The sequence below is a fragment of the Streptomyces sp. NPDC001732 genome, assembly GCF_053596315.1.
Window position 1 is genome coordinate 280,494 of record NZ_JBSFFY010000002.1, and the last position, 208,843, is coordinate 489,336.

The window sequence follows — 208,843 nt, forward strand, 5'->3', positions numbered from 1 at the left end:
ATGGCCCCCATGGTCCCAGACCCCGATCCCCGGCGGCACACGGGTTTCAGGGACCGGACAGGACCCGGACAGCATGCGGACGGGCCCGGACCGGAAGCCGCCGCGAGCTATCTGTTCGACGCCGGGCCGCTGAACACGTACACTCACCTGTCGTTGGCCTTCACCAGCCACACCGTTCCTGCACTCGGGTCGTCCGGGGAGATGCGGTAGGTTGGTGGAAACCACAAAGGGTCGTAGCTCAATTGGTAGAGCACTGGTCTCCAAAACCAGCGGTTGGGGGTTCAAGTCCCTCCGGCCCTGCTACACACTCCTTCGCCAGGATGTGTGCGCATGTACGTACTTCAATGCACCGCCGTGCGGCTCCACCGGGCGCGGCACGGCCATGACCCGGAATCAGGTGAGAAGCGTGACGGACGCCGTGGGCTCCATCGACATGCCTGATGCCGAGAATGAAGTATCCGAGTCGAAGAAGAAGACCCGGAAGGGCGGAAAGCGCGGAAAGAAGGGCCCTCTGGGTCGCCTCGCGCTGTTCTACCGCCAGGTAATCGCCGAGCTGCGCAAGGTCGTCTGGCCGACCCGTAGTCAGCTGACGACATACACCACTGTGGTGATTGTTTTCGTTGTCGTCATGATCGGTCTGGTCACCGTGGTTGACTTCGGGTTCCAGCGGGTCATCAAGTACGTCTTCGGCTGATCCCGCGGAGGGCGCCTCACAAGGCGCCCCTTTCGCATGTTCCACCCATTTGTATCCAGGAAGAAGCAGCCACCGTGTCTGACCCGAACCTGAACGACGCCGTCGAGCCGACGGCGGGCGCCTTCGAGTCCGCCGAGGACGAGCTCGACACCGTCGAGGCGGCGGACGCCGAGGAGCCGGACCAGGCCGAAGCTGCCGACGCCGCCGCGGACGAGCCCGCCGAGGACGAGGCCGGGAACGACGAGGACGCCGCGGAGGAGGCCGAGCCGGCCGCCCCCGTCGACGCCGTCGCGGCCCTGCGCGAGGAGCTGCGCGGCCTTCCCGGCGAGTGGTACGTCATCCACACGTACGCCGGGTACGAGAAGCGCGTGAAGGCCAACCTGGAGCAGCGCGCCGTCTCGCTCAACGTCGAGGAGTTCATCTACCAGGCCGAAGTGCCCGAGGAAGAGATCGTCCAGATCAAGAACGGCGAGCGCAAGAACGTCCGCCAGAACAAGCTCCCGGGCTACGTCCTGGTGCGCATGGATCTGACGAACGAGTCCTGGGGCGTCGTCCGCAACACCCCCGGCGTCACCGGCTTCGTGGGCAACGCCTACGACCCCTACCCGCTGACCCTGGACGAGATCGTCAAGATGCTCGCCCCGGAGGCCGAGGAGAAGGCCGCCCGCGAGGCCGCCGAGGCCGAGGGCAAGCCGGCTCCGGCCCGCAAGGTCGAGGTCCAGGTGCTCGACTTCGAGGTCGGCGACTCGGTCACCGTCACCGACGGCCCGTTCGCGACGCTGCAGGCGACGATCAACGAGATCAACGCCGACTCGAAGAAGGTCAAGGGCCTCGTCGAGATCTTCGGCCGCGAGACGCCGGTCGAGCTCAGCTTCGACCAGATCCAGAAGAACTGACGCCACCGGCGACAGTTTCTGGGCCCATGCCTACCGAGCAGGTCAGACCGGCTGAGAAGCCCGTCTGACCTGCTCGGTTTTTGGACGCGCAGCCATACCCGTTATCGTTGTGCGGTATGCCTCCATCCGGATGACCGGGCGGTGGCGAAACACTCTCACTAGGACCCGGAGAGAGCACATGCCTCCCAAGAAGAAGAAGGTCACGGGGCTTATCAAGCTCCAGATCAACGCCGGCGCCGCCAACCCGGCTCCGCCGGTCGGCCCGGCGCTCGGCCAGCACGGCGTCAACATCATGGAGTTCTGCAAGGCCTACAACGCCGCGACCGAGTCGCAGCGTGGCATGGTCGTGCCGGTGGAGATCACGGTCTACGAGGACCGCTCCTTCACCTTCGTCACCAAGACGCCGCCGGCCGCCAAGCTGATCCTCAAGGCCGCGGGTGTGGAGAAGGGCTCCGGCGAGCCGCACAAGACCAAGGTCGCCAAGCTGACGGCTGCCCAGGTCCGCGAGATCGCCACGACGAAGCTCCCCGACCTGAACGCCAACGACCTCGACGCCGCGTCGAAGATCATCGCTGGCACCGCCCGTTCCATGGGCATCACGGTCGAAGGCTGAATCAGCCCCTCACGTCCTCAGTGGTAGGGCCAAGCGCTGGCCCGCACCACGACTCCACACTCTGAAACCACAGGAGTAGAAGTGAAGCGCAGCAAGAACCTCCGGGCTGCGGACGCCAAGGTCGACCGGGAGCGCCTCTACGCCCCGCTCGAGGCCGTCCGCCTCGCCAAGGAGACCGCGACCACGAAGTTCGACGGCACTGTCGAGGTCGCCTTCCGTCTGGGTGTCGACCCCCGCAAGGCCGACCAGATGGTCCGTGGCACCGTGAACCTCCCGCACGGCACCGGCAAGACCGCCCGGGTCCTGGTCTTCGCGACCGGTGACCGTGCTGCGGCCGCGGAAGCCGCGGGCGCCGACATCGTCGGCGCCGACGAGCTCATCGACGAGGTGGCGAAGGGCCGTCTGGACTTCGACGCCGTCGTCGCCACCCCGGACCTCATGGGCAAGGTCGGCCGCCTCGGCCGCGTGCTCGGTCCGCGTGGTCTGATGCCGAACCCGAAGACCGGCACCGTCACCCCCGACGTCGCCAAGGCCGTCACCGACATCAAGGGCGGCAAGATCGAGTTCCGCGTCGACAAGCACTCGAACCTGCACTTCATCATCGGCAAGGTCTCGTTCGACGACACCAAGCTGGTGGAGAACTACGCCGCGGCGCTGGAGGAAGTCCTCCGTCTGAAGCCGTCCGCCGCCAAGGGCCGCTACATCAAGAAGGCCGCCCTGACCACCACGATGGGCCCCGGCATCCCGCTGGACGCCAACCGCACCCGTAACCTCCTCGTCGAGGAGGACCCGGCCGCCGTCTGAGCCCCCGCGCTCGGCAGCACGCCGTGTCACGTGTGACATCGACGGGCCCCGCAACCTTTCGAGGTGCGGGGCCCGTCCTCGTATCCGTACGTACCGAGGGCGCTGTCGGACCCGTGCGTTAGCGTGAGCCCCCGACAGAGCCGAACGAGGGGTGGAAGCTGACATGAGGACCAGTACCGTACGACGCGTGTGCCTGTCGGTGGCGGTGGCGGCGGCGCTGACGTCGGTAGCGGCCTGCAACGACGGGACCGACAGCGACAAGAAGAGCGGCAAGGACCGCAGCAGCGGCGTGACGAAGGCCGACCCGATAGCCGCGCTGCGCGACGTCCAGAAGAAGACCGGCAAGCAGAGCTCGGCCAAGGTCGAGGGCACCACGCAGATGGGCACCACCATGTCCATGAAGCAGACCGGCACCATCGACTGGTCCGACGGCCTCACCGGCGCCATGGAGATCACGTACACCGGCGGCACCATGGCGGACGCCATCAAGCAGACCGGCGGTACCGGCGCGATGCAGGCCCGGTACTTCAAGGACGGCTACGCCGTGAACATGGGCGACGGCTTCGCCAAGCAGACCGGCGGCAAGCACTGGATCAACTACAGCTACGCCGACGTCGCCAAGATGGCGGGTGCCTCCGGCGAGGCGATGAAGCAGCAGATGGAGAACACCACCCCCGACCAGGGCGTGAAGTCCCTGCTGGCCTCCGGCGACGTGAAGAAGGTCGGCGAGGAGGACGTGCGCGGCGTTCCCACCACGCACTACTCGGGCACGGTCGACGTCGCCGAGCTGACCGCGAAGAACTCCGAGCTCGACGCCGACCAGCTCGCCCAGCTGAAGAAGCAGCTGAGCGACGCCGGCATCACCACGGAGCAGGTCGACATCTGGGTCGACAAGAACGACCTGCTGGTCAAGAAGACCGAGCGCGGCCAGATGAAGACCGGGGAGCTCAACTCCACGGTGTACTACAGCGACTACGGCACCGACGCCTCGGTCGAGCGGCCCGCGGCCTCCGACACGGTCGACTTCAAGGAGCTCCTGAAGCAGCAGCAGGGCGCCGCCACCGGCGTTTCCTGATCCTGCCGGACCACCCGCGGAGGGACGATTTGCTCGGCGCGGGCCCGGTCGCGTAACCTTCTGCAGAAGCCAAAGACCGCTGGTCGTTGCTGTGCCCTCGCGAGAGGGGATGGCGACCGAAGGATCCGTTGAGTACGGGCGACCTGCGCAGGTGACTGTGGAGAGCTCCCGGATTACGTTCGGTCGAGCTACGCCCTGGCGCCTGCGCCGGGGCGTTTCGTCTTTCCCGGCCCCTTCTGAGCGGTCCTCATCACCCGGAAGGAGGCCGACGCTCATGGCAAGGCCCGACAAGGCTGCCGCGGTAGCCGAGCTGACGGACCAGTTCCGCAGCTCGAACGCCGCCGTGCTGACCGAGTACCGGGGTCTCACCGTGGCTCAGCTCAAGCAGCTGCGCCGTTCGCTCGGTGAGAACGCCCAGTACGCCGTGGTGAAGAACACGCTGACCAAGATTGCGGCCAACGAGGCCGGGATCGACGCGCTCGACGACCTGTTCACTGGTCCGACGGCGGTTGCCTTCGTCACCGGTGACCCGGTGGAGTCGGCGAAGGGTCTTCGTGACTTCGCCAAGGAGAACCCCAACCTCGTCATCAAGGGCGGTGTCCTTGACGGCAAGGCGCTGTCCGCCGATGAGATCAAGAAGCTCGCGGACCTCGAGTCCCGCGAGGTTCTGCTCGCCAAGCTGGCGGGCGCCATGAAGGGCAAGCAGACTCAGGCTGCTCAGGTCTTCCAGGCGCTCCCGTCGAAGTTCGTCCGCACCGCGGAGGCGCTTCGTGCCAAGCAGGCCGAGCAGGGCGGTGCCGAGTAATTCGGCTCGCGCAATGATCGTCGCTGCCTAGGGCGACGGTCGCAGCGGGCCGAACGTACGCCCGCCTACATGTACATCCGGCACCTGCCGAATTAGTGGAAGGACGCCATCATGGCGAAGCTGTCCCAGGACGACCTGCTCGCGCAGTTCGAGGAGATGACCCTCATCGAGCTCTCCGAGTTCGTGAAGGCCTTCGAGGAGAAGTTCGACGTCACCGCCGCTGCGGCCGTCGCCGTTGCCGCCGGCCCGGCCCAGGGTGGCGGCGAGGCCGCTGCCGCCGAGGAGCAGGACGAGTTCGACGTCATCCTCACCGGCGCCGGCGACAAGAAGATCCAGGTCATCAAGGTCGTGCGTGAGCTGACCTCGCTGGGTCTGAAGGAGGCCAAGGACCTCGTCGACGGCACCCCGAAGCCGGTCCTCGAGAAGGTCGCCAAGGAGGCCGCCGACAAGGCTGCCGAGTCCCTCAAGGCCGCCGGCGCTTCCGTCGAGGTCAAGTGACTCGAGGAGTCGTCTGACTCCTTCTGACCACCCGTGCCGCACGGCACGGAGGTCGTCTCACGAAGGGCGATCACCCATCAGGGTGGTCGCCCTTCGGCGTCCCCGACGCCGCTGCCTTGCTCTTCCCGCGGTGACGAGTATGGTGATCATCGCCGTTGCCTTTCGGAGCGGCCGACCGGCGCCGGGAGGCGTTCGGGTGAGGACCTCGGGGCCGCCGACCCCGCTGGGGGGCCTTGACGAACCGCACGCGGCGCGCAATTCTCAGGACGCGTCGCCACATCGATCCGAATCCGAGGCATGGATCGTGGGCGGAGCGGGCAGTAAAGAAGAGCGCACCACGCGCGACAACCGAGTCATGGGTGTTGAGAACAGCTGTTGAGAGCAACGTGGGTCTCTGAGAACCCCGACTGGACATCAGTGTGCCGTTTGGCTACACTGACCCTTTGCGCTGCCTGTTAGCTGCCCCCTGCCCGTCACCAGGGGCATGCCCACGCTTGAGCACCGATGACCGAACGCCCCTGACCTGGCCTTTTCTGGTCGATCAGGAACGGACTGTCTCCGTGACCGACTTGGGACCGGTACGCGCGTAGTGAGTCCGAGCCCTCGGAAGGACCCCCTCTTGGCCGCCTCGCGCAACGCCTCGACCGCGAATACGAACAACGGTGCCAGCACCGCCCCGCTGCGCATCTCCTTTGCAAAGATCAAGGAGCCCCTCGAGGTTCCGAACCTCCTCGCGCTGCAGACCGAGAGCTTCGACTGGCTCCTCGGCAATGCCGCCTGGAAGGCTCGCGTCGAGGCTGCTCTGGACAGTGGACAAGACGTCCCCACAAAGTCCGGCCTGGAGGAAATCTTCGAGGAGATTTCCCCGATCGAGGACTTCTCCGGGTCGATGTCGCTTACGTTCCGCGACCACCGCTTCGAGCCCCCGAAGAACTCGATCGACGAGTGCAAGGAGCGCGACTTCACGTTCGCCGCCCCGCTCTTCGTCACGGCCGAGTTCACCAACAACGAGACCGGCGAGATCAAGTCCCAGACGGTCTTCATGGGCGACTTCCCGCTCATGACCAACAAGGGCACCTTCGTCATCAACGGCACCGAGCGTGTCGTCGTGTCGCAGCTGGTCCGTTCGCCGGGTGTCTACTTCGACTCCTCCATCGACAAGACGTCCGACAAGGACATCTTCTCCGCCAAGATCATCCCGTCCCGGGGTGCCTGGCTGGAGATGGAGATCGACAAGCGCGACATGGTCGGCGTGCGCATCGACCGCAAGCGCAAGCAGTCCGTGACCGTTCTGCTCAAGGCTCTCGGCTGGACGACCGAGCAGATCCTGCAGGAGTTCGGCGAGTACGAGTCCATGCGCGCCACCCTGGAGAAGGACCACACCCAGGGCCAGGACGACGCGCTGCTCGACATCTACCGCAAGCTCCGTCCGGGCGAGCCGCCCACGCGCGAGGCCGCCCAGACGCTGCTGGAGAACCTCTACTTCAACCCGAAGCGTTACGACCTGGCGAAGGTCGGCCGCTACAAGGTGAACAAGAAGCTCGGCGCGGACGAGCCGCTGGACGCCGGGGTCCTCACCACCGACGACGTCATTGCGACCATCAAGTACCTGGTCAAGCTGCACGCCGGTGAGACCGAGACGATCGGCGAGTCGGGCCGGGAGATCGTCGTCGAGACCGACGACATCGACCACTTCGGCAACCGCCGCCTGCGCAACGTCGGCGAGCTCATCCAGAACCAGGTCCGTACGGGTCTCGCCCGTATGGAGCGCGTCGTGCGCGAGCGCATGACCACCCAGGACGTCGAGGCGATCACGCCGCAGACCCTGATCAACATCCGGCCGGTCGTCGCCTCCATCAAGGAGTTCTTCGGCACCAGCCAGCTGTCCCAGTTCATGGACCAGAACAACCCGCTGTCGGGTCTGACGCACAAGCGTCGTCTCTCGGCACTGGGCCCCGGTGGTCTGTCCCGTGAGCGGGCCGGCTTCGAGGTCCGAGACGTGCACCCGTCCCACTACGGACGCATGTGCCCGATCGAGACCCCCGAAGGCCCGAACATCGGTCTGATCGGTTCGCTCGCCTCGTACGGCCGCGTCAACGCGTTCGGCTTCATCGAGACGCCGTACCGCAAGGTCGTCGACGGCCAGGTCACCGACGAGGTCGACTACATCACGGCCGACGAGGAAGACCGCTTCGTCATCGCCCAGGCGAACGCGACCCTCTCCGAGGAACTGCGCTTCACCGAGCCCCGCGTCCTGGTCCGCCGCCGCGGCGGCGAGGTCGACTACGTGCCGGCCGGCGAGGTCGACTACATGGACGTCTCGCCGCGCCAGATGGTGTCCGTCGCCACCGCGATGATCCCCTTCCTGGAGCACGACGACGCCAACCGTGCCCTCATGGGCGCGAACATGATGCGTCAGGCGGTGCCGCTGATTAAGTCGGAGGCCCCGCTCGTCGGCACCGGCATGGAGTACCGCTGCGCCACCGACGCCGGTGACGTGCTGAAGGCCGAGAAGGACGGTGTGGTCCAGGAGGTCTCCGCGGACTACGTCACGGTGACCAACGACGACGGCACGTACACCACGTACCGCATCGCCAAGTTCTCGCGCTCCAACCAGGGCACCTCGGTCAACCAGAAGGTCGTCGTCTCCGAGGGCGACCGGGTCGTCGAGGGTCAGGTCCTCGCCGACGGTCCGGCCACCGAGAACGGCGAGATGGCGCTCGGCAAGAACCTGCTCGTGGCGTTCATGCCGTGGGAGGGCCACAACTACGAGGACGCGATCATCCTGTCGCAGCGCCTCGTGCAGGACGACGTCCTCTCCTCGATCCACATCGAGGAGCACGAGGTCGACGCCCGTGACACCAAGCTCGGCCCGGAGGAGATCACCCGGGACATCCCGAACGTCTCCGAGGAGGTCCTCGCCGACCTCGACGAGCGCGGCATCATCCGTATCGGTGCCGAGGTCGTCGCCGGTGACATCCTCGTCGGCAAGGTCACGCCCAAGGGCGAGACCGAGCTGACCCCCGAGGAGCGCCTGCTCCGCGCGATCTTCGGCGAGAAGGCGCGCGAGGTGCGCGACACCTCGCTGAAGGTGCCGCACGGCGAGATCGGCAAGGTCATCGGCGTCCGCGTCTTCGACCGCGAGGAGGGCGACGAGCTGCCGCCCGGCGTGAACCAGCTGGTCCGCGTCTACGTCGCGCAGAAGCGCAAGATCACCGACGGTGACAAGCTCGCCGGCCGTCACGGCAACAAGGGCGTCATCTCGAAGATCCTGCCGATCGAGGACATGCCGTTCCTGGAGGACGGCACCCCGGTCGACATCATCCTCAACCCGCTGGGCGTCCCGTCCCGAATGAACCCGGGACAGGTCCTGGAGATCCACCTCGGCTGGCTCGCCAGCCGCGGCTGGGACGTCTCCGGCCTCGGCGACGAGTGGGCCAAGCGCCTGCAGGCCATCGGCGCCGACCAGGTCGCCCCCGGCACCAACGTCGCCACCCCGGTCTTCGACGGTGCGCGCGAGGACGAGATCTCCGGTCTCTTCAGCGCCACGATCCCGAACCGCGACGGCGACCGCCTGGTCCAGCCCTCCGGCAAGGCCAAGCTGTTCGACGGCCGCTCCGGCGAGCCGTTCCCGGACCCGGTCTCGGTCGGGTACATGTACATCCTCAAGCTGCACCACCTGGTCGACGACAAGCTGCACGCGCGTTCGACCGGGCCGTACTCCATGATCACCCAGCAGCCGCTGGGTGGTAAGGCCCAGTTCGGTGGACAGCGCTTCGGTGAGATGGAGGTGTGGGCCCTTGAGGCTTATGGCGCCGCATACGCCCTCCAGGAGCTCCTGACGATCAAGTCCGACGACGTGACCGGCCGCGTGAAGGTCTACGAGGCCATCGTCAAGGGCGAGAACATCCCCGAGCCCGGCATCCCCGAGTCCTTCAAGGTGCTCATCAAGGAAATGCAGTCGCTCTGCCTCAACGTGGAGGTGCTGTCCTCGGACGGCATGTCCATCGAGATGCGCGACACGGACGAGGACGTCTTCCGCGCGGCGGAGGAGCTCGGTATCGACCTGTCCCGGCGCGAGCCGAGCAGCGTCGAAGAGGTCTGACGGGTTGGCCGGCCGGATCCCCGTGATCCGGCCGGCTCTCCCCGGACCCGTTCAGACCATTGCTGAAGTGCCCCAATTTCTCGCTTTGACGCGAGGGGGCTCGAACCCCCGAAAGAGGGATTGACGACAAGTGCTCGACGTCAACTTCTTCGACGAGCTGCGGATCGGCCTCGCCACCGCGGACGACATCCGGACCTGGTCGCACGGCGAAGTGAAGAAGCCGGAGACCATCAACTACCGCACCCTCAAGCCCGAAAAGGACGGACTCTTCTGCGAGAAGATCTTCGGTCCGACCCGGGACTGGGAGTGCTACTGCGGCAAGTACAAGCGTGTCCGCTTCAAGGGCATCATCTGTGAGCGCTGTGGCGTCGAGGTCACGCGCGCCAAGGTGCGCCGTGAGCGCATGGGCCACATCGAGCTTGCCGCTCCCGTCACCCACATCTGGTACTTCAAGGGCGTCCCGTCGCGCCTGGGCTACCTCCTCGACCTCGCGCCGAAGGACCTGGAGAAGGTCATCTACTTCGCCGCGTACATGATCACGTTCGTGGACGAGGAGCGCCGTACGCGCGACCTGCCCTCGCTGGAGGCGCACGTCTCCGTCGAGCGTCAGCAGATCGAGAACCGCCGCGACGCCGACCTGGAGGCCCGCGCCAAGAAGCTCGAGACCGACCTGGCCGAGCTGGAGGCCGAGGGCGCCAAGGCCGACGTGCGCCGCAAGGTGCGCGAGGGTGCCGAGCGCGAGATGAAGCAGCTGCGCGACCGCGCGCAGCGCGAGATCGACCGCCTCGACGAGGTGTGGAGCCGCTTCAAGAACCTCAAGGTCCAGGACCTGGAGGGCGACGAGCTGCTCTACCGCGAGCTGCGTGACCGCTTCGGCACGTACTTCGACGGCTGCATGGGCGCCGCCGCCCTGCAGAAGCGCCTGGAGTCCTTCGACCTCGACGAGGAGGCCGAGCGCCTCCGCGAGATCATCCGCACCGGCAAGGGCCAGAAGAAGACCCGTGCGCTCAAGCGCCTCAAGGTCGTCTCCGCGTTCCTGCAGACCAGCAACAAGCCCAAGGGCATGGTGCTCGACTGCGTGCCGGTCATCCCGCCGGACCTGCGTCCGATGGTGCAGCTGGACGGTGGCCGCTTCGCGACCTCCGACCTGAACGACCTGTACCGCCGTGTCATCAACCGCAACAACCGCCTGAAGCGGCTTCTCGACCTCGGTGCTCCCGAGATCATCGTGAACAACGAGAAGCGCATGCTCCAGGAGGCGGTCGACGCCCTCTTCGACAACGGCCGTCGCGGTCGCCCGGTGACGGGCCCCGGCAACCGTCCGCTGAAGTCGCTGTCCGACATGCTCAAGGGCAAGCAGGGCCGCTTCCGTCAGAACCTGCTCGGCAAGCGCGTGGACTACTCCGCGCGTTCCGTGATCGTCGTCGGTCCGCAGCTCAAGCTGCACCAGTGCGGTCTGCCGAAGGCCATGGCGCTGGAGCTCTTCAAGCCGTTCGTGATGAAGCGCCTGGTCGACCTGAACCACGCGCAGAACATCAAGTCGGCCAAGCGCATGGTCGAGCGCGGCCGCACCGTGGTGTACGACGTCCTCGAAGAGGTCATCGCCGAGCACCCGGTGCTGCTGAACCGTGCGCCCACGCTGCACCGCCTCGGCATCCAGGCCTTCGAGCCGCAGCTGGTCGAGGGCAAGGCCATCCAGATCCACCCGCTCGTCTGCACCGCGTTCAACGCGGACTTCGACGGTGACCAGATGGCCGTGCACCTGCCGCTGTCCGCGGAGGCGCAGGCCGAGGCCCGCATCCTGATGCTGTCCTCGAACAACATCCTGAAGCCGGCCGACGGCCGTCCCGTCACCATGCCGACCCAGGACATGGTGCTGGGCCTGTTCTTCCTCACCACGGACGAGGAGGAGCGCAACGTCGTCGGACAGGGCCGTTCCTTCGGCTCCACGGCCGAGGCGATCATGGCCTTCGACGCCCGGGAGCTGTCGCTCCAGGCGAAGGTCGACATCCGCTTCCCGGTGGGCACCATCCCGCCGCGCGGCTGGGTGCCGCCGGTCGCCGAGGAGGGCGAGCAGGAGTTCCAGCCGGGCGACTCGTTCCGGCTGCGCACCTCCCTGGGCCGCGCGCTCTTCAACGAGCTGCTGCCCGAGGACTACCCGTTCGTCGACTACTCGGTCGGCAAGAAGCAGCTCTCCGAGATCGTCAACGACCTCGCCGAGCGCTACCCCAAGGTCATCGTGGCGGCGACGCTCGACAACCTGAAGGCGGCGGGCTTCTACTGGGCGACCCGCTCCGGTGTCACCGTGGCCATCTCCGACGTCGTGGTCCCCGCGGCCAAGAAGGAGATCGTCGCCGGTTACGAGGCGCAGGACGAGAAGGTCCAGAAGCAGTACGAGCGCGGTCTGATCACCAAGGACGAGCGCACGCAGGAACTCATCGCGATCTGGACCAAGGCGACCAACGAGGTCGCCGAGGCGATGAACGAGAACTTCCCCAAGACGAACCCCATCTTCATGATGGTTGACTCGGGTGCCCGAGGAAACATGATGCAGATGCGTCAGATCGCCGGTATGCGTGGTCTGGTGTCCAACGCCAAGAACGAGACGATCCCGCGTCCCATCAAGGCGTCCTTCCGTGAGGGCCTCACCGTTCTGGAGTACTTCATCTCCACGCACGGTGCCCGTAAGGGTCTGGCGGACACCGCCCTGCGTACCGCCGACTCGGGTTACCTGACCCGTCGTCTGGTGGACGTCTCGCAGGACGTGATCATCCGCGAGGAGGACTGTGGCACCGACCGCGGCCTCAAGCTGAAGATCGCGGAGAAGGGCGTCGACGGTGTCCTCCGCAAGACGGAGGACGTCGAGACCTCGGTCTACGCCCGCATGCTCGCCGAGGACGTCGTCGTCGACGGCAAGGTCATCGCGCCCGCCAACGTCGACCTCGGTGACGTGCTCATCGACCAGCTGGTCATGCACGGCGTCGAGGAGGTCAAGACCCGCTCGGTCCTGACCTGTGAGTCCGCGGTCGGCACCTGTGCCTTCTGCTACGGACGCTCGCTCGCCACCGGCAAGCTGGTCGACATCGGTGAGGCGGTCGGCATCATCGCCGCCCAGTCCATCGGTGAGCCCGGTACCCAGCTGACGATGCGTACCTTCCACACCGGTGGTGTGGCCGGTGACGACATCACCCAGGGTCTGCCCCGAGTCGTCGAGCTCTTCGAAGCCCGTACGCCCAAGGGTGTCGCCCCGATCTCGGAGGCGGCAGGCCGCGTCCGCATCGAGGAGACCGAGAAGACCAAGAAGATCGTCGTCACCCCGGACGACGGCAGCGACGAGACGGCGTTCCCGATCTCGAAGCGTGCCCGTCTGCTGGTGGGCGAGGGCGACCACGTCGAGGTGGGCCAGAAGCTCACCGTGGGTGCCACCAACCCGCACGACGTGCTCCGCATCCTCGGCCAGCGCGCGGTCCAGGTCCACCTGGTCGGCGAGGTCCAGAAGGTCTACAACTCGCAGGGTGTGTCGATCCACGACAAGCACATCGAGATCATCATCCGGCAGATGCTGCGCCGCGTGACGATCATCGAGTCCGGCGACGCGGAGCTGCTGCCGGGCGAGCTCGTCGAGCGCTCGAAGTTCGAGACCGAGAACCGTCGTGTGGTCACCGAGGGCGGTCACCCCGCCTCCGGCCGTCCGCAGCTGATGGGTATCACCAAGGCCTCGCTGGCGACGGAATCCTGGCTGTCGGCCGCCTCCTTCCAGGAGACGACCCGAGTCCTGACGGACGCGGCGATCAACGCCAAGTCCGACAGCCTCATCGGCCTCAAGGAGAACGTCATCATCGGTAAGCTCATCCCGGCCGGTACGGGCCTGTCCCGCTACCGCAACATCCGGGTCGAGCCGACCGAGGAGGCCAAGGCCGCGATGTACTCGGCCGTCGGCTACGACGACATGGAATACTCGCCGTTCGGCACGGGCTCCGGCCAGGCCGTTCCGCTGGAGGACTACGACTACGGTCCGTACAACCAGTAGGCGAGTCGCCTGAACGAACCGGAGGGCGGCCACCCCGTACGCACGGGGTGGCCGCCCTCCGGCGTTTTCCGGGGCACCGCGCGGGTGGTCGCGACTACAGGTAGGGCCGCAGATGGTGCAGCCGGGTCGGGACGTCGGGGTGGGTGGAGAGCAGCCGGGCAGGTGCCGACTCGCGCTCCGGCCGTTCTCCCGCGACGGCGGACGCCTGCTGCCGCGCCCGGGTCTCGTCCGTGTACATCATCTCCAGCACCTCGGCGAGTTCCGGGGCGAATCCGAGTGCCGCGGCGTGCCGGTCGGCCCGGAGCTCGGCGCGACGCCCCACGGCCGCCGACAGGTACGGGAGCACGAGCAGCAGCGGGAGCCCGTACAGGACCCAGGCGGCGGTGGAGGTGAGCCCGCCGAGCACGAGGAGCAGGACGCCGACGGCGAGGTAGGCGGCACACCGGGCGGGCGTGACGACGGAACGGGCCGTCGCACGGAGCACCCGCCGGGCCGCCCGGCAGGGAAGCGCGTACCAGTGGCCGAGCAGCAGCGACCACGCGTGACCGCCGGTGTGGTGCCCCAGTTCATGGGCGAGTACGGCGGCCAGCCGGCTGCTCGACAACCGTTCCAGTGCGAACCGGGTGACCCCCACGATGTGTCCTGCGGCGGCGTACGCGTTGAGGGAGTCGCTCTCCTCGATCCAGAGCCGGTACCGGGCACCGTCGACCCCGGCGGCGGCCGTCACCTCCCGCCAGACCGGCTCCAGCCGTGCGGCCTCCCGGGGCATCGGACGCCGCAGCCCGAACAGGTGACGAGCGAGAAGGTCTTCCGTGGGGCGGTGGAAGACCAGGGCGCCGGAGGCCACCCAGAGGGTGGTCGGTATCCAGAACGGCGCCCCGAGGCAGCCGTCCAGGAGCACGCTCGCGAGCAGCACCACCAGCGCGCTCGTCAGGAAGGCGGGCAGCGCCAGCGCCAGCTGCCCCAGTGCGGTGACGTCCATGCGCCGCTGGTGCGCCGTGTAGTACACGCGTCGGCCGGGGCCGTGCTCGTAGAGCAGGTCGTCGGGTAGGGGCGGTGTGCTGCCGGTCGGGTCCGGGGGTGGTACGGAGCCCTTGCCCGGGTCCGGGGGCCGAGGTGTCGGTGGCGTCATGATCGTCCTTTGGAGGGGTGTCAGCCGAGGAGCAGCGAGGCGGGGAGCAGGACGGTGCCGACGGAGTAGGCGAGCAGCCCCACCCGTATCCACCGGTGCTTGCACACGGCGATCCGGCTGGTCTCGGTCAGAGCCGTGACGAGGGCGGCGGACCGCGCGTTCCTGGTGGCATCGAGGGCTTCCGGCAATCGGTTCTGCCGGGCGGCGCGCCGGATGTCCGCGAAGTAGGTGAGCGGATCCCCGGGGGCCCAGGCACTGCCGTGGTAGCGCGGCAGTATCGCCATCAGCATGGAGAACAGGGCGGCCGCCAGCCCGCCGACGCCCGTCCACCACAGGGCCGCCCCGGAGCCGGAGAGCGCATCCGGCCGCCACCCGCCGCCCGCCAGCCAGCCGCTGATCACGCCGGCGGTCATGCCGAGCGCGGCGACCAGTACGGACGCCTTGCTGTCGGCCCGTGCGATCTCGGCCCGCAGGTCGAGGAGGAGCCGGTCCCCGGCATCGGTGTGCCGGACCGGTGGGTTGTCGGTCATGTGCCCGCGTCCTCCCGGCCCGGCGCTTCCTCCAGGTCTTCCGTGCCGGCCGTGGGTGCGGCCGCGCTCTTCGGCTCCAGGGGAGTGCTGCCGTAGCCCGGTGGGGGGTGCCAACCGGGGAACGGACTCGACGGCTCGCCCGTCTCCGGAGCGGCGGTGGCGAACGGGGTTCTGCCGGGCCGGGACATGTCCGGTGCGATCAGGTCCGGTATCGCAGCCGGGACGTCCTGCGGCATCGACACGGTCAGCCGTCCCCCGGCCGTGCCCTGTGCGGTGACGCCGGGAAGGTGCTGGTCCAGTACGTCGATCAGGGCCTGGAGAGCGTGCTTCTTCGGTGCCTCCAGCTCGTGGCTCTCCGCGCTGTCGCTCTTCAGCAGCTCTCCGGCCAGCTCCATTCGCGCCTTGATCATGTGCAGTTGGTCCTGGCGCAGGCTCGCCACCACAAGCCTGGTGTCTTCGGGGTGGTCGGCCAGGTGGAGCGCCCATGCGCGGACGCCGCCCTGTTCCAGGTGCTTCTCGTAGAAGGCGATCTTCTCCGCGTTCATCTGCTGCAACTCCATCCGGCGACGGGCCCGGTCGACCTCTTCGGTGTGCTGCTGTTTCTGCTGTCGCAGCCTCAGCCGGTGCTGCTGCTCCTCGAACTCGGCCGCGCGTCCCCACTGGAGCGCGTCCTGCTCCCTGACACGCCGGTCGATCGCGGCGTCGTGCTCCTGGCCGAGGTGTTCGGTGCGGATCCGTTCGGTGGCCGTGTGGTCGATGGACCGCATGCGCCGGACGTGATCGATGGCCTCCTGGTCTCCGCGCAGCCGGACCGTCCAGGTCGTCGTGAGCCCCGCCCGGGTGCCGAGCACCCCCTGGACGCGGACTTCCCGCAGGAGTGCTTCCTCGGCCGCCGCGCTCCGGGAGACGGGGTGGCGGCGGGTGACGGGCCGGGCCGACTGCTCCAGCTCGCCGATCAGCAGCCGCGGCACGTCACGGTGCCGGCTCGCCACGAACAGCGCGGGATCGACGACCTGCCACGAGAGTTCGACGACCGCCGCGAACTCGAAGGCGTCGTCATCGCTCGGCAGGGAGATCTCCTCGCGCACGGGATGGACACCCATGTCGACCTCGTACACCGAGGTGTAGCGCTTCGCGGCGGCTCCGGCCCGGGTGGGGCGGACCGGCGGGAGATAGGTGTCGTACGAGCCGTCCGGGGCCGAGAAGACCAGGGCGTGGTCGATCCGGGTGAGCGGACGCCGGGCGAATCCGAAGCGGGACAACTGCCGGACCGTGACCACCGGGTCGGTCAACCGCGTCCCGCGGTCGGCCCGTTGGTCCCAGTCGGGTGCTCGGCGGAATTCGGGCATGGGCACTCTCCTGTTGCTGTGGATGGGTCGCGCGGGTCAGGAACACGGCAGGACGGCCAGCAGCCGACCCGTCACGGGCGGGGGATCGGCGCCGTCCTCGCCGGGCATCGTCCGCAGGAGGTGGCTGATCCGCTGCTGCTCCGGCGGCGTGGCGACGAGCGAGGGCAGCAGCGCGGCGAGTGCCCACTCCGCATGGGCGTCGTGGTCCGCCGACAGCACCCAGTGGTGCAGCACGTCGAGGGCGTCCCGGGTGTGGCCCCGGTCGCCCAGGGCGGTGCGCCACAGCTCGACGATGCCGTCGGCGTCCGGTGTCCGCGCCGCCGACGCCCGTGCGTACCAGGACAGAACGCGCGGTTGGCCGTGGCGTTCGTCCTGTTCGGTCCGGCGGCAGGCGCTGAGGAAGCCGCCGAGGGCGAGGCCGGTCGCCGGACGGTCGTCGTGCAGCGTCCTGACCAGCTCCGCGAGCACGTCCTCGGCCGCCGGCGACAGTAAGAGCAGCTCCACGGACTCGGCGAGTTGCCCCGAGAGATCCGGATCGGGTTCCGGCTGCCCTGCCTGGTGCCGGGCCGCCGCGCGCAGTGCCGCCAGGGTCTCCGACGGGCGTTCCGGCCCGATCAGTCCGTGGGCGCGGATGGCCACCCAGCGCAGTGACGACTCGTCGCTCTCGCACCAGGCGTCGAGGATGCGCGGCACGTTGGGAGTGCCCAGCATGTGGGTGAGCGTGAGCGCGTTGACGGCGACGAGACGGTGCCGGTAGAGGTGGGAGGAGGCCCACGGCTCGATGACCAGTGCCATGGCGGACGGCAGATCGGTGTGGGCGAGGACGGCGACGGTGGAGGCGGCGCGGGTGCGTACGAAGGGCCGCCCGTCCCCGGCCAGCTGTTGCAGCCAGTGCACGAGCGCGGGCCGCGCCGAGGGATGCCCGGTCCATATCTCGCGCAGCAGCACCAGCGGGGCCCGCTCGTCGAGATAGGCGGCCTTCACCTGACGGACCGGGCCCCACTCGGTGGGTTCCTCGGCCTCGAACCGGTGCGCCCGCGCCAGCTGGAGCCGTTTGCCGATGTGCGTACCGAAGACCGGGACGGCGGCGCGCCGCATCCCGCTCTCGGTCTCCTGGAGGAAGGCGTAGAGCAGATCGCCCAGTTCCGCCGTCAGGGCGTACGGCCCGTCGTCGAAGGCCGCCAGCGCGACGAGGAACGCCTTCTCGCGCAGGTGCAGTACGGTCCCGTCGTCCTCGAACCACTCCTGGACCTGGTTCTCCAGGGCGACCAGGGAGAAGGCGTCGAGATGCGTGGCGTCGGCCTCCCCGGCCACGTAGTCGGCCAGGAGCCGGGCGAACTCGGCGGCCTCGCGCGGCTGGTGGCTGCGTTCGAGGAACGCGGTCACGGCGGGCAGGGCCAGCAGCTCCGGCACCCCGTCCTCGCCGTCCAGCAGTACCTTCAGGTGCGCGGCGAGGACCTCACCGGGCGCGGGCGCCCGCCACTGCACCACCGGTACGTCCTCCAGCAGGGTGGCCGGCCCCACGGTGATCACCAGGTACGCCTCCTCGCCCAGCTCCTTGCGGGCGGCCAGCAGGTCCGCCTCCCGCAGCGGTCGGCCCGGCACGGTGACCAGGTCGCACAGGATGTGCCCGGTCCGGCCGCCGGGCGGCTCACCGCCACCGAGACCGTTCGTGAGCAGGCCGGGGGTGGTGTCCCGGTCGATCGCCCGGACCGGTTCCGCGCGGATCCGGTGCAGCAGCATGAGAGCGGCGGTCCGCCGGCCGGCGAAGTACGGGCCCGAGAGGACCAGCACGTGCTCGTCGCGGAGCCGGTCGGCCAGCGCCTCGAAGTCGTCGCGTCCGGGGACGAAGCAGGCCGCCAGCTCTTCCAGGGCGGACTGGGCGATCTCGCCCGAGGTGTGGAGCGCCGAGGACGCGCCGAACTGGTAGACGACCTCGGTCCGCTCCAGCAGGACGTCCCCGTAGAAGGTGCCGCCGCCGATGCCGTGGTTGGTCCCGCCGAAGACGCCCCCGCCGACCTGGGAGCCGTCCCCGAACCCCATGGTCCGCGGGGTGTGGTTCTCCAGGTCCCGCCGGGCCGCCCAGGCGGGCTGCGGCTGGTCGGTCTCCTCGGCGGTCTGCCCGTCGGCCCGGTGGCTCTCCGTCGGCTCGGCGCTCTGGTCGTCCCCGGGCGGGGGCTGGGCTCCCTGCGCCGGTTCCTCGGCGCTCACCGGTCCCCGCCGCCGAACCGGACGTCCCCGTGGAAGACGCCGCCGCCGATGCCGTGGTTGGTCCCGCCGAAGACGCCGCCGTTGACCGGGGCACCGCCGGGGCCGGGGACCGGCACCGGAGCCGACGGGGCGGCCGGGTCCGCGTCCGCGGTCTGCGGGCGCTCCTTCGGAAGCGGGCCGTGCAGCCACGCGCCGAGCGGGCCGTTCTTGCTGTCCACCGTGACGGAGTGGAACTCCTCGGCCGGGACGCCCGTGTGACCGTGCCGTACGACTCCCTGGTACACCGTGTCGGACACGCAGAGCGCGAAGTCGTCCCGACGGGCCCGCAGGGAGGCCCGCAACGCGTCCGCGTCCAGCAGCCTGCACGCGTGGTTGAGGTCGCTGCCCACCCAGCCGTCGAGCGGGTCCACCGCGACGTACCCGGAGGCGAGCACTCCCCGCAACCGCATCTGCGCCGCGGCGGAGGCACGCCGGTTCTGGCTGCGCAACCGGGCCGGCACCTCGGTCAGCAGCGTCCGCAGCAGGGCGATCACCGAGCAGTTGGCGTCGATCAGCTCCATCACGGAGTCACCGCGGTCCGCCCGCCGCCGCCGGGTCTCGTCGATCCCGGCGGCCAGCAGCGTCCGGTCGGCCAGGTCGTAGAGCATGCGGCGCAGGTACGCCTGCTCGACGTCGTCCCGCTCGCTGTACTTCTCGATGTCGAGCAGCAGGATCGTGCTGTTCACCGGATCGTTCATGGGGTGCCTCTCGCTCGTGTCTCCGTGGATCGAGGACACGAGCGTGGGGCCGGGCGGGGCTCGGCGGTGAGGAACGATGACGCACTCGGTGTGTGACCGTGTGCACAGAGGGACGGCCGCCGGCCGCTCCGTCCGCCCGCGCTACGGAGCCTGCGGGGCCTCCTGGCGGACGGCCGGCCGTACGGCGGATTCCTGGGCTCGGGCGATCCGGCGGAGCGCGTCCGGCCGTACGATCACCATCGCCCGCCGCCCCGTCAGCACGATGCCCCGCTCGCGCAGGTCCTTCAGCAGTCGCTGGACCATTTCCCTGGACGCCCCGACCGCCCCGGCCAGCTCCTGCTTGCTGAGCGGTATGTCGAGTTCGATGCCTTCGTCCGTGCGGTCGCCGTGGGTGCGTGCCAGATCCAGCAGCAGGACGGCGAAGCGTTCCCGTACCGTCATCGCCGCGAACTCCAGGCTCCGCCGGTCCGCGGCGCGGGTACGGTCGGCGGTCAGTGCCAGGAGGGCGAGGGAGACCTCGGGGGAGCCGGCCACGAACCCGCGGAACTTCTCGTGCGGCACGACCACGGCCCGTACGGGGGACAGCGCGGTCACCGTCGCCGAGCGCGGCCGACCGGTCAGCGCGGCCGATTCCCCCACGATGTCGCCGGGGCCGCGCAGCGCGTGCAACGCCTCGTAACCATTGGGGGCAGAGGTGGTGACCTTCGTCCATCCGTTGACGATCAGCAGGACGTACGCGGACGGCTCGTCCTGTCTGAGCAGAGGGGTCCGGGAGGCGAAACCCAATTCGCGGCCCAGTCCGAGCAGGGATATCCGCTCGTTCCGTTCCAGGCGGGCGAGGAAGGGCACCCGGTCGCCGAGCCCGTCGCCGTCGGGCATGTACACCGCCATACCGTCCCCCGATCGTCCCCCGCGCGGTTCAATGTACTGAGAATGCGTATTGCCGCATCCACCAAGGTCGTTTTCCTGCCGTGCCCCCGAGGTCGGCTGTCTCGATCTCGTCGGCCATGAGCTGCGAAAGTCCGGCGTGTTCCGATGGACAGCATTTGTTTTGACCGGAGTCGGTGAGGTAGGTACGCTCAGACCTTGTGCCTGGGGTGTGCCTGGGCTCGTGTGCGTGTCCTCAACCGCATGGCGAGTCCGTCAGGGGCCACCGTGATCTGCGCTCCCTCTGCCTTGCGGCGGAAGTCTGCAGCATTCGACACACCCGACCGCGTGGGTCGGTGACGTTCCAGGTTAGTTTCACGAACGGCACACAGAAACCGGAGAAGTAGTGCCTACGATCCAGCAGCTGGTCCGGAAGGGCCGGCAGGACAAGGTCGAGAAGAACAAGACGCCCGCACTCGAGGGTTCGCCCCAGCGCCGCGGCGTCTGCACGCGTGTGTTCACGACCACCCCGAAGAAGCCGAACTCGGCACTCCGCAAGGTCGCGCGTGTGCGTCTGACCTCCGGTATCGAGGTCACGGCCTACATCCCGGGTGAGGGACACAACCTGCAGGAGCACTCCATCGTGCTCGTGCGTGGTGGCCGTGTGAAGGACCTGCCGGGTGTTCGTTACAAGATCATCCGCGGCTCCCTTGACACCCAGGGTGTCAAGAACCGCAAGCAGGCCCGCAGCCGCTACGGCGCCAAGAAGGAGAAGTAAGAATGCCTCGTAAGGGCCCCGCCCCGAAGCGCCCGGTCATCATCGACCCGGTCTACGGTTCTCCTCTTGTCACCTCGCTGATCAACAAGATCCTGCTCAACGGCAAGCGCTCCACCGCCGAGCGGATCGTGTACGGCGCCATGGAAGGCCTCCGCGAGAAGACCGGCAACGACCCGGTCATCACGCTGAAGCGCGCGCTTGAGAACGTCAAGCCCTCGCTCGAGGTCAAGTCCCGCCGTGTCGGTGGCGCCACCTACCAGGTGCCGATCGAGGTCAAGCCCGGTCGCGCCTCCACCCTCGCGCTGCGCTGGCTCGTGGGTTACTCCCGCGCCCGCCGCGAGAAGACCATGACCGAGCGCCTCATGAACGAGCTGCTCGACGCCTCCAACGGTCTTGGCGCTGCCGTCAAGAAGCGTGAGGACACCCACAAGATGGCCGAGTCCAACAAGGCCTTCGCGCACTACCGCTGGTAGTCGCTACCCACATCGAGACCGAGAGAAGACTGAGCCTTATGGCCACCACTTCGCTTGACCTGGCCAAGGTCCGCAACATCGGGATCATGGCCCACATCGACGCGGGCAAGACGACCACCACTGAGCGGATCCTGTTCTACACCGGCGTTTCGTACAAGATCGGTGAAGTCCACGACGGCGCTGCCACGATGGACTGGATGGAGCAGGAGCAGGAGCGCGGCATCACGATCACGTCCGCCGCGACGACCTGTCACTGGCCGCTCAATGATGTTGACCACACCATCAACATCATCGACACCCCGGGTCACGTCGACTTCACCGTCGAGGTGGAGCGTTCGCTCCGCGTCCTCGACGGCGCCGTCACCGTGTTCGACGGTGTTGCAGGCGTCGAGCCGCAGTCCGAGACCGTTTGGCGTCAGGCGGACCGCTACGGCGTGCCGCGCATCTGCTTCGTCAACAAGCTCGACCGCACCGGTGCCGACTTCTTCCGCTGCGTCCAGATGATCACGGACCGCCTCGGCGCGACCCCGATCGTCATGCAGCTCCCGATCGGTGCCGAGGCCGACTTCACCGGTGTCGTCGACCTCGTGACGATGAAGGCGTTCGTCTACCCCGCGGAAGCGACCAAGGGCGAGGCGTACGACATCGTCGACATCCCCGCCGAGCTCGCGGAGAAGGCCGAGGAGTACCGCGGCAAGCTCCTCGAGGCCGCCGCGGAGAACGACGAGGCGCTCATGGAGCTCTACCTGGAGGGCGAGGAGCCTTCCGCGGAGCAGCTCTACGAGGGCATCCGTCGCATCACCATCAACTCCGGCAAGGACGACGCGGTCACCGTCACCCCGGTGTTCTGCGGTACCGCGTTCAAGAACAAGGGCGTCCAGCCCCTGCTCGACGCCGTGGTTCGTTACCTCCCCTCGCCCCTGGACGTCGAGGCCATCGAGGGCCAGGACGTCAAGGACCCCGAGGTCGTCGTCAAGCGCAAGCCGTCCGACGACGAGCCGCTCGCGGCGCTGGCGTTCAAGATCATGAGCGACCCGCACCTCGGCAAGCTCACCTTCGTCCGGGTCTACTCGGGCCGCCTGGAGTCCGGCACGCAGGTGCTGAACTCCGTCAAGGGCAAGAAGGAGCGCATCGGCAAGATCTACCGCATGCACGCGAACAAGCGTGAGGAGATCGAGTCGGTGGGCGCGGGCGACATCATCGCCGTCATGGGCCTGAAGCAGACCACCACCGGTGAGACGCTCTGCGACGACAAGGCGCCGGTCATCCTGGAGTCCATGGACTTCCCGGCCCCGGTCATCCAGGTCGCCATCGAGCCCAAGTCCAAGGGCGACCAGGAGAAGCTGGGTGTCGCCATCCAGCGCCTCTCCGAAGAGGACCCGTCCTTCCAGGTGCACTCCGACGAGGAGACCGGCCAGACCATCATCGGTGGTATGGGCGAGCTGCACCTCGAAGTGCTCGTCGACCGCATGAAGCGCGAGTTCCGCGTCGAGGCGAACGTCGGCAAGCCGCAGGTCGCGTACCGCGAGACGATCCGCAAGGCCGTCGAGCGCGTCGACTACACCCACAAGAAGCAGACCGGTGGTACCGGTCAGTTCGCCAAGGTGCAGATCGCGATCGAGCCCATCGAGGGCGGCGAGGCCTCGTACGAGTTCGTCAACAAGGTCACCGGTGGCCGCATCCCCAAGGAGTACATCCCCTCGGTGGACGCGGGCGCCCAGGAAGCCATGCAGTTCGGCATCCTGGCCGGCTACGAGATGACGGGCGTTCGCGTCATTCTTCTCGACGGTGGCTACCACGAGGTCGACTCCTCCGAGCTGGCCTTCAAGATCGCCGGTTCGCAGGCCTTCAAGGAGGCCGCGCGGAAGGCGTCCCCGGTTCTCCTCGAGCCGATGATGGCCGTCGAGGTCACCACGCCCGAGGACTACATGGGCGATGTCATCGGCGACATCAACTCCCGCCGTGGCCAGATCCAGGCCATGGAGGAGCGCAGCGGCGCTCGCGTCGTGAAGGGCCTCGTGCCCCTCTCGGAGATGTTCGGCTACGTCGGAGACCTCCGCAGCAAGACCTCGGGTCGCGCAAGCTACTCGATGCAGTTCGACTCCTACGCCGAGGTTCCGCGGAACGTCGCCGAGGAGATCATCGCGAAGGCCAAGGGCGAGTAACTCTCCCGAGCTCACGCTTTAGGCTTGTCACCGGAGCCTGGTGGGGCATTCCTCGCAGAGCGAAAGCAATGTGTTGAATGCCCCCGGGCCCGGCATCCCAGCAAAGATCACCTGGCGCCGATGAAGCAAGGCGTACAGAACCACTCCACAGGAGGACCCAGTGGCGAAGGCGAAGTTCGAGCGGACTAAGCCGCACGTCAACATCGGCACCATCGGTCACATTGACCACGGTAAGACGACCCTCACGGCCGCCATTACCAAGGTGCTGCACGACGCGTACCCGGACCTGAACGAGGCCTCGGCCTTCGACCAGATCGACAAGGCTCCCGAGGAGCGCCAGCGCGGTATCACCATCTCGATCGCGCACGTCGAGTACCAGACGGAGTCGCGTCACTACGCGCACGTCGACTGCCCGGGTCACGCCGACTACATCAAGAACATGATCACCGGTGCCGCGCAGATGGACGGCGCCATCCTCGTGGTCGCCGCCACCGACGGCCCGATGCCGCAGACCAAGGAGCACGTGCTCCTGGCCCGCCAGGTCGGCGTTCCGTACATCGTCGTCGCCCTGAACAAGGCCGACATGGTGGACGACGAGGAGATCCTGGAGCTCGTCGAGCTCGAGGTCCGCGAGCTGCTCTCCGAGTACGAGTTCCCGGGCGACGACGTTCCGGTCGTCAAGGTCTCCGCGCTCAAGGCCCTTGAGGGCGACAAGGAGTGGGGCCAGTCCGTCCTCGACCTGATGAAGGCCGTCGACGAGGCCATCCCGCAGCCCGAGCGTGACGTCGACAAGCCGTTCCTGATGCCGATCGAGGACGTCTTCACGATCACCGGTCGTGGCACCGTCGTCACCGGTCGTATCGAGCGTGGTGTCCTCAAGGTCAACGAGACCGTCGACATCGTCGGTATCAAGAACGAGAAGACCACCACCACGGTCACCGGCATCGAGATGTTCCGCAAGCTGCTCGACGAGGGCCAGGCCGGTGAGAACGTCGGTCTGCTCCTCCGTGGCATCAAGCGCGAGGACGTCGAGCGCGGCCAGGTCATCATCAAGCCCGGTTCGGTCACGCCGCACACCGAGTTCGAGGCCCAGGCCTACATCCTGTCGAAGGACGAGGGTGGCCGTCACACCCCGTTCTTCAACAACTACCGCCCGCAGTTCTACTTCCGTACCACGGACGTGACCGGCGTCGTGACCCTCCCCGAGGGCACCGAGATGGTCATGCCGGGCGACAACACCGTCATGTCGGTCCAGCTGATCCAGCCGGTCGCCATGGAGGAGGGCCTGAAGTTCGCCATCCGTGAGGGTGGCCGGACCGTGGGCGCCGGCCAGGTCACCAAGATCGTCAAGTAATTACCTGACTGTCTGACCTGGTTGCTCCGCACAGAGCACCAAGAAGGGCCCCGGCCCACCGCGCGAGCGGTGGACCGGGGCCCTTCGGTGTGTGCGGGGGGTGCTTGTAGACGTTGTGCGGGGCGCTCGCCGCGGAGGCCCGGCGGCTCTCAGGGGTGCCAGATCCAGGGCAGGGCGTCGGGGCCCAGGGCCACCACCACCGGTCGGCCGTCCTTCCCGACGTGGAGCGCGGGTCCGTCCAGTGACACCGGTCCCTGGCGCCGTACGGTGGTCCCGTCGGGCGTACGGAGCTGGAGCAGGCCCTTTGCGGTGCGGCCGAGCAGCACCGGGCCGCGCGGCGTGGGGGCGGCGGCCACCGGCCCGTACCCGTCGAAGTCCGGCAGGTCGGCGGCGCGGTTGTCGAGGCCGTCGGCGTCGGTCCGCACGGTCGTCAGGGTGGCCTTCGCCGCCGCGCGGTAGGACAGCTCGACGGAACCGTCCGTCCCGGGCAGCGCGGCCGGGCCGTCCCCCGGCACCGGCACCCCGCCGATCTGGGTGCGCGCGGTCACCGCTTCGCCGGGCGCGTCCTGCGTCCAGTGGTGCACCGCGAACCGTCCCGCCGCGAAGACGTGGACCCGCCCCGCGTCGTCCACCACGGCGGACAGCCCGTCCTGGACCTCGCCGCCGCCCGTGTCCTGCCATCCGCTCCACCGGCCGGCCGTGTCCCGCACCCGGGTGCTGAGACCTTTCTCCGCGTTCCGTACGAAGAGGTGGACCCGCCCGTCGGGCGCGGCGACCGCGACCGGGACACCGATCCGGCGCCCGGCGTCCTGCCCCCGCGCCGGATTCCCCAGCCCCTGCCAGGCGCGGAAGCCGCCGCCGGGCGAGCGCTGCTCCAGCACGACGATCTCGCGTTCGTTGTTCGCCCCGTGGCCGCTGAGGGCCGAGAACCGCAGGCCGAACAGCAGATGGCGGCCGTCCGGCAGGGTCGCGCCGCCCAGGACCGGGGCGAGCGGGCCGCCGCCCAGGTCGTCCGGGGCACCCCACTTCCCGCTGCCCGGCGCGCTCTCGCGCAGGCGCACCGCCCGCAGCCCCAGCACGCCGTAGGCGACGAGCCGCCCGTCCGGGTCGGTGGCGACGACGGGCCGGGGCCCCGGGTGGCGGTAGTGGGTGGAGCGCACCCAGCCCTTGCGGTTGGTCAGCGGCCGGTCGCCGCCCACGTTGTAGTCCCCGCAGCCCGCCGGGTTGCCGCACCGCCAGTCCACCGAACCCCCGTAGGGCACCAGGTGCGAGGCCTTCTCGGCCAGTACGGCGGGCGGCAGGTTCTTCGGCCAGTGCCGGTTGTAGTAGCCCCGGAACGACGTGGTGGTGAAGGCCGGCACCTCGCCGCCGTTCCAGGTGGCCCGCGCCACCCACCGGATCAGCGCCGCCCAGGTGAACAGCGCGGTCGCGGTGTGGTCGGGGTGGTCGGAGTAGCCCTGTTGCTCGCTGTCCCGGCGGCGGACGGCCTCGCTGCTGTGCTGGATGTCCGGGTCCGGGTCCAGGGTGTGCACGACGGTGGGCCGGTACCGGTCGAAGAGCCCGACCAGGGCGTCGAGCAGCCCGTCGTAGGTGTACGAGCCCGCCCGCGTCAGGGGGGAGCCCTCGGTGACGACGGTGCGCAGGACGAGCCGCCGGTCCTGCCAGAGGCTGGGCAGCCCGAGGCGTCCGTACGAGGTGTGCATGGCGGTGTTGACGAAGATCAGCTCGACCCTGCGGCCACCGGCGGCGAGGGTGTTGATCTCGGCGCGGTGGCCGTCGTGCAGGTCGATGACGGACTTGTGCCAGGGGGTGAACAGGTCGAGGCCGAGCAGGGTCGCGTACGCCTGGCGGAGCCCCTGGTGGCGGGCCGAGGAGTACGCGGCCTTGTCGGGCGGGGGCGTGGGGCGGCCGGGCACCCGGTTGATGCCGTCGGCCTCGCCGCCGGTCAGATAGACGCAGACCAGGGGAGTCCCGGCGTCGAGGGCCTGCTGGGTGTCCGGGTTCATGAAGTACAGGTCGTCGTCCGGGTGGGCGAGGATCTGCATCATCAGGGCCCGCTGCGAGGTGTTGATCCGCAGACCGGGCAGGGGGTCCGCGGCCGGGTTGCGGCGGCGGGGCGACGAGGGAGCCGTGCAGGCGGTGAGGGCCGCGAGTCCGGTCGCGCCGACTGCCGCCGTCATCAGGGTGCGTCGCGGCATCCCCGTGCGGGATGCGCGCGACGCGGGTCTGTCTGCTCTGTCCGTGCTGTCCGTCACGCCGTGCTCCGTCCGTACCCCCGCAGCGGGCGGCCGGGCGACCCCGTGCCGCGTGCCGATTCGTGTGCAGGCCGCGACGGGGGCGAGCCGCTGCTGCGGGGGGATAGACGGAGATCATCGGGGGAGGGTTGCCTGGTCCACCCCATTGGAGGAGGCGCTGGTGGGAGGCCGGTCGGTCCGCTCGGTCCGGTGGGGTCGGTCGGTCCGGTGGGTCCCGGTGCGGCCGGTGGGGCCTGGTGGCTCCCGTCCGCCGGGCGGCTCCGGGATCGGGTCGGACGGCTTCGGGCTCGGGGCCGGGTGGTTTTGGTCCGTCCGCCGGGCGGGCCGCCGGATCAGGCCGGACGCGTCGGCGGCCGGACCATGAACACGTCGACCGGGTCCCGTCGTTCCTCGGTGAAGCCGTGCCGTTCGTAGAGCGCGCGGGCGGCGCTGCCCCGGAGCACGTCCAGGCGTACGGTCGCGCCCTCCTCGTCGGCCCGCGCGAGCAGCGAACGGAGCACGGCGGTGCCGATGCCGCGTCCCTGGAGGGCGGGGGAGAGGTAGAAGTTCTCCAGCCACAGCCCGTCCCCGACCGGGCGCAGGGTGACGGAACCAGCGAGCCCGCCGTCCACGACCACGATCGAGGTGTGCTCCGGCGCGTAGCAGTCCCGCAGCCGCTGCCGTACGCGGTGCTCGTCGTAGCGGCCGAGCCGCTCCAGGGCGGGGCGCATCACGACGGCCCGCAGCTCGGCCAGGTCCTCGACGTCCTCGGGCCGCGCGGAACGCAGGGCCCAGGCCGTGGTGGCGTTGTTCATGGGCGGATCCTCGCAGGCCGGGACCGTTCGGAGCTCACCGCAGGCCCCGTACCTCGCTCCCGTCGGCCCGGCGCAGTCCCGCGTCCGGGATGCCGCGCAGCAGCCGGGCGCCGATCTCCGCGAGGAGGGCCCCGTCGGGCGGGGTGCGGCCGAGGCCGATCGCGTACTGGACGTGGGAGGCGTCGGCGGAGTACGGGCGGGGCCAGGCGTGCGCGTCCGGGGAGCCCGCCTCGGCGAGGGCGGCGAGCAGGGCGAGGAGCCGGCCGCGCAGCCGGCCCTCGTCCGCGCCCCGCCGCACCGAGACGATCGCCCAGGCGGCGTGCCGCAGACGCAGGGGCGGCGGGGCGCAGAGCCGGGAACGCGGGACGGGACCGGAGTCGGCGGCGGAGTCCAGGACCTCCCAGGCACGCAGGAGCTCTTCGGCCACGAGGTCCCGGCCCGCGGCGGACACCTGAGTGGTGCAGGAACGCACCGGGGCGCTCGGGGTCAGCACGGTGAGGGGCGGTCCCTCACCGGAAGGCGGCCCCTCACCGGAAGGCGGGCCGTCGCCGGAAAGCGGCTCGCCGTCGAGGGGGAGTCCGCCGATCCCGCCGGAGCCGACCGCACGGTCCCAGTCCCAGGTGGCCCAGCTCGCGAAGAAGTGCCGGAGCAGGGCGAGCGGCGGCAGGTCGCCCGACTCGTGGACGGTACGGGCCGCGAGCACCGACCAGGCGAGGCCGGGCAGTCCGCCGCACGGGGCGGAGTCCAGCCCGCGCGCCCGCGCCCACGCCTTCACCTCGCGGGCGAGCCCGGTGAACGCCTCGCGGTGCGGATCAGCCGCCGCGAGCACGGCGTCCGCGTCGCTCACCGCGCCGAGCGCCACGGCCGCCGCCGCGCCCAGCTCGGTGCGGCGGGCGACCGCCTCGGCCGGGGGCACGTCACCCGTCGCGACGGTCACCAGATCCACCCGGAGCCCGTCCACCCCGAAGCGCAGTCCGGGCACCCGGGCCCCGGTCACCTCGCGTGCGTCCACGGCCTCCGGCAGCGCGGCGGCCAGGCGCTCCCGCACCCCCGGCAGGTCCCCGTCACCCGGCAGCGCCGCGACCAGGTCCACATCGGCGCCGGGCAGCGCGCACCCCGTCCGGCGCGAACCGACCAGATGGACGCACCCCTCGGGCAGGGCGGCGGCCACCCGGCGCACGATCCCGGCCGCGAGCGCGCCCTCCGCGGCGAGGGTCGCCTCCGCCTCGGCCGTCGCCTCCGCCTCCGCCGCTGCGTCTGTTTCCTCCGGCTCATCGGCGGGGTACGTCCCGTGGGGCCCGGCGGCGTGGGTCAGCTCGACCCGGACGCCGAAGTGGTCCGAGACGTACAGCCCGTCCGGCGCCGCCGTGTCGCCCAGCAGCACCGCCGACGCCGGGCGCAGCCGCTCCGAGCGGAGCAGCACCCGGTCCAGCCGGGACGCGCGCCCGGTCAGCGAGGAGACGGCGGCCAGCGGGTTGACCGAGGGGTCGAAGGTCGGCGTCCGGTCACCGGCGCCGTGCACCCGGCTCCAGGCGTCCGCCATCCCCAGCCGCTCCTGCGGGGTGTCGCCGCCGTCGTTGAAGTCGCCGAGCAGCGCCACATCGCCCTCGACCGCAGCCAACCCCATTGCCAGATCGGCCAGTTCGGCATCGCGCCGGGCGGCGCCGTTCGCCGAGTGGTCGCTGCTGAGGTGGGTGACCGCGACCGTGAAAGGACCCTTTGCCGTCTCCACGACGACGGCCGCGACCGCCTTGTGCGGGCCGAGCGCGTGCAGGCCCGCCTCCCGCACGGGAAGCCTGCTGAGCAGCAGCAGGCCGCAGTCGGCGACGTCCCGGCCCGCCGGATCGGCCCAGAACGTGTAGTCCCGGCGTACCCACGGCGCCGCCAACAGCAGGGCGAGCAGGGCGGGTTCGGCCTCCTGGAGGGCGATGACACCGGCGTCGGCCGCATGCAGCGCGTCGAGCAGGAGCGGCCTGCGGCGGGCGGTGTGGATGCGGTCGCTGTCGTACCGGTCCCAGAGGGTGTTCCAGGTCAGCAGGGTCGGGGGACCGGAGGCCGACGGGGGCGCAGGCACCTCCTCGGACACCGGCGTCCAGGCGGCCCGTGACGCGGAGTACGCGTGCGGCGTGCGGGAGGTGAAGTACGGGGACGGCAGACGGCGCGGGGCGCGCACCCGTCCGGCGTCCGTCGCGTCGATCCGGTCCACCCCCGAGGACCGGTCCCACACCACCTCGCCGTCCGCCTCGAAGAACAGCACCCGGTGCCAGGGGATGTCCCCGCCGGGCGTGAACCGGGGCAGCGGCACCCGCTTGGGCACGGTCCCGCGCTGCGCCACACCCAGCACGAAGCGCGCCGGGTCGAACCGGGCGTCCCAGCGGACCCGGTGGTAGATCTCCTCGCTGGTACGCACTGTGCCCCGCTCCCCACTCCGCCCTGTACTCCGCCACTACGCCCCGCTCTCCGCCACTACGCCCTGTCCTCCACGGTTCCGCTCTCGCCGATGTACCAGGTGCGGTGCGCCTGGCCGGGGTACGGGGGGACGAACCGGTGCAGTTGGGAGGTGAGCACCTCCGGGGGCACCGGGTGGTCGCGCAGGCCGTTGCGGCGCAGCAGCTCCGCCTCGTCGACCAGGGCCACGGCATGCGTGAGCAGCGCGTCCCGGCGCCGGGCGACCGCGTGCACCAGGGAACGCTGGTGCGCGTTGAGCGAGGTGGCGTCCCAGACGACCGTGCCGCCCGCGGCGAGCGCGGCGTCCAGCCGGTCGAGCCCCTCGCGCAGCACCTCGCCGTTGGCCTTCTGGTCGGCGCGCGAGCCCCGGGCCAGGCGCAGGTCGTCGAGCGAGACGTACGTGCCGACACCGGGCAGGCCGCGGGCGAAGGTGCTCTTGCCGCTGCCGGCCGGGCCGACCAGGTGGACCAGGCGCGGGAAGTCCCCGGACCGCCACCGCCAGGTCGCCGCGACCGCCTCCTCGGCGGTGGCGACCCGGCCCAGCGCGTACGCCTCGCGGGCCTGCGCCAGACAGCGGTCGGCGGCGTCCGGCGCCAGGTCCGCGAAGACCTCCCGCAGCCCCCCGGGTTCCAGCAGCTCCTCCGCGTGCAGCGCCGACCACTCCACCTGCTCACGGGCCTCCGGGCCCTCGGCGACCGCGGCGGCCAGCGCGTGCAGCAGCGGCAGATCGGCGGCGAACGACATCCGGACCAGGCCCGTGCGGCGCTCCTCGTCCGGGTAGGGGCGGTGCAGCGAGGGGTGGAGCCCGACCAGGTCGGCGACGCGCCGGGCGAGCGGCATCCCCACCGTCCGGGCCAGCGCGGGTGCCAGCGCGGTGCGGCGGGAGCGGTGCAGCAACGCGGCCAGCACCCCGGTGAGCCGGTCGTCGCCCGTGCGGCCCGCCGCGTCGAGGGCCGTGCCCATCGCGCGGGCGGCCTCCGCGTCCCCGGCCTCCGTACCCGTGGCGGCGGCCAGCGCCGCCGCGTCGACCGGGGCCCCGGACCGTACGGCCCACAGGGCGGCGGCCGGGCCGAGTCCGTTCTCCACCACGGCGGCGTGCATCCAGTGCGTGTCGGTCCGTACGTGGCCGGGGCGCACCCACTTCGCGACCAGCCGGCCGAAGTCCGGGGCGTCGAAGCCGTCGGCGGGGCGCACGACGTACCCCTCCTGCCGTCCGGTGTCCGGCCGCAGCGCCCGCAGGGCCTTCTCGGCGCGGGCGTCGAACACGCCGCGCCACAGCACGGGCGGCACCGGTATCCCCAGGTCGCGCAGGAACCCCACGGTCCGGTCCCAGTCCAGACACCGCTCCCCGTCCCAGACGGAGAAGCCGTAGAAGTAGCTCTCCAGGCCCTCGTACGGAAGGGAGTGACGGGCGAACAGGTTCTCGCCGCAGATCCGCCGGCCGGCGGGGATGCGTGCCCCGATCCGGCCCTGGAGCGCCTTCACCCAGCCCCGCGAGGGGTGGTGGGCGGAGTCGAGGGAGCGGGCGTGGAGCCCGTCGGGGTAGAGCGTGGTGTTCTCGCCGTCCAGCTTCTCGGTGACGACGACCTCGCGGCCGGCCAGCCCGGAGAGGTCCGCGATCCGTACGTCGTCCGAGGTGGCCCCGGGGGACCAGGGCAGGTGCGCGGTGCGCGGATAGTGCGTACGCATGGTGGAAGCCCCTGGTGACGACGGTGTGCCCGACCGGTCACTGTAGGGCGGGGGAGAGCGGCGTTCGACCGGATTTCCGGGAGGCGGCGACGGAGGCGGACGGCGCGGCGTCGGGGCGGGGCGACGGGGGCGGGCGTACGGCGCAGGGGCGGGGCGGAGGGGGCGCGACAGCGGTTTCGCGGCGGCCGGCACGGCCGGCGGAAGCGATGCCTCCGTGGTCGCCGCCGCGCGCCCGCGTTTGACCGGGCGACCACGCGGGGTAAGATCCTCCGCCCGATTGGCCAGGCCGACGCCCCGTATGGCACACTGACCAGGTTGCTCGGTTGAGTGTCAATGCTGCGCGCCTCCCGCCGGGAGGACCGGAAGCGAGTCCCACAGTACTCGTCGACCCCCTGCGGGTCGGACGTACGGGAATCTTCCGGGAAGCGTCAGTGGGGCACCAACCAGGCGCCCGGTGGGTGTTTCGCCCCCGGTCCTGCGGTCCTCGGGCCCGCACCCCCTTGGTTGGGAAATCCTTCGGGAGATCTGCGTAGAGGGGATGCGACACGCCCGACCGCGTGGGTCGGAGGTGGAGTCGTCAGAACCCCCGGGTTCCAGGGCGTTAGCGAGAGACAGGACTACTAGTAGCCATGGCGGGACAGAAGATCCGCATCCGGCTCAAGGCCTACGACCACGAGGTCATCGACTCCTCGGCGAAGAAGATCGTCGAGACGGTGACCCGCACTGGTGCGTCGGTCGCGGGCCCGGTGCCGCTGCCCACTGAGAAGAACGTGTACTGCGTCATCAAGTCGCCGCACAAGTACAAGGACTCGCGCGAGCACTTCGAGATGCGCACGCACAAGCGCCTCATCGACATCCTCGACCCCACGCCGAAGACGGTTGACTCGCTGATGCGTCTCGACCTGCCGGCGGGCGTCGACATCGAGATCAAGCTCTGAGGTGACGCGCGAGATGGCTAAGAACATTAAGGGCGTCCTGGGCGAGAAGCTCGGCATGACCCAGGTCTGGGACGAGAACAACCGGGTCGTTCCGGTGACCGTCGTCAAGGCCGGGCCCTGCGTCGTCACCCAGATCCGCACCAACGACAGCGACGGCTACGAGGCAGTCCAGATCGCCTTCGGCGAGATCGACCCCCGCAAGGTGAACAAGCCCCTCAAGGGCCACTTCGCCAAGGCCGACGTGACCCCGCGCCGCCACCTGGTGGAGCTCCGCACCTCCGGTGCCAGCGAGTACACGCTGGGCCAGGAGGTCACTGCCGAGGTGTTCGAGTCCGGCGTCAAGGTCGACGTCACGGGCAAGAGCAAGGGCAAGGGCTTCGCCGGTGTGATGAAGCGTCACAACTTCAAGGGCGGCAAGGCGTCCCACGGTGCCCACCGTGTGCACCGCATGCCTGGCTCCATCGGTGGCTGTGCCACTCCCGGCCGTGTCTTCAAGGGCATGCGCATGGCGGGTCGTATGGGCAACGAGCGGGTCACCACCCAGAACCTGACCATCCACGCGGTTGACGCGGAGAAGGGTCTGCTCCTCATCAAGGGCGCAGTCCCTGGTCCGAACGGCGGCCTCGTCCTGGTCCGCACCGCGGCCAAGGGGGCTTGAGGAACCGATGAGCACCATTGACATCCTTTCGCCGGCAGGCGACAAGGCCGGGACCGTCGAGCTCCCCGCGGAGATCTTCGACGCCAAGACCAGCGTTCCGCTGATCCACCAGGTCGTTGTCGCGCAGCTGGCAGCTGCCCGTCAGGGCACGCACAAGACCAAGACCCGCGGTGAAGTCCGTGGTGGCGGCAAGAAGCCGTACCGCCAGAAGGGCACCGGCCGCGCCCGTCAGGGTTCGACCCGCGCCCCGCAGTTCGCCGGCGGTGGCGTCGTCCACGGCCCCGTGCCGCGTGACTACTCGCAGCGGACCCCGAAGAAGATGAAGGCCGCCGCCCTGCGCGGTGCCCTCTCGGACCGGGCCCGTCACTCCCGCATCCACGTCGTCACCGGCGTGGTCGAGGGTGCCGTCTCCACCAAGGCCGCCAAGACGCTGTTCGGCAAGATCTCGGAGCGCAAGAACCTGCTCCTGGTCGCCGACCGCTCCGACGAGGCCGCGTGGCTGTCCGCCCGCAACCTGCCCCAGGTGCACATCCTGGAGCCGGGCCAGCTGAACACGTACGACGTGATCGTCTCTGACGACGTGGTCTTCACCCAGGCCGCCTTCGAGTCCTTCGTGTCTGGCCCCCAGACCGCTGAGACCGAAGGGAGCGACGCCTGATGAGCGAGGCGACCGTTACCAGCAAGACCTTCACGGACCCGCGCGACGTTCTCGTCAAGCCGGTTGTGTCCGAGAAGAGCTACGCGCTGCTCGACGAGAACAAGTACACGTTCATCGTCGCGCCCGGCTCCAACAAGACCCAGATCAAGCAGGCCGTGGAAGCGGTCTTCTCGGTCAAGGTCACCGGGGTCAACACGATCAACCGGCAGGGCAAGCGCAAGCGCACCCGCACCGGCTTCGGCAAGCGCGCCGACACGAAGCGCGCCATCGTGACCCTCGCCGAGGGCGACCGTATCGACATCTTCGGCGGCCCGACCTCCTGACGGAGGTCGAGACGTCCAGGATCCGGAATTCTTCCGAGGACTGAGAGACAATGGGTATCCGCAAGTACAAGCCGACGACCCCGGGCCGTCGTGGCTCCAGCGTCGCCGACTTTGTCGAGATCACGCGGTCCACGCCGGAGAAGTCGCTGGTCCGCCCCCTGCACAACAAGGGCGGCCGTAACAACGCCGGTCGTGTGACCGTTCGCCACCAGGGCGGTGGCCACAAGCGCGCCTACCGAGTGATCGACTTCCGTCGTCACGACAAGGACGGCGTGCCGGCCAAGGTCGCGCACATCGAGTACGACCCCAACCGCACCGCGCGCATCGCGCTCCTGCACTACGCGGACGGCGAGAAGCGCTACATCATCGCCCCCCGCGGCCTGTCGCAGGGCGACCGTGTCGAGAACGGCCCGGCCGCCGACATCAAGCCCGGCAACAACCTGGCGCTGCGCAACATCCCGGTCGGTACGACCATCCACGCCATCGAGCTGCGGCCCGGCGGCGGCGCGAAGTTCGCCCGTTCCGCGGGTGCCTCCGTGCAGCTGCTGGCGAAGGAGGGCTCCATGGCCCACCTCCGCATGCCGTCGGGTGAGATCCGCCTGGTCGACGCCCGCTGCCGCGCCACGATCGGTGAGGTCGGCAACGCCGAGCAGTCGAACATCAACTGGGGCAAGGCCGGCCGCATGCGCTGGAAGGGCGTGCGCCCGACCGTCCGCGGTGTCGCGATGAACCCGGTTGACCACCCGCACGGTGGTGGTGAGGGCAAGACCTCCGGTGGTCGCCACCCGGTCTCGCCGTGGGGTCAGAAGGAGGGTCGTACTCGTTCTCCCAAGAAGGCGAGCAACAAGTACATCGTCCGCCGCCGCAAGACGAACAAGAAGCGCTAGGAGCGGGTTTAGATGCCGCGCAGTCTCAAGAAGGGGCCCTTCGTCGACGGCCACCTCATCAAGAAGGTGGACGCACAGAACGAGGCAGGCACCAAGAACGTCATCAAGACCTGGTCCCGTCGCTCGATGATCGTCCCGGCCATGCTGGGTCACACCATCGCGGTGCACAACGGCAAGATCCACGTCCCGGTGTTCGTCACCGAGTCGATGGTCGGCCACAAGCTCGGCGAGTTCTCGCCGACTCGCACCTTCCGCGGCCACGTCAAGGACGACCGGAAGTCGAAGCGCCGCTAATCGCGGGGTGGAACGACTAATGACTTACACCGAAGGGACAACCATGGAAGCCAGGGCCCAGGCGCGGTACATCCGCGTCACGCCCATGAAGGCCCGCCGCGTGGTGGACCTCATCCGTGGCATGGACGCCACGGAGGCTCAGGCGGTCCTGCGTTTCGCCCCGCAGGCCGCGAGCGTGCCGGTTGGCAAGGTGCTGGACAGCGCCATCGCCAACGCCGCACACAACTACGACCACACCGACGCCTCCACGCTGGTCATCAGCGAGGCGTACGTGGACGAGGGCCCGACCCTGAAGCGGTTCCGTCCGCGCGCCCAGGGCCGTGCCTACCGGATCCGTAAGCGGACCAGCCACATCACCGTGGTCGTCAGCAGCAAGGAAGGAACCCGGTAATGGGCCAGAAGGTAAACCCGCACGGGTTCCGGCTCGGCATTACCACGGACTTCAAGTCCCGTTGGTACGCCGACAAGCTGTACAAGGACTACGTCAAGGAAGACGTCGCCATTCGTCGCATGATGACGAAGGGCATGGAGCGGGCCGGCATCTCCAAGGTCGAGATCGAGCGCACCCGCGACCGCGTCCGCGTTGACATCCACACCGCTCGTCCGGGCATCGTCATCGGCCGCCGCGGCGCCGAGGCCGACCGCATCCGCGGCGAGCTGGAGAAGCTGACCGGCAAGCAGGTCCAGCTGAACATCCTCGAGGTCAAGAACCCCGAGGTGGACGCCCAGCTGGTGGCCCAGGCCGTCGCCGAGCAGCTCTCCTCCCGCGTCTCCTTCCGTCGTGCCATGCGCAAGAGCATGCAGAGCTCGATGAAGGCCGGCGCCAAGGGCATCAAGATCCAGTGCGGTGGCCGCCTCGGCGGCGCCGAGATGTCCCGCTCGGAGTTCTACCGCGAGGGCCGTGTGCCCCTGCACACCCTCCGCGCGAACGTCGACTACGGCTTCTTCGAGGCCAAGACGACCTTCGGCCGCATCGGTGTGAAGGTCTGGATCTACAAGGGCGACGTCAAGAACATCGCCGAGGTCCGCGCCGAGAACGCCGCTGCCCGCGCCGGCAACCGCCCGGCCCGTGGCGGCGCCGACCGTCCGGCCGGTCGTGGCCGCGGTGGCGAGCGTGGCGGTCGCGGCCGCAAGCCGCAGCAGCAGTCGGCTCCGGCTGCCGAGGCCCCCAAGGCCGAGGCTCCCGCCGCTGCCGCTCCGGCCGCCGAGAGCACCGGAACGGAGGCCTGACCGAAATGCTGATCCCCCGTAGGGTCAAGCACCGCAAGCAGCACCACCCGAAGCGCAGCGGTATGTCCAAGGGTGGCACGCAGGTTGCGTTCGGCGAGTACGGCATCCAGGCGCTGACCCCGGCGTACGTGACGAACCGTCAGATCGAGGCCGCTCGTATCGCGATGACCCGTCACATCAAGCGTGGCGGCAAGGTCTGGATCAACATCTACCCGGACCGTCCCCTGACGAAGAAGCCGGCCGAGACCCGCATGGGTTCCGGTAAGGGTTCTCCCGAGTGGTGGATCGCGAACGTCAAGCCCGGTCGGGTGATGTTCGAGCTGTCCTACCCGAACGAGAAGATTGCTCGTGAGGCGCTCACCCGCGCTGCTCACAAGCTTCCGATGAAGTGCCGCATCGTTCGGCGCGAGGCAGGTGAGGCGTGATGTCGGCCGGAACCAAGGCGTCCGAGCTGCGCGAGCTGGGCAACGAGGAGCTGCTCAACAAGCTCCGCGAGGCCAAGGAAGAGCTGTTCAACCTCCGCTTCCAGGCGGCGACCGGGCAGCTCGAGAACCACGGTCGGCTCAAGTCCGTCCGTAAGGACATCGCCCGGATCTACACCCTGATGCGCGAGCGCGAGCTGGGCATCGAGACGGTGGAGAGCGTCTGATGAGCGAGAAGACTGTGACTGAGACGAACACCGACCGCGGTTTCCGCAAGACCCGTGAGGGTCTGGTCGTCAGCGACAAGATGGACAAGACCGTCGTCGTCGCTGTCGAGGACCGTGTCAAGCACGCGCTGTACGGCAAGGTCATCCGCCGTACGAACAAGCTCAAGGCGCACGACGAGCAGAACGCCGCCGGCGTCGGCGACCGCGTCCTCCTGATGGAGACCCGGCCGCTGTCCGCCACGAAGCGGTGGCGCGTCGTCGAGATCCTCGAGAAGGCCAAGTAATTCCTGAGGGGCATTCCCCTCAGGCAAGTTCCGCCAGGCTCGGCGGGGAGCTCCGTAAAGCACTTACGGAGCTCCCCGCCGGGAACCGGCAGACGATCAGGAGATAGACGTGATCCAGCAGGAGTCGCGACTTCGCGTCGCCGACAACACGGGTGCGAAGGAAATCCTCACCATCCGTGTTCTCGGTGGTTCGGGTCGCCGCTACGCGGGCATCGGTGACGTCATCGTCGCCACCGTCAAGGACGCGATCCCCGGCGGCAACGTGAAGAAGGGTGACGTCGTCAAGGCCGTCATCGTTCGCACCGTCAAGGAGCGTCGTCGTCAGGATGGCTCGTACATCCGCTTCGACGAGAACGCCGCCGTCATTCTGAAGAACGACGGCGACCCCCGCGGCACCCGCATCTTCGGCCCGGTGGGCCGGGAGCTGCGCGAGAAGAAGTTCATGAAGATCATCTCGCTCGCGCCGGAGGTGCTGTAAGCATGAAGATCAAGAAGGGCGACCTGGTCCAGGTCATCACCGGTAAGGACAAGGGCAAGCAGGGCAAGGTCATCGTGGCCTACCCCGCTCAGGACCGTGTCCTCGTCGAGGGTGTCAACCGGGTCAAGAAGCACACCAAGGCCGGTCAGACGGCTCGCGGTTCGCAGACCGGCGGCATCGTCACCACCGAGGCCCCGATTCACGTCAGCAACGTACAGCTGGTTGTGGAGAAGGACGGCAAGAAGGTCGTCACCCGCGTCGGCTACCGCTTTGACGACGAGGGCAACAAGATCCGCGTTGCCAAGCGGACCGGTGAGGACATCTGATGACTGCCACCACTGCGCCGCGTCTCAAGACGCGCTACCGCGAGGAAATCGCCGGCAAGCTGCGTGAGGAGTTCTCCTACGAGAACGTCATGCAGGTTCCCGGCCTGGTCAAGATCGTGGTCAACATGGGTGTGGGCGACGCCGCCCGCGACTCCAAGCTGATCGACGGCGCCGTGCGCGACCTCACCACGATCACCGGCCAGAAGCCGGCCGTCACCAAGGCCCGCAAGTCCATCGCGCAGTTCAAGCTGCGCGAGGGCCAGCCGATCGGCTGCCACGTCACCCTCCGCGGTGACCGGATGTGGGAGTTCCTGGACCGTACGCTGTCGCTCGCGCTGCCGCGTATCCGTGACTTCCGTGGTCTGTCGCCGAAGCAGTTCGACGGCCGTGGCAACTACACCTTCGGTCTCACGGAGCAGGTCATGTTCCACGAGATCGACCAGGACAAGATCGACCGGGTCCGGGGCATGGACATCACCGTGGTCACCACGGCGACCAACGACGACGAGGGTCGTGCCCTCCTTCGTCACCTCGGCTTCCCGTTCAAGGAGAACTGACCGTGGCGAAGAAGGCTCTGATCGCTAAGGCCGCCCGTAAGCCGAAGTTCGGCGTCCGCGGGTACACCCGCTGCCAGCGCTGCGGCCGGCCCCACTCCGTCTACCGCAAGTTCGGCCTGTGCCGCGTGTGCCTCCGTGAGATGGCTCACCGTGGCGAGCTGCCGGGCGTGACCAAGAGCTCCTGGTAACTCTCCTCCGCCCCCTGGGCGTTGGAAGTACCCGGAAGCTCTCGGTAAGCATCTGGTCGGCAGGAGCCCCACCTTTCATGCCGTAGGCTTGAAGGGTTGGGCGCCTGCCGCCCAAGACCGACTTACTACGCCGTAGGTCCCCGCACCGCACCCGTCCCGCCACTGAGTGGGGAGAGGGATGGCGCATACAGGAAACCCCGGCGAGAGAGGCCGAAGGCCAATTCATGACCATGACTGATCCCATCGCAGACATGCTCACGCGTCTGCGCAACGCGAACTCGGCGTACCACGACTCCGTCGTGATGCCGCACAGCAAGATCAAGTCGCACATCGCGGAAATCCTCAAGCAGGAGGGTTTCATCACCGGCTGGAAGGTCGAGGACGCCGAGGTCGGCAAGAACCTCGTCCTCGAGCTGAAGTTCGGTCCGAACCGCGAGCGCTCGATCGCCGGCATCAAGCGCATCTCGAAGCCGGGTCTGCGTGTTTACGCAAAGTCCACCAACCTGCCGAAGGTCCTCGGCGGCCTGGGCGTGGCGATCATCTCCACGTCCCACGGTCTCCTGACCGGCCAGCAGGCTCAGAAGAAGGGCGTAGGTGGGGAAGTCCTCGCCTACGTCTGGTAGTCGGGAACGGAGGAATAGCTCATGTCGCGAATCGGCAAGCTCCCCATCCAGGTTCCCGCCGGTGTGGACGTCACCATCGATGGCCGCACGGTCGCGGTGAAGGGTCCCAAGGGCACCCTCACGCACACCGTCGCGTCGCCGATCGAGGTCACCAAGGGTGAGGACGGCGTTCTCAACGTCACCCGCCCGAACGACGAGCGTCAGAACAAGGCCCTCCACGGCCTGTCCCGCACGCTGGTGGCGAACATGATCACCGGTGTGACCAAGGGATACACCAAGGCGCTCGAGATCAGCGGTGTCGGTTACCGCGTCCAGGCGAAGGGCTCCAACCTGGAGTTCGCCCTGGGCTACAGCCACCCGATCGTCGTCGAGGCGCCGGAAGGCATCACCTTCAAGGTCGAGTCCCCGACCAAGCTGTCCGTCGAGGGTATCGACAAGCAGAAGGTCGGCGAAGTCGCGGCCAACATCCGCAAGCTGCGGAAGCCCGACCCGTACAAGGCGAAGGGCGTCAAGTACGCCGGCGAGGTCATCCGCCGCAAGGTCGGAAAGGCTGGTAAGTAGCCATGGCATACGGCGTGAAGATCGCCAAGGGCGACGCCTACAAGCGTGCCGCCCTCAAGCGTCGCCACATCCGTGTCCGCAAGCACATCTCCGGTTCGCCGGAGCGCCCGCGCTTGGTCGTGACGCGGTCCAACCGCCACATGGTCGCCCAGGTCATCGACGACATCGCGGGCCACACGCTCGCGTCGGCGTCGACCCTGGACGCCTCCATCCGTGGTGGCGAGGGCGACAAGAGCACCCAGGCCAAGCAGGTCGGCGCCCTGGTCGCTGAGCGCGCCAAGGCCGCAGGCGTCGAGGCCGTCGTGTTTGACCGCGGTGGTAACCAGTACGCCGGGCGGATTGCCGCTCTGGCTGACGCCGCCCGTGAAGCCGGTCTGAAGTTCTGAGCCCGGTTCCTACGCACAGCGGACGTAACAGAGAGAGGTAAATCCAATGGCTGGACCCCAGCGCCGCGGAAGCGGTGCCGGTGGCGGCGAGCGGCGGGACCGGAAGGGCCGTGACGGCGGCGCAGCTGCCGCCGAGAAGACCGCGTACGTCGAGCGCGTCGTCGCGATCAACCGTGTCGCCAAGGTTGTGAAGGGTGGTCGTCGCTTCAGCTTCACCGCGCTGGTCGTGGTGGGCGACGGTGACGGCACCGTCGGTGTCGGCTACGGCAAGGCCAAGGAAGTTCCCGCGGCCATCGCCAAGGGCGTGGAAGAGGCCAAGAAGAACTTCTTCAAGGTCCCGCGCATCCAGGGCACCATCCCCCACCCGATCCAGGGCGAGAAGGCTGCGGGCGTCGTCCTGCTGAAGCCTGCTTCCCCCGGTACCGGTGTTATCGCCGGTGGCCCGGTGCGCGCCGTCCTGGAGTGCGCCGGCGTTCACGACATCCTGTCGAAGTCGCTCGGCTCCGACAACGCGATCAACATCGTGCACGCGACCGTGGAGGCCCTCAAGGGCCTGCAGCGTCCCGAGGAGATCGCGGCCCGCCGCGGTCTGCCGCTCGAGGACGTCGCCCCCGCGGCCCTGCTTCGTGCGCGTGCGGGAGCGGGTGCGTAATGGCTCGCCTCAAGATCACGCAGACGAAGTCGTACATCGGCAGCAAGCAGAACCACCGCGACACCCTCCGTTCGCTCGGGCTGAAGCGCCTGAACGACGTGGTTGTCAAGGAGGACCGCCCCGAGTTCCGCGGCATGGTGCACACCGTCCGCCACCTCGTGACGGTTGAGGAGGTCGACTGACATGGCGGAGAACAAGCCGCTGAAGGCCCATGACCTCCGGCCCGCCCCGGGCGCCAAGACCGCCAAGACCCGTGTGGGTCGTGGTGAGGCGTCCAAGGGTAAGACCGCCGGTCGTGGCACCAAGGGCACCAAGGCCCGTTACCAGGTTCCGGAGCGCTTCGAGGGTGGGCAGATGCCCCTCCACATGCGCCTCCCGAAGCTCAAGGGCTTCAAGAACCCGTTCCGCACCGAGTACCAGGTCGTGAACCTGGACAAGCTCGCGACCCTCTACCCCGAGGGTGGCGAGGTCACCGTGGCCGACCTGGTCGCCAAGGGTGCCGTGCGCAACAACCACCTCGTCAAGGTCCTCGGACAGGGCGAGATCTCCGTGGCGCTGCAGGTTTCGGTTGACGCCGTCTCCGGCTCCGCCAAGGAGAAGATCACCGCCGCCGGCGGTACCGTCACCGAGCTCGTCTGAGACAACTCGATGGCCTGAACATCCGACCGGGGATGCCTCTCAAATGGGGCATCCCCGGTTGGTCGTTCCTAGGTGGGCATGGTCGCCGGTAAGGTGGCGTGCGTTGTTGTGTGGTACCCCCTGGGCACTGCCCGGGACCTTTGACCGTTTACGTATTCGTCGATCCTCAAGACCGTCACCTCTTCGCATTGCGCGGGGGTCGCAGGAGGCACCGTGCTCACCGCGTTCGCCCGGGCGTTCAAGACGCCCGACCTGCGCAAGAAGCTGCTCTTCACGCTCGGCATCATCGTGATCTACCGCCTCGGGGCGCACATCCCGGTACCGGGAGTGAGCTACGAGAATGTCCAGGTTTGTGTTGATCAGGCCAGTAAGGGCAACAACAGCCTCTTCGGCCTGGTGAACATGTTCAGCGGTGGTGCACTGCTGCAGATCACGATCTTCGCGCTCGGCATCATGCCGTACATCACGGCCAGCATCATCCTTCAGCTGCTGACCGTCGTCATTCCCCGACTCGAGGCGCTCAAGAAGGAGGGGCAGTCCGGCCAGGCCAAGATTACGCAGTACACGCGTTATCTGACCGTCGCGCTCGCCATCCTCCAGGGCACCGGCCTGGTGGCCACCGCCACCAGTGGCGCGCTCTTCAGTGGCTGCCCGGTCGCCGACCAGATCGTGCCCAACCAGTCGATCTTCACCACCATCGTGATGGTCATCACGATGACCGCGGGCACCGCGGCCGTCATGTGGCTCGGTGAGCTCATCACCGACCGCGGCATCGGCAACGGCATGTCGATCCTGATGTTCATCTCGATCGCCGCCAGCTTCCCCGGCGCCCTGTGGGCCATCAAGACCAGCGGCAAGCTGGCCGACGGCTGGATCGAGTTCGGCACCGTCATCCTGATCGGCTTCGTGATGGTGGGCCTCGTCGTCTTCGTCGAGCAGGCCCAGCGCCGCATCCCGGTCCAGTACGCGAAGCGCATGATCGGCCGTCGTTCCTACGGCGGTACCTCGACGTACATCCCGCTGAAGGTGAACCAGGCGGGTGTGATTCCCGTCATCTTCGCTTCTTCGCTGCTCTACATCCCCGCCCTGATCGTCCAGTTCTCCAACTCCACTGCGGGCTGGGCGACATGGATCCAGGACCACTTCGTCAAGGGTGACCACCCGTACTACATCACGGCGTACTTCCTCCTGATCGTCTTCTTCGCCTTCTTCTACGTGGCGATTTCGTTCAACCCCGAGGAAGTCGCCGACAACATGAAGAAGTATGGTGGCTTCATCCCGGGTATCCGGGCTGGTCGACCTACTGCCGAGTATCTGAGCTACGTGCTCAACAGGATCACTTGGCCGGGCTCGCTGTACCTGGGTCTGATCGCTCTTGTGCCGACGATGGCGTTGGCAGGCTTCAACGGTGCCAACCAGAACTTCCCCTTCGGCGGGACCAGCATCCTGATCATCGTGGGTGTGGGTCTGGAGACCGTGAAGCAGATCGAGAGTCAGCTCCAGCAGCGCAATTACGAAGGGTTCCTCCGCTGATGCGAATCGTCCTCGTCGGGCCGCCCGGTGCCGGCAAGGGAACGCAGGCTGCGTACCTTGCCAAGAACCTGTCGATTCCGCAGATCTCCACGGGCGACCTCTTCCGCGCCAACATCAGCCAGGGCACCGACCTTGGCAAGCAGGCCCGCGCCTTCATGGACGCAGGCCGGTTGGTGCCGGACGAGGTCACCATCGGGATGGCCAAGGACCGCATGTCCCAGCCGGACGCCGAGGGCGGCTTCCTGCTGGACGGCTTCCCGCGCAACGTGGGGCAGGCCGAGGCGCTCGACGCCATGCTGAAGGACGAGGGCACCAAGCTCGACGCGGTCCTGGACCTGGAGGTCCCCGAGGACGAGGTGGTCAAGCGCATCGCCGGCCGTCGGATCTGCCGGAACGACGGTTCGCACGTCTTCCACGTGACGTACAACCCGCCGAGGACCGAGGGCGTCTGCGACGCCTGTGGCGGCGAGCTGTACCAGCGGGACGACGACACCGAGGAGACGGTCCGCACCCGGCTGGAGGTCTACCACACGCAGACCGAGCCGATCATCGACTACTACCGGGCCCAGGGTCTGGTGGTCACCATCTCCGCGCTCGGCAAGGTCACCGATGTGACCGAGCGGGCGATGGAGGCCCTCAAGTCCGACCAGGGCTGAGCGCAGCACCCCGTAGTACTCGTGCAGTCGGCCGCGGCGTCCTCGGACGCCGCGGCCGACTGCTTGCGCCGTATCGTTGACCGGGTACGCCGCACCCCCCATCACCGTTCGATGCAGTCCGACGCAGAGAGGCGCCGCGCAATGGTGCAGATCAAGACCCCCGAGCAGATCGCGAAGATGCGCGAGGCAGGGCTGGTGGTCGCTGCCATTCACGCGGCCACCCGTGAGGCGGCGGTGCCCGGCGCCACCACGCTGGACCTGGACCAGGTCGCCCGCAAGGTGATCGCCGACCACGGCGCCAAGTCGAACTTCCTCGGGTACGGCGGTTTCCCCGCGACCATCTGCACCTCGGTCAACGAGGTCGTCGTCCACGGCATCCCGGACGACAAGACCGTCCTCAAGGACGGCGACATCATCTCCATCGACGCGGGCGCCATCGTCGACGGCTGGCACGGCGACGCCGCGTACACCGCCTTCGTCGGCACCGGTCACGCCCCGGAGCTGGTCGAGCTGTCCAGGGTCACCGAGGAATCCATGTGGGCCGGCATCGCCGCGATGAAGGTGAACAACCGCCTCGTCGACATCTCCAAGGCGATCGAGTCCTACATCCGCCGCCAGCCCCGCCCCGCCACCGGCAAGTACGGGATCATCGAGGACTACGGTGGCCACGGCATCGGCACCGAGATGCACATGGACCCGCACCTGCTGAACTACGTCTCCCGCAAGCGCGGCAAGGGCATCAAGCTGGTCCCCGGCGTCTGCCTGGCCATCGAGCCGATGGTCTCGCTGGGCACGGCGCGGACCGAGGTCCTCCAGGACGACTGGACCGTCATCACGACGGACGGCACCTGGTCCTCCCACTGGGAGCACTCGATCGCCCTCACGGAACAGGGCCCGCTGGTCCTGACCGCCCCCGACTGCGGCAGGGAGAAGCTGGCGCAGTACGGCATCGAGGCGGCACCGGACCCCCTCGGCTGAACCGGTCGGTATCGGCGGTGGGGCCGGTGAGGAGCGTGTGGGCCGAGTGTCCGCCGGGGCCCGCGTGGTTGATTTGACCCGCTTGTGGAGGTCTAAGGATCTCTCCGGGTGGGCAAACTTGACGGATTCGTCTTTTGGGGTTCGCTGACGTAGACTGACTCGTCGGCTCTCGTGCATCAGTGTGTCCACATTCCACATGCGATGGCGGAAGTCGATCAAGGTAGCCGATTCGAAAGGCGAAGCGTGGCCAAGAAGCAAGGTGCCATCGAAATTGAGGGCACCGTGATCGAGTCCCTCCCGAACGCCATGTTCAAGGTGGAACTCCAGAACGGTCACAAGGTCCTCGCGCACATCAGCGGCAAGATGCGGATGCACTACATCCGAATCCTTCCGGATGACCGGGTCGTCGTGGAGCTCTCTCCGTACGACCTGACGCGTGGCCGGATCGTCTACCGCTACAAGTAGATCTTGCCTCCACCCCGCCTCGGCGCGGTGATGGCACTGACCCGGAGAACCTGACATCCCATGAAGGTCAAGCCGAGCGTCAAGAAGATCTGCGACAAGTGCAAGGTGATCCGCCGTCACGGCCGGGTCATGGTCATCTGCGACAACCTGCGCCACAAGCAGCGCCAGGGCTGACGCACGACCACCTGCATCTCGCAGCACTTCGCGCGACGCACGTAACACCGTACATACGCAGAGTCCGTCCAAGCTTCGGCTGACGACACCTCCGGCGGGGGCCGGGGACCCGGACGTACCACCTCTCCCAGGAGGGGTCGGCGGTCGGGAGCGGCACTGCGGAAGACCCCCGACATGACAACTGGAGCCATTGCATGGCACGCGTTTCAGGTGTTGACATCCCGCGCGAAAAGCGCGTGGAGGTCGCCCTCACCTACGTCTTCGGCATCGGGCGCACCCGGTCCAAGGAGATCCTCGCCGCCACCGACGTGAACCCGAACACCCGCGTTCGTGACCTGGCCGAAGAGGACCTGGTCAAGATCCGCGAGTACGTGGACGCCAACCTCCGCACCGAGGGTGACCTCCGCCGCGAGATCCAGGCCGACATCCGCCGCAAGGTCGAGATCGGCTGCTACCAGGGCCTGCGTCACCGCCGTGGCCTGCCGGTCCACGGTCAGCGCACCAGCACGAACGCTCGTACCCGCAAGGGCCCGCGTCGCGCGATCGCCGGTAAGAAGAAGCCGGGCAAGAAGTAGTCCTCAGCGGACGCACTGCGGACGTCCGGACCACCGGAACCCGCAGCAACCAGCGGTCTTCGCTGTAGGACCGATCACCTCCCCTCTCCATCTGGAGTCAAGACATGCCCCCCAAGGGTCGTCAGGGCGCAACCAAGAAGGTGCGTCGCAAGGAAAAGAAGAACGTCGCTCACGGCCACGCGCACATCAAGAGCACGTTCAACAACACCATCGTCTCGATCACGGACCCCTCGGGCAACGTGATCTCCTGGGCCTCCGCCGGCCACGTCGGCTTCAAGGGCTCGCGCAAGTCCACCCCCTTCGCCGCGCAGATGGCCGCCGAGTCGGCCGCCCGCCGCGCGCAGGAGCACGGCATGCGCAAGGTCGACGTCTTCGTGAAGGGTCCGGGCTCCGGCCGCGAGACCGCGATCCGTTCGCTCCAGGCCACCGGCCTGGAGGTCGGCTCGATCCAGGACGTCACCCCGACGCCGCACAACGGCTGCCGTCCGCCGAAGCGCCGTCGCGTCTGATCCGTCACGGTCGGTGACGGCCGTGCGTCAGTGACGCGGATCCGGGCGGTATGTCCCTTCCGGGGGCATGCCGCCCGTATCCTTGTTTCATCTGTCGGGCATCAAATAGTGGGTGCCCACGACTGAAGGATCCCAACATGCTTATCGCTCAGCGTCCCTCGCTGACCGAAGAGGTCGTTGACGAGTTCCGTTCCCGGTTCGTCATCGAGCCGCTGGAGCCGGGCTTCGGCTACACCCTCGGCAACTCGCTCCGCCGCACGCTCCTCTCCTCGATCCCCGGTGCCGCCGTCACCAGCATCCGGATCGACGGTGTCCTGCACGAGTTCACCACCGTGCCGGGCGTCAAGGAGGACGTCACCGACCTCATCCTCAACATCAAGCAGCTGGTCGTCTCCTCGGAGCACGACGAGCCGGTCGTGATGTACCTGCGCAAGCAGGGCCCCGGCCTGGTCACCGCCGCGGACATCGCCCCGCCGGCCGGTGTCGAGGTCCACAACCCGGACCTGGTCCTGGCCACGCTCAACGGCAAGGGCAAGCTGGAGATGGAGCTGACCGTCGAGCGCGGTCGCGGCTACGTCTCCGCCGTCCAGAACAAGCAGGTGGGCCAGGAGATCGGCCGTATCCCGGTCGACTCCATCTACTCGCCGGTGCTCAAGGTCACGTACAAGGTCGAGGCGACCCGTGTCGAGCAGCGCACCGACTTCGACAAGCTGATCGTCGACGTCGAGACCAAGCAGGCCATGCGTCCCCGCGACGCCATGGCCTCGGCGGGCAAGACCCTGGTCGAGCTGTTCGGCCTGGCGCGCGAGCTCAACATCGACGCCGAGGGCATCGACATGGGCCCGTCCCCGACGGACGCCGCGCTCGCCGCCGACCTGGCGCTGCCGATCGAGGAGCTGGAGCTCACGGTCCGCTCCTACAACTGCCTCAAGCGCGAGGGCATCCACTCCGTGGGTGAGCTCGTCGCCCGCTCCGAGGCCGACCTGCTCGACATCCGCAACTTCGGTGCGAAGTCGATCGACGAGGTCAAGGCGAAGCTGGCCGGCATGGGCCTGGCGCTCAAGGACAGCCCGCCCGGATTCGACCCGACCGCCGCCGCCGACGCCTTCGGCGCCGACGACGACGCGGACGCCGGTTTCGTCGAGACCGAGCAGTACTGATTTGCCTCCGGCCGGGGCGCCCGTTCCTCGTGAGGGGCGCCCCGGACCGGAGTGAGGCTTTGTCCTCAATCGCCGGACGGGCTCGATTTTCCGCTGATGACGGATTTCGAGTGCGACCGGCGGACTTCTGACCTTCCGGGTGGCGACCGCCGTCCGGGAACTGACACCGGTACCTGATACGGCCGGTGCAGCACACAAGGAGAAACACCATGCCGAAGCCCGCCAAGGGTGCCCGTCTGGGCGGCAGCGCCGCGCACGAGAAGCTTCTTCTCAACAACCTCGCGAAGTCGCTGTTCGAGCACGGCCGCATCACCACGACCGAGGCCAAGGCCCGCCGCCTGCGTCCGGTCGCCGAGCGCTTCATCACCAAGGCGAAGAAGGGCGACATCCACAACCGTCGCCTGGTGCTGCAGTCGATCACGGACAAGGGCGTCGTCCACACGCTCTTCACCGAGATCGCCCCGCGGTACGAGAACCGCCCCGGTGGTTACACCCGCATCACCAAGATCGGCAACCGTCGTGGCGACAACGCCCCGATGGCCGTCATCGAGCTGGTCGAGGCGCTGACCGTGGCGCAGCAGGCCACCGGTGAGGCCGAGGCCGCCACCAAGCGTGCGGTCAAGGAAGACGCCCTGAAGAAGGACGCCGCCGAGACCGAGGCCGTCGAGGACGCCAAGCCGGCCGACGCCGAGTCCAAGGACGCCTGAGCGTTCTGAGAGCCCTGCCGGGCGGCCGCCCGATCAGAGGTCGCCCGACAGGCTCTGGGACCACAGGACGGGCCCGCATCACCCCTCGGGGCGGTGCGGGCCCGTTCCGTATATGTCTGATGCACCTGTTGTACCTGCACGCACCGGTAGTAAAGGACCCTGGGGTGAGTGACGAAGTGGAGCCCGGCTCCGTGCGGCTGCGGCTGGACCTGGCGTACGACGGCAAGGACTTCTCCGGCTGGGCCAAGCAGACCGGGCGGCGGACCGTCCAGGGGGAGATCGAGGACGCGCTGCGGACCGTGACCCGGTCCGGGCGGACGTACGACCTGACGGTGGCCGGCCGCACCGACGCCGGGGTGCACGCCCGGGGCCAGGTCGCCCATGTCGACCTGCCGGCCGAGGTGTGGGAGGAACACGGGGACAAGCTGCTGCGGCGGATGGCCGGGCGGATGGCGCCCGATGTGCGGATCTGGCGGATCGCTCCGGCGGCCGACGGGTTCAACGCCCGGTTCTCGGCGCTGTGGCGGCGGTACGCGTACCGCGTCTGCGATCGTCCCGGCGGGGTGGACCCCCTGTTGCGGGGGCATGTCCTGTGGCACGACCGGCCGTTGGACGTCGACGCGATGAACGAGGCGGCCGCCCGGATGACGGGGGAGCACGACTTCGCCGCGTACTGCAAGAAGCGCGACGGCGCGACGACCATCCGCACGCTGCAGAAGTTGAGTTGGGTACGGGACGAGGCGAGCGGCATCCTGACGGCGACCGTCCAGGCCGACGCGTTCTGCCACAACATGGTCCGCGCGCTGATCGGCGCGGCGCTCTTCGTCGGCGACGGACGCCGCCCGCCCGAGTGGCCCGCGCAGGTGCTCGCGGCCGGGGTGCGGGACCCCGGGGTGCACGTGGTGCGCCCGCACGGGCTGACGCTGGAGGAAGTCGCCTACCCCGCCGACGAGTTGCTGGCCGACCGGGCCGTACAGGCACGCAATGTGCGCACCCTTCCCGGGGCCGGCTGCTGCTGAGGCCGTGGCCCTGCCGCGGCGGGTGCCCCGGGGCGGCGGGTCACTCCGGTCGTTCCGGGGCGACGACGGCTGCGCCGTGGGTCCTCCGTCTCCGCCAGGCCCGCACCAGCCGGGCCGCCAGGTACAGGGCCACCAGCGCGGCCGCCGTGCCGCGGACCGGGCGGACGTCCGGGGGCGACCAGCCGAGCACGGCGGCGGTCGTGAACAGCAGCAGGCCCAGCACGCGCAGCAGCCACCAGCCCGCCCCGTGCGGTTCGGGGGCGCCCGGGGCAGCCGGGTGGGCGCCGTCCGGCGTGGTCAGCGTGGAGCGCACCCCGGCCAGCAGACCGCGGCGGGCGAGGACCCGGGCGCCGGGGAGGGTGCCGAGGATCTCGGGGCGGTCGCCGAAGCCCGGCGGGAGCGGGGGCAGGGACAGGGCGGCCAGCAGGTCCGCCTGGTGGCGGGGCGGGTTGCCGGTGGAGCGCAGTATGTGCGTCAGCGGGCGGGGGTCGTCGAGGGCGAAGGCGCGGGACAGGGCCTCGGCCGTGGCGGTGACCGCGGTGTGGTCGGGGGCCGGGACCGCGGAGTCCCACTCGTGGGTGGCCAGGGGGCGGCCCTTGAGGAACAGGGTGAGCCCGCAGCGCTCGGGCGTGCGGCGCAGCACCAGCGTGGGCCACTTCTCACCGGTGGTGAAGTTGTCGGCCGCCGTGGTCAGCGGGTCCTCCGTGGACAGGAGCGAGCGCTTGGCGGGCCGGGCGTCCGCGACGGCCTCGACATAGGTGTGCGTGGCGGTCGCCGGGGCGGTGCGGAGCGAGACGCCGCACACCAGGGCCGCCTGTGCCACGTCCGCCGGGCGGGCCGCCGCTATCGCGACCGCGCAGGGCGTCCCCGGTCCCCAGGCGGGGTCGGGGGCGGGGCCGGGGGAGAGGCGGGAGGGCGCGGGGCGACCGAAGAACGGGGTCTGTGCCGCCAGATGGACCCGGACGCCCGAGCGGGTGTCCAGGAACTCCTGGCGCGGGTCGTCGCCGAAGTACGCCCAGGGGTACTTGGTCGCGCGGGCGCCGATGGAGCGGAAGGTGTCGAGCGCTTCCTCCCAGCGCTCCGCACGCAGCAGCATCAGGACGAGGCAGTTGCGGAAGCCGGCCGCCTCCGGGCTGCCCGGCCCGTACGCGGCCGAGAGGTCCAGGGCGCGGGCGAGAGCCGCGTCGACGCGGGGCGCGTACGGATCGGGGCCGTCGTCCGGGGGGCCGGAGGACAGGACCGCGTACTCCAGTGCCGCGAACAGCGGCAGCGCGTGCAGCTTCGAACCGGGCGGGGCCGTGTCGGCGGCGCTCTCGGCGAAGCCGAACATCTCCTCGTGCGAGCCGTGCCACTTCGCGCACAGGTACTGCAGGGCGGCGGCGTGGCACCCGTAGTGGTGCGGATCGCGGGCCAGGGCCCGGTCCCAGTAGTCGTCGAAGACCGGGCGGGGGGCCTGGCTGCCCACCGCGTGGGTCAGGGCGATGCGCCACGGCACGGGGTCGGCGGGGTTGAGCTCCGCCGCCCTGCCGATCACCGGGGCGGCGTCCTCCAGGAGGGCGAAGAAGGCCCGGAACTGGTCGCGCGAGACCTGCTCGGCGCGCTCCGCGGTACGGATCTCCCACGCCCGCTCGACCCGCAGGGCCGCGCCGACCAGGGCCGCGTCCGGGTCGTCGGGGAGCTCCTCCTGCCAGGCGTCCAGCCAGCCGGGGTTGTGCAGGGCGGCCGTGGCGAGGCGGGAGACGTAGCCGTCCCTCAGCTCCCACTGGGCGTGCTCGCGGGTCGCGGCGAGCAGGGTGCGGGCGGGGCCGTGGTCTCCCTGGGCGGCCGAGGTCAGGGCGGCGCGCAGCGCGGGGTCCGGCGCGTCGACGACGACCGCCTCGTCCGGCGGCAGGTCGGCGCCGACGGCGGCGCTGTGGCGCAGTACGCGCGGGAGGGTGAGGAGGAACGGGAGGCGCACGTGGGTCCCCGGCCGCGTCAGCCGGTGGCCGCGGTCGCCGCCGCCGATGCCTGGAGCTCGCCGCGGTGGTGGATCTGACGGAACGTGAAGTTCGTCAGGTCGTCGCCGGTGGTGTAGACGTTCTTGTCGGCGGTGGTGACGCTCTTGCCGCTGGTGAACCCGCTGATGCCGAAGTAGGCGTAACGGCCGTAGGAGTTGGCGGTGCGGCGGCAGACGGAGCCGGCCGGGCAGAAGGCGGGCACTCCCGCGCCGCTCAGGGTGGCGATGCTGCCGGTCGCCTGCCGGGCCGCCTTCCTGGCCCGTGCCTCCGTCTCGAAGACCGCGACGCCGATGGTGACGGCGACGCCGTCCTTGCTGTACGTCGCCCGGATCACCTGTCGGCAGCCGTTGTTCACGAGGATCGAGCCGAGCGCGCCCTTGGTGGTGGAGGCGCAGTTCTTCGTCTGCTGGGTCGCGCCCTTGACGTAGACGCGGCTGCCCATCGTCAGCTTCTTGCCGGGGAAGAAGGCGTCGGCGGTGATCGGCGCCCGGTCCTTCTTCGCGCTGGATATGTAGTCCTTCGGGTTCGGCGGGGGCGGCGGTGCCACCGAGGAGAAGGACGGTTCGGGCTCGGCGGTCTCGTTCGGCAGGTCGGACGGCGCGGGCAGTTCGCTCGCGTGCTTGCCGGAGCCGGTGGGGCGGTTGTTCTCGTCGGTCGAGATGACCGCCGCGGCCACGGCGGCGCCGACCGCCGCGGTGGCGAGCACCCCGCCGCCGATCAGCAGCCACTTCTTGCGCCGGTTGCGTGCGGCCGACGCATCGGCCAGCGCCGCCCAGTCGGGAGTCTGTGTGTCCCCGGGCCCCCAGGAGGGCCCCCCATGCCCAAAGCTCATGCGGCGCATCCTAATGTGCCCCAGGCCAGGGCGGTGAGCGGCGGCGGACGGAACGTAAACCGGTTGGGCCGGGGTTCGCGGACCGTGACAATGCTGTGCATGGGACATCTCGAAGCGGGCCACCTGGAGTACTACCTACCGGACGGGCGGGTGCTGCTCGGCGACGCCTCGTTCCGGGTGGCGGACGGGGCGGTGGTCGCCCTCGTGGGGGCCAACGGCGCCGGGAAGACGACCCTGCTGAAGCTGCTCGCCGGGGAGCTCCAGCCGCACGGCGGCACCGTCTCGGTGAGCGGCGGGCTCGGGGTGATGCCGCAGTTCGTGGGCTCGGTGCGGGACGAACGCACGGTCCGGGACCTGCTGGTCTCGGTGTCCCAGCCCCGCATCCGGGAAGCGGCCCTGGCGGTGGACCGGGCCGAGGAACTGATCCTCACCGTCGACGACGAGGCCGCGCAGATGAAGTACGCGCAGGCCCTGAGCGACTGGGCGGAGGCCCGCGGGTACGAGGCCGAGACCGTCTGGGACATGTGCACCACGGCCGCGCTCGGCGTCCCGTACGAGAAGGCGCAGTGGCGCGAGGTGCGCACCCTGTCCGGCGGCGAGCAGAAACGGCTGGTGCTGGAGGCGCTGCTGCGCGGGCCCGACGAGGTGCTGCTGCTCGACGAGCCGGACAACTACCTCGACGTGCCCGGCAAGCGGTGGCTGGAGGAGAAGCTGAAGGAGACCCGCAAGACGGTCCTCTTCGTCTCCCACGACCGCGAGCTGCTGGCCCGCGCCGCCGAGAAGATCGTCAGTGTGGAGCCCAGCCCGGCGGGCAGCGACGTGTGGGTGCACGGCGCGGGCTTCGACACGTACCACCAGGCCCGCAGGGACCGGTTCGCCCGGTTCGAGGAGTTGCTGCGGCGCTGGGAGGAGGAGCACGCCCGGCTGAAGGCGCTGGTCCACCGGCTCCGGCAGCAGGCGGCGATCAGCCCCGACATGGCGTCCCGCTACCGGGCGATGCAGACCCGCTTCAAGAAGTTCGAGGACGCGGGCCCGCCGCCGGAGCCGCCGCGCGAGCAGGACATCACCATGCGGCTGCGCGGCGGCCGGACCGGGGTGCGGGCGGTGACCTGCGAGAACCTTGAGCTGACCGGGCTGATGAAGCCGTTCGACCTGGAGGTCTTCTACGGGGAACGGGTCGCCGTCCTCGGCTCGAACGGCTCCGGCAAGTCGCACTTCCTGCGGCTGCTGGCGGGCGAGCCGGTGGCGCACACGGGGCAGTGGAAGCTCGGTGCGCGGGTCGTGCCCGGACACTTCGCGCAGACCCACGCCCACCCGGAACTGCTGGGGCACACGCTCGTCGAGATCCTGTGGAAGGAGCACGCGAAGGACCGCGGCGGCGCGATGTCCGTGCTGCGCCGCTACGAGCTGGAGCGCCAGGGCGACCAGCCCTTCGAGAAGCTGTCCGGGGGCCAGCAGGCCCGCTTCCAGATCCTGCTCCTGGAGCTGGCCGGCACGACCGCCCTGCTGCTCGACGAGCCCACGGACAACCTGGACCTGGAGTCGGCCGAGGCCCTCCAGGACGGGCTGGAGGCGTACGAGGGGACGGTGCTGGCCGTCACGCACGACCGGTGGTTCGCGAAGTCCTTCGACCGCTACCTGGTCTTCGGCTCCGACGGGGTCGTGCGCGAGACGAGGGAGCCGGTGTGGGACGAGCGCAGGGTGGAGCGGGCGCGGTAGGGCTCCCCCGCCCCGGACGACGCGTTTTGACCCGCCCGGGGCGGGGCGGGTAATGTCGACTGCTGTTATGCATATGGGCTACGTGTTCTCGCACCGGGAGCCCTTGCGTAAGTTCTCTGGAGCAGTTACCAGTGGCTCGCATACGGGAGCGTTCCCGGCACTGTGAGCCCCAGCTGCATGATCGCTTCAGAGGTGTCGTGTGTATGGACCCCATCCACTGAAGAAGCGAAGGCTACGAAGTGCGTACGTACAGCCCCAAGCCCGGCGATGTCACTCGCCAGTGGCACATCATCGACGCTCAGGACATCGTCCTGGGCCGTCTGGCCACCACGGCTGCGAACCTTCTCCGCGGTAAGCACAAGGCGATCTACGCCCCCCACATGGACATGGGCGACTTCGTCATCATCATCAACGCCGACAAGGTTCACCTGTCCGGCAACAAGAAGACCCAGAAGATGGCGTACCGCCACTCCGGGTTCCCGGGTGGTCTCCGCTCCGTCCGTTACGACGAGCTGCTCGCCAAGAGCCCCGAGAAGGCCGTCGAGAAGGCCATCAAGGGCATGATCCCCAAGAACAGCCTGGGCCGTCAGATGCTCTCGAAGCTCAAGGTCTACGCGGGCGACCAGCACCCGCACGCTGCTCAGCAGCCGGTCCCGTTCGAGATCACCCAGGTCGCGCAGTAGTTCCGGCCTCCCCCTAAGACCAAAAGAAAGATCTGAGGAGAATCGTGGCCGAGACCACTGTTGAGAACCCCGTCGAGGGCACCGAGGGCGAAGAGGTCTTCGCCGAGGTCACCACCTTCGAGTCCGAGGTTCCCGTCGAGGGCGAGTACACCAGCGAGTCGCTGGCGTCCCGCTTCGGCGACCCGCAGCCCGCCGCCGGCCTTGGCCGTCGGAAGAACGCCATCGCCCGCGTCCGGATCGTTCCGGGCACCGGCAAGTGGAAGATCAACGGTCGCACCCTTGAGGACTACTTCCCCAACAAGGTGCACCAGCAGGAAGTCAACGAGCCCTTCAAGGTGCTCGAGCTCGACAACCGCTACGACGTCATCGCCCGCATCTCGGGTGGCGGCGTCTCGGGTCAGGCCGGTGCCCTGCGCCTCGGTGTGGCCCGTGCGCTGAACGAGGCCGACGTGGACAACAACCGTCCCACGCTGAAGAAGGCCGGCTTCCTCTCCCGCGACGACCGTGCGGTCGAGCGCAAGAAGGCCGGTCTCAAGAAGGCCCGTAAGGCCCCGCAGTACAGCAAGCGCTAAACCGCCTGCTCACCTGCTTTACACGCACGCCCCGGCGGCACACCTCGTGCTGCCGGGGCGTTCGTTTATCGACACCCCCGGGCGTATAACGGCATAAGACGTTCATAGGCTTGTTTGCGTGGCGTTGCGTTGCTCGGCATTTGATGCGCGGTGTTGTGCGCATTGTGTCGTTGTGTTGCATTGCTTTGGTCGGTTTGGTTTGCGGTTTCGGAGCATCTTCGGAGGACACCAGTGGGACGACTCTTCGGTACGGACGGCGTGCGCGGTGTCGCCAATGCGGATCTGACGGCCGAGCTGGCGCTCGGTCTCTCGGTGGCCGCGGCGCACGTGCTCACCGAGGGGAGCGCCGCCGACGGCGCCCGGCCGACGGCCGTGGTGGGCCGTGACCCGCGGGCCTCCGGGGAATTCCTGGAGGCCGCGATCGTGGCCGGTCTCGCCAGCGCGGGCGTGGACGTCCTGCGCGTCGGCGTGCTGCCCACCCCCGCGGTGGCGTACCTCACCGGCGCGCTGGGGGCCGACCTCGGCGTGATGCTCTCGGCGAGCCACAACTCCATGCCGGACAACGGTGTCAAGTTCATCGCCCGGGGCGGTCACAAGCTCTCCGACGAGCTGGAGGACCGGATCGAGTCGCTCTACGAGCAGCACCGCACCGGTGAGCCGTGGGAGCGCCCGACCGGGGCCGGCGTGGGGCGCGTCACCGAGTACACGGAGGGCTTCGACCGGTACGTGGCCCACCTCGTCGCGGTCCTGCCGAACCGGCTCGACGGGCTGAAGGTGGTGCTCGACGAGGCGCACGGCGCGGCCGCCCGCGTCTCGCCCGAGGCATTCGCGCGGGCCGGCGCCGAGGTGATCACGATCGGTGCCGACCCGACCGGCCTGAACATCAACGACGGCTGCGGTTCCACCCATCTGGAGCCGCTGAAGGCCGCCGTCGTCGAGCACGGCGCCGACTTCGGCATCGCGCACGACGGCGACGCCGACCGCTGCCTGGCGGTGGACGCCTCCGGCGAGGAGGTCGACGGCGACCAGATCCTGTCCGTCCTCGCCCTCGCCATGCGCGAGGCCGGGCAGCTGCGCAAGGACACCGTGGTCGGCACGGTCATGTCCAATCTCGGCTTCAAGATCGCGATGGAGCGGGAGGGCATCCGGCTCGTCCAGACCGCCGTCGGCGACCGCTACGTGCTGGAGTCGATGAAGGCCGAGGGCTACGCACTGGGCGGCGAGCAGTCCGGCCACGTCATCGTCCTGGACCACGCCACGACCGGCGACGGCACGCTGACCGGCCTGCTGCTGGCGGCCCGGGTCGCCGCCACCGGCCGTACGCTCGCCGACCTGGCGGGGGTCATGCAGCGGCTGCCGCAGCTGCTGATCAACGTCCCCGACGTGGACAAGTCCCGGGTCGGCACCTCCCAGGAGATCGCCGAGGCCGTCGCCGAGGCCGAGCGCGAGCTGGGCTCCACCGGACGTGTGCTGCTGCGCCAGTCGGGTACCGAGCCGCTGGTCCGGGTCATGGTCGAGGCCGCCGACATCGAGCAGGCGCGGGCCATCGCCGAGCGGCTGGCCGACGTGGTGAAGTCCGCGCTCGGATAAGGGAGCCGGGCCGCCGACACGACTCGGGGGCCGTCCCGTGATCCCCGACCGCCAGGGGGATCACGGGACGGCCCCTTCCGGCTCTTCAGACCAGGCCGCCGGGCTTCCCGCCGCGTTTCTGGTCCCGGTCGCCGGTCCTTCGGTTCCGGTCGTCGGACGGGTCCTGCGGCGGCGGCCCCGTCCGGCGGTGGTGCGCCGCCCACAGGGCCCGCTGGACCAGCAGCGTCAGGGCGCCCGCGACCACGATCCCGCCGAGGTTGGCCAGCAGCTGGGCCGTGGAGCCCCACATCTGGCCGTAGTCGCGGTAGCTGAACGCCACCGCCGCGTTGGCCGCGGCCGGCACCGTCGTCACCGAGATGGCGACCCCGATCAGTGCCCCGGACTTCGCCGAGGTGAGCGAGAGGGTCCCGGCGCTCCCGGCCAGGAACGCCACCACGAACGACATCGCGTCCGGTTTCCAGATGAACGCCGTGTTGGGGCGCTCGGCCTCGATCATCGAGCGGTCGAACAGCCCGAAGGAGTCCATCAGCCAGGCGAACCCGGCCGTCAGCACCATCGCGACGGCGAAGCCGCCGATCAGCGCGTACAGGGACCGCAGCGCCGGCCGGGGCACGCGCTGCACCAGGGCCGTGGAGATCCCGGCCAGCGGGCCGAACTCCGGGCCGACCGCCATCGCGCCCACGATCAGGATCGCGTTGTCGAGCATCACACCGCAGGCGGCGAGCATCGTCGCGAGCGCGAGGAACGCCACGTACGTGACGCTGAACGTCGACTCCTCGTGGGTCGCCTCCGTCAGCTCCTCCCACAGCACCGCGTCCGCGCCCTCGCCCGGCGCGGCCTCCTCGGCCCGGTCGGCGTGCGCGGAGAGCGTCAGGTCCGTGTTCTCGACGGTGATCGAACCGGACTCGTCGATGCCCAGTCCGCGCAGCGCGGAGATCAGCCCGTCACCCGCCTCGCGGGCCACGTCGCACAGGACCAGGTCGCCCGCCGGGGCGCGGGCGGCCCCGGCCAGCACCACGAGATGGGTCGTGCCGACGGTGTTCTCCACCAGCCGGAGCACCTCGTCCGTGCGGTCGGCGGGGACGATCAGGCGCAGATGCAGCACGTGGGCACTCCCGGGACGAGGAAGGCGGGAAGAGGGGGAGCGGAGGATCAGAGCTTGCGCAGGGACAGCCGCTGGACCTTGTGGTCCGGGCCCTTGCGCAGCACCAGGGTGGCACGGCCCCGGGTGGGCGCGACGTTCTCCACCAGGTTCGGCTTGTTGATGGTCCGCCACATCGTCGCCGCGTACTCCATGGCCTCCTCCTCGGAGACCTGGGTGTACTTGCGGAAGTACGAGGACGGGTCCTGGAACGCGGTGTCGCGCAGCTTGCGGAAGCGGTTGAGGTACCAGGTCTCGATGTCCTCGGTGCGCGCGTCCACGTACACGCTGAAGTCGAAGTAGTCGGCGAGTCCGACCCTGGTCCGGCCGTCCTTGCCGGGCAGCGCGGGCTGGAGCACGTTCAGCCCCTCGACGATCAGGATGTCGGGGCGGCGCACGGTGAGCCGTTCGCCCGGCACGATGTCGTAGATCAGGTGCGAGTAGACGGGCGCCGTCACCTCGTCCTTGCCGGCCTTGATGTCGGCGACGAAACGGGTCAGGGCCCGCCGGTCGTACGACTCGGGGAACCCCTTGCGCGACACCAGCCCGCGGGCCCGGAGCTCCTTCATCGGCAGCAGGAAGCCGTCCGTGGTCACCAGCTCGACGCGCGGGTGCTCGGGCCAACGGGCCAGCAGCGCCTGGAGGATGCGGGCGGTGGTGGACTTGCCGACCGCGACGCTGCCCGCGACGCCTATGACGAACGGGGTGCCGCGCTGCTCGCCGTGGCCGTTGCCCGCGTCCCCGAGGAAGGTGTTCAGCGCGCCGCGCAGGCCCGAGGTGGCCTGGACGTAGAGGTTGAGGAGGCGGGAGAGCGGCAGGTAGACGTCCCGGACCTCGTCCAGGTCGATGACGTCCCCGAGACCGCGCAGCCGCTCGACCTCGTCGGCGCTCAGCGGCAACGGCGTCTTGTCGCGCAGGGCGCTCCATTCGGCGCGGGACAGATCGACGTACGGCGTCGCCGCGGGCTCGGCGCGTCGGTGGGTGCTCCGTGGCGGCGAAGTGATCACGGGTTCATTGTCGCGGGAGTTCCGACGCGGTGGGGGGTGGGCTCGGTCACGTGGGGTACGGCGGGGGCGGACGCCGCGCCCCGTGTGCGGCGGGCCGTTGCCGTGCCCCGTGTGCGGCGGGGCCGCCCGCTCAGTCCACCTTTTTGAGCACGCAGAGGTCGCCGCTGTCGGGGTCGCCGATGTAGGTCCACAGGACGGGGGATTCGCTGCGGCCCCTGGCCTCCAGGAAGCCGCTGATGTCCTCGGCGGCGAATTCGGTGGTGAAGTCGAGGGTGACCCCGGTCGCGCCGTCCTGGTACGAGCCGTCGTCGGACTCCCACGTCCCGGTTCCGCTCATCCTGGACGGGAAGTCGAACCCGGAACGGGTGTCGTCGCCGAAGTCCACGTAGTCGCCGCAGGCCTCCGTGGTGCTGAAGGTGCCGTCCGCGGCGAGGACGAGTATCCCGCCGCGGTCGTCCTGCCAGGTGCCCGTCAGTTCGCTCGCGGTCAGCGCGAGCGGGGGGCCGTCCGGCTCCGGGGGGACGTTCAGGGCGCGCAGGCCGAAGAGCAGGACGACCAGGCCCACGGGAACGAGGACCACGAGGACCGCCCCGATGGACAGCCCCAGCAGGATGCCGCCCCAGATCGGCATCCGCAGCCGCGGTGGAGGCGGCGGGACGGGGAAGGGCGGGTGGAAGGGAGGCGGGACGGGCCCGGGGCCCTGCGGCGGACGTCCCGACGGTGCCGCCGGTTCTTCGGTGCCGGACATGCGCTCCCACCCCCTGGTGCTCGGCCGGCGGGCATCCATGACGGCCGTCGGCGACGCAATGATGCACCCGGGGCCACCGGCCGCCGACGGCGGGGCCCGCCGTCCGCCGCCCCCGCCCCGCTCCGAACGCCGTCCCGGGCCCGCGCCGTCCTCCCTGCCGCCCCGTTCTCCTTCTGCCACGATGCGGAGGAGAGGGGGAGTTGACCGCGAATGGGCATGAAGGGAACGGTATGTGTGGAATCGTCGGTTACGTCGGTGGGCAGTCGGCGCAGGACGTCGTCGTGGCGGGTCTCAAGCGCCTCGAATACCGGGGCTACGACTCGGCGGGCATCGCCGTCCTCGCGGACGGCGGCCTGGCCGCGACGAAGCGGGCCGGAAAGCTCGTCAACCTGGAGAAGGCGCTGGCCGAGGCGCCGCTCCCGGCCGGGACCACCGGCATCGGACACACCCGCTGGGCCACCCACGGCGCGCCCACCGACGCCAACGCCCACCCGCACCTGGACAACGCGGGACGCGTCGCCGTCGTCCACAACGGGATCATCGAGAACTTCGCCGCCCTGCGCGCCGAACTCGCCGGCCGCGGCCACGACCTGGCCTCCGAGACCGACACCGAGGTCGTCGCCCATCTGCTCGCCGAGGCGTTCTCCTCCTGCGCGGACCCGGCGGAGGCGATGCGCCAGGTCTGCCGCCGGCTGGAGGGCGCGTTCACCCTCGTGGCCGTGTACGCCGACGCGCCCGAGGTGGTCGTCGGCGCCCGGCGCAACTCGCCGCTCGTGGTGGGGGTGGGGGAGGGCGAGTCGTTCCTGGCCTCCGACGTGGCCGCGTTCATCGCGCACACCCGCTCCGCGATCGAGCTGGGCCAGGACCAGGTGGTGGAGCTGCACCGGGAGGGCGCCGCCGTCACCGACTTCGACGGGCGCCCCGCCGAGGTCCGCAAGTACCACGTGGACTGGGACGTCTCCGCCGCCGAGAAGGGCGGCCACGACTCCTTCATGCTCAAGGAGATCGCCGAGCAGCCGAGGGCCGTCGCCGACACCCTGCTCGGACGGATCGACGGCGAGGGCTCGCTCCGCCTCGACGAGGTGCGCATCCCGCCGCACGAGCTGCGGGAGGTCGACAAGGTCGTCGTCGTCGCCTGCGGCACCGCGTTCCACGCCGGGATGATCGCCAAGTACGCCATCGAGCACTGGACCCGCGTCCCCTGCGAGACCGAGCTGGCCAGCGAGTTCCGCTACCGCGACCCGATCCTCGACCACCGCACCCTCGTCGTCGCGATCTCCCAGTCCGGCGAGACGATGGACACCCTGATGGCCGTGCGGCACGCCCGCGAACAGGGCGCGAAGGTCCTCGCCATCTGCAACACCAACGGCTCCACGATCCCCCGGGAGTCCGACGCCGTGCTCTACACGCACGCCGGACCCGAGGTCGCCGTCGCCTCCACCAAGGCCTTCCTCACCCAGCTGGTCGCCTGTTACCTCGTCGCCCTGTACCTCGGACAGGTCCGCGGCACGAAGTGGGGCGACGAGATCCGCACCGTCGTCCGCCAGCTCTCCGAGATCTCCGGGGCGGTCGAACGGGTCCTGGAGACCATGGAGCCGGTACGCGAACTCGCCCGCTCCCTCGCCGCCCACGACACGGTGCTCTTCCTCGGCCGCCACGTCGGCTATCCCGTGGCCCTGGAAGGCGCGTTGAAGCTCAAGGAACTCGCGTACATGCACGCCGAGGGCTTCGCGGCGGGCGAGCTCAAGCACGGGCCGATCGCGCTCGTAGAGGAGGGGCTGCCGGTCGTCGTGGTGGCGCCCCCGCCGCGCGGCCGGTCGGTGCTGCACGACAAGATCGTGTCGAACATCCAGGAGATCCGGGCCCGCGGCGCCCGCACCGTCGTCATTGCCGAGGAGGGCGACGAGGCGGTCGTCCCGTACGCCGACCACCTGATCCGGATTCCCGTTGCGCCTACGCTGCTTCAGCCGCTGGTGTCGACCGTGCCGTTGCAGGTCTTCGCCTGCGAACTGGCACGGGCCCGCGGCAACGACGTGGACCAGCCGCGCAATCTGGCGAAGTCCGTGACCGTGGAGTAGTTAGGGATGAGGGGACGCCCGTGATCATCGGGGTCGGGATCGACGTGGCCGAGATCGAACGGTTCGACACGGCGCTGCGGCGCACGCCGCAGATGGCCGAACGGCTCTTCGTCGAGAGCGAGTTGCTGCTGCCCGGCGGCGAGCGGCGGGGCATCGCCTCGCTCGCCGCCCGGTTCGCCGCGAAGGAGGCCCTGGCGAAGGCGCTCGGGGCGCCGGGCGGCCTGCTCTGGACGGACGCCGAGGTGTACGTCGAGAACAGCGGGCAGCCCCGGCTGCGGGTGCGCGGGACGGTCGCCGCCCGCGCGGCCGAGCTGGGCGTGCGGCACTGGCACATCTCGCTCAGCCACGACGCGGGAGTGGCGTCGGCCGTGGTGATCGCGGAGGGTTGAGCACATGCGTACTGCATACCGCGTCGAGACCGTACGGGCCGCCGAGCGGGCCCTGATGGCCCGGCTCCCCGAGGGCGCCCTGATGCAGCGCGCCGCCGCCGGGCTCGCGGCGGCCTGCACCGATGTGCTGCGCAGGCGGGGCCGGGTGTACGGGGCCCGGGTCGTCCTCCTGGTGGGCAGCGGCGACAACGGGGGCGACGCGCTGTACGCGGGCGCCCGGCTGGCCCGCCGGGGCGCGGGCGTGCGCGTCGTGCTCACCGCGCCGGGCCGCGCCCACGGGGGCGGCCTCGCGGCGCTGCTCGCGGCCGGCGGACGGGTGGCGGGCGGGCCGGGGGAGACGGCGGAAGGGGCTTTCGCGGCGGCGGAGGACGTGGTGGCGGGTGCCTGGGGCGGGCACGTCGACCTCGTCGTGGACGGCATCACCGGCATCGGCGGACGCGGCGGGCTGCGCCCGGGGGCCGCCGCGCTCGTGCGGGCCTTCGCGGCGACCGGCGCGCCCCTCGTCGCCGTGGACCTGCCCAGCGGGGTCGAGGCCGACACGGGCGAGGTGCTCGGCGACGCGGTGCGCGCCGACGCGACCGTCACCTTCGGCACCTACAAGCCGGGCCTGCTCGTCGACCCGGCCGCCGGGCACGCGGGCGCGCTGCACCTCGTGGACATCGGGCTCGGGCCGGAGCTGCCCCGGGTGCCCGACCTGGAGGTGCTCCAGTACGCGGACGTCGCCGCGCTGCTGCCGGTCCCCGACGGCGGGAGCGACAAGTACCGGCGCGGGGTCGTCGGCGTCGTCGCCGGGTCCGCCCGCTACCCCGGGGCGGCGGTGCTGGCCGTCTCCGGGGCGCTGCGGGGCGGTGCGGGGGCCGTGCGGTACGTCGGGCCGGGCACCGACGCGGTGATCGCGCGCCACCCGGAGACGCTGGTGCACGCGGGGCCGCCGTCGAGGGCGGGGCGGGTGCAGGCGTGGGTCGTGGGGCCCGGCCTCGGCGGCGACGCGCAGGCCGCCGGGGCGGTGGGCGACGTGCTGGCCGCCGAGGTGCCGGTGCTCGTCGACGCGGACGGACTGCGACTGCTCGACGCCGGTGCCGTGCGCGCCCGCACCGCGCCGACCGTCCTCACCCCGCACGCCGGGGAGGCCGCCGCGCTGCTGGGCGTGGCGCGCGCGGAGGTCGAGGCGGGCCGGCTCGCCGCCGTACGGGAACTGGCCGCCCGCTACCGCGCCACGGTCCTGCTCAAGGGCTCCACGACCCTGGTGGCCACCGGTACCGGGGACGCCCCGGTGCGGGTCAATCCGACCGGTACCGCCTGGCTGGCCACGGCCGGCAGCGGCGACGTCCTCTCCGGCCTGACCGGCTCCCTGCTGGCCGCGGGCCTGGCCCCGCGCGACGCCGCGTCGGTGGGCGCCCATCTGCACGGCCTCGCCGCCCGGCTGGTCGCGGACGGCGCCCCCGTCGCCGCGCAGGACGTCGCGGAGGCGATCCCGGCGGCGTGGCGGGACGTACGGGCCTGAGCGATCCTGGGCGCAGGCGGACACCGGCAGGAGGCAGGAGGGACGGCCATGGGCAGCAACGACGAGGTGCGCGTACGCCGGGTGTACGAGCCGAAGGAGGACGAGGACGGCACCCGCGTCCTGGTCGACCGGCTCTGGCCGCGCGGCGAGTCCAGGGAGCGGGCCGCGATCGACAGGTGGCTCAGGGACATCACCCCGTCCAAGGAGCTCCGCGACTGGTACCACGAGAACCGCACCGCCACCCGCTACGACGAGTTCGTCGACCGCTACCGCACCGAACTGGCCGACCCCGTCCACACGGCGGCCGTCCGGGAGCTGGTCGAACTGGTCCGGGAGGGCGGTCCGGTGACCCTGGTCACAGCGGTCAAGGACGTGCCGCACAGCCACGTCCCGGTCATCGTCGACCACCTGGAGCACGAACTGCACCACCACTGAGGCGCCCGCCCGCGCGCGTGCGGCGGCCCCCGGGCCGGGGCCGGCGCATGCCGCCCGGCCGTCCTTCCCCGCCCGCCGCGGCCCCCGGTGCGGGACGCCCGGCCGTCCTTCCCGGCCCGCCGCCCCGGTACCCCGCCGTACGCCTCTGAGAGACTGGGCGCGATGAACGAGACAGCGTCCTTGAGAGCCCGTGCCGAGATCGACCTCGCCGCATTGCGTGCCAATGTGCGCGAACTGCGCGCACGGGCGGCGGGCGCGCACCTCATGGCCGTCGTCAAGTCCGACGCGTACGGGCACGGGGCGGTGCCCTGCGCCCGCGCCGCGCTGGAGGCCGGGGCGACCTGGCTGGGCACCGCCACGCCGCAGGAGGCGCTCGCCCTGCGCGCCGCCGGGCTCGGCGGTCGGGTGATGTGCTGGCTGTGGACGCCGGGCGGTCCCTGGCGCGAGGCGATCGAGGCCGACATCGACGTGTCGGTGAGCGGGATGTGGGCCCTGCGCGAGGTCGTCGCCGCGGCCACGGCGGCGGGCATCGCGGCCCGGGTCCAGCTCAAGGCCGACACCGGCCTCGGACGCAACGGCTGCCAGCCCGCCGACTGGCCCGAACTGGTCGCCGCCGCCCGCGCCGCCGAGGAGGCGGGCACCGTCCGGATCACCGGCCTGTGGTCCCACTTCGCCTGCGCCGACGAGCCCGGCCACCCCTCCATCGCCGCCCAGCTGACCGCGTTCCGGGACATGGTGGCGCACGCGGAGAAGGCGGGCGTCGACCCAGAGGTGCGCCACATGGCCAACTCCCCGGCGACGCTGACGCTCCCCGAGGCGCACTTCGACCTGGTGCGGACCGGGATCGCGATGTACGGCATCTCGCCCAGCCCCGAACTGGGCACCCCGGCCGACTTCGGGCTGCGCCCCGTCATGACGCTCGCCGCCTCGATCGCCCTGGTCAAGCGGGTTCCGGCCGGTCACGGGATCAGCTACGGCCACCACTACACCACCTCCGCCGAGACCACCCTGGGCCTGGTGCCGGTCGGCTACGCGGACGGCGTCCCGCGCCACGCCTCCGGCCGCGCCCCGGTCCTCGTCGGCGGTGCCGTCCGGCGGATCGCGGGCCGGGTCGCCATGGACCAGTTCGTCGTCGACCTGGACGGGGACGAGGTCGGGGTGGGCAGCGAGGCGGTGCTCTTCGGCCCGGGGGACCGGGGCGAGCCCACCGCCGAGGACTGGGCGCGGGCCGCGGACACCATCGCGTACGAGATCGTGACCCGGATCGGCACCCGCGTGCCGCGTGTGCACCTGAACGCGACCCCGGCCGAGTCCTGACCGATCGTGCGCCCCTGACCAGGCACGATCTGATCACGGCCGGAACGGGCCGGTTCTGACCTGACGGATACGACCGACGAGGAGCGCGGCACGGTGAGCGAGATCGGGGCGGGGGACGCGGTGACGACGGCCGCTGCGGCGGCCGGCTGGCGCCGGGCGGGCATCGCCGGAGCGGCCATAGGCGTGCTCGCGGCGGGCGCGGCGGCCGGTGTCGCGGTCGAACGGCTCACCGTCGGCCGGGGCATGCGCCGCAGGGCCAGGCTGGCGCTGGACGCCACGGGCCCGTACGGCTCGCTGCGCGGGATGCCGGGCCGGGCCACCGCCGACGACGGCACCGAGCTGTACTACGAGGTCGACGAGGTCGAACCGGACGGCGGCGCGGGGGCCGCCCCGGGCGGCGGTGGCGAGACCGCGGGCGCCGGCACCCGCCGCCGCAGGCTTTTCGGCCGCAAGGCCCCCGCGCCCGTCACCGTCGTCTTCAGCCATGGCTACTGCCTCAGCCAGGACTCCTGGCACTTCCAGCGGGCGGCGCTGCGCGGCCTGGTCCGCACCGTCCACTGGGACCAGCGCAGCCACGGCCGCTCCGAACGGGGCCGGGCCCAGACGCAGGGGGTGTCGGTCGGCATCGACCAGCTCGGCCGCGACCTGATGGCCGTGATCGAGGCGGCGGCCCCGGAGGGGCGGCTGGTGCTCGTCGGGCACTCGATGGGCGGCATGACGATGATGGCGCTGGCCGACCAGTACCCCCGGCTGATCCGGGACCGGGTCGCGGCCGTCGCCCTCGTCGGCACGTCGAGCGGGAAGCTGGGAGAGGTCAGCTTCGGGCTGCCGGTCGCGGGCGTGAACGCGGTGCGGCGGGTGCTGCCCGGGGTGCTCAGGGCGCTCGGCTCCCAGGCCGAACTGGTGGAGCGGGGCAGGCGGGCGACCGCCGATCTCTTCGCCGGGCTGATCAAGCGGTACTCGTTCGGTTCGCGGGACGTCGATCCGTCGGTGGAACGGTTCGCCGAGCGGCTCATCGAGTCCACCCCGATCGACGTGGTCGCCGAGTTCTACCCGGCCTTCACCGAGCACGACAAGAGCGCCGCGCTGCCCGCCTTCCGGGACGTCCCGGTGCTGATCCTGGCGGGCGACAAGGACCTGGTGACGCCCAGTTCGCACAGCGAGGCCATCGCGGACCAGCTCCCGGACGCGGAGCTGGTGATCGTCCCGGACGCCGGCCATCTGGTGATGCTGGAGCACCCGGAGACGGTCACGGACCGGCTGGCGGACCTGCTGGCCCGCGTCGGCGCGGTGTCGGCGGGGGCGTAGCGGGGCTGCGGTCGCGCGGCGGGCCCGGCGACGAGGCGGCGGATCCGGGGAACGGCGCGCCGCGGATCCGGCGGACGGGTCGTTCCGCCCGCCGCGCCGCCGCTGCCGGATCCTCTAACGTTGGCGGGCATGGAAGCACCGCACAACAGCCCGGCGGCCGGGGCCGTCGGGAACGCCGCGCCGGACGGCGTCACCGTGAGTCTCGCCGTCGAGTCCCCCGAACAGATGCAGGCCCTGGGGCGCCGGATCGCCGGAATCCTGCGGCCCGGCGACCTCGTGATGCTCACCGGTGAGCTCGGCGCCGGGAAGACGACGCTGACCCGGGGGCTCGGCGAGGGCCTCGGCGTGCGCGGCGCGGTCACCTCGCCCACCTTCGTGATCGCCCGCGTCCATCCGTCGCTGACCGGCGGCCCGGCGCTGGTCCACGTCGACGCGTACCGCCTGGGCGGCGGGCTCGACGAGATGGAGGACCTGGACCTAGACGTGTCGCTGCCGGAGTCGGTGGTGGTCGTGGAGTGGGGCGACGGCAAGGTCGAGGAACTGTCGGACGACCGGCTCCAGGTGGTGATCGACCGCGCGGTCGGCGACACGGACGACGAACGGCGCGAGGTGACGCTGGTCGGCATCGGCGCGCGCTGGGCGGGGCTGCGCGAGTTCTGAGCGGCTCCCGGACGCCGGGGCGGCCCCGGGGACGGGGAACGGGGCCGCGACACGTCACTCTTTCCGACGCCGTGTCGGCAAATTGTTGCGCCGGGCGGTGCGGGCGTGGTCACATGGATGGCGAGAGCGGGTTAGGCGTGCCTAACCACGCCTTCCACCGGAGCCCCGGGAGGCATCCATGACGACGTCCGCCGAACGTGAAGTGCCGCCGCCGACATCGATGAGAGACCTGCTGGCGGCCTGTGCCGCGGCCACGGCGGTCTCCACGCCGCCCCGGTCGGAGGCCAAGGCCCCCGTCACCCCCATCGCCGCCGTGCCCCGCCCCGAACCCGCCCCCGAACGCCGGGCGAGCTGACCGGGCCCCGGTCCGACGAGCCGGCCCCGGGCCTCCTTTGGGGCCGGACAGGATCTCGCCCTGTACGCCCTAGCGGACGACGACCACCTTCGTGCCCACCATCGCGAACTCCCACATGGCGTCGCCGTCGGCCCGGGACATCCGCACGCCGCCCGTCTTCAGCGTGGGGTCCGGGCTCTCCAGCGAGCCGTCCACCGCCGCGCTGAACCCCACGGACGCGTTGTCCACCACCGCGAACCGCACCACGTGCTCGATCATCACGCCGTCCGAGCCCTTGGTCGGGGCGCCCGAGCGCGTGCTCACCCGGTAGGTCCCGGGCAGCGGGCTCAGCGCACTGGGCATGACCTCGAAGGTCCGCTCGGCCTTCCCGGAGGCGCCCACGAGCCACACCCGCCGGTCGGCCAGCGCGTACACGACCCGCTGCCCGGTGCCGGAGCCCGCGGGGAGCGCGGTCGGCCGCGGCTTCTTCTCCTTCGGCTCGGCGTGCTCGGTGGCGGTGGCGGACGCCTTCGGGCGGGGCGCCGCGAGGTTGGCGGGGACGTTCGCCGATGCCTGATAGGCCAGGACACCGACCGCGACGAGCGCGGCCGCAGTGAGCCCGGCCACGATTCCCGAGCTGCCCCTAGACACCGTGCGCGCCCCTTTCGCTTCCGTATGTCGTACAAGCGTTTAGCGTTTACGTCGTACCCGCGTGTGCACGGTGACGGTAGCAGCCGGGGCGGGTCGGACCGGGACGCCGTACGGGGCGCCGTGCACCGGTCGGCGGAGCCGTAGGCTGTTTGCGTGCTCTTGCTCGCCGTGGATACCGCAACCCCCGCCGTCACCGTCGCCCTGCACGACGGGACCTCCGTCGTCGCCGAGTCCGGTCAGGTCGACGCCCGAAGGCACGGGGAGCTGCTGCTGCCCGCCGTCGACCGGGTCCTCGCCGAGGCCGGTCTGAAACTCGACGCGGTGACGGACGTGGTCGTGGGCGTCGGCCCCGGCCCCTACACCGGTCTGCGGGTCGGCCTGGTCACGGCCGCGACCTTCGGCTCCGTCCTCTCCGTCCCCGTGCACGGGCTGTGCACCCTGGACGGTCTCGCGTACGCCGCGGGCCGGGCCGGGCTGGAGGGCCCGTTCGCCGTCGCGACGGACGCCCGCCGCAAGGAGGTCTACTGGGCGAGGTACGAGGACTTCCGCACCCGGGTCGGCGGGCCCGCCGTGGACCGGCCCGCCGACATCGCCGAACAGCTGGCGGGGCTCCCCGTCGTCGGCGCGGGCGCGGTGCTGTACCCGGAGGCGTTCCCGGACGCCCGGGGGCCGGAGCACGTCGGCGCCGGTGCGCTCGCCGCGCTCGCCGCCGAGCGCCTCGCCGAGGGCGCCGAGCTGCTGCCGCCGACCCCGCTCTACCTGCGCAGGCCCGACGCCCAGGTCCCGAAGAACTACAAGGTGGTCACCCCGCAGTGACGATCACGACCGCTTTGCTGCGCGAGATGCGCTGGTGGGACATCGACCCGGTGCTGGAGCTCGAACAGGAGCTGTTCCCGGACGACGCCTGGTCGGCCGGGATGTTCTGGTCGGAGCTGGCGCACTCCCGGGGCCCGGGGGCCACCCGCCGCTACGTCGTCGCCGAGGACCGCGCCACCGGCCGGATCGTCGGGTACGCGGGCCTCGCCGCGGCCGGCGACCTCGCCGACGTGCAGACGATCGGGGTCGCCCGCGACCACTGGGGCGGCGGCCTCGGCGCGGAGCTCCTCACCGACCTGCTGAAGCACGCCACCGCCTTCGAGTGCGCCGAGGTGCTCCTCGAAGTGCGCGTCGACAACACCCGGGCGCAGAAGCTGTACGAACGCTTCGGCTTCGAACCGATCGGCTTCCGCCGCAGCTACTACCAGCCGGGCAACGTCGACGCGCTCGTCATGCGCCTCCACGTACAAGAACACGTGCAAGAGCACGCACAGGGAACAGAGACTGACTGATGGCTGACGAACCGCTCGTACTCGGCATCGAGACCTCCTGCGACGAGACCGGCGTCGGCATCGTCCGGGGCACGACGCTGCTGGCCGACGCCGTCGCGTCCAGCGTGGACACGCACGCCCGCTTCGGCGGTGTCGTCCCGGAGATCGCCTCCCGCGCGCACCTGGAGGCGATGGTCCCGACCATCGAGCGCGCCCTGAAGGAGGCCGGGGTCAGCGCCCGCGACCTCGACGGCATCTCCGTCACCGCGGGCCCCGGACTCGCGGGCGCGCTGCTCGTCGGCGTCTCGGCGGCGAAGGCGTACGCGTACGCGCTGAACAAGCCGCTCTACGGCGTGAACCACCTCGCCTCGCACATCTGCGTGGACCAGCTGGAGCACGGCCCGCTGCCCGAGCCGACGATGGCGCTGCTGGTCAGCGGCGGCCACTCCTCGCTGCTGCTCGCGCCGGACATCACCGCGGACGTGCGGCCGCTGGGCGCGACCATCGACGACGCGGCGGGCGAGGCGTTCGACAAGATCGCCCGGGTGCTGAACCTGGGCTTCCCCGGCGGCCCGGTCATCGACCGGCTGGCGAAGGAGGGCGACCCGGCGGCGATCGCGTTCCCGCGCGGGCTGACCGGTTCGCGCGACCCCGTCTACGACTTCTCCTTCTCGGGCCTGAAGACCTCCGTGGCCCGCTGGATCGAGGCCAAGCGCGCGGCGGGCGAGGAGGTGCCGGTGCGGGACGTGGCGGCGTCCTTCCAGGAGGCCGTGGTGGACGTCCTCACCCGCAAGGCCGTGCGCGCCTGCAAGGACGAGGGCGTCGACCACCTGATGATCGGCGGCGGCGTCGCGGCCAACTCGCGGCTGCGGGCGCTGGCGGAGGAACGGTGCGAGCGGGCCGGCATCCGGCTGCGGGTGCCGCGCCCCGGGCTGTGCACGGACAACGGCGCGATGGTCGCGGCGCTGGGCGCGGAGATGGTGGCCCGGAACCGGCCGGCCTCGGACCTGGAACTGTCCGCGGACTCCTCGCTGCCGGTCACCGACGCCCATGTGCCGGGCGCCCACGCGCACACCCACGACCACGTGCACGAGATCAGCAAGGACAACCTCTACTTGTGAACCGTACGACCGTCGCACTGATGTGGGAGGCCCGCGCCACGGCCGGCCGGGGCCCCGAACTCCTGGAGTGGGCGCGGGCCCGCGCGGGCGAGCTGGCCCGTGAGCCGCTGCGCCGCGAACTGCTGCGCGCCCCGCAGGACCGGGTCCTGGTCATCACCTGGTGGGCGGGCGAGTACGGCGACGAACTGCCCGAACTCCCGGAGCCGGACGCGGAGTTGATCACCCGCCCGGTGCACCGCTGGCGGTTCGAGTCCCTGGAGACCGTCGAGTCCGCCGACTGAGGCGCCCCGGCCGGGCCCTCGGGACTGCTCAGGCGGGTGAGGCGTCCCTGCCGGGCGCGGTTCCCGTGCGATCAGCCCCCCGACGATCGCGTCGAGCTCCTCCGCCACCTCGTAGTCGGCGACGTACTCGCGCCACCGGTCCCTGAACTCGACGAGCCGGGGCAGCTCGTCCGCGTCCTCCTCGGCGACCATCTCCGGGAAGTAGCGCCTGCCCGGCGGGTTCGCGGCGACCGCGCGGGCCGACGGCGGCTTTCTGCTCTCGATCCTCGGCCCGTCCCTGGTCTGCAGCGTCGGCGTCGGGATGTGCTTCGTACCGCTCGGCACCGCGGCCACGACCGATGTGGCGCCCGACGAGACGGGCATGGCCTCCGGGCTGCTCAACAGCGCCCGCCAGGTGGGCGGCTCGCTGGGCCTCGCGGTCCTGGTCACCGTCGCCGCCCGGGTCACCGGCGACGGCGACTGCCCGGCCGATCTGGCGGCGGGCTACTCGGCCGCGTTCCGGGCCTGCGCCGCACTGCTCGCGATCGCCGCGTCGGTGGCCCTGGTGCTGCTCCCGGGCGGCGGGCGGACCACCGCCCCGGAGACCGCCGTTCCGGGGGCCGAAGCTGCTCCGGAGGCCGCTTCGGCCCCCGTCCCCGCGCCCGCCCCGGTGGCCCGCCCGGAAAATTCTCGGAAGAATTTTCCGGGAGCTGTCGATCCGGCCGCTTCCCGTTCGATGCAAGGGTGAGAGGCGGGGAAGGTCCCCGTCCCCCGACCGAGGAGTCACCATGCCCCGCTTCATGACCCTGATCCGCATCGACGAGCAGAACCTGCCCGCCGAGGCACCGGACCCCGAGTTCGAGAAGCGCATGGGCGCCCTGTTCGACGAGATCACCAGGGCCGGCGTCATGCTGGACACGGCCGGCCTCACCCCGACTTCCCAGGGTACCCGCGTCACCTGGTCCGGCGGGAGGATCAGCTGCACCGACGGGCCCTTCACCGAGACCAAGGAGGTCGTCGGCGGCTACGCCATCCTCCAGACCAAGGACAAGGCCGAGGCCCTGGAATGGACCGAGCGGTTCCTGCGGGTCCACCCGGAGAACTGGACCGTCACCTCCGAGGTGCGCCAGATCGACGAGGCCACCCTGCAGGCCTGAGCGCCCGCCGGGCGGCCTCCGGCCGGTGCCGCCCGCCCGCGCTTGCCGCCCCCCGGCCCGGCTGTTCTGATGGGTGACCGTGACGGCGGCAAGCACGCGTACGGCGGTCGAGACGGTCTTCAGGATCGAGTCCGCGCGGATCGTCGCGGGGGTCGCCCGCATCGTGCGGGACATCGGCATCGCGGAGGAAATCGCGCAGGACGCCCTGGTGGCCGCGCTGGAACAGTGGCCGGAGTCAGGCGTCCCGGACCGACCGGGCGCCTGGCTCATGGCCACCGCACGACACCGCGCGATCGACCTCGTGCGCCGCAGGGAGACGTACGCGCGCAAGCTCGCCGAGGTGGGGCGGGCCCTGGAGGACCTCCCTCCGCCCGAGCCCCCGGAGCCGGACGACATCGACGACGACCTGCTCCGGCTGATCTTCACCGCCTGCCACCCGGTGCTCTCCACCGAAGCCCGGATCGCCCTCACCCTGCGGCTGCTGGGCGGCCTCACCACCGAGGAGATCGCCCGCGCGTTCCTGGCCCCCGAGCCGACCGTCGCCCAGCGCATCGTCCGCGCCAAACGGACCCTGGGCCGGGCGGGCGTCCCCTTCGAGGTGCCGGCAGGACCCGAGCGCGCCGCCCGCCTCGGCTCCGTGCTCGACGTCGTCTACCTGATCTTCAACGAGGGCTACGCGGCCACCGCGGGCGACGACTGGCTGCGCCCCGGACTGTGCGAGGACGCGCTGCGACTGGCCCGGGTGCTCGCGGGCCTGATGGAGCACGAGCCCGAGGTCCACGGACTGGCCGCGCTGCTGGAGCTCCAGGCCTCGCGCACCGCCGCCCGGACCGGTCCGGACGGTGCGCCGGTGCTCCTCGCCGACCAGAACCGGGCCCGCTGGGACCGGCTGCTGATCCGGCGCGGAGTCGCGGCCCTGGAACGGGCCGTGGCGGCGACCGGGGAAGGTGCCGGACTCGGCCCGTACACGGTGCAGGCCGCGATCGCCGCCTGCCACGCCCGCGCACCGGCATACAGGGACACGGACTGGACCACCATCGCCGCCCTCTACGACCGCCTCGCCGCGATCGCGCCCTCCCCGGTCGTCGAACTGAACCGGGCCGTGGCCGTCTCGATGGCGCGGGGCCCGGCGGCCGGCCTCGCCCTGGTGGACGCCCTGGCCGACGACCCGGCGCTCAAGGGCTACCACCTGCTGCCCAGCGTGCGCGGCGACCTGCTGGCCAGGACGGGGCGTGCGGACGAGGCACGGGCGGAGTTCGTACGGGCGGCCGGACTGGCCCGCAACGAACGGGAACGGGCCATGCTCCTGGAGCGCGCGGAACATCCGGTCCGCGACGACCGATGAGTTCCGGCCGCCGGAGCGGTCCACCCTTCACCAGACCGGTACCACTCGACAGGAGCAGCCGATGCAGAAGATCAGGACCTTCCTGTGGTTCGACACCCAGGCCGAGGAAGCCGCGCACTACTACGTGTCCGTCTTCGGGGGCGACTCGGAGGTGCTGGAGACGACGCACTACACCGAGGCCGTGCCGGACCGGGCCGGATCGGTGATGACCGTTCGCTTCCGGCTGGCCGGCCAGGAGTACGTCGCGCTCAACGGCGGCCCGCAGTTCCCCTTCACCGAGGCGATCTCGCTGTCCGTGGACTGCGCCACGCAGGAGGAGACCGACGCCCTGTGGGCCGAGTTCACCAAGGACGGCGAGGAAGGGCCGTGCGGCTGGCTCAAGGACAAGTACGGCCTGTCCTGGCAGCTCGTGCCGCGCGGGTTCGAGGAGGCGATGGCCGACCCGGACCCGGCCAAGGCCCAGCGTGCCATGAAGGCCATGATGGGCATGCGGAAACTGGACATCGAGGCACTGCGCAACGCCTGAACCGGCCCGGGGTTCGCTCGGTAGGGTCTGACCCATGTCCCCTCGTGTACAACTGCCGCCACCGCCGCCCCCCGTGGAGATACGTTCCTGGCCCGACCGGGAGGCCCTGCTGGCCGACCGGGCCGGGGTGCTCGGGGCGTTGGTGAAGGCGCATGTCTCACCGGGACGGCTGGGGCTGCTGTGGCTCTGGGGGGCGCTCTGCGCGCTCGGCTGGCTGCTGGTGGGCTCGGCGCTCGTCACCTTCGAGGAGGCGTACGACGTCATCAGTGCCGGGGTCGGCGTGATCCTGCTGGTCATGGGCGTCTGCTGCATGGTGCCCGCGGTCGTTCTGATCGTCGTCGGACTGCGCCGCGACCAGCGGATCCGCCGACTCCTGTACGCCTGGGGCGGGTTGGACCGCGACCCGGCGCGCGACGCGGCGCTGCGGATGCCGGGCGCCGCCCTCGCCTGGCTGCTGACGTCCTTCGCGCTGTGCGCGACGGGGCTGTACGCGTGCTTCGCCGTACCGGCCAACACCCCGGCGGGCGAGCTGCATTACGGCGAGGTCGTCCTGGTCATGGGGGCCGGGATGACCGGCTGGATCGTCGGACTGATCGGCCTCGGCAAGGCGTTCGCCCATCGCAGGTGGGTGCTGCGCGTGCTGGCCGGTGCGCCCGCCCCGGAGCCGATGATCTCCATCGGGGGCGGCGCCCACCGCTGACTACGGGCCTGTCCTGGCGGCACGGGGAGCGCACAGGGGGAGGGCGACATGGCGTGGTACTGGTGGCTGCTCATCATCTTCTGGACGGGCGGCTTCGGCCGGGTCGTCGACCACGTCCGTACGGCACTGCGCAATCGGCACACCCGCAAGCTGGAACTGCCGGAGGCGGCCAGGCAGGAGCGGCTGGCCCTCGAAGCGGCGGACAAGCCGCCCGAGCCGGTCTGCGGCTGCACGCACCATCTCGCCAGGCACGACAAGCAGGGCCGGTGCCATGAGCGGGTCGAGGTGCCGACGGCCTGGGACGAGAGAAAGAAGCCGGTCCGCTTCGAGGCGGGGCAGCGCAACTGCCGACAGTACGCGGGTCCTCAGCCGCTCTCGCAGGTGTACGCGGAGGACCTGACCGACCTGGCCTGACGGCCCCCGGACCGGTCGGGCACGGGCCGACCGGTCGGGTCGCTCGCCGGGGCCGGTCCGACCGCCCGGGTCAGGCCGGGCCGTCCACCGGGTGCCCGATCAGCATCGTCGGCGCTCCGGCCACCCGGGTCAGGAAGACCGTCGCGGAGTTCGGGCCGTGGAGCTTCATCCTGCGGCGCAGTTCCTCCGGTTCGACCGCCGAGCCGCGCTTCTTGACGGTCAGTACGCCGACCTCCCGCTCCCGCAGCAGCGCCTTCAGCTTCTTCATGTTGAAGGGCATCCGGTCGGTGATCTCGTACCCGGAGGTGTACGGGGACGCGTACGGCTCGTCGCTCGTGACGTACGCGATGGTCTCGTCGATCAGCCGGCCGTGGCACCGCGCCACGACGTCGGCGACCAGACCGGCCCGGATGACGGCGCCGTCCGGCTCGTACAGATAGCGGCCCACCGGCCCGACCGGCGGGGCGGGCGGCGGGCCCGCGGACCACAGGGAGGCGCCGTCCGGGAGCACCGTGGCGCGGTACGAACCGGCCGCGAAGCCCTCGCCGAACCAGAGCACCGCCTCCTTCACGTCCCCGCCGTCCGAGATCCACTCCGCCTCCGCCCGCTCCGGGATCGCCTCGTGCGGGATGCCGGGGGCGATCTTCAGCGCGGCGCGGGGCGCCCCGAGCGCGGCGCCGATCGCCCAGGACAGCGGCGGCGAGTACGCCTCGGGGTCGAAGATCCTGCCCCGCCCGCCGCGCCGGGCCGGGTCCACGAACACCGCGTCGTACGGCGCGGTGTCGACCTCGGTGACATCGGCGCACCGCACCTCGATCAGCCCGTCCAGCCCGAGGGCGGCGGCGTTGGCGCGGGCGACCTCCGCGGTCAGCGGGTCGCGGTCCACGGCGAGCACGGAGATGCCCGCCCGCGCGAGCGCGATCGCGTCACCGCCGATCCCGCAGCACAGGTCGGCGACGCTCCGCACCCCGCCCGCCGCCACGAACCGCTGCGCGCGCCGGGTGGCCACCGACGTACGGGTCGCCTGCTCGACGCCGTTCGGCGTGAAGAACATCCGGTACGCGTCCTCGGCGCCGAACTTCGCCACCGCCCGCTGCCGGAGCCGCGCCTGCCCCAGCGCCGCCGAGACCAGATGGGCCGGGTGGCTGCGGCGCAGCCGGGTGGCGGTGGCGAGTTCCTGGGCGGGGTCGTACGACCGCAGCCCGTCCAGCAGCTCGGCGCCCTCGGGGGTGCGCAGGGCCAGGAAGGCGGCGATGGGGTCTTCCCCGCTCGAGCGGAGCCGAGAGCTCGGGGAAGGGTCGTGGGCGTCGGACGGGCCGTTCGGGGCGAGAGCGTTCACCCGCCCCATTGTGAGCCAGCCGGGTAGACCGGCGGGCCCGGCGGAGGTGTCGGACCGGAAGGCCGATCAGGTGCTGGCAGGATGCAGCGCCATGCTGCTTGTACGACAAAAGGGGAGAAGCGCCGCAAAGACTCATGGGGTGGGTGTGCCGGGGGTCGGGCGCGGCCGGGGCTCCGGCGGCCAGTGGCCGGCCTGTGCGGTCCTGGTCGCGCTCCTGGTCGCGGCGGTCGGCTCCGGCTGCGCCTCCGGCGACGGGGAACGGGCGGGCACCCCCGGGCACGGGGACCGGCCCGCCGCCGGGAACCCCGGTGCCCCCGCGGCGCCCGCCCGACCCGCCCGTCCCGGCGGCCCCGGCCAACGGGACGGCCGGGCCGGCGCGCCGGAGGCCGACCGCGAGAGCGCGGGGCTCGGCCCGGCCGTCCGGGCCTCCCTCGCCAAGAAGTGGGGCCTGGACAAGCCCCCGCTGGTCGCCCCGGCGCCGCCCGCCGTGAAGCCCCGCATCACCACCCGCAAGGGGTTCGAGGTGGAGGGCGGCGACGACTCGCTGCCGCCGGTCTTCACCACCGTCCCGACCGGGGAGCGGATCGTCTTCCTGACGATGGACGACGGCGCCGAGAAGGATCCCGGGCTGCTCCGGATGATGGACGAGCTGGACATCCCGTACAGCGCCTTCCTCAGCGACTACGAGGTGAGCGACGACTACGGGTACTTCGCCGAGGCGCAGCGGCTGGGCGTCGCCCTCAACAACCACACGCTCGGCCACCCCTACCTGCCCGGCCTCTCGTACGACGAGCAGGAGCGCGAGATCTGCGGCCAGCAGGAGACCATCGAGAAGCGGTACGGGAAGCGGCCCGTTCTCTTCCGCCCGCCGTACGGCAACTACAACGGGGACACGCTGCGGGTCGCGAAGTCCTGCGGCGTCAAGGCCGTCCCGCTGTGGAACGCGGAGGCGTTCCCGGACCGCATGGAGTGGCGCGAGGGGGACCAGGACCTGCATCCCGGCGACATCATCCTCACCCACTTCCGGGGCCGGGCCGAATGGGGCGGCAGCATGACCGACCTGGTCCGGGCGGTCATGAAGACCGTCACGGACAAGGGGTACGCCGTGGCCAGGCTGGAGGACTACGTATGAGGAGGGCGTACCGGCTGCTGGCCGGACTGCTGGCGGCCGGTGCGCTGCTGACCGCCACCGGGTGCGCGCAGTCGGTGGAACCGATCGAACGGCTCGGCCGCAAGGCCGCGCAGCGGGTGACCGCACGGCATCACGACGCACGGCACCCCGGTGTGCGACCTCGCGGCACCGGCATCGTGTCGCGCGGTCGCGCGGAACGGAGCGGTCCGTCCGCGCGTTGTCCCCGTGGAGTCCGGGCCGTCGCCCGGACCGGTGCCCCGCCCGTGCCCCGGGCGGGCAAAGGCGACGCGGACGCGACGCCACGACTGCTTGAATTGGCACTCCGCTTGACCGAGTGCTAATCCCGGTCATAGTCTCTTTGCTGGCACTCACCACTGGAGAGTGCCAACACCACTGCGCGACTGGCAGGTCCGGCACCCGCGACGACGGATCCACCTGGTCGCCACCCCAAGACTGTTACCCCGTGAGATCTCCGAAGGGGGAGACCGGATCGTGTCGACCGCCAGCTCCAAGGTTGCGATCAAGCCGCTCGAGGACCGGATTGTGGTCCAGCCGCTCGACGCCGAGCAGACCACGGCCTCCGGCCTGGTCATTCCGGACACCGCCAAGGAGAAGCCCCAGGAGGGCGTCGTCCTGGCCGTGGGTCCGGGCCGCTTCGAGAACGGCGAGCGTCTTCCGCTCGACGTCAAGACCGGCGACGTCGTGCTGTACAGCAAGTACGGCGGCACCGAGGTGAAGTACAGCGGCGAGGAGTACCTCGTCCTCTCGGCTCGCGACGTGCTCGCGATCGTCGAGAAGTAATTCACCCACGTTTGCTTCTGTTCTGCGCCCCTGGCCCCCGCGAATAACCAGCCGGGCGGTCGGGGGCGCAGTTCGTTCGAGAGGAAAGCTCAGCTCCCATGGCGAAGATCCTGAAGTTCGACGAGGACGCCCGTCGCGCCCTTGAGCGCGGCGTCAACAAGCTTGCCGACACGGTCAAGGTGACGATCGGCCCCAAGGGCCGCAACGTCGTCATCGACAAGAAGTTCGGCGCTCCCACCATCACCAACGACGGTGTCACCATCGCGCGCGAGGTCGAGCTCGACGACCCGTACGAGAACCTCGGTGCCCAGCTGGTGAAGGAGGTCGCCACCAAGACCAACGACGTCGCGGGTGACGGTACGACCACCGCCACCGTGCTCGCCCAGGCGCTCGTCCGCGAGGGTCTGCGCAACGTCGCCGCCGGTGCCTCCCCGGCCGCCCTGAAGAAGGGCATCGACGCCGCGGTCAAGGCAGTGTCCGAGGAGCTCCTCGCGACCGCCCGCCCGATCGACGACAAGACCGACATCGCCGCCGTGGCCGCGCTCTCCGCGCAGGACCCGCAGGTCGGCGAGCTCATCGCGGACGCGATGGACAAGGTCGGCAAGGACGGCGTCATCACCGTCGAGGAGTCCAACACCTTCGGTCTGGACCTCGACTTCACCGAGGGCATGGCCTTCGACAAGGGCTACCTGTCCCCGTACATGGTGACCGACCAGGAGCGCATGGAGGCCGTCCTCGACGACCCGTACATCCTGATCCACCAGGGCAAGATCGGCGCCATCCAGGAGCTGCTCCCGCTGCTGGAGAAGGTCATCCAGGCCGGTGGCTCCAAGCCGCTGCTGATCATCGCCGAGGACGTCGAGGGCGAGGCCCTGTCGACCCTGGTCGTCAACAAGATCCGTGGCACCTTCAACGCCGTCGCCGTCAAGGCCCCGGGCTTCGGTGACCGCCGCAAGGCCATGCTCGGCGACATCGCCACCCTCACCGGTGCGACCGTCATCGCCGAGGAGGTCGGCCTCAAGCTCGACCAGGCCGGTCTGGACGTGCTGGGCACCGCCCGCCGCGTCACCGTCTCCAAGGACGACACCACGATCGTGGACGGCGGCGGCGAGCCCGGCGACGTCAAGGGCCGGGTCAACCAGATCAAGGCCGAGATCGAGGCCACGGACTCCGACTGGGACCGCGAGAAGCTCCAGGAGCGCCTCGCGAAGCTGGCCGGCGGCGTGTGCGTGATCCGCGTCGGTGCCGCCACCGAGGTGGAGCTCAAGGAGAAGAAGCACCGTCTGGAGGACGCCATCTCCGCGACCCGCGCCGCGGTCGAGGAGGGCATCGTCTCCGGTGGTGGCTCCGCCATCGTCCACGCCGTCAAGGTCCTGGAGGACAACCTCGGCAAGACCGGCGACGAGGCCACCGGTGTCGCGGTCGTGCGCCGCGCCGCGGTCGAGCCGCTGCGCTGGATCGCCGAGAACGCCGGTCTCGAGGGTTACGTCATCACCTCGAAGGTCGCCGAGCTCGACAAGGGCCAGGGCTTCAACGCCGCCACCGGCGAGTACGGCGACCTGGTGAAGGCCGGCGTCATCGACCCGGTCAAGGTCACCCGCTCCGCGCTGGAGAACGCCGCGTCCATCGCGTCGCTGCTGCTCACGACCGAGACCCTGGTCGTCGAGAAGCCGGCCGAGGAAGAGGCCGAGGCCGCCCACGGCGGTCACGGCCACGCGCACTGACGCACGGCCTTCGGCCCACGCAGTCACCGGAAGGCCCCCTCCCCCACCGTTCAGCGGTGGGGGAGGGGGCCTTCGGCGTGCACGGGGGAGGCGGGACGGGGCCGGACGCGCCGGGCGGGCGCGCGGTTCAGGCGGGTGCCGCTCCCCGGTGGGAGACACCGAGCCAGCGCATCAGCGCCATCAGGTCCTCGTGCCACCAGCCCTCCTTGATCAGGCCGTTCTCGAACCGGAAGATCGTGGTGCCGCTCATGACGCACTGCCTGCCCGTGGGGGCGATGCCCATGAACTCGCCCTTGTGGGTGCCGGTCCAGGTCCACAGCGTCACGACGTCGTCGCCCTCGCAGACCTGCCGGTCCAGGTCGAAGGTGAAGTCGAAGGCGGCGCGCCACTTGGCGAGGTTCTCGCGCAGCCGGTCGGAACCGACCACGGACTCCGCCCCTTTCGCGATGTCGTGGTCGGTGTAGTCGGCCGCGAACACCTCGTCGATGGCGTCGAGGTTGCCCCCGACGGCGATCTCGTGGAAGAAGCGGCGGGACTGTGTCTGGTTCAGCTGCTCGTCGCGGACCACGTCCAGATCGGTGAAGGTGGGCATCCCCTCGCAGAGCGCCACCATCTCCCGGAAGATCCGCTCGGTCTCGGGCAGCCCCGAATTCGCCATCGCGGCCTCGTACGACGGGAACTCGACGATCTCGACGTAGTGGGACCCGTCGGAGCGGTCCTTGCCGATGAGACTGTGGGTGGCGGTCCGGGTGCCCCTGGTCTCTTCGACCCACTGGTCCATGAGCCGGTCCATGTCCGCGAACCGCTCCGTCTTGCAATCGATCATCTGTACGAATCTCATGACGGCTCCCGGTCTCACGCGCTGGTGGGATGGTTCCAGTTTAGTGAGAAACGGGCATTTCGACGGCTCGGGCGAGTGGCTCGGAGCCCCCGGTCCGGAAGGGCCCGGAGGCCCGGTGCAAGAGGCCCCGGAGGGTCAGGCCGAGTGGCTCAGGCTCCCGGAGTGCACGGGGTCCGCGAAGGGCAGACCGGCTGCGAACCGCTCCAGCTCGTCCAGCGCCTGGTCGGCCATCCGGTGCAGCTCGTCGCCCATCGAACCCGCCACGTGCGGGGTGAGCAGCACGTTCGGCAGGGTGTACAACGGCGAGTCGGCGGGCGGGAGTTCGGGGTCCGTCACGTCCAGCACGGCCTGCAGCCGCCCGGCCGTCAGCTCGGACAGCAGCGCCTCCTCGTCGATCAGCGACCCCCGCGCCGTGTTGATCAGCGTCGTCCCGGTCGCCATCGCCGACAGCTGCGCCGCGCCGATCAGGTGGTGCGTCTCCGGGAGCTGGGGCGCGTGCACCGAGACGACGGAACTGCTCGCGCACAGCTCGTCGAGCGAGGTGAGCCGCACCCCGAGCCGTTCCGCCTCCGGCCCGTCCACGTACGGGTCGTACAGCAGCACGTCCAGATCGAAGGGGCGCAGCAGCTCGATCACCCGCCGGCCTATCCGGGAGGCGCCGACGATGCCGACGGTGCGGCGGTAGTTGCCGGACCCGGCGAGCTCCGCGAGCCAGTCGTGGTCGGCGCGCAGCCGGCGGTAGCGGTCCGCGGCGTGCAGCACCCGCTTGCCCGCGAACAGGATCGCGGCGAGGGTGAACTCGGCGACGGGCAGGGCGTTGGCCCCGGCCGCCGAGGTGACGGCGATGCCGCGCTCCCAGCAGGCGTCGGTGACGTGGTGCTTCACGGAGCCCGCGGCGTGCACGACGGCCCGCAGCCGCGGCGCGGCCGCCAGCACCTCGGGGGTGAGCGGGGTGGCGCCCCAGCAGGTGAACAGCACCTCGGCCTCGGCGAGCGCGGCGGCCACCTCGGGCGTCGGCCCGGCCAGGTCGTGGGCGACGAGGTGCGGGTCGGTGCGGGTGAGGGCGGCCAGCCGGGTGCGATGGCGGTCGGCGAGGAGGCGGTCGGCGATGCCGGGACCCATCGCGAGCAGGGCCGTCGGCCGGTTGTCAGTGGTGTGGGGCATGGTGGGACTCGTACTCCTCGGGGCTCGCGGTGGGGTCACTTGACGCTGCCGGCGGTCAGACCGGCCTTCCAGTGCCGCTGCAACGAGACGAAGGCGACGATCAGGGGAATGACGGCGAGGAGGGAACCGGTGACGACGAGCGGGTAGAAGCTCGGCTCGCCGTGGGTGTTGGTGTTCCAGGAGTACAGACCGAGGCTCAGGGGGAAGAGCTTGCGGTCCGAGAGCATCACGAGGGGGAGGAAGAAGTTGTTCCAGATCGCGGTGAACTGGAAGAGGAAGACGGTCACGAAGCCGGGCATGACCATGCGCAGCCCGATGGACCAGAAGACGCGCAGCTCGCCGGCCCCGTCGATACGGGCGGCCTCCAGCGCCTCGTTCGGGATGTAGCCGGTGCTGAACACCCGGGCGAGATACACGCCGAACGGGTTGACCAGCACCGGGATCAGCACGGACCAGTAGGTGTTGACCAGGCCGGTCTTGGAGGCCAGGAGGTACATCGGCAGGGCGAGCGCCGTGGTGGGCACGAGCACGCCCATCAGCACGAGGCCGAACAGCTTCTCCTTGCCCCGGAATTCGTACTTGTCGAAGGCGTACCCCGCGGCCACGCAGATCAGCGAGCAGACGATCGCCCCACCGCCCGCGTACAGCAGGCTGTTGAGGTACCAGCGGAAGTAGATGCCGTCGCCGTAGGAGGCCAGGTTCGACAGGTTCTCGCCGAGGTTGAAGCCCTCGAAGGAGAAGGCGTTGCCCGCGAGCAGGCTGCCGGTGTCCTTGGTGGCGGCGGTGACCAGCCAGACGAGGGGGAAGAGCATGTAGACGACGGCGAGCAGGAGGAAACCGTTGACGGCGGTCTTCGACATCCACCGGCTGCGGGAAGCGGGGGAGTTCATGCTTTCTTGCCCTTCCGGCCGGTGAGGCGGGTGACGACGAAGGACAGCAGCGCGGCCGTGAGCGCCAGCAGGATGGACGCGGCCGCGGCGAGACCGTAGTCGTTGCGTTCGAAGGCCGCGGTGTACGCGTACATGTTCGGCGTCCAGGTGGAGGAGACGGCGGAGCCGGTCCCCTTGTTGAGGATCAGCGGCTCGGTGAACAGCTGGAGCGAACCGATGATCGTGAACAGCGCGACCATCACGACGGAGGCGCGGATCAGCGGGACCTTGATGCTCAGCGCGACGCGCCAGGCGCCGGCCCCGTCGACCGTGGCGGCTTCGAGCACGGAGCGGTCGATGGCCTGCAACGCGGCATAGAAGATCACCATGTTGTAGCCGAGCCACTCCCACAGGGCGATGTTCACGACGGAGGGGAGGGCGCCCTCGGGCGAGAAGAAGTCGAAGCCGATCCCGCCGGACTCCATGGCGCTGACCACCGGGCTGAGCTGCGGCGTGTAGAGGTACACCCAGATCAGCGCGGCGATGATGCCGGGCACGGCGTGCGGCAGGAAGAGCGCGAGCTGGAAGAACCGGCGGGCGCGGGCCAGCGCGGAGTCCAGCAGCAGGGCGAGGGCGAGGGCGCCGACGAGCAGCAGCGGAATGTAGAACAGGCAGTATCCGAGGAGTACGCCGAAGCCCTCGCGGAACGCCCGGTCACCCAGGGCCGCCGTGTAGTTGTCGAGTCCGCTGAAGACGGTCTCGGTGCCGCCGAAGCCCAGGCCGGACTGCTTCTCGGTGAACAGGCTGAGCCAGACCGCGTAACCGATCGGCAGCACCATGGCCACGGTGAACAGTACGAAGAAGGGCCCCAGCAGGACGGCGGCGGCTCTGGTTGTCCGGGCGCGCTTCATCAGCCTGCGTCCTCGACCTTCAGACCGCGCTTCTTCAGCTCGGCGACCGTGGCGTCGTGCCCGGCCTTCACGGCGTCCTTGATGGTGGTGCCACCGCTGGCGACCTTGCCGAACTGGTCCTTCATGGTGGTGTTCGTCGTGCCGGTGGTCGGGCCCCAGTTCCAGTTCGGGCCGATCGACGCCGCGGCGTCCTCGAAGACCTTGTAGATGTCCTCGCCGCCGTAGTAACCGGCGTCGAAGGCCTTCTGGGCCACCGGGCGCAGCGAGGCCGCGGCCGGGAAGGCGCTCGACGTGCCGGACTCGATGCGGGCCTTGATGCCTTCCTCGGTGGTCGCCATCCAGGTGGCGAACTCGACCGCGGCCTCGGCCTTCTTGCTGGTCTTGGTCACCGCGAAGGTGGAGCCGCCGAGCATGCCGCTGGCCGGCTTGCCGTCCCAGCTGGGCATCGGGGCGACGGCCCACTTGCCGCTCTGCTCGGGCAGCGTGCCCTTGAGGACGCCCGCGCCCCAGGCGGCGCCGAGGTAGCCGACGGTGCCGCCGCTCTTGAGGGAGTTGGTCCACTCGGGGCTGAACGAGGCGTTGGCGCGGATCAGGTCGTCGTCGAGCAGACCCTGCCAGTAGTCGGCGACCTTGTTGGTGGCCGCGTCGGCGGTGCTGACCTTCCAGGTGTCGCCCTCGGGCTTGTACCACTGGGCACCGGCCTGCCAGGCCATCGCCTGGAACGTGGTCGGGTCATCGGGGAAGAAGGTGCCGATGCGGGCCTTCTTGTCGGCCTTCTTGACCTTCTCCGCGGCCTTGCGGAACTCGTCCCAGGTCTTGGGGACCTCGACGCCGTACTTCTCGAACAGGTCCTTGCGGTAGTAGAAGGCCTGCGGCGAGGCGTCGAACGGAACGGCCCAGTTCTTCCCGCCGAGGGTGGTCAGCTCGACCGCCTGCGGCAGCAGCTTCTTCCGGATGTCCTCGGTGAAGTACTCGCCGATGTCCTGGAGCGCCCCCTGGCTGACGTACTCCGGGAGCTGCGGGTACTCGATGGAGACCAGGTCGGGGGCGTTGCCCGCCTTCACCGCGTTGGAGATCTTGGCGTAGCCGCCCGCGTTGCCGGACGGGATCTCCTCGTAGACCACCTTGATGTCCTTGTGCGAGGCGTTGAACGCGTCAACGACCTCCTTGGACCCCTTGGCCCAGCCCCAGAAGGTGATGCTGACGGGCTTGCCGTCGCTCCCGGCGGAGGAGTCGTCGCCGCTGCCGCCACAGGCCGTGAGAACGGCGAGTGCGGTGACGGCGCCGACGACGGCGATGGACGTTCTGCTCGAACTGCGGCTCACAGCGAGACTCCTGAACAGGCGACGACATTGGCGTTGGCCGTGATCCTTCGACCAGCTGTGACCGAAGTCAAGAGCGAAAGAGCGATTGATCGAAAAAAGATCAGATAAGTTACGTACGGAGGCGAGTGGGACACGCTGTGAGACGGGTGCACCGGGCAGGGGCGGGCCCGGTGCGAAGCCTGCCCCGGTGCCCGTCCCGGCAGCCGGCGCCCGTGCCGGCGGCGCCCCCGCGTCAGGGGCGCTCCTGCGTCAGGGGCGCTCCGCAGGAGTCCCGGACGCGCAGCTGCGGCAGCAGCATCAGGTGCTGCCGGGGCGCGCCCGCGCCCTGCCCCAGCCGCTCGACCAGCAGCTCCGTCGCATGGCGGCCGACCTCGCGCTTGGGCGGCGCCACGGCCGTGAGCGGGGTGTCCGCGAGCGCGGCCACCTCGTCGTCGTAGGCGATCAGGGCCAGGTCCTCCGGCACCCGCACGCCCAGCTCGGCCAGGCGCTGCACCACCTGGATCGCGTCCACGTCGTTGTGGATCAGCGCCGCCGTGGCCACCCCCGAGCGCACCGCCCCGCGCAGCGCCCGCACGGCCTCCTCGAAGGCCTCCGGGGCGAGTTCGGCCGGTACGGAGTCGATCACGTCCTGCGGCGCGCGCAGCCCGAGCACGGCGAGGGCCTCCTCGTACCCGGACCGCACCGCGAGGGCGGTCGGGGAGTCGGCGCGGGCCATCAGCAGCGGCGCCCCGTGCCCGAGGCCCACCAGGTGGCGCATCGCCAGCAGGACGCCGTGCGCGTGGTCCGAGCAGACCCGGTCCAGGCCGTCCAGCGGGGAGCCGGTGGTGGGCCTGCGCTCCAGCAGGACGGTCGGCACGGGCAGCGAGGCGATCCAGTCGCCGAACGCGGCGGGATCGCCCGGATGCTGCCAGCCGGGCGCGACCAGCAGCCCTTCGGCGCCCGCCGAGAGCAGGCCCTCCGTGCGGGCGTGGTCCTCCTGCGGCCGGTAGTCGGAGATCCGCAGCACGAGCCGGGCCCCGGCCCTGGCCGCAGCCTCGTGGGCGCCGCGGATGACCTCGGCGAAGTAGTAGGTGGACGAGGGCGCGAGCATGCCGATGACCGGGCCGCCGCCCGTGCCGCCCGGTCCGGCGGCGGAGGCGGGCTCGGCGTCCCGCGGCCAGGACACCGAGCCGTGCACCCGGTCGAGCAGGCCGCGGCCGGCCAGCTCCTCCACGTCCCGGCGGGCCGTGACGGGCGAGACCCCCAGCTGCGAGGCCAGGTCCGAGACCCGGGCCGACCCCCGTTCCCGTACCAGCCCGAGCAGGCGGTCATGACGTTCAGCAGCACTTTCGCGCACGGCAGCAGTCCCCTCGCAGTGTGTGGCCCGGCCCCTTGGTCCGGCCGGTGCCGGGGCCGTGATTCGACCCTAGACCAACGTGATCGAACGATGGGAGTTTCGATCATTCAAACGCGATCCATTGACGTTCGATCAATCCGAGTCCAGGATTCCGGCGGTGCGGACTCGTCCCGCCCCGAACTCGAGTGTTTGTACGGAGGAATTGTGAGACATCGCGTCACCGCAGCGGCGCTCGCGGCGCTTATGGCCGCCGGCGGCCTGACCGTCGCGGCCCAGGCCGCCGCGCAGGCAGCGCCCACCGGCCGTACCTTCCACGTCGACTGCGCCGCCGACCCGGCGGGCGCCACCGGCAGCAGGCAGCACCCCTGGACCTCGCTCGCCGAGGCCAACGTGCACACCTACGGCCCCGGCGACCGGCTGCTCTTCAAGCGCGGCACCACCTGCACCGGCACCCTCGCCCCCAAGGGCACCGGTTCCGCCCAGGCGCCGTTCATCATCGCCGACTACGGCGGGGGCCCGGCGCGGGCCAAGCTCGACGGCGCGGGTGCCCACGACGTCGTCCTGCTCGCCGACACGCAGTACGTGCACCTCAAGGACCTGGAGATCGTCAACGCCGCCAATCCCGGCAGCGAGCGCAACGGCGTCCGCCTGCGCCTCACCGACTACGGCGTCGCCCGCGGCTTCGACATCTCCGGCCTCTACATCCACGACGTGCGCGGCGGCGACTACAAGACGATCTCCGGTTCCAGCGCGATCCACATCGCGGTCGAGGGCAGGGCGAAGGCCAGCTGGTACGACGGCCTGAACATCGCGCACAACCGCATCGAGGACGTCGACCGCGAGGGCATCTACTTCAAGTCGACCTTCTCCAAGCGCGATCTGGTCGGCCAGCAGCAGGACCCGAACGTCTACCCGGGGGAGTGGACGCCCAGCACCCGGGTCCGCGTCCACCACAACACGCTGAAGTCCCTGGCCGGCGACGGCATGAAGCTCGACACCACCAGCGGTGCCCGCGTCGACCACAACCGGATCGACGGCTTCCAGCTCCGCTCGCCCTCCGCCAACGCGGGCATCTGGACCTTCAACACCGACGACACGACCATCGAGTACAACGAGGTCTCGGGCGGCGGCAACACCCACGACGGGATGTCCTTCGACGCCGATGGCGCGTCGCAGAACACCGTCTTCCAGTACAACTACAGCCACGACAACAAGGGCGGCTTCCTGCTGATCTGCCCGTACAGCGGCGCCAAGACCATCGGCACGGTCGCCCGCTACAACGTCAGCCGCAACGACGGCGCCCGCCTCGTCCAGAACTGCTGGGGCCCGATCCTGGGCACCGAGATCTACAACAACACCTTCCACAACAAGGAGCAGATCCCCGGCTACCTCGTCCAGGACGACGCCGGCAGCCCCGCCACCACCCGGCACGAACTGTCCATCCGCAACAACGTCTTCGTGAGCGAGGGCACCGGCGGCTACGCCTTCAAGAACCCGACCGCCGGGCTCTCCTTCGACCACAACGCCTTCTACGGCATCGACATGACCCGCCCCAACCCCGGCGGCATCACGGCCGACCCGAAGCTCCTGGACGACTTCCGGCTCGGTGCGGGCTCGCCCGCCCTCGCCGCCGGAGCCGTCATCGAGAACAACGGCGGCAAGGACTACTTCGGCAACGAGCTGAAGCCCGGCGCCCCCAACATCGGCGCCTACGCGGGCCCCGGCGTGGAGTAACCGCCGGCCGGGCGGCTGCCCACCGGGTGAACGCCCACTGAGCGTTCGCCCACCGAGCGGTCGCCCGGTGGGTGAACACTCACCGCCCGACGGCCCGGTGGGTGAACACTCACGGAGCGGCCACCCGTCCGGTAACCGCCGGTCCGGTAACCGCCCGTCCGACATCCGTCGGCCCTCGCCGCCGCGAACGCTCACTGCGGCCCGTACTTGCGGCCTGTCTTGGAGGTGACCCCTCCGAGCAGGCCGCGCGGCGTCAGCTTCACGATCCCCATCAACGCCTTGTACCGCGGGTCCGGAATCGAGAGGGACCGGCCGCGCGCCAGGTCGGACAGGGCGGCCGCCACCAGCTTGTCCGCGTCGAGCCACATCCAGTTCGGGATGTTGCCGGTCCCCATCCCGGCCCGCTGGTGGAACTCCGTCCGCACGAACCCCGGGCACAGCGCCATCAGCCGCACACCCGAACCGGCCAGGTCCTTCGCCGCGCCCTGGGTGAACTGCACGACCCACGCCTTGGACGCGCCGTACGTCCCGCGCGGCACGAACGCCGCCACCGAGGCCACGTTGACGACCCCGCCCCGCCCGCGTTCCCGCATCCCGGTCGCCGCCGCCGAGGTCAGCCGCAGCACCGCCTCGCAGTGCACCTTCAACATCTTCAACTCGTCGGCCATGGGCACGTCCAGGTACTGGCCCTTGTTGCCGAACCCGGCGTTGTTGACCAGCAGGTCGACCGGGTGGCGACGGTCCGTCAGCCGTTCCTCGACCGCGGCGATCCCCTCGTCCTCGGACAGGTCGGCCCGCAGCACCTCGGCCTCGATGCCGTGCCGGTCGTGCAGCTCGGTCGCCTGCTCGCGCAGCCGCTCGGCGTCACGCGCCACCAGCACCAGGTTGTGTCCATCGGCCGCGAGCCGCCGCGCGAAGGCGGCTCCGATCCCCGCGGTCGCGCCCGTAATCAGTGCAGTCGTCATACGCGGCACGTTAGTGCCCCGCGCACCTCCGCGACCGACCCGCCTGTCGCCCCCCGCGGGTGTCCGGACTCAGCCGGCGCTCGTGGACGTCCGGGCCCGGTCGCCGTACTTCTCCACATGGGCCCGCGCGGCGCGCAGTGACCCGGGGTGCAGCGCGTCCCCGGCCGCGAGCAGTTCCGGCAGCAGGTCGCGGCGGGTCGTCATGGCCAGGAACTCCAGCTTCACGGTGACGTCGTGGTCCGGCCGGTGCACGATCCCGACCGGGTCGCCGGCCCGGATCTCGCCCGGCTCGATCACCCGCAGATAGGCACCCGGGGCCGCCGCCAGGGTGAACCGCTTGACCCAGCGCTGCTCGCCGAGGTGACCGGCGAACGTCCGGCAGGGAATCCGGCCCGACGTCACCTCCAGCACCAGATCGGGGCCGATCCGCCAGCGCTCGCCGATCCTGGCGCCGCTCACGTCCACGCCGCCGGTCGTCAGGTTCTCGCCGAACGAGCCATTGGCCAGCGTGCGGCCGAGCTCCCGTTCCCACCCGTCGAGTTCCTCGCGGGCGAAGGCGTACACCGCCTGGTCGGAGCCGCCGTGATGGCGCAGGTCGCAGACCGCGTCCCCGGTCACGCCGCTGGCGCCGGTGCCCTTCGGCCCGGGGTCGGCGACCCGCACGGGGCCGTCGACGGGCCGCTTGTCGATGCCGGTCGTGCCGCTGGGGGCGTCGGTGTACTCGACGGCCTTCGGCCGTCCCGCGTTCACGGACAGCAGCTTCATCGGTTCCATGGACGTCATGGGAGAACGCTAACCACCGCATCTAAAAGACGCATGGCATTAATTCGCCCCCACTCCAAGATTCGCTTATCTTTCATGGGTGATCGAAGCCCGTCACCTCCGAGTCCTGCGCGCCGTGGCCGCCACCGGTTCGTTCTCCGCCGCCGCTCGCGAACTGGGCTGCACCCAACCCGCCGTCAGCCAGCAGATGAAGGCCCTGGAAGCCTCCGTGGGCACCACCCTGCTGATCCGCACCGGACGCGAGATGCGGCTCACCCAGGCAGGCGAGGCCCTGGTCCGGCACGCCTCCGGCATCCTCGCCGGGCTCACCGCCGCGGAGGAGGAGGTCGCCGCCATCGCCGGGCTGCGGGCCGGCCGGGTCCGGCTCGTGTCGTTCCCCAGCGGCAGCTCCACCCTGGTCCCCGGCGCCCTGGCGGCGCTGCGCGCGGCCCATCCCGGCACCCGGGTCTCCCTGGTCGAGGCCGAGCCGCCCCGCTCGGTCGAGATGCTGCGCGAGGGCGACTGCGACATCGCCCTGGCGTTCCGGTACGGCAGCTGCGGCGCCGAGTGGGAGGACCTGGTCGTCCGCCCGCTGCTCACCGACCGGCTGATCGGGCTGGTCCCCGAGGGGCACCGGCTGGCCGGTCCGGCCGCGGTGGGCATCGCCGAACTGGCCGACGAGTCGTGGATCGCGGGCTGTCCGCGCTGCCGTCGGCAGCTGGTCGAGGTGTGCGAGGAATCGGGCTTCACGCCCCGGATCGACTTCGCCACCGACGACTACCCGGCGGTGGTCGGCCTGGTCGGCGCCGGGCTCGGCGTGGCCGTGCTGCCGGAGCTGGCGATCGAATCGGTACGCCCCAAGGGGGTGCGGACCGTGACGGTGGAACCGGCCGTCGAGCGCGAGATCGTCGCGCTGACCCTGCCCGACCTCGCGCAGGTCCCGGCGGTGGCGGCCACATTGGACCGGCTGTCCCTGGCGGCCGCCCGCTGAGCGGCCCGGAAAGGATCCGGCCCTTCGACGGGCGGGCCGCATGGCCGGCCGGACGGACCGCTTCTACGGGTGGGGGTGGCATCGACAGCCGGGCCGCATCGGCGGCTGTCGGCCTCGGCCGGGGGGCGGTCGTACGGGACCGCGGGGCTGTCCGGGACCGGCGGCCGTAGGGGATCGGCGGCCGTGCGGGACTGGCGGTCGTCCGGGGCGGCAGCCGTTCGGCACCGCGTGGTCGGTCGAAACGCAGAAACGTTTCCCTGATTATTGTCCGGGGGCGGCGGGATCAGCCGTGCCCCGAGGGGGACGGCACGCCCGCCGCGATCAGCCGGTTGCGGGCCCGTCCCATGAGCTCCTCGCGCTCGTCCTCGGTCAGTCCGCCCCATACCCCGTAGGGCTCTCGCACTGCCAGGGCGTGCGCCGCGCACTCGGCGCGCACCGGGCAACGCATGCAGACCTCTTTCGCCGAGTTCTCGCGGGCGCTCCGTGCCGCCCCGCGCTCACCCTCCGGGTGGAAGAACAGCGAACTGTCGACCCCGCGGCAGGCCGCCAACAGCTGCCAGTCCCACAGATCGGCGTTGGGTCCGGGAAGGCGGGAGAAATCTGCCATTGCTTGTCCCCTCGAAACCGTGCTGAGTCGGAAACGTCGAGTCGTCTGTCGTTGACCGTGCCCACGACCGTACAACTACGGTGTAAGCAGATGTAAATATGACTGATTGCGAATCTATCCACAGACACCAGGAAAAGGGAAGAAAACCCGCTAAATGGGGCACGCCTTCGTGTGAACTTTCGGTTGAGTGCTGGACAATCCGCGCCGTTTCCCTCCGTGTGCGCCCTCTCACGTAGAGTGCCGAACCCGCTTGCCCGACCCGTAACTCTTTCGAGTGACCGTCGTTGAGAGGGCGGAGGCGGTTGGCGGAAAAAGCGATCGGGCAGGTGTCCGAGAGTGTCAACCGCGCAGGTGACGACTTGTAACAGCCTGGAGGCACAAGGTGACGCGCATCAGCTGCGGAGGACGGTCATGACATCCGTTCTCGTCTGCGACGACTCCCCACTCGCCCGAGAAGCGCTCCGTCGCGCGGTCGCGACCGTGCCCGGCGTCGAGCGGGTGACGACGGCGGCCAACGGGGAGGAAGTCCTCCGCCGCTGGGGCGCCGATCGTTCGGATCTGATTCTGATGGACGTACGCATGCCCGGTCTGGGAGGTGTGGAGACGGTCCGGCGGCTGCTCTCGGCCGACCCCGGCGCCAGGATCATCATGCTGACCGTCGCCGAGGACCTGGACGGTGTCGCGCTCGCGGTCGCCGCCGGCGCCCGCGGCTATCTGCACAAGGACGCCTCCCGCGCGGAGCTGCGGGCCACCGTCACCCAGGCGCTGGCCGACCCGACGTGGCGGCTCGCCCCGCGCCGACTGCGGTCGGCCGAGATGGGTGCGGCGCCGACGCTCACCGCGCGGGAGATCCAGGTGCTGGAAGGGATGAGCCACGGCCGTTCGAACGCCGAGATCGGACGCGAGCTCTTCCTCTCCGAGGACACGGTGAAGACCCACGCCAGGCGCCTGTTCAAGAAGCTCGGCGCCTCGGACCGGGCGCACGCGGTGGCCCTCGGCTTCCGCTGGGGCCTGGTCCGCTGAGGGCCGGCCCCACGGCCGGCAGCCGATCGATTCCCCCGCCCGCCCACCGGCGGGCGGGGCGATGCCGACGTGTGCCCGGCGGGCTCCGTACCGTCCACGGCGCCCGCCGGGCCGACGGCGTGTGACGCTTCCCGGCCGATGCCGCATCCTTGAGACGTGGAGTTCTTCGGGGACGTGGAGTTCCTCGGGAACGATTCGGTCCAGCGGAAGGGGAGGGCGCAGGACATGACTTCCGGCGCACCCGCTCATAACGCTTCGGTGCACAACTGCGGACGCGGTGGCACGGATGGCGCGGCTCCGAGGCACCATGGTCCGATGCGCGACGACGAGACGACGGCGATCGGTGCCCTGGTGCACCGCGCCGTCGAGGGTGACGCGCAGGCCACCCACGATCTGCTGGCCCACGTCCACCCCCTCGCGCTGCGCTACTGCAGGTCCCGGCTGAGCCGGCTGCCCGGTGATGCCCGCCACTTCGTGGAGGACCTGGCGCAGGACGTCTGTGTCGCGGTGCTGATGGCGCTGCCGCGCTACAAGGACACCGGCAGGCCCTTCGAGGCGTTCGTCTTCGCCATCGCGGGACACAAGGTCGCCGATCTCCAGCGGGCCGCCATGCGGCACCCGGGATCGACCGCCGTGCCCTCGGACGAGATGCCCGAGCGGCCCGACGATTCGCTCGGACCCGAGGAGCGGGCCCTGCTCAGCAGTGATGCCGCCTGGGCGAAGAAGCTCCTCGCCAACCTCCCGGACAACCAGCGCGAGCTGCTCGTCCTCCGGGTCGCCGTGGGGCTGACCGCGGAGGAGACCGGGCAGATGCTGGGCATGTCGCCCGGGGCGGTCCGGGTCGCCCAGCACCGGGCGCTGAGCCGTCTGAGAGCCCTCGCGGAACAGTGAGGCGGGGCCCGTCCCGGCCCGTACGAAGCTACAGAACCTCCAGGTGATCTTGCTCGTGGAATGAGACACCCCCGAAGGCCGTTAGCATGGACATCCGCACCGATCAAGGCCATTTGGGGAAGGTGTCATGACTGCAAACGTCGACGGAGTGCCCGAGAAATTCGCGACGCTCGGGCTGACATACGACGACGTGCTGCTGCTGCCCGGCGCGTCCGACATGGCGCCCGATCAGATCGACACCTCCTCGTACATCTCCAAGAACGTGCGGGTGAACATCCCGCTGCTCTCCGCCGCGATGGACAAGGTCACCGAGGCCCGCATGGCGATCGCCATGGCCCGCCAGGGCGGCGCCGGTGTGCTGCACCGCAACCTCTCCATCGCCGACCAGGCCAACCAGGTCGACCTGGTGAAGCGCTCCGAGTCCGGCATGGTCACCGACCCGATCACGGTGCACCCGGACGCGACGCTGCGCGACGCCGACGAGCTGTGCGCCAAGTTCCGCATCAGCGGCGTCCCGGTCACCGACGCCGCGGGCAAGCTGCTCGGCATCGTCACCAACCGCGACATGGCCTTCGAGTCGGACCGCACGCGCCAGGTGCGCGAGGTCATGACGCCGATGCCGCTGGTCACCGGCAAGGTCGGCATCTCCGGCGTGGACGCCATGGAGCTGCTGCGCCGCCACAAGATCGAGAAGCTTCCGCTGGTCGACGACGCCGGGGTCCTCAAGGGCCTCATCACCGTCAAGGACTTCGTCAAGGCCGAGAAGTACCCGAACGCCGCCAAGGACAAGGACGGCCGACTGCTGGTCGGCGCCGCCGTCGGCGTCGCCGGTGACGCCTTCGAGCGGGCCCAGGCGCTCGTCGAGGCCGGTGTCGACTTCATCGTCGTGGACACCGCCCACGGCCACTCCCGGCTGGTCGGCGACATGGTCGCCAAGATCAAGTCGAACGCGTCCGGCGTCGACGTCATCGGCGGCAACATCGCCACCCGGGACGGCGCCCAGTCGCTGATCGACGCCGGTGCCGACGGCATCAAGGTCGGCGTCGGCCCCGGCTCCATCTGCACCACCCGCGTCGTCGCCGGCATCGGCGTCCCGCAGGTCACCGCGATCTACGAGGCCTCCCTCGCCGCCAAGGCGGCCGGTGTCCCGGTCATCGGCGACGGCGGCCTGCAGTACTCCGGCGACATCGCCAAGGCCCTGGTGGCCGGCGCGGACACCGTGATGCTCGGCTCGCTGCTCGCGGGCTGCGAGGAGTCCCCGGGCGAGCTGCTGTTCATCAACGGCAAGCAGTTCAAGTCCTACCGGGGCATGGGCTCGCTCGGCGCGATGCAGAGCCGCGGCGACCGCAAGTCCTTCTCCAAGGACCGCTACTTCCAGGAGGGCGTCGCCTCCGACGAGAAGCTGGTCCCCGAGGGCATCGAGGGCCAGGTCGCCTACCGCGGCCCGCTCTCCGCGGTCGTCCACCAGCTCACCGGCGGTCTGCGCCAGTCGATGTTCTACGTCGGCGGCCGCACCGTCCCGGAGCTCCAGGAGAACGGCCGGTTCGTCCGGATCACCTCGGCGGGACTCAAGGAGAGCCACCCGCACGACATCCAGATGACGGTCGAGGCGCCGAACTACAGCAGGAAGTAGCACGTCCATGCGCCGGAGGGGCGGCCCGGGGTTCCCGGGACCGCCCCTCCGGCGTGCGTCGGGGATACTGGACAGCGCAGACATAGAGGGAAAGGCCACACCATCGTGACTGAGATCGAGATCGGGCGCGGCAAGCGCGGCCGCCGGGCATACGCATTCGACGACATCGCCGTCGTACCGAGCCGTCGTACCCGCGACCCGAAGGAGGTCTCGATCGCCTGGCAGATCGACGCCTACCGGTTCGAGCTGCCGTTCCTGGCCGCCCCCATGGACTCGGTGGTCTCCCCGCAGACCGCGATCCGCATCGGTGAGCTCGGCGGTCTCGGCGTCCTCAACCTGGAAGGGCTGTGGACCCGGCACGCCGACCCGCAGCCGCTGCTCGACGAGATCGCCGAGATGCCCGTCGAGTCGGCGACCCGCCGCCTCCAGGAGATCTACTCCGCCCCGATCCAGGAGGAGCTGATCGGGCAGCGCATCAAGGAGGTGCGCGACTCCGGCGTCGTCACCGCCGCCGCGCTCTCCCCGCAGCGCACCGCCCAGTTCTCCAAGGCCGTCGTCGACGCGGGCGTGGACATCTTCGTCATCCGCGGTACGACGGTCTCCGCCGAGCACGTCTCCGGCGCGGCCGAGCCGCTGAACCTCAAGCAGTTCATCTACGAGCTGGACGTCCCGGTGATCGTCGGCGGCTGCGCCACGTACACCGCCGCCCTGCACCTGATGCGCACCGGCGCGGCCGGCGTCCTCGTCGGCTTCGGCGGCGGCGCTGCGCACACCACGCGCAACGTCTTCGGCATCCAGGTCCCGATGGCGACCGCGGTCGCCGACGTGGCCGGGGCCCGCCGGGACTACATGGACGAGTCCGGCGGCCGGTACGTGCACGTGATCGCGGACGGCGGCGTCGGCTGGTCCGGCGACCTGCCGAAGGCCATCGCCTGCGGTGCGGACGCCGTGATGATGGGTTCCCCGCTCGCCCGCGCCACGGATGCGCCGGGCCGTGGCCGGCACTGGGGCATGGAGGCCGTCCACGAGGACGTGCCGCGCGGCAAGCTGGTGGACCTGGGCTCCGTCGGCACCACCGAGGAGGTCCTGACGGGTCCCTCGCACAGCCCCGACGGCTCGATGAACATCTTCGGCGCGCTGCGCCGGGCGATGGCGACGACGGGGTACAGCGACCTCAAGGAGTTCCAGCGCGTCGAGGTGACGGTGGCGGACTCGCAGCACCGCCGCTGAACGCCCCGAGCATGACGGAAGGGCCCGGTGAACCGCGATCACGGTTCACCGGGCCCTCCTCGTGTCCGGCGGCCGGGGCCGCGCGGGACCGGGACGCGGTTACGCGGCCTTCTTGGCGCCACCGAACGCGGCAGCGGCACCGAGCAGCAGGAAGAGGTAGGACTTGAAGTCCGCCGCCTCGCTCCACGCCTTCGTCAGGTCGTCGAAGTGGTCGAAGAACAGCGTGGCCGCGGACTGCTGGGCCAGGTCGGACAGGATGATCGAGACGCCGATGAGCTGGCCGAGGTAGACGGCGCCCACCGACAGGACGGCGCTGACCACGGGCAGGACCGGGTTGCGGCCGCCGACCTTGCTGGCCGCGAAGCCGACCACGAAGCCGACACCGAGGGCGAGGTAGCCGATCTCGCGCTCGATCGCGCCGGCGATGACGCCGTACAGGAAGGCCATGACGAGCGCCGTGACCAGCGAGGTCAGCAGACCGAGGCCCACCTTGTCGCGAACCGGGGCCGGCGGGGCGAACGGTGCGCCGCCGAACGGTGCGCCGGGCTGGCCGGGCTGCTGGCCCGCGAACGGGTTGCCGCCGGGCTGCTGGCCCGCGAACGGATTGCCGCCGGGCTGGGCGTTGTACGGCTGCTGCGGCTGGTGGGGCGGCGGCACGGGCTGGCTCATGGTGGGATCCCCCTGAACGGAAGCGCACGATTGTGCGAGAAGTGACGCCGCAGGCTAGCAGTCGGCTGTGACATCGCCCACCGGAATCTTCCGGGAAACCCTCCTCACAGCCGATGCGCGGCCCCTGCCGGGGTGGCCCCACGAGTGTCCAGGAGGAGCTGTGCCTTCACCGCGAGGCTCTGGAGGTCGTACGTCCGGTGGTGCTGGAGCAGCACCGTGAGGTCGGCGCTCGACGCGGCCTCGTACAAGGAGTCGGCGCGCGGAACGGGCAGCTCACGCACCCGCCAGTCCGGGACGTGCGGGTCGTGGTAGCCGACCTGGGCCCCCATGTCCATCAGCCGGCCCGCGATTTCCCGGGCGGGGGACGCCTCCTGGTCGGCGAGGTCGGGTTTGTAGGTGACGCCGAGCAGCAGCACCCGGGCGCCGCGGACGGATTTTCCGTGCTCGTTCAGCAGGGTGGCGCACCGCTGGATCACGTACTGCGGCATCCGGTCGTTGATCTCCTGGGCGAGCGAGACCATGCGCAGCGGGTGGCCGGGGACGCGGTTGCTGTACGGGAGGCAGCCCGGGTCGACGGGGGCGCCGTGGCCGCCGACGCCGGGGCCGGGCCGGAACGGCTGGAAGCCGAAGGGCTTGGTCTCGGCGCACCGGATGACGTCCCACAGGTCGACGCCGAGGTCGTGGCAGAGCACCGCCATCTCGTTGACCAGGGCGATGTTGACGTGCCGGAAGTTGGTCTCCAGGACCTTCGTCATCTCGGCCTCGCGCGTGCCGCGGGCCCGGACGACCTTGTCGGTGAGCCGGCCGTAGAAGGCGGCGGCGGATTCGGTGCAGGCGGGGGTGAGACCGCCGATGACCTTGGGGGTGTTGGCGTAGGTGTGGGTCCGGTTGCCGGGGTCGAGGCGGCCGGGGGAGCAGGCGAGGTGGAAGTCGCGGCCGGCGCGCAGCCCGGAGCCCGCTTCGAGCAGCGGCAGCACGTAGTTCTCGGTGGTGCCGGGCGGCACGGCCGACTCCAGCAGGACGGTGGTGTGCGGGCGCAGCCGGGCGGCGAGCGCGCGGGCGGCGTCGCCGACGGCGGTGAGGTCGAGGTTGCGGTCGGCGCCGAGCGGGGTGGGGGCACAGATCACGGCGGTGCGGACCCGGCCCAGCTCGGCCGGGTCGGTGGTGGGACGGAAGCCGCCCGAGAGCATCCGGCGGATCTCCGAGGCGGTGAGGGAGCCCTCGACGGGGGTGCGGCCCGCGGAGAGTTCCGCGTAGGCGCGTGGATCGGTGTCGTAGCCGACGGTCTGGACGCCGGCGGACACGGCGGCTTGGGCGAGGGGCAGGCCGAGGTGGCCGAGGCCGATGACGGCGAGGTCTGCGGGCATGTGGAGGGCCGTCCTTCCCGGTCGGTCTAAGACCATGAGGGCAAAAGCGCAACCGCTGGGGACAGCGCAATGTCACACTAGGCTTAAATATGACCTATTTGTCGCATTGCGGGCTCCTGTCGTCCTGGTGTTGTCCACAGGCGGTGGCCGAAGTCGTGGACGGCGGACAGAATCGAGAGGTGGGTACGGGCCGTCCGGCCGTGACGTCGGGGCGTGCTCCTGTGCCGGACCACCCCGATCTATCCGGGAGGCAGCGGTGAGGACAGCGACACTGGGACCTGCGGAACGCGCCGAGGCGCTGGCCGCGCTGGCCGAGCGCGAACTGGACGTGCTGGTCGTGGGGGCGGGCGTGGTCGGCGCCGGTACGGCGCTGGACGCGGTGACGAGAGGGCTCGCGACCGGCCTGGTCGAGGCCCGCGACTGGGCCTCGGGCACGTCGAGCAGGTCGAGCAAGCTGATCCACGGCGGGCTGCGCTACCTGGAGATGCTCGACTTCGCGCTCGTGCGGGAGGCGCTGAAGGAGCGCGGCCTGCTCCTCCAGCGGCTGGCCCCGCACCTGGTGAAGCCGGTTCCCTTTCTCTACCCCTTGCAGCACAAGGGCTGGGAGCGGTTCTACGCCGGTTCCGGGGTCGCGCTCTACGACGCGATGTCGGTGTCGTCGGGGCACGGCCGGGGGCTGCCGGTGCACCGGCACCTCTCCCGTCGTCAGGCCCTGCGCGTCGCCCCGGTGCTGCGGAAGGACGCCCTGGTCGGGGCGTTGCAGTACTACGACGCCCAGATGGACGACGCCCGCTACGTGGCGACCCTGGTGCGCACCGCCGCCGGGTACGGCGCGCACGTGGCCAACCGGGCGCGGGTGGTCGGCTTCCTGCGGGAGGGCGAACGGGTCGTCGGCGCCCGCGTCGAGGACGTCGAGACGGGCCGGGAGTACGAGGTCAGGGCCAAGCAGGTGGTCAACGCGACCGGGGTGTGGACGGACGACACCCAGGCGCTGATCGGGGAGCGCGGCCAGTTCCACGTCCGGGCGTCCAAGGGCATCCATCTGGTGGTCCCCAAGGACCGCATCCACTCCACGACCGGCCTGATCCTGCGGACCGAGAAGTCCGTCCTCTTCGTCATCCCGTGGGGCCGTCACTGGATCATCGGGACCACGGACACCGACTGGGACCTGGACAAGGCGCACCCGGCGGCGTCCAGCGCCGACATCGACTACCTGCTCGAACACGTCAACGAGGTCTTGGCCACCCCCCTGAGCAGGGACGACGTCGAGGGCGTCTACGCCGGCCTGCGGCCGTTGCTGGCCGGGGAGTCCGACGCCACCAGCAAGCTCTCGCGCGAGCACACGGTGGCGCACCCGCTGCCGGGCCTCGTGGTCGTGGCGGGCGGCAAGTACACGACGTACCGGGTGATGGCGAAGGACGCCGTGGACGAGGCGGTGCACGGCCTCGACCAGCGGGTGGCGGCCTGCGTCACCGAGGACATCCCGCTGCTGGGCGCCGAGGGGTACCGGGCGCTGTGGAATGCCCGCGCGAGGATCGCGGCCAGGACCGGCCTCCACGTCGCCCGGGTGGAGCATCTGCTCAACCGCTACGGCTCCCTGACCGAGGAGATCCTCGAACTCGTCGTCGGCGATCCGGAGCTGGGCGATCCGCTGCCCGCGGCCGACGACTACCTGAAGGCCGAGATCGTCTACGCGGCCTCGCACGAGGGGGCCCGCCACCTCGACGACGTACTGACCCGCCGCACCCGGATCTCCATAGAGACCTTCGACCGGGGCACGCGCAGCGCCAGGGTCTGTGCGGAGCTGATGGCGCCGGTGCTGAGCTGGGACCAGGGGCAGGTCGACCGGGAGATCGAGCACTACGAGAAGCGGGTGCAGGCGGAACGGGAGTCGCAGCGGCAGCCGGACGACCTCACGGCGGACGCGGCGCGGCTCGGGGCCCCGGACATCGTGCCGATCTAGGACGCGCTTCGAAAGTGGCGTCGCGCGGCCGTGTGTGTGGGCAGGGGACGGCGCACACGGCTCAGGGGGAAGGGGAAGGGGTGGAGGTGCAGAACTCCGCGTCGAGCAGTGCCCGTTCGAGGGCCTCGCCGTCGGTCAGGGTGTCCGTGTCGGTGCGGTACGTCAGGGTGTGCCGGCCGTCGCGCGTGGCGGCGGTCCGGACGTAACTGCCCGGGATGCGGCCGCTGTGGCCCCAGACGGTGGTGCCGCAGGACAGCTTCTGCGGATGGATGCCCAGACCGTAGACGCCGTGCGTGGCCCCCGTGTCCAGCATGGCCGTCAGCTGGGCCGGCGGGAGGAGACGGCCGCCCAGCAGGGCCGCGTAGAAGCGGTCGAGGTCGCCGAGGGTGGAGATCAGTTCCCCGGCCGGGCCCGCCGTGCGCGGGTCGAGGTCGGTGACGTCGCGGAGCGTGCCGTCGGCCGGGGCGCGGGTGTAACCGCGGCTGTGCGGGGCGGGCAGACCGGTGCGGGAGCCCGGGAGGGAGGTGCCGGTGAGACGGAGGGGGTTGATGATGCGGTCGCGGATCTCGGTGGCGTAGCCGTGTCCGGTGACCCGTTGGACGACGAGGCCGAGTACGGCGTAATTGGTGTTGGAGTAGGCGTAGTGGCCGGGGGCGCTCGTCGGGCGGTGGGCCAGGGCGACCCGGATCGCCTCGGTGGGGGAGACGGGGCGGGCGGAGGTGTCGGCGGTGTAGTCGTACAGGCCGCTGGTGTGGTTGAGCAGGGCGCGCAGGGTGATGCGGCGGCCGTCGTTGCCGCGGCCCTCGATCAGTCCGGGCAGCAGCCGGCCGACGGTGTCGGAAAGGCGCAGCCTTCGTTCTCCGGCGAGTTGGAGCACGACCGTGGCGACGAAGGTCTTGGTGACGCTGCCTGCCCGGAACCGGTCCGTCCGCCGGATGCCGGGGCCCGTCGAGCGATAGGTGTCGTACGGTGCGGAAGAGACCCGACGGGCCAGCAGTGCCGCCGTGGGGGCGCCTCCCCGGGCGACGAGCCGCGGAAGGTGGCCGGCCGCGGGGGTGAGGTGTGGTTCGCTGGGCGGGGTCGCTGTTCCCAGAGCGAACAGCACCAGCACCAACGGGGTGACGAACAGTGCCCTGGGTATCGGCATGACGGGGAATCCCTTTCTCCGGGCACATCATGACGGGCCCGTGGACCCGGCACCATGACCGGTGCAGGGGTGAGGGACAATGAACGCTCTGCCAGGGCGGGTTGATCGCAGAGGGGACGCATGTCGGAGGCGGAGCAGGCACGAGAGCCCCAACGGGACACGGACGGACGTCTTCTCGCGGGGCGGTACCGGCTCGGGGATGTGCTCGGCCGGGGCGGTATGGGCACGGTCTGGCGTGCCGCCGACGAGACGCTGGGCCGCACGGTGGCGGTCAAGGAGCTGCGGTTCCCCTCGGCCATCGACGAGGACGAGAAGCGCCGGCTCATCACGCGCACCCTGCGCGAGGCGAAGGCGATCGCCAGGATCCGCAACAACGGCGCCGTGACGGTCTACGACGTGGTCGACGAGGACGACCGGCCGTGGATCGTGATGGAGCTCATCGAGGGCAAGTCCCTCGCCGAGGCCATCCGCGAGGACGGGGTCCTGACGCCGAGACGGGCGGCCGAGGTCGGCCTCGCGATACTCGACGTGCTCAGATCGGCGCACCGCGAGGGCATCCTGCACCGCGACGTGAAGCCGTCCAACGTACTGATCGCCGAGGACGGCCGGGTCGTGCTGACCGACTTCGGCATCGCCCAGGTCGAGGGGGACCCGTCGGTCACCTCGACGGGCATGCTCGTCGGCGCGCCCTCGTACATCTCCCCGGAGCGCGCCCGCGGGCACAAGCCGGGCCCGCCCGCCGACCTGTGGTCGCTCGGCGGCCTGCTGTACGCCAGCGTCGAGGGCTCCCCGCCGTACGACAAGGGATCGGCGATCGCCACCCTGACCGCGGTGATGACCGAGCCGCTCGACCCGCCGAAGAACGCCGGTCCGCTGAAGGACGTCATCTACGGCCTCCTCGCCAAGGACCCCGAGCAGCGGCTCGACGACGCGGGCGCCCGAGCCCTGCTCAACGACGTGATCCACGCCCCCGAGAAGCCGGACCCGGTGGTGCCCCCGCCCGCCGAGGCCACCCAGGTCATGGCCCTGCCCGAGACGCCGGCCCGGCCCCGGCCCAAGGCGGCGTCGAAGTCCGCGGAGCAGGGCGAGGGCGCGCGGGACCGGCTGCGGGGTGCGCTGCGTTCCGTGCGCAACGCGAAGGCGGCCCCGGCCGTCGTCGCCGGCACGGCCGCTGCCGCCGCCCCGGCCACCCCTCCGCCTCCGCCCTCGACGCCTCCGTCCGCCGCCGCGGCGAGCGGTTCGGTGTCCCCGGCGAAGCCCGACCGCCCCGCCGCCGGGGCGGCTTCCGCCCCCGTCCCGCCGCCCCGCCCGGCCACCTCGTCGGCCGCCCCGCCGCGCGCGTCCATCACGGACGTGGTGCCGCGCCGCACCCTGGTGATCATCGCGGCCGTGATCGCGCTCGCCCTGATCGGCACGGTCCTCGCGCTCACGCTCGGCGGGGACGACACGAACGACGCGGGCGGCAAGGGCAAGGGCGACAAGTCCGCCTCGGCCGGGTCCTCGACGGCCACCGGGGGCTCCTCCACGGACACCGACAGCGGCACCGGCGGCGGCAGCGGCAAGGACCAGGGCAAGGACGGGAACGCCGCCCAGGGCCAGAACGCGGGCAAGGGCGACGACGCGGCCGGGAAGCCGGGCGACTCGAAGGGCGACAAGCCCGCCGACGCCCTGCCCGACGGTTTCCGGAAGGTCACGAACAAGCGCTTCCACTTCGCGATCGCCATGCCCGGGAACTTCCGCTTCGACACGACGGCGGGCAGCAACTCCGGGGCCATCTACAACGTCGGCGGCGGCTTCCCGCGCATCCAGGTCGACTACACCGACTCGCCGGGCCGCGACGCCGCCGCGGCCTGGAACGCCGCGCGGGCCGCCGTCGCCGCCACCAGCACGGGCTACCGCCACCTCGGCATCAAGAAGGTCCAGTACAACGGCTACCCGACCGTCGCCGACTGGCAGTTCGAGCGCACCCAGCGGGGCCAGCGGGTCCGGGTGCTCAACCGGGGCTTCAAGGTCGACGCCACCCACGGCTACGCGATCATGATCAGCTGCAAGGCGGACGAGTGGGACGGCGCGGAGTGCCGGGCGCTGCGCAAGACCGCGTTCGACACGTTCAAGCCCGTCGGCTGATCCGGCGGGACGGCTGGTTCGGCGGGACGGACGGGACCAACGGGACTGAACGGGCCGGTCGGTTCGGTGGGACGGACGGGACCGAACGGGCCGGTCGGGGTGGCGGAATCTGCCGTTCCGATGGAACCGGACGATCCGGCCGGTCCGTCTGACTCCGCGGGGAAAGGGGGCCGGGTTGCCCCGACCCCGGCGCGTGGCCGTCACGTGCCACGTATCGTGAGAGCCTGAGACCGTACGCAGCCGGAACGACGGGTCAGTTGCACGGTGAGCGACCGCAATTGACGGGTCGACGCGGTCTTGTGGCCGGGGGACAGCGCGCTCTGGGGAGGCGTCGTGGACGACTACGCGGGTCGGGTGCTTGCCGACCGCTACCGCCTTCCGTTGTCTCGGTCCGACGAGTACGAACCGGTCGAGACCCGGGCGTTCGACACCTACAGCGGGCAGGAAGTCCTGATCCGGCAGGTGCCGTTGCCCGAGGTGGTGGACGCCGAGGTGCTCGATGCGGACGGCCCGGCGCCGACCGGCCACCGGAGCGCCGGAGGAGCGGTGCGGCAGCCGACGGACCCGGTGGTGCGGCGCGCCGTCGAGGCGGCGCAGGCGGCGGCCCAGGTGCCCGACCACCCCCGGCTCGGCCAGGTCTTCGACGTGTTCGCCGAGGCGGGCTCGCTCTGGATCGTGAGCGAGTTCGTCGCGGCCCGCCCGCTCGCGAGCCTGCTCGCGGAGCGCCCGCTCAATCCCTTCCGGGCCGCCGAGATCGGCTCCGACGTGCTGACCGCGCTGCGGGCGCTGCACGCCCACGGCTGGACCCACCGGAACATCACCGTCCGCACGGTGCTGATCTGCGACGACGGCCGCGTCATGCTGACCGGCCTGGCGGCCGGGGCGGCGGAGGAAGCGCTCTGCGGGTACGTGACGACGCCGCAGCCCGACGACGAGGACGACGACCACGACGGCGAGTACGACAGCGAGTACGACCACGACGGTGGGTACGGCCACGGCGGGTACGGCCGTCCCGAGGCCGGGGCGTACGCACCGCCCCCGCCCGCCGTACCGCCCGCGCCCCTGGCCGAGGTGCCGGCCGCGCGCGGCCGGATGGCGATAGGGACGGGCCGGGAGGACGGCGAGCCGCACGACGACGGCGATCCCTGCACCGACACCCCGTACGCCGGCGATTCGTACACCGACGACCCGTACGACGATGCCGAGGCCCCGCAGGCCGGTGCTCCGTACGAGGACGGTGGCCGTGGCGAGGACGACCGCCCCGGCGACCGGTACGGCGACGACGGCCGTTTCGAGGGCCGTTCCTTCGGCGACGCGCAGGGGGGTGCGACGTCCGGTCTGCCGGGCGATCTGGAGGCCGTGCCGCGTCCGGTGAACCCCGCCTTCCCGGCTTCTCCGTCCAGGGACTTCACGCAGTCGCGGGCCGGGCGTTCCGGGGCGATCGCCGCCTACCGCGAGGGCGCCCGCGCCGGCGCACGCCGCAGCGAGGACCGGCGCCGCGCCGAGGCGGAGGAGACCGGCAGCCTGCCGGTCCAGCGTCCCGCCGGACCGGAGGAAGCGGAGCCGTCCGGCCCGGACACCGGCCACCGGAGCCCGTTCGACTCCTGGAGCCGTCCCGCCGAGGACCCGTTCGCCAAGCCGCCCCGTACCGAGACGCCGCACGACGCCACCGCCACCGCCACCGCCGACGAGACCACCACCGCCACCGGCGACGGCGAGACCACGGACACCACCGGCGCTGCGGCCCCGTACACAGGGTCCCCCTGGGCCAAGGGCCCGTACGGCGACGACACCCCGCACGCCGAGGACCCGTACGAGGACGAGGACGAGAGCGACGAGGACGTCCACGACGCCGAGGACGCCTCCGACGAGGACGACTCCACGTCCCCGGGCGGCACGCCCCGTACGCACCCCGGCGCCACGCCTCCGGACGGCACGTCTCCCGCCCGGCGGGCGTATCTCATCGGCTCGTGGAGCGACGGGCCCGGAGGGGGGCGTCCCGTTCCCGCCGGAGGGTCGGGGGAGGACGCCCTGCGGGCCGACACCCGGCGGTACGGCGGCACACCGGCCCTCCCCGCGCACCTGCCGGAACAGCAGCACCCGGCGGGCCGCTGGGACGAGGACGACGAGAGCGGCCGTACGGGCTCCGGCTACCGGGGGCCCGCCACCCCCCTCGCCGCCGAGCGCGCCCGGCAGACCCGGATCGCCGTCGTGGGCGCGGTCACCGAGCGCTGGGCGCCCGAGCAGGCCGGTCCCGTCCACGAGAACTGGCAGTTGGCGCCGCCGATCGGCCCCGCCACCGACCTCTGGGCGCTGGGCGCGCTGCTCTACCGCGCCGTTCAGGGCCACGCCCCCTACCCCGAGGAGAGCGCGGCCGAGCTGGTGCAGATGGTGTGCGCCGAGCCGCCCGCGTTCGCCGAGGAATGCGGTCCGCTGCGCCCCGTCGTCGAGTCACTGCTGCGCCAGGACCCCACCGAGCGGCCGGACTTCGAGGAGCTGAGCGGCTGGCTGCGCTCCCTGGTGCGCTCGGCGCCCGAGCCCGAGGCCGGCCTGGACGTGGTGCCCCTGCCGTCCGCCGGCGGCGCCCGGCTTCCCATCGTGCGCCGCCGGGGCGAGCTGGTCCGCCGTCGCCGCGGCCGCAACGCGGCCCACGGCCGCCACCGCCACACCAGGAACAGGCCCGACCGGCAGGAGAAGCGGGAGCCGCACGAGGGGCTCGACCTGCTGGGCGGATTCGACCGGCAGGAACGGTTCGACGGGCAGGACGGGTTCGGCCGACAGGACGGGCCCAGGGTGGAGCGCCCCCCTCGGCCCTCCCGGGCGCCGCGCGAGCCCAAGGGACCCAAGGCGCTGCGCACCCCGCCCCGCTCCACGGGGGGCCGGGCCCCGCGGCGGCTCGGGCGGATGCTCCTGCTGCTGATCCTGCTGGCCCTGGCCGCCGCCGTCGCGTACGCCGTGATGTTCATGCCCAAGTCGGACGGCGAACCCGGCAGCGGCTCCCCGGGAACCGGAGCGACACCGTCCGGTTCGCCGGAGCCCGGCACGGGGGAGACCGGCGGCCAGGACTCCTCCGGGTCGCCCGGCGCCCAGCAGCCGCAGACCAGCCGCTCCGCCGTCGCGCTCGCCCCCGGCTACACCCTGCGCAAGGACGCCGAGGGCTTCGAGGTCGGCGCGCCCAAGAACTGGCGACGCACCCCCGCCAACGCCGACCGTCAGGTCCGTTACGGCGGCGACGGCTTCAGCCTGCTGATCGTCCCGGGCCGTGACACGGTCGCGGCCGGTGGCGACGACCCGCTGGCGTACCAGGCCGACAAGGAGTTGGAGTTGCAGCAGTTCCGCGACTCCGAATGGTCGGGGTCGAGCGGGCTGCGCCGGATCGACGTGGGCCGACAGGCCATGGCGGAGGGCCAGTTCACCTGGCAGGACGCCTCGGGGCGCGAGGTGTACGCCCGTAACCTCGTGATGATCGTCAAGGGCCGCTACCACGTCATCCAGGTCATCGGCCCGGAGGACCGGCGTGACAAGGTTTCGGACATCTACGAACAAGCCATCGCCTCCTACCGCGTGACGTCCTGAACCCTCTCCGTGCATCACGGGCCGGTGCCGGAGCGACAAGCATCACAGTGCGGTCTCGTGGGCGGTGCGAGGTTCCGTGGCCGTGCGTCCGCTCCGTAATCTGGCACCCGAGGAACGGGGCGGGGACGGGGACACGTGGAGCGATCACAGGGAACGGAAACGGGACTGCTGTTGGCCGGGAGGTACCGGCTGGGCGAGGTCCTGGGGCGCGGTGGCATGGGCAAGGTGTGGCGTGCCCACGACGAGGTGCTGCACCGCACGGTCGCGGTCAAGGAGCTGACCGCCGGGCAGTACGTCGCCGAGGCCGACCGGGCCGTCCTGCACGCCCGGACGCAGAAGGAGGCGCGGGCCGCCGCCCGGATCACGCACCCGGGCGTGGTCACCGTTCACGACGTGCTCGAGTACGACGACCGGCCCTGGATCGTCATGCAGTACGTCGACGGTCCGTCACTCGCCGACGCGGCCAAGGAGTCCGGCGAGATGGAGCCGCGCGAGGCGGCCAGGATCGGCCTCCACGTACTGAGCGCCCTGCGTGCCGCCCACGCGGCCGGGGTCCTGCACCGTGACGTGAAGCCCGGCAACGTCCTGCTCGCCGGGGACGGGCAGGTGCTGCTCACCGACTTCGGGATCGCCGCCATCGAGGGCGACTCGACCATCACCAGGACCGGTGAACTGGTCGGCTCCATCGACTACCTGGCGCCCGAGCGGGTCCGCGGCAGCGACCCGGGCCCCGCCTCCGACCTGTGGTCGCTCGGCGCCACGCTCTATACCGCGGTCGAGGGGCGCTCGCCCTTCCGCCGCACGTCCCCGATCTCCACGATGCAGGCCGTCGTCGCCGACGAGCCGCCACCGCCCGGCCGGGCGGGCCCGCTCGCCCCCGTGATCACCGCGCTGCTCCGCAAGGAGCCGGACGAGCGTCCGACGGCGGCGGAGACGGAGCGGATGCTGCTGGACGCCATGGAGGGCCGCGAACCCGTGGCCGCGCAGGCGTTCGTGCCGACGCAGCGGGTCACCGGCGAGATGCTGCACGCCCTGGACCAGGGCGGCACCTCCTCCGAGCCGGTTCCCGCACAGCCGCCCCACTCCGGCGCCCCGGCGCCCGCCACGCCCCCGGTGACCCGCCGCAGCCGCGGTCGCTGGCGCACCGCGGTCCTGATCGTCGCGATCGCGGCGCTGGTCGGCGGCGGCGCCGGGCTCGCCGCGATGAAGTACCAGGACCGTACGGGGGACTCCGTCGAGCAGACCGAGGGGGCCGAGGGCGTCGTCGACACCGGGGAACCCGTGGCCGATCCCGAGGCCCCGGCCTCGCCGAAGGTCACCGACCCGGTGAAGGACGTGCCCGACGGCTGGCACCGGGTGGAGGACCCCGAGGGCTTCAGCCTGACCGTGCCCGACGGCTGGAAGCGCCGGGCGGACGGCAACCAGATCGACTACACCCCGGACAACGGGGTGCACTACATCCGGATCAGCATCGACCCGGAGCCCGACTTCGAGAACGCGTACATGCACATGCTGAGCCTGGAGAAGCAGCTCGCCGAACGGCTCCCCGGCTACCGGCGCGAGACCCTGCACTCCAACACGTACCGGGACCGGCCGGGCTCGCTCTGGGAGTTCACCTGGACCGAGACCAAGCAGCACCCGGGGCCCCGGCACGCGATCGACCAGATGTACTTCGGGGAGACGGGCGGACCCGAGTACGCGCTGTACATGACGGGGCCGGCGGACGACTGGGACACGACCCGGGCGCAGTTCGACACGATGCTGCGCGGATGGCGGGCACCGGGCGACTCCGGCTGAGCCGGACGGACGAGTCCGGCGAAGCCGCGCCGGGCGACTCCGGCCGAGCCGGACCGGACGGGGTCCCGATCGTGCCGGAGGGGGTTCCAGGTCGTGCCGGAGGGGGTGGTTCCGGCCGGGCCGCGGCGCACGGGCGCGGCGAAGCCGGATCGGACGGCTCCGGTGAAGTCGTGGTGGCTTGCCGCGGTGGAAGGCCCCTGATCAGGGGCTTCGTTGCCAGTGGTCACTGGCTTGTTTGTGAGGACTGTGAAAACCCGTTACCCACGGGTACCCAAAGTGTGCGGCTGGACGTACTCTCGCCCTCATGACGGACTCGCAGGCCTCCATGTCCACCTCCGCAGCCCCGGTCGGCACCAACCCCGTGGCCGCCTCCCCCGCAGGCGTGCGCACCGCCGCCGATGTGGTGACGCCCGAAGTGATCGCCCAGCTCACCCGGGGCGTGGCCGGATCGGGGCGCACGGCCAACCACACCCCCTTCACCGGGGAGAAGCTGGCCGACCTCCCGGAGTCCACCCCCGAGGACGTGGCGGACGCCTTCGAGCGGGCCCGTGCCGCCCAGCCCGCCTGGGCCGCGACCCCCGTCCGCGCCCGCGCCGCGGTGCTGCTCCGCTTCCACGACCTCGTCCTCAGCCGCCAGGCCGAGGTGCTCGACCTCATTCAGCTGGAGACCGGCAAGGCCCGCCTGCACGCCCACGAGGAGGTGCAGGCCGTCGCCGTCGCGGCCCGCCACTACGGGCGCAGGGCAGCCGCGTACCTGAAGCCGAAGCGGCACACCGGTGTCGTGCCGACCCTCACCAAGGTCACCGAACTGCGCCAGCCGCGCGGCGTCGTCGGCCAGATCGCGCCGTGGAACTACCCGCTGGAGCTGTCCGTCGGCGACGCGCTGCCCGCGTTCGTCTCCGGCAACGCCGTCGTGATGAAGCCCGACACGGAGACCGCGCTGACCGCGCTGTGGGCCCGTGACCTGCTGATCGAGGCCGGGCTGCCTGCCGAGGTCTTCCAGGTCGTCATCGGCGAGGGCCCCGTCGTCGGCCCCGAGGTCGTCAAGCACGCCGACTACGTCTCGTTCACCGGCTCCACCCGCACCGGCCGCGAGGTCGCGCAGGGCGCGGCGGCCCGGCTCGTGGGTGTCTCGCTGGAACTCGGCGGCAAGAACGCCATGCTGGTCCTGAAGGACGCCGACGTGGAGAAGGCCGCCGCGGGCGCCGTCCGCGCCTGCTTCTCCTCCGCCGGGCAGCTCTGCATCTCCATCGAGCGGCTGTACGTCCACGAGTCGATCGCCGACGACTTCGTGGCCCGCTTCGCCGCCCGCACCAAGGCCATGCGGCTCGGCAGCTCCCTCGCCTACGGCGCCGACATGGGGTCCCTCGTCAGCGAGCGTCAGCTGGAGACCGTGGGCCGGCACGTCGCGGAGGCCGTCGAGAAGGGCGCCAGGCTCGTCGCGGGCGGGGTCGCCCGCCCCGACATCGGCCCGCTGTTCTACGAGCCGACCATCCTCGACGGCGTCGAGGCGCCGATGGCCGTCTGCAGCGAGGAGACCTTCGGCCCGGTCGTCTCCATCTACCGCTTCACCGACGAGGACGAGGCCGTCGCCCTCGCCAACGCCACCCCGTACGGCCTGAACTCCAGCGTCTGGACGAAGGACTCCGCACGCGGCCACCGGGTCGCCGCCCGGCTGCGCACCGGCACGGTCAACATCAACGAGGGCTACGCCCCCGCGTACGGCAGCGTGCAGTCCCCGATGGGCGGCATGAAGGACTCCGGCCTCGGCCGACGGCACGGCTCCGAGGGCATCCTCAAGTACACCGAGGCGCAGACCGTCGCCCAGCAGCGCCTGATCCAGCTCGCCCCGTCCTTCGGCATGGACGACGAGAAGTACGCCGCGTTCATGAGCGCCAGCCTCAAGGCGATGAAGGCGTTCCGTCTGCGCTGACACCGTTCCGTCCGCACCGGCACCGGCGGTACCGCAGCACCTTCCGCCCGTTTCGTACCGAGGAGAGCCATGTCCCAGGACAGCCCTGCCCAGAATCGGCCCGCCGACCGGGAAACGGCCGACGGCGACGCCTGTGACTACGACGTGATCGTCGTCGGCTCGGGCTTCGGCGGCGCGGTCTCGGCCCTGCGGCTGACCGAGAAGGGGTACCGGGTCGGGGTGCTGGAGGCGGGCCGCCGCTTCACCCGGTCCGAGCTGCCCAAGAACTCCTGGGACCTGAAGAACTTCCTGTGGGCCCCGGCGCTCGGCCTGTACGGCATCCAGCGCATCCACCTGCTGGGCAACGTCATGGTGCTGGCGGGCGCGGGCGTCGGCGGCGGTTCGCTGAACTACGCCAACACCCTGTACGAGCCGCTCGCGCCGTTCTTCGACGACCCGCAGTGGAAGGACATCACCGACTGGCGCGAGGAGCTGGGCCCGTACTACGACCAGGCCAAGCGGATGCTGGGGGCCCGGCTCAACCCGACCATGACCCCGTCGGACGTCCATCTGAAGGCGACCGCGCAGGCCATGGGCATCGGCGACACGTTCCACATGGCGCCGGTGGGCGTCTTCTTCGGGGACGGCGAGGACGGCGACGGCACGGGCAGGGCCCGGCCGGGCGGCGAGGTCCCCGACCCGTTCTTCGGCGGGGCGGGGCCCTCCCGCAAGGCCTGCACCGAGTGCGGCGAGTGCATGACCGGCTGTCGGCACGGCGCGAAGAACACCCTCAACGAGAACTACCTCCACCTCGCGGAGAAGGCGGGCGCGGTCGTCCACCCGATGACCTCGGTCGTCGCGGTCGCCGAGGACTCCCGGGGCGGCTACGCGGTCAAGACCCTCCCCACCGACAACCGGAAGAAGGGCAAGGGGCGTACGTTCACCGCCCGCCAGGTCGTCGTCGCCGCGGGCACCTACGGCACCCAGACGCTGCTGCACCGGATGAAGGACACCGGCCTGCTGCCCCGGATCTCGTCCCGGCTCGGCGAGCTGACCCGCACCAACTCCGAGGGGCTGGTCGGCGCCCAGACCACCGACCGCCGCTACCGCGAGCGGCACGGACACGAGAAGGCCGACTTCACCCGCGGCGTCGCCATCACCTCCTCGATCCACCCGGACGAGAACACGCACATCGAGCCGGTCCGGTACGGCAAGGGCTCCAACTCGATGGGCGCGCTGACCGTCCTCCAGGTGCCGTACGGCGCGCACCGGGTCCGCAGATGGCTGCTCGAACTGGTCAAGCACCCCACGCTCGCGGCCCGCTCGCTCTCCAACCGCCGCTGGTCGGAACGGACCATCATCGGCCTCGTCATGCAGTCGCTCGACAACTCCCTGACGACGTACCGCAAGCCCGGCGGCATCGGAAAGGGCCTGCTCACCGCCCGGCAGGGCCACGGCGCACCCAACCCGACCCAGATCGAGGCAGCGACCCGCAGCGCCGCGCTGCTCGCCGAGGAGATCAACGGTTTCGCGGGGTCGAACGTGGGCGAACTGATGGGCACCCCGCTCACCGCGCACTTCCTCGGCGGCTGCCCCATCGGCGCCACCGCCGAGGACGGGGTGATCGATCCGTACCACCGGCTCTACGGGCACCCCGGCATCTCGGTGGTCGACGGCGCGGCGGTCTCCGCGAACCTCGGCGTGAACCCGTCGCTCACCATCACCGCCCAGGCCGAGCGCGCGATGTCCTTCTGGCCCAACAAGGGCCAGGCGGACCCGCGCCCGGCGCAGGGCGAGGCGTACGAGCGGCTGGCCGCGGTCGAGCCGTGCTCGCCGGCCGTGCCGAAGGAGGCGTTCGGCGCGCTGCGGCTGCCGTTCCTCGGCCTGCCGACCGTCCCGCCGAAGAAGAAGCAGCAGCCGTAGCGGCCGGGACGGCGAGCCGGAGCAGGACGGCGGAAAGGGGCTGCACCCCCTCCGGGTGCAGCCCCTTTGTGCTCGGGCGACCGGACGCGTCAGGCGCCCGCGTCACCGTTCCTGCGGCGCCGTACGACGAACATCGCGCCCGCACCGAGCACCACGGCGATCCCGCCCGCGGTGGCGAACACCGGCAGGGCGGAGGACGAACCGGTCTCCGCGAGGCTGCCGGACACCTTGCCCGTCGCGTTGTGCGCGGGCTTCGTGGACGGAACCGGGGCGCGGCCGCCGGTCTGCGGCGTGGAACCGCTGTCTCCCGCCTCCACGATCTTGAACTTGTACGCGACGTCGCTGACGCCCAGGCAGTCCTTGTCGCCCACGTACAGACCGGCGCCGAGGGTGAAGCCGGAGCCGACCGGGGCGGTCGACCGCACGTTGATGCGCAGCGCGATGTCCACCTCGTAGCCCGCGGGGATCTCGTCGGACTGGCCGACGTAGCCGACCGCGCGGCCCTCCTCGCTGAGCTCCTCCCACGTGCCGGTCTCCGGGTCGAGGGCCTGGAGACGGACCTGCTTCGAGCGGAAGAGGTCGTCGCCCGCCTCGTCGGAGGAGGCGCCCGCGAAGTAGTCGATCTCCTTCACGGTGGACTTCGAGGAGTTGTAGACGTTCATCTTGAACTTGTGCCAGCCGCTGCCCCGGGCGATCTTCCCGGGCAGGCCGTTGATGGAGATGTCCAGGTCGGACGTGGCGCACTCGGTCGGCTCCGCCGGGTCCTCGGAGTCCGAGGGGGACGGGGAGGCCGAGGTGCTCGCCGAGCCGCTCGGGGTCGGGCCGGTCGCACCGTCCGGGGCCGGGTCGGTGTTCTCGCCGGGCCCGGTCTCCTCGCCCTTGCCGGACCCGCCGGTCTCGCCGGTCTCCGTGCCGGTCTCGTCGGCGGGGGCGGAACTCGATTCGTCGGCGGACGGCTCGCCACCGGTCTCCGGGGAGTCGGAGCCGCTCGGCGAGGGGGAGACGGTGGATTCGGCGGTCGCGGGCCCGTCCGTCGTCACGGCGAGCGCGACCGGGGCGGCCAGGACCGCGGCGGGGGCGATGACTGCCGTGGCGGCGGCGACCGCCAGGGCGCGGCGAAGCTTCATGGTGACCTCGGGAAAGAGGCGTACCGCCATGAGCGATACGGGTGCGGACGGCTCCGCCGTGCCGGGGCACGGGGCGGGGCCGGGGGTCTCGCATGGTTGACCTGCGACCCGCCGCAATGGTTGTCCCGATCCTCACAGAACCTTTACGTGACCCCAATCACGCCCATGTGCCACCAAACGCCCCGATGGCCCCTCCAGGGGCCCGCGGACCTCATGGGGGAAGCGGTCGGCTCCGGGCGTCCCCGGAGCCGGCCGCTCCTGGAGTGACCGGACTGCTGTCCCCTGCCGACCGGTCACGCACGCTGGTGCGCGGTCCCACGGCGTACCAGCGGTACGCCACACGCTCCAGCGGAGCCACGCGTGGTTTCTCTTCTCCGGGGCCGCCCCTGGCTGGCACGGACACCGGGACCAACGAAGCCGCGGCGAACCCGGTCACGCGCCGTACGGGTGAGAGTCGGCCCGAACTGGGATACGCCGGAGTACCCCGGCCCCGCGGGCTGCCGCGACGGCCCCGGGGCGCCCGCGCGACCCGGCCGGTGCGCGGGCGCGGACGTGCCGGGCCGGTGGGCGTCAGGCCCGGCCGCGGCACAGCTCCAGCAGGGTCATGGCGAGGGAGGTGCCGGGCTTGCCGAGGGCGTCCCGGTACTGGCCGAGGATCTCCATCTCGCGGGAGAGGCTGAGGCGCCGGCCGCCGGAGGTGATCCGGGCCTCCTGGACGACCGCCGAGACGGCCATCCGTTCCTGGATGAGCCCGATGATGCGGTCGTCGAGGGAGTCGATGCGGGCCCGCGCGTCGGCGATCAGCGCGGCGGCCTCCTCGGTATGGGCGCCCGTCTTCCCGGTGCTCGTCCTCCCGGCGGCCGGGGGCCGGGCGGAAGCGGAAGGGGCGCCGGCGGAAGAGGCGGTGACGGCGGGAGTGGTGCTGGCCATGGTGGTGACTCCTCGTGGGGTGCGGTTCCCCGGCCGACGGGTCCGTAACGCCGAGGCGCCCCGGGCCTTTCGGCCCGGGGCGCCTGGAACGTTGCTCGTCGGTGGATCAAGCAGCACGACCATGGCAGCCGGCGGGCCGGGTGCCATAGGTAAAGACGAAGGTCGTGTGCTGACGCATGGGTCCAGTATGGCCCCGCCCGCACGGGCGGACCAACACGGCGCCCGGATGCTGAGACACCCCGCCGGACGACGGCCGTACCCGCCCGGCCCCTCCGCCTCCGGGGTCCGCCCTTCCCAGCCGCCCCCGTCGGCGGCCGGAGTGCCGCCGTGCCCCCGCAGGCATGATCTGTGCATGACGCCGGGTGTCTCGGCGACCCCGGTAGAATCGACAGAACCGACCCCTTTATCACCGCCGGAAGGCCGCCCCGTGCCAGCAGCACCCCTCGCCGCCGCCGACAGCGCCACAGACGTGGTCCTGGTCGTCGACTTCGGCGCGCAGTACGCCCAGCTCATCGCCCGACGCGTCCGTGAGGCCCGGGTCTACAGCGAGATCGTCCCGTCCACCATGCCGGTGGCCGAGATGCTGGCCAAGAACCCCCGGGCGATCATCCTGTCCGGCGGCCCCTCCTCGGTGTACGCGGAGGGCGCGCCCTCCCTCGACCGCGCGCTGTTCGAGGCCGGGGTCCCGGTCTTCGGCATGTGCTACGGCTTCCAGCTGATGGCCACCACGCTCGGCGGCACGGTCGACGACAACGGCGCCCGCGAGTACGGCCGCACCCCGCTCACCGTCACCAAGTCCGGCTCCACCCTCTTCGAGGGCACCCCCGCCGAGCAGTCGGTCTGGATGTCGCACGGCGACGCCTGCTCCGCCGCCCCCGAGGGCTTCACCGTCACCGCGTCCACGGACGTCGTGCCGGTCGCCGCCTTCGAGAACGACGAGAAGAAGCTCTACGGCGTCCAGTACCACCCCGAGGTCCTGCACTCCACGTACGGCCAACAGGTCCTGGAGCACTTCCTCTACCGCGGCGCCGGCATCGAGCCGACCTGGACCACGGGCAACGTGATCGAGGAGCAGGTCGAGGCGATCCGCGCCCAGGTCGGCGACAAGCGCGCGATCTGCGGTCTGTCCGGCGGCGTCGACTCCGCCGTGGCCGCCGCCCTGGTCCAGAAGGCGATCGGCTCCCAGCTGACCTGCGTCTACGTCGACCACGGCCTGATGCGCAAGGGCGAGACCGAGCAGGTCGAGAAGGACTTCGTGGCCGCCACCGGCGCCAACCTGAAGGTCGTCGACGCCAGCGAGCGCTTCCTGAAGGCCCTCGCCGGGGTCTCCGACCCGGAGACCAAGCGAAAGATCATCGGCCGCGAGTTCATCCGCGTCTTCGAGCAGGCCCAGCTGGAGATCCTCCAGGAGGACGGCCCCGAGGTCGCGTTCCTCGTGCAGGGCACGCTCTACCCGGACATCGTCGAGTCCGGCGGCGGCACCGGCACCGCCAACATCAAGTCGCACCACAACGTCGGCGGCCTCCCCGACGACATCGAGTTCCAGCTCGTCGAGCCGCTGCGCCAGCTGTTCAAGGACGAGGTCCGGATGGTCGGCCAGGAGCTCGGCCTGCCGGAGGAGATCGTCCAGCGCCAGCCGTTCCCCGGCCCCGGCCTGGGCATCCGCATCGTCGGCGAGGTCACCAAGGAGCGGCTCGACCTGCTCCGCGACGCCGACGCCATCGCCCGCGAGGAGCTGACCGCGGCCGGCCTGGACCGCGACATCTGGCAGTGCCCGGTCGTCCTGCTCGCCGACGTCCGCTCGGTCGGCGTCCAGGGCGACGGCCGCACCTACGGCCACCCGATCGTCCTGCGCCCGGTCTCCTCCGAGGACGCCATGACGGCCGACTGGTCGCGCCTGCCCTACGAGACGCTCGCCAGGATCTCGACCCGCATCACCAACGAGGTCGCCGACGTCAACCGCGTCGTGCTCGACGTGACGAGCAAGCCGCCGGGCACCATCGAGTGGGAGTAACCCCTCCCCACAGGTCAACGCCGATGCCGTCGCCCGTTCGTCCGGGCGGCGGCATCGTCGTGTGCGCCGGATGCGGTCCGGCGCGGCCACGGGTGCCGCGCCCCGGACCGGGCCCGAGGAGCGGCGGTGAGCGGGCCACCGCCCCCGCACCCCTGGCCACTTGCGGCAACCGGCGGTAACTTCCCGATCCCGTACGCCCTGGGAGTCCCGAGGAGCCGCCATGCCCGAACCCACGCCCGTACCCGCCCCCACGCCCGTACCCGCGCCCGCGCCGGTACCCGTGGAGCAGCTCCACTTCACGATGCCGCCCGTCCACGCGTCCGCGGCCGACGAGCGCGCGCACCGGAAGGAGCGGCTGGCCGGGGCGCTGCGGCTGTTCGGGGAGTACGGGTACGAGGACGGCGTCTGCGGTCACATCACCGCACGGGACCCGGAGTTCGCCGACTGTTTCTGGGTCAACCCCTTCGGGGCCCCCTTCGACGGGCTCGCGCCGGACGAGCTGATCCTGGTCAACGGGGAGGGACAGGTCGTCGAGGGGCGCCACCACGTCAACCAGGCGGCGTTCGCCGTGCACGCCCAGGTGCACCGGGCCCGCCCGGACGTCGTCGCCGTCGCCCACGCCCACTCCGTGCACGGTCGGGCCCTGGCCGCGCTCGGCGAACTCGTCGAACCGATCACCCAGGAAGCCTGTGCCTTCTACGAGGATCATGTCCTGTACGACGCCTGCACCGGGGTCGTCGTCGACGAGGACGAGGGGCGCCGGATCGCCGCCGCGCTCGGCGGCCACAAGGCGATCGTGCTGCGCAACCACGGGCTGCTGACCGTGGGCGACTCGGTGGACGCGGCCGCGTGGTGGTTCATCGCGCTGGACCGCTCGTGCCAGGTGCAACTGGCCGCGCGCGCGGCCGGGAAGCCGGTGGTGATCGAGCACCGGGACGCGGTCGCCACCCGGGAACAGCTGGGCAGCGACCTGGTGGCGTGGATCAACTACCAGCCCCTGTGGCGCCGGATCAGTCGCACATTCTGACGATCCGTGCCCACGGGTTGCCCCGATGCGGCCCGAAGCCTCTCCGTGCGGCACAATTCGCAGCAATCGCAGTCGAGTTGGCTTGACCGGGTTGGAAAGGGCGGCGTTCTCCGTGGCGTTGGACGAGGCGAGTGCGGGCGGGACGCACACCGGCGGCTGCACGTGCGGCGGCTGCCCGCACGGGGCGCGCGAGGGACATCGGCGTGCGGTGGCCGCCTTCCTGGCCAAACGGGACGAATTCGCCGCGGGGCAGGGGCTGCCGTCCGGGGTCGCCCACTCCGTGTCCGCGACCCGCCAGTGGGTCTCCGACGAGCTGACCCAGTCCGCCAGGACCGTCGCCGAACGGGGCCGGGAGGCGGGCGACGCCTGGCTGTACCGGGTGTGGCGGCGCACCCTGATCGCGGTGTGGGGCGGCGTCGTCCTGCTGGTCGTCGGCGAGGCCGTCACCGCCGTCGGCGGGGGCTGGACCAACGCCCGTACGGCGGGACTGATCGCCGGTCTCGTCACCGCCGGGCTGCTCACCGGCGCCGCCCACGTCCACCGTGCCCGCGGCGGTCTCCTCGCCCCCGTGATCGGCGAGGACAACCGGCTCTCCACCTCCCGTGCGGTCGCCGCCTCCTGGGTGCTGCTCGCGGTCTTCGCCGTGCTCGTGCTGGCGCTCCAGCTGGCGGGCGCCTCCGACCACGCCGAGCGGGACGAACTGATCGAGGGCCTCGACCTGGCGAGGGGCGCCGGGGTGGTGACGGTGCTGGCGCTGGTGTGCGCCGTCGCCGTGGTCGTGCGCCGGGTGGTGACCGTACGGACCCTGTCCGGCCGGCTCCAGAAGCTGCGGGCCGTCCGGCCGCGCGCCGCCGACCTGCTCACCGACGACTCCGGGCGGGGCAGCTTCACGGACGTGCAGTACGTGCTGGTGAGCACCGTCGCCGTGCTGTTCGCCGGGGTCCGGCTGGCCCGCAGGCCCGAGCAACTGCCCGATCTGCCCTGGGGGCTGGCACTGCTGGTGACCGTCTCGGCGCTCGCGTACTTCGCCGGGAAGTACGCGGAGGGCGGCCGGCCGGTGATCCTCTCGGTGGTGCGGGCCCGCGAGGCCGGGGACCTGGACACGTCGGTGCGCACCGGCGACGACATCGAGATCCGCGGCGCGGGTTTCGTGCCGCCCGGAGCCGGGACGCCGGACCGGCTGGCCCGCCTGGTCGTCCGGATCGGCCGGGTCCATGTGCACGTACCGCTGATCCCGGTCGCCGGCGGCTTCGCCAACCCGACGGACGGCGTGCTCACCGTGCCGGTGCCGGTGGAGGTCGAGCCGGGGGTGGTGGAGGTGCAGGTCGTGACCGCCGCCGGGGTGGAGACGAACCGGGTCGAGATCGACGTGACGGACTGACCACCGCTCACCGCTCACCCCTTCCCGTTCACCGCCGTCCGCCGTCCGCTGTCCGCCGTCCGGGCCCCGGCCGGCCGGGTGACCGGGTGCCCGGCGCGTGCGTCGCGTACGTATCGTCAGGTGAGAGGGGCCGACGAAAGGAGAGGTGGCCACATGCTGGATCACGACTTGTACGTACGCGGTGCGGTTGGTCCGGGCGGTCCGGGCGGTCCGACCGGGCTCAAGGACCTGGCGCGGCAGCACGCCCTGCTGCCGCTGCGGATCTTCCTCGGCATCACCTTCGTCTACGCCGGGCTCGACAAGCTGACGGACAGCGCGTTCTTCCACGCGGGCGGCCAGGGCTCCATCGGCCAGACCCTGCACGCGGTGCGCGACTCCTCCGCGGTCCCGGCCCTGGTCGACCTCGCGCTGAAGAGCCCCGGCGGCTTCGGGTACACCATCGCCGTCGGGGAAATCCTCGTCGGCCTCGGCACCCTCGTCGGGCTGTGGGCCCGGCTTGCCGCGCTCGGCGGGGCGCTGATCTCGCTGAGCCTGTGGCTGACCGTCAGCTGGCAGGTGGAGCCGTACTACCTGGGCAACGACCTGGTCTACCTCATGGCCTGGCTGCCGCTGATCCTCGGCGGGGCCGCGTCGTTCTCCGCGGACGCCTTCCTCGCGTCACGGCGGCGACGGATCATGTAGTTCACCCAGGTCACGGTGGCGGCCAGCCAGAGGCCGCCGAAGAACAGCGGGAAGAAGAAGGTCCAGGGGGCGTTCCAGGAACCCGCCGCGTCCGCCGCGTACCCCACGGCCAGGGCGAGCACGACCACGCCCGCCACCGCACGTCCCGGACGGAACTCATGACGCAGCACGGGTGACCTCCACCTGTCCGATGCCGACTTCGAGAGTGAGCTCGACCGTGCCGGCCGGTTTGCCGCCCGGGGCCGGGGGCAGCGTCCGGTGCTCGTTCCGCGACGCCCTGATGTCCACGTCGACCGGCTGTCGGGCCGGGGCCTTGCCGGGGTTGTCGACCGGCAGCGAGATGTCCCCGAGGGCCGCCCGCGCGTTCACCTCCACCGTCACCTCCTTCGGTACGACGACGACCACGCGGCCGGCCCCGACGCCCACCTTCGTCGTGACGCTGTCGCCCCGGGGGACCGTGATCCCGGTGAGGTCCAGCCGGGCCACCCCGGTGTCCAGGTGGTAGTCGGACCGGACGGCGGCCACCGAGGCGGGGCGCCACCCCTCACGCACCCACCGCGTGGAGATGTCCTTGGGCAGCGCGGAGGCGCCCGCCAGCAGAACGGCCGTGAGCATCGCCAGCACGACCGTGCCGAACCCGGTCCGGCCGAGGAACGAACTGACGAGCATGCCGAGCCCGAACACCGCGAGCGCGGCGGCCAGACCGAACTGCAGACTCGTACCGAGCGGCCGTGCGTCCCAGCTCAGCCCCGTGCCCAGGCCGCCCGCGATCAGCGCGAACAGGAACACGAGACCGCCGATCGGGGCCGGGCCCCGGGTGCCGGGCTCCCGCCTGGGCCCGCAGAACGGATGGTCCGACGCCGCCTGCGCGGGCCGGTCCGGCCGGGCCGACCAGCCCGGCCGACCCGGTCGGCCCGGCCGGTCCGAGGGCACCGCGTCGGCCGGACCCCACAGATAGCCGATGCCCACCGGCCCCGTCGTACCGTCCTTGACGATCGGGTCGCGCCACCACGACGGGCCGCCCGGCGACGGCGGCGCCTTCACCTCGGGGGGCGCGTCGGCCACCGCATGCGCGGTCGCCGGATGCAGCGGGTCAGCGGGCGCCATCGTCCTGCGGTGCTGCGTCCACACGGCGAAGCCCACGACCGCGAGCGACAGCATCGCGGAGAACGCCAGCGTGCCGCCGTTGTTCAGCATGGAGAGGAACAGCCCGCAGCCGATCAGCGCGAGGAGCACCGCGATCAGCGACGCACCCTCGACCCGGCCGGACAGCAGCCGGCGGGCCTCGTTCTCCTCCTCGCCGTCCGCGGGGATCAGCAGCCAGGCGAAGCCGTAGAAGATCAGCCCGATGCCACCGGTCACCGACAGCACGCCGAGCACGATCCGGAAGACGACCGGATCGACGTCGCAGTAGCGGCCGAGCCCGCCGCACACCCCGGCCACGACCTTGTGCCGGGGGCTGCGCCGCAGCTGCGGCGCCGGTTCGGGAGGCTGGGCGACACCGGGGGAGGCGTCCTGGGGAACGGTCATGGCTCCATGGTGACGGGCCGGACGCCCGTCCGGGACCCGCCCCGACCCTGGCCGGTCCCTGATATTGGCCCCGAGGCCGGCCGAGGGCCGTCGAGGCCGCCGAGGTGCCGGGCGGTCCGGGCACGGGGCGACGGGACGGTCCGGTCACGGGGCGACGGGACGGTCCGGTCACGGGGCGACGGGACGGTCCGGTCACGGGGCGACGGGCCGGTTCGGCACGGGGCGGCGGGCCGGTTCGGCACGGGGCGACGCCTCGCGGGACCTCGCCGCTCCCCGGCGCCGGGGAGCCACCGGGCACCGGCGCGGGGGCCGTCGGCCCCGGCAGCAGGGGCCACCGGTCGTCGGCGCGGGGCTCTCAGGGTCGAGTGGGGGACCGACCCTGATGCCACCACCCGCACGGGCATGTGACGATCAGTGCATGCCAGCCGCCACGACCCGAGCTCCGGGCTCCCGCACCGCCGACCCGGACGAGCCGCCGCTGCGCAGGCTGTACCGCAGCGCCGACGGCCGGATGCTCGGCGGGGTCGCGCGCGGCCTCGCCGGGCACATCGGGCTGCCGGTCGCCTGGGTGCGGTTCGTCTTCCTCGGCCTGTTCTTCGCGGACGGCCTCGGCGCGCTGCTCTACGCCGTGTTCTGGATCGTCGTCCCGCTCGGCGTCGGCGGCGTCGAACCGCCGCGCTCGCTCTTCGAGACCGCCCCGGACGGCACCCGTCGGCTCCGCAAGCCCGACAAGGGCCAGGTCTTCGCCCTGATCGCGCTGTTCATCGGCGCCATGATCTTCGTCGGCAACGTCGACATGGGCAGCAAGGCCAACCGCTACATCTGGCCGACGCTGCTGATCGGCGCTGGTTCCGTACTGGTGTGGCGGCAGGCCGACAACGCCCGGCGCGCCCGCTGGATGGAGGTCGGCAGCCGCCGCCGGGTCCTGCACCTGGCCCGCGGCTTCGCCGGGGTCGCCCTGGTCGGTCTCGGCCTGGCCGTCTTCATGGTGGTGCGCGGCTCCGCGGCCCAGCTCGGCAACGTCCTGACGGCCGCGATAGCGGTGCTCACCGGCATCGCGCTGCTGGCGGGCCCCTACCTCGTGCGCATGACCCAGGACCTCTCCGAGGAGCGCACCATGCGCATCAGGGCCCAGGAACGCGCCGAGGTCGCCGCCCACGTCCACGACTCGGTGCTGCACACCCTCACCCTGATCCAGCGCAACGCGGAGGACGCCGGAGAGGTCCGCCGCCTGGCCCGCGCCCAGGAACGCGAACTGCGCAACTGGCTGTACAACCCCGAGGGCACCGGCAAGGACGAGGACGACGAGCCCGAGACCCTCGCCGAGGCCGTCAAGCGCGCCGCCGCCGAGGTCGAGGACAAGCACGGCGTCCCGCTGGAGGTGGTCGTCGTCGGCGACTGCCCGCTGGACGAGAAGCTGGGCGCACAGATGCAGGCCGCGCGCGAGGCGATGGTCAACGCCGCCAAGTACGGTGGCGAGGGCGGTGCCGTGCAGGTCTACGCGGAGGTCGAGGGCCGGACGGTCTTCGTCTCGGTGCGCGACCGGGGTCCGGGATTCGACCTGGACTCCGTACCGGGGGACAGAATGGGCGTACGAGAATCGATCATCGGCCGGATGCAGCGCAACGGCGGTACGGCACGGCTGCGTTCGGTGCCCGGCGGGGGCACGGAAGTCGAGCTGGAGATGGAGAGGGCGAGCGATGACGGAGACCACTGAGTCGGCCGGGGGGCCGGAGCGCCGGGTACGGGTCGTGCTCGTCGACGACCACCGGATGTTCCGCACTGGCGTCCAGGCCGAGATCGGCCGCACCGAGGAGACCGGCGTCGAGGTCGTCGGCGAGGCCGCGGACGTCGACCAGGCGGTCACCGTCATCACGGCGACGCGCCCCGAGGTCGTCCTCCTCGACGTGCACCTGCCCGGTGGCGGCGGCGTCGAGGTGCTGCGCCGCTGCGCCCCGCTGATGGGCGCCGCGGAGAACCCGGTGCGGTTCCTGGCGCTGTCCGTGTCGGACGCCGCCGAGGACGTCATCGGCGTCATCCGGGGCGGCGCCCGCGGCTACGTCACCAAGACCATCACCGGCACCGACCTGATCGACTCGGTCTTCCGGGTCCAGGAGGGCGACGCGGTGTTCTCGCCCCGGCTGGCCGGCTTCGTCCTGGACGCCTTCGCCTCCACGGACGCGCCGCCGGTCGACGAGGACCTGGACCGGCTGACCCAGCGCGAGCGCGAGGTGCTGCGGCTGATCGCCCGCGGATACGCGTACAAGGAGATCGCCAAGCAGCTGTTCATCTCGGTGAAGACGGTCGAGTCGCACGTCTCGGCGGTGCTGCGCAAGCTCCAGCTGTCGAACCGGCACGAGCTGACCCGCTGGGCGACGGCCCGACGGCTGGTCTGAGCCGCCGGGCCGGGGGCCGTCAGGCCGGGTCGAGCGAGATGTTCAGCTTCTCGCCGATCCGGCGGTAGCCGATGCCCGCGTAGATCCGTTCGACGTCGGCGTCGCCCGGTTCCAGCCAGACCATCCGGCAGCCGCGCTCGAAGGCGGTCGCGGTGAGGTGGGCGGAGAGCGCGGCGCCGATGCCCCGGCGCCGGAAGGCGTCGGCGACGGCGAGCCCGGCCAGTTCGGTGAGACCGTCGACGGGGACCGAGCAGCCGCCCGCGCCCGCCGGTGCGCCGTCGAGGGTGGCGAGGGCCGCGACCCCGCCGCCCTCGACCGCCGTGCGCAGCCAGATCGCCTCGCCGCCCTCGGGCTCACCGGTCCCGCCGTAGCCCCGGTACTGGACGAGCGCGGCGGCGGCGAACTCCGCGTCGGTGACCGGTTCGGCGATCGCGAGGGCGTCCACCGGCTTCGGGGAACGCAGGTCGCCGGGGGCGCAGGCCAGGATCGGGGCCCGGTTCTCGACGGTGAACCCGGCGGCGAGCAGCGCGGGTTCGACCGCGGGCGCCCAGCCGGGCAGGAACTCCAGCCGCGGCAGCCGGTCGTGCTCGCGGAACGCCGCGATCAGGGCGTCGAGTTCCCCGGGCGTCGGTTCGGCGCTCTGGTCGGGGATGGCGTAATTGGCGTATTTGATGGACCAGTCGGGGTTGTACCGCACGGTGAACGGGCCGACCCGGAAGTGGTCGGGGGAGCGCAGCGCGAGCGTGCGGGCATGGGTCTGGACATCGACGTCCATGGGCATGTGTGGGTGTCCTCGGGCCGGTTGGGCGACGGCGGGCCGCCCTCGACGGCGGGGTGGCCCGGTGGCGGTCCGACCCGGGTGCGATCGCCCCGACGGCGCTCGCACCGGATCGGAATCGGGAGCCTATGCCACGCGTGTCGCCCCGGCGAAGGGCATTTCGTCGATCGGCGCGATCCGGACCGTCGACCCGGTGCGCGGCGCGTGGATCATCTGTCCGTTGCCGATGTACAGCCCGACGTGACTGATCCCGGAGTAGAAGAACACCAGGTCGCCCGGGGCGAGTTGGGAGCGCGAGACGCGTTGCCCGGTGTTGATCTGGGTGTACGTGGTCCGGGGGAGGGAGAGACCGGCGGACCGCCAGGCGGCCTGGGTGAGCCCGGAGCAGTCGAACGAGGAGGGGCCGGTCGCACCCCAGACGTACGGCTTGCCGATCGCCCCGTAGGCGAACGCGACGGCCGCGGCGGCGCGGGCGTTCGGGGCCCGGACGGGGCCGCGTGCGGCGGCCCGGACGGCGGTGTCCGGGGCGCCGGAGCGGCCGTGGTCGGTCTCCTCGTACGCGGCGCGCTGGGGCGGGGTCAGCCGGGCGAGGAGCCGTTGCGCGTCGGCCAGCTTGGCCCTGATCGTGGTCTTCTGCTTCTTCAGCTCGGCCTGTCGGGCGGCCAGCACGGTCAGCTTCTCGTCGGCCTGCGAGCGCAGTTCGGCGATCCGGGCGACCTGCTTCTGGACCCGGTCGATCGCGACGGCCCGGCGGTCGCCGACCCGGTCCACGAACGCCGCGCGTTCCAGGTACTGGTCGGGGTCGGAGGAGAGCGCCAGCTGCACGGACGGGCTGATGCCGCCGGTGCGGTACTGCGCGGCGGCGTACGAGCCGAGTTCGTCGCGCGCGGTGTTGAGGCGCTCGGTCCGGCGGGCGGCCTCGTCGCGCAGGGTGTTCAGGGCCTCGGTCGCGGCGGTCGCCTTCTCCTTCGCGCCGTTGTACTTCTCGGTGGCGACCTCCGCGTCGTGGTACAGCCGGTCCACCTTGGCCTTGACCTGGGCCGGGGTGAGATCGGGCTCGGCGTGGGCCGATCCCGGCAGCACGACGGCGGTGGCGGCCCCGGTGAGGGCGAGGCCGGCCGCGGTGCGGGCAGCAGAGCCGGTGAACGGGCGCTGCTTGGGTTTTCGATGCGCTGCCACGAGGGCGTGCGTCCTTCCTGATGACTGCCCGGCGGGGACTACCGACGGGCCCACCGGAGACCCGGCCACGGGGCGCCACGGGGGAGCGGCCCGCCGCCGGATCTCTCGGCGGGGCGACCGGTGCGCCGTCCGGAAACGGAGCGGCGAGGGAGCCGGTCACCTGGTCAGGGACGCTAGACCCGGGGCACGGGCAAGAGTCGTAATGGCGCTTATTGCCCGAATTTGGCGCGGCAATGTCGTCAAGTGATCGAGGAAATTGCACCAGAGTGAGGCATTCGGTACAGACACGAGCGGAGCGGCCGGGAAGTCGCACCTGCCTGTGGGGTGGTGATATGGGCGGGGCTAGGCTGCGGCCTCATGGACGTACTCATTCATGTCTTCGTCGCCCTGCACATCGTCGGCATCGCCTCGCTGCTGGGCGGTTTCCTGACCCAGATGAAGGCGATGGGCGCGGGCACGGCCCGGTTCGTGCCGGCGATGCTGCACGGTGCGCTGACCATGCTGGTCACCGGTGTCGCGCTGGTCGGGCTGAACGAGGCCGACGGCGGCCACGTGAACAACATCAAGATCGGGGTCAAGACGCTGATCCTGGTCGTCATCCTCGCGCTCGTCTACGTCAAGCGGGACGAGGAGAAGGTCGACAAGGGCGCCTTCGCGGCGGTCGGCGGCCTGACGCTCGCCAACATCTTCATCGCCACGCTCTGGGTCTGAGCCCCGGGGCCCGGCCGCCGGACCGGGGCCGATGCCCGGACCCGAGGCGGGCCGGGGCCGACGCCGCCCCGGCCCGAGGTTGTCAGGCCCGGGCGTCCCCGGCCCGCCGGACGGGCGCGAGGAGCGAGCGCGTCCGGCGGCCGGAGGTCCTGCGGTGCGGCCGCTACGCCGGGCGCACGCTGCCGTAGATCGGCATGTAGTAGATCGACTCCTCGCGCACGTTCGCCCCGGGCTTCGGTGCGTGGATCATCATCCCGTCGCCCTTGTAGATGCCGACGTGGCTGATGTCGTCGTAGAAGAAGACGAGGTCGCCCGGCCGCAGGTCCGCCGTGGCGACCCGGGTGCCGATCTTCACCTGGTCCCAGGTGGTGCGCGGAAGGTCGACGCCCGCCGCCCTCCACGCCGCCTGGGTGAGCCCGGAGCAGTCGTACGAGTCCGGGCCGGTGGCGCCCCAGACGTACGGCTTGCCGATCTGGGCCCTGGCGAAGGCGAGTACCTTCTCCGCCTGGGTGGTGGCGTCGCTGTCCGAGCCGGTGCCGGTTCCGGTGCCCGTCCCCGTACCGCTGCCGGAGTCCGCCTCCTTCGCGGCCTCCTCGGCCTTGCGGTCCGCCTCGGCTGCGGCCTGCTGCTTCGCCAGCTCCTCGGCCTTGCGCTTGGCCTCCGCCTCCTTCTTCCGCTCCAGCGCCGCGAGCCGCGCCTTCTCCTCGGCGGTCAGCTTCGACAGCAGCGTGCGCGCCTCGCCCAGCTTCTTCTGGACGTTCTGCTTGCTGGTGCGCAGGGTGGCCTGGGTCGTCGTCAGGGTCTCCAGGCTCTGCACCGCCTCGGACCGCTTCTTCGCCGTTCTGGCCTGCTGCGTACGGAATTCCGTGACCGCCTTCTGCTGGCGGCTGGTCATCCGGTCCATCAGCTGGCTCTGGTCGAAGTACGACTGCGGGTCGTCGGCCAGGAAGAAGGTGGCGGACGGTGCTATGGAGCCGTTGCGGTACTGCGCGGCCGCGTAGGTGCCGAGCGTCCGGCGCGCCTCGTTGAGCTTGTCGGCGCGCTCGGCCACGTCGTCCAGCAGGGCCTGGACCTTGGCGCGCTGGGTGGCGGAGGCTTCCTTCGCCCGGTTGTACTTCTGGGTCGCGGTGCCCGCCTGCCGGTAGAGGTCGTCGACCTTCTTCTGGACGTCCTCGACGCTGGGCTTCGGGCCGGGCGCGGCCGTGGCGCTCTGCGTGGAGAGCAGGGTCACGGACGCCAGCGCCGCCGAGGTGAGCCCGACGGCCGGTGCGGTGGTGCGCATCCGGGGGCGCGGTTTGCGGTGCGATGCCAAGACGGGCATCTCCTTCCGTGGACCGCCTGCCGGGTTAGCTGTCGGGTTCGGGCGGAACGGAAGGCTGCCCTACGGTCCGTTTGGGGGATGAGGACCGATTCACCCCAGTGCTTCCTGTGGGTCCCCGGCTCCGAACGCCCATGGGGGCAGCCCGGATTCGGCGGGGGTGCCCGCTCGGCGTGGTTCGCCGCAAAGGGGGTACGGGCCGCCCGGTCGAGCACGCTAGCCAACCGGTGTGCCGCTGGGAAGGTCGATGTTCGATATGCCCGATACATTTTCGTGACCTGGGTTGCAGGAGTGGCCGGAGGTCCGGAACCCCTCACGCGGTGCGGTTGCCCGCTCTCCGTGCGTGTTCGTTCTCTCCGTGCGCGTCCGTTCTCGGTGCGTGTCCGTTCCTCGCGCCCGTCCGGCGAGCGGGCGCCGGGCGGTTCGGCAAGGGCCCGCCGGGTGTCCGTGCGGCGGCTTAGACTCGACAAGCGATGAGCAGCCTCTTTGACGACAGTTTCCTGGCCGGCCTCCAGCCCTCGGAGGAAGAACCCCCGCCGCCCCCCGAGGACGCCGCACCCGAAGAGGTGCCGGAGGGGCTCTTCGGGGACGTGTTCGACGGGCCGCCGCCCAGGGACGCGTACTACCGCGACGGCGCCCCCCGCCCCGTCGTCGACTCCGCCGCGCTCCTCGACGGGCTGAACACCGAGCAGCGCGCCGCCGTCGTGCACGCGGGCTCCCCGCTGCTCATCGTCGCCGGGGCCGGTTCCGGGAAGACCCGGGTGCTGACCCACCGGATCGCCCACCTCCTCGCCGAGCGCGGGGTGCATCCCGGCCAGATCCTGGCGATCACCTTCACCAACAAGGCCGCCGGCGAGATGAAGGAGCGCGTCGAGCAGCTCGTCGGGCCGCGCGCCAACGCCATGTGGGTCATGACCTTCCACAGCGCGTGCGTACGCATCCTGCGCCGCGAGTCGAAGAAGCTCGGCTTCACCTCGTCGTTCTCGATCTACGACGCGGCCGACTCCAAGCGGCTGATGGCCCTGGTCTGCCGCGACCTCGACCTGGACCCGAAGCGCTTCCCGCCGAAGTCGTTCACGGCCAAGGTCTCCAACCTGAAGAACGAGCTGATCGACGAGGAGACCTTCGCGGGCCAGGCCGCCGACGGTTTCGAGAAGACGCTCGCCCAGGCGTACGCGATGTACCAGTCCCGGCTGCGCGAGGCCAACGCGCTGGACTTCGACGACATCATCATGACGACGGTGCACCTGCTCCAGGCGTTCCCCGACGTCGCCGAGCACTACCGCCGCCGCTTCCGGCACGTCCTGGTCGACGAGTACCAGGACACCAACCACGCCCAGTACACCCTCGTGCGCGAACTGGTCGGCCCGGCGGGCGAGGGCGACGCCCCCGCCGAGCTGTGCGTCGTGGGTGACGCGGACCAGTCGATCTACGCCTTCCGCGGCGCGACCATCCGCAACATCCTCCAGTTCGAGGAGGACTACCCGGACGCGACCACGATCCTCCTGGAGCAGAACTACCGCTCCACGCAGACGATCCTGTCCGCCGCCAACGCGGTCATCGAACGCAACGCGAGCCGCCGCCCCAAGAACCTGTGGACGAACGCCGGCACGGGCGCCCGGATCACCGGCTACGTCGCCGACACCGAGCACGACGAGGCGCAGTTCGTCGCCGACGAGATCGACCGGCTCACCGACGCGGGCGACGCCAAGGCCGGCGACGTCGCGATCTTCTACCGCACGAACGCCCAGTCCCGCGTCTTCGAAGAGATCTTCATCCGCGTCGGCCTGCCCTACAAGGTCGTCGGCGGCGTGCGCTTCTACGAGCGCAAGGAGGTCCGGGACATCCTGGCCTACCTGCGCGTCCTCGCCAATCCGGAGGACACCGTCCCGCTGCGCCGCATCCTCAACGTGCCCAAGCGCGGCATCGGCGACCGTGCCGAGGCGATGATCGAAGCCCTGTCCCTGCGGGAGCGGATCACCTTCCCGCAGGCACTGCGCCGGGTCGACGAGGCGTACGGCATGGCGGCCCGGTCGGCCAACGCCGTCAAGCGTTTCAACACGCTGATGGAGGAGCTGCGCACGATCGTCGAGTCCGGCGCGGGCCCCGCGGTGGTCCTGGAGGCCGTCCTGGAACGCACGGGCTACCTGGCCGAGCTCCAGGCGTCCACCGACCCGCAGGACGAGACCCGGATCGAGAACCTCCAGGAACTCGCCTCGGTGGCCCTGGAATTCGAGCAGGAGCACGCGGCGGCCGAGGGGGGCACAGCGGCTGCCGACGAGGCCACGGCCGCTGTCGAGGCGGGTACGGCCGCGGCCCCCACCGGAACGGGCACGCTCGCCGAGTTCCTGGAGAAGGTGGCCCTCGTCGCCGACTCCGACCAGATCCCCGACGAGGACGAGGACGGCTCCGGCGTCATCACGCTCATGACGCTGCACACCGCGAAGGGCCTCGAATTCCCGGTGGTCTTCCTGACCGGCCTGGAGGACGGCGTCTTCCCGCACATGCGGGCCCTGGGCCAGACGAAGGAGCTGGAGGAGGAGCGGCGGCTCGCCTACGTCGGCATCACCCGGGCCCGTGAGCGGCTCTACCTGACCCGGGCCGCGATGCGCAGCGCGTGGGGGCAGCCCTCGTACAACCCGCCGTCGCGGTTCCTGGAGGAGATCCCGGACCAGCACCTGGAGTGGAAGCGGACCGGGCCGATGGCTGCTCCGGCCGGGCCGACGCAGGGGATCACCTCGTCGCTGTCCGCCTCGCGGGCGCGCTCCGGCCCCTCGGGCTTCGCGACCCGGCGGACCTCGGACAGCAGGCCGACGGTCACGCTGGCCGTCGGGGACCGGGTCACGCACGACAAGTTCGGCCTCGGCACGGTGATGGCGGTCGAGGGCGTCGGCGACCAGGCGTTGGCCAGGATCGACTTCGGGGACGACCGGCCGAAGGAGCTGCTGCTGCGGTACGCGCCGGTCGAGAAGCTGTAGCCCCGGCCCCGCACGAATGGGTCTGCCCGCCACACCGACGGTGTGGCGGGCAGACCCATTCGTATGCAGTTCTCAGTACGGCAGCCAGGACGTCGGCCGCCGGCCGCGGGGGCTCAGGTCGGGTCGACGCCGTGGCTGCGGAGCCAGGGCAGCGGGTCGATCGCCGCGCCGCCGCCGGGCCGCACCTCGAAGTGCAGGTGCGGGCCGGTCGAGTTCCCGGAGTCGCCGGAGTACGCGATGACGTCACCGGCCTTGACCGGGCCCGAGCGGATCTTGGTGCTGCTGAGGTGGCAGTACCAGGTCTCGGTCCCGTCGGCCGCGGTGACGATGGCCATGTTCCCGTAGGCGCTGTTCAGCTGGGTGCGCACGGTGCCGTCCGTCGCGGCCATCACCGGAGTGCCCTGCAGGACGGGGAAGTCGATGCCGGTGTGCGTGGACATCCAGTTGACGCCCGCCTGGCCGAAGTACGCGCTGAGGCGGTGCTGGGCGACCGGCATGACGAACTTGGGACGGAGCGCCTCCTTGCGGGCGGCCTCCTCCTCGCGCTTCTTCTTCTCGGCGGCCTGCCGTTCCCGCAGGTCGATGCGCTCCTGGGTGCGGCTGGCGCGGTCGGCGAAGTTCTCGGCGTCGGCGCTGAGGTTGGCGAGCTGGGTGTCCAGCTTGTTGTTGGCCACGCCCGGTTTGACGGAACCGGCGTCGGGGGCGGCCATCGTGGTCTTGCCCTCGTCCTTCTTCTCCCCGCCGCCCAGTCCGCCCACGGAGGCGGCCGCGATACCGGCCACGCTCATCACGCAGGCGGAGGGAATCGCGACGGTGAGGAGCGCGGAACGCTTCGCGGGGGAACGCCGCCTGCGGCTGCTGCCGTTGGTGCGGGCGGAGGTGCGGCCGAGGGGACGGTGCGCGTCGGCCGCGGAGGCGGCCAGGTCCACCTCGTGGGCCGGGGAGTCGTGGACCGAGGCGTCGTGGACCGAGGCGTCGTGGTCGGTGCCGCCGTCGTCAGCCGGTCCGGTTCCGTGCTCGGCTCCGGCCACGAACCCGTGCTCGGTGTCGTGCGCGTCGGTGCGGTAGGGCTCGTACGGGTCGTAGGAGCCCTCGCCGGTGTAGAGGTCGTACGACTCGTGCGCCGTGTGCGCTTCTTGGACCCCGTACGCGTCCTGCGCCGTCGGCGCCTCGTGCAACACCTGTTCGTTTTGCGAGGTTTGCACTGTTTGCTGTTCGTGCTCGGGCGTGGCGCCGGTGTTCCAGGCCGTGGCGTCGTACACGCCGGAGTCGTACGCGGCCGTGTCGGTCGCCGCCCACTGGTTGTCCGGCTGCCAACCGCCGGTGTTCCACTGGCCCGTGGCGTCCGGGGAGTCGGCCTGGGCCGGGATGCCCGCGAAGGCGGTGGTGTCGGTGAACGTGGTCGCGGTCGTGCCGTAGTCGGCGACGGGCGTCCAGGTGGCCGTGGTCGAGTACGTCGGCGCCGCCTCGTACTGCTGCTGGGGCTGTGTCGCGTACGTGCCGTACCCGTCGTACGAGGCGGTCGGGTGTGCGCCCGTGTCCCACTGCGTGGAGTCGTACTGGCCGCTGTGCCCCGTCTGTCCGGCGCCGTAGCCGTTGCCGTACGCGCCGTCGTGGCCGCCGGGGAGTGAACCGAAGAGGGGGTCGCTGTGGAAGCTGCCGGTGACCTCGCTGTCGTACCCGGCGTACCCGGCGTGGGGGTGCTGGTCGTTCACCAACTTCTCTCTCGCCTCGGCAGCAGGACCTGTGGGCCCGGGGTCCGGTGGGGGGATCCCAGGGGGAGCAGTGGCCGCGACTGTACCCGGCGGTATGCGACGCCGACAATCTTCGGCGGGTTCGGGCGGCTCAGGAAACGGGCAATCGGCCGTCTTTCGACGAACTGCGCACACAGCCTTGGCTCTATGTTCGAAACCCGTTCTATTTGTGGGGCGACGGCGACGGCGGCGCGGTAGCGGGGCGCTCGGGCTCAGGCCGCCGAGACGGCGCCGCCAGTTCCTTCGGCACAGTCGTCACCGTCAGCGCTGTCGACTCTTCCGCCCCCTTCGGTTTCTCCGGCCCCTTCGGCCCCTTCGGCTCCTCCGGCTTCTTCGGTTTCGGCCGTCGGTTCGCCGGATTCCAGTGCCTGCCGGACCGCGGTCACGACCGAGGGGTGCACCGGCAGCGCGAGGTGGCCGATTCCGGTGACCCGTACGTTCAACGCGTCGAGGTCCGGGTGGTCGATGCGGGCCGCCTCGGGCGGGACGACCACCCGGTCCAGCTCGCTCCAGAAACTCACGAACCGAGTGCGGCAGCCGGGCGCCGGCCTGCACAGCTCCTCGATCGGGGCGGACCCCGTGCGCATCTGCCGCACGATGGGGTGAGCGCTCGCCAGCGGGGCGACGGCGGTGCCCTTGTGCGGGGTGCCGAGGGTGACCAGGGTGCGGACCCGCTGGTCGCCGCCCAGCAGCTGGATGTAGTAGCGGGCGATCAGGCCGCCGAGGCTGTGTCCGACGATGTCGACCTCACGGTGTCCGGTGCGGGCACAGATCTCCTCGACGTGCCGCCCGAGCAGCTCGGCCGCCGTGCGGATGTCGCAGGTCAGCGGCGAGTAGTTGAGCGACTCCAGATGGCGTCGGCCGTGCCGGGCGAGGGAGCGGCGCAGCAGGACGAAGACCGAGCGGTTGTCGATGAAGCCGTGCAGAAGCACGACGGGCGGCCGCTCGTCCCCCTCGACGGGGAGGGAAGGGCTCCCGTCCGAAGCGGTGGGCCCGGCGGAAGCGGAGGCAGGGGTGGTGGGGGTGGCGGGGGCAGGGGGAACGGTGGGGGCGGAGGTGGCGCGCGGCCCGGCGGACCCCGCGGCATCTGCGGAGCCCGCCCGGCCTGCACGGCTTGCGTGGCTCATGTGACCCGCACGACCCGCCTGGCCTGCGGAATCCGCAGGGCTTGCGGCGCCCTGGTGTTCCGTGGGACTCCGGTGTTCTGCAGGGCCCGCATGTCCCGCCCGGTCTGCGGGGTCCGGGGAGGGCGGTCGCTCTCCGGTGATGCCGGTGGGGTAGAGCAGTACGTGCCCGGCGAGCACCACCAGTTCCAGCACGCCGGCCTTCAGCAGGGCGGGCGAGGGCCGGCTGGGGACCGGGCACGGTGGACGCAGCAGTGCGGGAAGGAAAGGCGGGACCTTCATGGCCGACCTCCTTGCTCCGGCAGTCGGGGAGGCTGCGCGGCCCCGACTGCCCTCATGGGGTACCGGGGCAAGGTGCGGGCGGCCGGACGGGCCACCCGGCCGGGGTATCGGTCCCGGCTCGCGCACCCCTGCTCACCGGCGGTGACCGACGGTCGGCCGACGGGCCGGACGGGCGGGGCGGGCCGTACCACCGTGCCGCGCGGCTGGTGGCGCGGTGGTACGGCGACCTCGTAGCGGCTCCCCTGGCGGCCGGTCCCGCACGGCAGACCTGCCGCGTCCCGCGGGATCGGCGCCCGGCGAACATGTCCCAGGTGTGATTTCCCCCTCCCCGTCCACCGCGAAACGACGGCTTGCGGGATGCTGTAGATAACGTTCGTTCACATCCCCGGCCCTTCAGGCACGGGAGACGCATGTGGAGGCAGTGATGGGTGTGACCGGTCCGATCCGTGTGGTGGTGGCGAAGCCGGGCCTGGACGGCCATGATCGTGGGGCCAAGGTGATCGCGCGGGCACTGCGCGACGCAGGTATGGAGGTCATCTACACCGGGCTCCACCAGACGCCCGAGCAGATCGTGGACACCGCGATCCAGGAGGACGCCGACGCGATCGGCCTCTCGATCCTCTCCGGCGCGCACAACACGCTCTTCGCCAAGGTGATCGAGCTGCTGAAGGAGCGCGAGGCGGAGGACATCAAGGTCTTCGGCGGCGGCATCATCCCGGAGGCGGACATCGCCCCGTTGAAGGACCAGGGTGTCGCGGAGATCTTCACCCCGGGTGCCACGACGACCTCGATCGTCGAGTGGGTCAACGCGAACGTGCGCCACCCCGCCGAAGCCTGACCGCCCTCTCCCTTCCCTTCCGGCTCCTTTCGGCTTTTCCGGCACCCACGAGGCGGCGGGCCACCACCCGGCCCGCCCGTCCGGCCCGCCCCGCCGGGGGCCGTGCTGCTCCCGGGACCCGCGCCGCTCCCGGGCCTCGTCAGTCCGGTACCGGTATCAGCTCCCGTTCCATCGCCGCGCGCAGCCGCAGCGTGGAGACCAGCCGCTGGAACGCCTCCGACCAGTAGCCGTTCGCGCCCGGCGAGGCGTCTTCCGGTTCGTCCGGGGTGGTGGTGAGGACCTCCAGACGGTCGGCCTCGGCCGGGTTCAGACAGCGTTCGGCGAGACCCATCACACCGCTGAAGCTCCAGGGGTAACTGCCCGCGTCCCGGGCGATGTCCAGGGCGTCGACGACCGCGCGGCCGAGGGGCTCGGCCCAGGGGGTCGGGCAGACCCCCAGCAGCTGGAACGCCTCGGACAGACCGTGTGCGGCGACGAAGTCGGCCACCCATCCGGCCCGTTCGGACGGCGGGAGCACCGAGAGGAGCTTCGACCGTTCGGCGAGCGAGGCCGTGCCGGGCCCGTTCGACGGGGGGACGGAAGGGGCGCCGAGCAGCGCGCGGGCCCACTCCGGGTCCCGCTGCCGCACCGCCGCCCGGCACCATGCGGCGTGCAGCTCCTCGGCCCAGCCGTCGGCCACCGGCAGGCCGACGATCTCCCGCGCGTCGCGACCGCCGAACCGCGCCGGCCAGGTCGCGAGCGGGGCCGCCTCCACCAACTGGCCGAGCCACCAGGAGCGTTCGCCCCGGCCGGGCGGCGGCACCGCCACCACGCCGTCGCGCTCCATCGAGGCGTCGCATTCGTGCGGTGCCTCCACGGCGATCGAGGCGCCGTCGCCGGTGATGTCCGGGCCCAGGCACGACAGCGCGCGGGCCGCCATCCGGCCGGCGAGCGCCGACTCCGGCAGTGCGGAGAGGAGTTCGGCGGCGGTGGAGCGGACGTTGCGGCTGCGGTCGGAGAGGGCCCGTTCCAGGAAGGGCTCGTCGGCCGCGGAGAGGCCGGAGCGCAGCGAGTCGAGGAACATCAGCCGGTCCTCGGCGCGTTCGGCGGACCATGTGGAGGCGAGCAGTGCGAGGGCCTCGGCGGGGTCGTGCTCCCGGACGGCCCCGAGCAGGGCGACCCGTTCCGCGAACAGCCCCTCCTCCCACAGCCGGGCGACCGCCTCCGGGGCCGTCACGTCGGGCAGCGAGGAACCGCCCGACGAGCCGCGCAGTGCGAACTTCCACTCGGGGTTCAGCCCGGCCAGCCACAGCCCGCGCGGTCCGGCGAAGGCCAGGGCCTGTGGTCGCAGGTCGGTACGGGCCCTGGCCGCATCCAGCAGGGCCGGGAGCAGCGAGGCCGGGGCCCGGAAGCCGTGCCGGTTGGCGACGGCCAGCCACTGCGGGACCAGCTCCATGAGATCGGGGGCCGCGCCGCGCCGGCCGCCGGAGGCGCCCGGTGCCGACCGGTCCGCGAGCAACTGGGCGAGCCTGCGCCGCGCGGCCGGGGGCAGCGGCGGCCGGGGATCGGAGGGCGCCGGGTCGGGCCGGGCCGCCGGGGCCGCGGGCAGCAGCCCCGCGCGGCGGCGCACGGTGTGCAGCGCGGCCGTGTCCAGCAGCCCGGTCGGTCCCCCGGCTCCCGCCGGGCGGCGGTCGGTGCCCAGGAGCGCCGTGGTGACGAGCTCTTCCCAGGCCGCGGGCGTGATCGTGCGAGTCATTGGTCCCCCTTCGAATCCGACGTCAGACGAGCGGCACGGTCCCGGACGTCGCGTCGGCGCGACCGGCACCGGAGCCGTCGACACCGTCCGCCTCGCCCGTACCCGTGCCGGTACCGGTACCGATGCGGGTACCGGTTTCGGCTCCGGCCCCGGTTTCGGTTTCGGCTCCGGCTTCGGCGGACCAGGCCGCGAGCGGGTCGAAGCCGCGGTGTCCGCACTCGCCGAAGACCGTGACCGGGGCGCCGCCGGAGAGCGCGACGAGCTTCCACAGGCCGGGCCGGGACAGCGCCGCCGGGGCGATGGGCAGGGCCGCCCCGCCCGTCGCGTCCACCAGTTGCCAGCCGTCCCCGGACGGCACGGGTATGACCTCGCTCAGCGTCACCGGCCAGGAGTCCAGCCAGGGATCGTCCCGCAGGGCCCGCCCGTACGCCTCGACCGCACGGGTCGTGGTGCCGCCGGGCGGCGGGGTGCCGGTCGGTGCCGGCGTCCCGAACTGCTCGCCCAGCTCCGCCCGCAGTCGGCCGCCGCCCGGATAGGGCGTGACCTCGGCGTCGATCGTGACACCCACCGGCAGCGCCAGGGCGGGGGAGCGCCCGGCCGCCCCGAAGGACAGCAGCAGCGCCGTACGGCCCGTCCTCCTGCCGTGCAGCCAGATACGACGCGCGACGATCCTGCCGTCCGGGGTGTCGTACTGGGCGAGGACCAGCCAGTGGTCGCGGACCGGCGGGCCCTCGGCGGGGGTCGTCAGGCCCACCCGGGTGCGGACCGTGGCCGCCAGCGGCTCCGGCAGCCGGTCGATGCCCAGCCAGGCGCTGTCCAGCAGATGGAGCAGCGCGCACTCCTCCAGCAGCCGCACCGGCCACCCCTGGCCGGACCCCGGTATGGCCCCCAACTCCCGCACCCTGGCCGCCAGTCCGGGCGCCTGGGCGTCGACCATGCGGGCCGCCGTCTCCTCCCAGAGCCCGTACCCCGTCTGGCCGGCCGCCGCGAGCCCCCCGCGCAGCAGGTCCGCGAGCCGCTCCTCCAACTCCTGTGCGCCGCCGGTGATCCGCTCGGCCCGGCGCTCCGCCCGGCGCCGCGCGGCCTCCGGGTCGGCCGGACCGGAGGCCGTACCACCCGGCGCTCCGACCTTCTCCGCCTTCCCGGCCGCCCGCGCGCGACGGCCCGTCAGCCACTCCCCGGCCCAGTCCGGCGCCTCGCCGCCGGGCAGGGCCGACTCGTCCGACGCCCAGACCAGCAGCAGCCCCAGGGCGTGCTTGCACGGGAACTTCCGGCTCGGGCAACTGCACTTGTACGCGGGTCCGGTGACGTCCACGACCGTCCGGTACGGCTTGCTCCCACTCCCCCTGCACAGCCCCCACACCGCACCCGATCCGTCGCACCCGCCGCCCGCCCACGCACCCGCCGAGCCGAGCTTGCTCCCCGCCTTGCGCGAGGCGTCGTCAGGAGCGAGGGCCAGTACCTGCTCCACCGTCCAGCGGGCCACCGGAGCGGTGGCGTGGGCGGGTTCTCCCCCGTGAGATAGCAGCATGGGAACGACGGTAAAGTGCCCCACTGACAATCGCCCTGACCTGCTGTTTCAATGTTCAGCGCACATCTTGACGCTCCTTGTCCTTTGCGATTCGCTGCGAGCAACAGACCCATGGATGGGGGGGATCAACCGATGAGCAGTCACACCGCTCGCACCACCCACGCCGTCCGTCGCTTCCGCACCCTCCGTACCGCCGTCTGTGCGGCCGCGGTCCTCGGTCTCGGCATGGGCCTCACCGCCTGCTCCGGTGACGCCGACCCGGTCGACAGGGCCGTCGACCGGGTGGACGAGGCCGTCGACGAGATGTACGAGGTCACTTACGAGGTCACCGGCACGGACGTCGACGAGATCCAGTTCCACGGCGGCAGGGGCAAGGCCACGGAGCCGAAGATCGAGACGGTCGAGTCGCCCACGCTGCCGTGGCGGAAGACCGTCACGCTGCGCGGGATCATGCCGCCCGCCGTCATGCCGTTCGTGGTGGACGGGAGCACCCTCGAAGTCGGCTGCTCGATCACGTACAAGGGCAAGGTCATCAAGAAGCTCAAGGGCATGGACATGCTCAAAGCGGGCGGCTGCGTGGCCGTCTCCCCGGTGGCCGGGCCGACCCCGCCTCCGTGACGGGTGAATCGGCCTCTGACCTGCGGGTGGGGCCGATTGTCAGTGCCATGGTGCACGGTGGGAACCACATCAGGTCGACCGATCTGGAGGGGGATCCATGACCGTGCCCGAAACCACCGTCACCACCGGTGCGCAGGCGCTGCGCCCGCATGCGGAGGACGCCTTCGCCCACGAGCTGAAGGCCCTCGCCGCGGCCGACGACCGCCCGCGGCCTGCCCGTTGGCAGCTCTCCCCGTGGGCCGTCGCCACCTATCTGCTCGGCGGCACCCTGTCCGACGGCACGGTGATCACACCCAAGTACGTGGGTCCGCGCCGCCTCGTCGAGGTCGCGGTGACCACGCTCGCCACCGATCGGGCCCTCCTGCTCCTCGGCGTGCCCGGCACCGCCAAGACCTGGGTCTCGGAGCACCTCGCGGCCGCCGTCAGCGGTGATTCGACCCTGCTCGTCCAGGGCACTGCGGGCACCCCCGAGGAAGCCGTCCGCTACGGCTGGAACTACGCGCAGCTGCTCGCGCACGGCCCCAGCCGCGAGGCCCTGGTGCCCAGCCCGCTCATGCGCGCCATGTCCGGCGGCATGACCGCGCGCATCGAGGAACTGACCCGGATTCCCGCCGACGTCCAGGACTCGCTCATCACGATCCTGTCGGAGAAGACGCTTCCCGTCCCCGAACTGGGCCAGGAGGTCCAGGCGGTCCGCGGGTTCAACGTCATCGCCACCGCCAACGACCGCGACCGCGGGGTCAACGAACTGTCCAGCGCGCTGCGTCGCCGGTTCAACACCGTCGTGCTTCCGCTGCCGGCCACCCCCGACGCCGAGGTGGACATCGTGTCCCGGCGCGTCGACCAGATAGGACGTTCCCTCGACCTCCCGGCCGCCCCCGACGGCATGGCCGAGATCCGACGCGTCGTCACGGTCTTCCGCGAGCTGCGCGACGGCGTCACCACCGACGGCCGCACCAAGCTCAAGTCCCCCTCGGGGACGCTGTCGACGGCCGAGGCGATCTCCGTCGTCACCAACGGTCTGGCCCTGGCCGCGCACTTCGGCGACGGAGTGCTGCGCCCCGGCGACGTGGCGGCCGGCATCCTCGGTGCGGTCGTCCGCGACCCCGCGGCCGACCGGGTGGTCTGGCAGGAGTACCTGGAGACGGTGGTCCGGGAGCGGGACGGGTGGAAGGACTTCTACCGCGCCTGCCGCGAGGTGTCCGCATGACCGTGGCCGAACGCCCCGCGGGGCCCCTGCTGCTGGGGGTGCGGCACCACGGCCCCGGCTCGGCCCGGACCGTCCGTGCCGCGCTGGACGCCGCGCACCCGAGGGCCGTGCTCGTCGAGGGGCCGCCGGAGGGCGACGCGCTGCTGCCCCTGGCCGCCGACGAGGGGATGCGGCCACCGGTCGCGCTCCTCGCGCACGCCGTGGACGACCCGGGGCGGGCGGCGTTCTGGCCGCTGGCCGCGTTCTCGCCCGAATGGGTCGCGATCCGCTGGGCCCTCGAACACGACGTCCCGGTCCGCTTCATCGACCTGCCCGCGGCCCACTCCCTGGCCATGACCCGGGCCGCGGAACAAGCGGAACGAGCAGAACGAACAGCGGAGAACGGCGACGGCGACAACGACAACGACGAGGAGAGGGGCGGGGGAGCGACCGGGTGCCCGGGAGGCAGGGCCGCGGGGGCCGACGACGGGGGCACGCCCGACGCGGACGGCTCGCCCGCCGACCCCTCCGCACAGGCCCCGGTCGACCCCGTCGCCGTACTCGCCGAGGCGGCGGGCTACGACGACCCGGAGCGCTGGTGGGAGGACGCCGTCGAGCACCGCGCCCAGGACGCCGGGCCCGCCGACCCGCTGGCGCCCTTCGCCGCGCTCGCCGAGGCGATGACCGCCCTGCGCGAGGTGTACGGGGACGGCGGCCACCCGCGCGACGCCGTCCGCGAGGCGCACATGCGCATCCAACTGCGCAAGGCGGCCAAGGAGTTCGGCGACGACATCGCGGTCGTCTGCGGTGCCTGGCACGTACCCGCCCTCGCCGCGCGCACCACGCTCACCGCCGACCGCGCCCTGCTCAAGGGGCTGCCCAAGGTCAAGACCGAACTGACCTGGGTGCCCTGGTCGCACCGCAGGCTCGCCCGGCACAGCGGATACGGGGCGGGCATCGACTCGCCCGGCTGGTACGGGCACCTCTTCGAGGCCGTCGACCGCCCGGTCGAACGATGGATGACCAAGGTCGCCGGACTCATGCGCGACGAGGACCGGTTCGTGTCCTCCGCCCACGTCATCGAGGCCGTCCGGCTCGCCGAAACCCTCGCCGCCCTGCGCGGCCGTCCGCTCGCCGGGCTGAGCGAGACGACCGACGCGATCAGGGCCGTGATGTGCGAGGGCTCCGACGTACCACTGGCCCTCGTCCGGGACCGGCTCGTCGTCGGCGAGACGCTCGGCGAGGTCCCCGACACCGCTCCCGCCGTCCCCCTGCAGCACGACCTCACCCGTCACCAGCGCACGCTCCGGCTCAAACCCGAGGCGCAGGAGCGGGAGTTGGAGCTCGACCTGCGCAAGGACAACGACGCGGCCCGCAGCCGGCTGCTCCACCGGCTGCGCCTCCTCGCCGTCGGCTGGGGCGAGCCCGTGGCCGGCCGGGCGAGCACCGGCACCTTCCGGGAGAGCTGGCTGCTGCGCTGGGAACCCGAGCTGTACGTGCAGGTCGCCGAGGCCGGGACCTGGGGCACCACCGTGCTCTCCGCGGCGACGGCCAGGGCCGGGGCCCTGGCCGAGTCGGCGACCACGCTCGCCGAGGTCACGGCACTCGCCGAACAGTGCCTCCTCGCGGAGCTGCCCGAGGCACTGCCCGTCGTGATGCGGGCCCTCGCCGACCGGGCCGCGCTCGACTCCGATGTCGGCCACCTCGCCGACGCCCTGCCCGCGCTGGCCCGCACCCTGCGCTACGGCGACGTGCGGTCCACGGACACGACGGCACTCGGCGAGGTCGCGGCCGGACTCGCCGAGCGGATCCGGGTCGGGCTGCCACCCGCCTGCACCGGGCTCGACGCCGACGGCGCCGACGAGATGCGCCGCCGGGTGGACGGCGTCCACACCGCGATCGGGCTGCTCTCCGGGGCCGCGCGGGCGGGCACGGACACGGACGGACTGCGCGAGCGCTGGGCGGCCGTACTGCACCGGCTCGCCGCCCGGGACACGGTCGCGGGAGTCATCCGGGGGCGGGCGGCCCGCCTGCTGCTCGACGAGGGGCGGCTCGGGGAGGACGACGCGGCACGGCTGATGGGCCTGGCCCTCTCGCCCGGTACGCCCCCGGCCGACGCCGCCGCGTGGATCGAGGGGTTCGTCGGAGGAGCAGCCGGGGGCGGGATGCTGCTCGTCCACGACGAACGGCTGCTCGGCCTGGTCGACGCCTGGCTCACCGGGGTTCCCGCCGACACCTTCGTCGACGTGCTGCCCCTGCTGCGCCGGACGTTCTCGGCGTACGAAGCGGGCGTACGGCGCACGCTGGGCGAGCTCGTGCGACGCGGTCCGGCCGCCGGCGGCCCGGTGGCCGCCACCGGGACCGGCGCGACGGCACCCGGCTTCGGCCCCGCGCTGGACGAGGCCAGGGCCGACGCGGTGGAGCCGGTGCTGCGCCTCCTGCTCGGCCTGCCCACCGACCCGGAACCGGCCCCCGGCCCGCGCACCGAAACTGTCGGAACAACAGGGAGCACCGGAATCGCCGGAACAACAGGGAACGCCGGGACCGCCGGAACGACAGAGAACACGGGGAGCACCGGGAACGCCGGGAGCATCGAGAACGTCGAGGAACCGCTGGGGGCAACGGGATGACCACGCACACGGCAGGCATCGCGAACGCGGCCGGCGCCCCGCCCACGGCCGACGCCGCGCACACGGGCGCGGCCCGCACTCCGGGGACGGCCGGACCGGCGGACGGGGAGCGGCTGCGGCGGTGGCGGATGGTGCTGGGCGGGGACAGTGCCGAGACCACAGGCTGCACCCTCACCGGGCGCGACGCCGCGATGGACGGCGCGCTGGCCGCGCTGTACGGCGGAGGCAGGCCCGGTGACCGGGGCAGGAACGGCCGCTCGGCCGGGCTCGGGGCCTCCGCGCCCTCCGTGGCCCGCTGGCTCGGCGACATCCGCACGTACTTCCCCAGCTCCGTCGTCCAGGTCATGCAGCGCGACGCGATCGACCGGCTCGGCCTCTCCGCGCTGCTCCTCGAACCGGAGATGCTGGAGGCCGTCGAGGCGGACGTACACCTCGTCGGAACGCTCCTCTCGCTCAACAAGGCCATGCCCGAGACGACGAAGGAGACCGCGAGAGCGGTCGTGCGCAAGGTCGTCGAAGACCTGGAGAAGCGGCTCGCCACCCGCACCCGGGCGACCCTCACCGGTGCGCTGGACCGCTCGGCGCGGATCAGCAGGCCCCGCCACCACGACATCGACTGGGACCGCACCATCCGGGCCAACCTCAAGAACTACCTCCCCGAGTACGGCACCGTCGTCCCCGAACGGCTCATCGGCTACGGGCGGGCCGACCGGTCCATGAAGAAGGACGTGATCCTCTGCATCGACCAGTCGGGGTCGATGGCCGCCTCCGTGGTCTACGCCTCCGTCTTCGGCGCGGTGCTCGCCTCCATGCGCTCCCTGCGGACCAGGCTCGTCGTCTTCGACACGGCGGTCGTCGACCTCACCGACCAGCTCGACGACCCCGTCGACGTCCTCTTCGGCACACAGCTCGGCGGCGGCACCGACATCAACCGGGCGCTCGCCTACTGCCAGTCGCAGATCACCCGTCCCGCCGACACCGTCGTCGTCCTCATCAGCGACCTCTACGAGGGCGGCATACGCGACGAGATGCTGAAGCGGGTCGCCGCGATGAAGGCGTCCGGTGTGCAGTTCGTGACCCTGCTCGCACTGTCCGACGAGGGCGCTCCCGCCTACGACCGCGAGCACGCGGCGGCGCTCGGCGCCCTGGGCGCGCCGGCCTTCGCGTGCACCCCGGACCTGTTCCCCGAGGTGATGGCGGCGGCCGTCGGGAAGCGACCGCTCCCCGTGCCGGACAAGGAGCCGGGCCTGTAAGGGGGCGCCCGGCGGCACAGGGGTTCGGAACGTGCTCCGTTCTGTCCACCGCGACCCGGCCACCGGCGTGATCTGTGACCGTAATCACCGCTCCGTTGCGATCTGTGATTTAGGGTCCTGCGGGGCACGGGGATAACCTGCGAGATGGACATGCCGCGTACCGGGGTCACCGTGTGCGCCTTCCTGGTGACACAGCAGTCACGTTGCCCCTCGCGGCACGCCCACGCAGAAAACGAACCGCGAGACCATTGATTAAGGGACGGACGCGCGTGGACCTGTTCGAGTACCAGGCGAGGGACCTCTTCGCCAAGCACGGTGTACCGGTGCTGGCCGGTGAAGTCATCGACACGCCTGAGGCGGCCCGCGAGGCGACCGAGCGGCTGGGCGGCAAGTCGGTCGTCAAGGCGCAGGTGAAGGTCGGCGGCCGCGGCAAGGCCGGCGGCGTCAAGCTGGCCGCCACCCCCGACGAGGCGGTCGCCCGCGCGACCGACATCCTCGGCATGGACATCAAGGGCCACACGGTCCACAAGGTGATGATCGCCGAGACCGCGCCGGAGATCGTCGAGGAGTACTACGTCTCGTACCTCCTCGACCGCACCAACCGCACCTTCCTGGCCATGGCCTCGGTGCAGGGCGGCATGGACATCGAGGAGGTCGCGGAGAAGACCCCCGAGGCCCTCGCGAAGGTCCCGGTCGACTCCAACACCGGCGTCACGATCGAGAAGGCCCGCGAGATCGTCGCCCAGGCGAAGTTCCCGGCCGACGTCGCCGAGAAGGTCGCCGAGGTCATGGTGACGCTGTGGGACACCTTCGTCGCCGAGGACGCGCTCCTCGTCGAGGTCAACCCGCTCGCCAAGGTCGCCTCCGGTGACATCCTCGCGCTGGACGGCAAGGTCTCCCTCGACGAGAACGCCGACTTCCGCCAGCCGGAGCACGAGGCTCTGGAGGACAAGGCCGCGGCCAACCCGCTGGAGGCCGCCGCCAAGGCCAAGAACCTCAACTACGTCAAGCTCGACGGCCAGGTCGGCATCATCGGCAACGGCGCCGGTCTGGTCATGTCGACGCTGGACGTCGTCGCGTACGCCGGTGAGAACCACGGCAACGTGAAGCCCGCCAACTTCCTCGACATCGGTGGCGGCGCGTCCGCCGAGGTCATGGCGAACGGCCTGGAGATCATCCTCGGCGACCCGGACGTCAAGTCCGTCTTCGTCAACGTCTTCGGCGGCATCACCGCGTGCGACGAGGTCGCCAACGGCATCGTCCAGGCGCTCGAGCTGCTCAAGTCCAAGGGCGAGAACGTCACCAAGCCGCTGGTCGTGCGCCTCGACGGCAACAACGCGGAGCTGGGTCGCAAGATCCTCTCCGACGCGAACCACCCGCTCGTTCAGCGCGTGGACACCATGGACGGCGCGGCCGACAAGGCCGCCGAGCTCGCCGCGGCTGCGAAGTAAGGGACGAGGGACTCCAACACCATGGCTATCTTCCTCACCAAGGACAGCAAGGTCATCGTCCAGGGGATGACCGGTGCCACCGGTATGAAGCACACCAAGCTCATGCTCGGTGACGGCACCAACATCGTCGGCGGCGTGAACCCGCGCAAGGCCGGTACGTCCGTCGACTTCGACGGCACCGAGGTACCCGTCTTCGGATCCGTCGCCGAGGCGATGGAGAAGACCGGCGCGGACGTGTCCGTCCTCTTCGTGCCGCCGGCCTTCGCCAAGGCCGCCGTCGTCGAGGCGATCGACGCCGAGATCCCGCTCGCCGTCGTGATCACCGAGGGCATCGCCGTCCACGACTCGGCCGCCTTCTGGGCGTACGCGAGCGCGAAGGGCAACAAGACCCGGATCATCGGCCCGAACTGCCCCGGCCTGATCACCCCCGGCCAGTCCAACGCCGGCATCATCCCGGGCGACATCACCAAGCCCGGCCGCATCGGTCTCGTGTCCAAGTCCGGCACGCTGACCTACCAGATGATGTACGAGCTCCGTGACATCGGCTTCTCCTCCGCCGTCGGCATCGGTGGCGACCCGGTCATCGGCACGACGCACATCGACGCCCTCGCGGCGTTCGAGGCCGACCCGGAGACCGACCTGATCGTGATGATCGGTGAGATCGGCGGCGACGCCGAGGAGCGTGCGGCCGACTTCATCAAGGCCAACGTCACCAAGCCGGTCGTCGGTTACGTCGCGGGCTTCACCGCCCCCGAGGGCAAGACCATGGGCCACGCGGGCGCCATCGTCTCCGGCTCCTCCGGTACCGCCCAGGCGAAGAAGGAGGCCCTCGAGGCCGCCGGCGTCAAGGTCGGCAAGACGCCGACCGAGACGGCCAAGCTGGCGCGCGAGATCCTCGGCGCCTGATCGCCGTACTGCTCGCAGCGGCACCGCACAGACGGCGCGGGCCCGTACCCCGATCAAGGGGTACGGGCCCGCGCCGTTCCTGTCGGTCCGCCGTTCCTGTCGGTCCGCCGGGGCTCGGCTCAGCCGGTGCCGGGGACCAGCCGTGCCGGGCCCTGTACGAGTTCGCCGTGCAGCTTCTTCCGCAGCTTCAGGTCCTTCGGCGTCAGCTTCTGCGGACCGCTGTGCGGCGGCACACCGTCGACCTGCCGGGCGGGTGACGCCGGGGTCTCGTACCGCACCGCGGCCGTCGCCAGGGTGAACAGCGTCAGGCCGATGATCAGCACCGTGAAGGAAACGGCCGCCCTGGTCCACAGCTGTGCCTTGCGCTCGCTGACCTCACGGATCACGGCGGGCGGAAGGAGCGAACCGCAGGGCTGGGCCAGGGCGAGCGCGCCGAGCTGCTCGTGCAGGGACACCGGCCGGTCGGCGGACGCCTCGGGCCCGGACCCGGACCGCCCGGAACCGGTCCCGGCCCCGGGATCGGAATCGGTCCCGCCCCCGGAGCCGGCCCCGGCGGCGGTCCCGGCCTCGGAGCCGGGTTCCGTCGGTGCGGAGGACAACTGCTCGGCGATCGCGGCGCGGGCGTTCACCAGCCGACTTGCCGCCGCCGGAGTGCTCGCCTCCGTCTCCGCCGCCGTGTCCGGCAGGTCCAGGCCGACGCCGTCGTGGAGCAGCAGTGTGCGCCGGTACGACGGCGGCAGTTCGAGCAGCGCGTCGAGCAGGGCCCGCGCACCGGGCTCGGCCTGCGGCGGGTCGGGGCGGCGGTGGGTACGGCGCAGCCGGTGCCACGGCGACACCGCGTACTCGTACGCCGCGGCCCGCACCCAGCCCACCGGGTCCCGGTCCACCGCGACCTCGGGCCAGTGGTCCCAGGCCAGGGAGAAGGCCCGCGCGACGGACTCCCGGGCGAGGCCCCGGCGCCCGGTCAGCAGGAAGGCCTGCCGGAAGAGGGCCTCGGCGGAGTGCCGGTACAGGGCGTCGAACGCCTCGGCGGGGGAGAGCCCGCCGGTCCGGTCCCCGTCGCTCCGGTCCTCGGCGGCCTCGTTCTCCGGGGCCGCCGGGGAGGCGGGGGGCGTAGTGGGCGTGGTGGGTGCTGCGGATGCCCTGGGCCTCGCAGGTTTCGCAGGTGCCGCGGGTTTCTCAGGTGCCACGGGTGTCGCAGGCGCAGTGGACGTGCGACTGGTGGCGGGTGCGCGGCGGGTGGTGGACGTGCCGGGCAGATCGGGGGTGGTGCCGGGCTCGGTCGGGGCCATGGCGGTGCTCCCGGTGGCTTCGACGGGGTTCGGCGGACGGGGCGACGGCTGCGCGGACGGCCCCGGCTTCGTGGACACCACCGACCTGGGCAGCCTCGCGACCGTCGTCGGTGACGTCGGACGGGCGGCCCGTTTGGCGGCGGCCTTCGGCCGGGTGTTCGCGGTGGCCGTCTTGGTCCGTGAGTTCGGAGGCGTGGCCTGTGGGCCCGTCCTGCCTCCGTCGATCAGCCTGGCGTACACCTCGCGCTTTCGCCCCCGGGGAGTGCTGCGCCCCGTCTCCCACGACCGGACCGTCGCGCGGGTGACGCCCACGGCCGTCGCCACCTGCTCCTCACTCAGTGACTTCGCCTCGCGCAGTCTGCGTCGCTCCTTGGGGGAGGGGAGCGGATGGGCAGCGGCCGGGTCGGCCGGACTCCGCGTCATGCAGGACCCCCGTGGGAGTTACACCGGGTGGAAAAGTACATAAGCATATATTGAGCGACACAACGGCCATTCGCCTGTTACGCGGAATAAGGGCGTGTCGTTGGGAGCATTGCGGTGTGACCCGAATGACCGAACGCAGTCCGTCGTCGGTGGAGCCCGGCCGGTCCACCGCGCCACTCCTCGCCCTCCTGCGCGGGGTGATCGCGGCCGGGCTGGGGCTGGGCGCGCTGACCGTGCTCGTCCTGGCGCTGTGGATCTGCTCCCCGGAACCGGCCAGCGGCCCCGGTGGTGCTCTCCATGCGGCGGCCGGGCTCTGGCTGCTCGCGCACGGTGCCGAGCTGATCAGGGCCGACACGCTCAGCGGGGCCCCCGCTCCGATCGGCCTCGTTCCGCTGCTGCTCGCCATGATGCCGATGTGGCTGGTGCACCGGGCGGTCCGGGACGTCCTGGAGCCCGACGAGGAGCGCCCGGCGCCCTCGACGGCGGTCGCTCTCGTCATGGTCGTCGGCGGATATCTGCTGGTGGGGGCGGTTGTCGCGGGCTACGCGTGGGACGGTGCGCTGTCCGTGCGTCCGTCGTCGCTGCTCTTCCCGGCGGCCGTCGTGGTGGTGGGTGCGGCGGCGGCCGGGGCCTGGACGGCGGCCGGGCGGCCGGTCGGACCGCTGCCGTCCTGGGCGCCGGTGCGGCTGCACGAGGCGCTGGCGCGCGACCGGTTCGGGGAGCGGGCGGCAACGGCGTGCCGGTCGGCCCTGGCCGGGACGGCGGTGCTGCTCGGCGGTGGGGCGCTGCTCGTCGCGGTGGCGCTGATCTGGCACGCGGAGCTCGCCCAGCAGTCGTTCGTCCGGCTCTCGGACGACTGGGCGGGCCGGGTCTCGGTCATGCTGCTCGCGGCGGTGCTGGTGCCGAACGCGGCGGTCTGGGCCGCGGCGTACGGGCTCGGGCCGGGCTTCGCGCTCGGTACGGCGTCCACGGTCACCCCGCTGGCCTTCTCGGGGAGCCCGGCGCTGCCCGCCTTCCCGCTGCTCGCCGCGGTACCGGCCGAGGGCCCCGGTACGGCGCCGAACTGGGCGGCCGGGGCGGTGCCGGTCGCGGCGGGGGTGACGGTCGCCTGGTTCACGGTGCGGCGGGCCGCGCCCGCCGGTGCGGAACGGGCGGAGGCGTGGAACCCGCGGGAGACCGCGCTGACGGCCGCCCTGGGCGCGGTGGGGTGCGGAGTCGGTACGGCGGTGCTGGCGGCGGCCTCGGGAGGGCCGCTCGGGACCCGGGCCCTGGCGGAGTTCGGGCCGGTGTGGTGGCTGACGGGGGCGGCGGCCCTGGGGTGGACGGTGCTCCTCGGCGTTCCGGGGGCGCTGCTGCTGAGGGCCTGGCGACTGCGGGAGCACGAGGGGGACGGGGACGCGGATGGGGCGCGGCCGGAACAACCGGAGCAGCGGCCGGAACAGCGGGACGGGCAGGAGGAGGACGGCGGGGGTCGACGGTGGTGGCGGTGGTACGGCCGCCGGGGCGTCGGCGACGCGGCCGGGACCGAGCCGTCCGCGCCGGATGCCGGACCCGTATCGGCCCCTTCCCCCGCCCGGGTGCCCGTGGGTGCCCCCTCCGGCCCGAAACCGAAAACGGAGCCGAAACCGAAAACGAAGCCGGATGCCGGTGCGACGGCGTCCGTGCCCGCTTCCTCCGCCCGGGTGCCTGGCCCGGCCGTCGCACCCGGCCCGGACGAGGACGACGACTTCGAACCGTACGACTTCCTGCCGACCGACCCGTGGCACGAGCGGACGGCCCGGCCGGGAGAGACCGGGCCGTCCGGAAATCCGTGAACGGCCGGGCCCTCGTGGCGAAGGACCCGACCGGGAGGCGCTGGGGCCTTCTCGTGACGGAAGAGCCTAGTTCTTCACGCCGAAGAACGGCTCCAGCGGCTTCGGCAGCAGGTCGTTGCAGGCCAGCTGGCCGGACTTGGTCAGGGCGTCGTTCACGCAGGTGTAGTAGTCGCGGTAGACCAGCTGCACCGTGAACGTCGTCGCGACGATCGAGAGCGCGAGCAGCGCCGTCACCAGACCGCTGACCGCGGCCGTGGTCTGCTGCCTGCCGCCGCCCGGAGCCGCGGGGGCGCCCGGGGTGCCGGGCGCGGCCCCCGGGACGTGCCCGGCACCGGAGCCCTGGAGCGGTCCGTCGGCCGTCGCACCCGACGCCGGGGCGGAACCGGCCGGGGCGGAGGCGCCACGCGACTTCGCCCGGAGCGAGCTGATCGACCAGTACATGGCGAGTGCGCCGAGCAGCAGGGCGATCTCCGGGAAGTCGAAGATCGCGAAGAAGAAGGCCCACATGCCGCAGAGCAGCGCGTAGCGCGCCCGGCGCTGGGCGGGGTCGGTCGGGTCCCAGCGCAGACCGCCGGGATTGGCCTCGGGTCCGCCCTGGCCGTTCGGCCCGCCCTGGCCTCCGGGCCGTCCGCCGAAGCCGCCGCCCTGGCGGCCGGGCTGCCTGCTGCTCCACTGGCCGCCCCAGGCCGGTCGGCCGTCGGAGGAGCCGCCCTCGGACGACCCCTCGCCATTGCCGCCGTTGCCGGTGTTCGAGGGGAGGCGGGGCTGCCAGGGCTGGTCGGGCCGGTTCTCGGGCGGCGCGGCGAACGGATTGTCGTCCGCGGCGCCGGAAGGGCCGGTGGAGCCGGAAGCCCTGGTGGACCCGGAAGGCCCGGTGGACCCGGAAGCCCCGGTGGACCCCGAAGGCCCGGAAGAAGAGGAAGAGTCCGTGGGGGACTGGCGCTCCCGCATCAGCAGGGGGGTCCGCTCGGGCAGCGGGTGGCGGAAAGCGGTGCTGCGGCGTGGGTCCGGCATGTGGTGAACGTCTTCCCCATCTCGTCATTTCCGCCCTGTGGACGGTTCGCTGTCCCCTGACGCTACCTCCCGGCCAGGAGCCGCCGAAAGCGGGGAGCGGGGCACGGACGGCCGATACCCGTCACCCGGGCGCGCGCTTCGGGTCCGGGGGGCCGTGACCCCCGTCCCGTGGGGGTTCCCCGAGGTGCCGGTATCGTTGCTGACGGTCGACTTGTTCGTAGAGTTCCCCGTATCGAGGGGCTCGGTTCTTTCGTACGACCATACAAATCAGCACCGCTCTGCTTCACCACGCGAGAAAGGGCCCAGCCGTGGCCTCCCCGCCCTCCTCCGCCGCCCCGGCCCGTCTGGTCGTACTGGTCTCCGGCTCAGGCACGAATCTCCAGGCCCTGCTCGACGCCATCGGCGACGACCCCGAGGGCTTCGGCGCACAGGTCGTCGCGGTCGGCGCCGACCGCTCCGGCATCGCCGGTCTCGAACGGGCGGAACGCGCCGGACTGCCGACCTTCGTGTGCCGGGTCAAGGACCACGCCACCCGCGAGGAGTGGGATGCGGCGCTCGCGGCCGCGACGGCCGAACACCGTCCGGACCTCGTGGTGTCCGCGGGATTCATGAAGATCGTGGGCAAGGAGTTCCTCGCCCGGTTCGGCGGCCGGTTCGTCAACACCCACCCCGCCCTGCTCCCCAGCTTTCCCGGTGCCCACGGGGTGCGTGACGCCCTCGCGTACGGCGTGAAGGTCACCGGGTGCACCGTCCACTTCGTCGACGACGGCGTCGACACCGGCCCGATCATCGCGCAGGGCGTGGTCGAGGTGACCGAAGAGGACACGACGGAGGGCGAAGAGGCCCTCCACGAACGCATCAAACAAGTCGAGCGCAAGCTGCTCGTCGAGGCCGTCGGTCGGCTCGCCCGCGACGGCTATCGCATTGAGGGACGAAAGGTTCATCTCGGTCATGTCGGTGAATAAGCCCATCCGTCGCGCCCTGGTCAGTGTCTACGACAAGACGGGGCTCGAAGACCTCGCCCGCGGTCTGCACGAGGCGGGTGTCGAGCTGGTCTCCACCGGCTCCACCGCCGGAAGGATCGCCGCCGCCGGAGTCCCGGTCACCAAGGTCGAGGAGCTCACCGGCTTCCCCGAGTGCCTCGACGGCCGCGTCAAGACGCTGCACCCGCGCGTCCACGCCGGCATCCTCGCCGACCTGCGCCTGGACGCCCACCGCGAGCAGCTCGCCGAGCTGGGCGTGGAGCCGTTCGACCTGGTGGTCGTGAACCTCTACCCGTTCAAGGAGACCGTCGCCTCCGGCGCGTCCGCCGACGAGTGCGTGGAGCAGATCGACATCGGCGGCCCGTCCATGGTCCGCGCCGCCGCCAAGAACCACCCGTCCGTGGCCGTCGTCACCAGCCCGCAGCGGTACGCCGATGTCCTCGCCGCGGTCAGGGCGGGCGGCTTCGACCTGACCGCCCGCAAGCGACTGGCTGCCGAGGCGTTCCAGCACACCGCCGCGTACGACGTCGCCGTGGCGTCCTGGTTCGCGGACGACTACGCCGCCGCCGACGACTCGGGCTTCCCCGACTTCTTCGGTACGACGTACGAGCGGAGCAACGTCCTGCGGTACGGCGAGAACCCGCACCAGCCCGCCGCGCTCTACACCACCGGCACCGGCGGCCTGGCCGGGGCCGAGCAGCTGCACGGCAAGGAGATGTCGTACAACAACTACACGGACACCGACGCCGCGCGCCGGGCCGCGTACGACCACGCCGAGCCGTGCGTCGCGATCATCAAGCACGCCAACCCGTGCGGCATCGCGATCGCCGACGACGTCGCCGAGGCCCACCGCAAGGCCCACGCCTGCGACCCGCTCTCCGCCTTCGGCGGCGTCATCGCCGTCAACCGCCCGGTGACCGTCGCGATGGCCGAGCAGGTCGCGGAGATCTTCACCGAGGTCATCGTCGCCCCGGCGTACGAGGACGGCGCCGTCGAGGTGCTGGCCCGCAAGAAGAACATCCGCGTGCTGCGCTGCCCCGACGCCCCGACCGCCGAGGTCGAGGTCAAGCCGATCGACGGCGGCGCGCTGCTCCAGGTCACCGACCGCCTCCAGGCCGACGGCGACGACCCGGCCAACTGGACCCTCGCCACCGGTGAGGCCCTTTCCGCCGACGAGCTGAAGGAGCTCGCCTTCGCGTGGAAGGCGTGCCGCGCGGTCAAGTCCAACGCGATCCTGCTCGCCAAGGACGGCGCCTCGGTCGGCGTCGGCATGGGCCAGGTCAACCGCGTCGACTCCGCGAAGCTGGCCGTCGAGCGGGCGGGCGAGGAGCGCGCCCGCGACTCGTACGCCGCCTCCGACGCGTTCTTCCCGTTCCCGGACGGGCTGGAGATCCTGACCGCGGCCGGTGTGAAGGCCGTGGCCCAGCCGGGCGGTTCGGTCCGTGACGAGCTGGTCATCGAGGCCGCGGAGAAGGCCGGCGTGACGATGTACTTCACGGGCACGCGCCACTTCTTCCACTGATTCCACCGACGGTTCCACAACGCGAAGGGCCGGAACTCCGAGAGGAGTTCCGGCCCTTCGCGTACGAGCGGAGCGGAAAGGCGCCGCGTTACTTCTTGACGACGATGGTCCCGGCGGCACGGTCGTGCCAGCCCTGGAGCTTGCCGGAGTTGTCGAAGAACGGCGACAGGTAGACCAGGATGGCGCCGATGTAGCAGAGGAAGGCACCGACGATCGGGATGATCCAGCGGATGAAGCCGCCGCCGAGGCCCGGGTTCTGACCGGTGTTCTCCTTGACGACCTTCAGGCCGAGGGCCATCTTGCCGAGGGTCGCGCCGGCCAGCGCGATCATCAGCCACTCGTAGAGCAGCGTGATCAGACCGAAGAGGACGATCGCGCCGAGCATGGTGGCGATGATGCTGCCGCTCGCCTCGTCCACGCAGGACTGGTAACCGGGGTCCATGTAGGTGCCGCAGTCGTCGGCGCTCTTCGCGATGCCGATGGCGCCGGCCACGCCGACCGCGGTCAGGATGCCGTAGAGGACACCGATGATCAGGCCGTCGAGGAGGCGCGCGCCGAGGCGGCGGCCCATCGAGGCGACCTGGACCGTGCCGAGGACCGGGACGTTGATGTAGCCGTTGTTGGCCTGGAGCGTGCCCGGGGCCTGAGGCGGGTAGCCGTAGCCCGGCTGACCCTGCGGCGGCTGCTGCGGGTACCCGTAACCCGGCTGGCCCTGCGGGGGCTGCTGCGGGTAGCCGTAGCCGGGCTGGCCCTGCGGGGGCTGCTGGCCGTACGGATTGTTCGGGTTCGGGTTCGGGTCGCCGAAACTCATGTGGGCGTTCCTCCAACGTGCGTGCGGGGACGATGCGGCCGCACGGAGGAAAGAAGAGTTCAGCGGTCCGCCCCCCGGGTACTGCTGCGGCACTGCGAACTTAATCGTTATAAGCGAAATGTAAGTTTGTCCAGTCGCGGCAGGCGGATGTTGCCCAAGCGCAACATCGTCGCCGCTCACGGCCCCTGGAATTGGTATGCGGGCGGGGTCATCCGCGAGTATGGGGACATGACTGCCCAGATTCTCGATGGCAAGGCCACCGCAGCCGCGATCAAGTCCGATCTCACCGTCCGCGTGGCGGCCCTCAGGGAACAGGGCATCAACCCTGGCCTGGGAACCCTGCTCGTCGGGGACGACCCGGGCAGCAGGTGGTACGTGAACGGCAAGCACCGCGACTGCGCGCAGGTCGGCATCGGCTCCATCCAGCGCGAACTCCCCGACACCGCCACCCAGGAGGAGATCGAGGACGTCGTACGGGAGCTCAACGCCAACCCGGAGTGCACGGGTTACATCGTGCAGCTCCCCCTTCCCAAGGGGATCGACACCAACCGCGTCCTGGAACTGATGGACCCGGCCAAGGACGCCGACGGCCTGCACCCGATGAACCTCGGCCGCCTGGTGCTGAACGAGGCCGGCCCGCTGCCCTGCACCCCGCAGGGCGTCGTCCAGCTGCTCCGCCACCACGGCGTGGAGATCAACGGGGCGAACGTCGTGGTCGTGGGCCGGGGCGTCACGATCGGCCGTCCGATGCCGCTGCTGCTGACCCGCAGGTCCGAGAACGCCACCGTCACCCAGTGCCACACCGGTACGCGCGACCTCTCCGCGCACCTCAAGCAGGCCGACATCATCGTCGCCGCCGCCGGGGTGCCGCACATCATCAAGCCCGAGGACGTGAAGCCGGGCGCCGCCGTGCTCGACGTCGGCGTCAGCCGGGACGAGAACGGCAAGATCGTCGGGGACGTCCACCCGGGCGTGGCCGAGGTCGCCGCCTGGATCTCCCCGAACCCGGGCGGCGTCGGCCCGATGACCCGCGCGCAGCTGCTCGTCAACGTGGTCGAGGCGGCCGAGCGCAACGCGGCCGCCGCCGTCTGAGCCTGCCGACCCGATCCGGAAGGAGCCCCATGGGTGCTGGTACGAGTCCGGCCGACCCGACCGCCGAGGACACGCACACGGGCACGGGCGCGAAGACAGGTGCGGGCGCGGAGACGGAGGCCGGTCCGGAGAAGAGGACCGGCCCGGATTCGGAGAAGGGCGCCGAGGCCGGTGCCGGTGACGGCGCCGCCACCGGCACCGGCGAGGAAGCGTCGTCGGACACCGCCACCGACACCGATGCCGACGCGGGTGAGGACGTGTCCGGCCCGGACTCCGGGAAGGGTACGGGCGCGGGCGTCGCGGCCACCGGTTCCGGCAGCACCCCGGCAGGGGGCTCCGGCGCCGGTCCACGGACGTCCCGGAGGTTCCCCCTGTTCACCAAGGACACCGCGCGCCCCGAGGGCGGCGGCCGGGCCGCGCCCGGGGACGCGCCCGCCCCGGCCCGGCAGTGGCCGCTGCTCGCCGTGCTCTGCACGGCGGGGCTCGGCCTGCTGATCGTGGCGCTCGACCCCTTCGCCGAGGCGTTCCGGGTCGGCACGATGCTGATCGGTGCGGCCCTCATCGGGGGCGCGGTGCTGCGGATGACGGTCCGGTCGGTCGGCATGCTGGCGGTCCGTTCCCGCTTCACCGACCTGGTGACCTACGGAGTGCTCGGCTTCCTCATCGTGATGCTCGCGCTGGTGGCTCAGCCCAAACCGTGGCTGGACATCCCGTTCCTCGAACAGGCCGTCCACTTCACGATCCGCTGATTCACGATTTGCTGATTCAGGGGCTGCTGATTCAGGGTTCGCCGATTCGTCGGTTCACACTCCGTCGGTTCATGGTCCGCCGGCCCCGGCCCGTACGGGCGGCCACGCGTTTCGGAGTGGTGCCCGTCCCCTCCCCCGAGAAGGGACGGACACCCGGGGCGAGACCCGGTCCGGAACGCTTCCGTCCCGGACCGCGGCGACTTGACCGGCCTTGCCCCGTCCTGTGTTCAGCCTGGTCGACGGGGTGGGGGCGTTCAAGGGACCGTCCTGGCCTGTGGCACGGAAGTGACCATTCCGCCACGGTGTGATCGTCCGGCAACGGAGTGGCGAACAGGCGGCGCGACGGAGTGGCGAACAGGCGGCGCGCGGCGGGCGCGCCACTCGCCCGGCTCCTCCCGGGTGACCGGGATTCGTCCGGGTGAGCGCTGTGTGACGGGTTGTGTGCGGTGCCACAGGGGGCCGGGCCGCCGGGAGGTCCGGGGTCGGATAGCCTGATCGCCGGATATCTCTTCACGTCAAGATTCAGACCAGGGATGTCCAGCACCAGGGGCAGGGACGCCCACCGCCAGCTGTCTAACGGAGATCGCCATGACCCGCACTCCCGTGAATGTCACCGTGACCGGCGCAGCCGGCCAGATCGGCTACGCGCTGCTCTTCCGCATCGCCTCCGGTCACCTGCTCGGCCCGGACGTGCCGGTCAACCTGCGTCTCCTGGAAATCCCGCAGGGTCTGAAGGCCGCCGAGGGCACCGCGATGGAGCTCGACGACTGCGCCTTCCCGCTGCTGCGCGGCATCGAGATCACCGACGACGCCAACAAGGCGTTCGACGGTGCCAACGTCGCCCTGCTCGTCGGCGCCCGTCCGCGCACCAAGGGCATGGAGCGCGGTGACCTGCTCTCCGCCAACGGCGGCATCTTCAAGCCGCAGGGCAAGGCCATCAACGACAACGCCGCGGACGACATCAAGGTCCTCGTCGTCGGCAACCCGGCCAACACCAACGCCCTGATCGCCCAGGCCGCCGCCCCGGACGTACCGGCCGAGCGCTTCACCGCGATGACCCGCCTCGACCACAACCGCGCGATCTCGCAGCTGGCCGCCAAGACCGGTGCCGCCGTCTCCGACATCAAGAAGCTGACGATCTGGGGCAACCACTCGGCGACCCAGTACCCGGACATCTTCCACGCCGAGGTCGCCGGCAAGAACGCCGCCGAGGTCGTCAACGACGAGGCGTGGCTGGCCGACACCTTCATCCCGACCGTCGCCAAGCGCGGCGCCGCGATCATCGAGGCCCGTGGCGCGTCCTCCGCCGCCTCCGCCGCCAACGCCGCCATCGACCACGTGCACACCTGGGTCAACGGCACCGCCGAGGGCGACTGGACCTCCATGGGCATCCCGTCGGACGGCTCCTACGGCGTGCCCGAGGGCCTCATCTCGTCCTTCCCGGTCACCACGAAGGACGGCAAGTACGAGATCGTCCAGGGCCTGGACATCAACGAGTTCTCCCGCAAGCGCATCGACGCCTCGGTGAAGGAGCTCACCGAGGAGCGCGACGCGGTCCGCGAGCTCGGCCTGATCTGATCCGATCGGTCCGGACCGGTTCGGTCCAGTCCGGTCCGAAGCGGTCCGATCTGATCCGTACGCCTCTCCACGCGTACCCCGTCGCCCCCGGCAGCACCCGCTGCCGGGGGCGACGCACGTTTGCGGAAGGGCCCCCTCACCCGTCACGTCCGTCACGGCGCGGGTGCCCGGCCCCGGCCGGGAACTGACCGCACGGCTTACCGAGTCTGGGCTTTCATGCGCGTGACGATGATTCTTCCGGCACTGACCGAGGCGACCAGCCCGCTGTTCCGGCCCATCAAGTACTCGCTCTTCCCGCCGCTCGGCCTGGCGACCCTCGCCGGGTACCTCGACCCGGACGACGAGGTGACGCTCCTCGACGAGCACGTCGAACGGGTGGACATCGAGGCGCTCGAAAGCCCCGACCTCCTGGTCGTGCAGCCGTACATCACCTCCGCGCGGCGCGGCTACGAGATCGCCGACCACTTCCGGGCCCGGGGCGTCCACGTCGCCATGGGCGGCCTGCACGTGACCTCGCTGCCGGACGAGGCAGCGGCGCACGCCGACACGATCTTCACCGGGCCGGGCGAGGACACCTGGCCGCTGTTCCTCAAGGAGTTCCGGGACGGTGTGCCGGGCCGCCGGTACGACTCGAAGCTGCGCACCCTGGCCGGGCTCCCGCCCGTGCGGCGGGACCTGATCAAGCGCCACCTGTACCTGGTGCCGAACTCGATCGTCGTCTCGCGGGGCTGCCCGCACCACTGCGACTTCTGTTACAAGGACGCCTTCTTCGAGGGCGGGAAGTCCTTCTACACCCAGGCCGTGGACGACGCGCTCGCCGAGATCGAGCGGCTGCCCGGCAGGCACCTGTACTTCCTCGACGACCATCTGTTCGGCAACCGGCGCTTCGCCGAGGCGCTGTTCGACGGGATGGCCGGCATGGGGCGGCTCTGGCAGGCGGCCGGCACCGTGAAGTCCGTGCTCCAGCCGGATCTGCTGGAGCGCGCCGTGGACGCGGGGCTGCGCAGCCTGTTCGTCGGCTTCGAGACGGTGAACAGCGCGAACCTCGCCGAGCGGCGCAAGGACCAGAACATCGGCAAGGACTACACGGCCGCCGTCCGACGGCTCCACGACGCCGGGGTCATGGTCAACGCCAGCTTCGTCTTCGGGCTCGACCACGACGGCCCGGACGTCTTCGACCGCACGGTGGAGTGGGCGGTCGAGCAGGGCATCGAGACGGCCACCTTCCACATCATGACCCCGTATCCGTCCACCGGTCTGTGGAAGCAGCTGGAGGCGGAGGACCGGATCGTCCACCGGGACTGGGACCGCTACGACACCCGCCACGTCGTCTACCGCCCGAAGGGCATGACACCGCGCCAGCTGGAGGACGGCTACTGGCGCGCGTACCGCGACTTCTACCGCTGGTCCAGCATATGGCGCGGTGCCGCGGCCCAGCCGGGTACGCACGAACGGCTCAGGCACCTGGCGTACGCGGGCGGCTGGAAGAAGTTCGAGCCCGCCTGGGACGCCCTGATCCGTTCCCGCAACGTGGTGCGGGCCATGCCGATGCTGGAACGGACGCTGGCGGCCTTCGGCGGCAGAAGGGCATGACCGGACCGCCCCCCGGCGGACGGGCACGCCCCCTGCCGCCCGGCTACGCCTTCCGCAGCTCGTCCGCCATCTCGCGCACGGCCGCCAGGGCGCGGCGCTGCAACCCCGGGCCGAAGGTGATCCGGGTCGCCCCCAGCTCACCGAGCCGGCGCGGGGCCGGGCCGTCCGGCCGGGCGAGGGCGTTGAGCGGGCCCGGTACGGCGGCGGCCAGCCGGGGCAGCGCCTCGGACGGGGCCATGATCGGGTAGACGCAGTCCGCGCCCGCCGCCACGTACATCAGGGCCCGGCGGACCGTCTCCGCCTCCGGGTCCGCGGAGTCGGGGGAGCCGTGGACGTACGTGTCGACGCGGGCGTTGACGAAGAGGAGACCGCCCGCCGCCGCCCGCACCGCGGCGAGCCGGTCCGCCTGCCGCTCGGCCTCGACGAGCGTGCCGTCGGTCGAGTCCTCCAGGTTGCAGCCGACGGCCCCGCTCTCCAGGAGGCGCTCCACGAGTTCCTCCGGGGACAGCCCGTAACCCGCCTCGACGTCCGCCGAGACGGGCACGGAGGCCGGGACGGCCCGCACGATCCTGGCCACGGCCGCGAACATCTCGGCGGCGGGCGTCGCCCCGTCCTCGTAGCCGAGCGAGGCCGCGATCCCGGCGCTGGGCGTCGCGAGCGCCGGGAAGCCCGCGTCGGCGAAGGCACGGGCGCTCGCCGCGTCCCACGGACCGGGGAGGACGAGCGGGTCGCCCGGGGCACGGTCGTGGTGCAGGGCACGGAGGACGGACGCGGTCATGCATGACTCCTGTGGGTGCGGGCCGGAAGGCGGAAGACGGACGGGACGCGGGTGCGCCGGGTGGTGCCGGGCTACGCCCGGCGCGTGACACGACATCCGGCGCGCGGCCCGGCACCACCCGGCGCGTGACGCGGCGCCCGGTGCACGGCCCGGCGGACCCGGGTCACGCACCGGAACCGCACCGAGGCCGTGCCGGAACCGCACCGGGACCGTTGCCGGGTCAGTGCTTGATGTCGCCCGGCTCGTAGTGGCCGGGGACCATGCGGGTGGTCACGGCGAACCGGTTCCACGCGTTGATCGTCGTGATCGCGGCGACGAGGTGGGCGAGCTCGGTCTCGTCGAAGTGCTCGGAAGCCTTCTCCCACACCTCGTCCGGCACGAAACCGTCGGTCAGCACGGTCACCGCCTCGGTCAGTTCGAGGGCCGCGACCTCCTTGGGCGTGTAGAAGTGCCGCGACTCCTCCCACGCGCTGAGCTGGATGATCCGCTCGACCGACTCGCCCGCCGCGAGCGCGTCCTTGGTGTGCATGTCGAGGCAGAAGGCGCAGTGGTTCAGCTGCGAGGCACGGATCTTCACCAGCTCGGCCAGCACCGGATCGACGCCCTTCCGGGACGCCCTGTCCAGCTGGACCATCGCCTTGTAGACGTCGGGGGCGAGCCGGGCCCAGGGCTGCTTCAGGCGGGGGGTGGGCTCGGGGTTCGGACCGGAGGCCGGTGCGCTGTTCTCGTTCGTCGTCATGGATACGACACTACGAGCCGAGTGGCACATGGGTATGGTCCATTTCCATGACGGATTCATGGGCCACTTTCGGCGCCGACCTGCATCTCGACACCACCGGTTCGACGGGGCTGCGGGCCGGGCTCATGGACGCCCTGCGGGAGGCCGTACGGACGGGCAGGCTGACCCCTGGCACCCGGCTGCCCTCGTCCCGCGGCCTCGCCGCCGACCTCGGCATGGCCCGGAACACCGTTGCCGACGCCTACGCGGAACTGGTCGCCGAGGGCTGGCTCACCGCCCGGCAGGGCTCGGGCACCCGGGTGGCCCGGCGGGCCGAGCCACGCCCGTCGGCGGCCAGGGTCACCCGGACCCGCCCGACGCGCTCCCGGCCCGTGCACAACCTGCTGGCCGGGTCGCCGGACCTCTCGACGTTCCCGCGCACGGAATGGCTCAAGGCGGCCCGCCGCGCACTGACGGCCGCGCCCCACGACGCCTTCGGGTACGGCGACCCGCGCGGGCGCATCGAACTGCGCACCGTGCTCGCCGACTACCTGGCACGGGCCCGGGGCGTCCACGCGGACCCGGAACGCATCATGATCTGCGCCGGTTTCATGCAGGCGCTGAAACTGATGGGGACGGTGCTGCGCAAGCGGCGGGTGCGGGACGTGGCCGTCGAGTCGTACGGGCTGCACATCCATCGGAACCTGCTCCTGGAGGCCGGGCTGCGCCTGCCCTGCCTGCCGGTCGACGGGTTCGGGGCGCGGACCGGCGAACTGGCCGGGCTGCGGGGCGTGGGCGCGGTCCTGATGACGCCCGCCCACCAGTTCCCCACCGGGGTGCCGCTGCACCCCGACCGGCGGGCCGCGGCGGTGGACTGGGCGCGCGCCACGGGCGGGCTGATCCTGGAGGACGACTACGACGGGGAGTTCCGCTACGACCGCCAGCCGGTCGGCGCGCTCCAGGGCCTCGACCCCGAACGCGTGGTGCACCTGGGGACGACGAGCAAGTCACTGGCCCCCGCGCTGCGACTGGGGTGGATGGTGCTGCCGGAGGACCTGGTGGGGGAGGTGTGCGAGGCCAAGGGGGTGAGCGACTGGTCGTCGAGCGCGCTGGACCAGCTGACGCTCGCGGAGTTCATCGGGTCGGGCGCGTACGACCGCCATGTGCGCTCGATGCGGCTGCGCTACCGGCGCCGCCGCGACCAGCTCGTCGAGGCACTGGCGGAACGGGCCCCGGAGGTCCGGATCAGCGGCATCGCCGCCGGGCTGCACGCCGTGCTCGAACTCCCCGAGGGCAGCGAGCCCTCCGTGCTGCGGGCGGCCGCGTGGCAGGGGCTGGCGCTGGAGGGGATCTCGCGCTTCCGCCACCCCGACGCGGCACCGGGACGGGACGCGCTGGTCATCGGCTACGGAACGCCCACCGACAGCGCCTGGACCGGCACCCTGGACGCCCTCTGCCGGGTACTGCCCGCCTAGGGCCTCGGGGCCGCTTGTCTGGATCATGCCGGGCTCGCGTGCCCCGCGGGTCTGTCCGGACCGTGCTCCGCCGGTGCCCGGCGCCCGTCCTGTCGAGGCCCGAACCCCCGCGATAATCTGACTGGGGGCCACGTTTGACGGCCACATTGGCTTGATCTTTACGACGGGGGAGACGGAAGCATGGCTGTACGAAGGCTGAGGTCGAGCACGGTGGTGCTCGGTGGCATGGGGGTGCTCGCCGCGATGATCACCTCCTGCGGTTCCGAACCGGACAAGCGGTGCGTCGACCCGGTCAGCCGGGACAAGCTGCCGAGCTACGAGTGCAAGGGGGGCGGCAAGGGCTCGTACTACTACGGCGGCAACAGCAAGAACGGCAAGGTGGAGGGCGGCAGCTTCGACAAGTCGGCGGTCGACCGGGGCGGTTTCGGCTGCTCGGGCACCGGCGGCGGCTGAGCCGGCATGGAGCGCCGCACCACGCAGCCGCGTCCCGACTGGCAGCGGACGGTGGAGGAGCAGGGGATCGTCTTCCCGCTCACCCGCCACCCGGACGGATCCCTGCGCCCGTACTGGGACGAGAGCGCCTACTACGTCTTCTCCCTGCCCGAGGTCGAGGCGCTGGAGGACGTGGTCGAGGAACTGCACACGATGTGCCTGGCCGCGGCCGCGCACATCGTGGAGCGGGACCGGTTCGCCGAACTCGGCATCACCGACCGCAGGTTGGCCGACCTGATCACCCAGTCCTGGCAGCGCAGGGACGAACTCCCGTCCCTGTACGGCAGGTTCGACCTGCGTTACGACGGCACCGGCCCGGCGAAGATGCTGGAGTACAACGCGGACACCCCCACCTCCCTGGTGGAGGCCGCGAGCGCCCAGTGGTTCTGGATGGAGGACCGCTTCCCCGGCGCCGACCAGTGGAACTCGCTGCACGAACGGCTCGTCGACGCGTGGCGGCGACAGGCCCCCCTGCTGCCGCCGGGGCCGCTGCACTTCGCGCACTCCGACGGGGACGAACTGGGCGAGGACCTGATGACGGTCGCGTATCTGCGGGAGACCGCAGAGCAGGCCGGCATCGAGACGGAGGCCCTCTCCGTCGAACGGATCGGCTGGGACCGGCTGAGCGGGCGGTTCGTCGACGAGCGGCTCCGGTTCATCCGCAGCTGCTTCAAGCTGTACCCGTGGGAGTGGCTGGCCACCGACCGGTTCGGCCCGCACGTGCTGGACACCCTCGACAACGGCGGCGGCAGCGGCACCACCTGCTGGATCGAGCCCGCCTGGAAGATGCTGCTGTCCAACAAGGCCCTGCTGGCGATCCTCTGGGAGCTCCACCCGGGCCACCCGAACCTGCTCGCGTCCTACCTCGACGGCCCCCGCGACCTGGCGGCGGGCACGGGCGACGGCCCCGGCTACGTCGCCAAGCCGCTGCTCGGCCGGGAGGGGGCCGGGGTCACGATCCACGGACCGGGCAGCCCCGCGGTGCTGCGCGACGAGCCGTGCTGCTACCAGGAACTCGCGCTGCTGCCGGACTTCGACGGCAACCGCGTGGTGCTGGGGGCGTGGGTCGTCGAGGACGAGGCGGCCGGGCTGGGCATCCGCGAATCCGCCGGACCGGTCACGGACGAATACGCCCGCTTCCTGCCGCACGTCATCCTCTGAGGACCGTCCCAATGGGGCGGCGGCGGGGACCCGTCGTCCCGTCAGGCTCCGGCCGCGTGCAGCCAGCCGATCAGGTCGTCCGTCGTGGGTTCGCCCGCCGCCGCGACGTCCGCGCAGACCGCGCCCAGTCCGAGCCGGTGGACAGAGGTGCGGTCGCGGCCGTGGCGGCGCATGAAGAACCCGTCGCCCCCGCCGTCGTCGCCGATCAGCACCCAGTGGGGTGCGTACCGGGCCACTTCGAAGGTCTCGTTGCGCTCCGCGATGGTGTGCGGGCCGTAGACGTGGATCCCGTTGTCGAGCAGCACGCCCGGCGTCGAGCGCCACAGCCGGGCGATCGTGGGATTGGGGCCGTCCCGCAGCCCGCGCAGCCGTGCGGCCCGGACGGCCAGGAACCCGGCGAAGGACTCCGCCACCGGGTACTCCTCCCCGTCGGTGCCGTCCCGGCACACCACCGGGTACTCCCCGGCCCCGGCCTCCCCGCTCCGGTCGAGGACGAAGGAGTAACCGTCACCGCAGTCGGGCTCGACGGCGAAGCACAGCCGGGCGCCGCTCAGCCGCCATGCGGCGGTGATGGCCTCGTACATGTCGTCGTCGTCGGCCCCGGCGGGATCGACCGTCGCGATCTGTGCGCCGTCGGCCCGCCCGTGGCCGAACTCGGCCAGCCACCACCGGTACGAGGGCGGCAGCGGGCCGACGCGCGCCTCGGCCTCCCGGATCGCCGCCTCCGGTACGGCGGGGGCCGACCCGCGGCCGAACCCCGGTGACTCCTCGACGAGGTCCCGCAGTTGCGTCAGGTCAGGTCTCACGGCGCAGAGTCTGCCAGGCCGTGCCACCCGGGCGTGCCGCAGGAGAACACACCACCGGGGCACGGCGCCCGACCGCCGCCGGGGCCCGGCGCCGTGCCCGCCCGACCCGACCCGACGCGCCGGACGCGCCGGACGTGCCGACCGCATCCGGCGGCGTCCCCGGCCGCGACGGCGCCGGTTCCGGGGTCAGTGGCGCAGGACGCCGCGCAGCTGCTCCAGCCCCCAGTCCAGGTCCTCCTTGCTGATCACCAGCGGCGGCGCGATCCGGATCGTCGAGCCGTGGGTGTCCTTGACCAGCACCCCGCGGTCCATCAGCTTCTCGGAGATCTCCCGGCCCGTGCCGAGGGCCGGGGCGATGTCCACGCCCGCCCACAGCCCGCGGCCCCGTACCGCCTCCACCGCGCCGCCGCCCACCAGCAGCCCCAGCTCCTGGTGCAGGTGCTCGCCCAGCTCGGCCGCCCGCTGCTGGAACTCGCCGGTGCGGAGCATCGCGATGACCTCCAGCGCGACGGCGCAGGCGAGCGGATTGCCGCCGAACGTCGAACCGTGCTCGCCGGGGCGGTACACCCCCAGCACCGCCTGGGACGAGACCACCGCCGACACCGGCACCACACCGCCGCCCAGCGCCTTGCCGAGCACATACATGTCCGGCACGACGCCCTCGTGCTCGCACGCGAAGGTCTTCCCGGTCCGGCCCAGCCCCGACTGGATCTCGTCCGCGATGAACAGCACGTCGCGCTCGCGCGTGAGCTCGCGCACCCCGGGGAGGTAGCCCGGCGGCGGCACCAGCACCCCGGCCTCGCCCTGGATCGGCTCCATGAGCACCGCGACGGTGTTCTCCGTCATCGCCTCCCGGAGCGCGGTGAGGTCCCCGTACGGCACGATCTCGAACCCCGGCGTGTACGGGCCGAAGTCCTCCCGCGCCTCCGGGTCCGTGGAGAAGCTGACGATCGTCGTCGTACGGCCGTGGAAGTTGTTCGCGGCGACGATGATCTTCGCCATGCCGTCCGGGACGCCCTTCACCCGGTAACCCCACTTGCGGGCCGTCTTCACGGCGGTCTCCACGGCCTCCGCCCCGGTGTTCATCGGGAGCACCGACTCCATGCCGCACAACTCGGCGAGCTGCGTGCAGAAGTCGGCGAACCGGTCGTGGTGGAAGGCGCGGGAGGTGAGGGTCACCCGGTCCAGCTGCGCCCTGGCCGCGTCGAGCAGACGCTGGTTGCCGTGACCGAAGTTGAGCGCCGAGTAGCCGGCGAGCATGTCGAGGTAGCGGCGGCCCTCGACATCGGTCATCCAGGCCCCGTTCGCCGTGGCGATCACGACGGGCAGCGGATGGTAGTTGTGCGCGCTGTGCGCCTCGGCGGAGGCGATGGCGGTTTCCGTGGTCGACACGGGATCTCCGTTCGTCGTGGGCGGGGGCGGGGTGGTGCCCACTTTGTATCGTCGGTCGGATCAGCGCCGAGGAAACCTCCGATTCCCGGCGTGCCCGGTGGCCGGGCACCGGCGCCCGCGACCGTCCCCAGGGGCTCTACCGTGATCCTCGTCTCATTCGCGGCGGCGCGCGCCCCCGGCCGGGAGCCTTCCGTACCGGCTGCCGGAGATCGGTCCCGTACCTGAGACAATGAGTCCCATGGCCTCTGAACGCCCCCGCGTGCTTTCCGGAATCCAGCCCACCGCAGGCTCGTTCCACCTCGGCAACTACCTCGGTGCGGTCCGCCAGTGGGTGGCGCTGCAGGAAACCCACGACGCCTTCTACATGGTCGTGGACCTGCACGCGATCACCATTCCGCAGGACCCCGCGGAGCTGCGCGCGAACACCCGGCTCGCCGTCGCCCAGCTGCTCGCCGCCGGTCTCGACCCCGAGCGCTGCACGCTCTTCGTCCAGAGCCACGTCCCCGAGCACACCCAGCTCGGCTGGGTCATGAACTGCCTCGCCGGCTTCGGCGAGGCGTCGCGCATGACGCAGTTCAAGGACAAGTCCGCCAAGCAGGGCGCCGACCGCACCACCGTCGGTCTCTTCACGTACCCGATGCTGATGGTCGCCGACATCCTGCTGTACCAGGCCGACCAGGTCCCGGTCGGCGAGGACCAGCGCCAGCACCTGGAGCTGACCCGCAACCTCGCCGAGCGGTTCAACGGCACCTACGGCGATACCTTCACCGTGCCGGACCCGTACATCCTCAAGGAGACGGCGAAGATCTACGACCTCCAGGACCCGTCGGCCAAGATGAGCAAGTCGGCGGCCACCCCGAAGGGCCTGATCAACCTTCTCGACGAACCGAAGGCCACCGCCAAGAAGGTGAAGAGCGCGGTCACCGACACCGACACGGTCATCCGCTTCGACCGGGCGGAGAAGCCCGGCGTCAGCAATCTGCTGAGCATCTACTCGACACTCACGGGCACCGGTATCGCGGATCTGGAGCAGAAGTACGAAGGCAAGGGCTACGGTGCGCTCAAGACCGACCTCGCCGAGGTCATGGTCGAGTTCGTCACACCGTTCCGGACCCGCACCCAGGAATATCTGGACGACCCGGAGACACTGGACTCGATCCTGGCCAAGGGTGCGGAGAAGGCACGTTCCGTCGCGGCCGAGACCCTGGCCCGTACGTACGACCGAATGGGCTTCCTGCCTGCGAAGCACTGAGTCCAAGGACCCTGGCGGTTTCGGGGCCCGAGGCGGCACACTGGCGACGGAAGCCGACCAGGTGGATGGCCGAAAACAGGTCATCGACCATCGAGGATTGAGGAGAACGACGTGGGGACCGTAACGCTCGGCGTTTCGATCGCGGTCCCGGAGCCCTACGGCAGCCTGCTCCAGAAGCGGCGCGCGAGCTTCGGGGATCCTGCCGCGTACGGCATTCCCACCCACGTCACCCTGCTTCCGCCGACCGAGGCCGACGCGGCCGCCCTGCCCGCGATCGAGGCGCACCTCGCCGAGATCGCGGCGGGCGGCCGTCCCTTCCCGATGCGGCTGTCCGGCACGGGGACCTTCCGGCCGCTCTCGCCGGTCGTCTTCGTGCAGGTCGTCGAGGGCGCCTCGGCCTGCTCCTGGCTCCAGAAGCGGGTCCGGGACGGCTCGGGGCCGCTGGTCCGCGAGCTCCAGTTCCCGTACCACCCGCACGTGACCGTGGCGCACGACATCGCCGAGGAGGCGATGGACCGGGCGTACGAGGAGCTCTCCGACTACGAGGCGGCCTGGACCTGCGGTTCCTTCGCCCTGTACGAGCAGGGCTCGGACAGCGTCTGGCGCAAGATCAACGAGTTCCCGTTCGGTGCGGGGGGCGGCACGCCGGCCGTGCCCGCGCAGGGCGGTTCGTCCGTGGACGAACCCTCCCTGCAGACCTGATCACCTCCCGCCGCCCGTCCCCTTCGCCGCTCTCACCGCTCCCGTTTCTTCCGGCCCGGTCGGCTCAGAGCGGCAGCCGCCGGAACAGCGGGCGCGGTACGTGGCGCAGCGCCGACATCACCGCGCGGAGCGACCCGGGCACCCAGACCGTCTCCGAACGCCGTCGCAGCCCCGCCACGACGGCCTCCGCGACCGCGTCCGGGGTCGTGGTGAGGGACGACGCCTCCAGGGGCGCCGAGGCGAACCGGGCGGCGGCGAGCCGGGCCGCCTCGACCCGGGGCGCACCGATCCACGGCGTACCACCGGCCCGCGTCCCGGCCCGGCTACCGCTTCCCGCCGCACCGGTCCGGGACGGCGCGGGTACGGACGGAGCGGGCACGGCCGCCCCTGCCCTTTCCTTCGCCCCCCGCCGTACGAGCCCGGGGCGTACGACCATCACGTGCACCCCCGTGCCGTGCAGCGCGTCGCCCAGCCCCTGTGCGAACGTGTCCAGGCCCGCCTTGCTGGACCCGTAGATGAAGTCGGCGCGGCGGACGCGTTCGCCCGCCACCGAGGACAGCACCACCAGCGAGCCGTGCCCCTGCGCCTGGAGCGCTCCGGCGCACACCAGCCCGGCGGATACGGCCCCGGTGTAGTTGGTCTGGGCGACCCGGACCGCGAGGAGCGGTTCCTCCTCGTCGCGTTCCTGGTCGCCCGCGATCCCGAAGGCGAGCAGCACCATGTCGATGTCGCCCTCGGCGAAGACCTTGCCGAGCACCGCCTCGTGGGACTCGGTGTCGAGGGCGTCGAAGTCGACCGTGCGGACGTCGGCGCCGCGGGCGCGCAGTTCGGCGGCGGCCGCGTCGAGGGCGGGGGAGGGGCGCCCGGCCAGCCGGACCGTGCGGGTCCGCAGCGCGATCAGCCGCCGTGCGGTGGCCAGGGCGATCTCCGACGTGCCGCCGAGTACGAGCAGGGACTGCGGGGCTCCGAAGGCGTCCTTCACGGAAACGCTCCTTGCAGACAGAGGGATGACCAGGGGGGCGGAACGCGGTGCCGGTCAGAGCGACAGCCGGCGCGACAGGTCCGAGCGGAACGCCCCGTACGGGTCCAACTCGGCACGCAGCGACCGGAATTCGTTCAGCTTCGGATACATCGCGGCCAGCAGCTCGGGCCGCAGCCGGGAGTCCTTCGCCAGGCAGACCCGGCCGCCGGCCGCCGCCACCTCCTCGTCCAGCGAGTCCAGGAACCTGGCCAGTCCGGGCAGGGCGGCGGGCAGGTCCAGGGCGAGCGTCCAGCCGGGCACGGGGAACGACAGCCAGCCCGGGTCGCCCGCGCCGAACCGCTTCAGCACGGCGTGCGACGACGGGCAGCGCCGCAGGGAGATCCGGCGCACGATCCGCCGCAGCGTCTCCTCCTGCCCGAGCCCGACGACGAACCGGTACCGCACCGACCCGGCGCGCCCCCGGGGCCCGTTCCGGTGCGGCGGCCCGTCCAGGAGGCGGAAGAACGCGGCGGGCCGCTGGAGTTCGCCGATCCGGTACCTGGGCGCACCGCGGTACCGGAGCTCGCCGAGGAGGGCGGCACAGGCGCCGCCGGGCAGCGCCTCCGGCACGAGGGCGGAGACGGGCGGCAGTTTTCCCGGGCGCAGCGCGAACGGGGTGCGCCGGGCACGCGCCGGCCGCTCGTACCGGGGTGCGTGTCCGTCCCCGGGTACGTGCTCGCCCCGGGTGAGCACGGCGCGCCCCGTCGCCCGGCCGCGGGCGAAGAGGTCGATCCGGGCGGCCGAGTAGCGGTAGCGGTGGTCCCCGGCGGAGAGCCGGTCCAGCAGGTCGTCCAGGTCGACGGCGCGTTCGGTGTCGACCGACAGCCACGAGCCGGTGACGCGGTGGCAGCGGAGCGTCGCCGAGAGGATCACGCCCGTCAGCCCCAGGCCGCCCGCGGTCGCGTGGAAGAGCACGGTGCCGGGGCGGACCGTGTGGATCTCGCCGTCGGCGGTCAGCAGTTCCAGCTCCTGGACGTGGCGCGAGAAGGAGCCGGAGTGGTGCTGGTCGTGGCCGTGCGCGTCGGTGCCGATCGCGCCGCCCACGGTGACGTACCGGTTCGGGGGCGGGGTGGGGACGGACCAGCCGAGCGGGCGCAGGACCTGCGCCAGCCGGTGCAGGCCGACCCCGGCGTCGCAGGCCACCAGCCCGGACGTGGCGTCGACGGTGCGGATCCGGTCGAGCGCGGTCATGTCGAGGACGGACCCGCCCGCGTTCTGCGCCGCGTCGCCGTGGGCCCCGCCGAGACCCCGGGCGATGGAGCCACGGGGCCCGCAGCCGCGTACCGTCGCCGCCGCCTCCTCGTACGTACGGGGGCGGAACCGCAGAGCGGTCGTCGGGGCGGTACGGCCCCAGCCGGTCAGGGACACCGTGTCGACAGACATGACGGTGACCGTAGCGCCAGAGAAAACCCTTTTGGGGGATTTATTGCAGTGCTCACCGTTATGGGTGATTGAAGGTGTGTCAGCCCGTATGCCGACGGGGCCGGTTATGGTTCCCGGCGCCCGGACGGGTAAGCCGTACGTCATGGACTGGCTGAAAAACCTTCCCGTCATCGGGCCGATCGTCTCCCGGCTGATGGTCACCCACGCCTGGCGCTCCTACGAGACGCTGGAACGCGTCCACTGGACCAGGCTCGCCGCCGCGATCACCTTCACCAGCTTCCTGGCACTTTTCCCGCTGATCGCGGTCGGCGCGGCGATCGGCGCCGCGCTGCTCTCCGACGAGCAGTTGCGCCGGATCGAGGACAAGCTCGCCGAGCAGGTGCCGGGCATCTCCGACCAGCTCGGCATCGAGGGGCTGGTGGCCCACGCGGGCACGGTGGGGGCGGTGGCCGGTGCGCTGCTGCTCCTCACCGGGATCGGCTGGCTCGGCTCGATGCGCGACTGTCTGCGCGCCGTCTGGGGCCGGGACGACGTGGACCTGGGCAACCCGATCGTCCGCAAGCTCAAGGACGCCGGGCTGCTGCTGGGGCTCGGCGGCGCGGTGCTCGTGACCCTCGCGGTCTCCTCGGCCGGCTCCGTCGCGGTCGGCTGGACCGCCGGTCTGCTGGGCATCTCGGACCGGGGCGCGGGCGGTGTGGTGCTCCAGGTGGCCGCCATGGCCGTGGGGGCGCTCGGCGGCTTCCTGCTGCTGCTCTACCTGCTGACCCTGCTGCCCGGCGCGGAACCGCCGCGGCGCCGCCTGCTGGTCGCGTCCGCGATCGGCGCGATCGGCTTCGAGCTGCTCAAGCTGCTGCTCGGCAGTTACATGAAGGGCGTGGCGTCCAAGAGCATGTACGGCGCCTTCGGGGTGCCCGTGGCCCTGCTGCTCTGGATCAACTTCACGGCGAAGCTGCTGCTGTTCTGCGCCGCCTGGACGGCGACGCAGAACACCGAGGGCACCGAGGGCGCCGAGAAGGAGTCCGGGACCGTCAGCGACGGGGAAGGCGACGGACCAGGTCCGGCAGCGGCCAGCGCCGGTTGACCAGGAAGACCCCACCGGCCAGCAGCGCCAGGACGCCGCCGACGATGCCCAGCGCGATGCCGACCCCACCGCTGCCCTCGTCGGCGGCAGCGGCCTTCCCGCTGTTCTCGGGGCCGTGCTCGCCCTTGCCCTCGTCCTTGCCCTGTGCGGCCGGGGCACCCTTGCCCGAGCCGTTGTCGGCGGACCTCGGGGGCACCAGCTCGCCGACCGGGGTCACCTTGCCGCTCGCCCGGAAGCCCCAGTCCAGCAGGCTCGCGGCCTCCTTGTAGACGGCGTGGGCCTCCTCGGACGACGGGTTCATGACGGTGACGAGCAGCACCTTGCCGTCGCGTTCGGCGACACCGGTGAAGGTGTTTCCGGCGTGGGAGGTGTAGCCGTTCTTGACGCCCGCGATGCCCTTGTACGGCTCGACGCCGTCCGCGCCGGTCAGCAGCCGGTTGGTGTTCTGGATCCCGAAGCTCTCCCGCTTCCCGCCCTTCTTCGCGCCGGGGAACTCCGCCTCGGCCGTCGAGCAGTACTCCCGGAAGTCCGCCTTCTGCAGCCCGCTGCGGGCGAACAGCGTCAGGTCGTACGCGCTGGAGACCTGGTCGGGCGCGTCGTACCCGTCGGGCGAGACCACCTTCGTGTCGAGCGCCTGCAACTCCTCGGCGTGCGCCTGCATGGCCTCGACGGTCTTGGGCACGCCGCCGTACATCGCGGACAGCACGTGCACCGCGTCGTTGCCCGAACGCAGGAACACCCCGAGCCACAGGTCGTGGACCGTGTAGCTGAGGTCCTCCTTGATGCCGACCAGGCTGCTGCCCTCGCCGAGATCGGCGAGATCCTCGTCCCGGACGGTGTACTCCCGGGTCGTCGGCTGGAGCGCGGGCATCACGGTGTCCGCGAAGAGCATCTTCAGGGTGGAGGCGGGGGGCAGCCGCCAGTGCGCGTTGTGCGAGGCGAGGACCTCGCCGTTCTCCGCGTCCGCAACGATCCACGACCTGCCCGTGAGGTCCTTCGGCAGCACCGGGACCCCCGGCTTCAGCCTGACCTGCGTACCGCTCCTCCCCAGCAGTTCGCCACCGACCCGGGACATGCCTGCGGGCGGCTTCGGCCGGTCGTCGGAGGTGTCCTTGCCCACCGCCGATGCCGGCGTGACGACAAAACTGGACAGCAAGGCAGCTGAGATGACCGTCAGGGCGGTCTTTTTGAGAGCAGGCACGGTCGGAAACGTACAGGCAGAAGATATGAGAATGGGTGCGGATGGCTTGACCCGCCGTATGAGCCGCCGGGACAGCCCACCCCGGGCGCCCCTGCGGGAACGCGGCGGAGATACTGAGTCCATGAAGCTCAGCCGCCCCGTCTCCTGGTTCCTGCTCGCATTCGGGGTGTGGAGCTGGTTCATCTGGGTCACTTTCGTCAAGAACCTGTGGAAGGACGGCAGTGGACTCGCCTTCGACGACGCGGGTGACCCGACTGCGTACTTCTGGGTGCATCTGCTGCTCGCCATCACGTCCTTTCTCCTGGGGACGGCCATTGGTGTGATCGGGTTCCGTGGTGTCAGGGCCCTGCGCCGCGAGCGCACATAACGAGCCGTGGGCCGGTGGGGAGCAAGCTGGTGACGGTGGCCGGTTTCGTGGTGATGGTGGTCGTGGTGCTCGCGCTGTTCGGCGGCGTGCACCGCTACCTGTGGTGCCGGTTCGTCCGTGACACGACGACCCGGGGCGGCGCCCTGCGCAGGGCAGGCACCGTGGCCGCGTTCGTCCTGCCGCTGCTGAGCCTCGGCGCCCTGGTGTCCGGCCGCGCGGGGGCGCCCTTCCCGCTCCAGCAGGCGCTGGCCTGGCCCGGCTACCTCTGGCTGGCCGCGGTGCTGTACCTGACGCTGGCCCTGCTGGTGGGGGAGGCGGTACGGCCGGTCCTGCGCCGAGTGCTCGCGAAGCGGGCGGACCGGGCGGCGGACCGGTCGAGCAGTGCGAACGAAACATCAGCAACTGGTGCGAGTGGGGCAAATCGTCCCGACCGTTCCTCGACCACGGAGACGCCGGAGCCGACCGGGTCGGCCGGGACGACCGAGGCGACCGGGACGACCGGCGAGCCCGGCTCCCTCGCCACAGCCACAGCCACAGCCACGGTCCCCGAGGACTCCGCCGCCACCGACACCTCCGAGGGCCCTCTCGCCCCGGGGCGCCCGGCCGACCCCACGCGCCGTCTGTTCGTCTCCCGGGTCGTGGGCGGTGCCGCCGCCGTCGCGGGGCTCGGGACGGTCGGCCTGGGCACCCACGGGGTGCTGCGCGGGCCGAGGGTCAAGCGGGTCACCGTCCCGCTCGCCAAACTGCCCCGCTCCGCGCACGGCTTCCGGATCGCCGTCGTCAGCGACATCCACCTCGGCCCGATCCTCGGCCGTGCCCACACCCGACGGATCGTCGACACGATCAACCGGACCGGGCCGGACCTGATCGCCGTCGTGGGGGACCTCGTCGACGGAACCGTCGCCGACCTCGGCCCGGCGGCGGAACCGCTCGCCGGACTGCGCGCCCGGCACGGCAGCTTCTTCGTCACCGGAAACCACGAGTACTACTCCGGTGCGGCCCAATGGGTGGACCAGGTGAGGGAATTGGGCCTTCACCCGCTGGAGAACGCCCGGGTGGAGATCGACGGATTCGACCTCGCGGGCGTCAACGACATCGCCGGGGAGAGCGAGGGGCAGGGCCCCGACTTCGCCCGCGCGCTCGGCGACCGGGACCGTGCCCGCGCCGCCGTCCTCCTCGCCCACCAGCCCGTCGTCATCCACGACGCCGTCGCCCACGGCGTGGACCTCCAGCTCTCCGGCCACACCCACGGCGGTCAGCTCTGGCCGGGCAATTTCATCGCCGACCTGGCCAATCCCACCGTCGCCGGACTCGACCGGTACGGCGACACCCAGCTCTACGTCTCGCGCGGCGCGGGCGCCTGGGGGCCGCCCGTACGGGTCGGCGCGCCCTCCGACATCACCGTCGTGGAACTCGCCTCGCTACGGGCGTGACCCGGGCGTTCACAGGAATGCGCCTCGGCCGGTGACAGGTTCCGGCCCTTTGGGTGCATCCGAGGTTTCAAGTGCCCAACAAAAGGCTATGAGTGTCGGTTCTGCTCTTCCAGATGTGAATATCGTGTGATTGGCTGAGCGAGAGCATGCGGTGATGTGCGTATCTGAGCACAACATCGAGGTGGGGTTGATAAGGGAGAGCACGGCAATGCGGTCGATCCGGCTACGGATTCTTGCGATCATCGGGGTTCTGGTCGTCGTAGGGATCGGCGCCTGGCAGTTGCTCCCCTCGGACGAGGTGGACAAGAAGCCGATCGCGGTCGGCACCACGGACGCGGTCACCTCGCTCGACCCGGCCGGCGCGTACGACGCGGGTTCCTGGGCGATCTACAGCAACCTCTACCAGTCCCTCCTGACGTTCAAGGCCGGGGCGACCGTCCCCGAGCCCGACGCCGCCGAGAGCTGCGGGTTCATCGGCCAGAAGCTCCAGACGTACCAGTGCAAGCTCCGTGACGACCTGTCCTTCTCCAACGGCCGGACGATCACCGCCGCCGACGTCAAGTACTCCATCGAGCGCATGCTCAGGATCAAGACGGACGTCGGCCCGTGGGTGCTGTTCCCGAGCCTGAAGAACGTGGTGACCGAGGGCCGCACCATCACGTTCAACCTCTCCGCGCGTGACGCGACCTTCCCGCAGAAGCTCGCCACGGGAGCCGGTTCGATCGTCGACCGCGAGTCGTACCCGGCGGACAAGCTGAGGAAGGGGAACACGGTCGACGGATCGGGGCCGTTCGTCCTGAAGTCGTACCGTCCGGGCGTCCTCGCCGAGCTGGTCCCCAACCCCCGGTACAAGGGTGCGGTGCAGAAGACCGGCGTCCCGGTCAACCTGCACTACTACAAGCAGTCGAGCGACCTCCGGGACGCCTGGGAGGCCAAGAAGCTCGACGTCACGCACCGCGAGCTGCCGCCGGCCGTGCTCGCCGAGCTGAACCCCGGCGACCCCGACATGCGCGTCACCGAGGCCGAAAGCGCCGAGATCCGCAACCTCGTCTTCAACACCCGTCCCGGTTCCCCGCTGGCCGACAAGAGGGTCCGGCAGGCCATCGCCTGGCTCGTCGACCGCGGGCCGCTGGTGAGCAACGTCTACAAGAGCACGGTCGAACCGCTCTACTCGCTGATCCCGCAGGGGTACATCGGACACAGCACGCCGTTCTTCGACGCCTATCCGACGCCCGACCCCGAGCGGGCCAGGAAGCTGCTGAAGGAAGCCGGCGTGCAGACGCCGGTGCACATCGACTTCGGCTACCGCGGCGGCGACGAGACGTACGCGGAGGAGACCAAGGAACTCCGCCGCCAGCTGGAGAAGGACGGGCTGTTCAAGATCGAGGTCCACGCCGTCGAGTGGACGAAGTTCCAGAAGGAGTACGCGGTCGGCAAGTACGACGCGTTCACGGTCGGCTGGTTCCCCGACTACCCGGACCCCGACACCTTCAGCCAGCCGCTGGTCGGCCGCAACAACGCCCTCCACAACGGCTACTCCAGCAAGAAGGTGAACAGCCTGATCGGCTCCACGCAGCAGTACAGCGACCGGGGCCGCACCACGGACGACTTCAAGTCCCTCCAGGCACAGGTCGGCGAGGACGTGCCGCTGGTCCCGCTGTGGCAGAAGAAGGACTACGTCGTCAGCACGACCGAGGTCTCCGGCTCGCAGTACCTCTCGGACGGCACCGGCCTCTGGCGGCTCTGGGAACTGAAGCGGATCTGACGGGCCTGCGGAGGGCCGACCCGCAGGACGGACGACGAGGGGCGGTACGCCCGGCAACGCGCCGGCGCACCGCCCCCCGGTCCGTTCGCGGGAGGGCCCTCAGGGTTTCTTCGGCTTCGCCGCGCCGGGCAGGAACTCCTCCAGCACGTCGTGCACCTGCCGCACCAGCGGGCGCAGCACCCGGAACCGGGAGAGCGCGACGAGACGGGCGCCGATCGGGGTGCAGCGCTCGACCAGACGGCGGCTGCGCTCGGCGCGCTCGGTCCGGTCGTACACCCAGTACAGCACCAGGCCCATCTGGGACAGCCACATCAACTGCGGCAGATATGCGTCCAGTTCGGGATCGGTCTTGGTGTCGGAGCCGGCCAGGCACCGCCGGTGGATGGCGATCGCCGCCTCGCGCGCCGCGACGGACTGGGCCGAGAACGGACTGAGCGGGCTTTCCGGGTCGGCGGCGTTCTTGAAGAACTGGGCCGCGAAGCGGTGGTACGGCTCCGCCACGTCCAGCCAGGCGAGAAGGACCCCGCGCATGCGAGCCGCGAGGTCCCTCTCCTCGTCCAGGACCTTCTGCACGGCCGCCGCGTGCTCGGCGGCCAGCCGGTCGTAGAAACCCTGGACGAGATGTTCCTTGCTCGTGAAGTAGTAGTAGGCGTTCCCCACGGAGACGCCGGCCTCCTGGGCGATGGCCCGCATCGTCGTCCTGTCGTAGCCGCGTTCCTGGAAGAGCCGGAGCGCGGTTTCGAGAATGAGGGTGCGGGTCTGCTCGCTCTTGGAGGCCTTGACTTCCTTCACGTCCTTCGCTTCCTTCACCACGGTCCCGAGGGTATCGGCCCGGGGAGGGGTGCGGGACGAGACGTCCGGCGTACCGTCAGACGCTCATGGCGCGGGCCGTGTTGAGCTGGGCCATCACCATGGGGAAGGTGTCCGGGGAGACCGCCGGGATCATCGTCGAGTGGTGCCGTCCGCCACTGGTCACCGAGACCTGGACGAAGCCGGCCGTCTGCTTCTCCTTCATCAGGAGGAACAGCAGACCGACCAGGCAGAACACCGCGAAGACCACCGCGAGCACGATCGCCACCGTCGGGATCTTCTCCTCGGTGCGCGACAGGTCCGTGGCCGTCCACACCGCGCCCTTGAGGGGCATCGGACCGGCCGGCGTCACGATCTGGTCGTTCATGACGGCGATGTCGCCGAACGTCAGGACCGGCATGCCCGCGCCGGGCTGCGCACCCGGCTGCTGCGGATGGCCGTACGCCGGGGCGCCGGAGGCCCCCTGGTCGTCCGCGGCAGTGGGCGGAGTGCCCGGCTGCTGGGGAGTCGGCCCCCACTTGTACGATTCGTCCGCGTACGGATTCGGATCGCTCAACGTTCCCCGCTCTCGGTCGGTCCTGCGCGTCCCGGGGCCCTGCCGCGCCGGGGCGGTGAACCGGTGCCCGGTTCCGCACGACCGTACCGTCAAGTCCCGGGCCGCGCAGCAAGGAGGCCCGGCCTTCCGCGGAGTTCCTGCGGAAGGCCGGGCCCTTCAGAGCGTCCGGCAGTAGGCCCCGCGGCGTCGCGGGGCTGGGGCACGCACCTCGCGGCGTTGTCGTCAATCGCCATGGCTCCGCCATGCCTCAATCCTCCGCCTTGCGATGCACGCACCCCAGCCCCGCTCCTTCACCCGCGCTACCTACTGCCGGACGCTCTGAGCTGCGGCCGGGCGTCGGCGGGGCTCAGAAGCGGCGCGTGATCAGCGCCCGCTTGACCTCCTGGATCGCCTTGGTGACCTCGATGCCACGCGGGCAGGCGTCCGTGCAGTTGAACGTGGTGCGGCAACGCCACACCCCGTCACGGTCGTTGAGGATCTCCAGGCGCTGCTCGCCGCCCTCGTCGCGCGAGTCGAAGATGAAGCGGTGCGCGTTGACGATCGCCGCCGGGCCGAAGTACTGGCCGTCGTTCCAGAACACCGGGCACGAGGACGTGCACGCGGCGCACAGGATGCACTTGGTGGTGTCGTCGAAGCGCTCGCGGTCCTCGGCGGACTGCAGGCGCTCGCGGGTCGGCTCGTTCCCCTTGGTGATGAGGAAGGGCATGACGTCGCGGTACGCCTGGAAGAACGGCTCCATGTCGACCACGAGGTCCTTGAGGACCGTGAGGCCCTTGATGGCCTCGATCATGATCGGCTTTTCCGGGTTGATGTCCTTGATCAGCGTCTTGCAGGCGAGCCTGTTCTTGCCGTTGATCCGCATCGCGTCGGAGCCGCAGATGCCGTGCGCGCAGGAGCGACGGAACGTCAGGGTGCCGTCGAGGTCCCACTTGATCTTGTGGAGCGCGTCGAGCACACGCTCCTTCGGGTCGATCGAGATCTGGAAGTCCTGCCACTGGACCTCGTCGGAGACCTCGGGGTTGAAGCGGCGGATCCGGAAGGTCGCCGTGATGTACGGCGAGGCGGCGGACTGCGCCTCGACCTTGTCCAGAGTCGGGGTTGCCATCAGTACTTACGCTCCATCGGCTGGTAGCGGGTCTGGACGACCGGCTTGTAGTCGAGCCGGATCGACTCGGTGCCGTCGGCCGCGACCTCGCGGTACGCCATGGTGTGGCGCATGAAGTTGACGTCGTCGCGGTTCGGGTAGTCCTCGCGGTAGTGACCGCCGCGGGACTCCTTGCGGGCCAGCGCGGAGGTCGCCATGACCTCGGCCAGGTCGAGCAGGTTGCCCAGCTCGATGGCCTCCAGGAGGTCCGTGTTGAACCGCTTGCCCTTGTCCTGGACGGCCACGTCGAGGTAGCGCTTGCGCAGCTCGGCGATCTTGTCGACGGCCGTCTTGATGGTCTGCTCGGTGCGGAACACCATCACGTTGGCGTCCATGCACTCCTGCAGCTCCTGGCGGAGCGCCGCGACGCGCTCGGTGCCCGTCGAGTTGCGCAGTCGCTCGACCTGCTCCTCGACCAGCTGCGCCGGGTTCTCGGGAAGCTCGACGAAGTCGTTCTTCGCGGAGTACTCGGCGGCGGCGATGCCCGCGCGGCGTCCGAAGACGTTGATGTCGAGCAGCGAGTTGGTGCCCAGGCGGTTGGCGCCGTGCACGGACACGCACGCGACCTCGCCGGCGGCGTACAGGCCCGGGACGACGGTGGTGTTGTCGGCCAGCACCTCGCCCTCGACGTTGGTCGGGATGCCGCCCATGGCGTAGTGCGCGGTCGGCTGGATCGGGATCGGGTCCGTGTAGGGCTCGATGCCGAGGTACGTGCGCGCGAACTCGGTGATGTCCGGGAGCTTGGCGTCCAGCTGCTCCGGCGGCAGGTGCGTGAGGTCGAGGTAGACGTGGTCGCCCTCGGGACCGCAGCCGCGGCCCTCACGGATCTCCGTGTAGATGGAGCGGGACACGACGTCACGGGACGCGAGGTCCTTCATGACCGGCGCGTACTTCTCCATGAAGCGCTCGCCGTCCTTGTTGCGGAGGATGCCGCCCTCACCACGGGCGCCCTCCGTCAGCAGGATGCCCATGCGCCAGATGCCCGTCGGGTGGAACTGGAAGAACTCCATGTCCTCCAGCGGCAGCCCGCGGCGCCAGGCGGCGGCCTGGCCGTCACCGGTCAGGGTGTGCGCGTTCGACGTCACCTTGAAGAACTTGCCGGTGCCGCCGGAGGCGAAGATGACCGACTTCGCCTGGAAGACGTGGATCTCGCCGGTCGCCAGCTCGTACGCGACGACGCCCGCGGACTTCTTGACCCCGTCAACGTCCTGGAGCAGCAGGTCGAGGACGTAGAACTCGTTGAAGAACTCCACACCCTCCTTGACGCAGTTCTGGTACAGCGTCTGGAGGATCATGTGGCCGGTGCGGTCCGAGGCGTAGCAGGACCGGCGGACGGGGGCCTCGCCGTGGTTGCGGCTGTGCCCGCCGAAGCGACGCTGGTCGATACGGCCCTCGGGCGTGCGGTTGAACGGCAGGCCCATCTTCTCCAGGTCGAGGACGGAGTCGATGGCCTCCTTCGCCAGGATCTCGGCGGCGTCCTGGTCGACCAGGTAGTCGCCACCCTTGATCGTGTCGAAGGTGTGCCACTCCCAGTTGTCCTCCTCCACGTTGGCCAGCGCGGCGGCCATGCCGCCCTGCGCGGCGCCCGTGTGGGAGCGGGTGGGGTAGAGCTTGGTGAGCACGGCGGTCCGGCTGCGCTTCGTGGACTCGATGGCCGCGCGCATACCGGCGCCGCCGGCGCCGACGATGACGGTGTCGTACTTGTGGATCTGCATGATTTCCTCTGGTCCCTCTGGCCCGGCGCCTAGCGGATGTTCGGGTCGAAGGTGAAGATCACCAGCGTGCCCAGCAGGACGGTGAACACCGTGGCGGTGTACAGGAGCATCTTCAGCCAGAAGCGGGTGTTGTCCCGTTCGGCGTAGTCGTTGATGACCGTACGGAGGCCGTTGGCGCCGTGGAGCATGGCCAGCCACAGCATCGCCAGGTCCCAGACCTGCCAGAACGGCGAGGCCCAGCGGCCCGCGACGAAGGCGAAGCCGATCTTGGAGACGCCGCCGTCCAGCACCAGCTGGATCAGCAGGTGGCCCAGGACCAGGACGACCAGGACGATGCCCGACAGGCGCATGAAGAGCCAGGCGTACATCTCGAAATTGGTGCGCGAACCCCTGGGGGTCTTGCCGGTGCGCTTGCGCGGCGGCTCGATGACCGGGGCCGGGTTGTCGACGTCGTACAGGCTGACGCCCTCGACGGAGCCGATCGCGGCGGAGGACTCGGTGGACATTGGCCTCAGCTCCCGAAGAGTTCGCGTACGGCGTGGCCGAGGACGGGGTACAGGGCCCCGACCATCAGCACGACCCAGATGCCCACGACGGACCAGAGCATCTGCTTCTGGTACCGCGGACCCTTGGCCCAGAAGTCCACGGCGATGATGCGCAGACCGTTGAGCGCGTGGAAGAGAATGGCGGCCACCAGGCCGTATTCGAGGAGCGCGACGATCGGCGTCTTGTACGTGGCCACGACGTCGTCGTACGCCTCGGGGGAGACACGGACGAGAGCGGTGTCCAGGACGTGTACGAACAGGAAGAAGAAAATGAGGACACCGGTGACTCGATGAGCCACCCAGGACCACATGCCTTCCCGGCCGCGGTACAGCGTTCCAGCCGGCACGGAAGAACCCTCCGGGAGCGGGGATTGGGGTCGGCCGGCTTGACTGTCGGTCTGACCCGGCCGGGTACGGTCCACCGGCCCCGGCCATCGTAGCGACGGATTGTCGGTTCGTTCGCGCCGGGGTCCACGGTGTGATCAAAGTGGCAACCAAACGGGCACGGACGGCCTAGAACCTCCTGCTGACCTCTCCGGCCGAGCCCATTCCGTTATGAAGCCGATACCAGGTCGATGATGCGACCTCGGGCGAGCCGCCGCATCTCGTCGGCCGTGACCACCCGTTCGTGGTCGGGTTCGTGACCCAGCCTGGCCCGGATCGCGGCGAGCACCTGGTCCGGCTGCTCGGCCGGTTCCATGCCGTCCAGGCAGATCACGAAGACATGGCCGAAGCGGCTCTCGTACGCGGCGTGCGCGGCCCGCAGCGCGAGATGGGCGGAGGGCGGGGCGGCGTGGTGCAGGCCGGGGGAGGTCTCGGCGGCGAGCGCCTCGGAGAGGTCCGCGGGCGCCAGGTCGTACCCCGCCTCGTCGGCCGCGGCCAGCAGGGCGCCGACATCGGGGTAGGGGCGGTGCAGGGTCAGCCGGTGCGCCCAGCGGCGGCTGCCGCAGCACTCCAGCAGGGCCGCCTCGGCATCGGCGGGCGGCACGGCGTTGAAGCGGTCGAGACCCGGAGGGCGGGCCGGACCCCGGGCGGGCACGGCCCCCTGGACGGGCAGGGCCGTCCGGGTGGCCGGTTGCCACAACCGCTCCGGGAGACCGGCGTGGGACTCGCTGGACCTGGACAGCGTGGGCTCCTCGGGTCAACGGCATCTGTGACCCTGGGTGGGAAGGGGCGAATGAGGCCGGGCAGATGCAGGGTGAAGGGAGAGACGAATGTGCCTCAAAGCTACCGAGGCGGGGCAACAGACGTCCGACGAATGCGCGAATTTCACCCGGACGGGAGAGTTTCGGGACGGGTGAGACCCCGCGATCCGGTCTGATGGACCGTGTCCCGAGGACGCCGCCCGGCACCGGACCCCGTCGTCGGCCCGCCCGTCCCGACCCGCGCCCCGACGCATGTGCCCGACCCATGTCCCGCGAATTTTCCGCGAACAACGGAGGTTTTCCACCATGTCGCCCTCACGCGGCGCCCTCGCGGCCGGCGCGGTCCTCACCGCGGCGGCCGCCGCGACGATCGCCGTCGTCGTCTGGCCGGAGGGCTCCGACAGCGGGCTCGCGGGGCAGACGTCGGCGCCCCGCGCCCCCTCGCCCTCCGCCGCCGCCCCCTCGCCGACCCGGAGCTACCCGCTCTCCACGGCCCCCCGCACCATCCCCGCCGTACGGGAGCACGTCGCGGCCCGCGGCCCCGGCTGGCGCCCCGGGCCGGAGGGCGGGGTCGTCGTCGCCGACGGCAGCGGGGCGCTCGCGGACGAGGGGCGGCTGCTGGCGGAGGAGCTGAAGATCCGTTACCGGGGCGACGTCCCCGCCCGCGCGGGCGACGTGGAGCTGGCGCTCGCCCCGGGCAGGGGCACCCCCGAGTCGTACACCCTCGCCGTCCGCGACGGACGGGTGCGGATCAGCGGGCCCGACCAGGCCGGTGTCTTCTACGGGACCCGCACGCTGAAGCAGTCGGTGCGTGCCGACGGGGCGATGCCGGAGGGCGAGGTGCGCGACCGCCCCGACCGGCCGCAGCGCGGCCTCAACCTCGACATCGCGCGCAAGCACTACACCGCCGCCTGGATCGAGGACCGGCTGCGCGAGATGGCCGACCTCAAGCTCAACCAGTTCGGCCTGCACTTCTCCGACGACCAGGCCTTCCGCATCGAGTCCGACACCCACCCCGAGGTGGTGTCGCCGCAGCACCTCACCAAGGCGGAGGTGCGACGGATCCTCGGCCTCGCGGACCGGCTGCACATTCAGGTCGTCCCCGAGATCGACTCACCCGGCCACCTCGGCGCGGTGCTGCGGGCCCACCCCGGCCTCCAGCTGCGCAGCGTCTCGGGCAGGCTCTCGCCCGGCTCGCTCGACATTTCCGACCCGGGGGCGGCGAAGCTCGTCGACGAACTCCTCGGCGAGTTCACCGAACTGTTCGGCGGCCGGTACTGGCATCTCGGCGCCGACGAGTACCTCGCGCTGATGGCGCGGGACCCGGCCGCCTCGTACCCGCAGCTGCAGCGCGCCGCCCAGCGGAAGTACGGGGCGGGGGCAGGCATCAAGGACCTCGCCACCGGCTGGCTCAACGACCGCGCGGCCGTGGTGCGCTCGCACGGCAAGCAGCCCAAGGCGTGGAACGACGGCTTCTTCCGCGACGGGATCGTCCGCGCCGACAAGGGCATCGAGGTCGAGTACTGGACGGGCAGGGAGTACGGCGCCCGGCAGCCGGAGGAGTACCTGCGCGAGGGGCGGCGCGTGGTGAACCTCAACGACGAGTTCCTCTATTACGTGCTCGGCCAGCCCAACAACTTCGTCTACCCGACGGGCCGACGGATCTACGAGCAGTGGTCCCCGCTCGTCCTGCGCGGCACCAAGCCGGTGCCGGCGCGCTGGTCCGGCCAGATCCTCGGCGGCCGGTTCGCCGTCTGGGGCGACTTCCCGCAGGCGCAGACCCCGGCACAGGTGGCGCGCGGCATCCGGATGCCGCTGCGGGCGACCGCCCAGAAGCTGTGGGACCCGGCCAAGCCCGCGCTGACCTGGGACGGCTTCCGGGCACTGGCCGACCGGCTCGACGGGGCGGACTGAGCGGGGCCGGCCGGGGAAGCGACCTCCGCCCCGCACGCCCCGGCCTTCGTCGCTCCGCAGCAGTACCTGCGTTCACCGGACGGGCTCGCGAAGGCCGTCGTCGTCCTGCTGCCGCTGGTCGCGGCGACGGACCTGCTCGCCGTCGCGGCGGGGCTGCACCTCCGCAGCCTGATCGCGGGCGGGCTGGAGGACGGCTTCGAGACGTACGACGAGTCGGCGGCCATGGCGGACAACCTGTACGGGTCCGCCGGAGTGCTGCAGGGCGTCATGATCCTGGCCACCGGGATCGTCTTCATCATCCGGTTCCGGCGGGTGCGGCTGAACGCCGAGGCGTTCGACCCGAGCATGCAGACGATGGCGCCGGGCTGGGCGGTCGGCTCCTGGTTCGTCCCGGTGGCCAACCTGGTGCTGCCGCGCCGGATCGCGGGCGGCATCTGGACCGCGAGCGCCCAGACCAACACCGACGGCAGCTGGCGCACGGCCCCGGCCACCCTGATGAATCTGTGGTGGGGCGGGTGGGTCTGCACGCTGCTCTTCTCCTGGACCACGGCCCGGCAGGCCAGGAAGGCCGACGAGGTGCAGGAGATCATCGACGCGACGGACCTGACGATGGTGTCCGACGCGTTCGACATCGTGGCCGCGGTGCTCGCCGTCCTCTTCGTGCGCAGGCTCACCCGCATGCAGGGGGAGCGGGCGGCCCTCGGCATGTACCCGCTCGGCACCCGCCCGTGACGCGTCGGGCCCGTCGGGGACGGGCCCGCCAGGCGGTGTGATTCGGCCTCCTGCGGTGACGGTCTTGAGCCGTCCGGCGCTGAACGCGGTGAGCAGGAAGCGCCGCGTCCGGGTGTGCACGCGCCCGGACGGGCCGACAGGGGACGCCGATGAGCCTGCTGGAACTGATCGCCGCCGCCGATGCGCGGAGCCTCGCCGTGAGCGCGGTCGCCTGCCGGAGAAGGGGTGTCCTCGACTCGGGGGGCGCCCGTACGGAAGGAGCCCCTCGGGTCAGGTCCGAGGGGCTCCGGTCCGTGCGCCCCGCTCGTGGGCGGGACTTTCGAAACACGCCCTACGGGGCCAGGGTCAGCCCGATCCGGATTCCGGTGGGTGAACCGAGTGCCGTCGTGCCGTAGTAGAGGGCGGTGTCCGCCCTGATGCCCGAGGTGCTGGTGTTGTCGATCTGCAGGACCGTGCCGTTGCCGGCGTCCTCGCCGTCCGCGCCGCTCGCGATGTCCGCCCGGCCGTAGCCGGAGAGGTCGGTCAGGGAGACGGACGAGCCGAGCCGGTCGCCCGCCTCGGTGGAGCCGGGGACGCCCGTGGTGTCCTGGCTGTATCCGACGGCCCCGGTGCCGGTGGGCCCGGTGGCGGAGCCGCGGATCAGGAAGATCTGGCCGGCGTCGCTCCGGTTCACGCCGGCGCGGGTGAGGTCCTCGCCCGGTGCGCCGGTGAGGATGTCGCCGTACCCGTCGAGGTTGACGTCGCCCACGGAGACGGACGCCCCCATGTCGTCGCCGGTCTCGCCGCTGCCCGGCACGCCGGTGGTGTCCTGGTGGATCGTTTTGCGGCCGGTGGAGGTCAGGCCGGAGGCCGAGCCGAACACGGCCGTGACCGCGCCGCCCTTGGCGGTGTGCCCGGACTCGGCGGCGGACGGCTGACCGACCGCCAGGTCGGTGGCGCCGTCGCCGTTGATGTCACCGGCGGCCAGCGAGCGTCCGCCGCGGGCGTCGAGGATGCCGACCCGCTGGAGCCCGGTGGCGGACCCCTTCAGCCACAGCAGGCGTCCGATGCCGCCCGGGTCCCGGTAGCCGACGGCCGCGTCCGCGTAGCCGTCCTTGTTGAAGTCGCCGGTGACCGCGGACGCGTAGCCCACGGCGGCGGTGTACGCGGAGGTGTTCAGGTAGCCGGACCGGGCCGCGCCGGTCCTGCCGTCCCAGGCCCACCAGCGGCCGGGCTTGCCGGGCGCGACGGAGAAGACGTCGGCCCTGCCGTCGGCGTTGAAGTCGCCGGAGGCCACGGTCGTGCCGAGCTTCTCGCCGCCGATCCGGCCCGAAGAGGTGACCGAGTGGCTCCGGCCGGTGGTGAGGCCGGGGCCGTACATCACGACGACCGTGCCGTTGTCGGCCTGGGTGATGTCCTCGCCGGGGGCGCCGACGACCAGGTCGGCGTACCCGTCGCCGTTCACGTCCCCCCAGGTGCTGGACGAGCCGAACAGGTCGCCCGCCTCGGAGGCGCCGGGCACCCCGGGGCTGTTCTGGTTCAGCATCCGCTTCCCCGTCGTGCCCGGTCCGTTCCTGGTGCCGGGCAGCACGACGACGCTTCCGTCGCTCTTCGCCGCCTTCGGGAGGCCGACGACCAGGTCGGTGACGCCGTCCCGGTTGAAGTCGGCGGTCGGGATCGCGGCGTTGCGGGTGCCGTTGGTGGCGTACGTACGGATCGCGCCGAGCTTGCTGTACAGGTTCGCGCCGGGGCACTTCGTGGCGAAGCCGTCGCGGTGCCCGGCGACGGTGTTGAACGTGACGTCACCGGCGGGCCGGGTGTTGCCCTCGGCGTCGGTGACGAGCCGGGTCAGCGTCACCTTGGCGGTGGGGCTGACGCCGTACTGTCCGAGCTTCCAGGCGGCGATCCGGGCGGCGGACTGCAGGGCGGCCGGGGTCGGCCTGCCGGTCTCGAAGTCGCCGAGCAGCGAGATGCCGGTCGAGTAGGAGTTGAAGCCGTAGGTGTGGGCGCCCTTGACCGGGAGGTCGACGCCGCCGGCCCGGCCCTCGAAGATCTGGCCGCACTTGTCGACCAGGAAGTTGTAGCCGAGGTCGTTCCAGCCCTCGGTCTTCACGTGGTAGGTCAGGATCGCGCGGACCATGGCGGCGGAGTCCGCGCAGCTGTAGCTGTTCGCGTCGGCCGTGTGGTGGATGTAGACCGCCTGCACCTTGTCGATGTACTCCGGCGGGTCCTCGACCAGCGACTCGTCGGCGCCCCACTGGGCGCGGCCGATGATCGGCGGCCGGTTGACGGTCGACGGCGGTGCGGTGGGCACGGTCGTCGACGGCTCCGGCGTGGGCGAGGCGGTGGCGGTCTCCGACGCACCGGCCGTGGCGGTGGCGGTGGCGGGGTCCGTCGGGGCTGCGGACTCCGTGGCCGGCGCGGTGTCGGTCGGGGCGGCGGACTCCGTGGCCGGGTCGGTCGGGGCGTCGGTCGTGCTCGCCGACGGGCTCGCGGTCTCCTCCGTGACGTACGCGGCGTTGTCCAGGGAGCCGGGGGCAAGCGTGGCCGCCGCGGGGTTGCGGGACTCGGCCCTGCTGACGCCGGGGTCCACCAGGTGGAGCCTGAGCCCCTTGGGCAGTGCCTTGGCCGAATCCACCTTCACCTGCACGGCGTTCGAGGCGCCGACCCACAACGGCTCGGTCGCCCGGTGGGCGGCGGCCCGCTCGGCGCCGTCCGGCCCGTCGGCGGACATCTCCAGCTCCCGCCAGGGCGACCACTTCCCGGTCCCGGCGTCCCGGGTCCGCACCCGCGCGGCGCCGTTCACGTCCGCCGCCCCGTCCCAGCCGATGCCCACCAGCGAGAACGGCTCGGTGCCCGTCGTCGGCAGCTTCCGTTCGGTGGCCGTGCCGCCGTCCAGCGCGAGCGAGCGCAGCTTCGCCGGACGCTGCTTCGGCCCCGACGGACCGGCCGGCCCGTCGGACGGGTTGGCGATGGCGACCGTCACCACTCCCGCCCCGCCGAGCACCACGGCACCGAGGGTCAGCCAGGTGCGGCGCTTCAGGCTCATCGGTCTGTACGCATGCGAACTGCGCGAGCTCAAATGCCCCACCCCTCAAGAGAGTTCACTTACTCAGAAGTTCACGGGCCCCACCTGTCGCGCAGGCGGCCCGGGGTACCCAGCGCATCCGGGAACTCAAACGTCACACCGATTCCCGGGAGAGTGACATACCTCACTTCTGTCGAGGGGGTTGCTCCCGGACGCGGGTATCTGTGACGTTTCTGCAGGATCGGGCGCAGAAGGATGCAGAGAAAAGCAGAGAAAGAGGTACGCGGAGGAAGAGCGGCGCAGGCAAAGAGCGACGCGGACAAAGAGCGGCGCGGGCAAAGAGTGGTACCACTGCCTCGGCAGAGCACGGGCACGGTGTCCGGTGCCGGGCCGGGCCGTCGGGTAGGGGTGTTGTTGGGTACGGGTGAGGAACAGCGCCGCGGGCAAGTGGACGACGCCGCACTCGGCGACGCCGTCGAACGTGCCCAGCAGGGGGACGAGGAAGCCTTCGCCGCCGTGTACCGGATGGTGCAGCCCGGCCTCCTCGGCTACGTGCGCGGGCTGGTCGGCGACGACGCCGAGGACGTGACCTCCGAAGCCTGGCTGGAGATAGCCCGCGACCTGGGGCGCTTTCGCGGTGACGGCGCCGGGTTCCGCGGCTGGACGGCGGTGATCGCCCGGCACCGCGCGCTCGACCATCTGAGGAGGCTGAAGCGGCGGCCCCGCGTCACCCTGCTCGAACAGGACGTGCTCCAGCTGCCCGACGGCCACGACACGGCCGTCGCGGCGCTGGAGACGCTCTCCACCCGGGAGGCGCTGGAGACCATCGGCACGCTGCCCCGGGAACAGGCCGAGGCCGTACTGCTCCGGGTGGTCGTCGGCCTGGACGGTGCCGCGACGGCACGCGTGCTCGGCAAGCGCCCGGGGGCCGTCCGCACCTCCGCGTACCGGGGGCTCAGGAGGCTGGCCGAACAGTTGTCCCCCGGTGGCAGGGCGGGTGGCGGGCCCGGCGACGGGACGAAGAGGGCGCGCCGTGCGCGGGGTGATGGAGCATGAGGGACGAATCGCAGCGGCGGCCGGACGCGTCGGAGACAACCGGAGCGCCTGTGCCGGACACGGACGGTGAGCGGCGCGCCGTGGCCGCGTTCCTGGCCGCCCGGGACGGGGGAGCGCACGCGCCGGTGCCGTGGTGGCGGCGCCGCCGGCGCGACGACTGGCGTCCGGCGGTGCGTCGGCGCGGGGCGCGCCCGGTCCGGGGAGTGCTCGGCGGGTTCCTGGCTGCGGCGCTGCTCGGCGGGGTCGCGGTGGCCGCCGGTTCGGGGGCCCTTCCGGGACCCTTCGGCGGCGGGTCCGACGGACCCGGGACCGTACGCCCCACGTCCCCCGCCCCCGTGACCCCCGGCGCCCGCCGCACCGGCGATGCACCGCCCCCGACGGGCGGCGACGGCACGGCGGAGAGCACGGGGACGGGCAGGGGCACGGGATCCACGAAGGCACCGGACGACGCACGGTCCTCCAAAGGGGCCCGGAACATCACCGCCCTGTGCCGGGTGTACCTCGCCGACCGGGGCAACGGCAGGTCCCTGGACGCCACCGCCTTCGAGCGCCTGGAGACGGCCGCGGGCGGCGCGTCGGAGACGGCGGTGCGCGCCTACTGCGCCGGCCTCCTCGAACAGCAGGCACCGCAGGAGACGAACAGGGGCCGGAACGACCGGGACCAACAGGACGCGAGGGGGAGGACGGCCGAGCCCGGGGAGGGCCGGAGCGGCCCGAAGCCGTCGAGGACGAACGGTGCCGGGAACAGCGGCGGGAACGGTGCCGGGAACAGCGGTGGCGGCGGCACGGCCGGTGGAGAGAACGGTGCCGCGACCGGCTGAATCGACCGCGCCGCCCGGACGAGGAACGTCGCGGGAATTGCGGGAGCGGCGGCGAGGAACGTCGCGCGGGCCGCGGGAGTGACGAGGACGACCGGGGCCGCCACCCCCCACAGGAGAGGCCCCGGTCGTCTTCCGACGGGGTCGTAGGACGACCCCGTACTCCTCTCAGCGCCGTCGCTGCGTTTTCTGTCACACCGCATCGTGTCCGGGCAATGTTGCGGGTTGTACAAGTCATGGACGCGAGCCCCGCGAAGGACGTAGCGTGCTGTGTCGCGCAGGGTGGCGCGGCAGTTATGACCAGCTGCGATTCGCGACAGCAGGGCAGGTTGAGGGAGTGCTGGGGGACGACGCGGAGCTGACTGCCGCGGTGGTCGCGGCACAGGACGGGGACGAGGACGCCTTCCGTACTGTGTACCGCGCCGTACAGCCGCGGCTGCTGGGCTACATACGGACACTGGTGGGAGAGCCGGACGCCGAGGACGTGGCCTCCGAGTCCTGGCTGCAGATAGCGCGCGACCTCGACCGGTTCAGCGGCGACGCCGACCGGTTCCGCGGCTGGGCGGCGCGCATAGCCCGCAACCGCGCGCTGGACCACCTGCGGATGCGCGGCAGACGCCCCGCCGTCGGCGGCGACGAGTCGGAACTGTCCGAGCGGCCCGCCGAGTCCGACACCGCCGACGAGGCGATCGAGGCACTGGCCACCGGCCGTACGATGTCGCTCATCGCCCAGCTGCCGCAGGACCAGGCCGAGGCGGTGGTACTGCGGGTGGTCGTGGGCCTGGACGCGAAGAGCGCCGCGCAGACCCTGGGCAAGCGTCCGGGAGCGGTGCGCACAGCGGCGCACCGGGGCCTGAAACGCCTGGCCGAACTGCTGCGCACGGACGACACGGGCGGCGAGGGCGACGCCGCGGCCCGCGCTGCCGGGGAGAGCCCGGCCGATCCGCCCGCCACCCGCCGGGGTGCGGCGGGCCGCACGACGGAACTCGATGCCGTACCCACCCAACGCCCCGCCCGCAACGGTCTGGCGGCGCCGGCGGGTGTGACGCATTCGCGTCCCTGGACGCAGAAGGACATGTGATGGCCGACGAGCGGTACGAATGGCTTGACAAGGAAGCCGCGGAGAGATTGCTCCGCGGCGAACCGGTCGATCCCGTCGGTGGTCACCCGTGTACGGAGGCCGAGAAGCTGGTGGCCGCGCTGGACGCCGCCGCCCGGTCCGCCCGTCCGGCCACCGGCGAACTGCCCGGCGAGGCTGCGGCGCTGGCCGCCTTCCGCACGGCCACGCGCTCCGCACGCGACTCCGCGCGCGTCCGGAAGCGGGCGGGCGGCGCCGAGGGCGGCGCGCGGCAGACCGGGACCGAGGTCCTGCCCACGGTGCGCATCAGGGCCGCCTCCGGTGGTTCCGGGTCCCGCACGTCCGCCGCGTCGGGCAGCTCCGGCCGGATCCGCCGGCCGCGTTGGAGCCGCCCCGTCCGCTTCGGTCTGGTCGCCTCCTTCGCGGGCTGCGCGCTCGGCGGGGTGGCCGTGGCGGCGGGAACGGGGATGTTCCCCGGGCCGTTCGGCGATCACGCCCCCATGCCCGCGACCTCGGTCTCGGCCGCGGCGACCCCCGAGGAACTCGGTTCGGGGCCCACCGCGGGCGAGACGCCGCGCACCCCGTCGTCCGATCCGGACCGGGGTGCGTCCGAGTCCGCGCCGAACCGTTCCACCCCGTCCGGCCGGGCCGACGGCGACGGATCGAACCGGCGCGACGCGCGCAAGCCCGGCAGTTCCGTGAGCGGCTCGCCGCGCTCCTCCGACAAGAGCGGGCTGCCCGAGTACCCCGGCAAGGGCTCGTCCGGCGCGTGGTACGCCAAGGCGCTCAAGGCCTGCCGCGACTACCGCAACGGCAATCTGGACGACGACCGCAGGCGGAATCTCGAAACGCTGGCCAAGGGGGCCCGCAACCTGGACCGGTTCTGCGACCGCGTGATCGAGGGGTCGGACAAGGACCGGAGCGAGGCCCCGGGCAGCGACAACGGCGGCAGCGGCGACGGGGACCAGGACGACGACGGGCAGGACGACGGGGCGGGGGACGGGGGCGGTACGGTCGGCGGTGACACCCCGGCCGACGGCACCGTCGATCCTTCCCCCACGCCCTCCCCGGCCCTCCCGTCCCTCGACGACACGCCGTCGAGCGCGACCTCGACCCCGGACTCGGACCTGACCCCGGCTTCCTAGAAGCCGCCGCCGCTCCGATCTCCGTCGGCACCACCTGCGCGCCGTCTCCGCGCCGTCTCCGCGCCCGCCTCCGAACGCCGGCCGAACGACGCGTCTGTTGAACCGTGCGCCGGCCGAATCGCGTGTCGTTCGAGTCGCGCGCCGGCCGAATCGCGTGTCGTTCGAGTCGCGCGCCGACCGGGTCGCGGGGTGGCCGGAACAAGGCGGTCGACCCGGGTGCGACAGAGCTTCCGCGCGCCCCGCACCACCGGGTGTGACACTTTTCGGGGCTGTGACGCAGTACAGATTGAGCCGACTGGTCATCGGCAGCGCACAGAGCCGGGGTTCCCCCCGTACCTACGGCTCAGCGCACATGGCGCGGGCGGGACACGTTCCCCCGGTCCCGCCCGCGCCCCTTCTCTTCCGGCCACCTTCCCCGCCCGGTCCGCCCGTGGCCTATCCGTGGACGACGACCTTGTCCCCCGTCTTCACCTGGGCGAAGAGCGAGGCGATCTTCCCCTCGTCCCGGACGTTGACGCAGCCGTGCGAGGCGCCGTTGTAGCCGCGGGCCGCGAAGTCCGCCGAGTAGTGCACCGCCTGGCCGCCGCTGAAGAACATCGCGTACGGCATGGGCGTGTGGTAGATCGTCGACACGTGATGGCGCGATTTCCAGTAGACCGAAAAGGTGCCCTCGCGGGTGGGCGTGTACTGGGAGCCGAAGCGGACGTCCATCGACGAGAGCACGCGGCCGTCGATCATCCACGACAGCGTCCGGCTGTTCTTGCTGATGCACAGGACCCGGCCGGTCAGGCAGCGCTTGTCCGGCTTGGCGACCGGCCTGGTGGTCGGCGGGTTCAGCTCGGTGGCCGTCGGCCGGTGCGTCATGCCGAGCAGCCTCTGCCAGGTGAGGGTGTCCGTCCTGCCGGTGCGGGAGAGGCCGCGCTTGCCCTGGAAGGACTGGACGGCGGCGACCGTGACGGTGCCGTAGTAGCCGGTCGGACTGCGGTCGAAGTGGCCGATCTGCCGCAGCCGCGCCTGGAGTTCCCGCACCTGCTCGCCCTGGGAACCGCTCGACATCAGCGTCCTGCCCTGCGGGTCCGGCTCCGGTGCGGGCGACGTCGTGGCCGTCGGGGACGGTGACGACGGCGAGGACGGTGAAGCCGGAGCGGTGGGCGTGGGCGGCGGGGTGGGGCTGCCGTCGTCGCTCGCGGTGGCCTGCGGCGGTGACGGCTGGGCCGCCGACGCGCTGCCGGTGACCTTCGCCTCGCAGCCGGTCGCCGCGGTCATGGCGAGCACGGCGAGCGCCGCGGTCGCCCCCGCCCGGCCCCGCGGCCCGAGCCGCCGTGCCCCGTCCCGTATCCCTGTCCGTGACGTGCTTCCGGTGGTGCTGCGTCTCATCTCGGCCCCCTGGGTGTCCGGTAACTCATGAGACGGATTCCCGCTCCGCCCGGTTGCCAAAGCCCGCACATGACGGGTGGAGTGGTGCGGGGAACCACGGGCCGGGGCTGTGGGCAAGGTCCCGCACGCGCCCCTCCGAACGGTCCGGCGCCCACCGCTGCAGGCCGTCGCGGGAATCGTGGTTACCGGTAAGTGGCTTCAGTGAGCAGCTCCAGCGGAGGCACAGCAGATGACACGCGAGTCGGAGTCGGGATTGCCCGTCGAGCCGGTGTACGGGCCGGATGCGCTCGACGGGTGGGATCCCGGGGAGAAGCTGGGGGCGCCGGGGGGCTATCCGTTCACACGGGGGGTGTATCCCTCGATGTACACGGGGCGGCCGTGGACGATGCGGCAGTACGCGGGGTTCGGTACGGCGGTGGAGTCCAATGCCCGGTACCGGCAGCTGATCGCGAACGGGACGACGGGCCTGTCGGTGGCCTTCGACCTGCCCACCCAGATGGGTCATGACTCCGATGCGCCGATTGCCTCGGGGGAGGTGGGCAAGGTGGGGGTGGCGGTCGACTCGGTCGAGGACATGCGGGTCCTGTTCGACGGCATCCCGCTGGACAAGGTCTCCACCTCGATGACGATCAACGCCCCGGCGGCGGTGCTGCTGTTGATGTACCAGCTGGTGGGCGAGGAGCAGGGGGTGCCGCCGGAGCAGCTGACGGGGACGGTGCAGAACGATGTGCTCAAGGAGTACATCGCGCGCGGGACGTACATCTTCCCGCCGGGGCCCTCGCTGCGGCTGACCGCGGACATCTTCCGGTACTGCCGGAAGGAGCTGCCGAGGTGGAACACGATCTCGATCTCCGGGTACCACATGGCCGAGGCCGGGGCGAGTGCGGTGCAGGAGATCGCCTTCACCCTGGCCGACGGCATCCAGTACGTGCGCACCGCCCTGGAGGCGGGCATGGACGTGGACGACTTCGCGCCCCGGCTGTCGTTCTTCTTCGTCGCCCGCACCACGATCCTGGAGGAGGTCGCGAAGTTCCGTGCGGCCCGGCGGATCTGGGCGAGGGTGATGAAGGAGGAGTTCGGCGCGGAGAACCCCAAGTCGCTGATGCTGCGCTTCCACACCCAGACCGCCGGGGTCCAGCTCACCGCCCAGCAGCCCGAGGTCAACCTGGCCCGCGTCACCGTCCAGGCCCTGGCCGCCGTCCTGGGCGGCACCCAGTCCCTGCACACCAACTCCTTCGACGAGGCCATCGCCCTGCCCACCGACAAATCCGCCCGCCTGGCCCTGCGCACCCAGCAGGTCCTGGCGTACGAGACGGATGTGACGGCGACCGTGGACCCGTTCGCGGGCTCCTACGCCATGGAGCGGATGACCGACGACATCGAGGCCGCGGCCCTGGAACTGATGGGCCGGGTCGAGGAGAGGGGCGGCGCGGTCCGCGCGATCGAGCAGGGCTTCCAGAAGAGCGAGATCGAACGCTCCGCCTACCGCATCGCCCTGGACACCGACGAGGCCCGACGTGTCGTGGTCGGCGTCAACCGCTTCCGCCTCGACGAGGAGGAGCCCTACGAACCCCTGCGCGTCGACCCCGCCATCGAAACCGAACAGGCCACTCGTCTGGCCACCCTCCGCGCCCGCCGCGACCAGCACACCGTCGATGCCGCCCTGCACCGGCTGCGCGAGGCCGCCCGGGGCACCGACAACGTCCTCCACCCGATGAAGGACGCCCTCAAGGCACGCGCCACCATCGGCGAAGTCTGCAACGCCCTGCGCGAAGTCTGGGGAACGTACGAGCCGTCGGACGCATTCTGAGGTGACGGGTACCCGCGCGGGTGATCTCTCGCTGAATGTCCGCAGCCGTGGACAAGCTCGTGAACAGTGATCCCCGAAAGGAGGATGCCGTGGCCGTAATACAGCACGAGGAGCAGGTGCACGTGCAGGAACAGCCGGAGCTGACGCTCGGCGAGGCAGCCGACCAGCTCGCACGCTCGCTGCCTGGGCATCGCGTGGAGGTTCTCCAGGGGAGGCTCACTGTGACACCACGGGCGGACGTATCGGACGAGGACTGACCCGGGACCGCTCCGGCCCCGGCCCTTCTCGAACTCTGGAACCCTCTGGACAAGGAGTCGTACTCGCGTGCGACACTCCGCTTCATGCTGGGTGTCACCGATCTTCCGACCTATCTCGCCGGCCTGGTGCTGATCGTCCTTCTGCCGGGGCCGAATTCGCTGTACGTGCTGTCCGTCGCCGCCCGGCGCGGGGTGCGGACCGGGTATGCGGCGGCGGCCGGGGTGTGGACCGGGGACACCGTGCTGATGACGCTGTCCGCGCTCGGGGCCTCCTCGCTGTTGCGGACGAACCCGGTGCTGTTCACCATCGTCAAGTTCGCCGGTGCGGGTTATCTGACCTGGCTGGCCATCGGCATGCTGCGGGCCGCGGTCACCATGTGGCGCGAGCGGCACCGGCGGGCGGCCGAGCTGGCGGGGGAGGGCGCCGCGGCGGAGGCTCCGGCGATGATGGAGCGGCCGTACCGGCGGGCGCTGGTGGTCAGCATCTTCAACCCGAAGGCGATTTTGTTTCTGATTTCGTTCTTCGTGCAGTTCGTCGATCCCGGTTACGCCTATCCGGCGCTGTCCTTCCTGGTGCTGGGCACTCTGCTGCAGATCGCCAGCTTCCTGTACCTGTCGATGCTGATCTTCGGCGGCACCCGGCTGGCCGCCGCGTTCCGCCGCCGCAAGCGGCTGTCGGCGGGGGCCACGTCGGCGGCCGGGCTGCTGTTCCTCGGGTTCGCGACGAAGCTCTCGCTCAGCAGCGTGTGATGTTCCCGGGCAGCGGCTCGTGACGTGCTCGTTCAGGGGCGTGTGACGGTCCTGCTCGGTGGTGGGTGACGTTCCCGTTCAGGGGTGCGTGAGCGGGGCGGGTCCGAGCGGGGCCAGGTACTGCACCAGCCCCGAGGCGCCCGCGCCCGCCCAGCCGATGTAGCCAGCGGGGCGGACCAGGAACAGGCCCTTCCCGTACGCCTCGTGGGCGCCCGTGCGGTGTACGCGGACCAAGTCGCCGTCCGACACGGGGAGTTCGGTGTCCGTGTCGACCGCCAGCAGGGTGAAGTGCGGCCCTCGGAAGACGTCGAAGAGACGCCGGCCCCCGCTCGTCGGGCCGTCCGGGGCGCAGCCGCCGGTGCCGAGATCTTCGCCCGCTGCGACGAACGCTTCGAGGACGGACCGCAACTGATCGCCGCGGGCATTGAGGCACGGTACGGGGGGCGTCGGCGCCCGCGCGCACCGTGTCACGCGGGCGTCGTCCAGAGTTCACCGCCCGTCGCCCCGCGGGCCACTCCGTCCTCGGTGCGCCTGATTACGGTGGCGGCCACAAGATCGAAGGCGAGGGCCGGCGTGCCGAAACTGTCCGTTGTCGTACCGCTCCACAATGTCGCCCCGTATGCCGACACCACGCTGGGCAGCCTCGCCCGCAACGCGGCCGGGGACGTGGAGTTCCTGCTGGTGGACGACTGCTCCACGGACGAGACGCCGGCCGTCGTCGACCGCTGGGCCGCGAGACTCCCGCAGGCCCGGGTCATCCGCCACGGGACGAACGTGGGCATCGCCGCCGCCCGCAACAGCGGGATCGAGGCGGCGAGCGGGGAGTACCTCACCTTTCTCGACGGCGACGACTGGTACGCCCCCGGGCACTTGGATCAACTGCTGTGCGCGACCGAGGAGTTGGGCGTCGACTTCGTCCGCCACGACCACGTCCGGGCGACGGGCACCAGCCGGGCGGTCCACCGCGCCCCGGCCCGGGTCCGGGACCGGGCGACCGATCCGCGGGAGGGGATCGCGTACCCGGGGATGGAGACGATGGTCGACTACCCCTTCGTCTGGGCCGGCCTGTACCACCGGCGGCTCTTCGAGGACGGCGGGATGCTCTTCGACCCGGCGCTGCGCACCGCCGAGGACCGGCTGTGGACCTGGCGGCTGCACCTGCGGGCACGTTCCTGCGCGGTCCTGGGACTCCACGGGATCTTCTACCGGCGCGGCGTCACCACCTCGCTGACCCAGATCAAGGACGCCCGCCAGCTGGACTTCTTCCCCGCCTACGACACCCTGCTGGCGGAACTGGAGCAGGACCGGGACGCGGAACTCCTCCTGCCCAAGGCGGTCCGCACCTACTGCGCGCTGATCGCCTTCCACACGGAGAAGGCGGGGGAGTACGAGGCCGCCACGGCCCGTCGGCTGCGGCAGGAGTCGGCCGCCGCGCTGCACCGCATGCCCCCGCACGTGCTGGACCACATCCTGACGACGATGGACACCAAGCGCAGCACCGTGCTCCGACGCCTGCGTGACAAGCAGAAGGCCGCCTGATCCATGCCCACCCGCACCCAGATCTTCCAGGTCTCGACCCTGTACGGGGCCGCCACGCTCGCCGCCGCCCTCGACGCCGGCCAGTTCGGACCCCCGGCGGACACCCGCCGGATCCTGCTGGTGTGCAACAACGCCCCGGTGCCGGAGACCGCCGCGGGCCCGGACGCGCTGCTCGGCTACGACCGGATCGCCGCCCGCTTCGACTCCGTCATCAGCTGGAACGAGACGATCCGCCCGTACCACCCCGGCGCCTGGGGGCCGCGCGCCGATGACGTCGTGCTGTGGCAGCGCGCGCTCCGGCTCGCCTGGGGGCTGGGCGAGGAACCCGTCGAACTGGCCCTGGAATCCATCCAGGTCGACCCCGCCCGCGCCCTCGCGGCGATCTTCTCCGAGAGCGCCCTGCACATCTACGCGGACGGCCTCATGAGCTACGGCCCGACCCGCACCAGGCTGCCCCAGTCGATGGGCTGCCGGGTCCGGCGGGTGCTCCACCTCGACCTGGTGCCCGGCCTCCGGCCCATGCTCCTGTCCGAGTTCGACGTGGAGACCGAACTCGTACCGGAGGACGCCTTCCGCAAGGTCCTGGGCGAGATCGCCGCGGCGGCGGACGGCGACCGGCAACTCACCGAAGCGATCGCGCAGGCCCCCACCGCCGTGCTCCTGGGCCAGTACCTGGCCGCCCTCGACATCCTGACCGTCGAGGAGGAGGAGGCCCTGCACGTCCGCATGCTGCACGGGGCCGCCGGGGCCGGACACACCTCCGTCCTCTTCAAGCCCCATCCCACCGCCCCCGTCCGCTACTCCGACGCCCTGGAACGGGCCGCGGCCGAGGCCGGGATCCGGCTCGTCGCACTGGACACGCCCCTGCTGGCGGAGACCCTCTTCGAGAGGTGCGCGCCCACGCTCGTCGTCGGCTGCTTCTCGACCGCCATGCTCACCGCCGCGGTGTACTACGGCATCCCGGTCGCCCGCGTCGGCACCGGCCTGGTGCTGGACCGCATCGCCCCGTACGAGAACAGCAACCGCATCCCGCTGACGATCGTCGACCACTACGTGCCCGACCTGGAACGGCACGGCGGCGGGGGCGTGCCCGCCCTGCCCGGCACCGCACCGGCCACCCTGGGCCCCCTGGTCCGCACGGTCGGCTACTGCATGCAGTCCGAACTCCACCCGGAACTGCGGGGCGAGGCGGAGAGCTGGCTGCGGGAGCGGCTGGACGACAGCACCCGGCACTACTTCAAGCGCCGACGGCTCGGCAAGCTCTCCCTGCCCGGCGGCAGCACCCCGGGCGCCGCGGCCCGGCTGCGCAGCACGGTGCGGCGCACCCGCAGCACCCTGCGGGTGTGACGGCCTCCTCGCCGGTGCCGCCGGCCTCCTCGCCCGTACCGCCGACACCGCCGGCTCCTTCAGCCGTACCGCCGGGCGGGCAGCGGGCCCCGGACAGGCGTCCGCGCCGCGAGCACCGTCACGACATCGACCTGATCAGACTGCTCTGCTCGGTCGGGGTGATCCTCTGCCACACGGGCTCCGCGTTCGTGAACGCCGTCGGCCGCGAACCGTCGGGCGGCTCGGGCACCTACTGGGCGGGGCTGGTGGCGGACTCGGCCGGACGGTTCGCCGTACCGCTGTTCTTCGCCATCGCCGGGTGGGTCGTCCTCGTCGGCGCCCCGCCGAAGGACGGCGCGCAACTGCGACGGCGCATCGTCCGCATCGTGCTGCCGCTCGCCGTGTGGACCGCCCTCTACCTGGCATGGGGGCGGCTGCGCGGCACCGACGACGACCCGGTCGGCGACCTGGCGCTCGGTTCGCTCTTCGCCTCGGTGCGCCCCGCCTACCACCTCTGGTACCTGTACGCCTACATTCCCGTGATCATGCTCCTGGCCTTCGTGGTGATGGTGAGGTCGGGCAGACGGCCGTGGGGCCTGGGCGCGGCGCTCCTGGTCCTGGCGGCGGCGCCGTCGCTCTTCGGCGACCTCTCCGCGGTCACCGGCCTGGAACTGCCGCGCTTCGGCTGGGGCTTCGGCCCGTACCAGCTGATCTACGCGATGCTGGGCGCGTTCCTGCTCGCGCTGCCCGCCGGTGTCGTCGGGAAGAGGCGCCTGCTGTGGATACCGCCGTCGCTGGTGGCGCTGGCCGCGGTGGTCGGGTACCAGTACCGGGTCCACTACGCGATTCCGTACGCCAGTGTGCTGGTGGCCCTGTTCAGCGCGGGCGTACTGCTCTCCCTGCACCGGCTGCGGATTCCCGAGCGGCTGCGCCCCCGGCTGACCCGGCTGGCCGACGCGTCGTTCGGCGCCTACCTGGTCCATGTCCTGGTCCTCGGCGTGCTCACGGACCTGTTCGTCTCTCCCGGCCTGTCTCTGCCGGGGGCCGCCGCACTGGTGGCCGCGGTGACGGCGGCGACCACGCTGCTGTCGTTCGGCGCGGCGCTGCTGTGGGGGCGGCTCGGGATGAGCAGGGTGCTCGGCTGATCCCGGGGCGGCCCCGGGCGGACGGGCGGGACCGCCTGGGAGTGCCGGGGTGTCGGCGCAGTACGGCCCGTGAGTCCCGCGCCCCGGAACGCCGGGAAGCCCGGGGTGTCAGCGCAGTACGGCCCGTCCCAGTCGGCGGGCCCTCCTCGCCGCCCGCCGCACGGCCGGATTGCGGGAGAGCGTGGCGAGTCGGCCGGGCAGGCCGCCGGGAAGCCCGAGCGCCGTGAGCCTGCGCCGCGGGAACAGTTGCTGTTCGTCCGGGGTGACGCCGTCCGTGAGGTACGCGGTGGCGGCCGGCCGCAGCTGCGGATGGATCCGCGGCTGCATCGTGAACCCGATCGTGGCCACCAGCCGGCCCGTGTCGCCGGGCGTCCGGGTGCGCCCAGTCTCCAGCTCGGGCAGCAGGGTGTGGGCGAGGGCCGCCGGTACCCGGTTGCTGTTCTGATACGGCGTCAGCCGCGCCAGCAGCATTCCCGTACCGGTGCGGGCGGTGTCCAGACCGTACAACTGCCGTGCGGTGAAGAGCGCGGTGGAGAAACAGCCCACGACGAGCACCGGCCGCAACCGCTCGTACAACGTCTCCGCGAGCACCGGCGCGTCGAGCACGGTGAGTTCCGCGCCGAGCCGGCCGGCCTCGGTCTCCAGCAGCCGGGACCAGCGGGCGGGCGCCGTCGGATGGGGCTTGAAGACGATCTGCCGGTGCCCGCGCGCGGCGGCCCCGCGCAGCATGCGCAGATGGAGCTCCTCTTCCTCCTCGGCGGTGAGGATGCCCAGCGCCGAGAGGTACTGGCCGAGCAGCAGCGCCGGACGGTCGTACGGGACGTCCGGCGAGGGGGAGAGCGCCCCGATCTCGCCGAGCACCGCGCGGAAGGCGTCGCCGGGCACGATCTCGGCGCCGACGCCGAACTCCGTGAGCAGCAGGGGTTCGAGGCCCGGCACCAGATCGAGGTGGAGGACCCGGCGCACACGCGTGCCGAGCAGCGGATCGAGCTTGATCCGGGTGGGCCCGTAGCTCATCAGCCCGTCCGCGTACACGTCCACGGGCGCGCCCGTGAAGATCCCGGTGACGGCGAGGGCCGGGTCGACCTGGATGGACTCGGCGGCCAACTCGACCTCGTCGTCGCCGAGTTCCCACAGTCTGCGCAGATGACGTTCCCACAGCGGCAGGTCCTCGGGGCGCGGCGACCAGCCCGACGGATGGAACGGCTCGATCGCCGCGTTCCAGGAGAGCACGTCGTCGAACCGGTCCCGGATCGCCTCGAAGCCCGGCATCGCGTCGAGCGACGGTGAGACCTCGGGGACGGCGGCGTTGTTGTTGACCAGCAGGATGCGCCGGTCCGCGGGCCGGACGAGACCCGTGTCGACGGCCGCGGCCAGGGTGGCCGCGCCGTAGAGGGTGGACGCGCAGAGGATCTGGGTGGTCATGCGGCGGTCCTCGCAGCGGTGAAGGGGCGGCGGCGCAGCCGTCGCAGCCGGGCGGACCTGTCGGCGTCCATGGCGTCGACCGTCTCTTTCAGAATGTCCTGCGGCATGCGGTGCAGCGCCGCCGCGCCCCTGTCGAGAAGAGCGCGGGCCACGGCCGGTTCGAATTTCGAAATGGTCGCCAAATGGTGGGAGATCAGCGCGCAATAGGTACGCACCGCCTTCGGCAGCAGTGCGTCGGCCTCCGGATCCCGTGCGGTCTCTTCCAGCACCTGGTCGAACGCGCGAATGAAATCGAGTTGCCGGACATCGCCGATCTGGGTCAGCGAGGAGGAAACTCCGCGCCGGTAGAACACCCCGAGCAGACCGACCGCGGCGAAGGATTCCGCCTCCCGGTGCAGCCGCCAGATCCACGGCCGGTCCTCGGCGGTGCGCAGCCCGTCCGTGAAATGGATCAGACCGCGTTCGACCAGACGGCGGTGGTAGACGCCGGCCCAGGCGTACGGGTAGTCGACGGACGTGGTGCGCCCGACCGGGAGGATCGCGTCGCGCGGGCGCATCGGCACCTCGCGCAGGCCGTGCGGCACCCGGGCCACGGTGCGCGACTTCGCCCGGCACTGCACATGGTCGGTGCGCAGGAAGTCGCACCCCAGGCGGTCCATCGCGGCGACCAGATCGGCACAGTGCCCGGGGGCCAGCCAGTCGTCCCCGTCGAGGAACGTGACGTACCGGCCGCTCGACGCGTCGAGGCCGGTGTTGCGGGCGGTCGCCAGCCCCCGGTTCCGTTCGTGCCGCCGCAGCACCACCCCCGGGATCTCGTCCCGCGCCCGGAGCAGGAGGTCCGCGGTCCCGTCGGTCGAGGCGTCGTCGACGAGAACGAACTCGAAGTCCTCGCGCGCGTTGGCGCGCAGGCTTCGAAGGGTGTCGGGGGCATATGCCCGCACGTTGTAGAACGGCACGATGACGGAGAGCTTAACCACTCGGTCACGCTAAGGGCGGTTTCGGCATTTGCCTTGTCCCGGAGAAGGACTGCGGGTGAACGGAACATGCGGGAATGGTGAACCGGCGTGAATGAGCGGGTTTTTCGGGCCGCCGGCCGGACCGATTAGCCAATCGTCGGCAGGCTGTTAACCAGCTGTTGCCGTCGCGTTGGGCCGCGAATCGGAATGCCTTCCTAAGTTCTGGGACGTGCCCCCACGTACCGAAAAGACGACCGCCCTCCGGGTAGCCGTGCTCGCCGACTCCGACACCCGGTGGAAATGGGGCGCGCTCACCGCGCGCCGCCTCACCGCCGGTACGTCCGGGGCGCCGGCGCGGCGCGTCGAGATCAGCGGACTGCTGCTGCGCGGCCGGGCCACCCCGACCCCGCGCCAGCTCGCCGAGGTCGGCGACGTCGGCATCGGACCCGACCGGGTGCGCGAGGTGACGGCCGTCGAGTTCCTGCACACCGTGCGGGACGAGGGGTACGACGTCGTCGTCCTCGCCCTCGTCGGCGGAGCCGTCCAGGCCATGCTGCACGGCATCGCCGCGCTGCGGCTGCCGGCCAGGCCCGTCGTCGTCACCGGCTACGTCGGCGTCGTCTACGAGAAGCTCGCCGACGGGCTGCTGCTGCGGCACGGCGCGGACGTCGTCCTCGCCAACTCCCGCCACGACGCCGGGCGTTTCCGCGCGGTGTACGAGGGCGTGGGCGCCGACGCCTCGGCCGTCACGGAGGCCGCCCTGCCGTTCCTCGGCGGCGAACCGCACCGCCCGGAGGCCGGCCGCGACACGGTTGTCTTCGCCGCCCAGCCGTCCGTACCGGCCTCCCGCGCCGACCGCACGTACCTGCTGCGCAGGCTCGTCGAGCACGCCCGGCTGCACCCCGGCCGCGAGGTGGTGCTGAAGCTGCGCTCCAAGCCCGGCGAGCACACCACGCACATCGAGGAACTCCCGTACCAGCGGCTCGCCGAGCGGCTGCCCGGCGGAACCCCGCCCAACTTCCGTCTGGCGTACGGGAACATGGGCGAGGTCCTGGACCGCACCGACCTGCTGGTCACGGTCTCCTCCACCGCCGCGCTGGAGGCCCTGCACCGGCGCATCCCGACCGCGGTCCTCACCGACCTCGGCGTCCGCGAGGCGCTCGGCAACCACCACTTCATCGGCTCCGGCCTGCTCACCTCCTGGGACCGGCTGGACGGCGGCTTCCGTCCCGAACCCGACCCCGAGTGGCTGGCCGGCCAGGGCGTCGCCGCCGACGGCACGTACGCCGCCGCCTACGACCGGGCCCGCGCCCGCGTCGACGCGCTGCTCGCCGCCCCCGGGCTCCCCGACCTCGCCCCCTACTACACCCCCGCGACCGCCCCCGGTTACCTCCCCGGCATCCTCGCCCGCCACCACCTCGCCCCCGACGGCCACCCGCTGCCGGGCGCCGAACGGCCGCGCGAGACGGGCGGGGTGCGCGGCGCGGTGCGCGACGCGGTCCGGGAAGCGGCGCGCGGCGCGTACCGGCAGGGCGTCCAGCGGGTCGCCCCCGTCATCCGGCGGATGGGCGAGCTGTGACCCCGCCGCCCGCCACCCCACCGGCCCGGCCCCCGGACCCGACCCCGGACCCGCACTCGATCCCGGCCCCGGACCCGCACTCGATCCCGGCCCCGGACCCGCACTCGATCCCGGCCCCGGACTCGCACCCGGCCCCGATCCCCGCCCCGATCCCGACCCCGACCCCAGGAGCAGCGATGACGCCGCCCACCGTGCTCGCCGTGATCCCCGCCCGCGGCGGATCCAAGGGCGTACCGGCCAAGAACCTCGCCCAGGTCGGCGGCGTACCGCTGGTCGCCCGCGCCGTACGCGCCTGCCTGGCCTCCCACGAGGTCACGGACGTCGTCGTGACGACCGACGACGCGGCCATCGCCGACGCGGCCCGCGCCGCGGGCGACACGACGGACACCCCCGAGCGGCTGCACCTCGTCCAGCGCCCCGCGGCCATCGCCGGGGACAGGTCCAGCAGCGAGGACGCGGTGCTGCACGCCCTGGACGCGTACGAGGCGATGCGCGACCGGAAGGCCGACGTGGTGCTGCTCGTCCAGTGCACCAGCCCCTTCGTCGTGCGGGAGGACATCGACGGCGTCGCCGCCGCCGTCGCCCGCGACGGCGCCGACACCGCGGTCACGGTCGCCCCCTTCCACGGCTTCCTCTGGCGCGACGGCAGCGCGGTCGAAGAGGGCAACCACGGCGTCAACCACGACAAGTCCGTCCGGCAGAGGCGCCAGGACCGCCCCGAGGACCTCCTCGAAACCGGCACCGCGTACGCCATGGACGTCGCGGGCTTCCGCACCCACCGCCACCGCTTCTTCGGCCACACCGCCCTGGTGCGCACCGACGCCGCACGGGTCCTGGAGGTCGACGACCCGCACGACCTGGCCCGCGCCCGCGCCCTCGCACCGCTGCTCGACCCGTCGCCGCTGCCCACCCTCGACGACATCGACGCCGTCGTACTGGACTTCGACGGCACCCAGACCGACGACCGGGTCCTCATCGACGCCGACGGACGCGAGACCGTCGCCGTCCACCGCGGCGACGGCCTGGGCATCGCCGCACTGCGCAGGGCCGGACTGCCGTTGCTGATCCTGTCCACCGAACAGAACCCCGTCGTCGCCGCCCGCGCCCGCAAGCTCCGCATCCCGGTGCTGCACGGCATCGACCGCAAGGACCTCGCGCTCAAGCAGTGGTGCGACGAACAGTCCGTCGCCCCCGAACGCGTCCTCTACGTCGGCAACGACGTCAACGACCTGCCCTGCTTCGCACTCGCCGGCTGGCCCGTCGCCGTCGCGAGCGCCCACGACTCGGTACGGGCGGCCGCACGCGCCGTCACGACCGTCCCCGGCGGCTTCGGCGCCATCCGCGAGATCGCGGCCTGGCTGCTCGGCCCCACCCTCACGGCCACGCGTCCCAACCAGTCCCCCAAGTGACCCGGGTCCCCCAACCCGTCAGCCATCCGAGCCTCCGGGCCCCCAAGCCTCCGAGTCTCCGAGCCCCCAAGTCATCAGAGCTAAGGAAACACACCTCATGAACACCTCCCGTCTGCGCACCCTCGGCACCCGCACCGCCGGCCCCGGCCGCCCCGTCTACATCACCGGCGAGATCGGCATCAACCACAACGGCGACCTCGACAACGCCCTCGCCCTGATCGACGTCGCCGCCGAAGCCGGCTGCGACGCGGTCAAGTTCCAGAAGCGCACCCCGGAGATCTGCACCCCGCGCGACCAGTGGGACATCGAGCGCGACACCCCCTGGGGCCGGATGACGTACATCGACTACCGCCACCGCGTCGAGTTCGGCGAGGACGAGTACCGGGCCATCTCCGAGCACTGCGCCCGGCGCGGCATCGACTGGTTCGCCTCCCCGTGGGACACCGAGGCCGTCGCCTTCCTGGAGAAGTTCGACGTCCCCGCCCACAAGGTCGCCTCCGCCTCGCTCACCGACGACGAGCTGCTGCGCGCGCTGCGTGCCACCGGCCGCACGGTCATCCTCTCCACCGGCATGTCCACCCCGCGCCAGATCCGCCACGCGGTGGAGGTCCTCGGCTCGGACAACATCCTTCTCTGCCACGCCACTTCGACGTACCCGGCCAAGGCCGAGGAGCTGAACCTCCGGGTCATCAACACCCTCCAGCAGGAGTACCCCAACGTCCCGATCGGCTACAGCGGCCACGAGACCGGCCTCCAGACGACCCTCGCCGCCGTCGCCCTCGGCGCCGCGTTCGTCGAGCGCCACATCACCCTGGACCGCGCCATGTGGGGCTCCGACCAGGCCGCCTCCGTCGAGCCGCAGGGCCTCAGCCGCCTGGTCCGCGACATCCGCACCATCGAGGCCTCGCTCGGCGACGGCGTCAAGAAGGTGTACGAGTCCGAGCTCGGCCCGATGAAGAAGCTCCGCCGGGTCACGGGCGTCGTCGCCGAGAGCGAGGCGGCCCCGGCCGCCGAGCCGGTCGCGGTCTGACGGGCCGACCGGTGAACCTCGCCTTCGTCGAGAGCCCGGTCCAGCTCCTGAACGTCCTGGAGTGGGCCCACGCAGAGGGAGGCGACGACCGGGTCCTGACGGACATCACGGTCGTCGTCCTCCCCCCGGTCGACCCGATGTCGCGCGGCCAGCTGCGCCGGATGGCGGAGCTGGCCCGCGACGAGGGCATCAACGTCCGCTGGCAGGAGGCCCGCGGCGGCGCGAGCGCCCCCCTGAAGAGCCTCCGCGACCTGGCAGGACTCGTCCGCAGGGCCCGCCACGTCGTCATCGGCGACCCGTTCTCCCGGTACGTACAGCTCCTGCTCACCATGGTCCGGGCCCCCCGCCTCACCGTGGTCGACGACGGCACCGCCACCATGGAGTTCGTCGCCCAACTGGCGCGCGGCGAACGCCTGGTGCGCTGGCACCGCAAGGGCGGATCGGGCCCGCGCGAACTGGTCCTGGCCCCCGTCACGGCCCGCGCCCGCAGCCGCTTCACCCCGTCCGCCACCCGTACGGTCGAGGTCTTCACGGCGATGCCGGTCGAGGCTCCGCCCGGCGTCGTCCTCACCTCCAACACCTTCGCCTGGACCCGCGCCCGCTTCGGTCCGCCGCTGCTCACCAAGGGCGCGGACCTGGTCGGCACCTCCCTCGTCGAGACGGGCGTGGTCGACCGGGACCAGTACCTGGAGGCCGTCGCGTCCCTGTCCCGCACCCACGGCGCCACCCGCTACTTCGCCCACCGCCGCGAGTCCACCGAGAAGCTCCACGCCCTGGAGGCCCGCACCGGCCTGGAGATCGTCCGCCCCGACCTCCCCCTGGAACTCATCGCCCGCCGCGGCCCGATCGGCCGCACGGTCCTCAGCTTCCCCTCCACGGTCGTCCACACCCTGCCCCTCGCCCTGGCCGGCACCGAGGTGAAGGTCGCGGTCTGCGACATCGCCCCGGAATGGCTCCGCGACACGGCCTCCCCCCGCGCCCAGGGCTTCCTGAGCGGCGTCACGGCAACAGCCCGCGACGTCCAGCGCCTGGCCCCGTGGCGGGCCACGGCGGTGACGGAGGCGTAGGGCATCCGGCTCCGCACGAGCCGCGCCGACCGCACCGGAGCGTCAGGTCGTGAGTCACATCACATACCGCATGTCCCGTTTTGTGGGATGAGGGCGGAACTTTCCACTGGCTGTGCACACGGCATCTACATAGAGTCCTGCGGGATTCCCTTTTTCCGGGAATCTTCATCTTCTTGGGGCCGGGGTGGGGATTATTGATCCGAAACGCTTTGGGTTCATGCTCGTTGACGGTGTGTGAGTGATCTGGTGGGGATGCGCGGACCTGGTCGTCGGATGCGCAGGAGGC

191 protein-coding genes, 1 tRNA gene, 1 pseudogene and 1 riboswitch (1 of these 194 running past the window's edge) are annotated in these 208,843 nt (G+C 71.5%); of the genes and pseudogenes, 130 read left to right on the forward strand and 63 right to left on the reverse strand.

The annotated features are described in order from the left end of the window. On the reverse strand, positions 1-2 hold a 2-nt sliver of the coding sequence (locus ACWCXX_RS04055) for a pyridoxal phosphate-dependent aminotransferase (RefSeq protein ID WP_451124040.1). It extends 1,225 nt beyond the left edge of the window; just 2 of its 1,227 coding nucleotides fall inside the window; its start codon straddles the left edge of the window (only 2 of its three bases are visible, at positions 1-2); its stop codon lies off the left edge, out of view. Between the two features lie 225 nt (positions 3-227). On the opposite strand from ACWCXX_RS04055, the gene ACWCXX_RS04060 reads away from it, so the two are divergent. From ACWCXX_RS04060 to ACWCXX_RS04105, 10 genes are all read left to right on the forward strand, one after another. Then, positions 228-300: transfer RNA gene (locus ACWCXX_RS04060), tRNA-Trp, on the forward strand. Positions 301-406: 106 nt separating this feature from the next. Beyond that, positions 407-694 (forward strand): preprotein translocase subunit SecE, encoded by a 288-nt coding sequence (gene secE, locus ACWCXX_RS04065; protein WP_451124042.1) that lies wholly within the window; start codon positions 407-409, stop codon positions 692-694. Between the two features lie 74 nt (positions 695-768). After that, positions 769-1,590, forward strand: a complete 822-nt coding sequence (gene nusG, locus ACWCXX_RS04070) for a transcription termination/antitermination protein NusG (protein WP_451124044.1) — start codon at positions 769-771, stop codon at positions 1,588-1,590. A gap of 178 nt (positions 1,591-1,768) precedes the next feature. Next, a complete protein-coding gene (gene rplK / locus ACWCXX_RS04075; RefSeq protein WP_006126872.1) occupies positions 1,769-2,203 on the forward strand; it encodes a 50S ribosomal protein L11 in 435 nt (144 codons plus the stop codon). Between the two features lie 81 nt (positions 2,204-2,284). Then, complete coding sequence (rplA, locus tag ACWCXX_RS04080) at positions 2,285-3,007, forward strand: 50S ribosomal protein L1 (protein WP_148838688.1); 723 nt, start codon at positions 2,285-2,287, stop codon at positions 3,005-3,007. Between the two features lie 163 nt (positions 3,008-3,170). Then, positions 3,171-4,082 carry a hypothetical protein gene (locus ACWCXX_RS04085; protein ID WP_451124046.1) on the forward strand — a complete coding sequence of 304 codons (912 nt, stop codon included), beginning with the start codon at positions 3,171-3,173 and terminating at the stop codon, positions 4,080-4,082. Positions 4,083-4,356: 274 nt separating this feature from the next. Beyond that, entirely contained in the window at positions 4,357-4,887 is a 531-nt protein-coding gene (gene rplJ / locus ACWCXX_RS04090) for a 50S ribosomal protein L10 (protein ID WP_392256276.1), read from the forward strand. 111 nt (positions 4,888-4,998) lie between these two features. Next, a complete protein-coding gene (gene rplL / locus ACWCXX_RS04095; RefSeq protein WP_451124048.1) occupies positions 4,999-5,385 on the forward strand; it encodes a 50S ribosomal protein L7/L12 in 387 nt (128 codons plus the stop codon). 619 nt (positions 5,386-6,004) lie between these two features. Continuing rightward, on the forward strand, positions 6,005-9,490 hold the full coding sequence (rpoB, locus tag ACWCXX_RS04100) for a DNA-directed RNA polymerase subunit beta (RefSeq protein ID WP_451124050.1): 3,486 nt from the start codon (positions 6,005-6,007) through the stop codon (positions 9,488-9,490). A 130-nt stretch (positions 9,491-9,620) separates the two neighbouring features. Beyond that, a complete protein-coding gene (locus ACWCXX_RS04105; protein WP_451124052.1) occupies positions 9,621-13,520 on the forward strand; it encodes a DNA-directed RNA polymerase subunit beta' in 3,900 nt (1,299 codons plus the stop codon). 94 nt (positions 13,521-13,614) lie between these two features. Here the strand turns inward: ACWCXX_RS04105 and ACWCXX_RS04110 are convergent, their stop codons facing one another. The 6 genes from ACWCXX_RS04110 to ACWCXX_RS04135 all read right to left on the reverse strand — a co-directional run bounded on the left by ACWCXX_RS04110 (position 13,615) and on the right by ACWCXX_RS04135 (position 20,358). Next, a complete protein-coding gene (locus ACWCXX_RS04110) occupies positions 13,615-14,652 on the reverse strand; it encodes a M48 family metalloprotease (RefSeq protein WP_451124054.1) in 1,038 nt (345 codons plus the stop codon). Between the two features lie 20 nt (positions 14,653-14,672). After that, positions 14,673-15,182 (reverse strand): Pycsar system effector family protein, encoded by a 510-nt coding sequence (locus ACWCXX_RS04115; protein ID WP_451124056.1) that lies wholly within the window; start codon positions 15,180-15,182, stop codon positions 14,673-14,675. Then, entirely contained in the window at positions 15,179-16,531 is a 1,353-nt protein-coding gene (locus ACWCXX_RS04120; protein ID WP_451124058.1) for a hypothetical protein, read from the reverse strand. The genes ACWCXX_RS04115 and ACWCXX_RS04120 overlap by 4 nt, the downstream gene beginning before the upstream one ends. A 36-nt stretch (positions 16,532-16,567) precedes the next feature. Next, positions 16,568-18,742: a hypothetical protein gene (locus ACWCXX_RS04125; RefSeq protein WP_451124060.1), complete on the reverse strand. Its 2,175-nt coding sequence runs from the start codon at positions 18,740-18,742 to the stop codon at positions 16,568-16,570. Continuing rightward, on the reverse strand, positions 18,739-19,479 hold the full coding sequence (locus ACWCXX_RS04130) for a hypothetical protein (protein WP_451124062.1): 741 nt from the start codon (positions 19,477-19,479) through the stop codon (positions 18,739-18,741). The genes ACWCXX_RS04125 and ACWCXX_RS04130 overlap by 4 nt, the downstream gene beginning before the upstream one ends. 141 nt (positions 19,480-19,620) lie before the next feature. Next, positions 19,621-20,358: a Crp/Fnr family transcriptional regulator gene (locus ACWCXX_RS04135; RefSeq protein WP_451124065.1), complete on the reverse strand. Its 738-nt coding sequence runs from the start codon at positions 20,356-20,358 to the stop codon at positions 19,621-19,623. A 394-nt stretch (positions 20,359-20,752) separates the two neighbouring features. Here ACWCXX_RS04135 and rpsL point away from each other — a divergent pair, with 394 nt between their 5' ends. The 4 genes from rpsL (at position 20,753) to tuf (ending at position 25,116) form a co-directional block, all read left to right on the forward strand. Beyond that, a complete protein-coding gene (gene rpsL / locus ACWCXX_RS04140) occupies positions 20,753-21,124 on the forward strand; it encodes a 30S ribosomal protein S12 (protein WP_003948652.1) in 372 nt (123 codons plus the stop codon). A 2-nt stretch (positions 21,125-21,126) separates the two neighbouring features. Next, positions 21,127-21,597 (forward strand): 30S ribosomal protein S7, encoded by a 471-nt coding sequence (gene rpsG, locus ACWCXX_RS04145; protein ID WP_093897234.1) that lies wholly within the window; start codon positions 21,127-21,129, stop codon positions 21,595-21,597. A 38-nt stretch (positions 21,598-21,635) separates the two neighbouring features. Beyond that, the gene (gene fusA / locus ACWCXX_RS04150) at positions 21,636-23,762 is read left to right on the forward strand and encodes an elongation factor G (protein WP_189544118.1); all 2,127 of its coding nucleotides are present in this window, start codon (positions 21,636-21,638) and stop codon (positions 23,760-23,762) included. A 160-nt stretch (positions 23,763-23,922) separates the two neighbouring features. Continuing rightward, positions 23,923-25,116: an elongation factor Tu gene (gene tuf, locus ACWCXX_RS04155; protein WP_148838697.1), complete on the forward strand. Its 1,194-nt coding sequence runs from the start codon at positions 23,923-23,925 to the stop codon at positions 25,114-25,116. Between the two features lie 149 nt (positions 25,117-25,265). Here tuf and ACWCXX_RS04160 read toward each other — a convergent pair whose 3' ends face one another. The 4 genes from ACWCXX_RS04160 to ACWCXX_RS04175 all read right to left on the reverse strand — a co-directional run bounded on the left by ACWCXX_RS04160 (position 25,266) and on the right by ACWCXX_RS04175 (position 32,302). Then, positions 25,266-27,314: a PIG-L family deacetylase gene (locus ACWCXX_RS04160; protein ID WP_451124068.1), complete on the reverse strand. Its 2,049-nt coding sequence runs from the start codon at positions 27,312-27,314 to the stop codon at positions 25,266-25,268. A 389-nt stretch (positions 27,315-27,703) separates the two neighbouring features. Continuing rightward, a complete protein-coding gene (locus ACWCXX_RS04165) occupies positions 27,704-28,165 on the reverse strand; it encodes an N-acetyltransferase family protein (RefSeq protein WP_451124070.1) in 462 nt (153 codons plus the stop codon). A gap of 34 nt (positions 28,166-28,199) precedes the next feature. Further along, positions 28,200-30,575 (reverse strand): poly(A) polymerase, encoded by a 2,376-nt coding sequence (locus ACWCXX_RS04170; protein WP_451124072.1) that lies wholly within the window; start codon positions 30,573-30,575, stop codon positions 28,200-28,202. Positions 30,576-30,631: 56 nt separating this feature from the next. Further along, a complete protein-coding gene (locus ACWCXX_RS04175) occupies positions 30,632-32,302 on the reverse strand; it encodes an RNA ligase family protein (protein WP_451124074.1) in 1,671 nt (556 codons plus the stop codon). A gap of 629 nt (positions 32,303-32,931) precedes the next feature. On the opposite strand from ACWCXX_RS04175, the gene rpsJ reads away from it, so the two are divergent. The 31 genes from rpsJ (at position 32,932) to truA (ending at position 50,409) form a co-directional block, all read left to right on the forward strand. Beyond that, on the forward strand, positions 32,932-33,240 hold the full coding sequence (gene rpsJ, locus ACWCXX_RS04180) for a 30S ribosomal protein S10 (RefSeq protein WP_003948644.1): 309 nt from the start codon (positions 32,932-32,934) through the stop codon (positions 33,238-33,240). A gap of 13 nt (positions 33,241-33,253) precedes the next feature. Continuing rightward, positions 33,254-33,898 (forward strand): 50S ribosomal protein L3, encoded by a 645-nt coding sequence (rplC, locus tag ACWCXX_RS04185; protein ID WP_451124076.1) that lies wholly within the window; start codon positions 33,254-33,256, stop codon positions 33,896-33,898. A 7-nt stretch (positions 33,899-33,905) separates the two neighbouring features. Beyond that, complete coding sequence (gene rplD / locus ACWCXX_RS04190) at positions 33,906-34,556, forward strand: 50S ribosomal protein L4 (RefSeq protein ID WP_376237298.1); 651 nt, start codon at positions 33,906-33,908, stop codon at positions 34,554-34,556. Continuing rightward, entirely contained in the window at positions 34,556-34,879 is a 324-nt protein-coding gene (gene rplW / locus ACWCXX_RS04195) for a 50S ribosomal protein L23 (protein WP_148838706.1), read from the forward strand. Before rplD ends, rplW begins: the two co-directional genes overlap by 1 nt. A 50-nt stretch (positions 34,880-34,929) precedes the next feature. Continuing rightward, complete coding sequence (gene rplB, locus ACWCXX_RS04200; RefSeq protein ID WP_073786778.1) at positions 34,930-35,766, forward strand: 50S ribosomal protein L2; 837 nt, start codon at positions 34,930-34,932, stop codon at positions 35,764-35,766. A gap of 12 nt (positions 35,767-35,778) precedes the next feature. Further along, on the forward strand, positions 35,779-36,060 hold the full coding sequence (gene rpsS / locus ACWCXX_RS04205; RefSeq protein ID WP_283853425.1) for a 30S ribosomal protein S19: 282 nt from the start codon (positions 35,779-35,781) through the stop codon (positions 36,058-36,060). Between the two features lie 43 nt (positions 36,061-36,103). After that, positions 36,104-36,451 (forward strand): 50S ribosomal protein L22, encoded by a 348-nt coding sequence (rplV, locus tag ACWCXX_RS04210; protein ID WP_009997296.1) that lies wholly within the window; start codon positions 36,104-36,106, stop codon positions 36,449-36,451. Continuing rightward, positions 36,451-37,290, forward strand: coding sequence for a 30S ribosomal protein S3 (gene rpsC / locus ACWCXX_RS04215; protein ID WP_148838707.1), 840 nt, complete (start codon positions 36,451-36,453; stop codon positions 37,288-37,290). The genes rplV and rpsC overlap by 1 nt, the downstream gene beginning before the upstream one ends. A 5-nt stretch (positions 37,291-37,295) precedes the next feature. Further along, entirely contained in the window at positions 37,296-37,715 is a 420-nt protein-coding gene (rplP, locus tag ACWCXX_RS04220; protein WP_072485538.1) for a 50S ribosomal protein L16, read from the forward strand. Beyond that, positions 37,715-37,939 (forward strand): 50S ribosomal protein L29, encoded by a 225-nt coding sequence (gene rpmC, locus ACWCXX_RS04225; protein WP_014047786.1) that lies wholly within the window; start codon positions 37,715-37,717, stop codon positions 37,937-37,939. The genes rplP and rpmC overlap by 1 nt, the downstream gene beginning before the upstream one ends. Beyond that, positions 37,939-38,223 carry a 30S ribosomal protein S17 gene (rpsQ, locus tag ACWCXX_RS04230; protein WP_030977953.1) on the forward strand — a complete coding sequence of 95 codons (285 nt, stop codon included), beginning with the start codon at positions 37,939-37,941 and terminating at the stop codon, positions 38,221-38,223. Before rpmC ends, rpsQ begins: the two co-directional genes overlap by 1 nt. Positions 38,224-38,332: 109 nt before the next feature. Then, positions 38,333-38,701, forward strand: coding sequence for a 50S ribosomal protein L14 (gene rplN / locus ACWCXX_RS04235; RefSeq protein WP_003966950.1), 369 nt, complete (start codon positions 38,333-38,335; stop codon positions 38,699-38,701). Between the two features lie 2 nt (positions 38,702-38,703). Continuing rightward, positions 38,704-39,027: a 50S ribosomal protein L24 gene (rplX, locus tag ACWCXX_RS04240; RefSeq protein WP_073786786.1), complete on the forward strand. Its 324-nt coding sequence runs from the start codon at positions 38,704-38,706 to the stop codon at positions 39,025-39,027. Further along, positions 39,027-39,584, forward strand: a complete 558-nt coding sequence (gene rplE, locus ACWCXX_RS04245) for a 50S ribosomal protein L5 (RefSeq protein WP_006126888.1) — start codon at positions 39,027-39,029, stop codon at positions 39,582-39,584. The genes rplX and rplE overlap by 1 nt, the downstream gene beginning before the upstream one ends. A gap of 2 nt (positions 39,585-39,586) precedes the next feature. Beyond that, positions 39,587-39,772 (forward strand): type Z 30S ribosomal protein S14, encoded by a 186-nt coding sequence (locus tag ACWCXX_RS04250; RefSeq protein WP_003948630.1) that lies wholly within the window; start codon positions 39,587-39,589, stop codon positions 39,770-39,772. Between the two features lie 224 nt (positions 39,773-39,996). Further along, on the forward strand, positions 39,997-40,395 hold the full coding sequence (gene rpsH, locus ACWCXX_RS04255; RefSeq protein WP_042812335.1) for a 30S ribosomal protein S8: 399 nt from the start codon (positions 39,997-39,999) through the stop codon (positions 40,393-40,395). A gap of 21 nt (positions 40,396-40,416) precedes the next feature. Beyond that, the gene (gene rplF / locus ACWCXX_RS04260; protein ID WP_148838709.1) at positions 40,417-40,956 is read left to right on the forward strand and encodes a 50S ribosomal protein L6; all 540 of its coding nucleotides are present in this window, start codon (positions 40,417-40,419) and stop codon (positions 40,954-40,956) included. A gap of 2 nt (positions 40,957-40,958) precedes the next feature. Then, positions 40,959-41,342 (forward strand): 50S ribosomal protein L18, encoded by a 384-nt coding sequence (gene rplR / locus ACWCXX_RS04265; RefSeq protein WP_072485534.1) that lies wholly within the window; start codon positions 40,959-40,961, stop codon positions 41,340-41,342. Between the two features lie 46 nt (positions 41,343-41,388). After that, positions 41,389-41,994, forward strand: a complete 606-nt coding sequence (gene rpsE, locus ACWCXX_RS04270) for a 30S ribosomal protein S5 (RefSeq protein ID WP_072485533.1) — start codon at positions 41,389-41,391, stop codon at positions 41,992-41,994. Then, positions 41,994-42,176, forward strand: coding sequence for a 50S ribosomal protein L30 (gene rpmD / locus ACWCXX_RS04275; RefSeq protein ID WP_005313525.1), 183 nt, complete (start codon positions 41,994-41,996; stop codon positions 42,174-42,176). The genes rpsE and rpmD overlap by 1 nt, the downstream gene beginning before the upstream one ends. A 1-nt stretch (position 42,177) precedes the next feature. Beyond that, on the forward strand, positions 42,178-42,633 hold the full coding sequence (gene rplO / locus ACWCXX_RS04280; RefSeq protein WP_018519290.1) for a 50S ribosomal protein L15: 456 nt from the start codon (positions 42,178-42,180) through the stop codon (positions 42,631-42,633). 213 nt (positions 42,634-42,846) lie between these two features. Continuing rightward, complete coding sequence (secY, locus tag ACWCXX_RS04285; protein ID WP_451124081.1) at positions 42,847-44,166, forward strand: preprotein translocase subunit SecY; 1,320 nt, start codon at positions 42,847-42,849, stop codon at positions 44,164-44,166. Then, positions 44,166-44,822, forward strand: coding sequence for an adenylate kinase (locus tag ACWCXX_RS04290; RefSeq protein ID WP_451124083.1), 657 nt, complete (start codon positions 44,166-44,168; stop codon positions 44,820-44,822). Before secY ends, ACWCXX_RS04290 begins: the two co-directional genes overlap by 1 nt. A 141-nt stretch (positions 44,823-44,963) precedes the next feature. After that, complete coding sequence (gene map / locus ACWCXX_RS04295; RefSeq protein WP_451124085.1) at positions 44,964-45,800, forward strand: type I methionyl aminopeptidase; 837 nt, start codon at positions 44,964-44,966, stop codon at positions 45,798-45,800. A gap of 243 nt (positions 45,801-46,043) precedes the next feature. Continuing rightward, positions 46,044-46,265, forward strand: coding sequence for a translation initiation factor IF-1 (infA, locus tag ACWCXX_RS04300; RefSeq protein ID WP_003956442.1), 222 nt, complete (start codon positions 46,044-46,046; stop codon positions 46,263-46,265). A gap of 60 nt (positions 46,266-46,325) precedes the next feature. After that, a complete protein-coding gene (gene rpmJ / locus ACWCXX_RS04305; protein ID WP_003956441.1) occupies positions 46,326-46,439 on the forward strand; it encodes a 50S ribosomal protein L36 in 114 nt (37 codons plus the stop codon). Positions 46,440-46,633: 194 nt separating this feature from the next. Then, entirely contained in the window at positions 46,634-47,014 is a 381-nt protein-coding gene (gene rpsM, locus ACWCXX_RS04310) for a 30S ribosomal protein S13 (protein ID WP_148838713.1), read from the forward strand. A 104-nt stretch (positions 47,015-47,118) separates the two neighbouring features. Beyond that, entirely contained in the window at positions 47,119-47,523 is a 405-nt protein-coding gene (rpsK, locus tag ACWCXX_RS04315) for a 30S ribosomal protein S11 (protein WP_125496499.1), read from the forward strand. 137 nt (positions 47,524-47,660) lie between these two features. After that, complete coding sequence (locus tag ACWCXX_RS04320; RefSeq protein ID WP_003966937.1) at positions 47,661-48,683, forward strand: DNA-directed RNA polymerase subunit alpha; 1,023 nt, start codon at positions 47,661-47,663, stop codon at positions 48,681-48,683. Between the two features lie 209 nt (positions 48,684-48,892). Beyond that, entirely contained in the window at positions 48,893-49,390 is a 498-nt protein-coding gene (gene rplQ, locus ACWCXX_RS04325; protein WP_451124088.1) for a 50S ribosomal protein L17, read from the forward strand. Between the two features lie 164 nt (positions 49,391-49,554). Next, positions 49,555-50,409, forward strand: a complete 855-nt coding sequence (truA, locus tag ACWCXX_RS04330) for a tRNA pseudouridine(38-40) synthase TruA (protein ID WP_451124090.1) — start codon at positions 49,555-49,557, stop codon at positions 50,407-50,409. Positions 50,410-50,449: 40 nt separating this feature from the next. Here the strand turns inward: truA and ACWCXX_RS04335 are convergent, their stop codons facing one another. Together ACWCXX_RS04335 and ACWCXX_RS04340 are read right to left on the reverse strand one after the other, a co-directional pair. After that, complete coding sequence (locus ACWCXX_RS04335; protein ID WP_451124092.1) at positions 50,450-52,366, reverse strand: hypothetical protein; 1,917 nt, start codon at positions 52,364-52,366, stop codon at positions 50,450-50,452. Between the two features lie 17 nt (positions 52,367-52,383). Beyond that, positions 52,384-53,238: a hypothetical protein gene (locus ACWCXX_RS04340; protein ID WP_451124094.1), complete on the reverse strand. Its 855-nt coding sequence runs from the start codon at positions 53,236-53,238 to the stop codon at positions 52,384-52,386. Positions 53,239-53,328: 90 nt separating this feature from the next. Here ACWCXX_RS04340 and ACWCXX_RS04345 point away from each other — a divergent pair, with 90 nt between their 5' ends. The 4 genes from ACWCXX_RS04345 to glmM all read left to right on the forward strand — a co-directional run bounded on the left by ACWCXX_RS04345 (position 53,329) and on the right by glmM (position 57,802). Then, positions 53,329-54,957, forward strand: a complete 1,629-nt coding sequence (locus tag ACWCXX_RS04345; RefSeq protein WP_451124376.1) for an ABC-F family ATP-binding cassette domain-containing protein — start codon at positions 53,329-53,331, stop codon at positions 54,955-54,957. A gap of 239 nt (positions 54,958-55,196) precedes the next feature. After that, positions 55,197-55,640, forward strand: coding sequence for a 50S ribosomal protein L13 (gene rplM, locus ACWCXX_RS04350; RefSeq protein WP_148838718.1), 444 nt, complete (start codon positions 55,197-55,199; stop codon positions 55,638-55,640). Between the two features lie 44 nt (positions 55,641-55,684). Beyond that, positions 55,685-56,212 carry a 30S ribosomal protein S9 gene (gene rpsI, locus ACWCXX_RS04355; protein ID WP_072486701.1) on the forward strand — a complete coding sequence of 176 codons (528 nt, stop codon included), beginning with the start codon at positions 55,685-55,687 and terminating at the stop codon, positions 56,210-56,212. 231 nt (positions 56,213-56,443) lie between these two features. After that, entirely contained in the window at positions 56,444-57,802 is a 1,359-nt protein-coding gene (glmM, locus tag ACWCXX_RS04360) for a phosphoglucosamine mutase (RefSeq protein WP_451124096.1), read from the forward strand. An 85-nt stretch (positions 57,803-57,887) separates the two neighbouring features. On the opposite strand, the gene ACWCXX_RS04365 is transcribed toward glmM, so the two are convergent. The 3 genes from ACWCXX_RS04365 to ACWCXX_RS04375 form a co-directional block, all read right to left on the reverse strand. After that, the gene (locus tag ACWCXX_RS04365; RefSeq protein ID WP_451124098.1) at positions 57,888-58,907 is read right to left on the reverse strand and encodes a DUF389 domain-containing protein; all 1,020 of its coding nucleotides are present in this window, start codon (positions 58,905-58,907) and stop codon (positions 57,888-57,890) included. Positions 58,908-58,954: 47 nt separating this feature from the next. Continuing rightward, entirely contained in the window at positions 58,955-59,950 is a 996-nt protein-coding gene (coaA, locus tag ACWCXX_RS04370; RefSeq protein WP_451124099.1) for a type I pantothenate kinase, read from the reverse strand. 130 nt (positions 59,951-60,080) lie between these two features. Continuing rightward, the gene (locus ACWCXX_RS04375; protein WP_451124101.1) at positions 60,081-60,581 is read right to left on the reverse strand and encodes a hypothetical protein; all 501 of its coding nucleotides are present in this window, start codon (positions 60,579-60,581) and stop codon (positions 60,081-60,083) included. Between the two features lie 347 nt (positions 60,582-60,928). On the opposite strand from ACWCXX_RS04375, the gene glmS reads away from it, so the two are divergent. The 8 genes from glmS to ACWCXX_RS04415 all read left to right on the forward strand — a co-directional run bounded on the left by glmS (position 60,929) and on the right by ACWCXX_RS04415 (position 68,744). Beyond that, the gene (glmS, locus tag ACWCXX_RS04380) at positions 60,929-62,776 is read left to right on the forward strand and encodes a glutamine--fructose-6-phosphate transaminase (isomerizing) (protein WP_451124103.1); all 1,848 of its coding nucleotides are present in this window, start codon (positions 60,929-60,931) and stop codon (positions 62,774-62,776) included. Between the two features lie 20 nt (positions 62,777-62,796). Next, the gene (locus tag ACWCXX_RS04385) at positions 62,797-63,165 is read left to right on the forward strand and encodes a holo-ACP synthase (protein WP_451124105.1); all 369 of its coding nucleotides are present in this window, start codon (positions 62,797-62,799) and stop codon (positions 63,163-63,165) included. 4 nt (positions 63,166-63,169) lie between these two features. Next, positions 63,170-64,669, forward strand: a complete 1,500-nt coding sequence (locus ACWCXX_RS04390; protein WP_451124107.1) for an NAD(P)H-hydrate dehydratase — start codon at positions 63,170-63,172, stop codon at positions 64,667-64,669. A gap of 48 nt (positions 64,670-64,717) precedes the next feature. Beyond that, positions 64,718-65,104 carry a DUF488 domain-containing protein gene (locus ACWCXX_RS04395; protein WP_451124109.1) on the forward strand — a complete coding sequence of 129 codons (387 nt, stop codon included), beginning with the start codon at positions 64,718-64,720 and terminating at the stop codon, positions 65,102-65,104. 162 nt (positions 65,105-65,266) lie between these two features. Further along, the gene (gene alr / locus ACWCXX_RS04400; RefSeq protein ID WP_451124111.1) at positions 65,267-66,421 is read left to right on the forward strand and encodes an alanine racemase; all 1,155 of its coding nucleotides are present in this window, start codon (positions 65,267-65,269) and stop codon (positions 66,419-66,421) included. Positions 66,422-66,514: 93 nt separating this feature from the next. Continuing rightward, positions 66,515-67,729: an alpha/beta fold hydrolase gene (locus ACWCXX_RS04405; RefSeq protein ID WP_451124113.1), complete on the forward strand. Its 1,215-nt coding sequence runs from the start codon at positions 66,515-66,517 to the stop codon at positions 67,727-67,729. Positions 67,730-67,858: 129 nt separating this feature from the next. Further along, positions 67,859-68,389: a tRNA (adenosine(37)-N6)-threonylcarbamoyltransferase complex ATPase subunit type 1 TsaE gene (tsaE, locus tag ACWCXX_RS04410; RefSeq protein WP_451124115.1), complete on the forward strand. Its 531-nt coding sequence runs from the start codon at positions 67,859-67,861 to the stop codon at positions 68,387-68,389. 178 nt (positions 68,390-68,567) lie between these two features. Beyond that, the gene (locus tag ACWCXX_RS04415) at positions 68,568-68,744 is read left to right on the forward strand and encodes a hypothetical protein (protein WP_451124117.1); all 177 of its coding nucleotides are present in this window, start codon (positions 68,568-68,570) and stop codon (positions 68,742-68,744) included. Between the two features lie 69 nt (positions 68,745-68,813). Here ACWCXX_RS04415 and ACWCXX_RS04420 read toward each other — a convergent pair whose 3' ends face one another. Then, positions 68,814-69,374 carry a hypothetical protein gene (locus tag ACWCXX_RS04420; RefSeq protein ID WP_451124119.1) on the reverse strand — a complete coding sequence of 187 codons (561 nt, stop codon included), beginning with the start codon at positions 69,372-69,374 and terminating at the stop codon, positions 68,814-68,816. Between the two features lie 153 nt (positions 69,375-69,527). Here ACWCXX_RS04420 and tsaB point away from each other — a divergent pair, with 153 nt between their 5' ends. The 10 genes and pseudogenes from tsaB (at position 69,528) to ACWCXX_RS04470 (ending at position 76,204) form a co-directional block, all read left to right on the forward strand. Further along, complete coding sequence (tsaB, locus tag ACWCXX_RS04425) at positions 69,528-70,190, forward strand: tRNA (adenosine(37)-N6)-threonylcarbamoyltransferase complex dimerization subunit type 1 TsaB (protein WP_451124121.1); 663 nt, start codon at positions 69,528-69,530, stop codon at positions 70,188-70,190. Next, positions 70,187-70,702 carry a ribosomal protein S18-alanine N-acetyltransferase gene (rimI, locus tag ACWCXX_RS04430; protein ID WP_451124123.1) on the forward strand — a complete coding sequence of 172 codons (516 nt, stop codon included), beginning with the start codon at positions 70,187-70,189 and terminating at the stop codon, positions 70,700-70,702. The genes tsaB and rimI overlap by 4 nt, the downstream gene beginning before the upstream one ends. Continuing rightward, positions 70,702-71,802: a tRNA (adenosine(37)-N6)-threonylcarbamoyltransferase complex transferase subunit TsaD gene (gene tsaD / locus ACWCXX_RS04435; RefSeq protein WP_451124125.1), complete on the forward strand. Its 1,101-nt coding sequence runs from the start codon at positions 70,702-70,704 to the stop codon at positions 71,800-71,802. Before rimI ends, tsaD begins: the two co-directional genes overlap by 1 nt. Positions 71,803-71,822: 20 nt before the next feature. Further along, a complete protein-coding gene (locus ACWCXX_RS04440) occupies positions 71,823-72,083 on the forward strand; it encodes a hypothetical protein (RefSeq protein ID WP_451124378.1) in 261 nt (86 codons plus the stop codon). 220 nt (positions 72,084-72,303) lie between these two features. After that, positions 72,304-72,810: pseudogene (locus ACWCXX_RS04445) on the forward strand (hypothetical protein); the annotation flags it as partial. 40 nt (positions 72,811-72,850) lie between these two features. Further along, a complete protein-coding gene (locus ACWCXX_RS04450) occupies positions 72,851-73,219 on the forward strand; it encodes a YciI family protein (RefSeq protein ID WP_451124127.1) in 369 nt (122 codons plus the stop codon). A gap of 79 nt (positions 73,220-73,298) precedes the next feature. Beyond that, complete coding sequence (locus tag ACWCXX_RS04455; RefSeq protein WP_451124129.1) at positions 73,299-74,564, forward strand: RNA polymerase sigma factor; 1,266 nt, start codon at positions 73,299-73,301, stop codon at positions 74,562-74,564. Positions 74,565-74,625: 61 nt separating this feature from the next. Then, a complete protein-coding gene (locus tag ACWCXX_RS04460; RefSeq protein ID WP_451124131.1) occupies positions 74,626-75,090 on the forward strand; it encodes a VOC family protein in 465 nt (154 codons plus the stop codon). Positions 75,091-75,124: 34 nt separating this feature from the next. Continuing rightward, on the forward strand, positions 75,125-75,790 hold the full coding sequence (locus tag ACWCXX_RS04465) for a hypothetical protein (protein ID WP_451124133.1): 666 nt from the start codon (positions 75,125-75,127) through the stop codon (positions 75,788-75,790). 48 nt (positions 75,791-75,838) lie between these two features. Further along, complete coding sequence (locus tag ACWCXX_RS04470; protein ID WP_451124135.1) at positions 75,839-76,204, forward strand: hypothetical protein; 366 nt, start codon at positions 75,839-75,841, stop codon at positions 76,202-76,204. A gap of 70 nt (positions 76,205-76,274) precedes the next feature. On the opposite strand, the gene ACWCXX_RS04475 is transcribed toward ACWCXX_RS04470, so the two are convergent. Next, positions 76,275-77,552 (reverse strand): THUMP-like domain-containing protein, encoded by a 1,278-nt coding sequence (locus ACWCXX_RS04475; protein WP_451124136.1) that lies wholly within the window; start codon positions 77,550-77,552, stop codon positions 76,275-76,277. 82 nt (positions 77,553-77,634) lie between these two features. On the opposite strand from ACWCXX_RS04475, the gene ACWCXX_RS04480 reads away from it, so the two are divergent. The 4 genes from ACWCXX_RS04480 (at position 77,635) to groL (ending at position 81,200) form a co-directional block, all read left to right on the forward strand. Beyond that, entirely contained in the window at positions 77,635-78,675 is a 1,041-nt protein-coding gene (locus ACWCXX_RS04480) for a polysaccharide deacetylase family protein (RefSeq protein ID WP_451124138.1), read from the forward strand. Then, a complete protein-coding gene (locus ACWCXX_RS04485; protein ID WP_451124140.1) occupies positions 78,672-79,016 on the forward strand; it encodes a hypothetical protein in 345 nt (114 codons plus the stop codon). The genes ACWCXX_RS04480 and ACWCXX_RS04485 overlap by 4 nt, the downstream gene beginning before the upstream one ends. 151 nt (positions 79,017-79,167) lie before the next feature. Beyond that, entirely contained in the window at positions 79,168-79,476 is a 309-nt protein-coding gene (groES, locus tag ACWCXX_RS04490) for a co-chaperone GroES (RefSeq protein WP_148838741.1), read from the forward strand. 98 nt (positions 79,477-79,574) lie between these two features. Next, positions 79,575-81,200 carry a chaperonin GroEL gene (gene groL / locus ACWCXX_RS04495; RefSeq protein ID WP_388996036.1) on the forward strand — a complete coding sequence of 542 codons (1,626 nt, stop codon included), beginning with the start codon at positions 79,575-79,577 and terminating at the stop codon, positions 81,198-81,200. Positions 81,201-81,327: 127 nt separating this feature from the next. On the opposite strand, the gene ACWCXX_RS04500 is transcribed toward groL, so the two are convergent. The 6 genes from ACWCXX_RS04500 to ACWCXX_RS04525 all read right to left on the reverse strand — a co-directional run bounded on the left by ACWCXX_RS04500 (position 81,328) and on the right by ACWCXX_RS04525 (position 87,646). Next, complete coding sequence (locus ACWCXX_RS04500; protein WP_451124143.1) at positions 81,328-82,041, reverse strand: ester cyclase; 714 nt, start codon at positions 82,039-82,041, stop codon at positions 81,328-81,330. Between the two features lie 135 nt (positions 82,042-82,176). After that, complete coding sequence (locus ACWCXX_RS04505; RefSeq protein WP_451124145.1) at positions 82,177-83,205, reverse strand: hydroxyacid dehydrogenase; 1,029 nt, start codon at positions 83,203-83,205, stop codon at positions 82,177-82,179. Between the two features lie 35 nt (positions 83,206-83,240). Beyond that, entirely contained in the window at positions 83,241-84,095 is an 855-nt protein-coding gene (locus ACWCXX_RS04510) for a carbohydrate ABC transporter permease (RefSeq protein ID WP_451124147.1), read from the reverse strand. Next, positions 84,092-84,985, reverse strand: coding sequence for a carbohydrate ABC transporter permease (locus ACWCXX_RS04515; protein WP_451124149.1), 894 nt, complete (start codon positions 84,983-84,985; stop codon positions 84,092-84,094). The genes ACWCXX_RS04510 and ACWCXX_RS04515 overlap by 4 nt, the downstream gene beginning before the upstream one ends. Then, positions 84,985-86,310 carry an ABC transporter substrate-binding protein gene (locus ACWCXX_RS04520; RefSeq protein WP_451124151.1) on the reverse strand — a complete coding sequence of 442 codons (1,326 nt, stop codon included), beginning with the start codon at positions 86,308-86,310 and terminating at the stop codon, positions 84,985-84,987. The genes ACWCXX_RS04515 and ACWCXX_RS04520 overlap by 1 nt, the downstream gene beginning before the upstream one ends. Positions 86,311-86,542: 232 nt before the next feature. Further along, a complete protein-coding gene (locus tag ACWCXX_RS04525; protein ID WP_451124153.1) occupies positions 86,543-87,646 on the reverse strand; it encodes a substrate-binding domain-containing protein in 1,104 nt (367 codons plus the stop codon). Positions 87,647-87,850: 204 nt separating this feature from the next. Between ACWCXX_RS04525 and ACWCXX_RS04530 the strand changes: the two genes are divergently transcribed. Next, entirely contained in the window at positions 87,851-89,380 is a 1,530-nt protein-coding gene (locus tag ACWCXX_RS04530) for a right-handed parallel beta-helix repeat-containing protein (RefSeq protein ID WP_451124155.1), read from the forward strand. A 191-nt stretch (positions 89,381-89,571) separates the two neighbouring features. Here ACWCXX_RS04530 and ACWCXX_RS04535 read toward each other — a convergent pair whose 3' ends face one another. After that, entirely contained in the window at positions 89,572-90,345 is a 774-nt protein-coding gene (locus ACWCXX_RS04535) for an SDR family NAD(P)-dependent oxidoreductase (protein WP_451124157.1), read from the reverse strand. A gap of 69 nt (positions 90,346-90,414) precedes the next feature. Next, positions 90,415-91,110 (reverse strand): MOSC domain-containing protein, encoded by a 696-nt coding sequence (locus ACWCXX_RS04540; protein ID WP_451124380.1) that lies wholly within the window; start codon positions 91,108-91,110, stop codon positions 90,415-90,417. 97 nt (positions 91,111-91,207) lie between these two features. Here ACWCXX_RS04540 and ACWCXX_RS04545 point away from each other — a divergent pair, with 97 nt between their 5' ends. Further along, positions 91,208-92,098, forward strand: a complete 891-nt coding sequence (locus tag ACWCXX_RS04545) for a LysR family transcriptional regulator (RefSeq protein ID WP_451124159.1) — start codon at positions 91,208-91,210, stop codon at positions 92,096-92,098. A 283-nt stretch (positions 92,099-92,381) separates the two neighbouring features. Here the strand turns inward: ACWCXX_RS04545 and ACWCXX_RS04550 are convergent, their stop codons facing one another. Beyond that, positions 92,382-92,705, reverse strand: coding sequence for a WhiB family transcriptional regulator (locus ACWCXX_RS04550; RefSeq protein ID WP_451124161.1), 324 nt, complete (start codon positions 92,703-92,705; stop codon positions 92,382-92,384). Positions 92,706-93,116: 411 nt separating this feature from the next. Here ACWCXX_RS04550 and ACWCXX_RS04555 point away from each other — a divergent pair, with 411 nt between their 5' ends. The 4 genes from ACWCXX_RS04555 (at position 93,117) to ACWCXX_RS04570 (ending at position 97,482) form a co-directional block, all read left to right on the forward strand. Continuing rightward, positions 93,117-93,728, forward strand: a complete 612-nt coding sequence (locus ACWCXX_RS04555; RefSeq protein WP_003948568.1) for a response regulator transcription factor — start codon at positions 93,117-93,119, stop codon at positions 93,726-93,728. Positions 93,729-94,043: 315 nt separating this feature from the next. Continuing rightward, positions 94,044-94,619, forward strand: a complete 576-nt coding sequence (locus tag ACWCXX_RS04560) for a sigma-70 family RNA polymerase sigma factor (protein ID WP_451124163.1) — start codon at positions 94,044-94,046, stop codon at positions 94,617-94,619. A 127-nt stretch (positions 94,620-94,746) separates the two neighbouring features. Beyond that, positions 94,747-96,252, forward strand: coding sequence for an IMP dehydrogenase (gene guaB, locus ACWCXX_RS04565; RefSeq protein WP_451124165.1), 1,506 nt, complete (start codon positions 94,747-94,749; stop codon positions 96,250-96,252). Positions 96,253-96,357: 105 nt separating this feature from the next. Beyond that, positions 96,358-97,482 (forward strand): GuaB3 family IMP dehydrogenase-related protein, encoded by a 1,125-nt coding sequence (locus ACWCXX_RS04570; protein WP_451124167.1) that lies wholly within the window; start codon positions 96,358-96,360, stop codon positions 97,480-97,482. A 99-nt stretch (positions 97,483-97,581) separates the two neighbouring features. Here the strand turns inward: ACWCXX_RS04570 and ACWCXX_RS04575 are convergent, their stop codons facing one another. Together ACWCXX_RS04575 and ACWCXX_RS04580 are read right to left on the reverse strand one after the other, a co-directional pair. Then, positions 97,582-98,151 (reverse strand): hypothetical protein, encoded by a 570-nt coding sequence (locus tag ACWCXX_RS04575; protein WP_451124169.1) that lies wholly within the window; start codon positions 98,149-98,151, stop codon positions 97,582-97,584. Positions 98,152-98,255: 104 nt separating this feature from the next. Then, complete coding sequence (locus tag ACWCXX_RS04580) at positions 98,256-99,518, reverse strand: nucleotide sugar dehydrogenase (RefSeq protein ID WP_451124171.1); 1,263 nt, start codon at positions 99,516-99,518, stop codon at positions 98,256-98,258. A gap of 256 nt (positions 99,519-99,774) precedes the next feature. On the opposite strand from ACWCXX_RS04580, the gene ACWCXX_RS04585 reads away from it, so the two are divergent. Further along, a complete protein-coding gene (locus tag ACWCXX_RS04585) occupies positions 99,775-101,481 on the forward strand; it encodes a glycerol-3-phosphate dehydrogenase/oxidase (RefSeq protein ID WP_451124173.1) in 1,707 nt (568 codons plus the stop codon). Between the two features lie 61 nt (positions 101,482-101,542). On the opposite strand, the gene ACWCXX_RS04590 is transcribed toward ACWCXX_RS04585, so the two are convergent. Then, complete coding sequence (locus tag ACWCXX_RS04590) at positions 101,543-102,628, reverse strand: serine hydrolase domain-containing protein (protein WP_451124175.1); 1,086 nt, start codon at positions 102,626-102,628, stop codon at positions 101,543-101,545. 120 nt (positions 102,629-102,748) lie between these two features. On the opposite strand from ACWCXX_RS04590, the gene ACWCXX_RS04595 reads away from it, so the two are divergent. The 5 genes from ACWCXX_RS04595 to ACWCXX_RS04615 all read left to right on the forward strand — a co-directional run bounded on the left by ACWCXX_RS04595 (position 102,749) and on the right by ACWCXX_RS04615 (position 113,963). After that, positions 102,749-104,755 carry a serine/threonine-protein kinase gene (locus ACWCXX_RS04595; RefSeq protein ID WP_451124177.1) on the forward strand — a complete coding sequence of 669 codons (2,007 nt, stop codon included), beginning with the start codon at positions 102,749-102,751 and terminating at the stop codon, positions 104,753-104,755. A 333-nt stretch (positions 104,756-105,088) separates the two neighbouring features. Continuing rightward, complete coding sequence (locus ACWCXX_RS04600) at positions 105,089-108,331, forward strand: protein kinase (protein ID WP_451124179.1); 3,243 nt, start codon at positions 105,089-105,091, stop codon at positions 108,329-108,331. 135 nt (positions 108,332-108,466) lie between these two features. Next, the gene (locus tag ACWCXX_RS04605) at positions 108,467-110,128 is read left to right on the forward strand and encodes a protein kinase domain-containing protein (protein ID WP_451124181.1); all 1,662 of its coding nucleotides are present in this window, start codon (positions 108,467-108,469) and stop codon (positions 110,126-110,128) included. Positions 110,129-110,432: 304 nt separating this feature from the next. Next, positions 110,433-112,061 (forward strand): succinic semialdehyde dehydrogenase, encoded by a 1,629-nt coding sequence (locus tag ACWCXX_RS04610; protein ID WP_451124183.1) that lies wholly within the window; start codon positions 110,433-110,435, stop codon positions 112,059-112,061. Between the two features lie 69 nt (positions 112,062-112,130). Next, complete coding sequence (locus ACWCXX_RS04615; protein ID WP_451124185.1) at positions 112,131-113,963, forward strand: GMC oxidoreductase; 1,833 nt, start codon at positions 112,131-112,133, stop codon at positions 113,961-113,963. A gap of 89 nt (positions 113,964-114,052) precedes the next feature. Here ACWCXX_RS04615 and ACWCXX_RS04620 read toward each other — a convergent pair whose 3' ends face one another. Together ACWCXX_RS04620 and ACWCXX_RS04625 are read right to left on the reverse strand one after the other, a co-directional pair. Then, entirely contained in the window at positions 114,053-115,120 is a 1,068-nt protein-coding gene (locus tag ACWCXX_RS04620) for an LAETG motif-containing sortase-dependent surface protein (protein WP_451124187.1), read from the reverse strand. A 540-nt stretch (positions 115,121-115,660) separates the two neighbouring features. Continuing rightward, complete coding sequence (locus tag ACWCXX_RS04625; RefSeq protein ID WP_451124189.1) at positions 115,661-116,020, reverse strand: chorismate mutase; 360 nt, start codon at positions 116,018-116,020, stop codon at positions 115,661-115,663. A 427-nt stretch (positions 116,021-116,447) separates the two neighbouring features. Between ACWCXX_RS04625 and guaA the strand changes: the two genes are divergently transcribed. From guaA to ACWCXX_RS04645, 4 genes are all read left to right on the forward strand, one after another. Continuing rightward, the gene (gene guaA, locus ACWCXX_RS04630; protein ID WP_451124191.1) at positions 116,448-118,034 is read left to right on the forward strand and encodes a glutamine-hydrolyzing GMP synthase; all 1,587 of its coding nucleotides are present in this window, start codon (positions 116,448-116,450) and stop codon (positions 118,032-118,034) included. Between the two features lie 220 nt (positions 118,035-118,254). Continuing rightward, the gene (locus tag ACWCXX_RS04635) at positions 118,255-119,061 is read left to right on the forward strand and encodes a class II aldolase/adducin family protein (RefSeq protein WP_451124193.1); all 807 of its coding nucleotides are present in this window, start codon (positions 118,255-118,257) and stop codon (positions 119,059-119,061) included. A 112-nt stretch (positions 119,062-119,173) separates the two neighbouring features. Continuing rightward, complete coding sequence (locus tag ACWCXX_RS04640; protein ID WP_451124382.1) at positions 119,174-120,442, forward strand: hypothetical protein; 1,269 nt, start codon at positions 119,174-119,176, stop codon at positions 120,440-120,442. A gap of 153 nt (positions 120,443-120,595) precedes the next feature. After that, positions 120,596-121,123, forward strand: coding sequence for a DoxX family protein (locus ACWCXX_RS04645; RefSeq protein ID WP_451124195.1), 528 nt, complete (start codon positions 120,596-120,598; stop codon positions 121,121-121,123). Here ACWCXX_RS04645 and ACWCXX_RS04650 read toward each other — a convergent pair. Next, positions 121,030-121,293, reverse strand: coding sequence for a hypothetical protein (locus tag ACWCXX_RS04650; RefSeq protein WP_451124197.1), 264 nt, complete (start codon positions 121,291-121,293; stop codon positions 121,030-121,032). The two genes, ACWCXX_RS04645 and ACWCXX_RS04650, sit on opposite strands and share 94 nt — an antisense overlap. Continuing rightward, a complete protein-coding gene (locus ACWCXX_RS04655) occupies positions 121,280-122,653 on the reverse strand; it encodes a PspC domain-containing protein (RefSeq protein WP_451124199.1) in 1,374 nt (457 codons plus the stop codon). Before ACWCXX_RS04655 ends, ACWCXX_RS04650 begins: the two co-directional genes overlap by 14 nt. Positions 122,654-123,071: 418 nt before the next feature. On the opposite strand from ACWCXX_RS04655, the gene ACWCXX_RS04660 reads away from it, so the two are divergent. Next, positions 123,072-124,370, forward strand: coding sequence for a PspC domain-containing protein (locus tag ACWCXX_RS04660; protein WP_451124201.1), 1,299 nt, complete (start codon positions 123,072-123,074; stop codon positions 124,368-124,370). Beyond that, positions 124,354-125,049: a LuxR C-terminal-related transcriptional regulator gene (locus ACWCXX_RS04665; protein WP_451124203.1), complete on the forward strand. Its 696-nt coding sequence runs from the start codon at positions 124,354-124,356 to the stop codon at positions 125,047-125,049. Before ACWCXX_RS04660 ends, ACWCXX_RS04665 begins: the two co-directional genes overlap by 17 nt. Before the next feature lie 19 nt (positions 125,050-125,068). Here ACWCXX_RS04665 and ACWCXX_RS04670 read toward each other — a convergent pair whose 3' ends face one another. After that, positions 125,069-125,830 (reverse strand): GNAT family N-acetyltransferase, encoded by a 762-nt coding sequence (locus tag ACWCXX_RS04670; RefSeq protein ID WP_451124205.1) that lies wholly within the window; start codon positions 125,828-125,830, stop codon positions 125,069-125,071. A gap of 123 nt (positions 125,831-125,953) precedes the next feature. Continuing rightward, positions 125,954-127,006, reverse strand: a complete 1,053-nt coding sequence (locus ACWCXX_RS04675; protein ID WP_451124207.1) for an NlpC/P60 family protein — start codon at positions 127,004-127,006, stop codon at positions 125,954-125,956. 357 nt (positions 127,007-127,363) lie between these two features. Here ACWCXX_RS04675 and ACWCXX_RS04680 point away from each other — a divergent pair, with 357 nt between their 5' ends. Beyond that, positions 127,364-127,717, forward strand: coding sequence for a hypothetical protein (locus tag ACWCXX_RS04680; RefSeq protein WP_451124209.1), 354 nt, complete (start codon positions 127,364-127,366; stop codon positions 127,715-127,717). 163 nt (positions 127,718-127,880) lie between these two features. Here the strand turns inward: ACWCXX_RS04680 and ACWCXX_RS04685 are convergent, their stop codons facing one another. Continuing rightward, positions 127,881-129,038: an NlpC/P60 family protein gene (locus ACWCXX_RS04685; RefSeq protein ID WP_451124211.1), complete on the reverse strand. Its 1,158-nt coding sequence runs from the start codon at positions 129,036-129,038 to the stop codon at positions 127,881-127,883. Beyond that, a riboswitch (cyclic di-AMP (ydaO/yuaA leader) is annotated at positions 129,037-129,202 on the reverse strand. It overlaps the preceding gene by 2 nt. A 306-nt stretch (positions 129,203-129,508) precedes the next feature. Between ACWCXX_RS04685 and pcrA the strand changes: the two genes are divergently transcribed. Beyond that, entirely contained in the window at positions 129,509-132,013 is a 2,505-nt protein-coding gene (gene pcrA / locus ACWCXX_RS04690; protein ID WP_451124213.1) for a DNA helicase PcrA, read from the forward strand. Between the two features lie 113 nt (positions 132,014-132,126). On the opposite strand, the gene ACWCXX_RS04695 is transcribed toward pcrA, so the two are convergent. Both ACWCXX_RS04695 and ACWCXX_RS04700 read right to left on the reverse strand, forming a co-directional pair. After that, positions 132,127-133,728, reverse strand: a complete 1,602-nt coding sequence (locus tag ACWCXX_RS04695; protein ID WP_451124215.1) for a M23 family metallopeptidase — start codon at positions 133,726-133,728, stop codon at positions 132,127-132,129. A gap of 251 nt (positions 133,729-133,979) precedes the next feature. Continuing rightward, positions 133,980-135,173, reverse strand: coding sequence for an esterase/lipase family protein (locus tag ACWCXX_RS04700; protein WP_451124217.1), 1,194 nt, complete (start codon positions 135,171-135,173; stop codon positions 133,980-133,982). Between the two features lie 424 nt (positions 135,174-135,597). Between ACWCXX_RS04700 and ACWCXX_RS04705 the strand changes: the two genes are divergently transcribed. After that, positions 135,598-136,011 carry a cobalamin B12-binding domain-containing protein gene (locus ACWCXX_RS04705; RefSeq protein ID WP_351255716.1) on the forward strand — a complete coding sequence of 138 codons (414 nt, stop codon included), beginning with the start codon at positions 135,598-135,600 and terminating at the stop codon, positions 136,009-136,011. A 139-nt stretch (positions 136,012-136,150) separates the two neighbouring features. Here ACWCXX_RS04705 and ACWCXX_RS04710 read toward each other — a convergent pair whose 3' ends face one another. Both ACWCXX_RS04710 and ACWCXX_RS04715 read right to left on the reverse strand, forming a co-directional pair. Next, positions 136,151-137,746, reverse strand: coding sequence for a DUF5691 domain-containing protein (locus tag ACWCXX_RS04710; RefSeq protein ID WP_451124220.1), 1,596 nt, complete (start codon positions 137,744-137,746; stop codon positions 136,151-136,153). A 22-nt stretch (positions 137,747-137,768) separates the two neighbouring features. Then, complete coding sequence (locus ACWCXX_RS04715) at positions 137,769-139,277, reverse strand: SWIM zinc finger family protein (RefSeq protein ID WP_451124222.1); 1,509 nt, start codon at positions 139,275-139,277, stop codon at positions 137,769-137,771. A 132-nt stretch (positions 139,278-139,409) separates the two neighbouring features. On the opposite strand from ACWCXX_RS04715, the gene ACWCXX_RS04720 reads away from it, so the two are divergent. The 6 genes from ACWCXX_RS04720 (at position 139,410) to sucD (ending at position 147,324) form a co-directional block, all read left to right on the forward strand. Beyond that, positions 139,410-139,895 carry a hypothetical protein gene (locus ACWCXX_RS04720; protein ID WP_451124224.1) on the forward strand — a complete coding sequence of 162 codons (486 nt, stop codon included), beginning with the start codon at positions 139,410-139,412 and terminating at the stop codon, positions 139,893-139,895. A 97-nt stretch (positions 139,896-139,992) separates the two neighbouring features. Further along, on the forward strand, positions 139,993-141,105 hold the full coding sequence (locus ACWCXX_RS04725; RefSeq protein ID WP_451124226.1) for an ATP-binding protein: 1,113 nt from the start codon (positions 139,993-139,995) through the stop codon (positions 141,103-141,105). Beyond that, on the forward strand, positions 141,102-143,714 hold the full coding sequence (locus ACWCXX_RS04730; protein WP_451124228.1) for a DUF5682 family protein: 2,613 nt from the start codon (positions 141,102-141,104) through the stop codon (positions 143,712-143,714). Before ACWCXX_RS04725 ends, ACWCXX_RS04730 begins: the two co-directional genes overlap by 4 nt. Beyond that, positions 143,711-144,967, forward strand: a complete 1,257-nt coding sequence (locus tag ACWCXX_RS04735) for a VWA domain-containing protein (protein ID WP_451124230.1) — start codon at positions 143,711-143,713, stop codon at positions 144,965-144,967. Before ACWCXX_RS04730 ends, ACWCXX_RS04735 begins: the two co-directional genes overlap by 4 nt. Positions 144,968-145,236: 269 nt before the next feature. Next, complete coding sequence (gene sucC, locus ACWCXX_RS04740; RefSeq protein WP_451124232.1) at positions 145,237-146,418, forward strand: ADP-forming succinate--CoA ligase subunit beta; 1,182 nt, start codon at positions 145,237-145,239, stop codon at positions 146,416-146,418. A gap of 21 nt (positions 146,419-146,439) precedes the next feature. Continuing rightward, positions 146,440-147,324 (forward strand): succinate--CoA ligase subunit alpha, encoded by an 885-nt coding sequence (sucD, locus tag ACWCXX_RS04745; RefSeq protein WP_451124234.1) that lies wholly within the window; start codon positions 146,440-146,442, stop codon positions 147,322-147,324. 119 nt (positions 147,325-147,443) lie between these two features. Here the strand turns inward: sucD and ACWCXX_RS04750 are convergent, their stop codons facing one another. After that, positions 147,444-149,039: a sigma factor-like helix-turn-helix DNA-binding protein gene (locus ACWCXX_RS04750; RefSeq protein WP_451124236.1), complete on the reverse strand. Its 1,596-nt coding sequence runs from the start codon at positions 149,037-149,039 to the stop codon at positions 147,444-147,446. A 125-nt stretch (positions 149,040-149,164) separates the two neighbouring features. Here ACWCXX_RS04750 and ACWCXX_RS04755 point away from each other — a divergent pair, with 125 nt between their 5' ends. Beyond that, positions 149,165-150,853, forward strand: a complete 1,689-nt coding sequence (locus tag ACWCXX_RS04755; RefSeq protein ID WP_451124238.1) for a cell division protein PerM — start codon at positions 149,165-149,167, stop codon at positions 150,851-150,853. Positions 150,854-150,919: 66 nt separating this feature from the next. On the opposite strand, the gene ACWCXX_RS04760 is transcribed toward ACWCXX_RS04755, so the two are convergent. Further along, entirely contained in the window at positions 150,920-151,867 is a 948-nt protein-coding gene (locus tag ACWCXX_RS04760) for a hypothetical protein (RefSeq protein ID WP_451124240.1), read from the reverse strand. Positions 151,868-152,175: 308 nt separating this feature from the next. Between ACWCXX_RS04760 and purN the strand changes: the two genes are divergently transcribed. Both purN and purH read left to right on the forward strand, forming a co-directional pair. Further along, the gene (gene purN, locus ACWCXX_RS04765; protein WP_451124242.1) at positions 152,176-152,832 is read left to right on the forward strand and encodes a phosphoribosylglycinamide formyltransferase; all 657 of its coding nucleotides are present in this window, start codon (positions 152,176-152,178) and stop codon (positions 152,830-152,832) included. Continuing rightward, positions 152,819-154,372 (forward strand): bifunctional phosphoribosylaminoimidazolecarboxamide formyltransferase/IMP cyclohydrolase, encoded by a 1,554-nt coding sequence (purH, locus tag ACWCXX_RS04770; protein WP_451124244.1) that lies wholly within the window; start codon positions 152,819-152,821, stop codon positions 154,370-154,372. The genes purN and purH overlap by 14 nt, the downstream gene beginning before the upstream one ends. A gap of 88 nt (positions 154,373-154,460) precedes the next feature. On the opposite strand, the gene ACWCXX_RS04775 is transcribed toward purH, so the two are convergent. Then, positions 154,461-155,183: an RDD family protein gene (locus ACWCXX_RS04775; protein WP_451124246.1), complete on the reverse strand. Its 723-nt coding sequence runs from the start codon at positions 155,181-155,183 to the stop codon at positions 154,461-154,463. A 228-nt stretch (positions 155,184-155,411) separates the two neighbouring features. On the opposite strand from ACWCXX_RS04775, the gene ACWCXX_RS04780 reads away from it, so the two are divergent. From ACWCXX_RS04780 to ACWCXX_RS04795, 4 genes are all read left to right on the forward strand, one after another. Beyond that, positions 155,412-156,275, forward strand: a complete 864-nt coding sequence (locus tag ACWCXX_RS04780) for a bifunctional methylenetetrahydrofolate dehydrogenase/methenyltetrahydrofolate cyclohydrolase (RefSeq protein ID WP_451124248.1) — start codon at positions 155,412-155,414, stop codon at positions 156,273-156,275. A gap of 29 nt (positions 156,276-156,304) precedes the next feature. Beyond that, positions 156,305-157,024, forward strand: coding sequence for a DUF3017 domain-containing protein (locus ACWCXX_RS04785; protein ID WP_451124250.1), 720 nt, complete (start codon positions 156,305-156,307; stop codon positions 157,022-157,024). A gap of 588 nt (positions 157,025-157,612) precedes the next feature. Further along, positions 157,613-158,602, forward strand: coding sequence for a malate dehydrogenase (locus tag ACWCXX_RS04790; protein ID WP_451124252.1), 990 nt, complete (start codon positions 157,613-157,615; stop codon positions 158,600-158,602). 216 nt (positions 158,603-158,818) lie between these two features. After that, a complete protein-coding gene (locus ACWCXX_RS04795; protein WP_451124254.1) occupies positions 158,819-160,195 on the forward strand; it encodes a B12-binding domain-containing radical SAM protein in 1,377 nt (458 codons plus the stop codon). A gap of 43 nt (positions 160,196-160,238) precedes the next feature. Here ACWCXX_RS04795 and ACWCXX_RS04800 read toward each other — a convergent pair whose 3' ends face one another. Further along, positions 160,239-160,973, reverse strand: coding sequence for an isocitrate lyase/PEP mutase family protein (locus ACWCXX_RS04800; protein WP_451124256.1), 735 nt, complete (start codon positions 160,971-160,973; stop codon positions 160,239-160,241). A gap of 220 nt (positions 160,974-161,193) precedes the next feature. Continuing rightward, the gene (locus ACWCXX_RS04805) at positions 161,194-161,712 is read right to left on the reverse strand and encodes a carboxymuconolactone decarboxylase family protein (protein ID WP_451124258.1); all 519 of its coding nucleotides are present in this window, start codon (positions 161,710-161,712) and stop codon (positions 161,194-161,196) included. Between the two features lie 47 nt (positions 161,713-161,759). Between ACWCXX_RS04805 and pdxR the strand changes: the two genes are divergently transcribed. The 3 genes from pdxR to ACWCXX_RS04820 all read left to right on the forward strand — a co-directional run bounded on the left by pdxR (position 161,760) and on the right by ACWCXX_RS04820 (position 164,819). After that, complete coding sequence (gene pdxR, locus ACWCXX_RS04810) at positions 161,760-163,166, forward strand: MocR-like pyridoxine biosynthesis transcription factor PdxR (protein ID WP_451124260.1); 1,407 nt, start codon at positions 161,760-161,762, stop codon at positions 163,164-163,166. A gap of 180 nt (positions 163,167-163,346) precedes the next feature. Beyond that, on the forward strand, positions 163,347-163,619 hold the full coding sequence (locus tag ACWCXX_RS04815; RefSeq protein WP_451124262.1) for a hypothetical protein: 273 nt from the start codon (positions 163,347-163,349) through the stop codon (positions 163,617-163,619). A gap of 6 nt (positions 163,620-163,625) precedes the next feature. Next, positions 163,626-164,819 carry a glutathionylspermidine synthase family protein gene (locus ACWCXX_RS04820; protein WP_451124264.1) on the forward strand — a complete coding sequence of 398 codons (1,194 nt, stop codon included), beginning with the start codon at positions 163,626-163,628 and terminating at the stop codon, positions 164,817-164,819. 41 nt (positions 164,820-164,860) lie between these two features. On the opposite strand, the gene ACWCXX_RS04825 is transcribed toward ACWCXX_RS04820, so the two are convergent. Both ACWCXX_RS04825 and rocD read right to left on the reverse strand, forming a co-directional pair. After that, on the reverse strand, positions 164,861-165,625 hold the full coding sequence (locus ACWCXX_RS04825; RefSeq protein WP_451124266.1) for an SMI1/KNR4 family protein: 765 nt from the start codon (positions 165,623-165,625) through the stop codon (positions 164,861-164,863). 186 nt (positions 165,626-165,811) lie between these two features. Beyond that, positions 165,812-167,017: an ornithine--oxo-acid transaminase gene (rocD, locus tag ACWCXX_RS04830; protein WP_451124268.1), complete on the reverse strand. Its 1,206-nt coding sequence runs from the start codon at positions 167,015-167,017 to the stop codon at positions 165,812-165,814. 238 nt (positions 167,018-167,255) lie between these two features. Between rocD and trpS the strand changes: the two genes are divergently transcribed. Continuing rightward, a complete protein-coding gene (gene trpS / locus ACWCXX_RS04835) occupies positions 167,256-168,269 on the forward strand; it encodes a tryptophan--tRNA ligase (RefSeq protein WP_451124270.1) in 1,014 nt (337 codons plus the stop codon). A gap of 111 nt (positions 168,270-168,380) precedes the next feature. Further along, positions 168,381-168,971: a 2'-5' RNA ligase family protein gene (locus ACWCXX_RS04840; RefSeq protein ID WP_451124272.1), complete on the forward strand. Its 591-nt coding sequence runs from the start codon at positions 168,381-168,383 to the stop codon at positions 168,969-168,971. A 64-nt stretch (positions 168,972-169,035) separates the two neighbouring features. On the opposite strand, the gene ACWCXX_RS04845 is transcribed toward ACWCXX_RS04840, so the two are convergent. Next, positions 169,036-169,953: an SDR family NAD(P)-dependent oxidoreductase gene (locus tag ACWCXX_RS04845; RefSeq protein WP_451124274.1), complete on the reverse strand. Its 918-nt coding sequence runs from the start codon at positions 169,951-169,953 to the stop codon at positions 169,036-169,038. A 54-nt stretch (positions 169,954-170,007) separates the two neighbouring features. Continuing rightward, positions 170,008-171,375: an FAD-binding protein gene (locus ACWCXX_RS04850; RefSeq protein WP_451124276.1), complete on the reverse strand. Its 1,368-nt coding sequence runs from the start codon at positions 171,373-171,375 to the stop codon at positions 170,008-170,010. Positions 171,376-171,517: 142 nt separating this feature from the next. Here ACWCXX_RS04850 and ACWCXX_RS04855 point away from each other — a divergent pair, with 142 nt between their 5' ends. After that, positions 171,518-172,456, forward strand: coding sequence for a YihY/virulence factor BrkB family protein (locus ACWCXX_RS04855; protein WP_451124278.1), 939 nt, complete (start codon positions 171,518-171,520; stop codon positions 172,454-172,456). On the opposite strand, the gene ACWCXX_RS04860 is transcribed toward ACWCXX_RS04855, so the two are convergent. Further along, complete coding sequence (locus ACWCXX_RS04860) at positions 172,404-173,657, reverse strand: D-alanyl-D-alanine carboxypeptidase family protein (protein WP_451124280.1); 1,254 nt, start codon at positions 173,655-173,657, stop codon at positions 172,404-172,406. The genes ACWCXX_RS04855 and ACWCXX_RS04860 overlap by 53 nt on opposite strands. Positions 173,658-173,778: 121 nt before the next feature. On the opposite strand from ACWCXX_RS04860, the gene ACWCXX_RS04865 reads away from it, so the two are divergent. From ACWCXX_RS04865 to ACWCXX_RS04875, 3 genes are all read left to right on the forward strand, one after another. Further along, positions 173,779-174,024, forward strand: a complete 246-nt coding sequence (locus ACWCXX_RS04865) for an SCO4848 family membrane protein (RefSeq protein ID WP_451124282.1) — start codon at positions 173,779-173,781, stop codon at positions 174,022-174,024. Positions 174,025-174,077: 53 nt separating this feature from the next. After that, positions 174,078-175,457, forward strand: a complete 1,380-nt coding sequence (locus ACWCXX_RS04870) for a metallophosphoesterase (protein ID WP_451124384.1) — start codon at positions 174,078-174,080, stop codon at positions 175,455-175,457. Positions 175,458-175,665: 208 nt separating this feature from the next. Beyond that, positions 175,666-177,222, forward strand: coding sequence for an ABC transporter substrate-binding protein (locus ACWCXX_RS04875; protein WP_451124386.1), 1,557 nt, complete (start codon positions 175,666-175,668; stop codon positions 177,220-177,222). A gap of 99 nt (positions 177,223-177,321) precedes the next feature. On the opposite strand, the gene ACWCXX_RS04880 is transcribed toward ACWCXX_RS04875, so the two are convergent. The 7 genes from ACWCXX_RS04880 to ACWCXX_RS04910 all read right to left on the reverse strand — a co-directional run bounded on the left by ACWCXX_RS04880 (position 177,322) and on the right by ACWCXX_RS04910 (position 183,049). After that, positions 177,322-178,035: a TetR family transcriptional regulator gene (locus tag ACWCXX_RS04880; RefSeq protein WP_451124284.1), complete on the reverse strand. Its 714-nt coding sequence runs from the start codon at positions 178,033-178,035 to the stop codon at positions 177,322-177,324. A gap of 55 nt (positions 178,036-178,090) precedes the next feature. Next, positions 178,091-178,588, reverse strand: coding sequence for a hypothetical protein (locus ACWCXX_RS04885; protein ID WP_451124286.1), 498 nt, complete (start codon positions 178,586-178,588; stop codon positions 178,091-178,093). A 346-nt stretch (positions 178,589-178,934) separates the two neighbouring features. Continuing rightward, positions 178,935-179,693: a succinate dehydrogenase iron-sulfur subunit gene (locus ACWCXX_RS04890; RefSeq protein WP_451124288.1), complete on the reverse strand. Its 759-nt coding sequence runs from the start codon at positions 179,691-179,693 to the stop codon at positions 178,935-178,937. Further along, positions 179,693-181,447: a succinate dehydrogenase flavoprotein subunit gene (gene sdhA / locus ACWCXX_RS04895; protein ID WP_451124290.1), complete on the reverse strand. Its 1,755-nt coding sequence runs from the start codon at positions 181,445-181,447 to the stop codon at positions 179,693-179,695. Before sdhA ends, ACWCXX_RS04890 begins: the two co-directional genes overlap by 1 nt. Positions 181,448-181,476: 29 nt before the next feature. Beyond that, positions 181,477-181,953, reverse strand: coding sequence for a succinate dehydrogenase hydrophobic membrane anchor subunit (locus ACWCXX_RS04900; RefSeq protein WP_451124292.1), 477 nt, complete (start codon positions 181,951-181,953; stop codon positions 181,477-181,479). A gap of 5 nt (positions 181,954-181,958) precedes the next feature. Then, positions 181,959-182,339, reverse strand: a complete 381-nt coding sequence (gene sdhC, locus ACWCXX_RS04905; protein WP_148838815.1) for a succinate dehydrogenase, cytochrome b556 subunit — start codon at positions 182,337-182,339, stop codon at positions 181,959-181,961. Between the two features lie 206 nt (positions 182,340-182,545). After that, positions 182,546-183,049, reverse strand: a complete 504-nt coding sequence (locus tag ACWCXX_RS04910; RefSeq protein WP_451124388.1) for a 2-oxo-4-hydroxy-4-carboxy-5-ureidoimidazoline decarboxylase — start codon at positions 183,047-183,049, stop codon at positions 182,546-182,548. A 394-nt stretch (positions 183,050-183,443) separates the two neighbouring features. Here ACWCXX_RS04910 and ACWCXX_RS04915 point away from each other — a divergent pair, with 394 nt between their 5' ends. Further along, positions 183,444-185,051: a beta-N-acetylhexosaminidase gene (locus ACWCXX_RS04915; RefSeq protein ID WP_451124294.1), complete on the forward strand. Its 1,608-nt coding sequence runs from the start codon at positions 183,444-183,446 to the stop codon at positions 185,049-185,051. Between the two features lie 222 nt (positions 185,052-185,273). Next, on the forward strand, positions 185,274-185,783 hold the full coding sequence (locus ACWCXX_RS04920; protein WP_451124296.1) for a DUF4328 domain-containing protein: 510 nt from the start codon (positions 185,274-185,276) through the stop codon (positions 185,781-185,783). 331 nt (positions 185,784-186,114) lie between these two features. Here the strand turns inward: ACWCXX_RS04920 and ACWCXX_RS04925 are convergent, their stop codons facing one another. Next, a complete protein-coding gene (locus ACWCXX_RS04925) occupies positions 186,115-188,811 on the reverse strand; it encodes an FG-GAP-like repeat-containing protein (RefSeq protein WP_451124298.1) in 2,697 nt (898 codons plus the stop codon). Positions 188,812-189,204: 393 nt separating this feature from the next. Between ACWCXX_RS04925 and ACWCXX_RS04930 the strand changes: the two genes are divergently transcribed. The 4 genes from ACWCXX_RS04930 (at position 189,205) to ACWCXX_RS04945 (ending at position 192,887) form a co-directional block, all read left to right on the forward strand. Further along, positions 189,205-189,846, forward strand: a complete 642-nt coding sequence (locus ACWCXX_RS04930; RefSeq protein WP_451124390.1) for an RNA polymerase sigma factor — start codon at positions 189,205-189,207, stop codon at positions 189,844-189,846. 50 nt (positions 189,847-189,896) lie between these two features. Next, positions 189,897-190,667 carry a hypothetical protein gene (locus tag ACWCXX_RS04935; protein WP_451124300.1) on the forward strand — a complete coding sequence of 257 codons (771 nt, stop codon included), beginning with the start codon at positions 189,897-189,899 and terminating at the stop codon, positions 190,665-190,667. A gap of 334 nt (positions 190,668-191,001) precedes the next feature. After that, positions 191,002-191,745 (forward strand): RNA polymerase sigma factor, encoded by a 744-nt coding sequence (locus tag ACWCXX_RS04940; RefSeq protein WP_451124392.1) that lies wholly within the window; start codon positions 191,002-191,004, stop codon positions 191,743-191,745. Continuing rightward, complete coding sequence (locus tag ACWCXX_RS04945) at positions 191,745-192,887, forward strand: hypothetical protein (protein WP_451124302.1); 1,143 nt, start codon at positions 191,745-191,747, stop codon at positions 192,885-192,887. Before ACWCXX_RS04940 ends, ACWCXX_RS04945 begins: the two co-directional genes overlap by 1 nt. 435 nt (positions 192,888-193,322) lie before the next feature. On the opposite strand, the gene ACWCXX_RS04950 is transcribed toward ACWCXX_RS04945, so the two are convergent. Then, on the reverse strand, positions 193,323-194,264 hold the full coding sequence (locus tag ACWCXX_RS04950) for a L,D-transpeptidase family protein (protein ID WP_451124304.1): 942 nt from the start codon (positions 194,262-194,264) through the stop codon (positions 193,323-193,325). Between the two features lie 229 nt (positions 194,265-194,493). Here ACWCXX_RS04950 and ACWCXX_RS04955 point away from each other — a divergent pair, with 229 nt between their 5' ends. The 3 genes from ACWCXX_RS04955 (at position 194,494) to leuE (ending at position 197,081) form a co-directional block, all read left to right on the forward strand. Continuing rightward, positions 194,494-196,074, forward strand: coding sequence for an acyl-CoA mutase large subunit family protein (locus ACWCXX_RS04955; protein WP_451124306.1), 1,581 nt, complete (start codon positions 194,494-194,496; stop codon positions 196,072-196,074). A gap of 89 nt (positions 196,075-196,163) precedes the next feature. After that, positions 196,164-196,331: a hypothetical protein gene (locus ACWCXX_RS04960; RefSeq protein WP_451124308.1), complete on the forward strand. Its 168-nt coding sequence runs from the start codon at positions 196,164-196,166 to the stop codon at positions 196,329-196,331. A gap of 84 nt (positions 196,332-196,415) precedes the next feature. Then, positions 196,416-197,081: a leucine efflux protein LeuE gene (gene leuE, locus ACWCXX_RS04965; protein WP_451124310.1), complete on the forward strand. Its 666-nt coding sequence runs from the start codon at positions 196,416-196,418 to the stop codon at positions 197,079-197,081. Positions 197,082-197,159: 78 nt separating this feature from the next. Here the strand turns inward: leuE and ACWCXX_RS04970 are convergent, their stop codons facing one another. Beyond that, positions 197,160-197,552, reverse strand: coding sequence for an aromatic-ring hydroxylase C-terminal domain-containing protein (locus ACWCXX_RS04970; protein ID WP_451124312.1), 393 nt, complete (start codon positions 197,550-197,552; stop codon positions 197,160-197,162). A 102-nt stretch (positions 197,553-197,654) separates the two neighbouring features. On the opposite strand from ACWCXX_RS04970, the gene ACWCXX_RS04975 reads away from it, so the two are divergent. From ACWCXX_RS04975 to ACWCXX_RS04985, 3 genes are read left to right on the forward strand one after another with little or no spacing between them, the layout of a single operon-like run. After that, complete coding sequence (locus tag ACWCXX_RS04975) at positions 197,655-198,620, forward strand: glycosyltransferase family 2 protein (RefSeq protein ID WP_451124314.1); 966 nt, start codon at positions 197,655-197,657, stop codon at positions 198,618-198,620. A 3-nt stretch (positions 198,621-198,623) separates the two neighbouring features. Continuing rightward, positions 198,624-199,967 carry a polysialyltransferase family glycosyltransferase gene (locus ACWCXX_RS04980; protein WP_451124316.1) on the forward strand — a complete coding sequence of 448 codons (1,344 nt, stop codon included), beginning with the start codon at positions 198,624-198,626 and terminating at the stop codon, positions 199,965-199,967. Then, positions 199,964-201,091, forward strand: a complete 1,128-nt coding sequence (locus tag ACWCXX_RS04985; protein ID WP_451124318.1) for an acyltransferase — start codon at positions 199,964-199,966, stop codon at positions 201,089-201,091. Before ACWCXX_RS04980 ends, ACWCXX_RS04985 begins: the two co-directional genes overlap by 4 nt. Before the next feature lie 108 nt (positions 201,092-201,199). On the opposite strand, the gene ACWCXX_RS04990 is transcribed toward ACWCXX_RS04985, so the two are convergent. Both ACWCXX_RS04990 and ACWCXX_RS04995 read right to left on the reverse strand, forming a co-directional pair. Then, positions 201,200-202,516: a polysialyltransferase family glycosyltransferase gene (locus tag ACWCXX_RS04990; protein WP_451124320.1), complete on the reverse strand. Its 1,317-nt coding sequence runs from the start codon at positions 202,514-202,516 to the stop codon at positions 201,200-201,202. Beyond that, a complete protein-coding gene (locus ACWCXX_RS04995; RefSeq protein WP_451124322.1) occupies positions 202,513-203,493 on the reverse strand; it encodes a glycosyltransferase family 2 protein in 981 nt (326 codons plus the stop codon). Before ACWCXX_RS04995 ends, ACWCXX_RS04990 begins: the two co-directional genes overlap by 4 nt. 208 nt (positions 203,494-203,701) lie before the next feature. Between ACWCXX_RS04995 and ACWCXX_RS05000 the strand changes: the two genes are divergently transcribed. The 4 genes from ACWCXX_RS05000 (at position 203,702) to ACWCXX_RS05015 (ending at position 208,557) form a co-directional block, all read left to right on the forward strand. Further along, positions 203,702-205,051 (forward strand): DUF6716 putative glycosyltransferase, encoded by a 1,350-nt coding sequence (locus tag ACWCXX_RS05000; RefSeq protein WP_451124324.1) that lies wholly within the window; start codon positions 203,702-203,704, stop codon positions 205,049-205,051. Positions 205,052-205,227: 176 nt separating this feature from the next. Then, positions 205,228-206,460 carry a cytidylyltransferase domain-containing protein gene (locus ACWCXX_RS05005; protein ID WP_451124326.1) on the forward strand — a complete coding sequence of 411 codons (1,233 nt, stop codon included), beginning with the start codon at positions 205,228-205,230 and terminating at the stop codon, positions 206,458-206,460. Between the two features lie 97 nt (positions 206,461-206,557). Next, positions 206,558-207,490: an N-acetylneuraminate synthase family protein gene (locus tag ACWCXX_RS05010; RefSeq protein ID WP_451124328.1), complete on the forward strand. Its 933-nt coding sequence runs from the start codon at positions 206,558-206,560 to the stop codon at positions 207,488-207,490. A gap of 11 nt (positions 207,491-207,501) precedes the next feature. Beyond that, a complete protein-coding gene (locus ACWCXX_RS05015) occupies positions 207,502-208,557 on the forward strand; it encodes a hypothetical protein (protein WP_451124330.1) in 1,056 nt (351 codons plus the stop codon). Positions 208,558-208,843 lie beyond the last annotated feature (286 nt).

What these genes read in the sequence shown, in the direction of transcription:
- ACWCXX_RS05005 (WP_451124326.1), top strand. Translation starts at nt 205,228, where the DNA reads ATGACGCCGCCCACCGTGCTCGCCGTGATCCCCGCCCGCGGCGGATCC.
- ACWCXX_RS04160 (WP_451124068.1), bottom strand. Translation starts at nt 27,314, where the DNA reads ATGCCGCGACGCACCCTGATGACGGCGGCAGTCGGCGCGACCGGACTC.
- rplO (WP_018519290.1), top strand. Translation starts at nt 42,178, where the DNA reads ATGGCGGAGAACAAGCCGCTGAAGGCCCATGACCTCCGGCCCGCCCCG.
- rplJ (WP_392256276.1), top strand. Translation starts at nt 4,357, where the DNA reads ATGGCAAGGCCCGACAAGGCTGCCGCGGTAGCCGAGCTGACGGACCAG.
- ACWCXX_RS04915 (WP_451124294.1), top strand. Translation starts at nt 183,444, where the DNA reads ATGTCGCCCTCACGCGGCGCCCTCGCGGCCGGCGCGGTCCTCACCGCG.
- ACWCXX_RS04720 (WP_451124224.1), top strand. Translation starts at nt 139,410, where the DNA reads ATGAGCAGTCACACCGCTCGCACCACCCACGCCGTCCGTCGCTTCCGC.
- rpsJ (WP_003948644.1), top strand. Translation starts at nt 32,932, where the DNA reads ATGGCGGGACAGAAGATCCGCATCCGGCTCAAGGCCTACGACCACGAG.
- ACWCXX_RS04730 (WP_451124228.1), top strand. Translation starts at nt 141,102, where the DNA reads ATGACCGTGGCCGAACGCCCCGCGGGGCCCCTGCTGCTGGGGGTGCGG.
- ACWCXX_RS04705 (WP_351255716.1), top strand. Translation starts at nt 135,598, where the DNA reads ATGGGTGTGACCGGTCCGATCCGTGTGGTGGTGGCGAAGCCGGGCCTG.
- rplF (WP_148838709.1), top strand. Translation starts at nt 40,417, where the DNA reads ATGTCGCGAATCGGCAAGCTCCCCATCCAGGTTCCCGCCGGTGTGGAC.
- ACWCXX_RS04725 (WP_451124226.1), top strand. Translation starts at nt 139,993, where the DNA reads ATGACCGTGCCCGAAACCACCGTCACCACCGGTGCGCAGGCGCTGCGC.
- ACWCXX_RS04470 (WP_451124135.1), top strand. Translation starts at nt 75,839, where the DNA reads ATGGCGTGGTACTGGTGGCTGCTCATCATCTTCTGGACGGGCGGCTTC.
- ACWCXX_RS04795 (WP_451124254.1), top strand. Translation starts at nt 158,819, where the DNA reads ATGCGCGTGACGATGATTCTTCCGGCACTGACCGAGGCGACCAGCCCG.
- leuE (WP_451124310.1), top strand. Translation starts at nt 196,416, where the DNA reads ATGCTGGGTGTCACCGATCTTCCGACCTATCTCGCCGGCCTGGTGCTG.
- rpsH (WP_042812335.1), top strand. Translation starts at nt 39,997, where the DNA reads ATGACCATGACTGATCCCATCGCAGACATGCTCACGCGTCTGCGCAAC.
- rplE (WP_006126888.1), top strand. Translation starts at nt 39,027, where the DNA reads ATGACTGCCACCACTGCGCCGCGTCTCAAGACGCGCTACCGCGAGGAA.
- ACWCXX_RS04480 (WP_451124138.1), top strand. Translation starts at nt 77,635, where the DNA reads ATGCTGCTTGTACGACAAAAGGGGAGAAGCGCCGCAAAGACTCATGGG.
- ACWCXX_RS04515 (WP_451124149.1), bottom strand. Translation starts at nt 84,985, where the DNA reads ATGAAGCGCGCCCGGACAACCAGAGCCGCCGCCGTCCTGCTGGGGCCC.
- ACWCXX_RS04890 (WP_451124288.1), bottom strand. Translation starts at nt 179,693, where the DNA reads ATGGCAACCCCGACTCTGGACAAGGTCGAGGCGCAGTCCGCCGCCTCG.
- ACWCXX_RS04870 (WP_451124384.1), top strand. Translation starts at nt 174,078, where the DNA reads ATGGTGGTCGTGGTGCTCGCGCTGTTCGGCGGCGTGCACCGCTACCTG.
- ACWCXX_RS04750 (WP_451124236.1), bottom strand. Translation starts at nt 149,039, where the DNA reads ATGACGCGGAGTCCGGCCGACCCGGCCGCTGCCCATCCGCTCCCCTCC.
- ACWCXX_RS04135 (WP_451124065.1), bottom strand. Translation starts at nt 20,358, where the DNA reads ATGCCCGACGGCGACGGGCTCGGCGACCGGGTGCCCTTCCTCGCCCGC.
- ACWCXX_RS04865 (WP_451124282.1), top strand. Translation starts at nt 173,779, where the DNA reads ATGAAGCTCAGCCGCCCCGTCTCCTGGTTCCTGCTCGCATTCGGGGTG.
- ACWCXX_RS04660 (WP_451124201.1), top strand. Translation starts at nt 123,072, where the DNA reads ATGCCAGCCGCCACGACCCGAGCTCCGGGCTCCCGCACCGCCGACCCG.
- sdhA (WP_451124290.1), bottom strand. Translation starts at nt 181,447, where the DNA reads ATGCAGATCCACAAGTACGACACCGTCATCGTCGGCGCCGGCGGCGCC.
- ACWCXX_RS04760 (WP_451124240.1), bottom strand. Translation starts at nt 151,867, where the DNA reads ATGCCGGACCCACGCCGCAGCACCGCTTTCCGCCACCCGCTGCCCGAG.
- ACWCXX_RS04665 (WP_451124203.1), top strand. Translation starts at nt 124,354, where the DNA reads ATGACGGAGACCACTGAGTCGGCCGGGGGGCCGGAGCGCCGGGTACGG.
- ACWCXX_RS04875 (WP_451124386.1), top strand. Translation starts at nt 175,666, where the DNA reads ATGCGGTCGATCCGGCTACGGATTCTTGCGATCATCGGGGTTCTGGTC.
- map (WP_451124085.1), top strand. Translation starts at nt 44,964, where the DNA reads ATGGTGCAGATCAAGACCCCCGAGCAGATCGCGAAGATGCGCGAGGCA.
- ACWCXX_RS04775 (WP_451124246.1), bottom strand. Translation starts at nt 155,183, where the DNA reads ATGAGTTTCGGCGACCCGAACCCGAACCCGAACAATCCGTACGGCCAG.
- rpsQ (WP_030977953.1), top strand. Translation starts at nt 37,939, where the DNA reads ATGAGCGAGAAGACTGTGACTGAGACGAACACCGACCGCGGTTTCCGC.
- ACWCXX_RS04945 (WP_451124302.1), top strand. Translation starts at nt 191,745, where the DNA reads ATGGCCGACGAGCGGTACGAATGGCTTGACAAGGAAGCCGCGGAGAGA.
- ACWCXX_RS04925 (WP_451124298.1), bottom strand. Translation starts at nt 188,811, where the DNA reads ATGAGCCTGAAGCGCCGCACCTGGCTGACCCTCGGTGCCGTGGTGCTC.
- rplX (WP_073786786.1), top strand. Translation starts at nt 38,704, where the DNA reads ATGAAGATCAAGAAGGGCGACCTGGTCCAGGTCATCACCGGTAAGGAC.
- glmS (WP_451124103.1), top strand. Translation starts at nt 60,929, where the DNA reads ATGTGTGGAATCGTCGGTTACGTCGGTGGGCAGTCGGCGCAGGACGTC.
- ACWCXX_RS04685 (WP_451124211.1), bottom strand. Translation starts at nt 129,038, where the DNA reads ATGCCCGTCTTGGCATCGCACCGCAAACCGCGCCCCCGGATGCGCACC.
- ACWCXX_RS04550 (WP_451124161.1), bottom strand. Translation starts at nt 92,705, where the DNA reads ATGGCAGATTTCTCCCGCCTTCCCGGACCCAACGCCGATCTGTGGGAC.
- rpmD (WP_005313525.1), top strand. Translation starts at nt 41,994, where the DNA reads ATGGCTCGCCTCAAGATCACGCAGACGAAGTCGTACATCGGCAGCAAG.
- ACWCXX_RS04990 (WP_451124320.1), bottom strand. Translation starts at nt 202,516, where the DNA reads ATGACCACCCAGATCCTCTGCGCGTCCACCCTCTACGGCGCGGCCACC.
- pdxR (WP_451124260.1), top strand. Translation starts at nt 161,760, where the DNA reads ATGACGGATTCATGGGCCACTTTCGGCGCCGACCTGCATCTCGACACC.
- rplK (WP_006126872.1), top strand. Translation starts at nt 1,769, where the DNA reads ATGCCTCCCAAGAAGAAGAAGGTCACGGGGCTTATCAAGCTCCAGATC.
- ACWCXX_RS04440 (WP_451124378.1), top strand. Translation starts at nt 71,823, where the DNA reads ATGTGGGAGGCCCGCGCCACGGCCGGCCGGGGCCCCGAACTCCTGGAG.
- rplC (WP_451124076.1), top strand. Translation starts at nt 33,254, where the DNA reads ATGGCTAAGAACATTAAGGGCGTCCTGGGCGAGAAGCTCGGCATGACC.
- guaB (WP_451124165.1), top strand. Translation starts at nt 94,747, where the DNA reads ATGACTGCAAACGTCGACGGAGTGCCCGAGAAATTCGCGACGCTCGGG.
- ACWCXX_RS04575 (WP_451124169.1), bottom strand. Translation starts at nt 98,151, where the DNA reads ATGAGCCAGCCCGTGCCGCCGCCCCACCAGCCGCAGCAGCCGTACAAC.
- ACWCXX_RS04820 (WP_451124264.1), top strand. Translation starts at nt 163,626, where the DNA reads ATGGAGCGCCGCACCACGCAGCCGCGTCCCGACTGGCAGCGGACGGTG.
- ACWCXX_RS04120 (WP_451124058.1), bottom strand. Translation starts at nt 16,531, where the DNA reads ATGCCCGAATTCCGCCGAGCACCCGACTGGGACCAACGGGCCGACCGC.
- ACWCXX_RS04345 (WP_451124376.1), top strand. Translation starts at nt 53,329, where the DNA reads ATGCTGTGCATGGGACATCTCGAAGCGGGCCACCTGGAGTACTACCTA.
- ACWCXX_RS04540 (WP_451124380.1), bottom strand. Translation starts at nt 91,110, where the DNA reads ATGAAGCTGCTGTCCGTGAACGCGGGACGGCCGAAGGCCGTCGAGTAC.
- ACWCXX_RS04505 (WP_451124145.1), bottom strand. Translation starts at nt 83,205, where the DNA reads ATGCCCCACACCACTGACAACCGGCCGACGGCCCTGCTCGCGATGGGT.
- ACWCXX_RS04710 (WP_451124220.1), bottom strand. Translation starts at nt 137,746, where the DNA reads ATGACTCGCACGATCACGCCCGCGGCCTGGGAAGAGCTCGTCACCACG.
- rplP (WP_072485538.1), top strand. Translation starts at nt 37,296, where the DNA reads ATGCTGATCCCCCGTAGGGTCAAGCACCGCAAGCAGCACCACCCGAAG.
- ACWCXX_RS04590 (WP_451124175.1), bottom strand. Translation starts at nt 102,628, where the DNA reads ATGCCGATACCCAGGGCACTGTTCGTCACCCCGTTGGTGCTGGTGCTG.
- fusA (WP_189544118.1), top strand. Translation starts at nt 21,636, where the DNA reads ATGGCCACCACTTCGCTTGACCTGGCCAAGGTCCGCAACATCGGGATC.
- rpsS (WP_283853425.1), top strand. Translation starts at nt 35,779, where the DNA reads ATGCCGCGCAGTCTCAAGAAGGGGCCCTTCGTCGACGGCCACCTCATC.
- ACWCXX_RS04700 (WP_451124217.1), bottom strand. Translation starts at nt 135,173, where the DNA reads ATGAAGGTCCCGCCTTTCCTTCCCGCACTGCTGCGTCCACCGTGCCCG.
- ACWCXX_RS04715 (WP_451124222.1), bottom strand. Translation starts at nt 139,277, where the DNA reads ATGCTGCTATCTCACGGGGGAGAACCCGCCCACGCCACCGCTCCGGTG.
- ACWCXX_RS04320 (WP_003966937.1), top strand. Translation starts at nt 47,661, where the DNA reads ATGCTTATCGCTCAGCGTCCCTCGCTGACCGAAGAGGTCGTTGACGAG.
- ACWCXX_RS04620 (WP_451124187.1), bottom strand. Translation starts at nt 115,120, where the DNA reads ATGGCGGTACGCCTCTTTCCCGAGGTCACCATGAAGCTTCGCCGCGCC.
- ACWCXX_RS04165 (WP_451124070.1), bottom strand. Translation starts at nt 28,165, where the DNA reads ATGAACAACGCCACCACGGCCTGGGCCCTGCGTTCCGCGCGGCCCGAG.
- ACWCXX_RS04655 (WP_451124199.1), bottom strand. Translation starts at nt 122,653, where the DNA reads ATGACCGTTCCCCAGGACGCCTCCCCCGGTGTCGCCCAGCCTCCCGAA.
- sucD (WP_451124234.1), top strand. Translation starts at nt 146,440, where the DNA reads ATGGCTATCTTCCTCACCAAGGACAGCAAGGTCATCGTCCAGGGGATG.
- ACWCXX_RS04800 (WP_451124256.1), bottom strand. Translation starts at nt 160,973, where the DNA reads ATGACCGCGTCCGTCCTCCGTGCCCTGCACCACGACCGTGCCCCGGGC.
- rpsM (WP_148838713.1), top strand. Translation starts at nt 46,634, where the DNA reads ATGGCACGCGTTTCAGGTGTTGACATCCCGCGCGAAAAGCGCGTGGAG.
- rplW (WP_148838706.1), top strand. Translation starts at nt 34,556, where the DNA reads ATGAGCGAGGCGACCGTTACCAGCAAGACCTTCACGGACCCGCGCGAC.
- ACWCXX_RS04465 (WP_451124133.1), top strand. Translation starts at nt 75,125, where the DNA reads ATGTCCCCTCGTGTACAACTGCCGCCACCGCCGCCCCCCGTGGAGATA.
- rplD (WP_376237298.1), top strand. Translation starts at nt 33,906, where the DNA reads ATGAGCACCATTGACATCCTTTCGCCGGCAGGCGACAAGGCCGGGACC.
- ACWCXX_RS04680 (WP_451124209.1), top strand. Translation starts at nt 127,364, where the DNA reads ATGGACGTACTCATTCATGTCTTCGTCGCCCTGCACATCGTCGGCATC.
- rpmC (WP_014047786.1), top strand. Translation starts at nt 37,715, where the DNA reads ATGTCGGCCGGAACCAAGGCGTCCGAGCTGCGCGAGCTGGGCAACGAG.
- purH (WP_451124244.1), top strand. Translation starts at nt 152,819, where the DNA reads ATGTCGGTGAATAAGCCCATCCGTCGCGCCCTGGTCAGTGTCTACGAC.
- ACWCXX_RS04510 (WP_451124147.1), bottom strand. Translation starts at nt 84,095, where the DNA reads ATGAACTCCCCCGCTTCCCGCAGCCGGTGGATGTCGAAGACCGCCGTC.
- tsaE (WP_451124115.1), top strand. Translation starts at nt 67,859, where the DNA reads ATGGAAGCACCGCACAACAGCCCGGCGGCCGGGGCCGTCGGGAACGCC.
- ACWCXX_RS04950 (WP_451124304.1), bottom strand. Translation starts at nt 194,264, where the DNA reads ATGAGACGCAGCACCACCGGAAGCACGTCACGGACAGGGATACGGGAC.
- rplQ (WP_451124088.1), top strand. Translation starts at nt 48,893, where the DNA reads ATGCCGAAGCCCGCCAAGGGTGCCCGTCTGGGCGGCAGCGCCGCGCAC.
- ACWCXX_RS04460 (WP_451124131.1), top strand. Translation starts at nt 74,626, where the DNA reads ATGCAGAAGATCAGGACCTTCCTGTGGTTCGACACCCAGGCCGAGGAA.
- rplV (WP_009997296.1), top strand. Translation starts at nt 36,104, where the DNA reads ATGGAAGCCAGGGCCCAGGCGCGGTACATCCGCGTCACGCCCATGAAG.
- alr (WP_451124111.1), top strand. Translation starts at nt 65,267, where the DNA reads ATGAACGAGACAGCGTCCTTGAGAGCCCGTGCCGAGATCGACCTCGCC.
- tsaD (WP_451124125.1), top strand. Translation starts at nt 70,702, where the DNA reads ATGGCTGACGAACCGCTCGTACTCGGCATCGAGACCTCCTGCGACGAG.
- ACWCXX_RS04555 (WP_003948568.1), top strand. Translation starts at nt 93,117, where the DNA reads ATGACATCCGTTCTCGTCTGCGACGACTCCCCACTCGCCCGAGAAGCG.
- ACWCXX_RS04645 (WP_451124195.1), top strand. Translation starts at nt 120,596, where the DNA reads ATGCTGGATCACGACTTGTACGTACGCGGTGCGGTTGGTCCGGGCGGT.
- groL (WP_388996036.1), top strand. Translation starts at nt 79,575, where the DNA reads ATGGCGAAGATCCTGAAGTTCGACGAGGACGCCCGTCGCGCCCTTGAG.
- ACWCXX_RS04610 (WP_451124183.1), top strand. Translation starts at nt 110,433, where the DNA reads ATGACGGACTCGCAGGCCTCCATGTCCACCTCCGCAGCCCCGGTCGGC.
- ACWCXX_RS05010 (WP_451124328.1), top strand. Translation starts at nt 206,558, where the DNA reads ATGAACACCTCCCGTCTGCGCACCCTCGGCACCCGCACCGCCGGCCCC.
- rpsK (WP_125496499.1), top strand. Translation starts at nt 47,119, where the DNA reads ATGCCCCCCAAGGGTCGTCAGGGCGCAACCAAGAAGGTGCGTCGCAAG.
- ACWCXX_RS04855 (WP_451124278.1), top strand. Translation starts at nt 171,518, where the DNA reads ATGGACTGGCTGAAAAACCTTCCCGTCATCGGGCCGATCGTCTCCCGG.
- ACWCXX_RS04485 (WP_451124140.1), top strand. Translation starts at nt 78,672, where the DNA reads ATGAGGAGGGCGTACCGGCTGCTGGCCGGACTGCTGGCGGCCGGTGCG.
- ACWCXX_RS04785 (WP_451124250.1), top strand. Translation starts at nt 156,305, where the DNA reads ATGGGTGCTGGTACGAGTCCGGCCGACCCGACCGCCGAGGACACGCAC.
- ACWCXX_RS04980 (WP_451124316.1), top strand. Translation starts at nt 198,624, where the DNA reads ATGCCCACCCGCACCCAGATCTTCCAGGTCTCGACCCTGTACGGGGCC.
- ACWCXX_RS04175 (WP_451124074.1), bottom strand. Translation starts at nt 32,302, where the DNA reads ATGCGTACGCACTATCCGCGCACCGCGCACCTGCCCTGGTCCCCCGGG.
- ACWCXX_RS04615 (WP_451124185.1), top strand. Translation starts at nt 112,131, where the DNA reads ATGTCCCAGGACAGCCCTGCCCAGAATCGGCCCGCCGACCGGGAAACG.
- ACWCXX_RS04920 (WP_451124296.1), top strand. Translation starts at nt 185,274, where the DNA reads ATGGCGGACAACCTGTACGGGTCCGCCGGAGTGCTGCAGGGCGTCATG.
- ACWCXX_RS04755 (WP_451124238.1), top strand. Translation starts at nt 149,165, where the DNA reads ATGACCGAACGCAGTCCGTCGTCGGTGGAGCCCGGCCGGTCCACCGCG.
- rpmJ (WP_003956441.1), top strand. Translation starts at nt 46,326, where the DNA reads ATGAAGGTCAAGCCGAGCGTCAAGAAGATCTGCGACAAGTGCAAGGTG.
- ACWCXX_RS04395 (WP_451124109.1), top strand. Translation starts at nt 64,718, where the DNA reads ATGGGCAGCAACGACGAGGTGCGCGTACGCCGGGTGTACGAGCCGAAG.
- ACWCXX_RS04560 (WP_451124163.1), top strand. Translation starts at nt 94,044, where the DNA reads ATGCGCGACGACGAGACGACGGCGATCGGTGCCCTGGTGCACCGCGCC.
- ACWCXX_RS04735 (WP_451124230.1), top strand. Translation starts at nt 143,711, where the DNA reads ATGACCACGCACACGGCAGGCATCGCGAACGCGGCCGGCGCCCCGCCC.
- rplB (WP_073786778.1), top strand. Translation starts at nt 34,930, where the DNA reads ATGGGTATCCGCAAGTACAAGCCGACGACCCCGGGCCGTCGTGGCTCC.
- rpsC (WP_148838707.1), top strand. Translation starts at nt 36,451, where the DNA reads ATGGGCCAGAAGGTAAACCCGCACGGGTTCCGGCTCGGCATTACCACG.
- ACWCXX_RS04815 (WP_451124262.1), top strand. Translation starts at nt 163,347, where the DNA reads ATGGCTGTACGAAGGCTGAGGTCGAGCACGGTGGTGCTCGGTGGCATG.
- ACWCXX_RS04085 (WP_451124046.1), top strand. Translation starts at nt 3,171, where the DNA reads ATGAGGACCAGTACCGTACGACGCGTGTGCCTGTCGGTGGCGGTGGCG.
- ACWCXX_RS04290 (WP_451124083.1), top strand. Translation starts at nt 44,166, where the DNA reads ATGCGAATCGTCCTCGTCGGGCCGCCCGGTGCCGGCAAGGGAACGCAG.
- ACWCXX_RS04500 (WP_451124143.1), bottom strand. Translation starts at nt 82,041, where the DNA reads ATGAGATTCGTACAGATGATCGATTGCAAGACGGAGCGGTTCGCGGAC.
- ACWCXX_RS04670 (WP_451124205.1), bottom strand. Translation starts at nt 125,830, where the DNA reads ATGCCCATGGACGTCGATGTCCAGACCCATGCCCGCACGCTCGCGCTG.
- ACWCXX_RS04790 (WP_451124252.1), top strand. Translation starts at nt 157,613, where the DNA reads ATGACCCGCACTCCCGTGAATGTCACCGTGACCGGCGCAGCCGGCCAG.
- ACWCXX_RS04580 (WP_451124171.1), bottom strand. Translation starts at nt 99,518, where the DNA reads ATGCCCGCAGACCTCGCCGTCATCGGCCTCGGCCACCTCGGCCTGCCC.
- ACWCXX_RS04475 (WP_451124136.1), bottom strand. Translation starts at nt 77,552, where the DNA reads ATGGGGCGGGTGAACGCTCTCGCCCCGAACGGCCCGTCCGACGCCCAC.
- ACWCXX_RS04375 (WP_451124101.1), bottom strand. Translation starts at nt 60,581, where the DNA reads ATGCCGATCTGGGGCGGCATCCTGCTGGGGCTGTCCATCGGGGCGGTC.
- ACWCXX_RS04535 (WP_451124157.1), bottom strand. Translation starts at nt 90,345, where the DNA reads ATGACGACTGCACTGATTACGGGCGCGACCGCGGGGATCGGAGCCGCC.
- ACWCXX_RS04450 (WP_451124127.1), top strand. Translation starts at nt 72,851, where the DNA reads ATGCCCCGCTTCATGACCCTGATCCGCATCGACGAGCAGAACCTGCCC.
- ACWCXX_RS04625 (WP_451124189.1), bottom strand. Translation starts at nt 116,020, where the DNA reads ATGGCCAGCACCACTCCCGCCGTCACCGCCTCTTCCGCCGGCGCCCCT.
- ACWCXX_RS04900 (WP_451124292.1), bottom strand. Translation starts at nt 181,953, where the DNA reads ATGTCCACCGAGTCCTCCGCCGCGATCGGCTCCGTCGAGGGCGTCAGC.
- pcrA (WP_451124213.1), top strand. Translation starts at nt 129,509, where the DNA reads ATGAGCAGCCTCTTTGACGACAGTTTCCTGGCCGGCCTCCAGCCCTCG.
- ACWCXX_RS04115 (WP_451124056.1), bottom strand. Translation starts at nt 15,182, where the DNA reads ATGACCGACAACCCACCGGTCCGGCACACCGATGCCGGGGACCGGCTC.
- rpsG (WP_093897234.1), top strand. Translation starts at nt 21,127, where the DNA reads ATGCCTCGTAAGGGCCCCGCCCCGAAGCGCCCGGTCATCATCGACCCG.
- ACWCXX_RS04850 (WP_451124276.1), bottom strand. Translation starts at nt 171,375, where the DNA reads ATGTCTGTCGACACGGTGTCCCTGACCGGCTGGGGCCGTACCGCCCCG.
- ACWCXX_RS04110 (WP_451124054.1), bottom strand. Translation starts at nt 14,652, where the DNA reads ATGACGCCACCGACACCTCGGCCCCCGGACCCGGGCAAGGGCTCCGTA.
- trpS (WP_451124270.1), top strand. Translation starts at nt 167,256, where the DNA reads ATGGCCTCTGAACGCCCCCGCGTGCTTTCCGGAATCCAGCCCACCGCA.
- rpsE (WP_072485533.1), top strand. Translation starts at nt 41,389, where the DNA reads ATGGCTGGACCCCAGCGCCGCGGAAGCGGTGCCGGTGGCGGCGAGCGG.
- rplR (WP_072485534.1), top strand. Translation starts at nt 40,959, where the DNA reads ATGGCATACGGCGTGAAGATCGCCAAGGGCGACGCCTACAAGCGTGCC.
- ACWCXX_RS04390 (WP_451124107.1), top strand. Translation starts at nt 63,170, where the DNA reads ATGCGTACTGCATACCGCGTCGAGACCGTACGGGCCGCCGAGCGGGCC.
- ACWCXX_RS04340 (WP_451124094.1), bottom strand. Translation starts at nt 53,238, where the DNA reads ATGAGCTTTGGGCATGGGGGGCCCTCCTGGGGGCCCGGGGACACACAG.
- ACWCXX_RS04955 (WP_451124306.1), top strand. Translation starts at nt 194,494, where the DNA reads ATGACACGCGAGTCGGAGTCGGGATTGCCCGTCGAGCCGGTGTACGGG.
- ACWCXX_RS04780 (WP_451124248.1), top strand. Translation starts at nt 155,412, where the DNA reads ATGACTGCCCAGATTCTCGATGGCAAGGCCACCGCAGCCGCGATCAAG.
- ACWCXX_RS04635 (WP_451124193.1), top strand. Translation starts at nt 118,255, where the DNA reads ATGCCCGAACCCACGCCCGTACCCGCCCCCACGCCCGTACCCGCGCCC.
- ACWCXX_RS04415 (WP_451124117.1), top strand. Translation starts at nt 68,568, where the DNA reads ATGACGACGTCCGCCGAACGTGAAGTGCCGCCGCCGACATCGATGAGA.
- ACWCXX_RS04130 (WP_451124062.1), bottom strand. Translation starts at nt 19,479, where the DNA reads ATGAACGATCCGGTGAACAGCACGATCCTGCTGCTCGACATCGAGAAG.
- ACWCXX_RS04595 (WP_451124177.1), top strand. Translation starts at nt 102,749, where the DNA reads ATGTCGGAGGCGGAGCAGGCACGAGAGCCCCAACGGGACACGGACGGA.
- ACWCXX_RS04805 (WP_451124258.1), bottom strand. Translation starts at nt 161,712, where the DNA reads ATGACGACGAACGAGAACAGCGCACCGGCCTCCGGTCCGAACCCCGAG.
- rplL (WP_451124048.1), top strand. Translation starts at nt 4,999, where the DNA reads ATGGCGAAGCTGTCCCAGGACGACCTGCTCGCGCAGTTCGAGGAGATG.